The sequence below is a fragment of the Rhizobium sp. F40D2 genome, from assembly GCF_051810745.2.
GTDB lineage: Bacteria > Pseudomonadota > Alphaproteobacteria > Rhizobiales > Rhizobiaceae > Rhizobium.
In genome coordinates, this window is sequence record NZ_CM131436.1 from 2,291,889 (window position 1) to 2,467,500 (window position 175,612).

The following is a 175,612-nucleotide window of genomic DNA, read 5'->3' on the forward strand; positions in this document are numbered from 1 at the left end:
AACGAAGTGCGCGAGATTCTCGCCTCGCTCGGGTTCACCCGGCTCGACGAGATCATCGGCGCCTCGGAGCTTCTGGAGAAGGACGAGATGCTGGCGCACTGGAAGGCCAATGGTCTCGACTTCAGCCGCATCTTCCACAAGGTCGACGCCGCTAAGGAAGAGACTTTCTGGACGAGCCGGCAGCAGCACCCGATCGACGATATTCTCGACCGCGTGCTGATTGCGCGGGCTGAGCCTGCGCTGGCCGACAAGTCGCCCGTCGCCTTTGAGGTCGGCATCAAGAACGTCGACCGTTCGGCCGGTGCGATGCTGTCCGGCGAAGTCGCCAAGCGTTACCGCCATCGCGGGCTGAAGGAAGACACGATCAATGTGACGCTTCGCGGCACGGCCGGCCAGAGCTTCGGCGCCTTCCTGGCGCGCGGCATCACCTTCAACCTGATCGGCGACGGCAACGACTATGTCGGCAAGGGGCTTTCGGGCGGCAAGATTATCATCCGGCCGCCAGAGAATTCGCGGATCGTCGCCGAAAACTCGATCATCGTCGGCAACACCGTGCTTTACGGTGCGACCGAGGGCGAATGCTACTTCCGCGGCGTGGCTGGCGAACGGTTCGCCGTGCGCAATTCGGGTGCGATCGCCATCGTCGAAGGTGTCGGCGACCATGGCTGCGAATATATGACCGGCGGCGTCGTCGTCGTGCTCGGCGCGACGGGCCGCAACTTCGCGGCCGGCATGTCCGGCGGTGTCGCTTACGTACTCGACGAAACAGGCGATTTCGCCAGCCGCTGCAACATGGCGATGGTCGAACTCGAGCCGGTGCCAGAGGAGGACGACATGCTGGAGAAGCTGCATCATCATGGCGGCGATCTCATGCACAAGGGACGTGTCGACGTCTCTGGCGACATGACCCGCCATGACGAAGAGCGCCTCTACCAGCTGATCTCCAACCATCTGCACTATACGGGTTCCACCCGCGCCAAGCAGATCCTCGACAGCTGGGCCGACTACCGCCCGAAATTCCGCAAGGTCATGCCGGTCGAATACCGTCGCGCGCTCGAGGAAATGGAGCGCAGCCGGATTGGCATTGCCGCGGAATGAAGTGCACCGGGACAGCCGTCATCCGCCGACCTGATGCGGCGGATGACGGCAACCTCCCGATGACCCCGTGACGATCAAGCCGACGGCGGAAAGCCGTCCAGATCGCGCGGATGTTTCAGAGGACATGTTCCAATGACGGTCAAGAGAAGCAACTTGCCCCGGTTACCGGGACTGACGATAGACAGATTGGCTGCGGTGAGGCGGTCATGAGGGTAAGGGACGAAGATATGGGTAAGGTAACAGGGTTTCTGGAAATCGACCGGCAGGTGGCGAAGTATCAGCCGGCGTCGGATCGTATCCGCCATTTCCGTGAGTTCACGATCCCGATGTCGGACCCGGAAGTACAGAAACAGGCTGCGCGCTGCATGGACTGTGGCATCCCCTATTGTCACGGCCCGACGGGCTGCCCTGTGCACAACCAGATCCCCGACTGGAACGACCTCGTCTATAACAACAACTGGGAAGCGGCGATCCAGAACCTGCATTCGACCAACAACTTCCCGGAGTTCACCGGCCGCGTATGCCCGGCGCCCTGCGAAGAAGCCTGCACTTTGAATCTCGAAGACGCGCCTGTTGCCATCAAGACGGTCGAACAGGCGATCGCCGACAAGGCCTATGAGCTCGGCTTCATCCGGCCGCAGCCGGCCACGGTTCATACCGGCAAGAAGGTTGCGGTGATCGGCTCGGGTCCCGCCGGCATGGCGGCTGCCCAGCAGCTCGGCCGCGCCGGCCACGAGGTGCATGTTTACGAGCGCGAGACCAAGCCGGGCGGCCTGCTGCGCTACGGTATTCCCGACTTCAAGATGGAGAAGAATTTCATCGACCGCCGCGTCGAGCAGATGAAGGGCGAGGGTGTCACCTTCCATTGCGGCGCCAATGTCGGCGTCGACGTCAAGGTCGAGCAGCTGCTCGCCGATCACGACGCCGTTCTCTATTGCGGCGGCTCCGAGACGCCGCGCGAGGCCGGCATTCCGGGCACTGACCTTGCCGGCGTGCATGATGCCATGCCCTATCTGGTGCAGCAGAACCGCCGCGTCGGGCGCGAGAACATCGACAGCGTCGGCTGGCCGTCGGATCCGATCCTTGCCGGCGCCAAACATATCGTCGTCGTTGGCGGCGGTGACACGGCTTCGGACTGCGTCGGCACGGCGTTCCGTCAGGGCGCCGTCAAGGTCACCCAGCTCGACATCCGGCCGCAGCCGCCGGAGAAGGAAGACAAGCTCGCCGTCTGGCCCTTCTGGGCAACGAAGATGCGCACCTCGTCCTCGCAGGCTGAGGGCGCCGTGCGCGAATTCCAGGTGGCGACACTCGAATTCGTCGGCGAAGACGGCGTGCTGACCGGGGTCAAATGCTGCGAGGTCGATGAGCGCCGTCGGCCGGTTCCAGGCACGGAATTCGTCATCCGCGCCGATCTCGCCTTCATCGCCATCGGTTTCCGCGGCCCGTTCACGACAAGCGTGCTGAAGGAACTCGAGGGAAAGCTGACGCTCAACACCGACAAGCGCGGCTCGACCAATGTCGTCGCCAACGACCGCGACTACAAGACGTCGGTCGACAAGTTCTGGACGGCAGGCGACGTGCGCCGCGGTCAGTCGCTGGTGGTCTGGGCAATCCGCGAAGGCCGCCAGGCGGCGCGCGCCATCGACGAGGCATTGATGGGCTCGACCGTTCTGCCGAACTGACCGCAGGCCGCATAGAGATCCCGAGACAAGAACTCCGCCCTTCCGGCGGAGTTTTTTGTTTGGGATATGCGCTGGGTGCGACCGCTTGACGCGTCGATATCCACTGTAAGCCTCAAGCAATGCGGGGAAGCTGGCCGCGGGCGGCGGCGACGTAAACGGAATGAAGCGGAAGCCTGCCGCGTCGACTTTTCATTTGACCGAGACTTCGGCCGGCGTCTTTGCCGCAGGCAAGCGGTAATCGTCGACGCGGCCGGGCGGCGCGGGCGTCATCTCGCCCTGCTCGACCAGGAGGTCGCGGGGCGACTTGGTCAAAGTCATTGGCGGGGGCCTTGCGCCGAGAAGCTCGGCGCCGCCATCGAGATTGGGATCGGAGAGGCTGATCGGCACGGTGTGTTCGACCGGATTGGTGGGAAGGCCGAGGCCCGGCAGATTGCTTTCGTCCAGGCGGACCAGATCCGGGCTTGCCTGGGTGCCGAGAATGCGGCGGGCGGGCTTTTCCACATAGAAGGCGAGCTTGCGCCGGCCGGCCTGCGTGAGGTTGATGCCGTCGGAGGTGCGCAGGCGCACCTGCTGACCGTTCACATCCGAGCCGGTGACGATGAAGTTGCTGTTTTCATCGACGAAACCATCCCAGATATCGACGAATTCGCCGCCGATGCTTTCGACCTGGTTGCGGTAAAGCTGGTTCATCTGGACGGCATCGGCCGTCATCTGGTCGGATTCGAAGGCGGGAAGGCCGACCCAGAGCAGCGGGATCTTGCGGTCGGTTACTTCTCTGCCGAAGGAGAGGACGCGACGGCGGTATTCGCTAAACCAGCCGTCGGTGCGGAACTTCTCCTTGTCGGTATCGGTCACCATCTGCTGGCGGTCGTTGGCGCCGATCATGACGACGACCATTGCCGGCTTCAGCTCGTCGATCATCTTCGGCAGCTGTTCCGGCCAGTCGTAATAATCGTCGCGGACAAGACCGGATGAGACGTTGCCGCGGGCTTCGACGACGACCCCCGGCGAAGTCTCGAAGGCCGCGGTCAGGCCGTCGCCGAGGCCGCTGGCCAGGAAATCGCCGACGATCAGGATCTTCTTGGCGTCGCCGAGCTTCTGCACGACCGGCTCCTCCTGCACGGGCGCGCGGATCGGTGGCGCAGTACGGGTGTTGACGACGGCTTTCTGCGGCGGCGGGCGCTTGCGCTGCTGGCGCCGCGGTTGCGGGACGTCAGGCGCCTGCGGCCCGTCGTCGAGGTAGCGCCGGCCGAGGAAGAAATCGAGGATCGAACGGCGCTGGTAGCGCTGCTCCTGGGCTTCCGCCATATGCACCGGCGCAAGCGCGCCAAGGCATAGCGAAACCGCCGCCAGGGCGAGCACGAGCCAACGGATTGGGGTCCGGTCAGTTTTCTTCGTCATGGGCAGTTCCGCATCTGCCGGCATTTTGCACGCAGGACAGGCCAGCGTCCACACCCGCTCTTATCTAGGTCACGATTCCGCCGCTTCTAGCGACGAAGGGCGTTCAGAAGCGGCAATGAGGGCTCGCCGTCCGGCTGCATGCCGATGCGCGACTGCACCGCCGATATCGCCGCCTTCGAACCCGAGCCGAAATTGCCGTCGACCTCGCCATTGTAATAACCGAGCGTCTTCAGACGGGTCTGCAGCTCGAACTTCTCGGTGATGTCGAGGGCGCCGTCCGGGCGCGGCCAGCGCTGCTGCATGCCGCCGTAGCCGGCGATCTGATCGGCAAGCAGGCCGACGGCAAGTGCATAGCTGTCCGACGCATTGTAGTTCTTGATGGTGAAGAAGTTGGCGGTCATCAGGAAGCCTGGGCCACTGGGCCCGGCCGGCATTTTCAGTACGGCCTTGGTACCGCTCTCGCGGAAGGCCTTGCCGTTCGGGCGGGTCAGGCCGAGGGCTGTCCATTGGGCGAGCGTATGGGTCTTGCCGATCTGCTTGGCGGCTGCAGCGGGAACGACAACCTCGTAGCCCCAGGTCTTGCCGGTGTCCCAGCCGTTCTTCATCAGCAGATTGGCCGAGGTCGCCAGCGCATCGGGCACCGAGTTCCAGATGTCACGATGGCCGTTGCCGTCGGCATCGACGGCATAAAGCAGGTAGCTTGTCGGAATGAACTGGGTGTGGCCCATGGCACCGGCCCAGGAGCCGGTCATCTCGCGTGCCGGCACGTCGCCGTTCTGCAGGATTTTCAACGCAGCGATCAGCTGCTTCTTGGCGAATTTGGCGCGGCTCGGATCGGCATAACCAAGCGTCGCCAGTGCGCGCGGCACGTAATGCAGCCGGTCGTCCTTGTCGAGGATGGCGCCGTAATTCGATTCCATCGACCAGATGGCGAGCAGAATGGTCTTGTCGACGCCGAATCGCTGTTGGATCGCAGCGAGCGTTCTGGCGTGCTTGGCTGCCATCTCGCGGCCGATCTTGACCGTATAGGGATTGACGCGGGAATCGACATAGTCCCAGATTTTCGAAGTGAATTCCGGCTGGTAAGCCGCCTTTTCGAGCACGGTCGGATCGGGCTCGCTCACCCCGGAAAAGGCCTTTTGATAGGTTGCCTTACTGATGCCACTCTGAGCGGCAGTTTGGTAAAAATCCGCGATCCATTTCTGGAACCGGGAATCGGCTTTCGCGTTGTCAGGAACCAGCCCAACCTGGGCGGCGACAATGAGGGCGAGAGCAAGACCACGAAGGGAGTATTTGTGATTCTGGGCCATCGACAATCGTATCCGTCATCTTCAGTTTGCGGTGCAGCGGGGCATCATGTCCGCCCAGACCCGAGACTACAGGAACGGAGTCAACAAATTCTTTACCATGGCGATCCGCTGCGGTCACCATTTGCAAAACAGTAGCAATTCTATACTAGTTAAAGCTAAAAAGCTCCATTTCCAAAGCGATATGATCGAAGCAGGAGGCCGGGTGTGGCTCAACACAAAAAAGTTCGTAAAGCAGTATTTCCGGTTGCCGGATTGGGAACGCGATTCCTGCCTGCAACCAAGGCTGTTCCGAAGGAAATGTTGACCGTCGTCGACAAGCCAATCATTCAATATGTCGTCGATGAGGCGATCGAGGCCGGGATCGAACATCTGGTCTTCGTCACCGGGCGCAACAAGCACGTCATCGAAGATTATTTCGACATCCATTTCGAGCTGGAACAGACGCTGCGCGAGCGCGCCAAGAAGGCCGAGATTACCCTTCTCGCCCAGCAATTGCCGAAGGCCGGCACGGTGAGCTTCACCCGCCAGCAGGAGCCGCTCGGCCTCGGCCACGCGGTGTGGTGCGCCCGCGAGATCGTCGGCGACGAGCCCTTCGCGCTGCTGCTGCCCGATATGATCATGAAGGGCGACAAGGGCTGCATGAAGGGCATGATCGACCTTTACGGCCAGAGCGGCGGCAATATCATCGCCGTCGAGGAATGTGCCCCCGACCAGGCGCATAAATACGGCATCGTCGGTGTCGGCGAAGCGATCGGCGACGGCTTCCGAATAACCGGCATGGTAGAAAAGCCCGCCAAGGGAACGGCACCTTCCAACTTCTTCATCAACGGCCGCTACATCCTGCAGCCGGAGATTTTCCAAATCCTCGAAACCCAGGAGCGCGGGGCCGGCAACGAGATCCAGCTGACCGACGGCATGCTGAAGCTGCTGAAGGAACAGGATTTCGCCGGCTATCACTTCCGCGGCGCGACCTATGACTGCGGCGCCAAGGACGGCTTCATCTTGGCAAACGTCGCCTTCGCCCTCGAACGCGACGATATCCGCCCGACCGTCGAAGGCGGCTTCAGGGAATTGCTTGCCGGTCTGAGGTAAGTTTTCCGCACAGCATATGAATGTTAGAGCGCCGCGTATCCTCCCGGATGCGCGGCGTTTTTTAGTTCGAGCATGATGTCGCCCGAAAACCGCACACACTTTTCGGCATCAGGCTTAGCGTTTCAGCTTAAGGCCGACGCCGGCGCGCCATTGCTGAGAATCGGTGCCTTCCTTGCGCGCGGTCAACTCGTAGCCGAGCGTGCTGGTCAGATCGAGATAGCGGTTGATGTTCCAGGTCAGGCCGGTCGCCGCGGTATAGACAAGCTCGTCGTTGATGGTGCTGTCGGTGGGATAATCGCGCCACGTCACCCCGCCGATCATCGTGCCAACCAGACTGTCGCGCAGTTGATGGGTGACGGTCGTCGTCAACGCGTGCGAGACGTAGCCGCTTTCGCCCGCCGTGGTCGAGGGCTGGATGCTCGTCTGCAGGTCGAGATTGACATCGGTGCCGCGGATCGGCGACCAGAGCAGGCTTGCATCGAGGGTAGCGGTATCGATCGACGACAGTCGGCTGTCTTCGAAATTCGCCATCTCGTAGCCGACACCGACTTCACCCTTCAGCTTTTCGCCGAGATCGACCTCGACGCCTGCCTTGGCGCCGTAGCTATGGCCGGAACGTTCGTAACCGGCGGAATCGCGCGTCTCGTCATAGAGCGTCCGGCCGATCGTCGCCTCGATGAAGGGGATGAGTGCCGGAGACAGTTCGTAACCGACGCGGCCGCGCAGCGTGCCCGTCGTCTGGTTGCGGTCGCTGAGAGCGACGGTCGTGCCGTTGGCCAGCGTGGCATCCGAATAGATCGAGCGGGTCAGCGCCAATGCCGTCGTGCCGCGTAGGATGCCGAAATCGCGTTGGACGGAGGCACCGGCCGAAAATTCCTGTACATCAGACTGCTGCGTGGCGTCGGCGATCGCATCGGGATCGTCCGTATCCTCGCGATAGAAATTATAACCGGCAGTGAGATGCGCGACCGTATCGTCGGGAAGATCCAGCCGGAGGTCGCCATTGACCTTGAAGGACGGCTGCTCCTCACCCTCCCCGCTGATATTCCGCTGCCAGGCGCCTGCCGAGGTGACGGTCAGCTGATGCCGGCCCCAGTCGGAGGTGAGTGTCGCGGCTGCATCGGTTTCGAGGAAGGCGCGCCGTTGCCTGGTGCTGCCGTCCTTCGTGGTCTCGGTGTTGACGCTCTGGGTGACGCTCGGGCGGAGCACGAAGGTGCCGATCGGAATGCCCGGCGTTTCGGCCGTCGAGGCACTTTCGGCAGCCCGCCGCCGCGGCAGCGTTTCGTCGATCGGTGCTTCGCGGGTGTTCAGCCGGCGGATATCCTCATCGAGGATGGAGCCGGTAATGTCGTCGCCGGCTTGGGCGTCCGGTATGGCCGGCCTCTGCGCGGCATCATCCGTGTTTGCGGTCGTGCCGTTTGCCGCAGGCGTGACGGTATCGTCGGTGCCGTCATCGAAAGTGGCGGCGGCGTTCGTTGTGCTGTCCTGAGAGGCGGCGGAGCGGCTATTTGCCGTCGTCGCCAGCTGTTGCGAGGCGGACTGCGCCAGGGCTGCTGTTTGGCTGAGAAGCAGGCTACCGAACGCAACAATAGAGACGGCACGGCTCATGGCGCGGAGCGGCGTCACACTGCTCGTCTGTTTTGGCTGGCCCATGCAATTCGCGCCTGACATGCTTTTGGTTCTTACCCAAAGGTAAAGCCTCGTGGTTAATCATTCGTTGCCGACGGCGGGCGCCGTTCACATTTCGGAAAGAGTGCGGGGTGGACTTGGAAAGTGAAAAGGTCTAACGCAGCTTCATGAACAGAAGAGCGATAAACCTCGTTGAAAACAGCGTGCTCGAATCGGCAAAACGTACGATAGAGACCGAAAGACGCGGTCTTGAAGCGCTCGAACAGGCCTTCGACAATGGATTGGCCGGTCCTTTCACCCGCGCCGTCGAAATCATCGGAGATATCTCCGGGCGTGTCATCGTCACCGGCGTCGGCAAAAGCGGGCATATCGGCGCCAAGCTTGCTGCGACGTTCGCTTCAACGGGAACTCCTGCCTTTTTCGTGCATGCGGCGGAGGCCAATCACGGCGATTTGGGGATGATCGCGACCGACGACGTCGTGTTGGCAATTTCCAAAGGCGGCGAGAGCGCCGAGCTCAAGAGCATCATTTCCTTCACGCGGCGCTTCTCCATTCCGTTGATCGCGATTACCTGCAGCGGCAGTTCCTCGCTTGCGACAGCCGCGGATATCGCCCTTCTCGTGCCGAACGAGCAGGAGGCCTGCCCGAATGGGCTGGCGCCGACGACCTCGACGCTGATGCAGCTTGCGATCGGCGACGCGCTGGCCGTGGCGCTGTTGGAGGCACGCGGCTTTACAGCCACGGATTTCCACGTCTTCCATCCCGGCGGCAAGCTGGGCGCGAGCCTGATGCATGTCGCCGATATCATGCATACCGGCGAACGGCTGCCGCTCGTGGCCAAGGGCACGGCAATGCCGGAGGCGATCACGGTGCTGTCGCGCAAGCATTTCGGCTGCGTCGGCGTGCTTGACGGGGATGGGCGGCTCTGCGGCATCGTCACCGAAGGCGATATGGCGCGCAACCTGACCCGCAATCTTTCAGAGCTTGCCGTCGACGACATCATGACGCGGACGCCGAAGACGGTGAAGCCGACGATGCTGGCGACCGCCGCGCTGGCGCTGCTCAACCAGCATCACATCGGCGCGCTGATTGTCATCGACGACGACCACCGGCCGGTCGGGCTGGTGCATTTCCACGACCTGCTGAGGATCGGCGTCGCCTGATCAGAGCTGTTTCATCACACGGGCTCGACTGTCAGGTCGCGGCCGTTGCTCGACACCACCTTCACGTGCGTTCCCGCCGGCAGGTCGGGTCCCATCACCTGCCATAGCGTATCGTCGAGTCGGATGCGGCCGCGGCCCTCGCGGATCGGTTCGTGCAGCGTCGCCGTGCGGCCGACGAGGCTCGCGCCGCGCTGATTGAGGAAGGGCTCGTCGGTCGTCGAATTGCGCAGCGTCAGCCGGCGGCCGGCGAAGGTCGTGGCGACGGCAAGAACAGCAAAGAGGATCGCCTGCAGTTCCCAGACCCAGAAGGCGCTGTCCCAGAAGATGAGCGACAGCGCGCCGACGATCAAGGCGGCAAGGCCGATCCAGACCAGGAAGAAGCCGGGCACGATCATTTCCGCGGCGAGCAGCACCAGGCCTGCGACCCACCAGCTCCATGGGCCAAGTTCGGCGACGATCTTCGCCAGCATGGCTTAGCGCTCCTGATCGGGATTGAAAGGATTGGGCGTCGACGGGTTGATCGGTGGCGTCGAGCGCGCCGGCGCCGGGCGGGGACGCGGCAGGGGTGGCGGTGAAGCCGGGTTGTTGCCGGCATCGCCGAACACTTCGCGGGCAATGGCGCCGATGCCGCCGAGCGAGCTCAGGATGGAAGAGGCCTCCATCGGCATCATCACGATCTTGGAATTGGATGCCGAACCGATCGAGGTGAGCGCTTCGGTGTATTTCTGCGCGACGAAATAGTTGATCGCCTGAATGTCGCCGGCGGCAATCGCTTCGGAAACCATCTTCGTCGCCTTGGCTTCGGCCTCGGCCAGGCGTTCCCGGGCTTCGGCATTGCGGAAGGCGGCCTCGCGCTGGCCTTCAGCCTGGAGAATGGCGGATTGCTTGGCGCCTTCAGCCCTCAGAATCTGCGCGTTGCGCGAGCCCTCGGCTTCCAGCACCTGGGCGCGTTTCTCGCGCTCGGCCTTCATCTGCCGGGCCATCGCATCGACAAGATCGCGCGGCGGCTGGATGTCCTTGATTTCGACGCGGGTGACCTTGATGCCCCAGGGCTGCACTGCCTCGTCGACGACGCGCAGCAGCCGGTCGTTGATCGCATCGCGGTTGGAAAGCAGCTCGTCGAGATCCATCGAGCCCATGACCGAGCGGATATTGGTCATGGTCAGATTGAGGATGGCGTTTTCGAGGTTGGCAACCTGATAGGCAGACTGCGCGGCGTTCAGCACTTGATAGAAGGCGACGGCATCGGCCGAAACCGAGGCATTGTCCTTGGTGATCACCTCCTGGGTCGGCACGTTCAGCACCTGCTCCATCACGTTCAACCGGGCGCCGACGCGCTCGATGAAGGGGGTGATGAGGTTGAGGCCGGGCTCCAGCGTGCGGGTGTAGCGGCCGAAGCGCTCGATCGTATAGCGATACCCCTGCGGCACGGTCTTGATCCCGGCAAAAAGCACCAGGATGACGAAGATAACCAGTACGATCACGACGATATCGAAGCCGCCGAACAGCATGAATTCCTCCTATCGGCGCATGCATGCGCGCCTCACAACTGATGTGGTGAGGTAGCATGTTCTTTGCGAGGAAGAAATGACCCACGAATGCCCCGCCTCCTAGAACAGGATGATTTTAGGCCGGATCGGCCTAAAATATGAATCCTGTTCTAAATTAAAGAGTTAGAGCATGATGTCGTCCGAAAACCGCTCACACTTTTCGGCATCATGCTCTAGGAAAAGAAGGATGGGTCAGGGCAGATTTTTCAGCGTGGGATCTCTCAGATCCAGCCCTGCAATTCGCGGCGGGCGACCTTTTCCAGCACCTTCATGCCGTCCTCGCCGTCGTTCAGGCAGGGGATATGTGCGAACTTCTCGCCGCCATTCTCGTGGAAGGAATGGGCGGCCTGTTCGGCGATCTCTTCCAGCGTTTCCAGACAGTCGGATACGAAGCCCGGATTGATGACAGCGATGCGCTTGACGCCGTCTTGGGCGAGCTTCTCCACTGTCTTGTCGGTATAGGGTTGCAGCCATTCCTCCGGCCCGAAGCGGGACTGGAAGGTGACCATGAAGTTTTCCTTAGTCAGCCCCAGCCGCTCGCGCAGCAGCCGGCCGGTCTTCTGGCATTGGCAGTAGTAGGGGTCACCCTGCTTGAAATAGGACATCGGAATGCCGTGGAAGGAGGCGAGCAGCATGTCCGGCTTCCAGTCGAGCGTCGCAAGATGCGTTTCGACGGATTTTGCGAGCGCTTCGATATAGGTCTCGTCGTCGTGATAGTCGGGCACGGTGCGCAATGCCGGCTGCCAGCGCATTGAAAGCAGCTTCTGGAACGCCTTGTCGTTGACGGTGGCGGTCGTTGCCGCCGCATATTGCGGATAAAGCGGGAAGAGTACGATACGGTCGCAGCCTTCTTGCTTCAGCGCCTCGATGCGCGAGGCGATCGACGGCGTGCCGTAGCGCATCGCCCAATCCACTTTGACCGTCGCCAGATCCTTCAGGCGCTCGGCCATCAGCTCGGACTGGTTGCGCGTATAGGTGCGGAGATAACTTTCGTTCTTCTCCTTGTTCCAGATCAGCTCATAGGCCTTGCCGACTTTCTGCGGGCGGGTGTTGAGCACGATGCCGAATAGGATCGGATACCACTTCCACGGCGACCATTCGATGACGCGGCGATCGGTCAGAAACTCTCGGAGATAGCGGCGCATCGACGTGTAATCGGTGCCATCGGGCGTGCCAAGATTGACCAGCAGGACACCGACCTTGCCTGACTTGACGGCCGGATGGTCTGCCGGGCGGAGTGATATATCTGCTGTCATTCTGGTCCCAACGCTCTTTTGTCTCGTTGGCTCATACGCAGCCCCGAGATCGTGGTTCACCCTATAGAAAGAAAAGCCGGCCCGGGAAAGCCCGAGCCGGCCAGTGACATCGGGACAAATCGTCTTACTTGGCGGGAACCTCGATCTCTTTGCCGACCGTCAGGTGACGCGGGTTCGGACTGCCGTTGGCCTCCGAAAGCTTCCGCCACAGCGTGCCGTCGCCATAGAAGGTTACGGCGAGATCCCAGAAGGTGTCGCCCGCGGCAATGACGTGGGTGGACGGCGTCGTTGCGGCAGGTGCGGAGGCTGCCGGCGCCGGTGTCGGTTCCGCAGCGGGGGCGGGCGTTGCTGGCGTTGCCGGGGCGGGTGCTGCCGGTGCTGCGGGGGCAGGCGCGGGCGTTGCCGGTGCAGCAGGCGCGGGAGCAGGTTCGGTCGTTGGTGCAGGGGCTGCCGGTGTTGCCGGTGCACGAGCGGCCGGTTCGGCAGTCGGTGCCTGGGCCACCGCCGCGCCGTTTTCGGTGACGCGGCCGTCGGTATAGGGCTTATAGGGCGAGTGGGCGGCCAGATATTCGGAGGTCACGTCGGCAAGATCCGGACCGAAATCATAGGCGTTCTTGCCTTCCTTGAAGATCGAATAGCCGTCGCCGCCGGCCCGCATGAAGTTGTTGGTGGCGACCTTGTAAGTCTTGGCTTGATCGATCGGTGCAAAGTTGTCGCCCTCCTTCACCTGGACATCGCTGACGCGGCTGCCGACAGGTTTGGACTGGTCGAAGGAGAATTTCAGGCCGGCGACCTGCGGGAAGCGACCGGCGCCCTGATCGATCTGGCTGACGCCGTTTTCGAGCGCCTTGACGACATCTGCGCCGGTGGCCTCGAAAGTGGCGAGCGTGTTCTGGAAGGGCAGGACGGTGATGACTTCGCCCTGAGTGACCTCACCGCCATCGATCGAAGCGCGCAGGCCGCCGCCGTTCTGGAAAGCGATGTCGACACCCTGGTTCTTCGTGCGGTCGAGCATGGCATCGGCCACCAGATTGCCCATCGAGCATTCCTTGACGCGGCAGACCTTGCGGTCGCCGTCGATCGGTGCTTCGGAGGAGCCGATGACCTTCTTGCGCAGTTCCTCGATCGGTTTGGCCAGTTCCGCGATGCGGGCAACGACAGCCGGATCGGGCGTAAAGCTGGAATCCATCAGGATCGGATCGCCCTTGGCATCCTTGACGACGCCGCTATCGTCGAAATTGACGACGAGATCGCCGAGATACTTGCTGTAGGAGGCAGCCTGGACGACCGGCACCTTGTAGCCGCCCGGATTGTCGACCATCGTCGGATAGGGGCCTTCAGCCTTGGGGTCGGTGTTGGAAAGCAGGCTATGGGAGTGACCACCGACGACGATGTCGACATCCGGGATCTTCGCGATCAAAGCGAGGTCGCGAGGATAGCCGACGTGGGTCAGCGCGATGATCTTGTTGACGCCCTGGCCCTTCAGATCCTGAACGGTTGACGTAATGGCCTGGACGTCATCGGCGATCGTGACATTCGGGCCGGGGGAGGATAGTTCGGCCGTGTCATTGGTGACGGCGCCGACGATGCCGATCTTCTGGCCGCCGACATCGAGCACCAGCGAGGGCTTGATGCGGTCGCCGAGCTTGGAGGCGGCTGTCGCCTTGACGTTTGCAGTAACGACAGGGAACTGCACCTTGTCGAGGAAGGTCGCAAGCCCGTCCTCGCTGTCGTCGAATTCATGGTTGCCGACGGTCATGGCGTCGAACTTCATCAGGTTCAGGAATTCGGCTTCGGCAGCGCCCTTGTAGGTCGTGTAGAAGAGTGAGCCCTGGAAATTGTCGCCGGCATTCAGCAGGAGGACATTCTTGCCGGAAAGCGCCTGACGGCGCTGGTCGATCGCTGTCTTCAGGCGGGCAGCGCCGCCGAAGCATTCCTTCTTGCCTTCTTCTTCGGCCGAGCAGGTGGAGTCGAACTTGTTGATCGATTCGATGCGCGAATGGAAATCGTTGATATGAAGAATATTGAGTTCGTAATCCGCAAAAGCGGCGCCCGTGCTCAGCGCCAGCATGGACGCGGTCAAAAGACCGAAGCTGAAAGACTTCGTCATCCCTGTTCTCCTGATTGAGGCGAGAGATCCCCCTGATCCTCGCCGATCCCTTCCTGATCCGCCGGGGCGGTTCCCGGCCTGCGGATGTTCCATCAGACGATGGGCGACCGCAAGAGAAAGCTGGGCCAGGCAGGGCGCTTTCCAAGGGGGCGGGGCAAAAAAGCGGCTGTCTATCCCAGGCATTCGCCGTCGGCGGCGTTTCGGTAGAGTTCGTGCACAGCCTCTGCAACATTCGGAACCGTGGCGAGGGCGATGATCAGACAAAGAAGAAAAACGAGGCGGTGAAAGCGCCAACCGGCCCGATAGGCAAAGAGCGCGCCGGCGCCATAAATCAGGATTGTCGGCACGGCTAAGATCATCACCTGCAGCGGTCCGTCGCAATCGGGAGCGGCGATGCCCTGGGCACGATAGACGTTGGCCGGAAAAAGGACGGCAAGTGCTGCAAGCGGCAGCGCGAGCAGCAGCACGAGGTAAACGGCGAGGGCGCGCATGGCGTGCTTAGCCTATCGCCCTATCTTCAGCCTCGGCGGGAAAGTGTGAATTGTGAACCCGTTGCTGTGGTGCAATTCAGCTGGGTCGATCCGATCAAAGCGCAATTAACAAGGGAACTTGTTCTTTTGATATTCGAGTACAGATTAATCTGAATAATTCCGTCTGGGCTGGTCGTATATGTTCCTGACGCCATCTGCGTATTTGTTCCATCGTTCGTACGGGTTACAAACTGTCCGTTTGTGAACGTAGACGTTAAACCGTTGGCGTCAGCCCATGCGCCTTCAACAGAATTTGTAACAGGCGGCGCGACTGCGGCCAGTCTTTGCCGCGGCTCTGGCGAAACGCAGGCGGCAAGCGCGGCCGCTGCACCGAAAAGAACGAGACCAGTTCTGATTTTCATAAGGCTTCTCCCGGGGAATCGGCGCGGCAGACAGCCGCCAAGTTCGGGCAAAACATGGCGTGCGACCGCCGCGAAGGCAAGCCTTGGCGGGGTGCCGGGCGGCATTTAGACAGCAGGCGTTACAAAAATGCCCGCCTTGCGGCGGGCACCTTCTAACTCGCGCAAGCGATCTCAGCGAACGAGAACGTTTCTGAACTGCCACGGATCCTTGGTGTCGATATCTTCCGGGAAGAGGCCCGGGCGGCCATCGAGCAGGGTCCAGTCGGTGTAATGTCCCTCGACCGGGCCGAGATAAGGCCTCTGCACTTCGAGGCAGCGCTTGTAATCGATCTCGTCGGCTTCGACGATGCCGGCCTTAGGGTTTTCCAGAGCCCAGACCATGCCGGCGAGAACGGCTGAAGTGACCTGCAGGCCGGTGGCGTTCTGATAGGGCGCGATGCGGCGCGTTTCTTCCAGCGACAGACGCGAGCCAAACCAGTAGGCGTTCTTCTCGTGGCCGTAGAGCAGAACGCCGAGTTCGTCGATGCCGTCCTCCAGCTCGTCTTCGTCGAGAACGTGATGAACCGGCTGCGGCGTGCCGCCATTGCCGAACATCTCGTGCAGCGAGAGCACGGCGTCGTTGGCCGGATGGTAGGCATAGTGGCAGGTCGGGCGGAAAGTCACTTCGCCATCCTTGTCGCGAACGGTGAAGTAGTCGGCGATCGAGATCGACTCATTGTGGGTGACGAGGAAGCCATATTGCGGGCCGGGCGTCGGGCACCAGGTGCGCACGCGGGTATTGGCGCCCGGCTGTTCCAGGTAGATCGCCGCCTTGTTGCCCTTCTTGTGCTTCTTGGCGTTCTTCGGCATCCATTCTTCATGGGTGCCCCAGCCGAGTTCGGCCGGCTGCAGGCCTTCGGATATGAAGCCTTCGACGGACCATGTGTTCCAGAAGACGTTGAGCGGCTTCGGGTGCTTGGTGCGCTGGGTGTCGCGCTCGGCGATGTGGACGCCCTTGACGCCGAGCTTCTTCATGAGCTTGGCCCAGCCTTCGCGATCGTGCTGGTCCGGTTCGTCGAACTTCAGGCCGGTGTCGTTGGCGAGGTTGACGAGCGCCTGCTTGACGAACCAGGAGACCATGCCCGGATTGGCGCCGCAGGTGGAAACGGCGGTGGCGCCGCCCGGGTTCTTCGCCTTTTCCTTGCGTACGGTTTCGCGCAGCGCATAGTTGGTGCGGTCGGCATTGCTCATGCCCTTGTCGAAATAGAAGCCGAGCCAAGGCTCGACGACGGTGTCGATGTAGAGAACGTCGAGCTTGCGGCAGAGCTTGATGATGTCGAGCGAGGAGGTGTCGACCGAGAGGTTGACGCAGAAGCCCTGACCTTCACCCTTCGTCAGGAGCGGCTTCAGCAGGTCCTTGTAATTGTCCTTGGTGACATATTCCTTGATGTGAAGGGCGCCGTACTTCTTCAGAATCTCCATGTCCGAGGGCTCGTCGCGCGGGTCGATGACGACCATCCGGCTCTTGTCGAATTTGAAGTGGCGCTCGATCAGCGGCAGGGTGCCGCGGCCGATGGAGCCAAAGCCGATCATCACGATCGGACCGGTAATTTCGGCATATACCGGGTGGTTCTTTTCCGTCATTCTTTTCTCCTGTGGAAGGGGACGAAGGCGATCAGCCTGAAGAATTCTTTTGAAATTGCCGCAGAAATTGCGAGGTGACCGGCTCTAACCACAAAACGGCGTCACAATAAAGAGCGTTGACCGGGAAAGGTCAAATATCGGGCGGGTGAGGCCAGCAAGCGAAGGCGGACCATCCGGCCCGCCTCTGCAAAAATCAGCGTTTCAGAATTTCCAGGCCTTCGACCGTCGTGGTCACAGCAAGCTCGGTGATGGCATATTCGGCGATGCCGTGGATGGTGAAGGGGTCGGCGGCGACATAGGCCTCGATGGCGGTGCGATCGCCGATTGCGAGGATCGCGCCGCCGGTGCGCGGCACTTTGCGGCCGGAGGCGAGGAACCAGCCCCTGGCATAACCGTCCTTCACCCAGGCCATATGCGGTTCCATGTATCTGTCGGCTTCGTCATTGGATTTGAGATAGGTAAGGGAGAGAATGAACATGGTCAGTTCCTCAGAAGGTTGGCGCGGATCAGGCCGCGCAGCGAGTTCCCGATATAAAGCGTGCCGGCGTCGAGATCGGCAAGTGTAAGGCGGCCGAGACGCGCCTTGCGCGCGCAAATGAGCTCGGTGCGCAGCACGCCGGCAAGCAGGCCGCAGGAGATCGGCGGAGTGCGTAGCATACCGGTCCCGTCATCAAGAAAGACGGAGGTGATGGTGCCCTCGCAGACCTCGCCGCGCTCGTTCAACAGAATGACTTCATCGGCTTCGGCCGATGTATATTCGGCGCGTCCCGTCTCGTAGACCGCGCGGCGGGTCGTCTTGTGGCGCATCAACCTGTCGGTGGAATCAAGACGCCTTTCGGCGATGCGCACCGTCCAGACTGTCTTCGGCGCCAGCGGCACGAACGCCGCGGTCGTCACCTCGATGCGGCCCTGCACGTCGAAGGTCAGTCGGAGGCGCAGCGGACTGGCAGAGCCTGCAACGGCCGCCTCGAGCTTGTCGGCCGCCTCGATCGGTTGCGGGAAGCCAAGGCGACGGGCGGAGCGGGAAAGCCGGGCGAGATGCAGCCGCAGGCGGATGAAGCCGTCGCCGGGCTGCCAGCGCAGCGTCTCGATCAGCGAAAAACCGGTCATCGCGCGATCCACTGGTCGCCGACGGCGAAGCGGGCCTTGAGCAGACATTCCTCATATTCGGCCTCGGCTGTGGAATCAAAGACGATGCCGCCGCCGACATTGAAGACGGCCCTGCCGCCGTCAAAAAGCGTGATGGTGCGGATGGCGACGGAGAACCGCATGGCGCCGCTGGGCGAGATCATGCCGATCGCTCCGCAATAGGCGTCCCGGGGAGCATCCTCGAGCGCGTGGAGGATTTCCATTGCCCGCATCTTCGGTGCGCCGGTGATCGAGCCGCAGGGAAAGAGGGCGGCAAAGATGTCGCGGATCGAAAGGCCGGGGCGCAGTCTGGCCTGCACATGGCTGACCATCTGGTGGACGGTCGGATAGGTCTCGATGTCGAAGAGCTTCGGGACATCGAGCGTGCCGACTTCGGTGATCCGGGAGATATCGTTGCGCAGGAGATCGACGATCATGCGGTTTTCCGCCTGCGTCTTGATATCGCGGCGCATCGCCTGGACGATGTCGGCATCCTCGGCGGCCGTGGCGCCGCGTTTCGCCGTGCCCTTCATCGGATGGGTCTCGATCCAGCCCTCTTCATCGGTGCGGAAGAACAGTTCCGGCGATCGCGACAGGATGATCGGGCCGCCGAGATCGACCAGCGCGCCATATTTGACCGGCTGGCGTTCGATCAGCGACCAGAAGGCGGCACGGGGATCGCCGTTCCAGCGAGCTTCGACCGGCATGGTGAGGTTCGCCTGATAGGCATCGCCGAGCCGCAGGTGCTCATGCAGGCGGTCGAAGCGCTCTTTATATATAGGGAAATCCCAGGCGGCTTTCGGGGCGGTGAGGAATTCCTCGTTCTCAAGGCGCTGTTTCGGTTGGGCAAGCGGGTGCGTGTCCGGCTGAGGCGCATCGAAGACGCCGAAGTAGAGCAGCGGCGTTTCGCGCTCTTCCCGAGCGAAGGAGGCGAGCTTCTCCTCGAACAGATATCCGGCCTCGTAGGCCATGTAGCCGGCAAGCCATTTGTCCTCGGCCTTGGCCTTTTCCATCCTGACAAGGCCGGCAAAGAATTCGGCGCGTGTTCGCGCGACGATGATCTCTACCGGTTCGGCGAAAAGCATCACCTGGCCCGATGTGTCGTCGCGGAAGAGAATATAGGGGTCAGACATGATTGCGCCGCATCTTGCTTAGTTATCCGACGCTGGCTACGGTTTTGGCCTTTGGGATGCTGCGGCAGGTCGAGACCGTAACAACACCCACCGCCCTCATTCCTGTGCTTGTCACAGGAATCCAGCCACGGCGCGTCCGCGCCGTGAATGACTTGTTTTCGGCAGACAAAGGTCCCCGGCGCCCAAGGACTTGGGCGCGCTGGATTCCTGTGACAAGCACAGGAATGAGGGAGAGTGGGTTGCCGTCATGGTTCCTAATGCACGTTACAGAGCGCGGTTGGTCGACCAAAGGTTACAATTGCCCATCGGGCACTCGTTGGTTTCAAGTCTGGTCGAGCCTCAGCCCTTATCCAAAGCTTCCAACTCGTCGATCAGCCCTTCGATCATCGACAGGCCCTGGCTCCAGAACGACGGATCGGTGGCGTCGAGGCCAAAGGGCTTCAACAGTTCCGAGTGATGCTTGGTGCCGCCGGCCTTCAGCAGTTCGAAATACTTCTCCTGGAAGCCCGTCTCGGCCTTCTGGTAGACGGCATAGAGCGAATTCACCAGGCAATCGCCGAAGGCATAGGCATAGACATAGAAGGGCGAGTGGATGAAATGGGGGATATAGGCCCAATAGGTCTCATAACCTTCCGAAATGCTGATCGCCGGCCCGAGGCTTTCCGACTGGACCGAGAGCCAGAGTTCGCCGATGTCGTCGGCTGTGAGTTCACCTGCCTTGCGGGCGGTGTGCAGCTTGCGCTCGAATTCATAGAAGGCGATCTGGCGGACGACCGTGTTGATCATGTCCTCGACCTTCTGGGCGAGCATCGCCTTGCGCTCGCGCTTGTCGCTGGTCTTTTCCAGAAGCGCGCGGAAGGTCAGCATCTCGCCGAAGACGGAGGCGGTTTCGGCAAGCGTCAGCGGCGTCTGGCACATCAGCGCCCCTTGCGCGCCAGCGAGAACCTGGTGCACGCCGTGGCCGAGCTCGTGAGCAAGCGTCATCACATCGCGCGGCTTGCCCATGTAATTGACGAGCACATAGGGATGGGCCGAGGGAACCGTCGGATGGGCGAAGGCGCCGGGCGCCTTGCCGGGGCGGACCGGGGCGTCGATCCATTGTTCGTCGAAGAAGCGCCTGGCGATATCAGCCATCTCGGGGGCGAAATTGCCATAGGCCGAAAGCACCGTGTCCTTCGCCTCGGGCCAGGAAATGACGGCGCTGGAGGTTTCCGGCAGGGGCGCGTTGCGGTCCCAGAAATTCATCTGCTCCATGCCGAGCCATTTCGCCTTCATCTTGTAATAGCGGTGCGAAAGGCGAGGATAGGCTTCACGGACGGCCGCGGCCAGCGCATCGACGACCTCGCGTTCGACGCGGTTTGCGAGATGCCGTGAGTCGGCGATATCCTCGAAGCCGCGCCAGCGGTCGGAAATATCCTTGTCCTTGGCGAGCGTATTGGTGATCAGGGTGAAGATGCGGATATTGGCCTTGAAGGTTGCCGCAAGCGCCATGGCCGCCTTGCGGCGCACTTCGGGATCCTTCTCCTGCAGCATGTTCAGCGCCACTTCGAGCGGCACTTTCTCCCCGTCTATCTCATAGCGCAGTTCCGCCATGGTTTCGTCGAAGAGGCGATTGAAGGCGGCAGCCGATGTCATCGACTTCTCGAGGAAGAGCTGTTCCAGCCGGTCGTCGAGCTGGTAGGGCTTGTCTTTCCTGAGGTCGACCAGCCAGGGGCGGTAATGGCCAGCGGCGGGGTCTTTGGCCATGCTGGCGTCGATCACCGCGTCATCGATGCGGTTGAGTTCGAGTGCAAAAAACAGCAGGTGCCCGGAAAATTCGGTGATCTTGGTCTGCACATCGCCGTAGAGCTTGCCGTTTGCCGGATCGGTGGTGTCGGAGAAATAGGTAAGGCCGGCGAAGGAACCGAGGCGGCCCATGATATCGTCCAGCGCCTCATATTCCTTCAGCGCCGCGCCGATGCCCTCAGCGCCGGTCTTCGTCGCGGCCGCGGCGAGTTTGCCCTTCCACTTCTCCTCAAAGGCGATTGCAGCCTTGCCGGCCTTTTCCATGTCGGCGACGAAGGCGGTCGAGGTAGCAGAGGGATAAAGATCCTGCAGCTTCCAGACCGGCAGATCGCCGAGCGCCGGATTGGTCGCCCCGGCCGGCGCTGCTGCCGACAAAAGAAGGCGGGCGTGCGGGAGCTCGATTTTCATGGGGCAATTCCTCTCCACTTTCATAACAGGTCTGTTTGAATAAGCGTGAGAAGGCCCCGCATCAAGGGCCTTTCGGCGCATGAAAGGCCTCGCTTCGGTACGAAAACGACCCGTTCCAATCGTTAAAATGCAATTATTTCTCAAAACAGGATGTTCAAGCCTTTCTGTCAGAGTGCGCTTCATGGTTTCGCATGAAGTGAGGCGACAATGACCGGTTACAATGAGCTCAAGGGAGCAGGGCAAATTCTCGTGGTCGAGGACGACCCCGTGCAGCGCCGCCTGCTCAAAAACGCAATCGAGCGTCACGGCCATGTCGTGCACCAGGCGGAAAATGGCCGCATCGGCTTGGAAATGGTCAAACGCGACAGCGGCCTTTTCAACGTCATCGTGCTCGACCTGATGATGCCGGAGATGACCGGCCTCGAATTCCTCGACGCGCTTCATGAATTCGGCACGCAGATCCCCGTCATCGTGCAGACGGGCCAGGGCGGCATCGAGACCGTGGTGCAGGCAATGCGCGCCGGCGCCTTCGATTTCGTCGTCAAGCCGGTTTCGCCCGAACGCATCGCCACGTCGATCTCGAATGCGATGAAGCTCGATCAGCGCGAGGTGAAGGCGCGGGCTGGACGCCGGTCGCGCTCCGGCTCGGTCGGCTTCGACGACATCGTCTCGGCAAGCCCGGCGATGATCCGCGTCATCGACCTCGCCCAGCGCGCGGCTCAGTCCAACATTCCGGTTGTGCTCGAAGGCGAATCCGGCGTCGGCAAGGAACTGGTGGCGCGTGCCATCCAGTCCGGCGGCGACCGTTCGAACAAGCCCTTCGTTACGGTCAATTGCGGGGCGATCCCGCACAATCTCGTTGAGAGCATTCTCTTCGGCCACGAGAAGGGCGCCTTTACCGGCGCGACCGAGCGCCATATCGGCAAATTCATGGAAGCCGACGGCGGCACCATCTTCCTCGACGAGATCGGCGACCTGCCGCTCGAGGTGCAGGTGAAGCTGTTGCGCGCCGTGCAGCAGGGCGAGATCGAGACCGTCGGTGCGCGGACCGCACATAAGGTCAATGTCCGGCTGATCTCGGCGACCAACAAGGATCTGATCGAGGAGGTCAAGAACGGCCATTTCCGCGAGGATCTCTACTATCGCCTCAACGTCTTCCCGATCACCATCCCGGCGCTGCGCAAGCGCAAGGAAGATATTCCGCATCTGGTGCGCGTCTTCGCCGAACGCTTCTCCAGCGAGCAGAAGAACGGCCGCCGCATGACGGTCAACTCAGGCGCGCTGGCGCTGCTGACCGCCTATGACTGGCCGGGCAATATCCGCCAGCTCGAAAATGCGATCTTCCGCGCGGTCGTTCTGGCCGAAGGGCCGGAACTGACGGAAGGGGACTTCCCGCAGATCGCCGCCCAGCTTCCGGAATACGAAGTCGTGGATCACCTGGCGCTGGTTGCCGACAATACCGGCCTCGATCCGGACGACAGCTATGGGGAGGAGTTCAGGGCGTCGATCTCGGGAGAGGTGCACCACCGTCTGTCCGAAGCTTCCGAAAACGCGATCGCCAGCGTCAATCCGGCCGGCGACGTGCGCAGGCTTGCCGATGTCGAGGAGGAACTCATCCGATCCGCGCTCAAATTCTATCGTGGGCAGATGAGTCAAGTGGCGCGCAAACTTGGCATCGGCCGGTCCACACTTTATCGCAAGCTCAAAGATTACGGCATAGACCCTGATAATCCCCAGAAAGATGCGGCTTAAGCGCCTTTTATTAAGACTAAGGCAACCACGATTTGTTACTGATCATAAACCACTTGTTAGTGGCTCGTTCACTATGTAAAGAAAAGGTTGATCATGTGTGGCATTTTTGCCATCGTGTGACCGCATTTGACAGTCATCTGAGACAGTACGGGACATTGTCTGTCTGACGGGGATCGAGTTGCCGAATCTGAATGGGAATTCCAAGCCTTCGCGCTTGAGCTGGCGTAGGTTGTGCGCCGACATCTGCGGAAAGGCAGCAAGGACGGCAGCGGCCGCCCTTCTTGCGCTCGCGGTTTCCTCACCGGTATTCGTTAGTACACCTTCCGAGGCAGCGGGCGACACCCGCAGCCTCAAGCTCTATTTCATCCATACCGGCGAAAAGGCCGTCATCACCTACAAGCGCAACGGCAAGTTCGACCCAAAGGGCCTGGAACAGCTGAACCGCTTCCTGCGCGACTGGCGCAAGAACCAACCGACGAAGATGGACCCGCGCCTGTTCGACCTGATCTGGGAAGTTTATCGCCAGAGCGGTTCGCGGGATTATATCAACGTCGTCTGCGGTTTCCGTTCGCCGGGCACCAACGAGATGCTGCGCGGCCGCTCGCGCAACTCGGGCGTCGCCGAAAAGAGCCAGCATATGCTCGGCAAGGCGATGGACTTCTTCATTCCGGACGTCAAGCTTGCGACATTGCGAGGGATCGGCATGAAGATGCAGGTCGGCGGTGTCGGCTTCTACCCGAAATCGGGCTCGCCCTTCGTGCATATGGATGTCGGCGGCGTCCGTGCCTGGCCGCGCATGAGCCGCGACGAACTGGTCCGGCTTTTCCCAAACGGCAACACCATTCATATCCCGGCTGACGGCAAGCCGCTGCCCGGCTATCAGCAGGCGATGGCCGACTATAAGCGCCGCGTCAGCGGTACGCAGATCGAAATCGCCAGCGCTTCCGAATCGGCGCCGAAGCATAAGACGCTGTTTGCTGCGCTGTTTGGCGGCGGAGCGGACGAGCAGGAAGACGATTCGGACGATTCGACGCCTGTTGCCGTCGCCAAGGCGACGCCGCCGAAGGCCGCGCCGGTACCGGCGCCTGCCGAGCCGGAGCAGACCGAAGTCGCCGATCTGAACGCGCCGGTGCCGCAGGTTCGCCCGGCATTCAGCAATCAGCCGGCCGGCAGCGACGTGGCGAGTGCGCTCGTCGCACCGCCTTCGGGTAATGCCGCGCAACAGGCTCTTACCGCAGCGCTTCCGGCCGATCAGGCCCCGCCGCAGCAATTCGCCGATCTCAGTGCCTATAGCATCCCGGTTCCCTCGCTTCTCGGCCAGCGCCGCGCGCCGGGCGATGCTGAGCTCGCATCGACCGATCCTGCCATGCTGACCGGAATGCCGGTTCCGACGCCGGTCGAACGCCCTGCCGTTGCCGAGAACCTTCTGGCTGCGGCCAATGCCGATCCGGAAGCAGAGGCCGACGAGGCGGATCAGGACGGCGGACTGTCTCCTGCCGTCGCCGACGCGCTCGACCAGCAGAACAAGGGTGGGGAAAACCAGGTCGCCGCCCATGCGCCTGAGATGACGGTGGAGCAGGCAATCAACGCCGCGATGACGCAAAAGGCGCCTGCCGCAAAGCCGCCGCTCGAGCTCGCAGCCCTAGCGCCGATGACCAAATCGGCAAGCTTCGGCGACGGCTTTGATGAACCGGCCGCCGAAAACGCCGTCGCGCAGGGCCTGCCCACCAAGGGCGGCCGCCCGACGCACAAGGAAGCCGCCGCAGCGGACGCCAGCCGCGCGACTGTTCGCACCGAGCCGAAGCTGACGCAGAAGATGATTTCGCAGTGGGCGCTGACCAATGCCCGTCTGGAAATGGCCTCCAAGCAGGTGAAGGCGCCACGTTTTGTCAGCCAGACGATGCGTGCGCAGCCGACCACCGTTTATACAGAAGGTTTCAACGTCAAGACCGCTTCGGTCGACCCGGCCCGCTTCAGCGGCACGGCTGTGAACTTCATGGAAGTGCGCAAGTTCAACACGAACTGAGCCGGCCGATATCCCGAACATCAAAACCGTCGGAGCGATCCGGCGGTTTTTCTTTTTGGCTGCTTCGGCCAGCGGCGGACAGTCGTTATGGCTTGTGCAGCCTAAAGCGCGTCGCATCAAACTTGAATCATGCAACGCGCTTTAGCTCTTTGTTTTGATGCATGTCGTTATCCCGGAACCGCTTAACCCTTCCGGGAGACATGCATTGGGCAAAAGAAAAGCCGCCGGGCGGTCCGGCGGCTTGTCGAGATGTCAGCAAGGAGGGTCGGATCAGCCTTCCGGCGGCGACTCGATCATGCCGAGTGCGTGCAGGTAGGTGTCGAGGATCGCTTCCTCTTCCATGCGCTCCTGCTCGTCCTTCTTGCGCAGTGCCACGACCTTCTTCAGGATCTTGGTATCGAAGCCCATTCCCTTGGCTTCGCCATAGACGTCCTTGATGTCGTCGGCGATGGTCTTCTTTTCTTCTTCCAGCCGTTCAATGCGCTCGATGAAAGCGCGAAGCTGGTCGCGGGCGACGCCATGAGCATCAGACATCGTGTTCTCCTGATTGGGGATGATCAATTCGAAGGCACGTGACTGCCGCGAAGCGGCGTCACGGTCAAGCCTGTTCGGGGTCGGCCAGGCTATTTGTGTGGGTTGTTCAGTTCAAAAGCAGCCTTTTGCACAGGCGAGGCCTCGTTCTGGTGGAGTTTTTTCCAGTCCTCGTAGGGCATGCCATAGACCATCTCGCGCGATTCGTCCCTGGTGATCGGCACGCCGTCGGCCTCGGCTGCCTCGCGATACCAGTTCGACAGGCAGTTGCGGCAGAAGCCGGCGAGGTTCATCAGGTCGATATTCTGGACGTCGCTGCGTTCCCGAAGATGCGCGACAAGGCGGCGGAAGGCGGCGGCCTCGAATTCAGTCTGCTGTTGTTTGCTGAGCGCGGTCATCTCGCTCTCCTTTCAATAGGGGCCCATCCTTCAATAAGGACCTGTGCGCGAGACGTGGACGTCGTATTCGTGCAAGGCGGGATCGGCATCCATTGCCGCAAAGATCGGCGCGAGGCGCTCGGCCCATGCCGATATGCCGGCCTCGTCTGCAATCAGGTCCTGACGGACTTCGAGCAGCGCATGCGGAATGCCGGTGATCATGCAGTGGCGGTACATGGTATCGCCCTTCAGCGCGCCGTCATAGGGTTCGTTGTCGCCGACGATAAGATCGGGATCGGCGCGCAGCATGTCGAGCAGCGGGCCGACGGCGCGATGATCGCTGTCCCAAAGCACGGCGGCGTGCCAGGGGCGGGGAATACCTTTCCAGGCGGGCGTGAAGGAGTGCAGCGACAGCACCAGCGGCGCCTTGCCGGTGGCGTTCGCCACCCTATCGATCGTTGCGGCGACGGCGTGGTGATAGGGGCGATGGAAGGTTTCGATGCGGTTCTCCCACTCCTGCGGCGTGATCGGATGATTGCCAGATATGACGGCGCCGTCGGAGATCTTCATGATCAGCGTCGGATCGTCTTCGCCGCGGTTCGGGTCGATCAGCAGGCGCGAGAAGCCGCCGAGCACCGCGGGTACGCCGAGGCTTTCCGAAAGCTGCCGCGTCAGCCCCTCGATGCCGATGTCATAGGCGATGTGGCGGGTGAAGGCCGCGTCCGGCAGGCCGAGCCGGCCATAGCGCGCTGGGAGGCGGTTCATCGCGTGATCTGCGAGGATCACCATGCCTTTGTCATGTTTGCCGGATAGGATTTCGAAGGATTGGAAGTCGTCCATCAGGAATTGCCGTTCATCATTGCGCAGTCGGGCAGTGATCGCATGCGTCCGCGCCAGGTTCAAGCGCTGCAGGCGGACAGAGGTTGAGCCGGACCCTCGACGGGCGGTTTATGAAAGGAAATATAATCGATTAGCATTGCGTTGACTTTCGCTTGACGGCGGCGCAAGAAGACAAGCATACGAATAACCGTGGAGCTATTTGGGAGCCGTGTTGATCCAAGCCGCGCCAAGTTTCCTCACGCGGTCCGGACCGCTGGTCCGTCTCGCTCTGTTTGCTCTTGCATCCTTTATGCCGTTCTTCATCGCAGATGCCGCGCGCGCCGATTTTCGCGTCTGCAACGGAACGCAAAATCTCGTCGGCGTGGCGATCGGCTATCGGGCCAAAGACGGGTGGATGACGGAAGGCTGGTGGCAGGTACCGGCAACGACCTGCGCCGTGTTGATCGAGGGAGAATTGCAATCGCGTTATTATTACCTCTACGCAGAGGACGCCGCCCGGGGAGGACGATGGACGGGGGACGTGCAGATGTGCGTGGCGGAAAACGAGTTCAAGATCACGGGTGTGCAGGATTGTTATGCCCGCGGTTACCAGAAGATGGGTTTCAAGGAATATGACACGGGCCGCCAGGGCAGCTGGATGGTCCAACTCTCCGACACCCCAGGGACGCAAGAAAGCCAGAATTGATGAAGCGTAATCGCAAAATTAAAATCCTCGCCACCCTCGGGCCCGCCTCCGCTGAGGAATCGATGATCGAGAAGCTGCACCAGGCCGGTGCCGATGTCTTCCGCATCAATATGAGCCATGCGAGCCACGACGTGATGCGTACGCTCATCCAGCGCATCCGCTCGGTCGAGGCGCGCTCCGGCCGGCCGATCGGCATTCTCGCCGACCTGCAGGGGCCGAAACTGCGTGTCGGCAAATTCGTCGACAGCAAGGTCGACCTGAAACCCGGCCAGACCTTCACGCTCGACAACAACGAAGCGCTCGGCGATCAGAACCGCGTCTATCTGCCGCATCCCGAGATCCTGGAGTCGGTGCAGCCAGGCCACCGCCTGCTGATCGACGACGGCAAGCTCGCGCTCCGCGCCGAAAAATGCGACGGCAAGAGCATCGTCACCACCGTAATTTCGGGCACGCGCATCTCCGACCGCAAGGGCGTCAGCCTTCCCGACACGCTGCTCGGCGTCGGCGCGCTGACGGACAAGGACCGCGCCGATCTCGACGCCGTGCTTGCCACCGACGATGTCGACTGGGTGGCGCTTTCGTTCGTCCAGCGTCCTGACGACCTTGCCGAAGTGCGCAAGATCGCCCGTGGCCGTGTGGGCCTGATGTCGAAGATCGAAAAGCCGCAGGCTCTCGAGCGTATCGAGGAAATCATCGAGCTTTCCGATGCATTGATGGTCGCTCGCGGCGATCTCGGCGTCGAAATGCCGCTGGAATCTGTTCCCGGCATCCAGAAGCAGTTGATCCGCGCCTGCCGCCGTTCGGGCAAGCCGGTGGTTGTCGCCACGCAGATGCTGGAATCGATGATCTCGGCGCCGGTGCCGACGCGCGCGGAAGTTTCCGACGTCGCAACCGCCGTCTTCGAAGGCGCCGATGCCGTCATGCTCTCGGCCGAGTCGGCCTCGGGCGACTATCCGGTCGAAGCCGTTTCGACCATGGCGTCCATTGCCACCGCCATCGAGCGCGAGCCGCATTATCCGGGCATTATCTATGCCCAGCGCGCCCAGCCGGAAGCCACCGGTGCGGATGCGATCTCGCTCGCTGCGCGCCAGATCGCCGAGACGCTGAAGCTGTCGGCGATCGTCTGTTACACCTCGTCGGGGACGACAGGCCTTCGCGCCTCGCGTGAGCGTCCGCAGGTGCCGATCTTGGCGCTGTCGCCGATCATCAAGACGGCACGCCGCCTTGCCGTCGTCTGGGGTCTGCATTGCGTCGTCACGCATGACGCGACCGATCTCGACGACATGGTCAACCGCGCCTGCCGCATCGTCGCGGACGAAGGCTTCGGCAAGCCCGGCGACCGCATCATCATCTCGGCCGGCGTGCCGCTTGGCACGCCCGGCGCCACCAATATGATCCGCATCGCCTATATCGGCTCCGACGGCCAGAGCGGCATCTGATCCGATCGCATCCCTTCGAAAGCCCGCCGCCTCAAACAGGCGGCGGGCTTTTTCGTTGATGGCCGGGGCATTGCCAAGGGCGGCGGTGCATGCAAGTTTCCTCCCCTATAGCGCTGGGTTCGGAGGGATCTTCATGGATATCGTTACGCTTATGGCTTTTGCAGCCGTTTCCTTTGTCGGGATCGCAACGCCGGGGCCGACAGTGCTGCTGGCGCTGACCAACGGTTCGCGGCATGGCCTGCGCCGGGCAATGGCCGGCATGATCGGTGCCGTCCTCTCCGATTTCGTGCTGATTGGCGCCGTGGCGGTCGGGCTCGGCGCTTTGCTGGCGGCATCGGAATTCTGGTTCTCGATGCTGAAATGGGCAGGTGCTGCCTATCTCGCCTTTCTCGGCATCATGCTGCTGCGCTCGAAGGGCGGGATCGATGCGGCGTTGAAAGCAGGCGCGCCGGCGGGGGCGACGTCGATCTTCTCGATCGGACTGAAGAGCTTCATGGTCGCAGCGACCAATCCGAAGGGCTATTTGTTCTTCTCGGCCTTCCTGCCGCAGTTCATCGATCCGACGCTGCCGCAGGCAACGCAATATGCGCTGCTCGCGCTCACCTTTGCCGTGCTCGATTTCCTCATCATGTTCGGCTACGCGTTCTTCGGCTCGCAGGCGGTGCGTTTCCTGAAAACCTCGGGCGCCCTGTGGCTGGAGCGCACCTGCGGCGGCGCGTTGCTGGCGCTTGCCGGCTCGCTCGCCTTCTATCGCCGGGCCACCGTTTAAGGTCAGGCTTAAGGCAGGGATAGGTGACCGACGCGATAGGCCTGCATGTGCTCAGCGCTCTCGGGGATTTCTCGCCATAGCCTGAAGCGCACCCGTGTCCATGTCGTCGGCTCGAAACCGCGGATGGAGGCGAGGGCGCCGCCGGCCCGAACCTCGGCTTCAGCCTCAGCGCTTTCGGCGTGGCGGATATCGGCAAGCGGCGCGTAAGGCTCCATTTGCAGGATCTCGCGGGTGGCAAACCTGGCTGCGGCAATATCGGGCGAGATTTCTGCCTGCCAGACGATCCAGGTTTTTACCTGCGGCCAGCCGAAGGCGCCGGCGAGCGTTTGGAAAGCGGGGCCGCAGAGGAAGTCGCTTGCCCCTTCCGGCTTTTGCCAGAGGTAGAAGGGTGCATAGAGATTGTCGCGGCTGGCGAATTCGCCTTGGCGGGCGCTGAGATAAGCCTTGAAGCCGAGATTGGGGAAACCGTCGAGCAGCGGTCCCTTGTCGCGGATGCGCCGGTCGATGATCGACATGTCGTAATCGGCGGGCAGGGTGAAGCTGTATTGCATGGCGATCATGACCCTGCCTCCACCGGCTGCAGCCATTCGACGATGCTGCCGTTTTCCGCTGCCTGGATGCTGAGATAGCCGAAGGGACTGTCATCAGCCGCGCCATGCCAGTGGCGCTCGCCGGGCGCAAACCAGACGGCGTCGCCGGCGCGCAGTTCCGTGACGGAACCGCCCTCGCTCTGCGCCAGCCCATGTCCCGAAAGCACATAAAGCAACTGGCCTCGAGGGTGCGTATGCCAAAGGGTGATGGTGCCGGGATCGAGCGTGGCGCGCATGGCCGTGTTTTCGCCATCGGCGCTGCCTTCGAGCAGCATCTCGACCCAGAAGGGTGCCGTGGCGACACCCTCCGGCGCGCGCACCGCCCTGCCGGGGCGGCTGACCGTCATGGCCTTCGGGTTCGAAGCGCTCATCGTTGGCCTCCTGCCACCCGCAGCCGCCAGTCGGGGTCGGTCATCTGGGCGATGCCGTTGCCGAAGGACCAGTCTTCCGGGGCGCTGGTGCTGATGACGATCATCACATCCTCCGGCCGCAGGCCCGGCGATTGCGCCAGCAGATCGGCGAGCCGCCGATAGAGCGCTGCCTTCATCTCGGCCTTGCGGGGCCGACCGATGGTGATCGAGATATAGACGAAATCGTCGGAGCGCGGCCCGGCAAGATAGCTGCTGTCGAAAATCAGCTCGTTTTCATCATGCTGATGGATGGCCTGAAAGCGGTCGCTTTCCGGCACGTCGAAGGTTTCGACCAAGGCGCGCTGGATGGTGTCGGTGAGTGCCGTAAGATACTCCGGCGACTTGCCTTTGCGAAGGGAAATGCGAACGAAGGGCATCGGGATCTCCATGGTTCGGGCCGTCGTCGGCCTTGACAACAGCACCATCGCACGACACGATGATGCCGAAAATCAGAATTTTATGAACTGATGGTCCTGAAAAATGGGATTATGTGATGCGACGGACGATCTTCGATCTCGATGTGCTTCGAAGCTTTTCGACCGGCATGGAGCTCGGCAATTTCGCCAAGGCGGCCGAAAAACTCGGACGTTCCACCTCGGCAGTGAGCGCGCAGCTGAAGAAGCTGGAGGAGCAGGCGGGCACGCCGATCTTCCGCAAGGCCGGGCGCGGGCTGGCGCTCACCGATGCCGGCGAGACGATGCTCGGTTATGCCAGGCGGTTGCTGGAATTGAATGACGAGGCGGCGGCGGCCGTGCACAGCATCGAGCTTGAAGGCTGGGTGCGGCTCGGCCTGCAGGAGGATTTTGGCGAGACCCTGCTGCCGGAAGTGCTCGGCCGCTTTGCGCGCGCGCATCCGAAGGTCCGCATCGAGGCGCGGGTGGTGCGCAATGTCGAACTGCTCGAGCGCGTCACCTCAGGCAAGCTTGATCTGGCGCTCGCCTGGAGCGACGGCACGGCGACGGCGCATTGCGAGCGCATCGGCGAGGTGTCGATGCGCTGGATCGGGCCTGCCGAGAGATCGCCCGGCTGGCATGCAACAAGTGGCGAGCCGATACCGCTCGCCTCGCTGGAGGCGCCGTGCCTGATGCGCAGTGCGGCGACCCGGGCACTTGACGAGGCCGGCATTTCCTGGCGTCTCGCCTTCGTCAGTTCCAGCCTCGGCGGCCTCTGGGCAGCGGCGGCCGCAGGCCTCGGCATCACTATCCGCACACCGATCGGATTGCCGGCAAAGGTCCGGCCGCTGGCGCCAGAGACGCTCGGCTTGCCTGATTTGCCGAAGCTCGGGCTGGTCCTGCATCGGGCCGAAGCCGAACCGCAGCCGGCGGCGGCCCGGCTTGCCGAGCTCGTGCTGCAGTCGGTGCATGGCGCGCTGCGCGGGACGGCGGCCTGACATTGCCGCATTGACCCTTCGATCGCGTGGCTATAGCTTCGGACTGCTATGAAGATGATCGCTCTCAATATCGCTACGGCCTTCTTCTTGAGCCTTTAAAGCTCTGCCTTCGGGCATCGGAAGATGCGGCCGCTTGCCAGCCTTCGCGGCTGGCGCGTTGCCGTGGACTGCAACCACCCTGCATCTGGCCAAGGAAAGAGCCGGCAGGATTGGCGATAGAGAGATCTTTCATGACATCAAATGTTTACCCGCCGGTGCTGAGCGCCGCGCACATCGAGCAATTCATCGAGGACGGCTTTATCCGGATCGACGTGGCTTTTCCCCGCGAATTGGCCGAGGAAGCTCGTGCCATTATGTGGCGCGATATTCCCTTCAATGCGGATGATCCAAGGACATGGACGCAGCCGGTCGTGCGGCTTGCCGGTTATGGTGGAGGCCCGTTCGAGAAAGCCGTCAACACGCCGGTATTGCATTCGGCGTTCGACCAGCTTGTCGGCAGAGGGCGCTGGGAGCCACGCACGGGGCTTGGCAGTTTCCCTGTGCGCTTTCCCCATCCGGACGATCCCGGCGATGCCGGCTGGCATGTCGATCTGAGCTTTCCCGGTGTGGATTCCGATCCGAACGAACAACGGGACTTTTCCGCCTGGCGGGTGAATATCACCTCGCGCGGGCGGGCGCTGCTGATGCTTTTCCTGTTCTCGGATGTCGGGGAGGAGGATGCGCCGACCCGTATCCGTATCGGCTCGCACAAGGATATCGCGCGCCTTTTGGCACCGGCGGGCGAAGCGGGGATGGCGCATCTCAGGCTGGAGCATGTCGGCGAAGACCGGCCGCTGGCCTTGGCGACGGGGCAGGCGGGCACGGTCTATCTGTGCCATCCTTTCCTGATCCATGCAGCGCAAAAGCATCGCGGCAAAGAACCCCGCTTCGTGGGGCAGCCCGGCCTTGCACCGTCCGAACCGCTTCGGCTTGAGCGGGAGGACGGCGTCTATTCGCCGGTCGAGATGGCAATCCGCCGGGCGCTTCAAGCTATCTGACGCCAGAATACGGCATTCGGCTCGAGGGATCCGGATGCCTCATCAACTTGCATTTGCTGTCGGGACTATCGGGCGGCTGGCTGTCTCACGATGCCCTCAGCCGAAGCGTTCCAGCGCCATGGCGAAGATGTCTGAATCGACATTGCCGCCGGAGGTCACGGCTACCACCGTGTCGCTTTCCAGCGCTTCGCCATGGAAGAGGGCGGCGGCGAGCGCCACCGCGCCGCCGGGCTCGACGACGATCTTCAGCCTGACGAAAGCGAGCGCCATGGCGCGCAGCGCCTCCTCGTCGGTCACGACGATGCCGGCGCCGGCCAGGCGCTTGAGGATCGGGAAGGTGATATTTCCAGGCTGCGGCGTGACGATCGCATCGCAGATCGAGCCCGATATCGCCACATTGCGTTCGATCCTGCCTGAGGCAAGCGAGCGGGCGGTGTCGTCGAAATCCTTGGGCTCGCAGGGGCGGACGCGAAAGCCGGGGGCGCTGGCTTCAAGCGCGAGCGCGATGCCGGAGGTCAATCCGCCGCCGCCACAGGGTACGAGGACTTCGGCTGATGTCACGCCTTCCTCTTCCGCCTGCTCTGAGATTTCAAGGCCGGTCGTGCCCTGGCCGGCGATCACCAGCGGTTCGTCGAAAGGCTTGATCAACGTCAGGCCGCGCTCGGCCGACAGCCTGGCGCCGATCTCGTCACGGTCCTCGTTGACGCGGTCGTAGAGTACCACTTCGGCGCCGAAGGCGCGGGTATTGGCGATCTTCAGCTTCGGAGCATCGCTCGGCATGATGATGACGGAGGGCACGTTGTGCAGCTTGGCGGCAAGGGCGACACCCTGCGCATGGTTGCCGGAGGAGAAGGCGATAACGCCCTTCGAGCGGATCGCCGGATCGAGGCCGGAGACGGCCGACCAGCCGCCGCGAAACTTGAACGAGCCGGAATGCTGCAGGCATTCGGCCTTCACGAACAGGCGCCGACCGGCGATCTCGTTCAGGAAGGGAGAGGAGAGAAGCGGCGTGCGCCTCGCGTGACCGCGCAGACGGGCGCGGGCGGCGACAATCATTTCAATGCTGGCCATTCGGGAATCGTCCTGCTTGCGGGTTCGCTCATGCTTAGGGCGCGGCAAGCCATTTGTGAACGGCGACTTTGTCACCGTGACATGAATGGCTCGTCGCGTTTGTCGCCCGCTGCTGACGATCGTCAGTAGCCGCTCGCCGAACCCTCCGCGGCGCGGCTGTCCATGGCGCCGTTATACCGCGCACCGCCGCCCTTTTCGATGGCGGCGAGGCTTTTGCCGCCGACGAGGATGCCGGCGGCCTGGCCCCAGAGCGGCGCGTCATTGCCGCCATCGAAGCTGTAGCCCATGGCGGCGAGGGTCTTTTCCGTATCGGGCGAAATTGCATAGGGTTCGAGATAGACCTTGTCGGGCTGCCATTGATGGTGGATACGCGGCGCATTCACCGCCTGGCTGATATCCATGCCGAAATCGACGACGTTGAGGATCGCTTCCAGCGTGATGGTTATGATACGCGAGCCGCCGGGGCTGCCGATCACCATGAAAGGCTTGCCGTCCTTGGTGACGATCGTCGGGCTCATCGACGAGAGCGGTGTCTTCTTCGGTGCGATGGCGTTCGCCTCGCCCTGGACGAGGCCATAAAGGTTCGGCACGCCGGGCTTGGAGGTGAAATCGTCCATCTCGTTGTTGAGCAGGACGCCGGTGCCGGGTGCCACGACGGCGGCGCCGAAGGAGCCGTTCAGCGTATAGGTGACGGCGACCGCATTGCCCTCGTCGTCGATGATCGAATAATGGGTCGTCTCGGTGCTTTCCTTGCCGCCGAGCGGTTTAAGGTTGGCCGAGGTGCCGGCCTTGTAGGGATCGATCTTGGCGGCGATCTCCTTGGCATAGGTCTTGTCGATGAGCTTTGCGACCGGGTTATCGACGAAATCGGGATCGCCGAGCGCAGCGTTGCGGTCGACATAGGCGTAGCGCATGGCCTCGACCATCACATGCACGGTGTCGGCCGACCCGTAGCCCAGGTAGGAAAGCGGATAACCTTCGAGAACATTGAGGATCTCGCAGATGATGGCGCCGCCGGAGGAAGGCGGCGGCGAGGAGATGATGTCGTAGCCACGATAATTGCATTCGACCGGCTTCAACTCGCGCACGGCATATTGCTCGAAATCCTCCTTGGCGAGGATGCCGCCCTTGGCCTGGCTTGCCTTGACGATCGCCTCGGCGGGCGCGGCCTTGTAGAAGGCATCAGGTCCTTTTTCGGAAATGGCTGCCAGGACCGCGGCAAGGTCGGGCTGCTGGAGCTTTTCGCCCGATGCATAGGCTTTGCCATCCGGTTTCAGGAAGATCTTCGCTGCCGCCTCGTCTCTGGCGAGGCGCTTGGCGCTGCCTGCGAAGCTTGCGGCATCGCCCTGTTCCAGTGTGTAGCCTTCCCTGGCGAAGCGAAGTGCCGGTGCGATCAGATCCTGGCGCGGCTTTGTGCCATATTTCTCGCGTGCGGTTTCGAAGCCCATCACGGAGCCGGGAACGCCGACGGCAAGATAGCCATCGAGGCTGGCGCGCGGCACGATATCGCCCTTGGCATCGAGATACATGGTCTTCGTGGCGGCAAGCGGCGCGCGTTCGCGGAAATCGAGGAAGGTCTTGGTGCCGTCCTTCAGGCGAATGGTCATGAAGCCGCCGCCGCCGAGATTGCCGGCCGAGGGATAGACGACCGCCAGCGCATAACCGACGGCGACGGCTGCATCGACGGCATTGCCGCCGCCTTTCAGCACCTCGACGCCGACATCGGTCGCTAGATGCTGGGCGGTGACGACCATGCCGTGCTCGGCCTCGACAGGCGCGGGCGAGGCGGCGAAGACCGACGTCAGGCTCAGCGACAGTGCCGATATGACGGATCGTGCCAATATGCAGGCGGCCCATGATTTCCCCTCCTATGGACAATGTTGAAAAGCATATGGGGCTGCGACGGCCCGAGGCAATGCGAGGGTTTGGCTTTAGGCAAGAAGCTCGGCGAGTTTCCGGTTGGTGTCCTCATCATCCAGCGGCGTATAGACGACAAGCTTCATCTCCGGCCGGCTCGTCAATGTCAGCCCTGTATGCTCGAAGCACATGCGGCCCTTAACCGGATGGTCGATGCGCTTGATACCCGACAGCGGGGTGACGACCTCGTGGCGCTGCCACCAGTCACGAAATTCGGAGCTTGCCTGTTTCAACAGGGCGATCAGTCGCTCGAAATCCGGATCACCGGCATAACGCGCGCTGTCGGCGCGAAACATCGCCAGCGAGACGCGGGCAACCGTCTCCCAATCGACGAGCAGCCGGCGATGCGCCGGATCGGCGAAGAGGCGATGCATGGTGTTGCGCTCGTCACGGTCGAGCGTGTCGTAACCGCCGAAGAGTACTTCGGCGGCGCGGTTCCAGGCGAGCACATCCCACCGACGGCCAAGCACATAGGCCGGTTGGTGGGTGAGGTTGGCGAGCATGCGCCGCAGCGGTTCGTCGACGCATTCGGGCGCGCTGGATACTGTCTGCGGCATCTGGCGGTCGTTGAGGGTGAAGAGATGTTGGCGCTCGGCCTCGTCGAGACGCAGCGCATCGGCAAGGGCATTCAGCACCTGTGCCGAGGGTCTGATGTCGCGGCCCTGTTCCAGCCATGTGTACCAGGTGGTGCCGACGCCGGCCAGCATGGCGAGTTCCTCGCGCCTCAGACCTGGCGTGCGTCGCCGAAAACCCTCCGGCAAGCCAACTTCGGACGGCGCCAGCCGCTCGCGACGCGAACGCAGGAAGGCTGCGAATTCACGGCGGCGGGCTTCGAATGTGTCGGCTCTCTGGTCCATGCCGGGGATCATATCAGTATCGATACCAGGATAAAAATGGAACTGTTTGACGTTTCCAGGCGGCGCATGATGCAGGCGTCGCGGGTGATTGAAGCGTCTGCGGCTCGAATAATCAAGGAGCAGCATCATGTCTTTACAGCATGTCGTCGTCATCGGCGGGTCTTCCGGCATCGGCTTTGCTACGGCGAAATTACTTTTGAAACAGGGATATACGGTCACCATCGCAGGCCGTGACGGCGAGAAGCTTGCCGCGGCAAAAACATCGATCGACGGTGATCTGCGCAGCCTCGTGCTCGATGCGGCGAAGCTATCGGCACTCGGTGAGGCTTTTGCCGGGATCGGCGCGTTCGGTCATCTGGTGCTGGCCATGGGCAGCGGCCATGGCGCCGGGCCTTTTGCTACACTCGACATGGCGGATCTGCTTGCCGGGTTCCAGACCAAGCTCATTCCGCATGCCGCGGCAGCTCAGGCAGCATTGCCGCTGCTGCAGCCGGGCGGCAGCATCACTTTCGTTTCGGCGGTCAGTGCGCAGGCCGCGATGCCCGGTACGGCTGGGCTTGCTGCCGTCAATGCCGGCATCGAGGCGATGGTGCCGGTGCTGGCCGCCGAATTGAAGCCGTTGCGCGTCAACGGCGTTTCACCCGGGGTCGTCGATACGCCGTGGTGGAGTTTCCTGCCGTCGGAGCAGCGGGGCAGCGTCTTTGCGGACTTCGCCAGCCGCACGCCGGTCGGTCGCGTCGGCAGGCCGGAGGATATAGCGGAGGCGATCGCCTTCCTAATCGGAAACGGATTTATGAGTGGCCACGTGATCACCTGTGACGGCGGTGTGCGTCTCAGCGCCTGATGCAGGTTTCGGTATTGCTGCCGATGGTCTCTTCGTCGAACTCGAGCCGCAGAGGTCATGCGCCGTGAAGGGCGCTTGGCCTCAACGAGGGCGCGGCTGCAAGCGTCCTGTCGCTTGATGCGGCGGCGAGCCTCTCTTCGGCCCGACGGGCGATCGCCTGAAGGTCGCGCGGCATGCCGGCGATCTTCTCGATGGCGGCGATGGCGACATCGGTTGCGAGATAATCCGGCTTGTGGCCGACGCCGCGAACGGTGATAAGTTCGGAGCCCGCTATATCTCGGGCCAGGCCGCGTGAATGCAGGTGCTCCCAGACAATCTCGTCGCTGTCGCCTGTGATGATGACGGTCGGCGCGGTGATCTGCGCATAAAGTGGTGACTGTTCCTTCACATAGGCAAGCAGTCTCTTTAAATCGGCGGCATTGTTGTGGAAAGCGTCGGGTCGCAGCACCAGCGACGGACCGGTCTGTTCGATGTAATCGGCCGGGCGCGGATTGGGGTGGAAGACGTTCCGCGTGCCGCGATCCAGCCGGCTCAGCCCGAGCGGCACGACGATCGCGTGGTTGAAAAGCCAGCCGAGGACCGGCACGGTTGCGATGTGATAGAACCAGTCGATGCCGCCCGGCCACGGGTGGGTGGCGGGGGCGAGGAAAAGCAGGCCCGAGGTCTTATCGGGATGGCGCAGGCCGAAAGCGGCGGTGATCGCGCCGCCGAAGGAATGGCCGACTATGACAGCTTTTTCGATGCCGCGCTTTTCCATCAGCCTGGCGATCGCATCGGCCTGACCGGAGGGAACCGCGTTATCAGGACCGCCGCGTTCGGAATAACCGTGGCCGGGACGATCGACGAACAGCATCTCGGCCCGGCCTTCGAGTGCTGCGCGGAAGGCGACGACCTGGTCGAGCAGATTACCGCTGGCGCCGTGAATGAAGACCAGGGCCGGCAGGTCGGCGCCTTCGGGACGCTCGATATGGACGGCATTCATTCGGTAGCCGCCGACATCCGTCAGTTCGCCGATATTCGGATAGGTCTGTTCGAATTGCCGCGCCTTATAGGAGGAGTAACCTATGGCGGCGGCGAGCGGGGCGAGAAGAGCGGAAACTTCTGCAAGCATGATCTTAACGGGCGATAGTTGCGGCGGCTTTGGCGAGAGCCGACGTGTTGCATCGTTTCCCGTCTAAAGTTCTAAATTGCGCGGTTCGGCCGGAGGTCAAGCTCGACGCCCGAGGATCAGGTGCGGTTGCCGGCGAGTTTTTCTGCAAGCGTGTTGGCCTGTTCCTGCGCGGTCCGTTCGGCGGGGTAGATGTCAAGAAAACGCTCCCAGGCCTTCAAGGTCAGCTGGTCGTTGCCGGAATTGCTGAGGATCGCCGCCATGCCGGAGAGCGCGCCAAAATGGCGCGGCTCGAGATCGAGCACACGTTCGATGTCGGACATCGACTTGCGATAATTGCCCATGACGAAGTTCAGCGTCGCGCGGCGGTTCCAGCTTTCGGCATAATCGGGTTTTAGCGCGATCGCCTCGTCAAGGAAATCGAGGGCGGCGGCATTGCGCTTTTCCTCGATCGCCTTATCGGCCCACTGCATCAGCAGATTGATGGTTGCGCTGCCGGAATCGTTCCATTCCATGCGGATCTCATTGGCGATGCCGCTGGCTTTGTCGGGGTCGCGCTCGCGTTTCAGCTGGCTGAAGAGCTGGTCGATGTGTTGTTTCGGCGAATTGGAGACATCCGCCTGCTCGACGATAACGTCCTTTTCCGCGGCAGTGGCCGGAAAGGTGGCGGCGGAGAAGATGAGGGCGAGCGGCAGCGCCGCTGACGTCAAAGCAAAAAAGCGCATGGCGGACATATTAGCCCGCCAACGCCGAAGATCAAACAAATTTGACGTGATCACCGCAGCGACCAACCGGATATCTGCCGGCGCAAACTCGCGCGGGCGAAGCGATCCGGGCGCGCTAAATCAGCCCTGACGAGCCTTGTAGCGCGGGTTCAGCTTGTTGATAATGTAGATGCGGCCCTTGCGGCGAACCAGACGGTTGTCACGGTGGCGTGCCTTGAGCGACTTGAGCGAATTCTTGATCTTCATTTTTCTGATCCGCGATCTCTATGGGGGAATTCACATTCGCCCGTATCTTTAACAATCAAAAGCGCGCCATCGGGCGCGCTGTTTAGGTGGGGGAGCAGATACCTCGTCACCTTTTCCGTGTCAACCGCATGACGGTGTTTTTCCCAAGGCGCAGCAGTGTTTTCTCAGGCCAAAACCGGCGATTTCGGCGTCAAGGTGGTGACATGGCCCATCTTGCGGCCGGGGCGCCATTCCGTCTTGCCGTAGAGATGAACCAGCGTAGCGGGGCGCTGCAGCCAGTCGGCAACGGCCAGGATATCGTCGCCGATCAGGTTCTGCATGAAGCAGTCGGAATGCCGCTCTGCATTGCCGAGCGGCAGGCCCGCGACGGCACGGATATGCTGTTCGAACTGGCTGACGACGCAGGCGGCCTCCGTCCAGTGACCGGAGTTGTGGACACGTGGCGCCATCTCGTTGGCAATCAGGCCGCCATCGGCAAGCACGAAGAATTCGATGCCGATAACGCCGACATAGTTCAATGCCGCGAGGATCTTTTCGGCCGATCGGCGCGCGGCGTCCGCCGTCGTCGGCGAGATCGCAGCCGGAACCGTCGAGGTGTGGAGGATGCCGCTGCGATGGACATTCTCTGCGGGATCGAAGCAGACGACCGTGCCGTCCGTGGCGCGGGCGGCGATGATCGAGACCTCGCGCTCGAAGGCGACGAAACTTTCGAGGATCAGCGGCACGGCGCCGAGCGCGGCATAGGCGCCATCAGCGCTGTCGGCGGCTGAATGGAAAACCCTCTGGCCCTTGCCGTCATAACCGAGGCGGCGCGTCTTCAGTACGCCCTGGCCGCCGAAATCGGCGAGCGCCATTTCCAGGTCGGCCTGGCTGTCGATCGCATGGAAGCGGGCCGTTGATATGCCGCAATCATTGAGGAAGCGCTTTTCGACAAGGCGGTCCTGGGCGGCTTCCAACGCCTTCGGCGGCGGATAGATGGGTATGCTTGCCGAAAGCGCTTCGGCGGCTGCGACGGGCACGTTCTCGAATTCGTAAGTGACGACATCGCAGACTTCGGCGAGTTCGGTCAGGGCGGCTGGATCGTCATAGGCGGCGACGATCTGCCGGTTGGCGAGCTGGGCGGCCGGGCAGTCGGCCTGCGGCTCGAGAATGACCGTGCGAAAATTCAACCTGGCGGCGGCAATGGCCAGCATGCGGCCGAGTTGGCCGCCACCGATGATGCCAATCGTTCTTGCCGTCATAGGTCGTCCATCGGGAATTCGGCGACGGCAGCACTCTGGCGCTCGCGCCACTCGTCGAGCCGGTCGGCGACTTCTTCGTCGGAAAGGGCAAGGACGGCGGCGGCGAGAAGGGCGGCGTTGACCGCGCCGGCCTTGCCGATGGCGAGCGTGCCGACAGGAATGCCGGCCGGCATCTGCACGATGGAAAGAAGGCTGTCCTGGCCGAACATGGTTTTAGACTGGACCGGCACGCCGAAAACCGGCAGCGGCGTCATCGATGCAGCCATGCCCGGCAAGTGGGCGGCGCCGCCGGCGCCGGCGATGATGACCTTGAAGCCCTCGGCCCGCGCACCCTTGGCAAAATTGACCAGCCGGTCGGGTGTGCGGTGCGCCGAAATGATGCGCGCATCATAAGGGATTTCCAGCGCCTCCAGCGTGTCGGCGGCGTTCTTCATGGTCTCCCAGTCGGACTGGCTCCCCATGATGATGGCGACGGACGGTCTGTCTGTCATCATTTGTTGCTATCCCCTCAGGCGATGATGTCAGGGATGATCTGATCTTCCAGCTTTGAAAGCCTGTCCTTGATGACGAGCTTCTTCTTCTTCATGCGCTGGATCCGCAGAGCATCGCACCCGATCTGGATCATGGCGTTGATCGCGGCGTCGAAATCCTCGTGCTCCTGGCGCAGCCGCGCCACGGTGAGCCTGATTTCCGCCTGTTCCTGATCGGCCATATGCATTCCCCGTTATCGTCCCCGGACCTTGTCCGATCTGCCGATGATTTCCGCAAGCTCCTATCACCAAATACGGGTAACGGCTAGTTAGTCTTGATCATGAAATTGCCATCCAGTCTTCATCTTTTGGCCTTCGACAAGCCTTCAAAAATATGTCACAGTCCGCCGCGTTGACACCTTGATCCCCGACGATGTTGGCCGGGGAGGGTAAGAGGAAGGAAGGGTCAAATGACAGTTCAAGCTCATCTTGAATCACTCCAGAAAAAGCATGTCGCTCTTGAAGAGGAGCTGCACGCGCTCAGAACAGCTCCCTCTATCTCCGATACAGAAATTGCCGAATGCAAGCGCCGCAAGCTGCGCATCAAGGACGAGATCATGCGTCTCAAGTCATCCGTCCACTGATCTTCCCAAGGGTCGCCGGTCGATCATCTTGCGAAAGAAAAGGTAAATCCATCCATTCCGCCTGAAATCAGCAAGACCCGGTGATTTTACACCAGAATTGCGCCAGCCCGATGCCAGCGGCATCGCGGCTGGCGCCTTTGCGAGTGCCGTGTTCAAGTCGCATCCAAATGATGGGCAGGGCTGTCATATGAGCCTGCATCAGGCCCAGAACTGATCCAGCCATAAATTGAGCTTGTCGAAACCGCGGTTGTTGACCGTGTAGATGCGTTTCGTGCCTTCCGAGGTCACCGAGACGAGGTTGCTGTCGAGCAGCGCTTTCAGGTGCTGCGACACAGCGGGGCGACTGATCGGCAGGCCCTCGGCGAGTTCGTTGACGGTCCGAGGCGCGCGACGCAATTCCTCCAGCAGAAACCGCCGGTTCGGATCGGCAATCGCAGAGAAGGGGTCCGTGTTCGACATAGCGGGAAAGCTACGTTAAACCGGCCGTTCCAGCAAGGAAATTGTGCATTGCAGCGTGCAACGGCGTCGCAGTCTTTCAGACGCGCCAAGGATGGTTACACTTAGAATTGCTGCCTAATTCTTTAGGTCGGTTCCGGTTGAAGGAATTACACAGCAAGGCTCCTTACCAGCCAAGACCCTCGCGCACGATGAGGAAGGCGGCAATCAAGGCCATCGCATACATGAAGGGATAGAAGATTGCCGGCTTCATGCGGCGCACACACCAGGCGCCGGCAAGGGTGGCGAGTGGGGCGAAGGGCAGCAGCGTGGCGGAGGTCGCGAGATTCTGGGTGTCGAGCTGACCGAGTGCGAAATAGGGAATGAGCTTGATGGCGTTGAGGATCGCGAAGAAGCGCACGCTGGTGCCGGTATATTCGCGTGGCTGCAGCTTGAGCGGCAGGGCATAGATCTGAAAAGGGGCGCCTCCCGCATGGGCGACGAAGCTGCCGTAGCCGGAAAATGTACCCCAAAGGCCGGCGGCCACCGGCCGCTGGCCGCGCGGCGGGACGATCTTGCCGGCGCCCGGGCCATAATTGTTCCAGAAATAGCGCAGGCAGAAGAGGATGGTCACAGCGCCGATGACGATGCGCAGCATGTTGCCCGGAACGAGCGCCGAGGTCGCCCAGCCCAGCGCGATGCCGAAGACTGCGCCCGGCAGCATGATCTTCAGCGTTGCCCAGTCGCCGTGCTGGCGCCAGATGATGAGCGAGATCATGTCCATGAAGACCAGGATCGGCAGCAGGATGGCCGCCGCCTCGACCGGCGAGACGACGAGGGCGAGGAAGGGCAGGCCGATCAGCGACAAAGCGTCGCCCATGCCGCCTTTTGCGAGGCCCACCAGGAGCACGGCGGGCACGGCGGCGTAGTAGAATGACAAATCCTGCGGCATGCTTTCGGCGTCCTCCTCTTGCAAGCCTCGTCTAACGGAACTACTCACACAAAACGAGTGCGGATCCTTCATCTCAACGAGGAATTCGCGAGGAAACGGAAAGACCTGATGACCGAACCGGAAAACCGCTGCCGCCTTGTGCTCATCGTACCCGATATTACCGATGCTGATGAACAGGCAAGGATCGTTGCCGACGCGCTGAAGGGCGGCGATGTCGCCTCGGTGATCGTGCCGCAATACGGGCTTGACGACGGCACCTTCCAGAAGCATGCCGAGAAGCTGGTGCCGCTGATCCAGGATGCCGGCGCCGCCGCCCTGATTGCAGGCGACAGCCGCGTGGCGGGACGGGCAAAGGCCGACGGCCTGCACCTTTCCGGCAATGCCGAGGCACTTTCGGAAGCGATCGAAAAACATGCGCCGAAGCTGATCGTCGGCGGCGGCAACGCAGCCGACCGGCACAATGCGCTTGAGATCGGCGAAGCCAGGCCGGACTATATTTTCTTCGGCAAGCTCGACGGCGATATCAAGCCGGAGGCACATCCGAAGAACCTTGCGCTCGGCGAATGGTGGGCCTCGATGATCGAGATTCCCTGTATCGTCATGGGCGGCACCGATCCGGCCTCGGCGCTTGCCGTCGCCGAGACCGGAGCGGAATTCGTGGCGCTGCGGCTGGCTGTTTTCGGCGAGCCCAACCGGGCGCCGTCTATCGTCGCCGAAGTCAACGCCTTGCTTGACGAAAAAGCGCCACGGTTTGAGGATTGAAATCGCGCTCATGCCGATCCCCACCGCCCGCCTGTTGAAATTTATGCTTGCCAGCATGGTCACCTTCGTTGCGGCCGGGCCGGGTGTCGTCTTGGCGCAGGCCACCGACAACGTCATCAGCCAGCCCGGCTCGGCCCCGGCCTCGACCTTCCGCACCGACCGGCCCTCCGTCCCGGGTGTGCGGCCCTCCGATGGTGTCGGCGTGTTCGACCGCATGGGTGCGAAGCTGCCGGACCTGCCGCCGGAGAAGGATTACAAGGGACCTGTCGACGAGGCTTACGGCGCCTTCCAGCGCGGTTATTACCTGACGGCAATGGACAAGGCGCTGCCGCGCGCCCAGCTCGGCGATGCAGCGGCACAGACGCTGATCGGCGAAATCCTCTCGCAGGGGCTTGGTGTCAAGAAGGACGTCAAGAACGCCGCCTTCTGGTACGGCAAGGCGGCCGAAGGCGGCGACGCGGCGGCAATGTTCAAATATGCGCTGATCCTGATGGAAGGCCAGGGTGTGCCGCGCGACAAGGTCAAGGCCGACGACTACATGCGCAAGGCGGCCGAGGCCGGTAATCCTTCGGCGGAATTCAACTGGGCGCAGCTTGTCATCGCCGATCATCCCGGCGAGACGGGACTGAAGCTCGCGCTGCCATTCTACGAGAAATCGGCCGAGCAGGGCATTGCCGATTCGCAATATGCCGTGGCGCAGATCTATGCGACGCTGAAGGACTTGCCTGAGGAAAAGAAGCAACTCGCCCGCGAGTGGATGGCACGTGCGGCGCGCGCTGGTTTCGACACGGCCCAGCTCGATCTCGGCATCTGGCTCGTCAACGGCGTCGGCGGGCCGAAGGATTACGTCAAGGGCTTCGAATGGCTGAAGCTTGCCGCCAATGGCGGCAATGTCGTCGCACAGAACAAGCTCGCCCACCTCTATATCAACGCCATCGGCACGGCGCCCGATCCGATCGAGGCGGCGAAGTGGTATGTCCTGTCGCGCCGGGCGGGGCTCGCCGATCCGTCGCTCGAGGATTTCTATCTCGGCATCGAGGACGATCAGCAGAAAGCGGCGATCGAAGCCGCCAACAAGTTCCGGCGGCGATAAATTACAGCGTCCTTTGCGCGTCCCAGCCGGGAACGATTTTAAAACAGCGCGTCGGCGAAAAGATCCTCGTCGTTTTCGGCTTTGGCGGTCTCGGCGGGCGCCGGGGTGCTGTCTTCGCAGGCTGGGATGATGTCGCGGTGAATGCTGCGCTCCTGGACCATCGTATAGTGTTTGAAGATCTTGCGGTCGAGCGGAGCGATCACTTCCGTAAGATCGGAGATATCGGCGACCTCGGTGCCGGCGGCGCTTTCGAGCAGATCGGCGCAGCGGGCAAAGACTTCGCCGAGATCGCGCTGAAAATCGAGCTTGCCGATCAGCAGGCTGATCTTGGTGGCGACCTCGCGGCCGTTCTCGGCGAGCACCTTCAGCTCATTTTCCATCATATTGGCTGCGGAGCGGATGTTGCCGACGGCCGATGTCAGGCTTTCTCCCAGACCGCCGGTCCCGACGTCGGCGGCGGGGGCGACGCGCCCGGCCGCGGCTTCGAGTGCCGGCAGGCCGGTGACGATGGCGTCGGCAGATTCGTCGAGCTTGCCGGCAAAGATGCGCAGCTCGGCGGTGACGACGTTGATCGACCTGCCTTCCTCACCGAGGCGGCTGCAGCGCAGGTTGGTGTTCAAAGCCATATAGTGAATGTCGGTCTTGACGGCGCGGATGTTGGCGATCGCTTCGGAGAGCTTGGCAGCCGTGCCGATCGTCGACTGGCTCACCTGGTCGGCCTGGCGGCTTGCCGTGTCGACCTTCTGGACAATTTCGTGGGCGGCTGAAACGCTGGATTCCAGCGCACGCATGAAATTGCTGCCGGTTTCGCCGCTCTCACCGCTCATCTGGTCGCGCAGCTTGAGGATCTCCCGCATGTCGTGGTCGAAACTGGCGATCGTCGTGACGACGTTCTCTGAATCCCGCTGGAAATTGGTGCACATGTCGTTCATCTGCGCTGCGGTCAGATGGTGGATGACATTCTGCAGGCGCTTGCGCGCGCCGGCATCGAGCTTCGCGCCCTCCTCGCCGGCAAAGAATTCCTCAAGCAGCGATAGGGTGGCCTGCACATGCTCGATGCGCTGGCGGGTGATGTCGCCGATCTGCAGGGCAGAGAGCGTCGAGGCGACCTTGCTCTGGACGCCGCGGGCAATCGCGCCGACCTCGCGGGCGACGACGCCGAGATGCTTGCGGTGTTCGGCGATCTTGACCGCGTCGTCGCGCAGGGCGGCGGCGACGGCCGGAACGGTATCGGCATAACCCTTGGAGACACTGGCGCCGAAGGAGGCGGCGAGCTTGACCTCCTTGTCGAGGCTGTCGAGATGCGTGGCGAAACGGTTGACTTCATCGGTGCCGGAATAGATTCGCTCCAGGATTTCCTGTGCGAAGCCGGCGAATTCGGCAAGGCCGGCGCCGGTGATCTTCACGGTGACGGCGAAGGTTCTGAGATAACGCATCGTCTCCTGCATGTCGGAGACATGCTTGCGCAGATCCATACCGGTCTGCGCAAGCGAGACGAGCGCCTGCTGACGATTTTCCTCGGTGACCGGCAGTGCCGTCAGGCTCTCCACCGTGGCACGGAGATCGGCGCCGGTATCGCTCGACTCCCCATTGTCGAGTGCAGCGGTGACACTCTCAAGAGAATTCAACAAGCGGTTGAGAACATCCATCACCGAAAGCAGGACCGTGCCGCCTTCGAGAAAACGCTCCTCGACCCGGCTGCGGGCGGATTCCAGCGTCCGGCCGATATCCCGTCCGGATGTGTAGGCTGCAGCGGTCGGCGATACCAGAGCGTGTGCCAACATTTATACCTTTTCTTAAACACAGGCTTATCTGACTCTATTTCTACGGGCAGGATGGAAACGTCCGGTAAACGCGCCGGACTCGTCAGCGTTGTGATTAACGAAAGATGTGGATGGCACGCCAACCCAGCCTCTTGGCTGGGTGATTTTGCTTAACCCACTGCTTTTATTTTATTTGTTTCTAAATTTTGAGAAAAAAATACAACTTATTCCGGATGAGAATTCGGAGTCTTAAGACTCGTTATACGGCAGTTTCCTACAACCGCTGTTTACCCTGCATTAACGCTGCCGTGAGAGTCCTTTTAGGGCCGTCAAGTATTTCTCTGGCCGGGGGGACTGCGTTGGACACTCCTAAACAATATTACGATCCTATAAATCTGCCCAATGTGCTGAGTATTCGCTCCGCGTCCGAACTATATTCAAAATTCATCGATGAATTTCACGACAACGATACAATCGTCGTTAGCATTTCTGAAAGTGCGGAAGCCGATCTGAGCTTCCTTCAACTCATAGAGTCAGCGCGCCGCCAAGCAAAAGTTGACGGGAAGACGTTCAAACTTTCTATGCCTGCTCGCGGCTCGGTCCTGAAGGTACTTGAACGCGCAGGTTTCATTGAATCCTTCGATCAAGAAGACGCAAATTTTTGGTTGCATAAAGAGGTGAAGTTATGAGTGCGAATATCCTGACTGTTGACGATTCTGCCAGCATCCGCCTGACCACCAAGGTCACGCTGAGCAATGCCGGTTACAGCGTCACCGAAGCCGCCGACGGGGCCGAGGGCCTGGCGACTGCCAAGGGTGGCCGCTTCGATCTGATCGTGACCGATCTCAACATGCCGGTCATGGACGGCCTGACGATGATCGAGGAACTGCGGAAACTGCCCGGGCAGGCCGGCGTTCCGATCATCTTCCTGACGACGGAATCGGATGCGGATCTCAAGGCGCGCGCCAAGGCCGCCGGTGCGACGGGTTGGCTGACCAAGCCGTTCGACCCCGAACATCTCGTGAAGATCGTGAAGAAGGTTCTCGGACGATGAACACGCTCGATCCCGTTGCCGTGTTCCGCATGGAGGCTGCCGAATGCCTTGAAGCGATCGAGGCCGGTCTTCTCGACCTCACTCACCAGCTCGACAACAAGGATCTCGTCGACGCCGTGTTCCGCGGGCTCCACACGCTCAAGGGCTCCGGCGCGATGTTCGGTTTCGAGGCGCTCGCCGCCTTCACTCATCATTGCGAAACCGCCTTCGACCGCGTCCGCAAGGGCGAGGTCGCGGCGACCAGCGAACTCGTTGCCGCTGTTCTTGCCGCCCAGGATCATATGCGCGCCCTCGTCGACCAGCCGGACGCCGATCACGGTGATACCGGCAGCAAGCTTCTGGCGCAGTTGCAGGCGGCCGTCGGCGGCAAGCCGGCGGCGCCCGCTGCCGTACCGGCCGCTGCTGCCGCACCCGCGGTCGTGCGTGAGGTATCGACGAAGAAGAAGAATAACTGGCGCATCCGCTTCAGCCTGCCCGCCAATTCGATGGCCAACGGCACCAACCCGCTCGGCCTGCTGGACGAGCTGCGCGATCTCGGCGAATGCACGGTGCGTGCCAACACCTCGGCCATTCCGCCTCTTAGCGAGCTCATGCCGACGGAACTCCATATCTCCTGGGACGTGATGCTGACCAGCGAGCAGGACCGCTCGGCGATCGACGACGTCTTCATCTTCGTGCTCGACGATATGGAACTCAGTGTCGAGGAGATCGACGGGCCGGCAACGGCAAACGTTGCCCCGATTGAGCAAACGGCAGCACCTCTCCCCGTCGCCGCGGTCTCGGCGGCTGTTCCGGAGTTTCGTCCTGTCGAGGCGGTGCCGGCGAGGCGCGAGCCGCCCGTCGCCGTCAGCCAGGCGAAGGCGGCGGAGAATGTCCGCGTTCCAGCCGAGCGTCTCGACGAGCTGATGGACCGCGTCGGCGAGCTCGTCATCGCCCAATCGCGTCTCAGCCAGCTTGCCAGCGCCAGCGCCGATATCGCGCTGCGCTCCGTCTCGGAAGAAATCGAACGCCTGTCCGGTGAATTGCGCGACACGATGATGGTGCTGCGCATGGTGCCGGTCGCCACCCTGTTCTCCCGTTTCCGCCGCCTCGTCCACGATCTCGCCCGCGAAACCGGCAAGGTGATCGAGCTGGTGACGGAGGGCGAGAGCACCGAAGTCGACAAGACGGTCATCGAGCGGCTGGCCGATCCGCTGGTGCACCTGGTGCGTAACTCGATCGATCATGGCCTCGAAACGCCTGCCGACCGCCTTGCCGCCGGCAAGACCGAGGCCGGCACGGTGACGCTTTCGGCCCGCCAGGCGGGCGGCGAGGTGATCATCTCGATCAAGGACGACGGCCGCGGCATCAATCGCGAACGGGTTCGCGCCAAGGCCGAATCCTCGGGCCTTATCCAGCCCGGCCAGCCGCTGTCCGATCCCGAGCTGCTGCAGCTGATCTTCGCTCCCGGCTTCTCGACGGCCGCGGCGATCACCAATCTGTCCGGCCGCGGCGTCGGCATGGACGTGGTCAAGAAGACAGTCGAAGCGCTTCGCGGTGCGATCGACATCGTCAGCGTGCCGGGACAGGGCTCGGAAGTGTCGCTGCGCATCCCGCTGACGCTCGCCATCATCGACGGCCTGCTGGTGCGTGTCGGTTCCGGCCGATACGTCATCCCGCTCTCGGCGGTCGAGGAATGCCTCGAACTGTCGCTCGAGGAAGATCTCCGCTCGCGCGGCCGCAGCTTCATCTCGCTGCGCGACAGCCTAGTGCCGTTCCTGCGCCTGCGCGACCTCTTCCGCACCGGCACCAAGCCCGACGTACACCAGAAGGTCGTCGTCATCTCGACCGGCACGGAACGCGTCGGCCTCGTCGTCGACCAGATCATCGGCGACCACCAGACGGTCATCAAGTCGATGTCGAAACTGCATAACGACGTCGCGACATTCTCGGGCGCGACCATTCTCGGCGACGGCAGCGTCGCCCTCATTCTCGACGTCGGGCACCTGGTTGCCGCGGGTCAGCAACAGGAGGCGCAATTGCGGGTAGCAGGATGAGCGCAACAGCAGCAACAGCCGAACGATTCGACAATCACTGGAGTTATGCCGAGGAAGTCGAAGTGCTGACCTTCGATCTCAACGGCGAGACCTTCGCGCTGGAAGCGGTTATCGTCCAGGAAATCCTGGACCTGCTTCCGGAGACCGCGGTGCCGGGCAGCCAGCCCTTCGTTGCCAGCGTCATCAACTTCCGCGGCAAGGTCATTCCACTTGCCGATCTGCGTCTCGCCTTCGGGATGGAGGCAGCGCAGGCGACTATCGATAGCCGCATCATCGTCATCGAGATCGATCTGCAGGGCGAGCAGACGCTCGTCGGCCTCAGAACCGACAAGGTGAACGAGGTGACGTCACTTGCAAAGAGCGCGAGTGAAGCGCCGCCGAGCATCGGCATGCGCTGGCGCGCCGACTATATCAACTGCCTGGTGAAGAGGGGCAGGGAGTTTATCATTCTCCCCAACCTGCAGGCGATTTTTTCATCGAAGCACGACGCGGCAGGAGCCGCCAGCTGACGTCGGCTGAGTTCAGGTTGGGGTTAAACCGATGCGATTGACAATCAAGACAAAATTGGTGACTGCGTTCACCTTCATCATCCTTATGCTGATTGGCACCGCTGCCTACGGCATCGTCAGCCTTGGATCGCTGAACGACACGATCGGCAATCTGCTTTCCGGTCCGGCGGCCCGTCTCGACCTCGCACAGCAAATCAGCATTGCCCAGCTCGAGGCCATCCGTCAGCAAAAGAACCTGCTCACCGCCCGCACTGCCGAGGAGACAGCCGGCGCGATCGCCAAGGGCGATCAGGCCCGCAAAGAGTTCGCTGATGCCTTTAGCCAGGTCCTGACGCTGGCAACTGAAGAGGGCAAGATTCGCTGGGCGCGCATCGCGGAACTTTCCAAGACATTCAATGCAGCCGACGATCAGCTCCGCGACTATGTGAAGGCCGGGAACGCCGAAGGCGCAAATACCGTCTCCGTCACGTCAGCCCGGGCTGCTGCCAACGATATCGACTCGACGCTTGGCGAAATCCTCACTCTCGAGAAGCAGCGCATGAAGGCTGCCGACGATGGCGCCGACGCGCAGTATACGACCACACGCACGATGATGATGGCGGTAGCCGGCTTTGCCCTGGTGGTTGCGGCCATTACCGCCTTCTGGATCGCCAGCACGATCAGCAAGGGCCTCAGCCGGGCCAATACCGTGGTTCGCGAAGTGTCGGAAGGCGATTTGACGAAGATGGCGGATATCACCAGCCGCGACGAAATCGGCGAGCTTCTCGGCAACGTCAACATCATGATCGAGCGCCTGCGTGGCGTCGTCGCCGATGCATTGTCGGCCGCCGACAATGTCTCTTCCGGCAGTCAGGAGCTTTCCGCAAGCTCCGAGCAGGTCTCGCAGGGCGCCACCGAACAGGCTGCTTCGGCCGAAGAGGCTTCCGCCTCGATGGAGCAAATGGCCGCCAACATCAAGCAGAATGCCGACAATGCCGCCCAGACGGAAAAGATCGCCCGCCAGTCGGCCAAGGACGCGGAGATGAGCGGTGAGGCGGTGACACGCGCTGTGGACGCCATGCGCACGATCGCCCAGAAGATCGGCATCGTCCAGGAGATCGCCCGCCAGACCGATCTGCTGGCGCTCAACGCCGCCGTGGAAGCGGCGCGTGCCGGCGAACACGGCAAAGGGTTTGCGGTCGTCGCTTCGGAGGTTCGCAAGCTTGCCGAACGCAGCCAGTCGGCTGCGGCCGAGATCAGCTCGATGTCGAGCGATACGGTCAAGGCTGCCGCCGATGCCGGCGATATGCTCGGCCGCTTGGTGCCGGACATCCGAAAGACGGCCGAGCTGGTTTCCGAGATCAGTGCCGCCTGCCGCGAACAGGATATCGGCGCGGCCCAGATCAACGAAGCGATCCAACAGCTCGACAAGGTCACCCAGCAGAATGCCGGCGCTTCCGAGCAGATGTCTGCGACATCTGAGGAGCTCGCCTCACAGGCCGAAGAGCTGCAGACGTCGATCGCCTTCTTCAAGGTCGATACGGCTGGCAGCCGCCGTGATCGCGCACCGGCTGCCAGAATGACGGTCCGGAGCCCGGCTCCAGGCGCCACCCGCAAGCCCGCCTCCAAGAAACCGGCCGCCAACAGCGTCGCCGGCCAGCAGGCGCGGGTGAAGGGCTTCGCTCTCGATATGTCGATGGGCGGTCCCGACACTGTCGATGATGAATTCAAGGAGAGCGCTTAGCGCTCCCCAATTGAGAAAAGGGCGGCTGGCTACAGCCGCGTTTCAAACGAGACCGGCGTATGGACGTGCCGGAGGTACCGGCAGCGCCGGGAACGCATGAGGCGTCTTCACCACTGCGCACATGAAGCTCGCAGGATATTCGCAGCAATTCTATAGGGGTGTTAGGATGCGCTTCACAATCAAACTCAAACTGAGCATGGTGTTCGGTTTCATCGTTCTTCTCACCTGCGCCATGGCCGGCCTTTCGATCTACAATCTGTCGTCACTGAACGGCGAGATCTCGATCATGGTTGCCGGCCCTGTCGCCAACCTGCGCGATTCCGGCGGTCTTTCCGACGCCGTGATGCGTTCCATTCGCGCCGAAAAGGACGCGATCATCAATACCGATGCCAGCAAGATCGGCGGCTATGTCGACGAGATCTCGCAACAGCGGGATCTCATCAAAACGCTCCGGAGCCGCCTTGCCGCGTCCGCTGACCCGGAGATCAAGACCGCGATGGCCGAGTTCGGCGATCTCTACGGCAAATGGACCGCGCTGCAGGACCGGATCGCCGGTCTCGCCACTGAGAATACGACGGAATCCAATGCACAGGCCGGTGTCATCTCGATGGGCGAAGGCCAGCAGGTGACGATCCATCTGCTTGGTGTCCTCGCCAAGCTGAACGACACGGTGGCCGGTAATTTCGCTGAAACGGATGCGGCCACCAACGACCAGTACGCGCAGTCGCGCAACCTGCTTGTCATGATGACGATCGTCCTGATCGTCATCTCCTCGGCGGCCGCGATCTGGATCCTGCTCAACATCTCACGCGGCTTGAAACGGGCCGTCAGCCTAGCCGACGCTGTCAGCATCGGCGATCTCGAGCAGAATATCGAGCACAAGAGCAATGACGAGATCCGCGATCTCGTGCAGTCGATGAGCCGGATGACGGCGAACCTGCGCAACACCGCGACGATCGCCAACCAGATTTCGAACGGCGACCTGATGGTATCGCCGAAGCCGCTCTCGGAGAAGGATACGCTTGGTATCGCGCTGGAGCAGATGGTCGAGCGGCTGCGCGGCGTCGTCGCCGATGCGATCTCGGCCGCCGAAAATGTTTCGGCCGGCAGCCAGGAGCTTTCGGCAAGTTCCGAGCAGGTGTCGCAGGGCGCCTCGGAACAGGCCGCTTCCGCCGAAGAGGCTTCCGCCTCAATGGAAGAGATGGCTGCCAATATCAAGCAGAACGCCGACAATGCCGCGCAGACAGAGAAGATTGCCCGCCAGTCGGCCAAGGATGCCGAAGCCAGCGGTGACGCGGTGACGCGCGCCGTGCAGGCGATGCGGACCATCGCCGAGAAGATCGGCATCGTTCAGGAAATCGCCCGCCAAACCGATCTTCTCGCTCTCAACGCCGCGGTCGAGGCCGCTCGTGCGGGTGAACATGGTAAGGGCTTTGCGGTCGTGGCCTCGGAGGTGCGCAAACTTGCCGAACGCAGCCAATCGGCCGCCGCCGAGATCAGCTCGATGTCGGGCGATACCGTCAAGGCTGCCCAAGAGGCCGGCGACATGCTCGGCCGGCTGGTGCCTGATATCCGCAAGACGGCGGAACTCGTTGCCGAGATCAGCGCCGCCTGCCGAGAACAGGATGTCGGTGCAGCGCAGATTAACGAGGCGATCCAGCAGCTCGACAAGGTCACACAGCAGAATGCCGGCGCCTCCGAGCAGATGTCCGCCACTTCCGAAGAGCTTGCGAGCCAGGCCGAAGAACTGCAGGCCTCGATCGCTTTCTTCAAGGTCGATACGGCAGGCAACCGCCAGTCCCGCACGCCGGTCGCCAGATTGACCGTGCGCAGCCCGGCTCCGGGCGCCGCCCGCAAGGCTGCGTCCAAGAATCCGGCCGCCAACAGGGTCGCCAGCCAGCAGGCGCGGGTGAAAGGTTTCGCTCTCGATCTCTCCATGGGCGGTCCAGATGATGGGGACGTCGAATTCAAGGAAAGCGCCTGATCATGGCTCCAACATCTCTGGAAGCGCAATTCGTGACCTTCAGCCTCGGTGAGGAGATTTTCGCCGTGCCGGTCGAGGTCGTCCGGGAAATCCTCGACTATGCGGAAGCTTTCAAGATTCCGAATGGTCCCGACTATCTGCTCGGCCTGCGCGATGTGCGCGGGCAGGGCGTGCCGACGATCGATCTTCGATTGAAGCTCGGCATGACGAAGACCGAGCCGACACCGCATACGCGGGTGCTCGTCCTCGACGTGCCGATGGAAAGCCGGCTTCTCACTCTCGGCCTCGTTGCCGACCGCGTCTTCGAGGTCACGCCGTTTCGGCGTGACCAGATCGAGGCGGCGCCCGATATCGGCGTGCGCTGGCGCTCGGATTATATTGCCGGCGTCGTTCGCCGTGAGAACGGCTTTGTCGTCATCATCGATCTCGCGCGGCTGCTGTCGCGCGAGGACGCCTCTGCACTGCAATCGGCGGCCTGACCGCCGCGTCACTCGGAGTACCGCGTTTTATGAGTATGGCAGCAGCGGTGGAAACCCAATTGCCGGGGGACCGGATCAGCAAGCGCAATTTCGATAAGCTTGCCCGGTTCATCTACGACTATAGCGGCATCAAGATGCCGCCGACCAAGCTGACGATGCTCGAGGGGCGGCTGAGGCGCCGCCTTCGCGCAACCAATCATGCGACCTTCGACGATTATTGCGACTTCCTGTTCAATCAAGACGGCCTTGCCCAGGAAACCGTCTACCTGATCGACGTGGTGACGACCAACAAGACCGACTTCTTCCGCGAAGCCAAACATTTTGACTATATGCAGAGCGTGGCCTTGCCGGCGATCGCCGGCAGCGGCGTCCGCACCATTCGTACCTGGAGTTCAGCCTGCTCAACGGGCGCCGAACCCTATACGATGGCGATGGTTCTGGCGGAGTTCACCGAAGGCCGCAACGACGTCTCCTACAGCGTGCTGGCGACCGATCTTTCCACCGACGTGCTGCAGACGGCCCGTCGGGGCATCTACCCGGAAGATCTCATCGCGCCGGTGCCGCGCGACCTGCAGCGCAAATACGTGCTGATGGCCAAGCAGCCGGATCGGCGGGAGGTGCGCATCACGCCGAAACTGCGCAGCAGGATCGGTTTTGCCCGCATGAACCTGATGGACGAGAAATACCCGATCGGCGAGCCGATGCACGTCATCTTCTGCCGCAATGTGCTGATCTACTTCGACAAGCAGACTCAGGCCGGCGTGCTCAACCGCCTCTGCGATTGCCTGGCGAAGGGAGGGTACATGTTCATCGGCCATTCCGAATCGATCACCGGTTTCGATCTGCCGTTGAAGCAGGTCTCGAACACGGTGTTTCAGCGCATTTAGAGGCTTCATGGCGAAGAAAATCCGCGTTCTCATCATCGACGATTCCGCCAGCATCCGTCAGACGCTGACGCATGTGCTGGAGCAGGATCCCGATATCGAGATCATGGCGGTGGCGTCCGACCCGTTCGTGGCGGCGCGCAAGCTGCTGGAGGAAATCCCCGACGTCATCACGCTCGATGTCGAGATGCCGCGCATGGACGGCATCACCTTCCTGCGCAAGCTGATGGCGCAGCGGCCGATCCCTGTCGTGATGTGCTCGTCGCTGACGGAAGCCGGTTCGGAAACGCTGATCCAGGCGCTGGAGGCCGGCGCCGTCGACGTCATTCTGAAATCGAAGATCGGGGCCGCCGACAGTCTTTCCGATGATGCGATACGCATTCGCGAAATCGTCAAGAGCGCCTCGCATGCGCGGCTTACCACCGTCCGCCGCGCTGCCGGAACCATCCGGTCGGCCTCGGCCGACGGACCGACCAAGAAGCTGACGGCGGATGCGATGCTGCCGCCGCCGACGGGGCGGGCGATGGCGAAGACGACGGAAATGGTGGTCTGCGTTGGCGCCTCCACCGGCGGCACGGAGGCGCTGCGCGAGTTCCTGGAGGAACTGCCGGCCAATGCGCCTGGCATGGTGATTGTCCAGCATATGCCGGAGAAATTCACCGCCGCCTTCGCCAAGCGGCTGAACGGTCTCTGCGAGGTCGAGGTCAAGGAAGCCGTCGACGGCGATCCCGTGCTGCGCGGCCATGTGCTGATCGCGCCCGGCGACAAGCACATGCTGCTCGAACGCCAGGGTGCGCGCTATTATGTGAGCGTGAAGACCGGGCCGCTGGTGTCGCGGCACCGGCCTTCCGTCGACGTGCTCTTTCGTTCGGCGGCGCGCTCGGCCGGCTCGAACGCCATGGGGATCATCATGACCGGCATGGGTGACGATGGTGCGCGCGGCATGCTGGAAATGCATGAGGCCGGCGCCTACACGGTGGCGCAGGACGAGGCGAGTTCGGTCGTTTTCGGCATGCCGAAAGAGGCGATCGCCAAGGGCGGCGTCGACCGTATCCTGCCGCTCGATCAGATCGCCCGCGAAGTGCTGATGACGCAGCAGAAATTCTGAGACTGTTTGTCCGACAGTCCAGTATCAATCCCGGTTTCCGGCACAGGATGGCAGCCATGCGCGCCGGCCCTTGAAATTTCCCTGATTTTGTGGTCTTGAGGCCGCCAATCTTTGCAGCGCTGCCTGTCATGCAAGTTCAGGGACACTTCCCGCCCCTGGCAGCGCGCACCCCGTATCAGTCCCAAGGAAATGCGCCGATGGCCCGTTCAGCTCTTCTCAATGTCATGGTTCAGGCTGCCCTCAAGGCAGGAAAATCGCTGGGGCGTGATTTCGGCGAAGTGCAGAACCTGCAGGTTTCCGTGAAGGGACCGGGCGACTTCGTTTCCACCGCCGACCGCAAGGCCGAGAAGATCGTCAGGGAGGAGCTGCTGAAGGCGCGTCCGACCTATGGCTTCCTCGGCGAGGAAAGCGAGGAGATCAAGGGCACGGACGGCGCGCATCGCTGGATCGTCGATCCGCTCGACGGCACGACGAACTTCCTGCACGGCATCCCGGCCTTCGCCGTCTCGATCGCGCTCGAACGCAATGGCGAAATTGTCGCCGCGGTCATCTTCAATCCGGCGACCGACGAACTCTATACCGCCGAGCGCGGCGGTGGCGCCTTCCTCAACGACCGGCGCCTGCGCGTCGCCGCACGTCGCGCGCTGTCGGATTGCGTCATCGGCTGCGGCGTGCCGGCGCTCGGCAAGCGCAATCACGGCAAGTTCCTGGTCGAGCTTCGCCACGTGATGGGCGAAGTGGCGGGTATCCGCCGCTTGGGATCGCCGACGCTCGATCTCGCCTATGTCGCCGCCGGGCGTTTCGATGGCTTCTGGGAAGCCGAGCTTGCGCCGTGGGATATGGCGGCCGGCATCCTGCTCATCCGCGAAGCCGGCGGGTTCGCCACCGATTGGGACGGCGGGGCGGCGATTCTGGAGAGCGGCGCGATCGTCGCCGGCAACGAAGCCATCCACAAGGCGCTGATCGAAGTCGTCAAGCGGCCAATTCCCGCCAAGTAAGCGGGCGGAAATCCGGCTGTTGTAAAGTCACGGTTTTCGCCTCGGCATACTTCAATTCGGCACAATGTTGCTCTAGTCTCCGCCAGCAATGACTCCGGAGGCAGCGGACCCTATGGAAAATGTGAATGTGGCGGAGATCGGCTCCACCGAAAAGACGGCCAGCGGTTATGCCTACAGGCTTTCGAGCCCCATGCCCTTCCTCTGGACGATGCTGCTTTTCCTCGTCATCGTCGGTTTTATCGCCGCCATCCTCTTCCGGCAGACGCAGACCGCCTTCATGCACAATCCTGGCCTCAACGGCCTGATCGTCGGCGTTCTCGCAGTCGGAATCATTCTTGTTTTCAACCATGTGCTGGCGCTTCGCCCCGAAGTGCGCTGGTTCAATTCGTTCCGCGCCGCCGGCAGCGCCGACAAGGTCAACCGCAATCCGCGGCTGCTCGCGCCGATGCGGGCGCTGATCGGCAGCCGCAAGTCCTCGGTGGCGCTGTCGACGACGGCATTACGCTCGATCCTCGATTCCATCGCCACCCGCCTCGACGAATCGCGCGATGTCTCGCGCTACCTCATCGGCCTTCTGGTTTTCCTCGGCCTGCTCGGCACCTTCTGGGGCCTGATCGGCACGATCGGTTCGATCAGCATGGTCATTCAGTCGCTCGATGCCGGCTCGAACGGCACGGGGGATGTGCTCGCGGCTCTGAAGGAAGGGCTTTCCACGCCGCTTTCGGGCATGGGCCAGGCCTTCTCCTCCTCGCTGCTCGGCCTTTCCGGCTCGCTCATTCTCGGCTTCCTCGACCTTCAGGCCGGCCGCGCACAGAACCGTTTTTACATGGAGCTGGAAAACTGGCTCTCCTCGGTCACCGATGTCGGTTCCGACCTGGCGCCGGCCCTCGATGCTGTTGCCGGCGCTTCGTCGGACGATATGCGTGCGCTCTCCGATTATCTGCGCAAGGTCTCCGAGGAAGGGGGTGCCGGCAGCCAGCGCTCCGTCGCCGCCATGGCGAGCCTTGCCGAAGGCATTCAGGGTCTGGTCAAGAACATGCGCAACGAGCAGCAGATGCTGCGCGACTGGATCGAGGCGCAGCAGGACGAGGCCAAGGCGATGCGCCGCACGCTCGACCGGCTGGCCGAACGCATTGGCGTTCAGGAGCGCGCCGGCGACCGGAGCGAGCGCGTGCGCGACCGCGCCAGCCAGGCAGAAAAGAGCGAGGGCAAGTAAGCCATGGCTCTAGCCCGCAACCGGCGCCGTGAACGCACGGTGGATTATTGGCCGGGTTTCGTTGACGCGCTGTCGACGCTGCTCATCGCAATCATGTTCCTGCTGACGGTCTTCGTCGTCGGGCAGTTCATCCTCAGCCGCGAGATCACCGGACGCGATGAGGTGCTCAGTCGCCTCAACAGTCAGATCAACGAGCTGACGCAGCTTCTTGCGCTGGAAAAGGGCAGCAATCAGGACCTGCAGGATTCGGTCGCCAATCTGCAGGCCTCGCTTGCCAGTGCCGAGGGCGATCGGTCGCGGCTGCAGGCGCTGCTGAACGCCGGATCGGGCGGCCAGGACGCTGCGCAGAAGCGGATCGGCACGATGACGCAGGAGCTTGACGAGCAGAAGCAGGTCAGCGAGCGGGCGCTGAGCCAGGTCGAGCTGCTGAACCAGCAGATCGCGGCACTTCGAAGCCAGATCGCCGCCGTCGAAGCGGCCCTTCAGGCTTCGGAGGAGAAAGACCGGGTCTCGCAGACTAAGATCGCCGATCTCGGCAGCCGCCTCAACGTTGCGCTCGCTGCGCGCGTGCAGGAATTGAACCGCTACCGTTCCGACTTTTTCGGCCGCCTGCGCGAGATCCTTTCGGACCGCGAGAATATCCGCATCGTAGGCGACCGGTTCGTCTTCCAATCGGAAGTGCTGTTTCCCTCGGGCGGCGCCGATCTCAACCCGGAGGGACAGACCGAGATGGGCAAACTCGCCGCCGCCCTTCTCGATCTCGCCAAGGAAATTCCGCCGGAGATCAATTGGGTGCTGCGTGTCGACGGCCATACCGACAATGTGCCGCTTGCCGGAACCGGCCGCTACCGCGACAATTGGGAGCTCTCCTCGGCGCGCGCGATTTCGGTCGTCAAGTTCCTGATTGCACAGGGCGTGCCGGCCGACCGGCTGGTTGCTGCCGGCTTCGGCGAGTTCCAGCCGATTGCGCCCGGCGAAACGCCGGATGCGCGCGCCACCAACCGCCGCATCGAGCTGAAGCTGACCGAGAAATAATCAACCTGCCGTCCCTTGCCGCGCCTCCTTCAGCCGGTCGGCGAGAAAATCGCGCACGGCGGGACTATCGCTGAGGCCGATCGCCGTCATGTAGGCGTCGATTGCTGCGGCATCGTCGCCGGCGCGTGCCAGAAGAAAGGCACGCACGGCCCAATAGGGCTGATAGGCAGCGGTATCGCGCGGATCGAGCCTGTCGAGCCGCTCCAGGCCGGCGGTGGCGCTCAAGGCCCTGCCGATCACCGCTGCTTCGGCGACGCGTGCGCCGAGCGTGGGTTTCATCGTGACCAGCGCCGCGTAGAGCGTTGTCAGCGCCTGCCAGTCGGTCGTTCCCGAAAGCCGGCGCGCCGCATGCACGGACTGGATCGCAGCCTGGCACTGAAAGGGACCGAAACGGTCGAAAGCTCCGGCCTTGCGCAGCAGCGCATCCGCCTCGGCGATCATGATGGCGCTCCAGGCCGCCGTATCCTGCTCGTCCAGCGGCACATAGCGGCCATTACGGTCACGCCGGGCACTGCGGCGGGCCTCGCAGTGAAGCATCAGCGACAACAGGCCGATCGCTTCCGGTTCATCGGGCAGCACCGCGAGAAGCGCACGGCCGAGCCAGATCGCTTCGCCGGCAAGCGAATGGCGCTCCTCCTCGCCGTCGAGACCGTCCCATCCGAGGCCGTAGGCGGCGTAGATCGCCGAAAGCACGGCAGCGAGCCGCTCCGGCAGAGCGGGGCGAGGGGGAACGGCGAAGGGAATGCCGGCATCGCGGATCTTGACCTTGGCCCGCACCAGCCGCTGGCTCATCGCCTCCGGTGAAACGACGAAGGCCCGTGCGATGGTTTTCGCCTCGATGCCGAGAACGGTCTGCAACATTAGCGCCGTATGCACGGAGCTGTCGATGGCGGGATGGGTGCAGGCGAAAAGCAGCTTCAGCCGCTCATCGGGAAAGACGGCTTTGCCGGCCTCGTTCATGCATTCCTCCGCCTCCTCGAAAGCGACGGTTATCGTCGTCTGCGCATTGGCCGCGACGGTGCGGCGGCGGGCGGCCTGCATCAGGTTGCGGCGTGCGGCCACCAGCAGCCAGGCTTCCGGCTTGTCGGGAACGCCGCGCTCCGGCCAGACGCGAAGGGCCGAAGCCAGCGCTTCCGACAATGCGTCTTCCGCCGCCGGCACGTCACGCGAGCGGGCGGCGAGAAAGGCGATCAGTTTGCCGTAGGACTGACGCGCCACCTGTTCGGCGGCGCGCCCGGCATCGGGCGGCATCGCCGCCTCACATCTGCAGGCGCGGACGCACCTCGACCGAACCCCTGTCGGAGATCGGAACGCGTGTTGCCCATTCGAGCGCTGTGTCCATGTCGGGGACTTCGATCAGATAGAAACCGCCGAGCTGTTCCTTGCCTTCCGGATAGGGGCCGTCCTGAACGTCGTGATCCTCGCCTTTGCGGCGCACGATCGTACCGGTCTCCGGCGCCGTCAGCCCGGCGCCGCCGGTCATGATCCCCGCCTGGGCAAGCGCCTTGCTGTAGGCGACCCAGCCGTCGCGATAGGCCGGATCGCTGCGGTTGGCGAAATCCTCGGCGGTTTCGCGAATGATGAGAGCATATTGCATGGGAAACTCCTAATCTCGTTGTGGCGTTGATCCGGGCATCGCCATATCGGGAATATCCCGAAAGCCGTGACGCCCGGTGGAGCGGTTCAGCCGTTCCGAGACAATGAGGCGCGACCAGCGGTCATTTCGACATGGTTTTCAAGAAATCTGCAAAAAAGAAAAATGGCGCGGAGATCACAAGCAACCAGGCCGGACGCGAGGTGCGGCATTGCTTATCGGCGCGCGGAGAGGCAGGGCGGCGTTTTACGCCGCCGCCGCCATTCTGCTCAGGCTTCGGCCTTCGTCTGGTCGACGACGTCGGCGCTTGGCGTGTTCTTCTTGATCGATTCGATGGCACTCATGGCGGACGCCTTCGCCTTGTAGCCTTCGGAAAGGAACATGGTTTCCCCGTTCGATGCCTTGAAGCGGAAGCGGAACTCGCCGGCCTTATCCTTATAAACTTCGAATTTATACATGGATGTCTCCCGAAACGCTGAATTGCAACCATCAGCGTCAGGGAAGCTAGATCAAAATGGCGAGCTTTTCCACTGCCTTAATTAGAATTGGCTGCTCGGCGTCCAATTGTCGCCGCTCCCAGGGACGCAACCGGAGGGGTCTGCGCCGCAGACGTCATTCCATCTGGATGTTCGCGCCCTTGACCACCGGACCCCATTTGGCGAGCTCGGCCTTGACATCGGCGGCGAGTTCATCCGGCGTCGAGCCGACGATGGTGGCGCTGAATTCCTTCATCCGTTCGGCAACGGCCGGGTCTTTAAGCGCTTTGTTGGCCGAGGCATTGAGTCGCATCACGACCTCGCTCGGCGTCTTGGCCGGGGCGAAAAGCGCATTCCAGGTATAGGTCTCGCATCCCGGTATGCCTGACTCGGCGACCGTCGGCGCATCGGGAAAGGAGGGCGCGCGGCCGTTGTCACCGCCAGCGCCCGCAAACGTCGCGTCATATCAAAAGGCGCCATTCCCGCCTCCTCCCAAGAATTTCAACAGCGATATCCCCACCCCGGGGGCATGAATAGGGTAGGGTAGGATACGCGAACGACCACCGTGGTGGGCGTGTGAGAGGTCAGACTTTGGTCGCACAGAAGCGGATGACCGCCTATTTCGTTGCGGCGAGCACATCCTCGTTGGCGGCGTCGAATTGCAGCCGTGCGAGCCGTGCATAGATGCCGCCGTGGCGGATCAGGCTCTGATGGGTGCCTTCTTCGACGACGCGGCCCTGATCCATGACGAGGATGCGGTCGGCCTTCAACACGGTTGCCAGGCGATGGGCGATGACGAGCGTCGTGCGGCCGTCGACAAGGCCGTCAAGCGCCTTTTGCACCAACGTCTCGCTTTCGGCGTCGAGCGCCGACGTCGCTTCGTCGAGCAGCAGCACAGGCGCGTTCTTCAGGATGGCACGAGCGATGGCGACGCGTTGGCGCTGGCCGCCGGAGAGCGTAATGCCGCGTTCGCCGACCTCGGTCTCATAACCCTGATCCAGCCGGGTGATGAATTCGTCGGCCTGGGCGGCAAGGGCTGCGGCGCGGATTTCGTCACGCGAGGCTCCGGGACGGCCGAAGGCGATGTTGTCATGGATCGAGGCGGCAAAGATGGTGACATCCTGCGGCACGATGGCAATGCGCCGGCGCAGCTCGTCGGGGGTGGTCAGCGGCGCGTCGACACCATCGATCGTCACGCTGCCCTGCTGCGGATCGTAGAAACGCAGCAGCAGCGAAAAGACGGTGCTCTTGCCGGCGCCGGAAGGGCCGACAATGGCAACGGTTTCGCCCGGCGCAATCGTGAAGCTCAAGCCATGCAGCGCCGATTTGCCGGGGCGCGAGGGATAGGCAAAATGGACGTCGGAAAATTCGACGCGGCCAAGGCTGGGCGAAGGAAGAGACTGCGGGTGGGCGGGGGCTGCGATCGGCGAAACTTCGTCAAGAAGCTCGGTCAGCCGGTCGGCAGCACCGGCCGCCTGCGAGAGTTCGCCCCAGACCTCCGACAAGGCGCCCAGCGAACCGGCGGAGATGACGGCATAGAGCAGGAACTGGCCGAGCGTGCCGGCCGAAAGCGTGCCGGCAAGCACGCTGTGTGCGCCGACCCAGAGCACGGCGACGACGCTGCCGAAGATCAGCGTGATGGCGATCCCGGTCAGCAGCGCGCGCGAGCGGATGGCGGCGCGGGCCGCTTCATAGGCGGATTCGACGGCGATGCCGTAGCGTGTCGCTGCGGCATCTTCGCCGTTGAAGGCCTGGACGGTGCGGGTCGCGGCGATCGTCTCGTTGGCGAAGGCGGAGGCATCGGCGAGCGTATCCTGGGCGGCGCGGGAGCGTTTGCGGACCGAGCGGCCGAAGGCGACGAGCGGGAAGACGATCAGCGGGATTGCCCCAATGACGAGGCTCGAAAGCTTCGGCGAGGTGACGATCATCATACCCATCGCGCCGATACAGAGGATGAGGTTTCTGAGCGCCACCGAGGCCGTGGCGCCGACGGCGGATTTGATCTGCGTCGTATCGGCGGTCAGGCGCGAGACGATCTCGCCGGACTGGTTGACGTCGAAGAAGGAGGGCGACAGCCGTGTCACGTGAGAAAAGACATCGCGGCGAAGATCGGCGACAATGCGCTCACCGATGGTGATGACGAAATAATAGCGCAGTGCGCTTGCTACCGCGAGCACGACGGCCATGATCATCAGCATGGCGAAGTAGCTGTTGATGAAGCGGCCGTCGGACTGGGTGAAGCCGTGGTCGATCATGCGACGCACGGCGAGCGGCAGCGCCAGCGAGGTGACGGCGGCAAGCGCCAGCGACGTCAGTGCACCGGCCACCAGGCCGCGATAACGCATGACGTAGGGCGTCAGCCTGCCGAGCGGCCGTAACGACCGCCTTTTGTTTTCCTCAGCCCGTGCCTGCTCTGCCAAATCGTCTCCGATCACCCTCAGGACCCGCGCAATGCGGCCTGTTGGCTCTTGTTATCTAGGCGCCCTTCATGTATAGGCACGCCATCCTAATGGGAAGCCGTAGCCATCACGACTGCGGCTTCATTTATTCAATCGGTTCGGTGGCCGCAACTGCATGCGGCAAATTGAACTCCGGTATCGCAGGAAGATTGTTATGAAGGCAGGCATCCATCCCGACTATCACATGATCAAGGTGGTCATGACCGATGGCACCGAATACGAAACCCGCTCGACCTGGGGTTCGGAAGGCGCTGTCATGAACCTCGAAATCGATTCCAAGTCGCACCCGGCCTGGACCGGCGGCAACCAGCAGCTCATGGACCGCGGTGGCCGCGTTTCCAAGTTCAACAAGCGTTTCGGCGGCCTCGGCCTCTAATCCCTTCTGCTCGACGGAATTCGAAAAGAGCCCGGTTTTGCCGGGCTTTTTTGTGTGGTCGGGAAGGGGCGTTCTCAGGCAAAGAAAAACCGGCCGCGTCGGACGCGGCCGGTTTGTATGGAATTCCTGCGGATCTGGTCAGTTGTTGCCGAAGGCGGTCTGCAGTAGGGAAAGCTGGGCCTGGACGCTGTTTTGATTGTCGTGAACGATCACGGCTTCGGACGGGCGGTAGATCTCGCGGTCGAGCAAAGCGATACGGTTCTGCAGACGCAGCGAGCGCTCGACCAGGTCGCGGAAGGATTCCGGCAGGTCGCCCCAGCCGGGCGCGGCGCGGTCGACGTTGAAGCCGTCGAGGCGAACCTTGTTCTTCTCGGCCAGCACCTGGTCCCGGGACATTTCGCCATTGTTGACGGCGCGCTGCAGCAGCAGCCAGGAGGCCATCTGCATGAGACGGGTGGTAAGACGCATCGATTCCGCTGCGTAGAGAACTGAGGCCATCCGCGGCAGAACCTTGGAAGCGGCGCGGCCCTGGCCGTCGAGATAGGCGGCGGTCTCTTCGACCAGCGACATGCCTTCCGCATAAAGTGCCTTGAACTGCGAGGATGCAGCGGCGCGACCTGCAAAACTGATCGTGTTCAATCCAACTTCCGACATCGCAATAGTCCCTGTTGCACGCAGCTACATATATTCAGGTAACGCGGGCACCGACGGAAAAGTTTCCGAGCCCGGTCTTTATGACTTTAAGATGGTATCATTAGCCCAAATGCGCAAGCCGTTTCTTAAGAAAGGGTTAATCTCCACAGTTTCGTGGAGAAGCGCCGGGCAGAAGGAAAAAGAAGAGCCGCAAAAGCGGCTCTCAAGGTAAAACAGGGAGAAAAATCAGACCAATTCACCGCTTGGAAAACTGTCTGAGATCCAGAGAAGATCCGGATGAGTACAGTAATATCTTATAAAGCTTAATATTTTATTAACATTGTGCCGAACTAAGACTTGAGGCGGGCTCATTTATCCACCTATAGCCTTGTTTTTTTGGATTTTTCGGATCACGAACGGAAGAAACTTTCCGCTGCCTGCCGCCCGGTGGCCTTGCGGGTGGCCTCGGCTTCGAGACGGGCGATCTCCGCCTTCAGCAAATCCACCCGCGCCTTCAACTCATCCACCGAAAGGATGGAGAGATCGGCGCCGATCTCGTGGGCGGTCTTCTTCGGCGGCCCGTCGTCATCGATGAAGCTCATGGGTTCTCCTCCATTGCTGCCTGGAGCAGCATGCCAAAAAGATATATGCAATCGGAATTTAGGCCGATCCAGCTAAAATTCATCCTCAACCAAAGCGCGCTTCATCAAATTTGATTGATGCGAGGTGCTTTATCCCGGGAACCGCTGCACGCTTCCGGGCGGCTTGCATTAGCCGAACTTTACAGCAGGATCGCCGCTTTCGGGAGACTTGCCGGATTCTGTCGGTTTGCCGGCGCCGCGATCGGCAAGCGACATGCTTTGCGGCGTCAGCATCGGCGAGGTGCCGGTCGGGATCGTCGTATAGGCGTCGCGGTCGCTGGCCGGGACGGCGGCGCGGATGCGGCTCCGGATGATGGCGTAAACGGTGATCAGCACGTGGGCGATGGCGGTGACGAGGAAAAGCGCGTGCGGGGTAATCACCGACATGACGGGGCCGCCGATCGTCGGGCCGATCACCGTGCCGATGCCGTAGAGCAGCAGCAGGCCACCGGAGACCTTGACGAAATCCTCCGATGCCGCGAAGTCGTTCGCGTGGGCGACGGCGATCGGATAAAGCGTATTGGCGACCGCGCCGTAAAGGACAACGAGCCCGATCAGCAAGGCTGGTGACGTCGGGTGGAGCATGAAGATCAGCAAGCCGGCAAGGGCGGCGATCCCGGACATGGCGGCGAGCACATAGCGCCGGTCGATGCGATCGGAAAGCCGGCCGGCCGGCAGCTGCATCATGGCGCCGGCGAAGATGGTGGAACTCATCATGACGGCGATGCTGGTGTCGGAGAGGCCGGCGCCGGCGCCGAAGACGGCGCCGAGCGTGCCATAGGCGCCGTTGGCGATGCCGACGAGCAGGATGCCGAGGCAGGAGACCGGCGAATTGCGATAGAGCGCCGGCAGGTCGAGGCGCACAGCCTTCAGCGGCTGCGGCGAAGCGGCGGTCGAAAGCGTCGTCGGCAGCATGGCGATGCAATAGAAAATGCCGCAGATCATAAACAGCACCGGCGTGCGCACATCCTCGAGCGGGATCATCATCTGGCCGCCGACGACGCCGAGCAGCGTGATGCCGATATAAAGCGAGAAGATCGCGCCGCGGCTCTCGTTGCTGGCGCGCTCGTTCAGCCAGCTTTCGATAATCATCGAGGTGCCGGCGGTGGAGAAGCCGGTAGCCGCGCGCAGGACCACCCACCAGACCGGATGGATAATGATGCCGCTCACCAGAGCGATGATGGCGATGATCGAGATGAAGCCCGAGAAGGAGCGCACATGACCGACGCGGCGCACCAGTTTCGGCGCCACCAGGCAGCCGATAACGAAGCCCCCGGCCCATGAGGTGCCGAGCAGGCCGAGCGTCGTCGTGGCATAGCCTTCGAGATTGCCGCGCACGGGAAGCAGGATGCCCTGCAGGCCGTTGCCCATGAAAAGAAAGAGCGTGCCAAACAGCAGCGCGGCGACGGACAGAAGGTTTCTCTTCATTTCCCCAGACTCGGTCTTAGTGATTTTGGAATGGACATAAGGCATGAGCTGCGTGAGCCCAGCCTCAAGATGATTGATTGTGCCCCGGAATGTCTTTACGGCGTGCGAAGCACCTGTGTTGGCGCGGAAAAATGTCCGTCCTGTGACATTCCGAAAAATGGAAAAAATAAAGCATGACAAAGCTGATAGCCTTGCTGCTCATCCTTGCCATGGCGATACAGCTGATCAAGCCGCTCGGGCTCCCCGGCCTCAGGCGGCGGACGGATTTCTGGAAGATCGCGCTGATCGCTTTCGGGATCTGGGCATTGGACCTGCTCTTGCGCGATTTCCTGATGTAGGCCTGTCGTCGACCTGCGATCGTCAGTCCTGCAGGATGATTTCCCCGCGCATGACGGGAACACAGCTGCCCGAGATGACGACATCGGTGACGGTGCCGCTGAGTTTCGAGACATCGAGGACGATGATGCTGCGCCGGCCCATTTCGACGCCTTGTTCGACGGTAATGTGGACGTTCATATGCGCATCAGGCGCAAGCGAGACGAGATAGGCGCCAAGCGCAGCTGAAGCACTGCCGGTTGCCGGGTCCTCGGGCACGTTGTCAAGCGGTGCGAACATGCGGGCGCGAATATGCCACGGATTTTCGGATGTTCTGGCATAGACGAAGAGCGAGAAGTCATGACCGCTCGTCGTCTGGCGGCCGGCAGCCGCCTGGAAACCGGCAAGATTCGGGCGGGCGGCGGCGAGCGCCTCAAGCCCGCTCACTTCGGCAACGGCGAAATTCAGGCCGACCGAGGCAAAGACCGGGGCGTGGGTGGTTGTGACGACGGCGTCAGGTTCGAGCGAGACGCAGCCGGCGATGGTTTCCTCGGCGATGGTATCGCCGACCGTCAGCGGCTGCGGCGCGCGGATGGCTGTAGCCGCGATCCTTCCGCCGCTGCGTTTCAGGCTGATTTCGACGATGCCGGCCTTTTCTTCGAAGCGTAATTTCTCGCCGACCGGCTTGCCGAAGATCTCTGCCTGCTGGCCGAGGACATAGGCGGTGCCGACATTCGGATGGCCGGCGAAGGGCACTTCCATCGTCGGGGTGAAGATGCGGACGCGGGCGGAATTTTCAGGATTTTCCGGCGGCAGGACGAAGGTCACTTCGGAATAGTTGAACTCGGTGGCGATCCTCTGCATCGCAGCATCGCTCAGGCCCCGCGCGTCGGCGATGACGGCAAGCGGATTGCCCTCAAAGCGGGTGGAGGTGAAGACATCGACGGTGACGTAGGAGAGGGTATCCATGGCGGCTCCTGTTGCGGCTGCGGCTATGGATAATCACGATTTTCCGGTGAAGCGAGCCGGTTTCTTGTCGCCGTGACAATGCAAGAAGGGGCGGCAACGATGGGTTGCCGCCCCTTCTTCATCTAGAGCGCGTCCGCTTTAATCCGGGTCATACCCCGCAGCGGCGAAGTAGTTTGCACATTCCTGCGGTTTGATGAGGGGAACGATTTTACCGACGGTATCCCACAAGGCATCGACGGAGCGCTCGGCCTTGGCCCGCAGAAGCGCTTTCAGTTTGGAAAAGGCCATCTCGATTGGGTTAAAATCGGGGCTGTAGGGCGGGAGGTAGAGCAGCCTGCAACCAGCAACTTCTATGGCGTGCCGAACACCTTCGGCTTTGTGTGCAGGCAAATTGTCCATGATAACGGTGTCGCCGGGCCTGAGTGTCGGCACCAGAACCTGCTCGATATAGGCCAAAAATGCCACGCCGTTCATCGGTCCGTCGAGTACCATCGGTGCGGTCATTCCGGAAAGCCTAAGCGCCCCTGTAAAGGTCGTGGTTTTCCAGTGGCCATGAGGAACCGCTGACCGGCAGCGTTCGCCGCATTGGGATCGCCCGCGTAATCGAGACATCTTCGTGGAGAGACCAGTCTCATCGATAAAAATAAGCTTGGCGGGATCGAGATCGAGCTGACCATCAAACCAGGCCTGCCGCCGTTTCAAAAGGTCGTCTCGCTCCTGCTCCAATGCATGTGCGGTCTTTTTTTAAAGGTCCAGCCCCGCTTGCGAAGCCACACGTCAAGAGCACTGCGGCCGATCACGACAGACCGCTCCTCACTCAAGCGCAGGACCATTTCGTTGAGCGTGATGTCTTTCTCGTCATCGATAAGGCCGATGATAAAGGCCTCATGCTCATCCAGTCTGGACCCTGAGCGTCGACCCTGTTTGCCCGCGGTCAGTTGACCCTGTCGCGCGTTGGCGATCCAGGCAATGGCCGTCGAAATCCCGATCCCAAACCGCGCAGCCGCCGAACGCGCAGACATCCCGTCCGAAGACGCAGCCAGAACTCGAATGCGAAGATCATCGCTGAACGCTCGTGACATTCATACCTCCTGATTCGAAGGCAGGGAATCACGCCAAACAAAGCATGTCACCAAAATTCCGATTCCGCGTTCAATGGACGTGCTCTAAGTGAAGGCTGCCTGAAAAATCAGGCGGCCTTTTCCAGGTCCTTCTTCCAGTTGCCCTTGGCGGCGAGGCTGTTCATCTCGGCGCGGTGGGTGAATTCGCGCTGGCCGGCGGCGACATTCTCAGGCTTGCCGTTCCAGGCCTTGAGCGCGCTGTCCTGCAGGGCGCGGCCGTAGGAGAAGGTGACGAGCCAGGGCAGGTCGGCGGTGGAATTGATGGCGGACAGGTGCGCGGTTGCTTCTTCGGTGGTCTGGCCGCCGGAGAGGAAGGCGATGCCGGGAACGGCTGATGGAACGGTCGCCTTCAGCACCTTGACGGTGCGTTCGGCGACTTCCGCGACCGAGGCCTTGCGGGCGTTCTTGCCGTCAATGACCATGTTCGGCTTCAGGATCATGCCTTCGAGGCTGACGCGGGCATCGGCCAGTTCTTCAAAAACGATGCGCAGCGTGGCTTCGGTGACTTCGGCGCAGCGGTCGATGTTGTGGTCGCCCGGCTTGCCGTCCATCAGGCATTCCGGCTCGACGATCGGCACAATGTTGGCCTCCTGGCAGAGGGCGGCATAGCGGGCAAGCGCCTGAGCGTTGGCGCGGACCGAACCGCGGGTCGGTAGTGACGAGGAGATGGCGATGACGCCGCGCCATTTGGCAAAACGGGCGCCGGCTTCATAATACTTGGCAAGGCGCTCGCCGAGACCATCGAGGCCCTCGGTGATGGTTTCGCCCGGATATTTGGCCATCGGCTTGGCGCCGGTGTCAACCTTGATGCCGGGAATGGAACCGGCAGCGCGGATGATATCGACGAAAGGCGTGCCGTCCGCGGCCTTCTGGAACAGCGTCTCTTCGAACAGGATGACGCCAGAGATATATTTCTTCATCGCCTCGTCGGAGCGGAAGAGCATCTCGCGGTAATCGCGGCGGCTGGTTTCGGTCGATTCCAGGTTGATCGTGTCGAAACGCTTCTTAATGGTGGAGGTCGATTCATCTGCCGCAAGCAGTCCCCGGCCGCCTGCAACCATCTGCACTGCAATGTCTTTCAGTCGTTCGCTCATTCTCGTTCTCTCCACAGCATTAAACATCGGCGGTTTAAGAATATAGGACGGCGATAACAGAAGTTTATAGAGAGGAAAATGGAAGGCTAAGTCACTGAAACGATTGAAATCAATTCAATCGTTTGAAAAAATGGGATTTTTTCCAACGCGTGAGCAAAAGACCGCGGAAGGCTCTTCGCCGCCGCGGTCTATCCACATGTAAAACCTGTCAAATCGGGCTTGCAGCGCCGCTGCGCCTTCCGAGGCGCGAAGGCTGCTGCAACATTTTGAACGGATGCATCGGCCCGATTGTCAGGCCGATGCATGAGGCAGTTACCGAGCGGCGTTCAGGACGGCGACGCCGGGTAGCTCCTTGCCTTCCATCCATTCCAGGAAAGCGCCGCCGGCTGTGGAGACATAGGTGAAATCGTCGGCAACGCCGGCGTGGTTCAGCGCAGAAACCGTGTCGCCGCCGCCGGCAACAGAGGTGAGCTTGCCGGCTGTGGTACGCTCGGCTGCGAATTTCGCGGCGGCGACGGTTGCGGCATCGAAGGGTTGGATCTCGAAGGCGCCGAGCGGGCCGTTCCAGACGAGGGTCGAAGCGCGCTCGATCCAGGCGTTGATGGCTTGAACGGACTTCGGGCCGACATCGAGCACCATGGCATCGGCGGGAATAGCGTCGATATCGACCGTCTCGTTGGCGGCACCCGCCTTGAACTCGCGGGCAATCACGCCGTCTTCCGGCAGGATGATGGCGCAGCCGGCGGTCGCGGCCTCGATCATGATCTGCCTGGCGGTTTCGGCAAGATCATGCTCGCAGAGCGACTTGCCGACATTGGTGCCGCGGGCGGCGATGAAAGTATTGGCCATGCCGCCGCCGATGACCAGTGCATCGACCTTCTTCACCAGGTTCATCAGCAGGTCGATCTTGGTCGAGACCTTGGCGCCGCCGACGATTGCGACGACCGGGCGGGCGGGATCACCGAGGCCCTTTTCCAGTGCTTCCAGCTCGGCCTGCATGGTGCGGCCGGCATAGGCCGGCAGATGGTGAGCGAGACCCTCGGTCGAGGCATGGGCGCGATGGGCGGCGGAGAAGGCGTCATTGACATAGATATCGCCGTTGGCGGCAAGCGCCTTGGTGAAGTCGGGATCGTTCTTTTCCTCGCCCTTGTGGAAGCGGGTGTTTTCCAGAATTAGGATATCGCCGTCATTCATCGCTGCGACGGCGGAGGCGGCGGCCTCGCCGATGCAATCGGAGGCCGTCGACACGGCATGATCCAGTACTTCCTCGACCGAAGGGGCGATCAGCGACAGCGACAGATCCGGCGAAGGGCCGTCCTTCGGACGGCCGAAATGGGCCAGCAGGATCACCTTGGCGCCCTTTTCGGACAGTTCGAGGATCGTCGGCGCCACACGCTCGATGCGCGTCGTATCGGTGACCTTGCCGTCCTTGACCGGGACGTTGAGATCGACGCGGACGAGAACGCGCCTGCCGCGGATGTCGGAAAGATCGTCGAGGGTCTTGAAGGAAGGCATGGGGAGATCCAGTCTTGGTTGGCGGAAATTGCGCCGACCATAGCAAGGATCATTCGAGACGCAAGGCGTTCAGCGACCGTTTTCGTGTGTGCCTTCGTCGCGTCCGGCCGCTGCTTTCGGAGCGGCTTCGGAGGCTGCTGCTTCTCGCCTCCGGCGCCCCTTCAGCCGGTCACGGATCCTCTCGATAATGTCCTTGAGATTGATGAAGATCGGTAGCGTGATCGCCGGTTCGACTGCTTCGAGCGACATGCCGACGGAGGTCACGTGGTCGTGCTCATCGAGATCGCGGACGATCAGGATGATCGAACCGAGACGGACGCGGTCGGCATAATCGGCCTTGCCGCCGAGGCGCTGCCGCATCAATTCGGCAATTGTCAGGCCTTTTTCGGATTCGTTGAGCAGGCCGGGACCGTAGGCGGCGTCGAGATCGGCGGCGGGGCGGGCGGGCGAGAGCGCGAAGGCGCCGAAGAATTCGGCATCGTCTTCATCGACAGGCGCACGGCTGGCGAATAGGCGGTCGAGCAGGCGCGAGTAGCTCGGCACGATGAAGAGATAGACGAGATCGTTCTCGCGCAGCCGTCCGGCATATTGATAGCGCATCGATTTGCCGTCGCGGATGACGAGCGAAGGTGTGGCCCAGCGCGGAATGCGCTCACCGCGCAGCACCGGGCTATCCTTGATCACGCGGTAGGAGAGCAGTTCGTGGTTGGCAGCACCCGGCAGGTCGACCTCGACCTTGTCGACCGCGCCGATGCGGGGCGGAATGATCAGGCCGAGCTTCTTGGCGACGGGTTTGATCGTCCAGCCCTGGACGAGCAGGGAGACCAGCACGATGATGAAGGCCGTGTTGAAATAGATCTGGCCGTTTTCCAGGCCGCCGAGGATCGGCATGATGGCCAACAGAATGGAGACGGCGCCGCGCAGGCCGACCCAGGCAACGAAGCCGATCTCCTGCTGCGTGTAATCGAAGGGGAGCAGCGACAGCCAGATCGCCAGCGGCCGGGCGACGAAGATCAGGAAGAGGGCAAGCATAATGGCCGGCACGATGATCACAGGGAATTGCGACGGCGTGGCGAGCAGGCCGAGCACCAGGAACATGATTATCTGCGCCAGCCAGGTCATGCCGTCCTGGAAGCGCTTGATGGTGCCGATCGCCTGCATCTTGCGGTTTCCCGCGTAAATGCCGGCGACATAGACGGCGAGGAAGCCGCTGCCGCCGACTGCGCCGGTGAAGGAGAAGACGAGAAGGGCGAGCGCCAGCACGAAAATCGGCGTCAGACCGCGATCGGTGTCGAGCTTGCTTACGATCAGCACAATCATCATGCCACCGAGCAGGCCGAGAATGACGCCGAGCCCCATCTGCTGGACGAACATGGCGAGCATGCCGATGTTGATACCGGCGTAGTGTTCGCCGCTCGCCAGCACCTCGACAAGGGCGATGGTCAGGAAGATCGCCATCGGGTCGTTGGTGCCGGATTCGACCTCCAGCGTCGAGCGCACCTTGTCGCGGATGTTGATGCCGCCGATGCGCAGCAGGAAGAAGACAGCGGCGGCGTCTGTCGAGGCGACGATCGAGCCGAGCAGTAGACCTTCCAGCCAGGTGAAGTTCAAGAGCCACATGGCGGCGAAGGCAAAGAGCGAGGCTGTAATCAGCACGCCGACCGAGGCGAGCGCCAAAGAGGGCACGGCTGCGAGGCGGAAAGCATGCATCGGCGTGCCGAAGCCGGAATCGAACAGGATGACGGCCAGCGCGATGGAGCCGAGAATATAGGCGAGATAATTGTTGCTGAACTCGATGCCGAGGCCGTCGACGCCGGCGGCAAGGCCGATCATCAGGAAAAGCAGCAGCAGCGGGGCGCCGAACCGGAAGGCGAGCAGGCTTGAAAAAGCGGCAAGAAGCACGAGCGCCGTCGAAACCAGCACCACGATATAGAACGCTTCCATGCCCACCCCTTTCCATCGACTGCTTCACGAAAACGACCACCCCGGCCGATCCGCCTTCATCCAACTCCTCCTCATGCGCGGCGGTCCATCAGTAAACGGCAAAACGTCAGAGAAGGGTAGGCCGTGCGGCTTAACCTCGTCGCGATGCTGCATCATGCTGCTGAACGGCTGCCGGACGGCCAACCGCCACGGAATGCTACGGGAGAAATTCTCTATAAAGAATGTATAAGAAAATCAGGCGAGAGCAGGGCAAAACGGACAGGCATAGATTTTTCCTGCCGGTCCGCCGCTGCTCTGCTGTCACAACACAGCCTGAAGGATGATGATGGTGAGAAACGTGAGGCCGATGAACGCGGCAACCCAGATGACCAGACGGTTAGCCTTTGCCAGCACGGCAGGTCTGACGTCCCGCTTGGGATGAAACCGCTGTCGCCGCTTGAGGGTGGTGTGGGACGAGCGTTTTTGTGCCTCTGCCATGTATCGCCTCCACTTGGATCACCTCAGCCATTGTGCAGCGCTGCGCATATCCTCAACCTATCACGCCTGGGCAGCGGATTGCCAACCTGTTATCCAGCAGCCTTGCGAGCGGCAACGCCACACCGAACCCATGGCTTCGGTGTGGCTTTCGAAGCCGGAGTCAGTCTTCGGTGTCCTCGCCCTCATCGGTCAGATCCGCGACCGGCACGAGGAAAACGACGAATTCGTCCTCGATGGTTCTTTCGGGGTCGTCGTCGAATTCATAGGCATGCTCGACTTCGCTTGCCTCTTCGGCGGTCGCCTTGCGCAGGCTGAGCGCGGCCTTGCGGTCCCATAGGGGCTTGCCCTCGGACTCCAGGATGGTCAGGTCGTCGCGAAAGTCTTCCGCCTCGAAGAAATGCGTCGCATCCTCGCTATTTTCGGAGCGAAAGCTGGCAACGGCGCGGCCGGCGATTTCTACGGTAAAATAATCCATCCATCTCTCTCATATTGGCGACAGCGCTGCCGCACGGTATTGGCGTTCCGCGCCTGGCCGGTGGCCGACGCGGCGCGAGGAACTGGGCATTGTGGAATGTCCAGGTGCTTTATTCTAACAGATCTCATCCCGGCCATGGGCGAAAAGATACCAGTGCAGAGAAGACCGGTTTCGTTTGCGGCATGGCAACAAAAAGCGGCCCGGTTTCCCGGGCCGCTTGTCTGTCGATGCTTTAACAGCGCTCAGATGAGCTTGGCGAAAGCGACGGCCGTGTCGGACATGCGGCTGGAGAAGCCCCACTCGTTGTCGTACCAGGACAGGACGCGCACGAAGTTGCCTTCCATGACCTTGGTCTGATCGCTTGCGAAGATCGAGGAGTGGCTGTCGTGGTTGAAGTCACGCGAGACGAGCGGCTCGTCGGTGTAGCCGAGGATGCCCTTCAGCTTGCCGTTCGCAGCAGCCTGGATGGCTTCGTTGATTTCGCCGACGCTGGTCGCCTTCTTGGCGACGAACTTGAAGTCGACGACCGAAACGTTCGGGGTCGGAACGCGGATCGAGGTACCGTCGAGCTTGCCCTTCAGATGCGGCAGAACGAGGCCGACAGCCTTGGCAGCGCCGGTCGAGGTTGGGATCATCGAGAGGGCGGCGGCGCGGGCGCGATACAGGTCCTTGTGCATCGTGTCGAGCGTCGGCTGGTCGCCGGTGTAGGAGTGGATGGTCGTCATGAAGCCGTGGTCGATGCCGACAGCGTCGTCGAGAACCTTTACGACCGGCACCAGGCAGTTGGTGGTGCAGGAGGCGTTGGAGATGACCATGTGCTCCTTGGTGAGCTGGTCATGGTTGACGCCGAAGACGACGGTCAGGTCGGCACCGTCTGCAGGCGCCGAAACGATGACGCGCTTGGCGCCGGCCGTCAGGTGAGCGGCGGCCTTGTCGCGCGCCGTGAAGATGCCGGTGCATTCCATCGCGATGTCGACGCCGAGTTCGCGGTGCGGAAGCGTTGCCGGATCCTTGATCGCGGTGACCTTGATCGGCTTGCCGTTGCCGACGATGATCGTGTCACCCTCGACCTTCACGGTTGCAGGGAAACGGCCGTGGATCGAGTCGTAGCGCAGCAGATGGGCGTTGGTCTCGACCGGACCGAGATCGTTGATGGCGACGACTTCGATGTCGGTGCGGCCGGATTCGACGATAGCGCGGAGAACGTTGCGGCCGATGCGGCCGAAACCGTTGATGGCAACCTTGACTGTCATGTTCATTCACTCCCGATAGAATAGAGCCCGATAGGAAAGGGCCTGGAATTGAGGAGATGGAGAGCGCCTCAAGGCGCCCTCATTAAAGCTTTGCTTCCGCGGCCGCAACGACGGCGTCGGCAGTGATGCCGAAATGCTTGTAAACGTCCTTCACCGGGCCGGAAGCGCCGAAGCCCTTCATGCCGATGAAAGTGCCTTCCGGTCCGATGAAAGCATCCCAGCCTTCGCGGACGGCAGCTTCGACGGCGATCTTGACCGGCGAGTTGCCAAGGATTTCCTTGCGGTAGGCGTCGGGCTGCTCGAAGAACAGTTCCGTGCAGGGAACCGATACGACGCGCACCGTGACACCCTTGGCTTCAAGGGCTGCGCGGGCGGCAACGGCGATTTCGACTTCCGAGCCGGAGGCGAAGATCGTCACCTTGGCGTCGGCATTGCCGGCCAGCGTATAAGCGCCCTGTTCGCAGAGGTTCTTTTCGCTGTATTCGGTGCGGGACGCGGTGAGGTTCTGGCGCGTCAGCGCAAGGCCGGAAGGACGGTTGTGCGTCTTGACGGCGATCTGCCAGCATTCCGCTGTTTCCGTGGCGTCCGCCGGACGGAAGACCATCAGGTTCGGGATGGCGCGCAGGCCGGCGAGCTGTTCGACGGGCTGATGCGTCGGGCCGTCTTCGCCGACGCCGATCGAGTCATGCGTCAGGACGTGAATGACGCGGATGCCCATTAGCGCAGCGAGGCGGATCGGCGGGCGGCAATAATCCGAGAAGATCAGGAAGCCGCCGCTATAGGGAATGAGACCGCCATGCAGCGCAATGCCGTTAATGGCAGAGGCCATGCCGTGCTCGCGGATGCCCCAATGCATGTAACGGCCGGCGAAATCCGTCGGCGTGATCGAATGCATCTGGCTGGTCTTGGTGTTGTTCGACGGCGTCAGGTCGGCCGAGCCGCCGAGCGTTTCCGGCAGGAAGCCGTTGATGACCTCGAGCGCGTCTTCCGAAGCCTTGCGGGTGGCAACCGTGGGCTTGGTCTCGGCGAGCTTCTTCTTGTAGGCGCTGATCGCGGCATCGAAGCCTTCCGGCAGCTCGCCTGCCATACGGCGGGTGAATTCGGCCTTGGCCGGAGCCTTGGCCAGACCCTGTTCCCAGGCGTTGACGAGATCGACGGAGCGGGCGCCGGCTGCACGCCAGCTGTCCAGGACGTCCGACGGGATGACGAAGGGTTCGGATTCCCAGTTCAACGCCTTGCGGGTGGCGGCGATTTCCTCGGCGCCGAGCGGGTTGCCGTGGACCTTATGGGTGCCCTGCTTGTTGGGGGCGCCGAAGCCGATGATCGTCTTGCAGGCAATGAAAGTCGGCCGGTCGGAATTGTGGGCAGCCTCGATCGCGGCAGCGATGGCAGCCTGGTCGTGACCGTCGATCTCGATCGTGTTCCAGTGAACGGCCTTGAACCGGGCGATCTGATCGGTGGAATCCGAGAGAGATACGGCGCCGTCGATGGTGATCGAGTTGTTATCCCAGAACAGAACGAGCTTGTTTAGCTTCAGGTGGCCGGCGAGCGCGATGGCTTCGTGGCTGATACCCTCCATCAGGCAGCCGTCGCCGCAGATCGCATAGGTATAGTGATCCTGAAGATCGGCGCCGAACTCCTCGCGCAGCTTGCGCTCGGCAATCGCCATGCCGACGGAATTGGCAATGCCCTGGCCGAGCGGGCCGGTGGTCGTTTCGATGCCGGTAGCGTGACCATATTCCGGATGGCCGGCAGTCTTCGAGCCGAGTTGGCGGAACTGCTTCAGATCTTCGACCGTCATGTCGGGATAGCCGGTCAGATACAGCAGCGAATAAAGCAGCATCGAGCCGTGGCCGGCCGAGAGCACGAAGCGATCGCGGTTCGGCCAATGCGGCTTCTTCGGATCGAACTTCAGATATTTGGTGAACAGGACCGTTGCCACATCGGCCATGCCCATCGGCATGCCCGGGTGGCCGGAGTTCGCTTTTTCGACGGCGTCCATGGCGAGGAAACGGATCGCATTCGCCATCCGGTCATGTTGTTCGGGAGAGGTCATGGCTTTTCCGCAAGTTCCGGGTGTCGGGGGATGGCCTCGAGCCTCCAAGACCATCGAGTGAAAGCGGCAGACACATAGCAGTTGGCGCTGGCAAGTCAATAAATGGGACGCCAAATCCGGGCGGGTCGCGGCGATTTTTGACATTTGATCGCGCGATTGTACAAAAGACAAATCTTGTGTGGTGAGGATATCTAAAACGCTCATCCACAAGATAGGCCGGTGGGCAGGTGACAGGATTTATTGACGGGCCGTCGGCGAGCTGCATATCCTTTTTGAAATCGCAGGACCGGCGCGGCGTGCCGATTCGCGGATCCTGCGCGGGAATCGGGAAGGCATGATGCCCACAGGCAAAACCATGGAAGCAGCGCTCAACGAATTGAGACAGGCGATTTCGAGCCTCGAAAACGCCGTCGATATGCGCGTCGAGCGGGAGCGCGAGCAGGGCGAGATCGAGGGCGAGGTGCGGCGCGTGCACGCCGATCGCTCCCGGTTGGCGCAGGAGCTCGATCAGGCCGAATTCCGCGCCAACCGGCTTGAGGAAGTCAACCGCGAGGTATCGCGGCGGCTGGTGACTGCCATGGAAACGATCCGCGCGGTTCTGGATCGCTAGAACAGGATGATTTCCGGCCAAGTTGGCCCAAAATCTGAATCCTGTTCTCATTGAAAGAGTTAGAGCATGATGTTGTCGGAAAACCGCTCACACTTTTCGGCATCATGCTCTTATGGAAAGAGTTTGGCATGGCGCAGGTGACGGTAACGATCGACGGCAAAGCCTATCGCATGGCCTGCGAGGAAGGGCAGGAGGATCACCTGACCGATCTCGCCACCCGTTTCGACCGCTATGTCGGCCATCTCAAGGGGCAGTTCGGGGAAATCGGCGATCTCAGGATCACGGTCATGGCCGGTATCATGATCATGGACGAGATTGCCGAGCTGACGCGCCGCGTCGCCGGGCTGGAATCCGAACTCGAATCCTTGCGCGGCAACCGCGACACGGTGCTTGCCGCCACCGCCCGCACCGAGGAGAATTTGGCGGCGGCGCTCAGCGAGGTTTCAACCCGCATTCGCGGTATCACCGACAAGCTGAACGGACGTCCCGCCCCCGAACTCAATTGATCTTCAATTAAATGAGGACGAGTTGCGGCCACTGGCGCGTCAGCGCAAACGACCTTATATATCGCGATGCGGTCTGCGCCTCTCGACAGGAACCACAATCCCTGGGGCCATACTCGATCCAAAGGGAGCTGTCCCTGGCCAGGCCCGTGGGCCTGGACACACGGCGCCCACCTACGTTTGTAGGCACCCAGGATCGTAAACATCCATCGGTGGTCGTGGATCGCACCTTCCCTTCTATCTTAAGCGAAGACGCCGGACCGACCGGGCGAAGGCGGCTACAGTGCCGCGCGTCTTTTTAGAGGCGCAAAGGACGCTGTAGCACTTTGAATGGCTGCATATTTTATCCTTAGATCGATGCCGATTTAAGGAATTATGCAGAGGGGCGTCCGCCCTTCGTCGAGTGCGGCTATTTCCTCAAACCGGGAAGGGTGACCTGGAAGACCTGGAACATGGTGTCGACGTCGGCGCCGCCGTCCGCCTTGTAAGCTGCGCCCACCTGGAAACCATCCTGCGTCAGGAAGTCGTTGTCATTGGCGACGAACAGGAAATAGTCGTCCGGCAGGTTCGGATCGAGAACGCTCGCAAGACCTATGGCTTCCCATTTTTCCGACAGGTTGTTCTTGTCGTTCGGTGCGCCGTTGTGCAGCCCGAAGCGGGCTAACTCGGCCTTGTCGTTAATATCGATGAAAGGCGTCAGCGTCGCCGGCGTCAACGAAGGATCGACGACGCCCTTCGGCGCGATCGGTTTGTCGGCATCGAAATCGCTGCCGGCGATATCGGTTGCACCGGAGAGATCGACGATGTTGATCTTGCGGTAGAGCGAAGTGTCGCCCTTCAGGCCCTGACCGTTGCCGCTGTCGCGGGCAAGCATCAGGAAGCTCTTGTCGGAAAGGGCGACGATTTCGCTCTCTGCCGCGACCACCGTCTTGTCCTTGGCATCCTTGAAGACCGGCAGCGGCACGACATATTCGTGCACCAGTTTCAGGTGATCGGAATCGGCGGCGTCATAGATCATGGCGCGGGTGTTCTGGCGGGTCGAGCCGGAATCGCCGCCGTCCTTGCCGGCCTCAGGTGTCGCACCCGGAGCGGTCGGCGTCAGGCCGATCGCAATGGTGTTCAGGCGCGGCCGATAGTCGACGGTGCCGACGGCGTTATAACCACGGTCGGGCAACAGGTAGAGCGTGCCCTTGTAGCCGGCGCCATCGCGGCTCCAGTCGGCGGAATCGATTGCCATGCCGGAGCCGGAGCCGAAAGTTTCACCGAATTTGTCGCGCTGATTGGCCGGGATGCGGCCGATGCCGACCAAGCCCTTGTTGGCGAAGGTATGGCCGCCGACGGCGGCGGAATTCTCCGCACTTGCTGCGGCCGGAATGGCGGCGGATGCCGCGAGAACCGCAGCAAACAGCCGCGATGCGTATGGTCTGACGTTCTTCATGAAATTCCCTCTCGGTCAAAGCGCTCCTGCAACGGTTTCCGCCCGGAGGCTGGACACCGCTTCAAATGACACCCTCGGCCTTGGGATCGATCCGCAGACAGAACTCGTCCTGGATCTCGTTCCCCATATCCCCGGCTAACGGTCTAGGATGGGATCGTGATATCTGGATGACGCTCCTACCGCGCCGCGCGTCTGAAAAGACGCGCAAAGAACGCTGTAGCACTTTTGAATAGCTGCATAATTTTATCCTTAAATCGGTTCCGATTTAGGGAATTATGCGGGAGAGCCTGCAATTCAGGCCGTTGCCTGATCGACCGGATAAGGTCCTTCGGTGAAGACCTCGTCGTGGTAGCCCTTGGAGCCGACATCGAGCGCCAGCGGGCTGCGCCATTCCTTGTTGTCGCTGAGGCAATCGAGCACGAAGCGGTAATCGTAGTGCGGCTCCCAGCCGAGTTCCCGCCTTGCGAGGGCGTTGACATAGACGCGGTCGAGGGTCGGGAACATACTCCAGCCGCGCTCGGCATAGAGGGCACCGGCACCTGGAAACAACCGTTCGACGGCGGCAGGCGCGTCGCGCCTGATCTCAGCGAGATCGTCCGACGTAAATGGCGTCGTGGCCGAGATGATGTAGCGGCCGAAGCCGATTGCCGGCGCCTTATCGAGCGCCAGCAGATGAGCGCCGACCACATCGGCGATGTCAACGCGGCGGTGAAGAAACTCGTTTGCTTGTACATTCTCTGCCGAATAGCCGCCGCGAATATCAGGAGCGTCGTCACTTTCGGGAAAGAAACGCGAGGTCCTGAGAATGACGATCGGCAGGAGGGATTTGCGGGCGAAAAGTTCACACAGGCCTTCGGCGGCGAATTTCGTCACGCCGTAGATGTTTTTGGCAACCGGCAGCACCTCCTCGGTGATCCATGCGGCCGGCTGGCCGGCGGCCGGCGTCAATGCCGCACCGAAGGTGCTGGTGGTGCTGGTGAAGACGAAACTTGCAACGTCCGCGGCGACCGCCTCTTCGAGCAGGTTCAGCGTGCCGCCGACATTGGTGTCGAGGAAATCGCGATTGCCATGAGTCGCCACATGCGGCTTGTGCAGCGTCGCGGCATGGACGACGTGGCGGATGTCCGACATCGCCTGTCTGACGAAGGTGCGATCGCCGATCGAGCCGACCATGTCGGTAAAAGCCGACGGCTTGACATCGATGCCGCGCGCCGGCCGGCCTTGTCCTCTCAGGGTGCGCATCAGCGCCTCGCCGAGATGGCCGGCGCTTCCCGTCACCAGTATCGTCATCGCACCGCCTCTTCAGTGTTTCGGCGCCGGAGGCTATAAAGGCCGGGATTTCCAGGCAACGCATAAATTATGCACGGGGGTGCAGGAAAGCTGCAGGCCGGATTGTTATTCCGCCTGGCCTTCGAGATCGCTTTTCAACCGGTCGAGGATCGATAGAGCATGCCCGGCATAGGCACTGATCCAGCGGTCATGGATGTGCTTGATCGGCAGGCTGTTCAGGTGGTTCCAGCGTTCGCGGCCCTCCTTCCTGGCGATGACCAGATCGGCGTCCTCCAGCACCTTCAGATGCTGCATCACCGTGCAGCGGTCCATCTGCGGAAACATCTCGCAAAGCGCCCCTGTGGTGCGCGGGCCATCCTTGAGCAGGTCGAGGATTTCGCGGCGGCGATGATGCGCCAGCGCCTTGAAAACGGGGTCGTCGGTCGATTCGCTTGACATGTTATATTTTTATAACATAATAGCGCCGAGCATAATGGAAACAGACATAATGGAGAAGAGGAGGAGGACCATGTCTCTCGGAATCCGCGTTTCCGGCCGTATCGGCCGTCCCGTCGCAGAGGTATTCGACGCCGTCGTCAACCCGAAGAAGCTCAGCAGCTATTTCACCACGATCGGCGGGGCGAGCGCGCCGCTCGTCAAGGGCACCACGGTGACCTGGTGGAAGGACGCCCAGGTGGAGGTCGTCGAACTCGTGCCGGAAAGTCGCATCGTGCTCAGCTGGGATGGCGGCACCGGCGACGACAAGAAGACCTATAAAACTTCGGTGGAGATGAACTTCAAGCCGCTGGAGGATGGCGGCACGCTGGTGACCATCGCCGAGACCGGCTGGCGTGAGGACGATGCCGGCCGGCGCGGCACCTATCTCAACTGTGAAGGCTGGACGCAGATGCTCTGCTGCATGAAGGCTTTCGTCGAATACGGCATCAATCTGCGCGAGGGCATGTTTCTCAGCGAAATGAAGGGAGAGCCGGCCAGCGCGCCGGATGCCTGACCGGTAAGTCGGCCTCAAGCAGATCGGCGGCGTAATCGTCGCATTCGCCAAGAGGAGCGAGACTTCGCTTGCCTGTCACACTGCGGGTGCTAGTTTCCGGATTCGACACTTCATTTCGATTTCCAGGAGATTTCATTATGCAGCTTGGCATGGTTGGTTTGGGCCGCATGGGCAATTACATGGTCCAGCGCCTGATGCGGGGCGGCCACGAATGCGTCGTCTACGACGCCAGGCCGGAAAGCGTTGCCGAACTCGCAGGCCTCGGTGCGACCGGCAGCGCTTCGCTCGAAGAGTTTGTCTCGAAGCTCTCGCATCCGCGGGCGATCTGGCTGATGCTGCCGGCGGCGATCGTCGACAAGGTGCTGGGGAGCCTGGTGCCGCTGCTTGAGAATGGCGACATCGTCATCGACGGGGGCAACTCCTATTACCACGACGATATTCGCCGCGGCGCCGACCTTATCACCAAGGGCATCCACTATGTCGATGTCGGCACCAGCGGCGGCGTGTTCGGCCTGGAGCGCGGATACTGCCTGATGATCGGCGGTGAGAAGGGCACCGTTCAGCACCTTTCGCCGATTTTCGCAACACTCGCACCCGGCGCCGGTGCAACGGAAGCCTCGCCGAACCGCACCGCGGAAGCGGCTGCGGCGAGCACCGCCGAACAGGGCTACCTGCATTGCGGCCCGCATGGCGCCGGCCATTTCGTCAAGATGGTGCATAACGGCATCGAATACGGTCTCATGGCCGCCTATGCCGAGGGCATCAACATTCTGAAACACGCTAATATCGGCGCTGCCTCGCATGAGGCCGACGCGGAAACCGCGCCGCTCGCCCATCCTGAACATTTTCAATACGACTTCAATCTGCAGGACGTCGCCGAAGTCTGGCGCCGCGGTAGCGTCATCACCTCTTGGCTGCTCGATCTCACGGCCGATGCACTGCATGCCGATCCGGCGCTGGCGAAATATGCCGGCCGAGTCTCTGACAGCGGCGAAGGCCGCTGGACGATCATGGCGGCAATCGACGAAAGCGTGCCGACGCCGGTGCTGAGTGCTGCGCTCTACGGCCGCTTCTCCTCGCGCGACAACGACGAATTCGCCAACAAGGTTCTGTCGGCGATGCGCGCGGGCTTTGGCGGTCACGTGGAAAAGCCGGCCCCGAAATCCTGAAGGCCAGAGGCTTTCGGCGCCATCCGGACAAGGAGGCGCCTTCCCTCCCTAGAGCCTTTGCTGGTCAGATTGAAGCATTCTGCCGGAGCAGGTTTTCGTCAGGGCAGAGGCGATTGGCGACGGGCATACCCCCAGGTACGTCCGAGCCGATCGCCTCTGATCCTGGCTAGAGATGCCCGGCCCACCGGCCGCACCGCTTCGTCACGGCGAAGCGATAAGTGCGTTCGGCGGTTCCTAAGTCTTGCAGATTTGCCAGGCAAATCTGCGGGAGGGTTGGCTGAAACGGGCCGGCTGATCGACCGGCCGGCTTGGCCGTAGAGCCGGGCTACGACGCGCGCCGGCCGGTCGACCATCCGACTCCGTTTGAGCCAACAAAATGCTTCAATCTGACCAGCAAAGGCTCTAGCCATCAGTATGGGTTTCCTACCGCTTGCTGGCGGCTGCTGTCGCGAGTATCCATTGCCGAAAGGGAAATGTCGGGGCTGCTTCGTCCAAGTGGCCGACACTCCATTGGAGGGCGGGCGGTGATGGAGCGTGACGCGGCAGGGGGCTTGAAGGCCGCCATATCAGGAATACTGGCACTCATCGTGCTACTTGGGGTGATTTCGCCAAGCTTTGCCCAGACGTCGCCGGCGCAAGCGCCGGCCGCGGCAAGTCCGCCGGCCGAAGTGCGCGAGATGATGGAACTCATGCAGAAACCCGAAGTCAAGCAGTGGATGTCGGCTCAGATGGCGGCAGCACCTGCGGGCGGCTCCGCGGCTGCGGATCAGATGTCGGTGCTGTCAGGCCTGCTGCAGCATGCCCGCCGGCACGTCGCGATGGTCTCAGATGCGGCAATGACGCTGCCCTTTCAGATCGGCAATGCGTCTTCGCTGTTCTTCGGTGAAATCGCCGCGAACGGCTGGCCGCGCATGGTGGCGCAGTTCCTGGCCGTCTTTCTGCTCGGCGCGATTGTAGAGAGCATTGCCCGTTATGCTTTCCGCCGCCGCCGTCGTCGACTGGCCGAGATGGCCGGCATGCATCTGGCGCCGCGGGTGATACCGGCGCTGATCTTCGCGGCGGCAACGGTGCTTGCGCTTCTGAGCCTCGCTTGGCCGCCGCTCAGCCAGAGTATCGCGATCGTCTGCGTCGTCGCGCTCATCGTCCAACGCTTCACCATCTGCCTCGGCGGTGTGCTGGTCGATCTCATCGGGCTGGCGCGGACCGAGGAAGAACGGCGGGGCATTACCGCTCCCACCATGCCGGGGCGTGTCGTTGCACTCTTCTGGTACCGCCGCTGCGCAACCTTCGTCATCTATTTCATGCTTGGCTGGGCGGCGATCCAGTCGATGGAGCCGCTTGGCTATTCCCCAAGCGCGCGGCTCCTCATCGGCTACATCCTCGGTATCGGCCTGTTGCTGATTGCGATCGAGGCGGTCTGGTCGCGACCGCACAAGGACGAGAAGCGCGGTCACGGGACGTCCTGGGCGCTCACCGTTTATTTCCTGTTGCTCTGGAGCCTTTGGGTCGCAGGCTTCAACTGGCTGCTCTGGCTCGGCATCTATGTGCTGCTGCTGCCGCGCGTGCTTGCGGTTTCGACGATTTCGGTGAAATCGCTGCAGCAGACCGAAGCGAGCTTCCTGGCGACGCGCCGCATTGCCACCGTGCTTCTCGACCGGGGTGTGCGGGCACTGATCATTGCCGTCGCCGCCATCTGGCTTGGGCATATGCTCGGCGTCGGCGCCGATACGATGGCCGCCGGCGAGACGATGGTGGACAAGATCGCGCGCGGCGTCATCGGCGGCATCGTCATCCTGCTTGCCGCCGATCTGCTCTGGCACGTCATCAAAGCCTATATCGACGGCAAGCTGCTCGATTCTTCCGTGGATGGCGGAGCAACGGATGAGGAGAGGGCCAGACGCGCACGGATACAGACACTGCTTCCGATCTTCCGCAATATCCTGGCCGTCGTCATTGCCGTCATCGCCGCATTGATGGTGCTCTCCGGCCTCGGCATCGAGATTGGGCCGCTGATCGCCGGCGCCGGCGTCGTCGGCGTCGCTGTCGGCTTCGGCGCGCAGACGATCGTCAAGGATGTCATCAGCGGCATGTTCTATCTTTGGGACGATGCTTTCCGTATCGGCGAATATATCGAAAGCGGTAGCCACAAGGGCGTGGTCGAGGCTTTCAGCCTGCGTTCAGTAAAGCTCCGGCATCATCGCGGGCCGCTGACGACCGTGCCGTTCGGCGAACTCGGCGCGGTGAAGAATCTCAACCGCGACTGGACTATCGACAAGATCAGCCTCAACGTTAAATACGACACCGATCTCGTCAAGGCGAAGAAGGTGATCAAGCAGATCGGCCAGACGCTGCTCGACAATCCGGAATTCGGGCCTCATATCATCGAGACGCTAAAGATGAAGGGTGTCGAGCAGTTCGGGGAATTCGCGATCGAAATCCGGCTGTCGATGATGACGAAGCCCGGCGAACAATTCGTCATCCGCCGCAATGCGCTGGCGATGATCCGCAACGCCTTCAAGGAAAACGGCATCGAATTCGCCGTGCCGACAGTGCAGGTGGCGGGTGATCGCGATGCGGAGGTGGATGCTGCCGTGGCGCGCTACGCCGCCCATGCGCGGGCGAATGGCGAACCGGCGGCATAAGCCGCTTCACATCGGGCCGGCGGCGGCGATCAGCAGGCCGCCGATGATCGCCATGTTGGTTTTCCAGGTATTGATCGCGCTTTCGCGGGCCGTTCCCTGCATATCCCAGAAATTCAGCAGCATGACGGTGGCGGCAAGGGTGAAGAGGATGAGACCGAATGCCGCTGCCGTCACGCAGAGCCCCAGTATCAGCAGCGTTTCGGCCAGGATCTGGAACATGCTGCCGGAGAGCAGCGCCCATTTCGCAAAGGGGATGCCGCGGGCTTCGATCGCATCGGTCAGCGGCACGATGACGAAAAAATGATGAATGCCGCCAGCGACATAGAGGCCGCCCAGCAGGAGACGGCCGAGGGCGATCATCATCAGGGCCGGACCATTCTGCATATCGAACCGTTCTCCTGTGTCTCAAATCGCCGCCGCGGATAAAGCTCCTCCGAAGCTTACGAAAATGCAATGCGCCGTTACGCTCGCCTGCGCAAATTCGCCCCAATTGAGAGTGATGGAGGCGCAAGCGGCGGGCTGGGGTTGCGGCGGCATGTCTTCATAGAGCTTGTATGCCTCTCATGTTACGTCTCTCAAAAATGATTCCCGCCGAGCTGGCAATTGCAGCAGGATAAGAGATGTCGGGTCACGACAATTTGAAAGAGATGGAAGACGCGGAGCGATTTTCTTTTCGCGGGCTGTTCAGACGTTACAGGACACCGCTGACGGCAGCGGCGACACTCGTGGTCTTCTGCCTCGTCGGCTATGCGATCATGCAGCTCACCAACGAAGTGCGCTATGACGATGTCGTCGATGCGCTGGCGGCGACCAGGCCGAGCGCCATCCTGCTTGCCCTGTTCTTCACGGCACTCAGCTTTCTCTCCCTGGTTTTCTACGATCTCAACGCCATCGAATATATCGGCAAGAAGCTGCCCTTTCCACATGTGGCGCTGACCGCCTTCAGCGCCTATGCGGTTGGCAATACCGCTGGCTTCGGCGCGCTTTCGGGTGGCGCGATCCGCTACCGCGCCTATACGCGCCTCGGACTTTCGCCCGAAGATATCGGCCGCATCATCGCCTTCGTCACGCTTTCCTTCGGTCTCGGGCTTGCGGGAGTCGGGGCGATCGCTCTCATCATCATCGCCGACGAGATCGGCCCGCTGATCGGCGTCAGCGCCTTCCTGCTGCGGTTGATCGCCGGCTCGATCGTCGCCATTCTGGGCGCGGTGATGATCATCGGCCGCGACGGGCGCGTACTCGATCTCGGCCCTGTGGCAATCCGCCTGCCGGATTCGCGCACCTGGTCGCGGCAGTTCCTCGTCACCGCCTTCGATATCGCCGCCTCGGCGTCCGTGCTTTACGTGCTGCTGCCGCAAACGGCCATCGGCTGGCCGGTCTTCCTGGCCGTCTATGCGATCGCCGTCGGTCTCGGCGTACTCAGCCACGTTCCGGCCGGGCTCGGCGTGTTCGAGACCGTGATTATTGCCTCGCTCGGCAGCGCGGTGAACATCGATGCAGTGCTCGGATCGCTGGTGCTCTACCGGCTGATCTATCATGTGCTGCCGCTGCTGATCGCCGTGCTTGCGGTCTCGGCGACAGAGCTGCGCCGTTTCGTCGACCATCCGGCCGCCTCCAGCGTCCGGCGCATCGGCGGACGGCTGATGCCGCAGCTGTTGTCGGCGCTTGCGCTGCTGCTCGGCGTCATGCTGATATTTTCGAGCGTCACGCCGACGCCGGACCAGAACCTCGAATTCCTCTCCAACTATCTGCCGCTGCCGATGGTGGAAGGGGCGCATTTCCTTTCCAGCCTGCTCGGGCTCGCGCTCGTCGTCGCTGCGCGCGGCCTTGGCCAGCGGCTCGACGGCGCCTGGTGGGTGGCGGTATTTTCGGCCCTCGCCGCACTGACTTTGTCGCTCATGAAAGCGATCGCGCTCGTCGAAGCCGCCTTTCTTGCCTTCCTCATCTTCGGGCTGTTCGTCAGCCGGCGGCTCTTTACCCGCCATGCCTCGCTGCTCAATCAAGCGCTGACGGCGTCCTGGCTGATGGCGATCGCGGTCATCGTCGTCGGCGCCGTCGTCATCCTGCTCTTCGTCTATCGCGATGTCGAATACAGCAACCAGCTCTGGTGGCAGTTCGAGTTTACCGCCGAAGCGCCGCGGGGCTTACGCGCCGTGCTCGGCATCACCATCATCTCGTCGGCGATCGCTATCTTCAGCCTGCTGCGGCCGGCGACCTTCCGGCCGGAACCGGCGACGGAGGAGGCGCTGGCACGTGCCGTGGAGATCGTCGGCAAGCAGGGCAATGCCGACGCCAATCTGGTGCGCATGGGCGACAAGAGCATCATGTTCTCGGAAAAGGGTGATGCCTTCATCATGTACGGCCGGCAGGGCCGCTCGTGGATCGCGCTGTTCGACCCGGTCGGCGAACATCGCGCCGGGCAGGAACTCGTCTGGCGTTTCGTCGAAGCAGCGCGCGCCGCCGGCTGCCGCGCGGTGTTCTATCAGATCTCGCCGTCGCTGCTTTCCCATTGCGCCGATGCCGGCCTTCGCGCCTTCAAGCTCGGCGAACTGGCAGTGACCGACCTTAGAACCTTCGAGATGAAGGGCGGCAAATGGGCGAACCTTCGCCAGACCGCGAGCCGCGCCCAGCGCGACGGGCTGGAATTTGCCGTCGTCGAACCTGAGGACGTGCCCTCGGTTATCGATGATCTCTCCGCCGTTTCGACGGCCTGGCTCGAGCATCACAATGCCAAGGAAAAGGGATTTTCACTCGGCGCCTTCGATCCCGATTACGTCTCTTCCCAGCCGGTCGGCATCCTGAAAAAGGACGGCAGGATCGTCGCCTTCGCCAATATCCTCGTCACCGAATCCAGGCAGGAGGGCACGATCGATCTCATGCGCTTCTCGCCGGACGCGCCGAAGGGCTCGATGGACTTTCTCTTCGTGCAGATCATGGAATATCTGCGCGGCCAGGGTTTCACCCACTTCAATCTCGGCATGGCGCCTCTCTCCGGCATGTCGAAACGCGAGGCGGCGCCCGTCTGGGACCGCATCGGCAGCACCGTTTTCGAACACGGCGAGCGCTTCTACAACTTCAAAGGCCTTCGGGCATTCAAATCAAAATTTCATCCGCACTGGCAACCGCGCTATCTTGCGGTCTCCGGAGGGGGCAATCCGATGATCGCGTTGATGGACGCGACATTTCTGATCGGGGGCGGAGTGAAAGGGGTAGTGAGAAAATGATCAGGACAATCCTACTTGCCACGGCATGCGCCTGCATGCTCGCGGCCGCATCGGCTGATGCCGCCGAGGAGACCACGCAGAGCTTCGAAACGGGGCTCATCCCGTCGCCGCACATCTTCCTGCCGGAAGGAGAGGTGAAGGGCACGGTAATGCTGATCTCGGATGCCGCCGGCTGGGGCGACTATGAGAAGGCGGAGGCCGACAGGCTGGTCGCCGAAGGCGCCGTCGTCATCGGCGTCGACTTTCCCTCCTATATCCAGGCGCTCGACCGCTACGACGTCAGCCTCAATGACGGCTGTCTCTACATGGTTTCGGATATCGAATCGCTGAGCCAGCAGGTGCAGCGTGCGACCGGCAACAATGCCTATCACCTGCCGATCGTCGCCGGTATCGGCGAGGGCGGAGCCTTGGCGCTGGCGATCGCCGCGCAGACGCCGGATGCTACGATCGGCCAGACGCTTGCCGTCGATCCGCTCGCCGGAATTCCCCTTGCCAAGGAGCTTTGCACACCGGCGTCCAAGAAAGTCGTCGGGCAACGCACGGTGTATGGCCTCAGCGAGGGGCCCTACCGGATCCTGTTGTATCAGTCTTCACGCCCAAGGCTGACAAGGACGGCCGGGCGCATGTCGAGGCACTGAAGAAGACCCATGCCGCGATCGAAATTCGCGATTCCACCGACGACGCGCAGACGGTGTTTGCCGATACGCTTGACGATCTCGTCACCGCCTCCGGCGCCTTCGGCAATCCGCTCGGACTGCCGCTGGCGATCCTGGAGGCGACGCCCGCCCTCGATACGATGGCGGTAATCTATTCCGGCGACGGCGGCTGGCGCGACATCGACAAGGAGGTCGGCGGCACGCTGCAGAAGGAAGGCATTCCGGTCGTCGGCGTCGATTCGCTTCACTATTTCTGGTCGGAGCGCAAGCCGGAGGAGACGGCCGCCGATCTTTCGAAGATCATCGATTTCTACCGGAAGCAGTGGAAGGTAAGGCATGTGCTGCTCGTCGGTTATTCCTTCGGCGCCGACGTCGTGCCCGCCACCTATCAGCTCCTCAAACCGGCCGAAAAGTCGGCGGTGGCGCAATTGTCGCTGCTGTCGCTCTCGCACCAGGTCGACTACGTCATCTCCGTTCTCGGATGGCTCGGCCAGAAGACGGAAGGGGCTGGAGGCGATCCCGTCGCCGATCTGAAGAATATCGATCCAAAACTCGTGCAATGCATCTACGGCAAGGACGACGATGACGATGTCGCCTGTCCGGCGGTGAAGGATAGCGGCGCCGAGGTCATCGAACTGCCCGGCGACCATCACTTCGACGAGAATTACGATCTTCTCACCAAGACGATCATCGACGGGCTGAAAAAGCGGCTGCAGAATTAGAGCCTTTCCTGGTCAGCTTGAAGCATTCTGCCGGAGCAGATTTTCGTCAGGGCAGAGGCGATTGGCGAAGGGCATACCCCTTGGTACGTCCGAGCCGATCGCCTCTGATCCTGGCGCAAAGATGCCCGGCCCACCGGCCGCACCGCTTCGCCACGGCGAAGCGATAAGTGCGTCCGGCGATTCCTAAGTCTCGCAGATTTGCCAGGCAAATCTGCGGGAGGGTTGGCTGAAACGGGCCGGCTGATCGACCGGCCGGCTTGGCCGTAGAGCCGGGCTACGACGCGCGCCGGCCGGTCGACCATCCGACTCCGTTTGAGCCAACAGAATGCTTCAATCTGACCAGGAAAGGCTCTAGAGCGGGATGATTTTACGTCCGTTCATATCCGGCTTCCTTGAAGTAGTTTAGGCACTCTTTTGGCGAGACGGGCTGGAGGATAGCTGCAAGCGCGTCGTCGATGGCGTTGCGGGTTCTGGCTTGTGCCTGTCGCAGCCCGTGTTTGATCTTGGCGAAGAGCTTCTCGATCGGATTGAGATCTGGGGAGTATTGCGGCAGAAAGAATAGTCGGGCGCCGGCCCTGCGGATGGCGACCCGGATCGCCTTGGCTTTATGCGAGCCGAGATTGTCCATCACGACGATGTCGCCAGGTTTGAGTTCTGGCACCAGCACCTTTTCAACGTAGATGAGAAAGCGTTCGGCGTTGATGGGGCCATCAATGATCCATGGTGCGCTGACGCGGTCGGTTCGAAGCGCGGCGATGAAGGTCATCGTATTCCAATGGCCGAAAGGAGCTTTGCCCAAGAGCCGCTCGCCACGCGGCGCCCAGCCTCTGAGCGGCGCCATGTTCGTCTTCGTCCAGGTTTCGTCGATGAAGAGAAGGCGGGCCGGATCGATGCGATGGCGATGCTTCAGCCAGCGCGCCCGCCTGGCGGCGACGTCGGGTCGCTCCCGATCGCTGGCGACCAGCGTCTTTTTTATAACTCAGCCCTTCATCCTGGACGAAGGCCCAGACGGACCGGTAATCCACGTCCAGACCCCGCTCCGCCAATTCCGCGACCAGCCCACGCAGCGTGAACGCACTCGCGCGGCAGCGTTCGACAAGCCATTCCCGGTGGCCACCGCAGATTGCCCGCGGCTTGTGGCCGCCCATCTGGCCGGGTGCTGCGCTGCCCGTTGCGTGGAACCGCCGCACCCAATCGATCGCGGTGCTGATGCCAATGCCGAACCGTTTGGCCGCAGCCCGGCACGACAGCCCCTCCTGCGTCACCGCCCCGACAACACGCTCTCGCAGATCATTCGAAAAAGGTCTCGCCATCCAGACCGGCCTCCTTACCGGCCAGAAGGGTGAATCTGATTTGTGTCCAAAAGGGAAATCTGGAGGGTTCTGTGAGGTCCGGGCGCTGTGCGTGCGGCATTCACTGATCGGACCTCATTGAAGCCGGATTGAGCGAAGGCGCGGGTTGTTTGGCGCTATGGGGATTTAGCCGAAGCGGTGGATGGCGTTTTGCAGGGTTGAGCCTTGCCGGAGCCCGTGGACAGGTATGGAAGGAGATTCTTGCCGGTATTTGCGGTGTCTTTGACGCGCCTGTCGGCTGGTTTGCATCGACCGAAACGTCGCTCGGGCACGATTGGCCAAAGCACTCGCACCGCGGCTCTTCGGCATGCCGACGCTGATCGTTGCAATGATGGCGCGCGTGGTATGATCATGAACTGTCGTTCCATGCTGGCCGACGTACCGGCTGGAGCGGGGTCCACGCGCCGATGATCGTCATGGTTCCGCCGCAACAGGAGCAGCGGTGCAGCAAAGGTGGTGGCTTTGTGTCCGGTTCTTCGACCGGGTGTTCCGGCGGCGGGACGTCGAGCAGGCTTCGGCACAGGTCCAGCTTCAGTTGCCGATGGCCATTGGCAAGCAGGCCATAATGACGAATGCGGTGAAAGCCGTCCGGAACGGTGTGAAGCAGGAAACGGCGGATGAACTCGTGGGCATCGAGCGTCATTACCTTTTGCCTGCCGCCCGTTCGATAGTCCTTCCATCGGAATGTGACTCGATCGCCATCGATGCTGACGAGGCGGGAATTGGAGATGGCAATGCGATGGGTATAGCGCCCGAGATAGGCCAGCACCTGTTCGGGTCCGGCAAATGGCGGCTTGGCATAGACCACCCAGGCGACACGCCGCGTTTCTTTGACAATGTGATTGAACGCCGCCGGATTGGCCAGGCCGGCGATATCGCCAAAGAACCGAAGCTGGTCCAGGTCGTAGGCCTGCTTCAGCTCTTCAAGAAACAACCGCCTGAACAGGGATGACAGAACGCGCACGGGCAGGAAGAAGTTTGCCCGGCAGGGAACCCAACGGGACTGGTCCGCCGACAATCCGCCGCCCGGCACGATGCAGTGGATATGAGGGTGAAAATGGAGGTTCTGTCCCCAGGAGTGCAGCACCGCGATGAAGCCGATCTCTGCACCCAGATGCCTGGGATCGGCAGCAAGTTTGCGCAACGTCTCGGCGACGGCGCGAAACAGGATCGTGTAAACGGCATGTTTGTTCTGGAAGGCAATTGCGGCGATCTGCTGCGGTAGGGTGAAGACCACGTGGAAATAGCCGACAGGCAGAAGGTCGGCCTGTCGGGCAGCAAGCCAGTCACGGCTCGCCTGTCCCTGGCACTTTGGGCAATGCCGGTTGCGACAGGAATTATAGGCGATGCGGAACGCCGCGCAGTCCTGACATTGCTGGACATGCCCGCCCAGGCGAGCGGTCCGGCACATCTCGACCGCACTCATGACCCGGCGTTCGACACGCCCGAGATGGGTGTCGTGGGCTTGACGATATCTTTCCCCGTGGCGGCGAAAAATATCCGCCACCTCCAGTCCCGCCGCCATGGCGAAACTTGCTCAGCTTGGCGGCACCACCTCCAGCGTCAGTCGGTCGAGCGGGCTGGTCGTGCTGCGGATCAGGGTATTGGAAACCTTCGTGTAGCGTGCCGTGGTGGACAGATTGTTGTGGCCGAGCAAAACTTGGATGATGCGGATGTCGGTTCCGCTTTCCAAAAGATGGGTGGCAAAGCTGTGGCGCAGCGTATGCACCGTTACCCTTTTGTCGATGCCGGCCGCGGCGCACGCCGAACGGCAGGCAGAATACAGAACCTGGACGTCGATGGGCTTGGTCTCGTCCCGACCCGGAAACAGCCAGACCTCGGGTCTCGCCAGCCGCCAATAGACCCGCAGGATCGCGAGCAACTGCGCTGACAGCATGACGTTGCGATCCTTTCCGCCCTTGCCATGCTCGACGCGGATGATGCCGCGTTCGCCATCAATGTTGCGGACCTTGAGATGGACAGCTTCCGAGGCGCGCAGCCCCGCCGCATACGCTGTCGTCAGTGCGGTACGGGTCCTCAGGCTTGGAACGGCTTCCAGAAACCGCACGATCTCGTCGCCGTTGAGGATCGTCGGCAGCTTGGCCGGTGTCCGGGCATAGGCAATGCGCTCCGGTATCTCGCCATGACCAAGCGTGACGCCAAAGAAGAACCGCAGGGCACAAACTGTCTGGTTCAAGGCTGGCCATGATAGGCCCGATGAAACCAGATGCACCTGAAACGCGCGCACGTCTTCCAGTCCAAGACGGTCTGGCGATCGCCCGAAATAGCGCGAGAACTTCGTTACCGCATGTAAATACGATCGTTGCGTTGCTGGCGAAAGATTGCGGATCGTCATGTCATCGATCATGCGCCGGCGTAGAGGGCTCATCTCCGTCATCGTCATCTCCTGATTGAAGGTTGGGCAAAACAGCCCATTCCTTCAATCAGGAGCGCTTCATGCAATCAGATCCTCCAAATGCCGCGAAAGCGGCTTCGTTCAATCCCAATTGCGATTCTACCTAAAATCATCCCGCTCTAACGCATCAGCGTTTCTTCGTTCCAGCCGAGCCCGGCCAGCTCCTCGCCGCGAAACCGGGCGTCGTCGGCGACGATGAATTCGTCGAGCTGCGGCGGAGCGACGCTGGTGCTGGAGAGCATCGCATGCACTTGGCCGCGATGATGGGTCTGGTGCTGGAAGAGGTGGGCGAAGACGTCGTCCATCCGCTCCTCTTGGATGCGGTCGCCGCGGTGGAGGCGGACGGTCGACACCAGCTTTTCCGGCGTTAGAGCCTCGCAAAGTGCGACCAAGCGCTGATCGACCTTCGCCTGCGCTTGCGCCAGCGATGAAATATCATCGAACGGTTCGTCGATCTCGAAGGCCTGGTAGCCGAGCGTGCCGCCTTCCAGGCCGTCGACATAGAACCAGTCGACCGTAATGATGTGGTTCAGGGTTTCCTTGATCGAGGGGAAGAAGCTGGTGCGCGGCGCTTCGAATTCGCCCGGCTTCAATGCCGCGCAGGCCTGAAGCAGACGGTGGCTGGCAAGAGCGTTGTTATAGGCGAGCTTACGAAATGACCTGATGGGATCGAAGGTCGGCATCGGCGCATCTCCTCTTCGCGTGCTTTCGGACTGGCTTGCGTCGGCCCTTCTCATCGAGATTGCCGTCCCGCCAGACGAGATGACGGGGTGCGATGGGCAGGTTCTCAATCTCATCGGCGATGAAATAGGGCGGGATGTCGAGGTCGGTCAGGGCCTCGCGCGTCGCAAGCACCCATTTGAATTCGAGATGATTGTCGCCGTCTTCGACGTGGTGGATGATCTCACCCGGCTGAAAGGGGAATTCCGGGGGGATGTCCATCAGGTAATAGAGGCCGAGTTCATGCCAGTCGTGCTGTTCATAGCGGAAAAAGTTCTCGACGATCCACAGCAGCCGAAAGACGGTAACGTCGACGCCCAGTTCCTCCACCATCTCCCGTTTCAGCGTTACTTCCGACGTCTCGCCGATTTCCGCCCTGCCGCCCGGAAAGGTCCAGAAGGGTTCATGCACGGCGCGATGAGCGAGCACATGGCCATCGCGAAAGCCGAGGCCGGCGATGCGATAATTGAAACGCTCAGCGCCCGCGGTCAGGCGAATGAGAGCGCGCTTGCTCATGTCATTCTATCCGAGATCGATCACGACAATTTCCGGCGGCACGCCGAAGCGTACCGGTGCGATGGAGCAGCCGAGGCCGCCTGAGACGATGATATTGCGCCCCTCCTCGACAATATGGCCATAGGCGTAACGATTACCGTAACGCGAGGGGACGATCGGCGAACGGCCGAGGAAACGGATCTGTCCGCCATGGGTGTGGCCGGACAGCGTCAGCGACACCCGTTCGGGCACGCACGGAAAGATGTCGGGCTCATGGGCAAGCAGGATGACGGGCGCATTGTCGGTCACCTGAGCCAGTGTTCCCTCGAGATCGTCGAGGCCGAGCATGCGGGTGCGGCCCCATTTCCTTCCGGGCAGCAAAGCCAGCTGATCTTCGAGGCCTGCGAGCCAGAAACCGCGGCCATCCTTTTCGAGCCGGACGGCGCGGTTGCCGTAGACAGGGATACCGACATCGGCAAGCGCCCGGTGCCCGAATGTTTCCATCCCGCCGTTCTTCTGGGCGGTCCTGTCCTCCCACCAATCGTGATTGCCCATGATCGCATGGACGCCGAGAGGGGCCTGCAGGGTGGCGAGCGCCTTCGACCACTGGCTCGAATGCACATATTGCGTCACCATGTTCATGCCGGCGGCGTAATCGCCGAGCAGGACGGTGACATCGCCCTCGAGCTCGTTGGCTCTGTGGCAGATCGCGGCAATGCGGCTTGTCGACATCCAGGGTTCGCAGGCATGGATATCGGCAAGCGCGACGACGCGGAGCTTCAGCCCTGGTGTCCATCCCGGCGGCGTCAGCCGGTAGCCGACAATGCCGAGCCGCGCCAGCGGTTCATAAGCGAAGGCGTACCCACCAAGCGACATGACGCCTGCAATGCCGCCGCCAAGAACCTTGAAAAACCCGCGGCGGGTGATCACTCAGTTGTCCTCCTGAAACAGCCGGAACTGCGCAGCCTCCATTTCCTTGGGCGGTTGCATTCCGAGATGTTTCCACGCGATTGCAGTCAGAACACGGCCGCGCGGCGTGCGCTGAATGAAACCCTGCTGGATCATATAGGGCTCGATGATGTCCTCGATCGCGTCGCGCGGCTCGGAAAGGCCGGCGGCGATGGTTTCGATGCCGACCGGGCCGCCGCCGAAATTGACGGCGATCATGTTGAGGTAACGTTTGTCGAGCTGGTCGAAGCCGACATTGTCGACGAGCAAGCGGGTCAGCGCCTCGTCGGCGATCTCACGCGTCACCGCCTCGGCCCTTGCCACCTCGGCAAAGTCGCGCACGCGCCGCAGCAGACGACCGGCGATGCGCGGCGTGCCCCAGGCGCGCCGTGCGATCTCGCGGGCACCCTCTTCGGTCATCGGCAGGTTCATCAGCCGCGCGCCGCGGCGCACGATCAGTTCCAGCTCCTCGACGGTATAGAAGCTCAGGCGCACCGGGATGCCGAAGCGGTCACGCAGCGGCGTCGTCAGCAGGCCGAGGCGGGTGGTGGCCGCCACCAGCGTGAATTTTGACAGATCGATTTTCACCGAGCGCGCGGCAGGGCCTTCGCCGATGATCAGGTCGAGCTGGAAATCCTCCATGGCCGGATAGAGGATTTCCTCGACGGCCGGGTTGAGGCGATGGATCTCGTCGATGAAGAGCACGTCGCGCTCCTCGAGATTGGTCAGTAGCGCGGCGAGATCGCCGGCCTTGGCGATCACAGGACCTGACGTCGAGCGGAAATTGACGCCGAGCTCCTTCGCCATGATCTGCGCAAGCGTCGTCTTGCCGAGGCCGGGCGGGCCGACGAAGAGCACATGGTCCAGTGCCTCGCCGCGGTTCTTCGCCGCCTCGATGAAGACCTTGAGATTGGCCCGGGCTTCCGCCTGGCCGGTGAATTCGTCCAGCGATTGCGGGCGTAGGGTGATGTCGAGATCTTCGCCCCGCTTTTCCGGCGATATCAGGCGGGCGGGTTCGCTCATGCTCTCATTCCGTTTTGAAACCTGTCACAGCAATACACCAAAAATCGGCTGCCTCGACATCCAATCATCGGTTTTCCTGGCTTCACCGCGCCAGTTCTTTCAAGCCCAACCTGATCAGCTTGGCGCTATCGGCGTCGTCGCCGGCCGTCTTCATCGCCGCGGCAACGGCGTTGGCGGCCTGGTCTCTGCTGTAGCCGAGGTTGGTCAGCGCGGAAACCGCGTCGGCCACCGGTGCGGCCGCAACACCTTCGCCGAGTTCCTGCTTGAGGGCGATATTGATCGCTTCCCCGGCAAAGGCCGGCGCCCGGTTCTTGAGTTCGGTGACGAGACGCATGGCCACTTTCGGGCCGACGCCCGGCGCGCGGGAGACTGCGGCGCGGTCCTGCAGGGCGATTGCATTGGCGAGTTCGCCCGGCGTCAAGGTCGAGAGCACGGCGAGCGCCACCTTGGCGCCAACGCCCTGGACGCTCTGCAGCAGATTGAACCATTCCCGCTCCAGCGCGGTCATGAAGCCAAACAGCTTCAACTGGTCCTCGCGCACATAGGTCTCGATGAACAATATGCAGGCCTCGCCGGCCGAGCCTAGCTTGGACAGGGTGCGGGCCGAGCAATGGGCGACGTAGCAAACGCCATGCACATCGACGAGCACATAGTCTTCGCCGATCTCGTCTATGGTGCCTTTCAGCTTGCCGATCATGGGGCGCGGTCTCTCAAGGGTGGGTTTCGGGCGTGATAAGTTCAACGGAGGGAAAATAAGATCGGTATCCGCTAGGGTCGCGGGTCAAAATCTTATAGCCCCTTATCGCCGCATGGGCGCCGATGAAGAAGTCGGGCAATATCCGTTCGCGTCGTCCGCCGGCGCGACGGTAAAGCCGGAAGGCTTGAGCCGCGGCGAAGGCAGCCGGCCAAGGCAGGTTCTCGCGGCGAAATTCATCCTGCGGAAGCAGTTGGTCAACTTCATCCATATCGCCGTAGCGAACGGAAAATTCGGAATAGATGATCGGATTTATGAGGACCGGCCCATCTCTGAAGACGTCGAGCATTTTCCGACGCGACCAACCGCGCCAGTCCGACCCAGCCACAGCCAGATCGACGAGTATGTCTGTATCGACAAGCGTTGCCATCAGCGATCACGGGTCATCGACATGAGGTCTTCGGCATCGATCGCCTGATCGCCGGTTCCTTCGAGACGACGGATCGTCTGTAGGAAACGGTCCAGGCGGCCCCGATCCTCGATCTCCTGCTTGCCGTTCTTCGGCGAGAGAACGAGTTTTCCGTTCTCGATCGAGAAGATGACCTCGCTGTTGGCCTCGATGCCCGCAAGCTCTCTGAGATCGCGAGGAATGGTGACCTGGCCTTTGGACGTGACGCGCATCTTGCTGCTCCTTCGAAGTAAGAATTATCCTTACTGTTAGAACAAGTCAAGAACGAACTAGCCGGCCAGCGCTTCCCGCATCCGGTTGCTGCCGCGATTGTGGGCATGGCAGATGGCGATCGCCAGGGCGTCGGCGGCGTCATCACCCTTGAATTCGACTTTCGGCATCAGGATCTTCAACATCATGTGAATCTGACGTTTTTCGCCGTGGCCGACGCCGATGACGGCCTTCTTTACGGCGTTCGGGGCATATTCGGAGACCCGCAGTCCGGCGCGCGCCGGCACCAGCATGGCGATGCCGCGGGCCTGGCCAAGCTTCAGGGTCGCCACCGCATCTTTGTTGACGAAGGTCTGTTCGACGGCGGCTTCATCTGGCTTGTAGGTGTGGACGACCTCCGCCAGGCCGTCATGCAGCTGGCAGAGGCGGGAGGCAAGGTCCATGTCTCCGTCGGAGGTCACGGTTCCGGAGGCGACAAAACGCAGGGAATTGCCAAGTGTGTCGATGATTCCCCAGCCGGTGCGGCGAAGGCCGGGATCAATGCCGACGATGCGAATCGTATTTTGCATGGTTCAACCTATAGCGACTGCGAAATAACTGCCACCGATATGTGAACAAAACAAAAACATTCTCGGATTTAAGCCGCTCCATTTACCGCGAATTAAAACAGATGCTTGAATTCTAGTGTCAAATACAAAGGGGGTCTCGTGTCGCAAGGAGATAAGCCCCCCGATGTTCTGTTTAAAAGATCGGTCGATCAGGCATGCGCTGCGTGCCCACGCCGGCGGGCGTGTCAGAAGGGGTTCGTCGTACATGGCTAAGAGATTTCAGTCCCTGTCCTTCAAGGTCATTGCCACATTCATTCTGCTGACTGTGCTGTCGATCGCAGTGATCGACGTGCTTGCCTATTTTGCCAGCAGCCGGATCTCCGACGAACAGGCGCTGAAAGCCAAGGAGAGCGTGTTGATCTTTCGCGGCGACATGCTGCAGGACCAACTGACGCAGCTTGAAAACCAGGCGACCTCGATTGCACGCATCGAAGCGCTGCAGATGTCGATCACCAGCCTGAAAAGCGGTTGGAAGACGATCGAGAAAACCTCCGGCGATGCCCGCGCCGAGTTGAAGAAGGTTTTCATCACCAGCAATCCCAACCCCGCAGACCAGCGTGAGAAACTGATGAAGCCGGAAGGACCGAGCGGCTTTTATTATTCGAACCATGAAAAGACGCAGGGGGAAGTCGCCCGCGATCTCGCAGATACCGCCTTCAGCGATCTGCTGATCGCCGATCTCGACGGCACCGTCATCTATTCCTACAAGAAGCAGGACGACTTCGCCGAGAATCTGAAGACGGATGCGTGGAAGGCAACCGGTGCCGGTATCGCTTTCGCCAAGGCAATCGAGAATACCGCCAAGGCGACGGATGATGCCGCACCGACAGGTTTTTCCGGCCTTCGCGTCGATGCCGCCAGCGGCAATTCGGCGATCTTCTATGCCGTGCCGATCGTCAAGCTCGGGGCGGCCAAGGGCATCATCCTGTTCAAGGTGCGCGACGACATCGTCACCAGCATCCTGGCCAAAGGCATTGTCCAGGACAGCACGGCGCGGGCGGCGATCGTTTCCGGCGATGGGTCGGCTGTCGGGCTCGACGCGAACGGCAGGCTTGCGACGCTCGATGCGACACCCTTCACCTTCATCAAGGACGCGCTTGCCAGTTCGGCGATGACGGTTGCCGATTTCAGCCGAGCGGATGGGGCGGCCCGCGCCTATGTCCGCGGTATCGATTATCGTGGCGACCGTTTCCTCGTGGTCGAAAGCGTGCTGCTCAGTGAGCTCAATGCCGGTTCGATCGAGATCGCCACTTTGCTGACGATGATCGGCATCGGCGTGCTCGTCGTCATGGCAATCGCCACCGGGCTCGTCACCAACTTCCTGTTCTCGCCGCTTGCGCGGCTTGCCGGTGTGACCCGCGACGTCGCCGACGGCAAGCTCGACAGCGAGATCGGCAGCCTGAACCGCAAGGACGAGATCGGCACGATGGCCAATGCGCTCGCCCGCTTCCGGCAGTCGCTGCTCGAAAGCCGCGAACTCGAAGCCGCCAGCGAAGAGACGCGCCTGCAGGCCGAGCAGGATCGCCAGCAGAACCTGGCCGAGCGCGAGGCCGAGGCGAAGACGCTGCAAGAGGTGGTCGAGGCGATCGACGAAGGTCTGCATCACCTGGCGAGCGGCGATCTTGCCTACCAGATCGATACGCGCTTCCCGAACGAGCTCGAAAGCCTGCGCATCAATTTCAACGAGGCGCTCGCGACACTCAGCGAAACCATGACGGCCATCGGCGGCAACTCGATGGCGGTGCGTGCCGGCTCCGAGGAAATGCGCACCAGCGCCGACGAGCTCGCCGGCCGCACCGAGCGCCAGGCCGGCTCGATCACCGAGACGGCGAATGCGATCAGCGCCATCACCCAGTCCGTCCGCCGGCAGATCGAGCGGGCCGAACAGGCCGAGCGCATCGCCCGCGACGCCAAGAAGGAGACGACCGGCTCCGGCCAGATCATGCGCGAGACGATCGCAGCGATGGAGGCGATCCAGACATCCTCGCGCCAGATCAACACGATCATCTCGGTCATCGACGACATCGCCTTCCAGACCAACCTCCTGGCGCTCAATGCCGGCGTCGAGGCAGCGCGCGCCGGTGAATCGGGCAAGGGCTTCGCTGTCGTCGCCATGGAAGTGCGCGAACTCGCCCAGCGCTCGTCGAGCGCGGCCAAGGAGATCTCCAGCCTACTGCAGAAATCGACGCATGAGGTCGAAAGCGGCGTGGCGCTTGTGGAAAGGGCTGGAGTAGCGCTGACCGGCATCGGCGCCCATGTCGAGGCGATCAACGGGGAGATCCACGACATCATGGGTGCGACCCGCGAAGAGGCCGACACACTGCGTGAGATCAACAGCGCCGTCGCCGAGCTTGACGCGATGACACAACAGAATGCCTCGATGGTCGAGGAAACGACGGCGGCGATCCACAGGCTGGCGACGGAAGCCTTGGAGATGGACCGCCAGCTCGGCAATTTCACGCTGCCCCCTGGCCACCACCAGCCCAGCGCCGAGGTGCACGTGCTGCGCCGTCACCGGTAGCGACTGTCTCCGAGTATTGCAAAAGGGTCGCGTTGGCGCGGCCCTTTTTCTTTGTACGCTCGGTTTGGAATGGTGCGGGTGCGAACCTACATAGGCTGCATCCTTCAACTGGCCGGCAGGTTTCCCATGGTTCCCTTCTCCATACTCGACCTTTCCCCCGTTGCCGAAGGCAGCAGCGTGCGCCAGTCGCTCGAGAGTTCGGCGCGGATGGCTGAGAAGGCCGAGGAACTCGGTTACAAGCGCTTCTGGCTCGCCGAACATCACGGCATGCCGGGGATCGCCAGTGCGGCAACCGCCGTCGTCATCGGCCATGTCGGCGCCGCCACCAAGCGCATCCGCATCGGCTCCGGCGGAATCATGCTGCCCAATCATTCGCCGCTCGTCATCGCCGAGCAGTTCGGCACGCTCGAGGCGCTCTTCCCCGGCCGCGTCGATCTCGGCCTCGGGCGCGCTCCGGGAACGGATATGCGCACGGCGCAGGCGCTGCGGCGCAACCTCGAGGCCGGCGCCAACAGCTTTCCGAACGACGTTGTGGAACTGCAGCAACTGCTCGGCACGCCGGTCGAAAATCAGGCGATCCTCGCGGTTCCCGGCAATTCATCTTACATCCCGATCTGGCTGCTCGGCTCAAGCCTCTACAGCGCCCAACTCGCCGCCATGCTTGGGCTCCCCTATGCCTTCGCCTCGCATTTCGCGCCTGACATGCTGCTCGACGCGATCGCGATCTACCGCGACCGCTTTCAGCCCTCGGCGACGCTCGACAAGCTCTATGTGATGGTCGGCGTCATGGGCGCGGTGGCGGCGACTGATGAGGAGGCGCGCTATCATTTCACCTCCGCCGAGCAGCAATTCGTCAACTTGCGCCGCAATGTCCGCGGCCCGTTCCCGCGTCCGTCGGCCGATATGGAGGCGTTCTGGTCGCCGATGGAGAAGATGAATGTCGAACACACCCTGCGTTACGCCGTGGTCGGGTCGCCGACGACGGCGGAGGCGAAACTGACGGCGTTTCTCAAGGAAACACAGGCCGACGAGGTGATCATCTCCATGCCGATCCATGATATCGAGGTACGGCTGAGATCGGTGGAACTGTTCGCGGGCCTGGGAAACTTCATGCGGGTGGCCGCATAGGTTCGCAACGCGCGGCTTGGCACAAAAAACCCGGCGCCACGGCCGGGTTTTCCATGGAAGATCGTTTTAAGAGAATCAGGCCGAGAGCTTGGCCAGCACTTCTTCCGAGACCTCGAAGTTGGAATAGACGTTCTGCACGTCGTCATCATCTTCCAGGCTGTCGATGAGCTTCATCAGCGACTGGGCTTTTTCTTCGTCGACCGGCACATTGTTCTGGGCACGCCAGACGGCCTTGACGGTTTCGGCTTCGCCGAGGCCGGATTCCAGCGCTTTCGAGACTTCGCCGAGGGCTTCGAAGGCGCAGGTGATGTAGTGACCGTCTTCATCGGTCTCGACATCATCGGCGCCGGCTTCGATCGCGGCTTCCATCACCTTGTCGGCGTCGCCGACGGAAAGCTTGTAGGTGATTTCGCCGACATGGTCGAAGGAGAAGGAAACGGAACCGGTTTCGCCGAGAGCGCCGCCGGCCTTGGTGAAGATCGAGCGGACATTGGAAGCGGTGCGGTTGCGGTTGTCTGTCAGGGCCTCGACAATGATCGCCGTGCCACCGGGGCCGTAACCCTCGTAACGGACTTCATCGTAGTTCTCGCCATCGGCGCCGGCTGCCTTCTTGATGGCGCGGTCGATATTGTCCTTCGGCATCGACTGGGCCTTGGCGTTCTGGATCGCCAGGCGAAGACGGGCGTTCATCATCGGGTCGGGCAGGCCGGCCTTGGCGGCTACGGTGATTTCGCGCGCAAGCTTGGAGAACATTTTCGACCGCACGGCATCCTGACGGCCCTTGCGGTGCATGATGTTTTTAAACTGTGAATGGCCAGCCATGGCACCCCTGTTCACGTCTCATTGTTCGGAATGGGCCGCCTTATAAGAGCGAAACCGCACCCTTTCAAGGAAAAAGCAGTTTGGAACAAAGGTGAGGGGATGACGTTTCAAGAACTCCATCCAGCGGAAAGGAACGGTCATGGCAAGTCTCAGCGATGCGCAGGAACAGCCAGCACGTCAGCTCTGGGATCAGGTCAACGATGTTCATGCCGGCATGCTCGGAATTTCCGGGCTCGATATGCACATGCGGCCAATGGCGCCGCATGCCGATCCCACCACCAACACGATCTGGTTCTACACCAAGGCCGATGCCGACATCGTGCGCGCCATCAAGCCCGGCAGCCGCGCGCATTTCTGCGTTATCGGCAAAGATCACGACTATCACGCCTGCCTTGCCGGTGTGATCGACGTGCGTCCCGACCCTGCCAAAATCGAGGAATATTGGAGTTCGATCGTCGCTGCTTGGTATGACGGCGGCAAGAAGGATCCGAAGCTCACCATGCTTGCTTTGCATGTCGACGATGCCGAGATCTGGGTCTCGACCGGCAACAAGCTGAAATTCGGCTGGGAGATCGCCAAGGCCAATCTCGATGACGACACGGTCCCTGATGTCGGCATCAAGCGTCACCTGCAATTCGCCTGACGCGGCAAAGCCCGGACGCAAAACCGCCGGGCTTTTTACTGCACGCCCTTCAGCACATAGATCAGCGGCTTTTTCGGCAGAGTGCGCATGGAGACGGTGATACTGTCATCGGGCGCATTGGTGACGTCGAAATCCTTGCCGAACATCGAGACGAATGCTTCGACTGGCGGGCCGCGCCGGTGCATCGGCAGGATCAGCGACGAACGTAGCCGCTTGATGACGCGGCTCATGCTGTCGGCGCCCATGGTGAGGCCGCCGTCTACAGGAACCATGACGACGTCGAGGCGGCCGATCTCGGTATAGTGGGCATCCGTCAGTTCGTAGTGCAGGTGTCCGAGATGGCCGATGCAGAGGCCGGCAATCTCGAAAATGAAGATCGAATTGCCGTTCTCCTGCGAGCCGCCAAGGCCGTAGCTGAAGCGGATATCCGTCGGAACGTTGCGGATATAGGCATCGCCGATGACGAGATCGACATTGGCTTTTTCACCTGGAACGTCGCTCCATCCATGCAGCACATGCTTGATCGCAGGATCGGGCGTCAACGTATAGTGGGTCGGGTGCGCTTTGTTCATGGTCACGACATCCGGCATCGTCGCCGGCCTGTACCAGCCGTTGTAGTCTGTGGCGATGACGATGCCGCCAGGGGTGTCGATCTCGAAGGTGGAATGGCCGAGGAAAGTGAATTTGACCTCTTCTCCCTCGGAGACGGCAGGCGTCAACGGCGCGGCGCCGGAAAAGCTGGCGAAGGTGACCTTCGGGATATTCTCAGCGATCGCCTGGCACTGGCTGACGGGCGTTCGCTGTTCCTGCGCTCCGGCAGAACCCGCCGCGGCGAAGGCCGTAAGGCATGCGATAGCGAGGACGAGATATTGCGGCTTCATGCCAGCCCTCCGGCGCTCTACCACTTGGAATTGGCGGCGGGAGGATGCGGCATGAGGTCGCAGCGGTCCAGACTGAGGACGCTCACGATTGCGTGTTGGGCGCGCCTTGCGGGATGGATTAGCGCCAGAACTCCGGCACGGTCTCGGCCAGGCGCGGTCCGAGGCGGAGCGGTGCGATCTTCTCGGCCAGTCCCGTCGCATCGGAAATCTCCACGCCGACACCGCAGATCGTCGCCGGGCCGCTGGCTGCTTCCATGCGGCCCTTCGGCATCTTGGAGATAAAACGGTTGAGCGGCTCTTCCTTGTCCATGCCGAGGGAGGAGTCGTAATCGCCGCACATGCCGGCATCGGACATATAGGCGGTGCCGCCGTTCAGGATCTGCGCGTCGGCCGTCGGCACATGCGTGTGGGTGCCGACGACGAAACTGGCGCGGCCGTCGACGAAATGTCCGAAGCACTGCTTCTCGCTAGTCGCTTCCGCATGAAAATCGAAGATGATCGCATCGGCCTGCTCCTTCAGCGGGCAGGCGTCGAGGATCACTTCTGCCGATTTGAACGGATCGTCGAGTTCCGGATGCATGAAGACCCGGCCCATGACATTGGCGACGAGCACGCGTGCGCCGTTCCTGGCATAGAAAAGGCCGGAACCGCGGCCGGGCGTGCCTTGCGGATAGTTGGCCGGCCGCAGGAATTGATCGTGGCGCCCGGCAAAAGCCACGGCTTCCTTCTGGTCCCAGACGTGATTGCCTGTCGTCACCACGTCGGCGCCGGCATTGATCGTTTCCATAAAGATGTCCTCGGTGATGCCGAAGCCGCCGGCGGCATTCTCGCCGTTGACGATGACGAAATCGAGCTTGAGGTCGGAGATCAGGCCGGGAAGGCGGTCCCAGACCGCCGTGCGTCCCGTCTTGCCGACCATGTCACCCAGAAAAAGCAGCCGCATTCCCTATCCAATCCAAGAGGCAAAAAAGCGAAGGCCGCTTTCTGTCAGGATGGCATCCAGGCTTATGTCATGCGGCTCGTCGGGCACATGTGCCACTTCCTGGCAGTCGAATGCAATGCCGATCAGCTTCGGATGCAGGCCTTTTTGCCTCAGCCGGCTGATGGCGCGGTCGTAATGGCCGGCGCCGTAGCCGATGCGGTGGCCGCGGGCATCGAAAGCTGAAAGCGGCACCAGCATGATTTCCGGATCGAGAATAGCGGCATCCGCCGCAGGGCCGACCGTGCCGAAACCGGTATCGACAAGCGGCGCACCCTCCGCCAACTCACGAAAGACGATGGTCTGCCGGTCGAGGATAGCCGGCACGCAGAGCCGGGCACCGCGCACGGCAAAGCGCGCCATCAGCGGCCTGAGATCGGCTTCCGAACGGATCGGCAGGAAGCCCGAGACAATTGTGCCCAGCGCAAAGCCAACCGCTTCGCCGGCATGATCGGCCATCGCAAGGCTTTTGGAGGCGCGGTTCTCAGGAGAAATGGCGTCGCGTGCCGACAGTCGTTCGTTGCGCAGCTGCGCTTTCAGGTCTTTCACAGTCATTCGATCCGCCGGATAAGGACAAGTTCGAGCGAGCATAGACGGCTGGGTGTCCGATGCAAATATAGGATGCGACAACGCTACGGCCGTTTCACGCCCTGTCGCGGGATGCGGCCGAAGGTCAGATGACGATGCTTGTGGGTATTGTCGTGGTGGCGATGGAGAAGGCTGCCATGTCGGGAATGGCGTTCGCCCCGGCCTGCCGGTTCTGCTGCCGCAGATCGCGCATCGCGTTTTCGAGCAGCTGCTTGAGTGCGCGTACGACCGCTTTGAATTCTTCCATGGTTTCTCGATCATCGGCCGAGATGCCCGAGAATCGTGGGGCGTCCTCGGCAACGCTTTGATAGGCCTTGCGGGCGTTGGCGGCGGCGTCCGGCTCTTGCGAGCCGGTGTCTTCGTCCGCGGTTTTTCCTGAGATATCTGTCGGCGCAGCCTCGATCCCGTTCGTCGCGGCGGCCATTGTATCCGTTATTGGATCCACCGAAGTGACTGCTGCCGGGCTGCCGGTCGCGACGGCCGATGCGAATTCGGAGGCGGCGGTGCCGAGCTTGCGCGCCAGTTCGGCGGCCAGACGGGCGACAACCTCGGGCGGCATGTTGGAGCTGCGAAGCATCTCCATCTGCTGCTTTGCCTCTTCGAGCTTGCGTTCTGCCTTCGTCTTGGCTTCGTCCCCGGAATTCGCCAGAGTCTGCCGCATCTGCTGCAGCGCCTTGGTGCTGCGATGCAGCTCCAGCACACCCTGATCGGTCTCAATTCCGGCAGCAGAGATGACCGTTGCTGAAGACGTGCCGCGCAAGATGTTGGAGGCAGAGGTGGTTGCGACCTGCATGGACAATCCCCGACAGTCCGGGTCCCCGATTGCAATTCGGCGCATCCTGCAACGTCAGACTTGCGTGGACCTGTATACTGGGGCCGCCGGCAGCGCGGCGGCGAGCCGTTGCATCGTTTCCTCGAACAGCGGGGCTCCGCCCGGCATCCAGCCGAGCGCGCGGATTTTCTCCGTCTTCATGGGATTGAGCGCCAACCTGTCGGCGGGTGGCGGCAGCACGTGCCGAGAGCCGGTCGCGCGCCGGATGGGTGAAAGGATATCGCGCGTGTCGACTGAGATGTCTGAGACGTTGAAGATCTCGCCGGAGATGCGGGTGCTTTCCGTCTCCAGCATCAGCCGGACCGCATGCCCGAGATCGCGGCCGTGAACTTCCGTCCCCACACGAGAAACAACAGGCCGTCCGGCGAGGTAATCGGCGATGAGACCGTCCCATTTGTTCGGCGAGAAATCGCCATAGATGCCGGTCGACCTCAGGCTTACGCCGGCAAACCCCGGGGTGGAGAGGTGGACAAGCGCGCGTTCGGCATCTAGCTTGACCTGGCCGTAGAGCGTTTCCGGCTTGGCCAGCATCGTTTCCGTGAGTTCGGTTCCCTCGGGATGTTCGCCATAGGCGGCGCGGCTGGACAGGAAGATGCAGCGGCGCGTGCCGGCGCGTTTGGCGGCTTCGAAAAGCCGGACGGTACCGTCGAGGTTCAGCCTCTGGAAGGTCTTAGGATCGTCGCCTTCGCCGCCGCGATATTTGCCCGGAACATGGTTGAAGGCGGCGTGCACGAAGAAATAGGCGTCGTCGAAGATGTCGATCTGATCCTTATCGGAATCGAGCGAAAGTGCTGCGAACTCGACAGATCGGGAAAAAAGGCGGGGTGGCGGCGCACGACGTCCGCCGACGATCACCTGATAATCGGCGCTCAGAAGTTCCTCGACGACATAGCGGCCGACGAGACCCGTTCCGCCAGATACCAATACCTTCATGCTGCCCCTTCCGGATTTGCCAGTGCCGCAATCTCGGGCACATCGCCGCCATCGTGGAAACGGTGCCACAAATCGATCAAAGGTTGTAGCCGCGCCGCTTTCGGATGATCTTTTTCCCACGGTTTTTCATACTGGTAGTGCAGGATCGAAACGCTCTTCCAGTCCCAAAGCTCCGGCATGGTGAACCATACATACTGCAGCATGTTGAAATAGACCGGTAGGCCGTGCCAATCCGGGAAGAAAGCCTCAAGAAAGGTCTGGTCGGTGCGCCGCCAGAAGCTCTCCGGCCTGTCGAGCCTTTCGAGCATGTGCCGGAACGTGTCTTGCGAGGGCGTGGCGACGAAGACGCCGGAATTCATGCGGCGGAAGTCGGCAAGGCCTTCATAGACATTGGGGGCGGCGGAAAATTCCGGATAGAGGAAAAGCCGGTCGACGTTTTTGAGCACGAGAGCATCGGCGTCGATGAAGACGCAGCGCTCGTATTCGAGGAGCTGCCAGAGCCGGAGTTTGCAGAAATTGTCGAGCGGCGAATGAAAATCCGGCTTGCGGCCCTTGGTGAAGGGGGCAGCCGAATGGAGTTGGCCGCGGGCGTGGCGCTCGTTGAAGGCGGTAGACAGCGGCAGGTGCTCGACCTCGATCAGGCGGCAGCCGAGGGTCATGAGCGGGGCAAGGGCGGCTGCATCGACGCCGCCTGTATGGAGGATGACGATGTCGGCGCTGGTGCCCGTCCGCCTCAGTGAGTGGACGAGGGCGGTGGCGCCCATGGCGTAGTCGGCATTGGTGACGAGGGTGACGTAGGCGAGGCCTGAGGTAGAGGTCACTGGTGCCAGCCGCCTCCACGCACGCCCTCATTCCTGTGCTCGTCACAGGAATCCAGCCACGGCGCGTCCGCGCCGTGCATGATTCTCCAGCGCCCAAAGACTTGGGCGCGCTGGATTCCTGTGACGAGCACAGGAATGAGGGAGAGATCGTTGGACTGGCGGCGCTTCAATAGCAAACCATCACTCATGACACCGACTTCAGCCGCTTGCCTTCCGGATCGTGGTTGATCGTCGCGGCGATGTCTTTGGTCCAGGCGGAGACGGCCGGTACACGCGAACGGTCGACGCGATAGGCGAATTTCTTCGCCACGTCGACGATTTCGCCGAGAAGGCCTGCTTCCAGCGTGATCGGTTCGAGGCCGAGAATGCGGAATTTCTCGCTCTGAACGATCAGCTCGTTCTCGGCTGCTTCCTTGCGCGGGTTGGGCAGCCAGGCGATATCACCGCCGCTTATCCCCGCGATCATCAGGGCGAGGTCGCGCACCCGGTGGGTTTCCGTCATCTGGTTGAAGATTTCGACGCGGGCGCCACGAGCGGGCGGGTTGTTGAGCGCCAGTTCGATGCAGCGCACCGAATCCTGGATATGGATGAAGGCGCGGGTCTGGCCGCCGGTGCCGTGCACCGTCAGCGGATAGCCGATCGCCGCCTGGATGAGGAAGCGGTTCAGCACGGTGCCGTAATCGCCGTCGTAGTCGAAACGGTTGATCAGCTGCGCATGGCGGCGCGTCTGCTCGGTATGCGTGCCCCAGACGATGCCCTGGTGCAGGTCGGTGATCCTCAATCCGTCGTTCTTGGCGTAGAACTGGAAGAGGAGTTGATCCAGGCACTTGGTCATGTGGTAGATCGAGCCGGGATTGGAGGGATAGAGGATCTCCTGGCTGACCGTCTCGCCGGACGCGGTTTCGATGCCGACCGGCAGGTAGCCTTCGGGGATCGCTGCGCCCACAGTCGAATAGCCGTAGACGCCCATGGTGCCGAGGTGGATGAGATGGGCGTCGAGATTAAGCTCGGTCAGCGCGTTCAGGAGGTTGTGCGTTGCGCTGACATTGTTGTTAACCGTGTAATTCTTGTGGCGGTCGCTTTTCATCGAATAGGGCGCGGCCCGCTGCTCGGCGAAATGAATGACGGCATCCGGGCGGTGTTCGGAAAGCCAGTTCTTCAGCAGTTCGTAATCCTTGGCGAGATCGATTAGATTGAAGTGGATGCGGCGTCCGGTTTCGGCATGCCAGATGCGGGTGCGCTCCTGGATCGAATCCATCGGTGTCAGCGACTGAACGCCAAGCTCCGTGTCGATCCAGCGGCGCGAGAGATTGTCGAGGATATGAACGTCATGCCCGGCATCGGAGAGGTGCAGCGACGTTGGCCAGCCAATGAAACCGTCTCCGCCCATAACCGCAATCTTCATCACATCGTCTCCTGATCTGTCGCTCAATATCGGGAATAGTTAGGAATTATGACAATCATTCAATGCCTACCGGCTGGGCATTCAATGCCTGCCTACCGGTCATTCAATGCTTGCCTGTCGGGAAGCGTTGCGCCAAAGAGGGCACCGCAGTTTGGAGAAAATTATGACGGAGCGCCCTTTTTCCATTTCGGGAGAGCTGACGGAGGCCGGACATCGCCTCGTGCAGCGGGTCTATTATGAAGATACGGACTTCTCCGGTCTGGTCTACCACGCTCGCTACCTGCATTTCCTCGAGCGCGGCCGCACCGATTATCTGCGTTGCCTCGGCGTCGAGCAGCGCGAACTCGTCAGCGCCGACGAGGAGGGGCTCGTCTTCGTCGTCCACCGTATGGAGATCGACTTCAAGAGCCCGGCGCGCATGGACGATGTGCTGACGATCCTGACCCACACGGAAAAAGCCGGCGGCGCCAAGATGGTGCTCAATCAGCAGATCCGCTCGGGCGAGACGCTGCTGATATCAGCCAAGGTGATCATCGCCGTCATCAACGCTAAAGGGCGGCCGCGGCGGCTGCCGGAAACGCTGGCGGCGAAATTCCTGGAAGGTAGCACGCCGCTATAGGCGCGAAGTGCCCGGAATTCAGCCTTGTCAAAACTTGAGGTTTATGTGAAGGAATTCCCGCGCTGCAGGATGAGCGCTCTTTCGGCAGCCGGATCTTGCTCCGGTCAAGTAAACCATGGAACGAAATCGTCCAAACACAGGCTTACTGTCACAGTCAGGCACTAACGATCTATTAACCATAATAGTGTCTTACTGGGAAAGTCGGAGTTTGTGCGGTGCACGCCTTCCTTTGACCAAATTTGACGGCAAGAAGGCGGAAGATGAGCTTGGAAGTTTGACCAGGGCTTTGGGCGGCGGCCGCCGGACACTTCTTGCGAGATCACTTTGTGCCGCCCGGTCCAGCACCGGGCGTTTGGATTCGGGGATTTTGGATCAATGGAACAAGTAGGATTGGCAGCAGCAACGACGGACGTCAGCCTCTGGTCGCTTTTCATGCAGGCCGGTATCGTCGTCAAGCTCGTCATGCTCGGGCTTATCGCCGCTTCGGTGTGGACCTGGGCGATCGTCATCGACAAATACCTTGCCTATGGCCGTGCACGGCGCCAGTTCGACAAGTTCGAGCAGGTGTTCTGGTCGGGCCAGTCGCTGGAAGAACTTTACCGATCGCTGTCGGAACGCAACAATACGGGGCTGGCGGCGATCTTCGTGGCCGCCATGCGCGAGTGGAAGAAATCCTTCGAACGCGGCGCCCGTTCGCCGATCGGCCTGCAGATGCGTATCGATCGGGCGATGGATGTGACGCTGTCACGCGAATCGGAATTTCTCGGCGCCCGTCTCGGATCGCTGGCAACGATCGGTTCGGCCGGTCCGTTCATCGGCCTCTTCGGCACGGTCGTCGGCATCATGACCTCGTTCCAGGCGATCGCTGGTTCGAAGTCGACCAATCTTGCGGTCGTTGCGCCCGGTATCGCCGAAGCGCTGCTTGCAACCGCCATCGGCCTCGTTGCCGCTATTCCGGCGGTTATCGCCTACAACAAGTTCTCTGCCGATGCCGGCAAGCTCTCGGGCCGCATGGAAGGTTTCGCGGATGAATTCTCCGCCATACTTTCGCGCCAGATCGACGAGAAGCTGCAGCCGCGCGCTGCAGCTCAGTAACCAGCGGAGTATACTGACATGGGTATGGCTGTTGGAGGCAATGGCGGCGGGGGCGGCGGACGCCGCCGTCGCGGCGGTCGGAACAGGGCCGTGATTTCCGAAATCAACGTGACGCCGCTCGTCGACGTCATGCTCGTGCTTTTGATCATCTTCATGGTCGCGGCACCGATGATGACCGTCGGCGTGCCGATCGACCTGCCGGAAACGCAGGCCAAGGCGCTGAATTCCGAGACGCAGCCGATCACCATCTCCGTCAAGAACGACGGCGAAGTGTTCCTGCAAGAAACGCCGATCCCGGCCGCAGAGATCGCCGCCAAACTCGAGGCGATCGCCACCACAGGCTATAACGAACGGATCTTCGTGCGCGGTGACGCGACAGCGCCTTATGGCGTCATCGCCGACGTCATGGCCCGTATTCAGGGCGCAGGCTTCAAGAATATCGGCCTCGTGACGCAGCAGAAGAAGGACCAATAGCGTTCAAGATGAAGACCAGCGTCGTCACATCTGCTGTTCTGCATTGCCTGGTGCTTACCTGGGCGATGGTGTCGCTTAGCGCCCCGGAATCCTTCAAGGTGGAGGATTTCGAGGCGATGCCGGTCGATCTCGTGCCGGTGGAATCCATCACCCAGATGCAGCAGGGCGACAAGAAGGCTCCGAAGAAGGAGACGTCCGCGCCGGTGCCGACGACACGGCCGCCGATCGCACAGCCGGCCGAGAATGCCGGCGACAACAATGTCGACCTGAAGACACCGCCGGTTCCGAACGCCAAGCCGAGCAACAGCGAAGCTGCCGCGGCGAATTCCAGCGAAAAGCCCCTGCCGAAGACCGATCCCAAGCCGAACGACGTCAAGGACATCGTCAAGGAGGAGACGGAAGTCGAGCAGCCGAAGGAGGTCGCTTCGATTCCGCCGCCGAAGCCCGTCGAAGTGACGCCGCCGAAGCCGGAGGAAAAACCGCCGGAAGAACAGGCCAAGCCCGAGGAACCGCCGAAGCCGGATGCCGAGGCGCTGCCGGACAATGTGCCGACCCCGGTCGCCAAGCCGCAGGTAAAGCCGCCGGAACCGCAGAAGCCCGCCGAAAAGCCGCCGGAAAAGACCCCGGACCAACCGAAGACCGCCGACACGCCGACCGACAAGAAGAAGGCCGACAAGAAGCAGGAAGTGGCGAAGGCTGCGTCTTCGATGAAGAGCGACTTCAACGCGGACGAGGTCGCGGCTCTGCTAAACAAGACCGATCCTTCCGCCGGCGGCTCCAAGCGCTCGACGCAGGAGGCATCGCTGGGTGCGAAGAAGAGCAATGGTGGTTCCAAGCTCAGCCAGAGCGAAGAAGATGCGGTGCGCGGCTTGATCGAGGGCAATTGGCTTGTCACCCCCGGCATGGAAGGCCTTTCCGGTATGGTCATCAAGGTGCATATGAAGCTCGACAAGGATGGCAATATTATTGGTCAGCCAGAAGTCGAGTCATCGGGCGGCAGTAGTAGCGATGCCACACGCCGTGCGTTGGAAGGCGGGGCCTATAGAGCTGTCATGAAGTCTGCCCCCTTCTCGATGCTTCCGAAGGACAAGTATGAGGCTTGGAATGAGTTCGACCTGAATTTCGATCCGAGTTCTATGGGAATCTAGATGCTGACGGACCTGTCCCATGGCAACAAGTCTTTTGCAGCCGCCATCATGCTTGGAGCGATTCTGGCTTGTGCGCCTCAGGCGTTGGCACAGTCGGTCGACGCGGCGACCTCAAAGAAGTCAGCCATGGATTTACAGCACGCAATTGCTTCCTCCTTCAATGTTCCTACCGGGCAGGCGAGCGGCGGCAGAGTTTTGATCACCGTCCATCTGCGGCTCGACAAGAATGGGGCGATCGTTGGGTCACCCGCGGTAACAGCCTCGGGCGGCAACGAAGCTGCTCGAAAAAGCCTGTCGGCTGCGGCTCTCCGGGCGGTGAAGCGCTCGTCGCCATTCCCGATGCTCCCGAAAGATAAATACAGATCCTGGAACGAAGTCGTCCTGCACTTTGAATCCGGCGATCCGACTCCATAGATGCTGAAAGGCTGTTTGGTATGACAAAGTGTTCCTTTTTCCGCGCCATTTTGGTTGCAGTTGGCCTGATGACCACTGCCGTCTTTGCAACGCCGGCCAACGCGCTGGTCACCCTCGACATCCGAAAAGGCAATGTCCAGCCGATGCCGATCGCGGTGACCGACTTCCAGGGCGACATGGGTGCGCAGGTCTCGCAAGTCATCGCCGCCGACCTGCAGCGCTCGGGGCTTTTCGCGCCGATCAACAAAACCGCCTTCATCGAGAAGATTTCTAATCCCGACGCTTCGCCGCGTTTCGAGGACTGGAAGGTCATCAATGCACAGGCACTGGTTACTGGCCGGGTTACCAAGGAAGCGGATGGGCGTCTTCGCGCCGAATTCCGGCTCTGGGACCCGTTCGCCGGACAGCAGATGACCGGTCAGCAATTCTATACGCAGCCGGAGAACTGGCGCCGTGTAGCTCACATCATCGCCGATGCGATCTACAAGCAGATCACGGGTGAGGAAGGCTATTTCGACACCCGTGTCGTCTTCGTCTCCGAATCCGGCACCAAGCAGCAGCGCAAGCGCCAGCTGGCGATCATGGATCAGGACGGCTTCAACGTGCGGATGCTGACGGATGGCAGCGATCTCGTGCTGACGCCGCGCTTCTCGCCGAGCCGGCAGGAAGTCACCTATATGTCCTTTGCCAACCAGCAGCCGCGGGTCTATCTGCTGCAGCTGGAAACCGGGCAGCGTGAGGTCGTCGGCAATTTTCCGGGCATGACGTTCTCGCCGCGCTTTTCGCCGGATGGCCAAAAGGTGATCATGAGCCTGCAGCAGGACGCCAATTCCAACATCTATACGATGGACCTGCGCTCGCGCACGACGACGCGCCTGACCTCGACGGCTGCGATCGACACTTCGCCTTCCTATTCGCCCGACGGCGCGCGCATCAGCTTTGAAAGCGACCGCGGTGGAAAACCGCAGATCTATGTGATGAACGCCGATGGTTCCGGCCAGACCCGTATTTCCTTCGGTGACGGCTCCTATTCGACACCGGTCTGGTCGCCGCGCGGCGATCTCATCGCCTTCACCAAGCAGGCCGGCGGCAAGTTCTCGATCGGCGTGATGAAGCCGGATGGTTCGGGCGAGCGCATTCTGACGACGGGCTTCCACAATGAGGGCCCGACATGGGCGCCGAACGGCCGCGTGCTGATGTTCTTCCGTCAGGCGGCAGGTGCCGGCGGGCCGCAGCTCTATTCGATCGATCTCACCGGCTACAACGAGCAGCTTGTGAAGACGCCGAGCTACGGTTCCGACCCCGCCTGGTCGCCGCTTATGGAGTAGGCAATGCGCTGCTGCCCTCATCTCGCCCCAGAATCATGGAACCGGGCGACCAAGGGACAAATCAGTAATTCGTTAACCATAGTCTTTGAGGGGCGGTTAACCGAGTGCGGTTACTGTCCGGAAACCCTAATGAACCCGCAAGGAGACCGGCCATGAGCCGAATTCATACCCCGGCAATGAGCCGCATGCAGAATTTCGCCCGCAACCCCGTCATGATCGCGCTTGTCGCCGGTCTCGCCCTTGCGAGCTGCGCCAAGAAGAACGGCGGCATGCCGAATAACGCCGGCGATATCGGCCTCGGTGCCGGTGCCGCAACGCCGGGCTCTGCCCAGGACTTCACGGTCAATGTCGGCGACCGCATCTTCTTCGACACCGACTCCTCGTCGATTCGCGCCGATGCCTCGCAGACGCTCGACCGTCAGGCCCAGTGGCTCGCCCGCTACCCGAACTATCAGATCACCGTCGAAGGCCATGCCGACGAACGCGGTACGCGCGAATACAACCTCGCGCTCGGCGCCCGCCGTGCGGCTGCCGCCAAGGATTATCTCGCTTCGCGCGGCGTCCCGGCGCAGCGCCTGAAGACGATTTCCTACGGCAAGGAACGTCCGGTTGCCGTCTGTGACGATATTTCCTGCTGGTCGCAGAACCGTCGCGCGGTCACGGTTCTCGGCGGCGCCGGCATGTAATCTGCCGATTAATTCGCTTTCGGAAGGCGGTCCTCTCGGGGGCCGCCTTTCTTTTTGACCACACTTTGGCCAGACTCCGTTGCTTTTTGACAGCAATTGGAAAAATCTCCTGTTCGTGCCATCGAGGTGCGAAGAATCACTGGGACAGGACGATACATATGAAAAAACTTGTCGTGGCAGGCATGCTGTGCCTCGCGGCTGTGACCGGGAGCGAAAGGGCAGCCTACTCCGCCTCGTTCTTTGGGCTGCATCTCGGCGGCCGGTCCGCGGAAAACCAAGCGGTGCCGCCTGTTGTCAAGGTGCAGAGCGGCGACGCCGAGGTTCGCGTGCAGCAGCTCGAAGAGCAGCTTCGGCAGCTGAACGGCCGGATCGAGGAGATGAGCTTCCAACTGCTGCAGATGCAGGAGACAATCCGCAAGCAGCAGGAAGACAATGAATTCCGCTTCCAGCAGTTGGAAAAGACGGGTGCCAGCGGCGGCGGTGCCAAAGCCCCTGTCAAAAAGAGCGAGACCGACCCCGCTCCAGCAGCTTCCGGCGGCGATGACGTTGCCAGGGTGATCCAAGCACCGCAGGGAGCCGAAACGGCTCCCTCCACCAATGTGCCCAGCAATAGCGGCCTCGGCCAGCCGCCGAAGGAGCTCGGCTCGATCGAGTTCGATCAGAACGGCAATCCGGTCGGCGGAAGCGTCGACGAGAATGCCGGAGTGGGCTCCGGTCCGATCCCCGATGCCAATCCCGGCGCGCCGCAGCAGACTGCCTCGCTCGGCGGTGAGGCGGACCAGTACAAGGCGGCCTATGGTCACGTCTTGTCCGGCGATTACAGCACGGCCGAACAGGAATTCACCCAATACATCACCCGCTACCCGAGCAGTGCGCGGGCGGCGGACGCCAATTTCTGGCTCGGCGAAGCGCTCTATTCGCAGGGCAAGTACAATCAGGCGGCCAAAACCTTCCTCAATGCGCACCAGAAATACGGTACGTCGGAAAAGGCGCCCGAGATGCTGTTGAAGCTCGGCATGTCGCTGGCTGCGCTCGACAATACCGAGACGGCCTGTGCGACGTTGCGCGAAGTCTCGAAGCGGTATCCGAAGGCATCGCGTGCCGTCATAAGCAAGGTTGCGAGCGAACAGAAACGCCTCGCCTGCTAAGGTCTTCCGGCATGTCTCCGGAAGCCCGATCGCCACGAGAGGCGATCCTCCAGTTTCTCACGTCGCTCCAAAGCCCCGCACTCATTCTCGTCGCCATATCAGGCGGCAGCGATTCCACCGGCCTGCTTCTCCTTCTCGATGAAGCCGTGAAGGCCGCGCCCCATCTTGAAATTTCCCTATGCGCTGCGACCGTCGACCATGCGTTGCGCGCCGGCTCCGCAGACGAGGCGCGAGAAGTCGCAGCCTTCTGCGCGTCGCTCGGCATTGCCCACGCCATCATGAACTGGCAGGGCGACAAGCCGAAAACCGGCATCATGGCGGCGGCCCGCGAGGCGCGCTATGGCTTGCTAGCCGAAGCGGCAGAAGCGCTTGGCGCCGATGTCATCGTCACCGCCCATACACTCGACGATCAGCGTGAAACGCTTGCTATGCGCGGCATGCGAACGGAGGAGGTTTCGACGGGTATTGCCGATGCGGTGCTCTTCGACCGGCGTTTCTGGATCTTGCGGCCACTTCTCTTTTCCAGCCGGGCCGATATACGCTCTTTCCTGAGAGAGCGGCGCGCGGGGTGGATCGACGATCCCAGCAATGAAGATGTGAAATACGAACGCGTGCGCATCCGGCGGCAGCTTACGGCCGAGGCAGATGCCGAGAGTAATATCCGCACCGTCTGGGAAGAACGATTGGCTCTTTCGGCCAAGGGAGCGGAATGGCTGGATCGTCATTTCAAGCTTCACGGCGGCCTGCTCGGGCAGGTGATGTCTGCAGGGTTGTGGCAGGATCGCGCCGTTCTCGACTATGTGCTCGGCCGTTTGACGGCCGTTTTCGGCGGACAGCCGTTTGCGCCGGGGAGGGTGCAAATGGAGCGCCTTCTCTCATTTGCCGCGGGCGGGGAGCCGGGGCGGATGACTGTCGGCCGGGTGGTGTTCGATCTCAGGCGTGACGGGCTTTATCTCACGCGCGAAAGCCGGGGTATCTTGCCGCTGGTCTTGCAGCCCGGGGAGGCGGGGGTGTGGGATGGGAGGTTCAATGCAGTCAATAGATCTGGGGCGGATGCGAGCATAGAAGCGCAAGCCGGCCGTTCCTCCCTCATTCCTGTGCTCGTCACAGGAATCCAGCCACCGCGCGTCGGCGCGGGGAATGACTGGACAATGCCCAAGGTGTCTTCCGCGCCCAAGGAGTTGGGCGCGCTGGATCCTGTGACGAGCACAGGAATGAGGGCGGGTTAGGGAGCGCCCTGCCCAAGGCCGCATGGAAGCGCGCCATCGCCTCAGCGCCGGCCATATCCGTGCAAGAGGTCCCTTTATCTGCGGAAACCGCCGGAGCGATCAGCCTGACGCCTTATTTCGCACCCTTCGACCGCTTTTTGACACGATTTGATTTCATCTTTGCCAACAGGCTTTCGGCGGTTTTCGCGACGGCGCCCTATGCGAGGCCGCCTTTAAGAAGTATTGACGGAAAAACCATCTGACCTGGGGGCTCGCCTTGGCAATCGCTCGGCGCAACCCTATGTTAGAAACGAATAAGACGGTCGCCATGAGGCGGCTGTTCCAGTGCTGGGGAGTTCAATGAACCCTAACTTACGAAATTTCGCCTTGTGGGCGATCATAGCGCTTCTGCTGATCGCCCTTTTCAGTATGTTCCAGACGGCGCCGGCGCAGACGGGCTCCCGCGAAATCCCTTATTCGCAGTTCCTGCGTGAGGTCGATGCGGGCCGCGTGAAGGATGTCGTGGTCACCGGCAATCGGCTGAGCGGAACGTATCTGGAGAATAACAATAATTTCCAGACCTATTCGCCTGTCATCGACGACAGCTTGCTCGATCGCCTGCAGGCCAAAAACGTTGCTGTCACTGCGCGTCCGGAGACCGATGGTTCCTCTGGCTTTCTGAGCTATCTCGGAACGCTGCTGCCGATGCTGCTCATCCTCGGCGTCTGGCTGTTCTTCATGCGGCAGATGCAGGGCGGCTCGCGTGGCGCGATGGGCTTCGGCAAGTCGAAGGCCAAGCTGCTGACCGAAGCGCATGGCCGTGTCACCTTCGACGACGTCGCCGGTGTCGACGAGGCCAAGCAGGATCTCGAAGAAATCGTCGAATTCCTGCGGGATCCGCAGAAGTTCCAGCGTCTCGGCGGCAAGATCCCGCGCGGCGTGCTGCTCGTCGGCCCTCCGGGCACCGGCAAGACGCTGCTCGCCCGCTCGGTTGCCGGCGAAGCCAACGTACCCTTCTTCACCATTTCCGGTTCCGACTTCGTCGAAATGTTCGTCGGCGTCGGCGCTAGCCGCGTGCGCGATATGTTCGAGCAGGCGAAGAAGAATGCGCCCTGCATCATCTTCATCGACGAAATCGATGCTGTCGGCCGTCATCGCGGCGCCGGTCTCGGCGGCGGCAACGACGAACGCGAGCAGACGCTGAACCAGCTGCTGGTCGAGATGGATGGCTTCGAGGCGAATGAAGGCGTGATCCTGATTGCCGCCACCAACCGCCCCGACGTGCTCGACCCGGCGCTGCTGCGTCCGGGCCGTTTCGACCGTCAGGTCGTGGTTCCGAACCCGGATATCGTCGGTCGCGAGCGCATCCTCAAGGTGCATGCCCGCAACGTTCCGCTGGCGCCGAATGTCGATCTCAAGGTTCTTGCCCGCGGTACGCCCGGTTTCTCCGGCGCCGACCTGATGAACCTCGTCAACGAAGCTGCCCTGATGGCCGCCAGACGCAACAAGCGCGTCGTCACCATGCAGGAATTCGAAGACGCCAAGGACAAGATCATGATGGGCGCCGAGCGCCGATCCTCGGCCATGACCGAGGCGGAAAAGAAGCTCACCGCTTACCATGAGGCCGGTCACGCCATCACCGCGCTCAATGTCGCTGTCGCCGATCCGCTGCACAAGGCGACGATCATTCCGCGCGGCCGTGCGCTCGGCATGGTCATGCAGCTTCCCGAGGGCGACCGCTACTCGATGAGCTACAAGTGGATGGTGTCGCGCCTCTGCATCATGATGGGCGGCCGTGTTGCCGAAGAACTCACCTTCGGTAAGGAGAACATCACTTCGGGTGCCTCCTCCGACATCGAGCAGGCCACCAAGCTTGCCCGCGCCATGGTCACGCAATGGGGCTTCTCCGACCAGCTCGGTCAGGTTGCCTATGGCGAGAACCAGCAGGAGGTCTTCCTCGGGCATTCGGTTTCGCAATCGAAGAATGTTTCGGAAGCAACCGCGCAGAAGATCGACAATGAAGTGCGCCGCCTGATCGACGAAGCCTATACGCAGGCCCGCACGATCCTGACGGACAAGCACGACGAATTCGTCGCTCTTGCCGAAGGTCTGCTCGAATACGAGACGCTGACCGGTGAAGAGATCAAGGCGCTGATCCGCGGCGAGAAGCCGTCGCGCGATCTCGGCGATGATTCGCCGCCAAGCCGCGGCTCGGCGGTTCCGAAAGCCGGCGCACGGCCTGCCGCCAAGGGTGATGAGCCCGAAGCCGGCCTTGAACCGCAGCCGCATTGAGCGGCTGCCACGATTTTGTACAAGGCCGGATTTCCCCAGCGGGGAGATCCGGCCTTTTCTATTGGTAACGGGATATAATCATTTTTCTTGCTAATTTACGTGCCGATCGCCGCATTTTGTGGCATTCCGCTGAATTGAGGCAAGCGTGAATCACGCTCCTGGATTGACGACATTCCATGGAAGCCGGATTCGCTTGGAACGGTGCGCTGCCTTGAATGGCGCGCGAAAAGCGCAGGAGTGCAGATGAAGAGACGCTATTTCGGTACGGACGGCATTCGCGGCCAATCCAACGTGTTCCCGATGACACCGGATCTTGCCATGCGGGTCGGCATCGCCGCCGGCACGATTTTCCGCCGCGGCAACCACCGCCACCGCGTCGTCATCGGCAAGGATACGCGCCTTTCCGGTTATATGCTTGAGAACGCCATGGTCGCAGGCTTCACGGCTGCTGGTCTGGATGCCTTTATTCTCGGCCCGATTCCGACGCCTGCCGTCGCGATGTTGACGCGCTCGCTGCGCTGCGATATCGGCGTGATGATCTCAGCGTCGCACAATCCTTACGAGGATAACGGCATCAAGCTCTTCGGCCCTGACGGTTACAAGCTTTCTGACGACCTCGAAGCCGAGATCGAGGATCTGCTCGAGAAGGACCTGAACGCCCAGCTTGCCAAATCCGACGATATCGGCCGCGCCAAGCGCGTCGATGGCGTGCATGACCGCTATATCGAACATGCCAAGCGTACGCTGCCGCGCGACGTGACGCTGCAGGGGCTGAGGATCGCGATCGACTGCGCCAACGGTGCCGCCTACAAAGTGGCGCCTGCCGTGCTCTGGGAGCTCGGGGCCGAAGTCGTCACCATCGGCAATGAGCCGAACGGCACCAACATCAATCTCAATTGCGGCTCCACCAGCCCGGTTGCGCTGCAGAAGAAGGTCGATGAGGTGCGCGCCGATATCGGCATCGCGCTCGACGGCGATGCCGACCGCGTCATCATCGTCGACGAAAACGGCTCGATCGTCGACGGCGACCAGCTCATGGCCGTCATAGCCGAGAGCTGGGCCGAGAGCCAGCAACTGCGCGGCAACGGCATCGTCGCCACCGTGATGTCCAATCTCGGCCTCGAGCGCTTCCTCGACGAGCGACGCATGGCGCTTGCCCGCACGCGGGTCGGCGATCGTTACGTCGTCGAGCATATGCGCCAGCACAATTACAATGTCGGCGGCGAGCAGTCGGGCCACATCGTGCTTTCGGACTACGGCACGACTGGCGACGGTCTGGTCGCAGCGCTTCAGATCCTGGCAGCGGTAAAACGGACCGGCCGGACCGTCAGCGAGGTCTGCCGCCGTTTCGAGCCGGTGCCGCAGCTCCTGCGCAATGTCCGCATCAGCGGCGGCAAGCCGCTGGAAGATATCCATGTGCAGAAGGCGATCGCCGATGCAGAAGCCGAACTGGCAAAGAACGGCCGCCTCGTCATCCGCCCCTCGGGCACCGAGCCGCTGATCCGCGTCATGGCCGAGGGCGATGATCGCGCCCAGATCGAGCGCATCGTCAACGAGCTGATCGGCACGATCTCGAACGTGCGGACTGCCGCCTGATCCTGTGAAAATAGATTACTGAAGGAGCCGGTGCGCAAGCGCCGGCTTTTTCGTTATGCGCAATGGTTCAGCCAGAATCTATGCTTGCTGCAGGCCGAATTCTTATCGTTGCGACCCGTGTTTTTCTCTCAGGAGTATCTGCAGAATACGGTAAATAATCGTGGTTAAGCAGCTTTTAACGTTTCCCGTTCATTATCCATCCGAAGCGTATCAGTTTGGCAGCGACTTGAGCCTGCCGCCTCAACGAATTTTGGAGTGGGATCCATGAAAAGAAGCTTGTCCGGCATCTTCGCCGCATTGTTGATCGCGACAAACGCCTATTCCGCGGACCTCGCCCCTGCCGAGCCGATCCCGGAGCAGCCGCCTGAAGTGACGGTCAGCGAAGCGACCGGCTGGTACCTGCGCGGCGACGTCGGCTATGCCTTCACCGATCTGCGCGGCGCCCGCTATTTCCAAGGCAGCAACTCCAACGAGGTCGATTTCGACAGTGCCGATCTGGACGACGCGTGGACGGTCGGCGGCGGTGTCGGTTATCAGATCAATAGCTATCTGCGCACCGATCTGACTTTCGACTATCTGACGCAGGCTGATTTCAAAGGCTCGACGGTCGGGCAGTGCGGCTTCCCTCTGGTGGATTGCACGTCGAGCGATCGCTCTTCGCTGACCGCCTACACGCTGCTTGCCAACGCTTACGTCGATCTCGGCACCTACGGCTACGTCACGCCTTACGTCGGCGCCGGTATCGGTGGTTCCTACGTCAAGTGGAAGAACCTGCGTAACGTCGCCTGCGCCGATGACGGCAGCTTCTGCGATGATCAGGTCACCCATGGCGGCAAAGGCAACTGGCGCTTTACTTACGCCCTCATGGCCGGCGCCTCGATCGACGTCACCTGCAACGTCAAGGCCGATGTCGGCTACCGCTACCTGCATATCGACGGCGGCAACATGTTTGGCTATGCCGAAAACGGCGGCCCCGGCCGAGACAAGGGTCTCAGCGTCCACGAAGCCCGCGTCGGCGCCCGCTATCTCTTCGGCGGTTGCGCTCAGGCGAGCTACGAACCGCCGCCGGAAATCCCGCTGCAGCCGGCGGTCTACAAGTAGGCCTAATTCTCCTCCATCAGAAAGCCGCCCACCCGGGCGGCTTTTTGCTGCGTCAAGCGTTCCTGCGTCAAAATATCCTCTTTCTGCGACACTTCGATCTTGACTAAGACGCCTGCTATCCATACACACGGCGGCGGGACACCCTTCCCCAACGAAGGGCTTTCTATCTGAGAGGATAGCATCATGGTGAAGACCGCAAAGCCGGACATCCGTCCGAATAATACCCACTTTTCTTCTGGCCCCTGCTCGAAGCGCCCCGGTTGGTCGCTCGAGGCTCTTTCCGACGCGGCCCTTGGCCGTTCGCACCGCGCGAAGGTCGGCAAGACCAAGCTGAAACAGGCCATTGACCTTACCCGTGAAATTCTCGACGTGCCGGCGGATTACCGCATAGGCATCGTTCCGGCGTCCGATACTGGCGCCGTCGAAATGGCGCTCTGGTCGCTGCTCGGCGAACGCGGCGTCGACATGCTCGCCTGGGAAAGCTTCGGTGCCGGCTGGGTCACCGATGTCGTCAAGCAGCTGAAGCTCAAGGACGTGCGCAAGCTCGAAGCCGGTTACGGCGAACTCCCCGATCTCTCCGCCGTCGATTTCGACCGTGACGTCGTCTTCACCTGGAACGGCACCACATCAGGCGTGCGCGTGCCGAACGCCGATTTCATCCCTGCCGACCGCAAGGGCCTGACGATCTGCGATGCCACCTCGGCCGCTTTCGCGCAGGAACTCGATTTCGCCAAGCTCGATGTCGTCACCTTCTCCTGGCAGAAGGTTCTGGGCGGCGAGGGCGCGCACGGCGTCATCATTCTTTCGCCGCGCGCCGTGGAGCGCCTGGTCACCTATACGCCTGCCTGGCCGCTGCCGAAGATCTTCCGCATGACCTCGGGCGGCAAGCTGACGGAAGGCATCTTCCAGGGCGAGACGATCAACACGCCGTCGATGCTCTGCGTCGAGGACTATATCGATGCGCTTGTCTGGGCAAAGGGCCTCGGTGGCCTCAAGGCGCTAATTGCGCGCGCCGATGCCAACGCCAAAGTCATCCATGATTTCGTCGCGGCCAACGGGTGGATCGCCAATCTCGCCGTCAAGGCGGAAACGGCCTCCAACACCTCGGTCTGCCTGAAGATCGTCGACAAGGACATCACGGCGCTCGACGACGACGGCCAGGCGGCTTTCGCCAAGGGCCTGGTCGGCCTGCTGGAAAAGGAAGGCGTCGCTTATGACGTCGGACACTATCGCGACGCGCCGTCCGGCCTGCGCATCTGGGCCGGCGCCACGATCGAGGCATCCGACATGCAGAAGCTGATGCCCTGGCTTTCCTGGGCCTTCGAAACGCAGAAGGCGCAACTCGCTCAGGCGGCCGCCTGACGTGATCGCATCCGGCTCCGCCACAGGGCGGAGTGGATCATAGAATAAGAGCATGATGTCGTCCGAAAACCGCATACACTTTTCGGCATCATGCTCTGGCATCCCTGATTTCATCCATCGCTGAACACTTTTGAAGGAGGCCACAATGGCACCTCGCGTTCTCGTATCCGACGAATTGTCGGAAACCGCCGTCCAGATCTTTCGCGACCGCGGCGTCGAAGTCGATTTCGAACCGCAGCTCGGCAAGGACAAGGACCGTCTGCTCGACGTCATCGGCAAGTATGACGGTCTCGCCATCCGCTCCGCCACCAAGGTGACGGAAAAGATCATCCAGGGGGCGACGAACCTCAAGGTCGTCGGCCGTGCCGGCATCGGCGTCGACAATGTCGATATTCCGGCTGCCTCGCGCCGCGGCATCATCGTCATGAACACGCCCTTCGGCAATTCGATCACCACGGCCGAACACGCGATCGCGCTGATGTTTGCCGTCGCCCGCCAGCTTCCGGCAGCCGATACCTCGACGCAGGCCGGCAAATGGGAGAAGTCGAAATTCATGGGCGTCGAGATCACCGGCAAGACGCTCGGCGTCATCGGCGCCGGCAATATCGGCTCGATCGTCTGCGCCCGCGCCATCGGCTTGAAGATGCATGTCGTTGCCTACGATCCGTTTCTCTCCAAGGAGCGCGCCGAGGAAATGGGCGTCACCAAGGTCGAGCTGGACGAGCTTTTCGCCCGTGCCGACTTCATCACGCTGCACGTGCCGATGACCGACAAGACGCGCGGCATCCTCAACAAGGAAGCGCTGGCAAAGACCAAGCCGGGCGTTCGCATCATCAACTGCGCCCGTGGCGGCCTGGTCGATGAGGCAGCGCTTGCCGAAGCCATCAAGTCCGGCCATGTCGCCGGTGCCGCCTTCGACGTCTTCGAGGTCGAACCTGCCAAGGAAAGCCCGCTCTTCGGCCTGCCGAATGTCGTCTGCACGCCGCATCTCGGCGCCTCGACCACCGAGGCGCAGGAAAACGTCGCTCTGCAGGTGGCAGAACAGATGGCGGATTACCTCGTCAAGGGTGCGGTCTCCAACGCCATCAACATGCCGTCGATCACTGCTGAGGAAGCGCCGATCCTGAAGCCCTTCATCCGGCTTGCCGATGTGCTCGGCGCCTTCGTCGGTCAGGTCACCGAGGAGCCGATCAAGGAAATCGATATCCTCTATGACGGCATCACCGCCAACATGAACACCCGGGCGCTGACGAGCGCGGTGCTTGCCGGACTCATCCGCCCGCAGGTCGCCGACGTCAACATGGTTTCGGCGCCGATCATGGTCAAGGAAAAGGGCGTCGTGCTTTCCGAAGTCAAGCGCGACAAGACAGGTGTCTTCGATGGCTATATCAAGCTGACGGTGACGACCGAGAGCATGACGCGTTCGGTCGCCGGCACGGTGTTTTCGGATGGCAAGCCGCGCTTCATCCAGATTAAGGGCATCAACCTCGATGCCGATGTCGGCTCGCACATGATCTATATCACCAATACCGACGTTCCCGGCATGATCGGCTTCATCGGCACGACACTTGGTACTGCCGGCGTCAACATAGCCAACTTCCAGCTCGGCCGCGACAAGCAGGGCGGTGACGCCATCGCGCTGCTCTATGTCGACGGCGACGTGGACGACGCTGTACTGGGGCAGCTGACGGCCCACCCGGCGATCCGCCAGGCAAAGCTGCTCACCTTCAATATTGACTGAGTTTCTTCCTCCCAAGGGAAACAGCAAAAACCCGGCCTTGGAAACGGCGCCGGGTTTTTGCTGCATCAGGAATGGAAGAATTCAGTGGTGCTTGCGTCGGTGGACGATCCGGCCGAGGCGGGCGGCATCGTCCTGCGCCTTGCTGCGATGGAGAAAAGCGAGCCGGTTGCCGTCAAAACCCTGGAAGAATTCGTCCCAGGAAATTTCGTCCATCGGTGCCGAGGAGAAGTCGACGCAGACGGTTTCGCTATCTCGGGCGTCCTTGATACGGGCGGGATGGCCGCCGCGTTCCTCGATCCAGTGTCTGATCCTGCTGTAATCCGCTGTCGTTCCGAACCTGGCCATGAAACCCTCCGCAGACACTCGATTGCGACATTCATCACCCGCAACGCATGATAGAGGGAAGTGTTCCATGGCGCATAAATTATTTTGTCGAATGATTTTCGGTTCAACTGTCCTTCTCAAGCATTCGTTATTTTGAGAATTGTGGTCCAACCGGCATAATTCCCATGGGCTGGAAAGGAGGATGTCTATGAAACGCTATTCATTCTCGATAATCGGACTGGCGCTCTTGACCGCCATCATCGCCAATCCGGGCATCGCATTCGCCTGCAACAAGCTGATCGGCACCTGAGCCGCACCCCCGCTTTCAAGGCGTGGCCTAGGCTGCGCCTTGCTTTGCCGGGGAATTCCAAAATTCCGCTATCCGAGGCCGCCTCTTGCGTCCCGGTACAATCCTTTCTATATCGGTTGTTCAGCGAGAAATGGCGGCCGATCCCGCCTGATATAGGCAAATCCGCCGCAATTGCAGCGCAAGGGCGGATCGGGACCCACGCAGAATTTGGCACCACCGTTGAACACACTGGATTTTGACAAGCAGCCGGAAGAGACCCGTGTCGTCGTCGCCATGTCGGGCGGCGTCGATTCATCCGTCGTCGCCGGCCTTCTCAAACAGCAGGGTTACGACGTGCTCGGCATCACGCTGCAGCTTTACGACCACGGCGCCGCGGTTCACCGCGCCGGTTCCTGCTGCGCCGGCCAGGATATCGACGATGCGCGCCGCGTCTGCGAAACGCTCGGCATCCCGCATTACGTGCTCGATTACGAAAAGCGCTTTCGCGAGACGGTGATCAATCCCTTCGCCGAAAGTTACGTCGCGGGCGAAACGCCGATCCCTTGCGTTTCCTGCAACCAGACCGTCAAATTCGCTGATCTTCTGGCGACCGCCAAGGAGCTCGGCGCCGATGCGCTGGCGACCGGCCACTATATCCGCTCGCGGCCGAACCCGTCACCGGAGCATCCCGGCCGCCGTGCACTTTACCGCCCGGCCGATGCCGACCGCGACCAGAGCTATTTCCTGTTCGCCACGACGCAGGAACAGATCGACTACCTCCGCTTTCCCCTCGGCGGCCTGCCGAAGGCCGAGACCCGAAGGCTCGCCGAAGAAATGGGCCTCGTCGTTGCCAAGAAGGCCGACAGCCAGGACATCTGCTTCGTGCCGCAGGGCAAATATTCCGACATCATCACCAAGCTGAAGCCGAACGCGGCGCTCGCCGGTGAGATCGTTCATCTCGACGGCCGGGTGCTTGGAACCCATGAGGGCATCCTGCACTTCACCATCGGCCAGCGCCGCGGCATCGGCATCGCCACCGGCGAGCCGCTCTATGTCGTCTTTCTCGACGCACGCTCGCGCCGCGTTATCGTCGGCCCGAAGGAGGCGCTGGAAACCCATCGCGTCTATCTGCGCGACGTCAATTGGCTGGGCGACGAGACGCTTGCGCAAGCTGCCACGGGCGACGGTTTTGCCTGCTACGCCAAGGTCCGCTCGACGCGGGCGCCGGCGCCCGCCGTACTGCATGTCGATGCCACAGGCACCTATGTCGACCTGACGGTCGGTGAGGCGGGCATCGCCCCCGGCCAGGCCTGCGCGCTCTATTCCGCGCCCGGCGACAATGCCCGCGTCTTCGGCGGCGGCTTCATCGAGCGCTCGGAGCGCGAACCTTCGGCCGAGGCTTCGCTTAAGGCGCTTTTGGCCAGCCCCGTCGCCGCCTGAAACCGATAGAAGAGGGCGGGCGGCAAAGCCCACCGTTTTTCTCCATCATGCGCTTGACACAAAGCCGAAGCGCACCTTATAAGCCGCTCATCCCACGAGCCCGCAGCGCTTCGCGAGCAGGTATCGTTTGACCAGTGGCGGAGTAGCTCAGTAGGTCAGAGCAGAGGAATCATAATCCTTGTGTCGGGGGTTCAAATCCCTCCTCCGCTACCAACTCTCATTGCAGATTTGGCGATTTTTTCGGCTTGATTCGAGCCGGTGCCGGCGGTCGTGATAGCTCGCCGGTGGCAGCGCAAACAGCGGCGGCCGGCAAAGCCGGTCAGCTTCTGATTGGCAGGATTTCCGCTGGCGCCGAAGACTGGACTATTTATAGAGCGTCAGAAGCACTATTGGCAGCTTCATCGTCCAAAGGTGGGATACGGCAGCGATAATAATAGCCCATACGGCAAGCGAGAACGTCACCGCCGCTAACTTGATTCCGACTGGCTGCATCATTTCCTCCCCCAGCATCCGTGTCCTCCTCGGACATTCTCATGCTAGCAAACACGCAGGTCTGTCCGCTATCGCAAGAAATTGGTACTAGGCGGGCGGCTGCAGTGTGAGGATGTTGCCCGCGCGGGAATGTTCCTGATTGTTCTTCACCGTGGCGAACGGCTTCGGCCTCCCTGGCATCTCGAACATCACCTCGTTCCCGATGCGGCCGGAAGGCCGACTGCCTGTTCATCCGAGACGCCATTCAAACGATGAAATGAAAATTGTCGTATCGCGCACCATAATAATCCGGACCGCTCGTTTCCGTAATGACGGGCTCGGTGTCGAGTAGGAGATAGTCGATGTCGCCCCAGGCGCTGAGATCGATCACTTGGGGTGCGTCCATGCTGTCGGCGGTTACGTTAACCGTGGTCGAGAACACGATATTGCCATTGAGATGACCTTCGATCGTCAAGACATTGTCGTAGTCCGACGTGCCGTTTGCGACACTGAATTGCTCGATCTGGAAGGGGCCGCCATCGGCCGATAGAATGGGTGTCCAGAATACGCCGCCCGACAGAACATGGTTGCCGTCGGCTTCTTTCTGAACTGTGGCGTCGTCGCCATCTCGCCAGGCGCCCCAATCGAAGCCTTTATAGCCGGTAGGGAAGTCGTATTTGCCGACGTCCTCGAAATTGACGAAGACGTCGCCACGTTCCGGCAGGTCGACGGCGATATTGAGCAAGCCGAAGTCGGTGGCGCCTTTGCCGTCGGAAATCTTGAAATTGAACTGGTCGACAAGTTGATCTCCAGGGCCGAGCATGGCCACCACCGGGTTGGAATGATCGAGCGCATAAGTGTAACCACCATTGGAATAGACGGTCAGCGTGCCGTATTTTCCCTCGATCGTCGTGCTCGTGGCAGGCCCGTTCGGATCGGCCGGTTGGGGAATTCGTTGTCCATTCACGAAGTTCAGGCGCACCTGATCTCCGTCGACATCGGTAGCGCTGGTATTTTCGAGAATGTCGCCACTGATCGGGTCGTTGATATCGAAAACAGGCAAGTATACGTCACCTGCGACCGGCTTGTGATTTGCCATTTCTACCTCCCGTCTGATCTTATCTTTGACTATGCAACCCTATCGGGTGTCTGGCAACCGAAATTGCTGGGAGGGTCGGAGCAAATCCGCCTATCAATCCACAGATCTTCAATTGGCTTCAGATCAAGCATCGAAGTAAATAGATCGGCGTGGATGCCGATCTTGTATATATGCCGTGGTAGGGTTTTCTCTTACGCTGTCGCCGTCTGGTCGATCCTGGGGTTTCTCGCCTTTTCAGGCGATCCATCAATTCGTTTGGAAGAAGACTTTCGGGCAGGATAATAATGGCAGGCCAATGATGACGTCGTCATGACGATATACTGCGTGAATTGCTCGACGTGCCAAGTGCGATCTTGAAGGCGATACGGGGCGACCGACAGCTTGAGCTTTTGCCGAGCATCCATCAGTGTAGCCCGCCGACCCCAAGCAGGCTCTCGACAGCCTCATGATCCCTGGTGAGGCTCTCCGGCGTTCCCGTCCAAGCCAGTCGTCCTCGTTCGAGAATGACGACCTGATCGGCGAAATCGAGCGCGCTCTGGATGCGCTGTTCCACCAGCACGATGGTCATGTCGCCTGTCTTGGCGAGCTCGGCGAAGGCAGCCATCAGTTCCTCGCAGATAACCGGTGCAAGACCCTCCAGCGGTTCGTCGAGCAGCAGCACGGACGGGCGGCCGAGAATGGTGCGGGCGGTGGAGAGCATCTGCTGCTCGCCGCCGGAGAGCTGGCTGCCGAGGTTGCGGCGGCGCTCCTTCAGGCGCGGGAACATGGCATAGGCTTCGTCAAGCGCCGTTTTCGGCCGCGCCTTCAGGCCGACGAAGAGGTTTTCCTCGACCGTCAGCGTCGGGAAGACGCAGCGTGTCTGCGGAACATATCCGAGACCCCTATGCGCCCGTGCAGCACTTGGCGCCGCGGTGACATCCGAGCCGCCGAGGCGGATATGGCCGTCATATCGCCTGGTCTGCCCGGCGAGTGTGGCGAGAAGCGTGGTCTTGCCCATGCCGTTGCGGCCGAGCACGGCTAGCCGGGCGCCGGCCGGTATCGAGAAGGAAATGTCTTCGAGTACGCGCGTCGGCCCATATCCGGCCGACAGATTTTCGACCTCAAGCGACAGGGCTGGCATTGGCATAGCTCCCGAGATAGGCCTCGCGCACGCGGGCATCCTTGGTGACGTCTTCAGGCCGGCCGTCGAAGATGATCGCGCCGGCGGCCAGCACGATGACGCGCCTGGCGAACCGGAAGACAAGATCCATGTCGTGTTCGATCATCAGGACGGCGAGATCGGCAGGCAGATCGGCAAGCGCCTGCTCGATGCGGCCGGTATCGCTTTGCGGCACGCCGGCTGCCGGCTCGTCGAGCAGCAGCACCTTCGGCTTCAGCGCCAGCGCCACGGCGATCTCAACAAGCCGCTGCTGGCCATAGGCGATCTCGCTGACCTTGCGATGCATCAGCGGCGCCAGCCCGAGCTTTCCGAGGAGATCGTCGACCTCCGCCATGACATCGGGCATATGCAGAAAATTGCCGAACATGCGTCCGCTGCGCCCGCCCCGCTGAAGAACGGCAAGCCCGACATGTTCGGCCGGTGTCATATCCTGGAAAAGTCGTGTCACCTGGAAAGATCGCACGAGACCGCGTTTGACCCTGCCGATCGCGCCGACTTTCGTAACCACCTCGCCGCTAAGCCGCACCTCGCCGGAATCGGGGGGAAGGTTGCCGGTCACCAGGTTGACGAAAGTGGTCTTGCCGGCGCCGTTCGGTCCGATCAGCGCCACGCGATCGCCCGGCGACATCGCCAGCGAGACATCGTTGGTGACGGCAAGGCCGCCGAAGGCCTTTTTGAGATTGGCAACTTCGAAGACGGAGCTCATGAGTGCTGCTCCCTGCGGCGGCGGAAAAAGCTCGCAGCGGTCCCGTAGAGACCTTTCGGCGCGAAGAGTACGACGGCGATCAGCAGCGCCCCGACCATGGTCAGCCAGTGGAAGGGATTGGCGGCCGAGACATAATCCTCGAAGAGCATGAAGATGACCGTACCGGAGAGCGCGCCGAAGAGAGAGCCGGTACCGCCGAGCACGAGCATGACAAGCGCTTCGGCCGATTGGGTGAAAGACAGGCTGTCGAGGCCGACGACCTGCGTCGAGATCGCATTCAGGGCGCCGCCGACCCCCGCCACGGCGCCTGAAATGAGGTACATCCTGATGAGCGCCGCCTTCGGCGAAGCACCCATGGCGCGGATGCGCAGCGGGTCCTGCTTGATGCCGCGGCAGAGCATGCCGAAGGGCGAGCGGACCAGAAAGCGCAGCAGCACGAAGACAACAAGCAGCAGCGCCATTCCGAAGAAGAAGGCGGTTTGACCGTAGAGATCGAATTCGAAAATGCCGAAGATCGGATCCGGCGCGATGCCGGAAAGTCCATCGCTGCCTCCTGTCCATGACGACGCTTTGTTGGCGAATTCGTGGAAGAGGTTGATGAGCGCAATCGACAGCACCAGTTGCGGCAGTCCATGCGCCCGCAGAACGATTACGCCGCTAAGCAGCCCGGCAATGGCGCCGCCTGCCACGCCGGCAAGCATCATCAGCAGCGGATCATTGATGCCGTAATGCGCCGACAGGATCCCGGCGGCATAGGCGCCGGAGCCGAAAAGCGCGGCATGGCCGAGTGTGGCGACGCCGCAATAACCGGTGACGAGATCGAGCGACAAAACCAGCAGCGCGATCGTAATCATCCGGGTCAGAAGGGCGAGATTATCGGGGAAGGCGACATAGCCGATTGCAGCGATGGCCGTCATCACCGCTACTCCGGCAAGATCGCGGCCGAGAGCCCTGCGCGGATGCTGAGGACGTCCGTTTTTGTTGTACACAACAAGCGCCATCTCACTTCGCCCTTCCTGCAAGGCCGCGCGGAAAAACGCAGATGATCGCGATGACCGCGAGATAGAAGAAGAATTCGCCGAATTCAGGCATCAGATAACGTCCTGTCGTATCGATCGCCCCGAGCAGCAGGCAGGCGATCAGCGCGCCCGGAATGGAGCCCGCGCCACCGACGGAGACGACGACCAGGAAGGTGACCATGTAGCGTAGTGCGTAATAGGGCTCGACCGGTAGAAGTTCGGCGCCAACCACGCCGCCGAAGGCAGCAAGCCCGACGGCGACGGCGAAGCTCACGGCATAGATGATTTCGGTGCGCACGCCGAGCGCCGCGGCCATCGCCGCATCGTCGACGGAGGCGCGCAGCTTGACGCCGAAGCTGGTTCTTTCGATCGCGAACCAGAGTGCGAGAGCAACCGCGAGGCCGCAGAAGATAACGAAAAGCCGGTGAACGGGAATGGTGCGGAAGCCGAGATCGGCTGATCCCTGCAGCGCGGCCGGAAGCGGTATGGTCTTCAGCGTCGGCCCCATCGCGTAATTGGCGATGCCGATCACGCAGAAGGTGATGCCGATCGTCATCAGCACCTGGGTCAGCTCCGGCGCGCCGTAGATCCGGCGGTAGAGCAAACGCTCGAGCGGGATCGCGACGAGGATCGTGACGACGATGGCGGCGATGACCGCTATCGCATAACCGAGGCCGAGATCGCGTGCGGCATAGGAGGCGATATAGCCTCCGATCATCGCAAAGGCGCCGTGCGCCAAATTGACGACACGCATCAGCCCCATGGTCACCGATAGGCCGATCGATATGACGAAGAGCACCATGCCATAGGCAAAGGCGTCGACGGCTATGCTGAAGACGGTCTGCATGGAAATACCTTGCTTCGAGGCGACGGGCGCGGGTGGTCCGCGTCCGCCGCCTATCACGATGCCGGATGTTACTTGGCGGCGGCCAGGCCCGGATCGCCTTGCTTCTCGAAGATCTGGACCTCCTTGTTGATGTAGGTCCCGTCATCGGCCTTGGCGACTTCGCGCAGATAGATGTTCTGCGTGATGTGACGGCTTTCCGGATCGATCGAAACCGGGCCGCGGGGGCTTACCCAAGCAAGGCCCTTCACCGCATCGACCGCCGTTTGGGCATCCTGCTTGCCGCCTGTCGCCTCGATCATCTTGTAGATGACATACATGCCGTCATAGGCGCTGACTGCGGGGAAGGAGAGTTCGGCCTTGTTGCCGATCGCCTTGGCGGCGGCCTCGACGAAAGCCTTGTTTTCGGGTGAATCGTGCGAAACGGCATAATGGAAAGTCGTCTGGATGCCGAGTGCGGCATCACCAAGGGCCGGCAGGTCGGATTCCTGCGTCAGATCTCCAGGCGCAAAGAACTTGATGCCGGCGGCCTTCAGGCCGTTTTCATTGTAGGCCTTGACGAAGCCGAGCGTCGTCGGGCCGGAGGGCAGGAAGGCGAAGACGCCTTCCGCGCCGGAATCCTTGATGCGCTGCATGATCGGGCTGAAGTCATTGGTTGCGAGCGGCATGCGGATTGCCTCGACAACCTGGCCGCCGGCCTTTTCAAAGCCGGTCTTGAAGGCATTCTCCGCGTCGATGCCCGGGCCGTAGTCGCTGACGACCGAGATCACTTTCTTGACGCCCGCGTCGAAGGCGACCTTGGCGATCGGCGTCGAGGTCTGCCAGGTGGTAAACGAGGTGCGCACGACCAGCGGGCTCTTGGTCACGATCGCCGAGGTGGCGGCGTTCATGATGACCATCGGCACATTGGCCTGCTTGAGGATCGGCGTCACCGCCATGGCATCCGGGGTGAAATAGAAGCCGGCGAGATACTGGACCTTTTCCTTGACGATCAGCTCCTGCGCCAGCGCCTTGGATTGGGCGGGGTCGGCCTGCGGCACGTCGCGATAGACGATCTCGACCGTGTCGTTGCCGACCTTGCTGCCGTTGACCGCCATATAGGCGTCGATGCCGGCCTTGAAATTCTTGCCCTGAAGGGCGAACGGACCGGAGAACGGGCCGATGACGCCGACCTTGATGGTGTCGGCATGGGCAACGCTGCTGAGCACGATTGCCGCAAACGCGGCGAGAACGAGCTTCTTCATGGTTTTGATTCCTCCCTTTTCAAAATGCGGACCTCGATGGTTCGCACCAGTCTCAAATCTTCATGTCAGAATGGCAATCCCACATAGTTTTCCGCAAGCGCCGTCGAGGCCGCACGGGAATGGGTGAGATAATCGAGCTCCGCCTCCTGGATCTTCTGGTCGAAATCGCCGGTATCGGGAAAACGGTGCATCATCGTCGTCATCCACCAGGAAAACCGCACGGCCTTCCACACGCGGGCAAGCGCGGTCTGCGAATAGGCTTCAATGCCGCGGTCCGAGCCTTCGCGGTAATGCTCGATCAGTCCGGAGAAAAGATAATGAACGTCGCTGGCCGCAAGGTTCAGCCCCTTGGCGCCGGTCGGCGGCACGATATGGGCGGCGTCGCCGACCAGGAAAAGCCGGCCGAAACGCAGGGGCTCGGCGACGAAGGAGCGCAATGGAGCGATCGATTTCTCGAAGGAGGGCGCGGTCATCAGCGCTTCGGCATGATGCGTCGGCAGACGTCTTCTGAGTTCGTCCCAGAAGCGATCGTCGCTCCAGTCCTCGATCTTCTCGTCGAGTGCGCATTGGATGTAATAGCGGCTGCGCGTGGCCGAGCGCATCGAACAGAGCGCAAAGCCCCTCGGATGGTTGGCGTAGATCAGCTCATGGCTGACCGGGGCCACGTCGGCAAGCAGGCCCAGCCAGCCGAAGGGGTAGACCTTCTCGAAACGCCTCATGGCCCGTTCGGGAACGGCCTTGCGGCTCGCTCCATGAAAGCCGTCGCAGCCGGCGATGAAGTCGCAATCGATGCGCTGCGCGACGCCGTCCTTGGTGTAGGTGACGAAGGCGGAGCCGCCGTCGAAATCGTGCGGCGCGACATCGGCGGCATCGTAGATCGACAGGGCGCCGCTTGCTTCGCGGCGCTCCATCAGATCGCGCGTCACCTCGGTCTGCCCGTAGACGGTGACCCGCCTGCCGCCGGTCAAATCGTGCAGGTCGATGCGATGGTCGCGGCCGTCGAAAGCCAGCGAGAAACCGTCATGCGGCAGGCCCTCGGCATGCAGTCTCGCTCCGGCCTTCGCCTGATCCAGCAACCCGACAGTGCCTTCCTCCAGAACGCCGGCGCGCACCCGGCTGAGGATGTAATCCTTGTTGACGCGATCGAGAACGACATTGTCGATGCCGGCCTCGGTCAGAAGCTGACCGAGTAGCAGGCCGGATGGTCCCGAACCGATGATAGCGACCTGGGTTCGCAAATGCGTCCTCCCTGACATTTTTGCGTTTTGCCAGATTCTGCCGCGCTGTCCCTGCCGCAGCAATGGACATCCCGGCCTAAAAATTGCACTAATCGAACATTGCGCGGGAGAAGCCCGATGAGCAGGCATATACCGACATACGATCTCTATGGCGAAAATACCGGTCGAGGGCCGGATTTTTGGTTGCATTGCGAAACAATTCGCTCCCGCAGCAGCTTGCATCAATGGGAAATCCGCCTGCACCGCCACGAGAGTTTCTTTCAGATATTGTACATCGAAAGCGGTTCGGGCGATGCGATCTTCGGCGAAAAGAGCCATACCATCCGCCCGCCGGCAGTCATCACCGTGCCGCCCGGGCTCAACCACGGCTTTCGCTTTTCGCGCGATATCGACGGTCTCGTCATAACCTTATTGAGATCCCATCTCAGCCACCCGCTTGGTGACCGGAGCCAGCTCGGCGAATGGCTGGCGACGCCGCATCTGACGCTGCTCGATCCTGATAATGCCGAGGCTGCCTATGTCATGCAGACATTGCGGCGCCTGGGTGACGAGTTCGAAAATCGCCGCAGCGGCCGCAACGAGACGCTGGGGGCCTATGTTGCTCTGGCGCTGCGGCTGACGGCGAGGATTTCGCATGAGGGAGATAGTTACGAGCTTGCGTCGAATGAGAACGCGCGGCGCATGGAGATGCTGAACGAGCTTCTTCAACAGCATTTCCGATCGCACAAGCCCGCTTCCTTCTACGCCAGCGAGCTTGGAATTTCGCCGACGCATCTCACCCGCATTGTCCGATCGACGACCGGCAGCACGCCGCACGAGCTGATCGCCGGCAAACTCATCGAGGAGGCGAAACGCCAGCTCGTTTTTACGCTCGGCAGCGTTCAGGAGATCTCCTTCCGGCTCGGCTTTGCCGACCCCGCCTATTTCTCGCGCTTCTTTTTCAAATATACGGGAGAAACGCCGCGGGTATGGCGCGTGAAGGAAAAGGCTCGGCTCGAGCGCGCATAGGTTTCGGGCATTCACCTACGACGCATTCCCGGGCTCGCCGGCCACGTCCAGTTCTGCACCTCCGGCATGTCCTCGCCATACTCCCTTACATAGTCGTGATGCTTGGCAAGCTGGCCGCGGAAGGCGGTGAGTGCATCCGACGCCTTCTCCTTCAGACCTGGGACCCGTTCGATCGCTTCAATGGCGAGGTGGAAGCGGTCGAGTTCGTTGAGGACGGTCATGTCGAAGGGTGTCGTCGTTGTGCCTTCCTCGATGAAGCCGCGAACGTGGATGTTGCGGTGGTTGGTGCGTTTATAGGTCAGGCGGTGAATGAGGTAGGGATAGCCGTGATAAGCGAAAATCACTGGCTTGTCTGATGTGAAGATCGCATCGAAGGCCTCGTCGGTCAGGCCGTGCGGATGCTGGTCTCTGGATTGCAGTGCAAGGAGATCGACGACGTTGACGGTGCGGATCTTCAGGTCGGGGATGGCCTTGCGCAGGAGGTCGACGGCAGCGAGCGTTTCCATTGTCGGCACGTCGCCGGCGCAGGCCATGACGAGGTCGGGAGAAGTCGTATCCTCCTCGTTGCTCGCCCAGTGCCAGATGCCGATGCCGGCCTCGCAGTGTTTCACCGCCTCCTCCATCGACAGCCATTGCGGCTCCGGCTGCTTGCCGGCGACGATGACGTTGATGCGGTCGTAAGTCCGCAGGCAATGGTCGCCGACCCAGAGCAGGGTGTTGGCATCCGGCGGCAGATAGATGCGGACAATGTCGGCCTTCTTGTTGGCGACGAGATCGATGAAGCCCGGATCCTGATGGCTGAAGCCATTATGGTCCTGGCGCCAGACATGCGAAGTCAGCAGATAATTCAGCGATGAGATCGGCTTTCGCCATTCGAGCTCGCGCGTCACCTTCAGCCATTTGGCGTGCTGGTTGAACATGGAATCGATGATGTGGATGAAGGCCTCGTAGCAGGAGAAGAGGCCGTGCCGGCCCGTCAGCAGGTAGCCTTCCAGCCAGCCCTGGCAGAGATGTTCGGAGAGCACCTCCATGACGCGTCCATCCCGGGAGAGATGGATGTCATAAGGTTCGATACCTTCCATCCAGATGCGGTCGGTGACTTCGAAGACGCTGCCGAGTCGGTTGGATTCCGTCTCATCGGGGCCGAAGATACGGAAGTTGGCGGCCGCCGCGTTGCGCTTCATCGTGTCGCGCAGGTAATGGCCGAGGATCTCCGTCGACTGTACCATGGCGCTGCCTCGCGTGCCGATATCGACCGCATAGTCGCTTATATCGGGAACATCGAGCTCTCTGCGTAGCAAGCCGCCATTGGCGTGGGGATTAGCGCCCATCCGGCGCTTGCCGACGGGCGCCAGCGCCTGCAGTTCAGGCTTCAGCCGGCCGTCGGCGCCGAAAAGATCTTCCGGATCGTAGCTGCGCATCCAGTCCTCGAGGATCTTACGGTGGCCATCGTTCTCGCGGCAGTTGGAGACCGGCACCTGATGAGCGCGCCAGAAGCCTTCCACCTTCTTGCCGTCGACCTCCTTCGGCCCGGTCCAGCCCTTGGGGCTGCGCAGCACGATCATCGGCAAGCGCGGGCAGCCCTCCGCGGCCTTACCGTTGCGGGCCTGCTTCTGAATCTCGCGGATGCGGTCGAAGATCTGGTCCATCGTCGCAGCCATCTGCTGATGCATGTCACGCGGCTCATGACCTTCGACGAAGAAGGGTTCGTAGCCGTAGCCTTCGAAGAGGCGCCGGAGGTCATCGTCACCCGCACGGCCGAGAATGGTCGGATTGGCGATTTTGTAGCCGTTCAGATGCAGGATCGGCAGCACGGCGCCGTCGCGGGCAGGATTGAGGAATTTGTTGGAATGCCAGCTGGCGGCCAGCGGCCCGGTTTCGGCTTCGCCGTCGCCGACGACGCAGGCGACGATCAGATCGGGATTGTCGAAGGCGGCGCCATAGGCATGGACGAGGGCGTAACCGAGTTCGCCGCCCTCATGAATGGAACCGGGGGTTTCCGGCGCTGCATGGCTCGGAATGCCGCCCGGAAAGGAGAATTGCCGGAAGAGCTTGCGCATGCCTTCGGCATCCTCTGATATGTCAGGGTAGAGCTCGCTGTAGCTGCCTTCGAGATAGGTATTGGCGACCATGCCCGGCCCGCCGTGGCCGGGGCCGCATATGTAGATGACGTCGAGGTCGCGGGCGCGGATCAGACGGTTCAGATGCGCATAGATGAAGTTGAGGCCGGGTGTCGTGCCCCAGTGGCCGAGCAGGCGGGGCTTGATGTGCTCCGGTTTCAGCGGCTCGCGCAGCAGCGGATTGGCGAGCAGATAGATTTGCCCGACCGAGAGATAGTTGGCGGCTCGCCAATAGCGGTCGGTCAGGGTGAGTTCGGCGTCGGTCAGGGCGGCGGTCGAGACATGCTTTTCCATGAGTTTCTCCCGTTCGAAAACGTCTTCAACGTCTGTTCTACCGGCTGGCGCCGGCATGTTATTTGATCTCGATCAGCCAGTGCCAAGAATGGACAGCGCCTCGTCGGCGATGACCTGCTCCTCATCGGTGGCGACGACATGGGCGGCGATACGACTTTCCCAAGTGCTGATCGCGAACGCATTGGCGATATTGGCCTTTTCCTCGATCGCAAGGCCGAGCCAGGAGAGTCTCCTCGCCACGCCGGCGCGGATCTCCGGCTGATGCTCGCCGACACCGGCGGTGAAGACGACGGCGTCAAGGCCGCCGAGCGTCACAGCCATACGGCCGATTTCGCCGGCGATGCGCAGCGTGAAGAGGTCGATTGCCTGGCGCGCCGCGGGCCGCGTGTCGTTCAAAAGGTCGCGGATATCGGCGCTGATGCCGGAGACACCGAGCAGGCCGGAGCGATGATAGAGCAGGTCTGCGATTTCTTCGAAGGATTGTTTCCGTTGACTGGCCAGATGCAGAATAACGCCAGCATCGAGTGAACCGGGGCGCGTCGCCATCGGGATGCCGTCGAGCGTCGAAAAGCCCATGCTGCAGTCGCGGCTGACACCTTGGTCGAGCGCACAGAGGCTGGCGCCGCTGCCGAGATGGGCGACCACCGCCTTTGCCGCGTGCGGCGCGTTGCGGGTTAGCTGGCCGGCGATGAATTTATAGGAAAGGCCATGAAAGCCGTAACGCTTGATGCCTTCCGCATGTAGCGCGCGGGGAATGGCGAAGCGGCGAACGAGATCGTCCTGCGTGGCATGGAAGGCCGTGTCGAAGGAGGCCGTCTGGGCAAGATGCGGTTTCAGATGCGCCAGCGCGCGGATGAAACGCAGCGCCTGCGGCTGATGCAGGGGTGCCAGCGGCGTCAGCGCATCGACGGCATCGATTGTGGCGGCGTCGAGGGCGGTGGCGCTGGTGAAGCGGTCGCCGCCATGGACGACGCGGTGGCCGGCGGCGCGGGCGGCGGCAATGTCGAAATGATCGGCGAGAAGCGCGAAGGCCTCATCGATGACGCCGTGCAGGCCTTCCGTCACCTCGGCCTGCAACGGCATTTCGAATGTCTGCGATCCCTTAACCAGGCCGAGCGAGAGCGGTTCGGCGCGGAAATCGATAACGCCTTTGCCGAGGCGCCGCGCCTTATCGCCATCCATCGCGAAGATACCGATCTTGACGGTCGAAGAGCCGGCGTTGAAGGTCAGGAGCAGGTCGGTCGATGCCATGATCTTCGGAGGCTCCGCACAGTCGTCACGATGGCCGAACTTAGTGCGGGGACTGCGGACGGGAAGGCGTCTAGCGGCCCTTAACGCGTTTTGTCGATGCGCAGCCTATCGTCATGTTCGGCTTGGATCGAGTACAGCTCTCATCGATATGCCGGGCCTGGAAGCATGCGGTCGGCGCTGGCGGCCTCGATTGCATCCGTGTTCTCCCTCATCGACGCTCGATTTTTTTAAAGGTGTATCTTCAGGCCGTAGACGCCAGACTGGCATTGCGATCGCTGATGAAGATGCCCGCCTCGGCGGCGGGCATCGCCTTGCCGAAAAGATAGCCCTGGCCGATGTCGCAGCCGAGCTGCAGCAGGAAGGCGAGCTGGCCGTGCTCCTCGACGCCTTCCGCAGTCGTCTTGATGTTAAGGCTCCGGCCGAGTCCAAGCATGGCGCGGACGATCTTTTCCTGACGTTCGTCGCCGCGATAGGTGGCGATGAAGCTTTTGTCGATCTTGATCTTGTCGAAACGGTAGCGGGCGAGCTGAGCGAGGCTCGAATAACCCGTGCCGAAATCGTCGAGCGCGATCTGGATGCCGGCCGCGTGCAGTTCATCAAGGATGACGGCGGCGACGGCGGGATCTTGAATCAACGCGTTTTCGGTGATCTCAACTTCCAGGCGCTGCGGCGGCAGCCGGCTTGCCGAAAGGACCTTGAGAATGCGCGATGTCAGCAGCCTGTCTTCCATCTGTACCGGCGAGACGTTGAAGGACAGCATCACATGGTCCGGCCAGGTGAGTGCGTCGCTGCAGGCCTGGGCGAGAAGATCCTCGAACAAGGCGGTGATCATCCCGTTTTCCTCGGCGATGTCGATGAAGACCGGCGGCGGGATGTTGACGCCGTCCTCGCCGATCCAGCGCGCCAGAGCCTCGAAACCGCAGAGCTGACCGGTCTTCAGGTCAATCAGCGGCTGATAGAAGAGTTTGATCTGCTTGTTGGAGATTGCGGCACGCAGCCTGGTTTCCAGCGCAGCCCGCTCCGCGACCTTGTCCTGCATGGCCGGTTCGAAAACGAAATAATGATTGGGGCCGCGTGATTTCGCCTCGTACATGGCGAGGTCGGCCCGATGAGCGGCATCCTCCAGCGGTTCGGCTCCCTCGACCCAGCGGTCGTAGCCGACGCTGGCGCCGACTTCGACGGCAAAACCATCGATATGGATCGGCCGGGTGACCGCCTGGATCAGCAGCTTGGCAAAACGCTCCTCGCGCTGCGCCGTCAGGGCAAAGGCAATAATGATGAATTCGTCGCCGCCGAAGCGATAGACGCAATCGGCGCTGCCGAGCGCGCAGATCCGTCTGGCAACCTCGATCAGCAGAATGTCGCCGCCTTTGTGGCCGACGAGATCGTTGACTTTCTTGAAGCCGTCGAGATCGACGGAGAAGAGTGTGACGTTCTGGTCCCACTCCTCGATCTGGTCCTCGTCGTCCTTGATCGGCCGTGAAAGGATCTTGCGCTCGAAGGCGTAGCGGCTCGGCAGCTTGGTCAGATGGTCGTGGGTTGCGGTCCAATCGGCCTTCGCCTGGGCGGCGGCGCGCAGTTCCGTTTCCTTGCGCAGATCGGCGATGCGCAGCACCGAATAGATGAAGCTCATGGCGCCGGCGATGCCAAGCGCCAGAACGAGTTTGTCGGCGCCGTATTCGCCGAAACCGGTCATGAAGAAGACCAGGCTATCGTCAAGCTGCAAAAGCGCGCCGAGGAGCCAGAGAGTTATCCCAAGCACGACGATCGATACGCATTGCCTTCCGGCCCTGCTCTGGAAAAACACCGGCATATGGCCTTCTCCATCTCCACCTGTGCCGAACTATCATGAAAGTCTGAAATGTTCGTTGAAACCAGAAGGCGAATTATTGGAGACGGCAGCCTGTTGATGCACCGTCGAGAGACGGACGTGCTTCTCGTGACGCGGGGGCGGGAAAGAACGAAGGCGAGCGTGCTGGTGCATCGCTCGCCCTTTCTCGTGTTTCAGGCGGTGACAATTAACAGCGGAACGCTGACGATGAGACCGACCAGAACCGTGATTGTGGCGAGACGCGTCAAACGCAGGCGACGCGTGCGCTCTCCACTCCAATCATATGCCATGTCTTCCATCTCCTTGGGACAAGGAAGTAGTCCCGGCGAAACCGGGTTCAATAGAGATGACGCGATTTGCTTGTGTAAGGCTGGATAAGATGAGGGATCGCTAATGCGCGTCGCATTAAACGGATTCATGCGACGCGCTTTAGCTCTTTGTTTTGATGCATGTCGTTATCCCGGAACCGCCGCACACTTCCAGGCGACATACATTAGTGCTGAAAACGCAGAGACCAGCGCCGTCCATCGCTGGTCATGTGAATGACGGCGAGCGGCTCGATGTCGACGAGCCAGAAGGAGGAGGGCGGTGCCCGAAGCGCATGGGCGACCGCCGCCCGGATGATGGCGGCGTGGCTAATGGCGATCACATGGCCGCCGAGGGCGCATTCATTGTCCATCCAGCTGGCGACGCGTGTTCGAAGATCAAGAAGGCTCTCGCCTCCGTGCGGGGCGGCTTCCGGGTTCGTCATCCAGGCCATGAGGTTCTCCGGCTCCTCGGCCTCGATCGCCGCGATCGACTTGCCGGCCCAGCGGCCATGATCGCAGTCGCCAAGCGCCGGGTCTATCCGGGCTTGGAGACGGAGCGCGTCGGCAGTCTGGCAGGCGCGCAACGCCGGGCTAACGGCAATACGATCGGCGCGGGGCAGGGCGGCCATCCTGCCGGCTTCCTCCGTTGCCTTGGCTTCCAACGGTTCGTCGATCGGAAACATGGCCTTGCGGCTTGCCGCCGTCGCACCGTGGCAGATCCAGGTAAGGCGCGTGTTCACGGTCTTCTGATCTCCCGGGAATACAGTAGGACAACCCTTTGCCGGCACGTGAAGTTTCGTTGACAGTCTCTTCGGCGTGCAGATATAACCGGGCTGTTGCGGGTTTGGAAGCCGGTGGAAATCCGGCGCGGTCGCGCCACTGTGACCAGCGTGTCGAAGGTTCTTCGCGCTGGAAGTCAGACCTTACCGCACAAGCAATCTTTCGACTGAACGCGTCATTCCGGAGGAATACATGTCTGACACCACTTTCACGCCCGTCGTGGCACCGGCACCGATCCCCGTAGGAGAGATCCTACCCTGGGCGATCTTCGGCGGCCTGCTGATGCTCATCGCCATCTATTTCGTCGGCACCGAGGAAGGCGCGACCGCGCTGTTCAACGGCATGTATGTGCACGAATTCGTGCATGACGCCCGCCACCTCCTCGGCTTCCCCTGCCACTAGAGCGGTTCGGCAGAACCGCTCTAAGCTTTGTTTTAACGCAATTCCGAACGGGAAACCGCTTCGCGCTTTTCCTGGAATTGCTCTAGGGGAGTTCCTGGCATGGTTGGAAACCTTCTGCTTCGCGGCATGCTCGCGGGCCTGATTGCTGGCTTCCTCGTCTTCGCCTTCGCCCATGTCTTCGGCGAGCCGCTGGTCGATGCGGCGATCGCTTTCGAGGAGGCGAGCGCGCAGGCGGCCGGCGAAGCCGCCGAACCTGAAATCGTCAGCCGCGCCACGCAGGCCGGTCTTGGCCTTTTCACCGGTGTCATGGCCTACAGCATTGCCGTCGGCGGGCTATTCGCGCTTGCCTTCGCTTTCGTGCACGGCCGCGTCAGCAATCTTTCGGCGCGCGGCACCTCGGCGGTCATCGCCATCGGCGCCTTCGTGGCGATCGTGCTCGTTCCCGCTTTCAAATATCCGGCCAACCCGCCGGCGGTCGGCAATGCCGATACGATCGGCGTCAGGACCGAACTATTCTTCCTGATGATCGTCGTTTCGGTTGCTGCCCTGATCGCCGCTGTCGCGCTGTCGCGCCGTCTTTCGGAGCGTTTCGGCCTCTGGAACAGCGCGATCATCGCCGGCATCGCCTATCTCGTCTTCATCGGCCTCGTGCTCTATCTGCTGCCGCCGATCAACGAGGTGCCGGAGAACTTCTCGGCCATGGTGCTCTGGCGTTTCCGGACGACAACGCTCGCCATGCATGCGATCCTCTGGGCAACGCTTGGCCTTGGCTTCGGGGCGCTTGTGGAAAAGCGGCTTGCCGTAAAGGACGGGCAGCGGAGCCGGCCGGCGAGGGCCTTCCACTGAGCACATCGAGGGGCGCCATTTTGTCGGCGCCCTTAGGTTTTCGGGCCGCTATGAAAAGCTGCAGAACCTTATCGCTCCTGTCGACCGCGTTTGCCGCCGCCGCTTTCTTTAGCGTGTTTGCCGGAAACGCCCTTGCGCATGGCCGCAGCGCCGGCAGCAGCCATGCCGGCCTCGATATCCCTGAAATCTCGCATGGAGAGATGGCGGTGATTTCGGACTATCGCGGCCGAATTATCGACCTGGCGTCCCGTGCAGTCGATACGAATGAGCCGTTCCGGCGCGTCCTGAACTATGCCGAGATCCAATACTCCTACTGTCTATGGGGCCGGATGCCGGGCAGCGTGAGCGACGAGGAGAGCCCGTTCAACGAATGCGCTCATGCCTATCTGGCGGCGGCCAAGGCGGTATTGCTTGAGATGCGCGGGATGCCGGGGGAGGCCGTTGCGGCTGATGAAATCATTTCCGCGGTCGACGCCGATATGGTGCGGCGTAGCCTGGCGCTCATCACCTGCCGGTTCAGCGGCGAGGCCTTCAACACCGCCGATGTCGTCAAACCACGCTGGAGTAAAGTGCCGTTTCATACCGCCAGTATGGCATCGCTGACGGGGCTTGCCGCTCTGTTCGCCCTTTTGGTGATTGCACTTCGCCGCTTTCTGCGGCCGAAGGCTCAATCGTCGGAATAGCGCTGCTCGCGCCACGGATCGCCATACATGTGGTAGCCGTTCTTTTCCCAGAAGCCGGCTTCGTCGTCCGGCATCAGCTCAATGCGGCGCAGCCATTTGGCGCTTTTCCAGAAATAAAGATGCGGCACGACGAGGCGCATCGGGCCGCCGTGATCCGGCGTCAGCGGCAGGCCTTCCCAGGATGTCGCAAGGATCGCGTCGTCGTCGGCGAAATCGGCAAGCGGCAGGTTGGTGGTATAGCCGTCATAACTCGTCAGTATGACGTAACCGGCTTGCGGCTTCGGCATGGCGAGATCGAGCAGATCGCGGGTCGAAACACCCTTCCACTTATTGTCGTAGCGCGACCAGGTGGTGACGCAGTGGATATCGCTGACCTTAGTGCTCTGCTCGATCGCCTGGAAGTCGGCCCAGGTGAGGCTGAGCGGTGTTTCGACGAGGCCGCGCACATCGAGCCGCCAGCTATCCGTGGAGACGGTGGGCTGTTGGCCAAGATCGAGCACCGGCCAGTTCATGACGAGGTGCTGCCCGGGCGGCAGGCGCTCGGTTTCAGGGCGGCTGATGCGGCCGGTCAGGAACTTGCCCTCAGCCGCCCAGCGCCGCTTGGAGTTGGTAAGCTTGCTGTCGGCGGGCGTATTGTCGTCGCTCATAATGGGGTTCCCTTGCGATGCAGCAATAGGATATCGGCCCTTGACGGGTGTCAAGTTTCGACGGCCCTTGGAAATCACTGCCGGTGTTATTAGAGCGCCGTGCGTCCTTTCGGACGCACAAAGAACGCTCTAACATCTTGAATCTACGCATCGTGCTTTCCGAAAATCGATTCCGATTTTCGGGCCGATGCGCTAGACTTGACCGTCGGGTATGCCTCGCTGGGGAGTGGAGGCGGAAAGGGGAGGAGCCGGACCTGTCTTCGAGATATCGCGCGATAGCGGCGTTGCTGGTGGTGCCACTGATCATCTTCGCCTTCTTCACCTATGGAAGCGCGATCGCGACGCGCGCCTATATGGGGGAGGCATCGGCGCAGGCGGGAACGGCGCTGCGCCTTGCCGTCTCGGCGCTCAGCGGTCACCTCAACCGCTATGAGGCGCTGCCGGCACTGATCGCCGATCACGACGACATCAAGGAACTGGTGAGCGCGCCCGATGACACAGCCTTGCGTGACGCGGCCAATCTCTATCTCAAGGAGATAAACGGGCTGCTGAAATCCTCCGATATTTATGTGGTCAAGCCGGACGGCGAGACGATTGCGGCCAGCAATTACGACGGACCGGGAAGCTTCGTCGGGCAGAATTTCAGCTATCGGCCCTATTTCCAGGACGCGATCGAAGGCCGCCAGGCGCGGTTCTATGCGCTCGGCACAACCTCGCTGAAGCGCGGCTATTATTTCGCTGCGCCGATCCGGACCGGCGCGGATATTCGCGGCGTCATCGTCTTCAAGGTCGATATCGACATGATCGAATCCTCCTGGGGCGGCGGCGAATACAAGATCTTCGTTTCCGATCCTGAAGGCATCATCTTCATGTCTGGCAGCCCGGAATGGCTTTACGGCGCAATCCTGCCGCTGACCGCCGACCGCATCGCACGCACGGAAGCATCGCGGCGTTATGCCAATGCCAGGCTGACGGAGTTGCCGGTGACGCGCCAGCGTTTTGAGCCACATGAACTGATGACGCTTGCCGGCGAGCGCGGCTCGAGCGAATATCTGGTGCTTTCGCACTACATGCCGGCCGAGGACTGGACGGTGAACGTGCTGATGGAAACGAGTTCCATCCGCACCCAGGCGCGCATGGCGCTTGCGGCGGTCTTTCTCATCCTCTGTATTGCCGGGCTCGCGGTCGCGGTTCTGCGCCAGCGGCGGGCGCGGCTTGCCGAGCGCATGCAGCTGCAAACGGAGGCCCGCAACGAGCTGGAGCGGCGCGTCGATGAGCGCACCGCCGATCTTGCCCGCGTCAACAGCCGCATCGAGGAGGAAATCTCCGAACGGCGGTTGACCGAGCAGCAGCTCCGTCAGACACAGGCCGATCTCATCCAGGCGGGCAAGCTTGCCGGCCTCGGGCAGATGTCGGCTGCTCTTTCGCATGAGTTCAATCAGCCGCTCGCCGCCGCCAAGACCTATACGGACAGCGCCACCGTTCTCTTCGATCGCGGCCGGATGGAGGAGGCGCGGGACAATATCCGGCGTATTGGCGGGCTGATCGACCGCATGGCCGCGATCAGCCGGCACCTGCGCAACTTCGCTCGCAAACCGAATGAGAAACTCGGCCCTGTTTCTCTCGACGAGGCGATGCATGACACGCTCGAGATCATCGCCTGGCGGCTGAAGGCGGCCGATGCCGAGCTCCGGCTTGATCTCGGGACCCGGCCGCCGGTGGTGCGTGCCGGTTCGGTGCGTCTGCAGCAGGTGCTGGTGAATGTGATTTCCAATGCCGCTGATGCGGTGGAAGGGCTTGATGACAGATGCATCGAGATTTCCGCCTTCGAGGAGGCAGGCAAGGTGGTGCTGACAGTGCGCGACCATGGGCCGGGCGTGCCTGCGGCGATCGCCGAGCGTATCTTCGATCCCTTCTTCACGACCAAGGGCGTGGGCAAGGGGCTCGGTCTCGGGCTGTCGATCTCCTACAATATCATCAAGGATTTCGGCGGCAGCCTTTCCGCGGCCAATCATCCGGAAGGGGGCGCGGTGTTCCGTATCGAGCTGCAATCGGCGGCGGGGTTGATGCCGGAGGCGGCGGAATGAACGATGCGAAGATCTTGCTGGTCGACGACGAGGAGGAATTGCGCCGCTCGACGGCGCAGGCGCTGGATCTGTCCGGCTTCAGCGTCGAGACCTTTTCGAATGGCGATCATGTGCTGGAATTGATCGGCTACAGTTTTCCCGGCGTCGTCGTCAGCGATATCCGCATGCCCGGCATGGACGGCATGACGCTGATGCAGAAGATCCGCGAGCTCGACCCGGAGGTGCCGGTCATTCTCGTTACCGGCCACGGCGACGTGCAGCTTGCGGTGAAGGCGATGCGTGAAGGCGCCTATGATTTCATCGAGAAGCCGTTCACGCCGGAGATGCTTGCCGGCGTCATCCGCCGGGCGATGGAGCGGCGCGGCCTCGTGCTTGAAAACCGTCTGCTGAAGGCAGTCGCCGGCAAGCGCGACGATCTTGAGGCGCGGCTGCCGGGGCGCACGCAGGTGATGGTGGATCTGCGCTACCGTATCCGGGCGATCGGGGCGAGCGATGCCGATACGCTCGTTGTCGGCGAGACCGGGGCCGGCAAGGAAGTGGTGGCGCGGGCGCTTCACGATATCAGCGCCCGGGCGAGCCGGCCGTTTATCGCCATCAATTGCGCCGCGCTGCCGGCAAACCTGATCGAAAGCGAGCTCTTCGGCCATGAGGTGGGCGCCTTTCCCGGCGCGGTGAGGCCGCGTTACGGAAAGTTCGAGCATGGGCGTGGCGGCACCATTCTGCTCGACGAAATAGGTTCCATGCCCTTCGACCTGCAGGCGAAGTTCCTGCGGGTGCTGCAGGAGCGGGTGATCTCCCGGTTGGGATCGAATGAGACGGTGGCGCTCGACGTACGCTTTATCGCCACGAGCAAGGTAGACCTGGAGGCGGAGGTGGCGGCTGGGCGCTTCCGCGCCGATCTCTTCTATCGGCTGAACGTTGCGACGCTGCATGTGCCGTCGCTGTCGCAGCGCCGGACGGATGTTCCGTTGCTCTTTCTGCAGCTGGTGCGGGAGGCGGCCGCCCGCTACGGCCGCGATGAGGTGGCCGTACCGCCCGAGGTGATCTCCGACATCGCCCAGCGCGACTGGCCGGGCAACGTGCGCGAACTCAGGAATGCCGCCGACCGTCTGGTCCTCGGTCTCGACGATAGCGGACCGCAGGTCGAGGAGGCGACCGGGCTTGCGGAACGCGTCGCCGAATTCGAACGGGGCGTCATTGCCAGTGCGCTGGTGGCGCATGGCGGCAGTCTCAAGCCGGTTTATGAGGCACTCGGCATTTCCCGTAAGACCCTCTATGAAAAGATGCAGAAATACGGCCTCGACAAGCGGATGCTGACGGAAGGCTAATTCTTGGCGGGCGTCGCGATGGGTGGAAATCCACCCATCGCACAAGGCGTTTGTTTCCAAATCGACCCATGCTGCATTGCACTGTCGCAAAATCGTCTCTCGATAGCGGCTGCAATGATTGCAGCTCGGTTTTTCCCGGCGGCAAATAGGTCATGCCCGGCGCGGAGGATGTGTCGGCGGGCTTGCTTGTTTGATCAGGGAGGAAACGATGAAAATTCTGAAGACCATGCTCGGCCTGACCGCGGCTGCCGCAGTCTCTCTTCTCGCCGGCGCCGTTTCGGCGCAGACCTATCCCGAACGCACCATCACCATGGTCGTGCCCTTTGCGGCCGGCGGCCCGACCGACACAGTCGCGCGTCTCGTCGCCGAATCCATGTCGAAGGATCTCGGCCAGCAGATCGTCGTCGAAAATGTCGGCGGTGCCGGCGGTACGCTCGGCGCCGGCCGTGTGGCGAGCGCCGACCCGGATGGCTACACGATCCTGCTGCACCATATCGGCATGGCGACCAGCGCCACGCTCTACCGCAAACTCGCCTATGACACGCTCGGTGCCTTCGACTATGTCGGCCTCGTCACCGAGGTGCCGATGACGATCGTCGCCCGCAAGGATTTCGAGCCGACCGACCTCAAAGGCCTGATCGAATACGTCAAGGCCAACAAGGACAAGGTGACGGTCGCCAATGCCGGCATCGGTGCGGCCTCGCATCTCTGCGGCATGATGTTCATGAGCGCCATCCAGACGCCGCTCACCACCGTTCCCTACAAGGGCACCGGCCCTGCCATGACCGACCTGCTCGGCGGCCAGGTCGACGTGATGTGCGACCAGACGACCAACACGACGAAGCAGATCCAGGGCGGCACGATCAAGGCCTATGCCGTGACCTCGCCCAAGCGCCTCGACGTGATGAAGGACATTCCGACGGCAGTCGAAGCCGGCCTGCCAGGCTTCGAAGTGGGCATCTGGCACGGCATCTACACGCCGAAGGGCACGCCGGCTGCGATCAACGAACGTCTGTCGAAGTCGCTGCAGTTTGCGTTGAAGGACCCGAATGTCGGGGCCCGCTTCGCCGAGCTCGGCACGACACCTTCCTCCGACGCCGATGCGACGCCGGCTGCACTGAAGGCCAAGCTAGAAAGCGAGATCGCCCGCTGGAAGCCGGTGATCGAGGCTGCCGGCGAATATGCGGACTAGTGAGGGATGCGCCAGGAATAGCCCCTCACCCTAACCCTCTCCCCGCGCGCGGGGAGAGGGGACCTGCCCTAGGTATTGCGGCAGAGACAGAGGCCGGCGGCCTATCCCTTCTCCACGCAGGGGGAGAAGGTGGCGCAGCCGAATGAGGGACAATTGCTGCAGCGACGGCATTACGAGAACCATCTCCAACCCCAGGAGACACCATGAAATCCATAAGTTTCGATACCACCAATGCGATCTGCGGCGGGCTTTTCGTCGCGACCGGCGCTTTCTTCGCCATCCAGTCGCTGGGGCTCGACCTCGGCACGGCAGTGCGCATGGGGCCTGGCTATTTTCCGCTGGTGCTTGCCTGCGTGCTCGTGCTTCTCGGCGCGATCATCTTTATTCAGGCACTGCGCGTCGAGGGTGAGCCGATCGATCCTTTCGCGTGGCGCGGCATGCTTTTCATACTGCCGGCTCCTGTCCTCTTCGGGCTGACGGTGCGTGGGCTGGGCTTTGCGCCGGCGCTGTTCTTCACCGCCTTCGTCGCCTGTTTTGCATCGACCAAGATGAACGTGGTGTTTGCGGTCATCCTTTCGCTGCTGCTGACGATCTTCTCGGTCGCCGTTTTCAGCTATGGGCTGGGGCTGCCGTTCGAGCGCTTCGGCCCCTGGGTCCGGTTCTAGGAGGCGATGGTGGATCTTTTCAGCAATCTCGCCCTCGGCTTCGCCACAGCAGCGACACCCGACAACCTTCTCTTCTGCCTAATCGGCGTGCTGCTCGGTACGCTGATCGGCGTTTTGCCCGGCATCGGCGCCACGGCGACGATCGCCATGCTCCTGCCAATCACCTTCCAGCTCGAGCCGGTCTCCTCGCTGATCATGCTGGCCGGGATCTATTATGGGGCGCAGTACGGCGGTTCAACGACGGCGATCCTCATCAACATGCCGGGCGATCCTCTTCCGCCGTCACCGCGATCGACGGTTACCAGATGGCGCGCAAGGGCAGGGCGGGGGCAGCCCTTGCAATCGCGGCACTCGGCTCGTTCTTCGCCGGCACGGTCTCGACTTTTCTCGTTGCGGTCTTTGCGCCGCCGCTGACCGAAATCGCGCTGAAATTCGGCGCGGCCGAATATTTCTCGCTGATGATCGTCGGTCTCGTCTCCTCGATCGCACTGGCGCACGGCTCGGTCGTCAAGGCGTTGGCGATGGTGGCGCTCGGGCTGCTGCTCGGCCTCGTCGGCACCGACATTTATACGGGCGCGCCGCGCTTCATCCTCGGCATCCGCGAATATTCGGACGGATTGAACTTCGTGGCGCTCGCCGTTGGCGTCTTCGGGGTTGCCGAAATCCTGCGCAACCTCGAGGGCGAATCGACGCGCACGGTGCTGATGGCCAAGGTTACCGGCCTCTTGCCCTCTCGCCAGGAATTCAAAGAGATGATCGCGCCTGTCATTCGCGGCACGGTGATCGGTTCGGCGCTCGGCATCTTGCCGGGCGGCGGCGCGATCCTTGCCTCCTTCGCTTCCTACACCGTGGAGAAGCGCATATCGAAGACCCCGGCGGAATTCGGCAAGGGTGCGGTCGCCGGTGTCGCAGGGCCGGAATCAGCCAACAATGCCGGGGCGCAGACCTCGTTCATTCCGCTCTTGACGCTCGGCATTCCGGCCAATCCCGTCATGGCGCTGATGATCGGCGCGATGATCATTCAGGGGATCGTGCCGGGACCCAATGTCGCCACCGAGCAGCCGGCGCTGTTCTGGGGCATCATCGCCTCGATGTGGATCGGCAACTTGATGCTGGTCATCCTCAACCTGCCGCTGATCGGGCTCTGGGTGAAACTGCTGACCGTGCCCTATTATGTGCTCTTCCCCATCATCATGGCCTTCTGCTCGATTGGGGTCTACAGCGTCAACGCCAATGTTTACGACCTCTACGCTGTCGCCTTCTTCGGGCTGATCGGCTACGTGCTGGCAAAGCTTCGCTGCGAGCCGGCGCCGCTCCTGCTCGGCTTCGTGCTCGGGCCGCTGCTGGAAGAGAACCTGCGGCGTGCGATGATCCTGTCGCGCGGCGATCCCACTACCTTCGTTACACGGCCGATCAGCGCCACGCTTCTGGCGATTGCGCTTGCCGTGCTCATCGTCGTCTTCCTGCCGAGCGTCAAGAAGAAGCGCGAAGAGGTGTTCGTCGAAGAGACTTGATGGTTGAACTTGCGACCTGTTTGATGAACAAGGGATGATCTGACGCGGGCGCCGGTGGGCGCCCCTTACGCTTGACAGGATATCCAGGCTCATGAGCATCCACGCCCGGATCAAGGACGATCTGCCGTTCCTGACCTCTTTGCGCCGTGATCTGCATGCCCATCCCGAACTCGGCTTCGAGGAGGAGCGCACCGCCGGCATCGTCGCGAGGCTTCTCGAGGAGGCCGATATCACGGTGCATCGCGGGCTGGCCGGCACCGGCGTGGTCGGCACGCTCACAGTCGGCAACGGCACGGGCAGGATCGGGCTCAGGGCCGATATGGATGCACTCGCCATGCCTGAAATGGCGGAGCGAGCTTATAAATCGACCGTATTCGGAAAGATGCATGCCTGCGGCCATGATGGCCATACGGTGATGCTGCTGGGTGCCGCGCGGCATCTGGCAGCGACGCGGAGTTTTTCCGGCACGGTGCATTTCATCTTCCAGCCGGCCGAAGAGGGCCGTGGCGGGGCGAAGCGCATGGTGGAGGAGGGGTTGTTCAAGCTTTTCCCCTGCGATGCCGTCTATGGACTGCACAATATGCCGGGACTATCGGTCGACGAGATCGCCGTGGTCGAGGGGCCGCAGCTTGCTTCTTCCGACAACTGGCGCATCACCTTTCGCGGCATCGGCACGCACGGCGCCAAGCCGCATCTCGGCCGCGATCCAATCACTGCCGCCGCCACCTTCCTGTCATCGCTGCAGACGATCGTCGGACGGGTGGTCGATCCGCTGCAGCCGGCCGTCGTCAGCGCCTGTTTCCTGCAGGCGGGCGACCCAAAGGCTTTGAATGTCATTCCTGATATCGTGGATATCGGCGGAACGGCACGGGCCTATTCGCCCGATGTGCGCGATCAGTTGGAGAGCGAGATCGGCCGGCTGGCCCGCGGAACGGCTGCGATGTACGGCATATCGGCCGATTATCGTTTCGAGCGGCGCATTCCGCCCGTCGTCAATGATGGGGATGCGACCGCCCGGGCGCTTGCCGCCGCCGGCACGGTGTTCGGCGGGAAGGTGCGTACGAGCTTTCCGCCGTCGACAGCAGGCGACGACTTTGCCTTCTTCGCGCAGAATGCGCCAGGCTGCTATGTCTGGCTCGGCAACGGGCCGGCGGTGGACGGGGCGCTGCATCACAACACGGCCTATGATTTCAATGATGAAGCGCTTGGTTATGGCGCGGCTTATTGGGTGGCGTTGGTGGAGAGGGAGTTGAAGGTTTAGAGACGCGCTTGTGACGGCCCCTCACCCTGACCCTTGCCGGGGTCGAGCCACGGGTCTCGACCCGTCCTTCGGACCCCCGTAAACAGGGCGAGGGGACGTGCCCTACGCCAGGTGAGAGCGAATTGAGAGGTTGCGGCACATCTCCTTCGCCCCGCAAGCGGGGAGAAGGTGGCGGCGGGGGATGACGGGCTCTACGGCAACCGCTCGTTTGCGGTCTGTGCGTCCCGACTTACAAAACCTTCAGCACCGGACTTTCCAGCACCTTGCCCGTCAGCACATCGGCAATCCCCCGGTCCGTCTGATGCGGGCCGGCATTGCAGGCGAGCGTTGCGCCGAAGCACGCCTTGAAGACGCGGTAGGGCGGTTTCCAGTCGGCGATTTTTTCCATGGCCTTCCGAATGCCGGTGAAGGCCGAAGCCGTGTCCTTCAGTGATGCGCGGGTCACCAAACCGGAGAGCGGCAGCGGCAGGATTGCCTCGATCGCGCCGTCGCTGGCGACCGCCATGCCGCCGCCGGCTGATATGACGGCGTTGGCGGCGAGCGCCATGTCACGGGCATTGCCGCCGAAGACGGTGAGGTTGTGGCTGTCATGCGAAACGGTGGTGCAAAAGGCGCCGCGCCATTCGCCCCAGCCGGTGAGGAAGCCGGTGCGCGGGGTGCCGTCGGCCTTGCCGTGGCGATGAGCGACGGCGATCATGGCGCTGCCGGCCGGCGGCACGACGAAGCCATCCCTGACCTCCGTCTCCGCCTCGCCCCATTGCGTGAAACGCGGGCGGTCGATGGTGGCGACGCGGACCCGCTCGCCTCTCGACGGGATGCGGAAATCATCCTCGGCGAATTGCGGGAGCTTCACCGAATTTTCAAGCGGCGCTGTGTCGAGCTGCTTGATGTCAATCTGCATGCCGCCGTTGCGGGCGACGATGCGGCCGCCCGAGATGACCAGCCGCGCCCGGAAGTCCTCGAGGTCATCAAAGAGCACGATGTCGGCGCGGCGACCGGTGGCGACGAGGCCGAGATCGGAGCGCTTCAGGCGCTCAGCGGCGTTGAAGGTCGCAGCGCGGAGCGCCCATTCCGGCTTCATGCCATACCGCACCAGACGGCGGATGACGTCGTCGAGGCCGCCGCTTTGATAGAGTTCATCGGGAAAGACGTCATCGGTGCAGAGCGTCACGGTCGCAGGCAGATGGCCGAGACCGTTCAGCACCTCGACGAATTCCTGCAGCAGATGGTCGTGGGAGCCGCGCAGCTCGATCGTCAGGCCGGCTGAAAGTTTGGCGGCGAGGTCGGCGCCGGAGGTCAGTTCGTGGTCGGAGGTGACGCCTGCTGCCATGAAGGCGTTGAGATCGGCCCCCTCAAGGCCGCGGGCATGGCCGCAAACGAGCTTGCCGGAGGCAAGACCGGCATTGACGATGGCGCTCATGCGCGGATCGCCGTCGATGACGCCGCGCATGTTCATGACTTCGGCAACGCCGGCGACGGCGGAGGCGCGCAGCATCTCGGCGATGACGGCGGCATCGAAGTCGGCGCCGGCCAGCTCCAGCCCTGGTGCCGATGGCACGCAGGAGGGGGCGAGCAGGATCATGCGCAGCGGCAGTGACCGCGCCGCCTCGATCGCCCAGCGCACACCGTCGAGACCATGGACGTTGCCGAATTCATGCGGGTCCCAGACGATGGTGGTGACGCCGCGCGGCAGCACGGCGCTCGCATATTCGGCCGGAGTCACCATCGAACTTTCGACATGCATGTGCGTGTCGATCAGGCCGGGTGTTGCGATGCTGCCCGCCGCATCGATGATCTCGGCCGCATCGGTGCGGCTTGCCGGGGCATGGACGCTTGCGATCAGGGCGCCGACGAGGCCGATATCGGCCTCCCGGATCAGGCCGGTCACCACGTCGAGCAGCCGGCCGCCGGTAATCAGTACATCGAAGGGGGCGTCGCCGCGTGCAGCCGCGACGGCGCGGGCGCGCAAGGCGGGATCGTTGAGATCGGCGGGTTCCTGGCGAAGGGTGGCGTTCATTTGCGGGCCTCGCTGACCAAGGCGGCGAGTATGATCCGGCGCGCCCTATCGGCATCGATTTCGGCGGCGAATTGCGCATTGAAGGCCGCGTGCGTGTCGCGGGTCTCGACGACGGTGCGGCCCCGGGTCAAGCTGCCCTGTAGCTCAACGTCGATGCGCGCGGGGCGGAAGCCGACGATATCGGGAGCGACGAAGGCGACCGCGGCGGAAGGATCGTAGATCGCCATACCGGGACGGCCGCGGCTGGTGCCGATGCGAATGTAACCTGCAAACAGATCGGCGATCAGCTCGGCATTGGCGCCGCCGGCATTGCGCACCGGCTCGGCATCCTCCGGCCTTGCCAGCACCTTGCGGCAGAGGTCGAGATCGACCATGCGCAGCGGCAGGCCATGAGCGATGACGATCGACAGAGCCTCGGGGTCGGCGAGCGCATTGAACTCGGCGGACGCCGTGTGGTTGCCGGACGTGACGCCGCCGCCCATCCAGACAAGGTCTCTGATACGGGCGGCAAGATCGGGGCGGGCGAGTGCCACGGCGGCGATATTGGTGAGCGGCCCGAGCGCCAGGATGCGGCGCTGGCCCTGGCCTTCCAGCCAGCGGCACAGTGCTGCGAAGGCATCGCTATCGGCAAGGGCAGATCCGTCCGGCAGGCTCTTGCCGATGGTCGGGATGCCGGTTGCGCCGAGGATCGCCTCGGCGGTTTCGAGCGTGCCCAGAACCGGCATGGCGCGCCCGGTGTGGATGGGGAAATTCCAGTCGAAGGCAGCGGCGGCGCCGGCGGCATTCCTTCTCACCTGCGGCAGCGGCGCATTGCCGAAGACGAGCGACACGCCGTCGATCTCGTATTCCGACTGTGCCACTACCAGAATGGCGGCGATATCGTCGAAGCCCATGTCGGTATCGATCCAGACGCCCATGATTTCACCCGAACCGTTTGAGGTTGGCCGCGCCGGCAACCGGCAGGTCGAAGGCGAGCACGCTGCCGATCTCGTGCGGCGGCAGGCTTGCGTCGATCTCGGCCTTGATGGGCCCAAGCGGTGTATCGAGAAGATATTCGCGGGTGTTGCCGGCGAAAGACGTGCCGCGCACCGTGCCCTGAAACGGGCCGGAACCAAGGTTCACCATGCGCGGACGCCAGGCGAGGCCGGCCGCGGCTTCAGGGGCCGGAGCGGAAAGCGCGACAGGGCCGTTCGGCGTCGCAAGCTTATCGTCTTTCAGCGCGAAGACATTCTCGAAGCCGACGAAATCGGCGACGAAGGCGGAGCTGGGTTTGTTGTAGATCTCTTCAGGCGTGCCGATCTGCTCGATGCCGCCGTTCAGCATCACGACGATGCGGTCGGCGAGCGCCAGGGCCTCCGTCTGGTCGTGGGTAACGAAGATCATGGTGACGCCGGTCTCTTTCTGGACGCGCTGCAATTCTGCGCGCATTTCGAGACGAAGCCGTGCGTCGAGATTGGAGAGCGGCTCGTCGAGCAGCAGCACTTTCGGCTCCATCACCATCGAGCGGGCGAGGGCCACGCGCTGCTGCTGGCCGCCGGAGAGCTCGGCGGGTTTGCGGCCGGCGAAGGCTGAGAGGCCGACCGATTTCAGGCCGCCAGCGACGCGGGTGTCGAGATCGGCGCCCGAGATGCCCTTGAGACGCAGGCCGAAGGCGACGTTCTCATAGACCGTCAAATGCGGGAAAAGCGCATAGGATTGGAAGACGAGGCCGACGGCGCGTTTGTTGGCGGAAACGCGGGTGATATCGGCGCCGTCGAGGCGGATGCGGCCGGAGGCAGGCGTCAGCAGGCCGGCGATGGCGCGCATCGTCGTCGTCTTGCCGCAGCCGGAGGGGCCGAGAAGGGCGACGAGCTCACCTTTGCCGATCGTAAGGTCGAGATCCCCGACCGCAACCGTGTCGCCATAGGCAAGCGTGAGCTTGTCGAGTTGAAGATAGGCATCAGACATAACGCGAGAATCCCAGGAAGCGTTCGGCGAGGAAGACGATGCCGATCGAGAGAAAGGCGAGAAGGGCGGAGAGCGCCGCAATGGACGGATCGTAGGTAGTTTCCATATAACCCAGCATGTCGATCGGCAGTGTCCGGACGCCGGGACCGGAGAGGAAGAGCGAAACCGGCACCTGATTGAAGCTGGTGACGAAGCCAAGGATGAAGGCGGCCAGAATGCCGCCGCGGATATTCGGCATCACCACGCGGAAGAAGGCGCCGAGCCTGGAGGAGCCGAGCAGCACGGCGGCCTCCTCGATATCCGAACGCAGATTGTCGAGGCTTGCCGAGACGACGCGCACTGCATAGGGCAGCACCAGGGCGGTATGGGCAAAAAAGAGCGCGAGCGTGATGTTGAAGCCGAAGGGCACGACGAGATAACGCAGCAGCGCCAGGCCGACGATGATGCCGGGGACGATGATCGGCAGCGAGACGACGGTGCGGACGGTTTCGGCCGCCGGCAGCCGGTAGCGCGAGAGGGCATATGCGGCCGGGATGCCGAGGAGGAGGGCTGCGAGCGTTCCGAACACGGCAAGGAACATCGACATGGCGAAGCTGTCGCGGAAACTCTCGACGGTGAACACCTTCATGACCCAGCGCAGCGACAGTCCCTGCGGCGGGAAGGCCAGCGTATCGCCTGATGACAAGGAGGCGGCGATGATGATCAGGAACGGGCCGATCAGAAAGACCAGCAGCAGGAAAAGCACGACGGGCGAAAAGAGGCGCAGGCTCATCGGCGGTTCCTCGCCGTCGCAAGGCGTTTCAGCAGGATGTTGGCGGCAAAGCTCATGACGATCAGGATGAAGGCGATGACGCTTGCCGAGACGAAATCATTGGCGACGGAAACCTGCTGATACAGCAGCGTTTCCAGCATCAGCACCTTGGAGCCGCCAAGCACGGCGGGCGTGATATAGGCGGTCAGCGATCCGGTGAAGACAAGCGTGCCGCCGACGACGAGGCCTTCCCTGGTCAGCGGCAGGATGACCTTCCAGAAGACCTGAAACCAGTTGGCGCCGAGAACGCGGGCAGCGGGAATCGCATCCTTCGGCATGTTTTCGAGTGCGCTGATCAGCGACAGGATCATCAGCGGCAGAAAGAGCTGCAGGAGGCCGATGAAGACGGCGGTCTCGGTAAACAGCAGCCGCAGCGGCTCGGCGCTGAAACCGAGGCCCGTTATCGCCTGGTTGACGATGCCGGTGCGGCCGAGGATGACGATCCAGGCATAGGTGCGCGCCACAGGGGAAATCATCAGCGGCAGGGTGACGAGGCCGATCATGCGGCCCTTGCCATTCGGCGGCAGGTTGACGATGGCAAAGGCTGCGGCATAACCGATGATAGCCGAGACGGCGGTGACTTCGAGGCCGAGCCGGAAGCTGCGCAGGAAAACGGTACGGTTCAGCGTCTCGGAGAAGAAACCGGCATAGGCCGACAGTGTCCAGCCGCCGCCGGCACCAAAGCCCTCCGACAGCAGGATCGCGACGGGCAGCAGGAAGACCACGGTCGCAAAGACCGCTGCCGGCAAGGCAAGCGCCAGGGCTTCAGCGCGGTTCTGGAACATGAGGCGCCTTTCGTGCGGACAGAGGATGGTCTCGGCAGAGGCGCCGGGACCGGTTTTCACGCAGGCCCTACTGGCCGACCTTTTCGTTCCAGCTCTTCAGCCAGCCGGCGCGGTTGTCGAGGGCGACTGCCGAAGGGATCAGCTTGAGGCTCTTGGCGGTTTCCTCGCCATAGGTGAGGTTGTTGGCGGCGGCTTCGGAAAGTTTGACCTCGCTGTTTGCCGGGCTGTCGACCAGCTTTTCGGCAAGCTTGGTCTGGATGTCGGTTGAAAGCCAGAAATCCATGAACTGCATGGCGAGATCCTGGTTCTTCGAACCTTTCGTCAGCACCAGCACATTCATGCCGCCGGTCTGACCCTCTTTCGGGGTCGCCCAGGCGACTGGAACATCGAGCTTGGTGAAGCCCGCCCAGGAGAAACGGCCGATCGGCGCTGCCCAGATCTCCTCCTGCTGCATCAACTGTACGAGTTGCGAGGATTTTTCGTAGAAGGTGACGATGTCGTCCTTCTTCTCGCCCAGCGCCTCGATCGGACCCTTCAGATCGGGTGTGTCCTTGCCGAGCGCCTGGCCCAGCATATAGAGCGCCGGCGGCCCCTGATTGGTCGTCACATTCGGGAAGGCGACGTGGCCGACATATTCCGGCTTCAGGAGATCGGCCCAGGAGTCGATCTTCATCTTGTCGGAGCGATAGGCGATCGAGGTGGCGTAGAAGGTGTAACCGACGCTCATGCCGTCGCCGTTCGGATCCTTGGCGACGTCGTAGAGCTTGACGAAATTGGCGAGCTTAGCGGTGTCGACCTTGTCGATCAGACCAGCACGGGAGGCGGCCAGCGCATCGGCCATGGAAACGGCGGCGAGGTCGATGACGGGATTGGCCTTGTTTGCTTCCATCTTGGCCAGGCGTTCGACGCTGTTGCCGGTCTCGACCACCAGCTTGCAGCCGCATTTGGCTTCGAAGGGATCGTAGACCAGCGTCTTGAAATCGTCCTGGGCAAAAGCATAGACCGAAATGGTCAATGTGCGGTCCGCTGCGGCTGCTCCGAGCGGAGACAGGGCGGCGAGTGCTGCCGAGGCAATGAGCGCTTTTTTCATCTTACATGTTCTCCATCTCTGAGGTTTTTGGTGCCTGGTCCGCAAGGCCCGGATGATTGGCGGACGATCAGCTGCATGGGGACACGGTCCATCGCGGCGGTCACGAGCATGCTCTGCCGGATGCTGCTCGCTCTTATGGTATCCACCAGTGCCGACACGGCAATTCCGGCAATAGCGTCCATGTCCATACGTACCGTCGTCAGCGACGGCGTGACGACGGGCGACCAGATAAGATCGTCGAAGCCGGTGACGCTGACATCGGCGGGAATGTTGATGCCGGCCTGCTGCAACTCCGTCAGCGCCCGCAGCGCCTGCAGGTCGGAGAGGGCTGCGAAGGCGGTGAAACCCTGCCCGACCTTTTCGGGGAGACCGAGCGAGCAGCCGCTGCCGCTATCCTGCTCGAGCCTATCGATCCACAGTGTTTCCGCATGCATGTCCGGACGCATGCCGGAGCGGATGCCGTCGGCGCGGTCGTTCTGGACGCTGGATTCCTGATTGTTGCCGATGATGAGGATGCGGCGATGGCCAAGGCCCGCCAGATGGCCGGCGATTTCGCAGCCGCCCTGCCAATGGTCGGCGGCAACGGTGTTGCCTGACGTCGATGGGGTATCGATGATGGCGACGGGACAGGCGGCCGAAGAGATGCGGGTGGCGCGGCGGGGAATGACGACCATGCCGTCGACGCCGCGCTCGACCAGCCGATTGATCGCTTCGGTCTGGGCGGCGACATTGCCGCGGGAATCGGCGATCAGTACGCCGTAACCGGCGGCAGAGGCGGCGAATTCAATCGCCTGGGCGATCTTCGGGAACAGCGGATTGGCGATATCGGGCAGCACCAGGCCGAGAACGCCGCTGCGGCCGGTCCTGAGCGCCCGCCCGGCCTGGCTCGGGACATAACCGAGCTCGGCGGCATGCTCGCGAATCCTTTCGACCAGTTGGCCGGAGACGCGGCCCTTGCCTGATAGCGCATTGGAGACGGTGGCGACGGAGACGCCGAGCGACGTCGCTATCCTGCTGAGGTTCGGTCCCGAACGCGATGAAGCCATGATCGACGGCGCTCTGATTAATCGTTTAATCAGAGCTTTACCTCAGCTCATTTCGCTTGTCGAATCCCAATTCACCTTATCGCGCATTATCCGCGCTACAAACTCGGCTGACATGAAAAAGCCCCGCGAGACGATCGCGGGGCTCTATATGTCCAGACGGCGCAAGGTGGCCGATCAGGTCTTGGCCGGCTTCACCACGACAGTGGTGTTGGCCACGGTCGTCTTGCCGCCGGGGGCATAGCCGCCGCCGACCGCGATGTTGAGGGAGACATAGTCCTTGGCCATCTGCTGAACGGCCTGGGCAAGGCTTGCCTGGGCGAGCGACACCTGGCGCTGCGCGTCGAGAACGTCGAGCAACGAAGAGGCGCCGTCCTTGTAAGATGCAGTCGACAGTTCGAGGGTTTCCTGCGTGGTCTTCACCTGGGCCTGGAGTGCCGAGACCGTCTGGGCGTCGCGCCGGACCGCGGCGAGCGCATTCTCGACCTGCTCGACGGCGGTCAGCACCGTCGATTTCCAGTTGAGGTAGGCGGTCGCGGCATCGGACTGCGCCGACTTGACGTTGGCGCGCAGGCGGCCGCCATCGAAGATCGGCAGGTTGAGGGTCGGACCGAAGGACCAAGGCGTCAGGCCGCCGTGGATGCCGCGCTGGTTGATGTAGGACGGCGAGATCGAACCGCTGAGCGAGATGCTCGGATAAAGCTGCGCCTGGGCAACACCGATATTGGCCGTTGCGGCGGCGAGATCGCGCTCTGCGACGCGAACGTCGGGGCGGTTGCGGATCAGGTCTGCCGGGATGCCGGAGTTGATGCCGCCGCGGAATACCGGCTGTCCATGACCCTTCAGCAATTCGTCAACGAGAGCCGAGGCCGGCAGGCCGAGCAACGTGGCAATGTGATGGGCTGATATGCGGATGTTGGTTTCGAGGCCGGGAATTTCGGCGAGCGTCGACTGTACGAGGCCTTCGGCCTGAACGACGTCGAGACGCGAGGCGGCGCCAGCTTCGAGCTGGAACTTGGTGAGCTCGTAGGTCTCCTGGCGAGACTTCAGGTTGGCCTTCGAAAGCGCCAGGCGCTGCTGGTAGTAGCGAACGTCGATATAGCTCGAGACGAGATCCTGGATCAGCGTCAGCTTGGCGACATCGGCCGATGAGTAAGCGGAATCGAGCGAGGCGAGAGCGCTCTCGGTGCTACGCTTGTAGAGGCCGAAGAGATCGAGCAGCCAGCTCAGCTGGACGTCGCCGGCACTGGTGTTGCGCGTGTCGAACTGCGTGCGCAACTCGCCCCTCTGGCCGCTCACCGTGTGCGAGCCGCCGACGGTCAGGTTCGGCAGGGCGCCGGCTCCGGCGGTAGTGACGGCGGCGGAGGCGGCATTGATGCGTTCGATCGCCTGCTGGACTGTCAGGTTCTGCTCAAGGCCAGCGTTAACGTAGCCGTTCAGCCTCGAATCGTTGAAGGCGGTCCACCAGGCTGCGGTAGCAACATCACCATCGCTCTTAGTTCCGCCTTCTCCGAATTTGGCAGGCAGCGGCATTTCAGGAGGAACATGATCCGGGCCAACAACGCAGCCCGACAACAACAATAATAATGCCGGGGTGGCAAAACGAAGAGATACCATTCATTTCTTCCTGTACTCGAGCAAGTCAATTCTTGTCCGAAGCTTCATGCTTCACTAACGCAACCGCGCCTCGTCCTACCAAAAATACACACACCGAAGCAGTCGGGCGCAATGTAGCAATCGGAACAGCATTATCACAGTGCATTTTTATCACACTCCTGCCGCATTTTTGCCCCGTGTGGCAAAGATGCGTCGAATGACGACGAAAAAGGACGGCACGAAGAAAATTCCGAGCATCGTCGCCGCCAGCATGCCGCCGAGAACGCCGATGCCGATGGCGTTTTGTGCCGCCGAACCCGCGCCTGTCGCGATCGCCAGCGGCACGACGCCGAGAATGAAAGCCAGCGAAGTCATGATGATCGGCCGCAGGCGCAATCTCGCTGCCTCCAGGGTCGCTTCGTAGAGGCCCATGCCGCTTTCCATGCGGTCCTTGGCGAACTCGACGATGAGGATCGCGTTCTTCGCCGCCAGCCCGATGGTCGTGAGAAGTCCGACCTTGAAATAGACGTCGTTCGCCTGACCGAACAAGGTCGCTGCCGTCAGCGCCCCGAGAATGCCGACGGGCACCGCCATGATCACAGAGAAGGGGATCGACCAGCTTTCGTAAAGCGCCGCCAGGCAAAGGAAGACGACCAGAACGGAGATCGCATAAAGCATCGGCGCCTGCGACCCGGAAAGGCGTTCCTGATAGGAAATGCCCTGCCAGGCGACCGTATACCCGCCGCCGAGCTGTTCGGTCAGCGCTTCCATCTCGTTCATCGCATCGCCGGACGACACTCCGGGAGCCGAAGCCCCGTCGAGCGGGATGGCGCTGACGGCGTTGAAGCGGGCAAGCGAGGGCGCACCCTTCACCCATTCCGTCTTGGTAAAGGCGGAGAAGGGCACCATTTCGCCGTCATTGTTGCGCGCGTACCAGTGGTTGAGATCATCCGGCTGCATGCGGAAGGGCGCATCGCCCTCGACGTAGACCGGCTTGATCTCACCGTTCAGCGTGAAGTCGTTGACGTCGCGGCCGGTGAAGATGATCGACAGCATCGAATTGACCGCGGCGATGTCGACGCCCATGGCGCCGATCTTCTCCTGATCGAGCACGATGCGCATCTGCGGCTCGACTTCCTTGTTGCTGCTGCGCAGCGCCACGATCTTGCCCGAGGTATTGCCCATCTGGATCAGCCGCTTGGAGGCGGCCGTCAGCGCGTCATTGCCGTGGCCGCCGGTATCAACGAGATACATGGAGAAGCCGCTCGATACGCCGAGACCCTGAATCGCCGGCGGCAGAAGTGCAAAGACCTGCGCCTCGCGGATCGCAAAGAAATTGCCGAGTGCACGATTGACGACCGACTGGGCGCTCAGCTTGGGATCGGTGCGCTTTGCGAAATCCTTCAACTTGGTGAAGACGATGGCGCTGTTCTGGCCAGAACCGTTGAAGCCGAAGCCGAGCGCGCCGAACACGGATTCGACCGCGTCCTTCTCGTTTTCACGATAATATTTCTCGACCTTCTCGACCACTGCCTGGGTCTGCTGGGTGGTCGAGCCCGGCGGCGTGGTGACGATGGTTAGCAGCACGCCCTGGTCTTCCTGCGGCAGGAAGGAGCTCGGCAGGCGGGTGAAGAGATAGGCGCAGCCGGCGCCGACGAGCAGGAAAACCAGCATGACGCGGATCGGCCGTTTCAACAGAAAGCCGATGGCGCCGATATAACCGTTGGTCGAGCGCGTGAAGTTGCGGTTGAACCAGTCGCCGACACGGTGCTTCTTGTGTTCGCCAACCGGTTTCAGCATCGTAGCGCAAAGGGCCGGGGTCAGCACGAGGGCGACAAGCGCCGACAGCAGCATGGCCGAGACGATGGTGATCGAGAACTGGCGATAGATAATGCCGGTCGAACCGCCGAAGAAGGCCATCGGAATGAAGACGGCGGTCAACACGAGCGCGATGCCGACAATGGCGCCGGTGATCTCGCCCATCGACTTTTCCGTCGCCTCGAGCGGCGAGAGCTTCTCTTCGGACATGATGCGTTCGACGTTTTCGACGACGACGATGGCGTCGTCGACGAGAAGGCCGATTGCCAGCACCATGGCGAACATCGTCAAGGTATTGATCGAGTACCCGGTGACCGCCAGCACCCCGAAGGTGCCGAGCAGCACCACGGGAACGGCAATCGTCGGGATCAGCGTCGCCCGCAGGTTCTGCAGGAAGATGAGGAGGACGACGAAAACGAGCACGATCGCTTCGATCAGCGTGTGCACGACCTTTTCGATCGACAGCTCGACGAAGGGCGTCGTGTCGTAGGGATAGGTGATCTCGACGCCCGCCGGCAGGCCACGGCCGATAACATCGAGCGCCGAGCGCACGCGGGCGGCAGTATCGATGGCGTTGGCGCCGATCGCCAGGTTAACGGCAAAACCGGTCGACGGCTGGCCATTGTAACGCGAATTGCCGCCATAGCTTTCCTGGCCGATTTCGATGCGCGAGACGTCGCTCAAGCGGACCGTCGCGCCATCTTTCTCGACCTTCAGGATGATGTGCTCGAAATCGGCGACGGTGGTCAGCTGGCTTTGCGCGGTGATGGTGACGTTGATCTGCTGGCCGGGGATGGCCGGCTGGGCGCCGAGCGAGCCGACCGAGACCTGGGTGTTCTGCGCCTGGATGGCCGCGGTGACGTCGCTCGGTGTCAACTGATATTTCAGCAGCTTGAAGGGATCGAGCCAGACGCGCATGGCATAGCCCGAACCGAAGACGTTGATGCTGCCAACGCCTTCCAGGCGCTGGATTTGATCCTCGATCGAGGTCGACAGGATGTTGCCGAGGTCGACCGAGTTGCGCTTGCCGTCGGTGGAAACAAGCGAGCCGACCAGAAGGATGCTCGAGGTCGAGCGGGTGACGCTGATGCCGGCATCGATGACGTCGCTCGGAAGCTGCGACTGAACCAGCTGCAGCTTGTTCTGCACCTGCACCTGGGCGATATCGGGGTCGGCGCTCGTCCCGAAGGTCAACTGGATGCTGGCCGAACCGGTCGATGAGGTCGAGGTCATGTAGGTCAGGTCGTCGAGGCCGGTCATGCCATCCTCGATGATCGTCGTCACCGATTTCTCGACGGTCTCGGCACTCGCACCCCGATAGGTGGCGTTGATGCGGACCGTCGTCGGGGCGATATCGGGATATTGCGAAATCGACAGGGTGAAGATCGCCAGCAGGCCGGCGAGCATGATGGTGATCGCAATGACCCAGGCGAAAATCGGACGTCGGATGAAAAACTTGGCCATCGGTTGTTCCTGTGCGGCAGAGACGGTGACGTCGGGGGCTCGAAGCGATTACTTCGCTGCGGGCTTCTGTGCGTCACCGGCCGCGGGCTGCTCGGCAGCCACGACCACGCCGTTGTCGGTGATCTTCATCGGGACCGGCTTCACCGGCATGCCTGATGTGATCGATTGCAGACCGCTGACGATCAACTGATCGCCATCCTTGATGCCTTCGGTCACGAGCCAGGAGTTGTTGGAGGGCGAGCTGTTTTCGAAAGCACGGGTCTCGACCTTGCCCTCGGCCGAAACGAACTGCGCCGTCAACCGGCCGTTGGCGTCACGGCTCGTCGCCAGCTGTGGCAGCGCATAACCGTCCTCGTCGCCGAGTTCGACGGTCGCCCGGACATACATGCCGGGCAGCACGACCCGGTCGGGATTGGGAAAGAGCACGCGGATGATGAAGGTGCCTGTGGTCTCACTGACCACCTGCTTCGACATGTCGAGCTTGCCCGGCTGGTTGTATTCCTTGCCATCTTCGAGGATCAGGTGGAAGACGACATTGGCTGCACCCTTGATGTCGCCGGCGGCCATCGCATCGCGCAGCTTCAAGAGGTTAGTGCTCGATTCCGTCAGCGAAATGTAGATCGGATCGAGCTGGCGGATCGTCGTCAGCGCCGTCGTCTGATTGGCGGAGACGACGTTGCCGACATTATAGGCGGTCTGGTCGATGATGCCGTCGAAGGGTGCGATGATCCTGGTATGGTCGAGGTCGATCTGCGCGGCGGACAGTGCGGCCTTCGCTGACTCGACTTCGGCCTTGGCCTGGAGCAGCGTCGTCTTGGCGGTTTCGAATTCGATCTGGGTGGCGCCGCTGCCGACCAAGCGCTGGTAGCGGTCGAGATTGCTTTCAGCGCTCGGCACACTCGCCTCGGCTTTGGAGATTGCCGCCTTGGCCTGCTCGACGGCGGCAATATAGGGCGCATCCTCGATCTGGTAGAGAAGGTCGCCCTTCTTGATCTCGCCGCCTTCCTTGAAGGCGATCTCGCGGATCAGGCCGCTCACCTGCGGCCGGATATCGGCCGTCTGGAAGGTCTCGGCACGGCCGGGAAGGATCGTGGTGACCGGAAAACTACCCTTATTCAGCGTGATCACGCCGACCGGCGAGGCCTGCTGGGCCGCGCCTGCGTTGCCGGCGGGCTTGCTGGCGTTGTCGCTGCAGGCTGCGAGCAATGCGCCGAACGTCAGCGCCGAGGAGATGAGAAGGGCACGCCGTATCATTCTGAATTCCCTGTGCGGTGGCAATGGCCGTTCGATCCACGGGCTCGGCCGAGTCGAGTGCAGGCCTATAGAATCGTCAGGATTGATCTGGCTGCAAATGCCATTATCCGAATTTAACAAAAGCTTTACGAAGTGACGTAAGTCAGCAATCATCACTTAGCAAGCGTTATTTTGCAGTGCGGCATCGACAAAGCCGACGATGTTCTCGGCGCGATGCACCAGGGTTTCCTTGTCGTCGCGGGCAATCAGGATCGGGTGCAACACGCAGGCCAGGAGGTCTGCGACAGTGTGTGCCGCGCGCTCGGGATCGCGGCACTGATAGCGTCCCTCCGCGATGCCTTCTCGGATGATTTCGTCCAGCTTTAACTCGATTCGGGCGCGATAGCGGTTGCCGGCCTCGAGTTTGGCTTCGATCGTCGAAAGCACCATTTCGAAGATGTAGGGATTTTTCTGGATGTCCTGCAGATGGCCTTCCAGCAGGCGCAAGACGAAGCGGAGCAATTGGTCCTTTGGGGGCAGGTTCTGGTCGAAGGCTGCGAAACGCTCGGTGGCATTGTCGAGATGGCGTCCGGCGATCGCATCGACCAGCGCGACTTTGGAATGGAAATGCTTGAAGACATTGGCGGGCGACATGTGCAGCGCGCCGGCGATATCGGCGATCGACACCGCGAGGTAGCCGCGCTGACGAAACAGCATCTCCGCCATGGAGAGAATGTCCTCCCGCGTTTCTTCGGCCTTGCGTCTCGGCCTTCTTACCATCCGTCCCCCGCCGGGCCAGGCCCGATCCTTTTGGCTGATGTTAGCGCGATTGCACGAAATGCCGCAAGCCGATGATCGGCTGGCGGCTTTCGTGCGCCGCCATCTCAAGGGAAGTAGGGGGCGAGGTTCTGCCGGATGCGGGCAAACGGCGTTTCGCCGCTATCGTCGGGAACAAAGCGCTCGCCGGTGATCGCCTCATAGGCCCTGATATAGACGGCCGAGGTCTGTTCGATCAGTTCGGTGGGGATCTCGGGGATCTCGTCCTTATACGGGTCGCAGCGTTCCGCCACCCAGGCGCGGACGAAATCCTTGTCGAAACTTTCGGGACGTTTTCCGGCGGCAAAACTGGCCAGATAGCTTTCGGCAAGCCAGTAGCGGCTGCTGTCGGGCGTGTGGATCTCGTCGGCGAGGATGATGTTGCCATCGCCGTCGGTGCCGAATTCATATTTGGTGTCGACGAGGATCAGGCCGCGTTTGGCCGCCATCTCCTGGCCGCGGGCAAAAAGGGCGAGCGCAAATCGCGACAGTGTCTCCCACTGCTCCTTGGTCAGAAGGCCGCGGCTGACGATTTCGGCAGGCGTCAGCGGCTCGTCATGGCCGCCGTCGAATTCCTTGCTGGTCGGGGTGATGACCGGTTCGGGCAGGATCTGGTTGTCGCGCATGCCATCCGGCAGGCGCATGCCGTACATTTCGCGCTCACCCTTCTTATAGAGCGTCAGGATCGACGTGCCGGTGGTGCCGGCGAGATAACCGCGCACAACGATTTCGACCGGCAGAATGTCTAGCCGCTTGCCGATGACGACATTGGCGTCGGGATAGTCGAGGATATGGTTCGGGCAGATGTCCTTCGTCGCCTCGAACCAGTAGCGGGCCGTCTGAGTCAGCACCTGGCCCTTATAAGGAATACAGGTGAGGATGCGGTCGAAAGCGCTCAGCCGGTCGGTGCTGATGATGATGCGGCGTCCGTCCGGAAGATCGTAATTCTCGCGCACCTTGCCGCGATAATAGTTCGGCAGTTCCGGGAAATGGGCTTCGGAGAGAATTCGCACGGCGCTCGACGGTCCTTGTGATTGGGGTGAAGGCTTCCTGCTCTACTGCATAATTCCTTAAATCGGAATCGATTTAAGGAATTATGCAGCACTCAAAGTGCTACAGCGTCCTTTGCGCGTCTGAAAGACGCGCGGCGCTGTAGTCATTGCCGGGAAGTCAAGGTGGTCCCAACTATCGCATCAGAGCCAGAACAGAGCCAGGAGAAACAAAGCGAGGCCGTAGCTTGTGACGGCAAGCGGCCAGCCGACGCGCAGGAAGTCACTGAAGCGGTAACCGCCGATGCCCATTGCCAACGTGTTGTTGTGATGGCCGAAGGGCGTCAGGAAATCCAGGGAGGCGCCGACGGCGACGGCAATCAGATAGGCGTCCGGCGCGTGGCTGCCGGCCTTGGCGAATTCCAGTGCGATCGGGATCAGGACGATCGCGACCGTCGCGTTGTTGACGAAGGGCGTCAGCGCCATGGCGAGAAAGAGGATGAGGGCGATGCCGAAGAGCGGCCGGCTGACCGGCACGACGAGGCTCAGCCCGCCGGCGATGGTTTCGGCCGCCCCGGTCGTCGCCACCGCCTGACCGATCGGGATCATCGCTGCCAGCATGATGATGATCGGCCAGTTGAGATCGGCCATCGCCTGGCGGATGTTCAGATGATTGAGCAAGGCGAGCACGAGCACGACGCAGGCAAAGGCGATGTCGGGACGCAGGCCGGCCGCAGAGGCGGCGATGCCGCAGGCAAAGAGCGCGAAGGGCCGCCAGGAGAAGAGGGCGGGTTCGACCGGGGCCGTCGGGGCGAGTGGCAGGCACTCGCTTTCTTCAAGCGCTTCGACGATTGCCGTTCGCGGCCCTTCCAGGGTCAATATATCACCGATCGACAGTTGCAGGTCGATGAAACGACCCTCGATGCGCGGCGCGCGCATGGAAAGAGCGGTGACCGCAACGCCGCGGCTTTGGAAGACTTCGAGCGAGCGGACGCGCGAACCGACCAGCGTGCTTTCCGGCATGACGACAGCTTCGACACGGGAAAAATCCAGCTGAAGGCCATGCGGATGTGCATCGGCGATCAGCGCCTGGGTGGCGGCAAGCCCGGCAAAAACCGCATCGGCCCCTTCGGCAAGCAGCACGTCGCCGGCTGAAATCACCGACTGATCGAGCGGACCGAAGACGAAACTGTCGCCGCGGATCAGCGCGTGCGGTTTGATGCCGAAACCCGCTGGACAATCGGAAAGGCGGATGCCGATCAGCGGCGAAATGTCGGGAATGCGGCGCTCGACGACGATGCGGCGCGTGCCTGCGGAGATCGCTGCCGGCGTTTCGTCGGGTTCGGGAAAGAGGCGCTGGATGCGAAAGGCGATGAGCAGAATGCCGGCGATTGCGACCGGCAGGCCGACATAGGCGAAATCGAAGAAGCGAAAGCTCGCTCCGGTCGCCTTGGCGAGCGCGTCGCTGACGAGCAGGTTGGCCGGCGTGCCGATCAGCGAGACGAGGCCTCCGAGCAGCGCCGCAAACGAGAGGGGCATGACGAGCTGGCGGCGGGGGATCGTCAGCGCCATGCCGAGCCGCAGCGCCACCGGCAGGCTGATAGCAAAGGCGCCGATATTGTTCATGAAGATGGAAATGAAGCCGGCAAGCGAGGAAGCGCCAGCGATGACCTTGAAGCCCGAAGGCTTGGCGGCGGCGAAACGGGCGGCGAGATCGTCGAAGAGTCTGGCGCGCGCCAGCACCTGGACGATCAGCAGGATCTCGACAACGGTGATGACGACGGGACTGGCAAAGCCAGTGAAGATGTGGTCGGCGGGATAAAGTCCGAGCGCATAGCCGGCAAGCAGGCCGGCGATCGAAATCACCTCGATGCGGATGCGATCGAACGAGAAGAGAACGAGCATCGCCAGCAGAAGGATCAGCAGGGATGCTTGCTCGAACGTCATGCGTGGATCCGGTGTTTCATCGATTGGGCAGACTGTAATCGTTCCTTCTGCGCTGTACAGAGGCGCCCTCAGGCAAAGATTGAACAATCCTCATCTCGCGCCTCAGGCGGGTGCCTGCCACCGGCCTGCCGCGTTCCGCTGCAAAATGGGCGTTGTAAAGACGCCGATGGTGCGTGCGATCCATTGCGGCCCGGCGGTAGCAAGGCTTTCGCGCCAACGCTCCGACTGCAGCATGGCCGCGCCGATGACGACCGGTTCGATGCCGCAGGCCTCGAGCAGATCAAGAGCCGCGCCGATCGAGGCGCCGCTTGATATGACGTCGTCGATCAGAGCGACGCGCCCTTCCGCCAGCAGCGGCAGCATGCGCGGATCGATATAAAGGCGCTTCTGCTGGGTCGGCGTGGTGATCGAGGACAGGGGGACGGAGAGCTCGTCGCGGTACCAGAATTTGCGCGAGGTGCCGAGCGGAACATAGCGGCTGTGGCCGAGCTTCTGCGCAACCGCGGCGGCAAGCGTCAGGCCGAGCGTCGGCAGGCCGGCGACGACGTCGATGCGCATGGGCCTGATCTTTTCGGCGAGGCTTTCGGCGAACGCATCGAGGACGGAAAAGCTTGCCTGGTTGACGATCAGCGAGGCGAGGGCGTGCTCGCCATCCGCCAGCACGCGGATCGGCAAGCGAATCTGACGGCCATCTTCCAGCACGGCGACGTAGAAGGAGGCGAATTCGCCGTCGACGGCAAAGGTGCCGGGCGGATGAACCTCCTGCCAGAAATCATGCGGCGCCATCTCCCTTTCATAGGTCAAATGCGTCTCGCCTTTTCGATGCCGGTTTTCCGCCGCAGCGATTGCAATTCCGCTTCGGTCAGCGCACGCACGGCGCCTTTCGGCAGTTCGCCGAGCTCGAGCCCGCCGATCGCAACGCGCACGAGGCGCAGGCATTCGGTCCCGAGCGCCTCCAGCATGCGGCGGATCTGG

The 175,612-nt window shown here is 61.9% G+C and carries 158 protein-coding genes, 1 tRNA gene, 1 other RNA gene and 7 pseudogenes (2 of these 167 only partly in view); 66 read left to right on the forward strand and 101 right to left on the reverse strand.

The window, feature by feature from the left end; all coding sequences use genetic code 11:
• Window positions 1–1,098: the 3' end of a glutamate synthase large subunit gene (gene gltB / locus ACS4RS_RS10995; protein ID WP_439010935.1), read on the forward strand. The gene continues 3,627 nt to the left of window position 1, outside the view; the window shows 1,098 of its 4,725 coding nt (coding positions 3,628–4,725); its start codon lies off the left edge, out of view; it ends in the stop codon at window positions 1,096–1,098.
• A gap of 227 nt (window positions 1,099–1,325) precedes the next feature.
• Window positions 1,326–2,780, forward strand: coding sequence for a glutamate synthase subunit beta (locus ACS4RS_RS11000; protein ID WP_037072987.1), 1,455 nt, complete (start codon window positions 1,326–1,328; stop codon window positions 2,778–2,780).
• A 189-nt stretch (window positions 2,781–2,969) separates the two neighbouring features.
• Here ACS4RS_RS11000 and ACS4RS_RS11005 read toward each other — a convergent pair whose 3' ends face one another.
• On the reverse strand, window positions 2,970–4,205 hold the full coding sequence (locus tag ACS4RS_RS11005) for a DUF459 domain-containing protein (RefSeq protein ID WP_439010934.1): 1,236 nt from the start codon (window positions 4,203–4,205) through the stop codon (window positions 2,970–2,972).
• A 62-nt stretch (window positions 4,206–4,267) separates the two neighbouring features.
• Window positions 4,268–5,491, reverse strand: coding sequence for a lytic murein transglycosylase (locus tag ACS4RS_RS11010; RefSeq protein WP_439010933.1), 1,224 nt, complete (start codon window positions 5,489–5,491; stop codon window positions 4,268–4,270).
• A 204-nt stretch (window positions 5,492–5,695) separates the two neighbouring features.
• Here ACS4RS_RS11010 and galU point away from each other — a divergent pair, with 204 nt between their 5' ends.
• The gene (galU, locus tag ACS4RS_RS11015) at window positions 5,696–6,583 is read left to right on the forward strand and encodes a UTP--glucose-1-phosphate uridylyltransferase GalU (RefSeq protein WP_439010932.1); all 888 of its coding nucleotides are present in this window, start codon (window positions 5,696–5,698) and stop codon (window positions 6,581–6,583) included.
• Between the two features lie 114 nt (window positions 6,584–6,697).
• On the opposite strand, the gene ACS4RS_RS11020 is transcribed toward galU, so the two are convergent.
• Window positions 6,698–8,236, reverse strand: coding sequence for an outer membrane beta-barrel protein (locus tag ACS4RS_RS11020; protein WP_439010931.1), 1,539 nt, complete (start codon window positions 8,234–8,236; stop codon window positions 6,698–6,700).
• 143 nt (window positions 8,237–8,379) lie between these two features.
• On the opposite strand from ACS4RS_RS11020, the gene ACS4RS_RS11025 reads away from it, so the two are divergent.
• A complete protein-coding gene (locus ACS4RS_RS11025) occupies window positions 8,380–9,375 on the forward strand; it encodes a KpsF/GutQ family sugar-phosphate isomerase (protein ID WP_439010930.1) in 996 nt (331 codons plus the stop codon).
• Between the two features lie 14 nt (window positions 9,376–9,389).
• On the opposite strand, the gene ACS4RS_RS11030 is transcribed toward ACS4RS_RS11025, so the two are convergent.
• The 11 genes from ACS4RS_RS11030 to ACS4RS_RS11080 all read right to left on the reverse strand — a co-directional run bounded on the left by ACS4RS_RS11030 (window position 9,390) and on the right by ACS4RS_RS11080 (window position 21,260).
• Window positions 9,390–9,845 carry an NfeD family protein gene (locus ACS4RS_RS11030; RefSeq protein WP_439010929.1) on the reverse strand — a complete coding sequence of 152 codons (456 nt, stop codon included), beginning with the start codon at window positions 9,843–9,845 and terminating at the stop codon, window positions 9,390–9,392.
• A 3-nt stretch (window positions 9,846–9,848) separates the two neighbouring features.
• The gene (locus ACS4RS_RS11035) at window positions 9,849–10,886 is read right to left on the reverse strand and encodes an SPFH domain-containing protein (protein ID WP_439010928.1); all 1,038 of its coding nucleotides are present in this window, start codon (window positions 10,884–10,886) and stop codon (window positions 9,849–9,851) included.
• Window positions 10,887–11,146: 260 nt separating this feature from the next.
• Window positions 11,147–12,181: a ferrochelatase gene (gene hemH / locus ACS4RS_RS11040; RefSeq protein WP_439010927.1), complete on the reverse strand. Its 1,035-nt coding sequence runs from the start codon at window positions 12,179–12,181 to the stop codon at window positions 11,147–11,149.
• 124 nt (window positions 12,182–12,305) lie between these two features.
• Entirely contained in the window at window positions 12,306–14,291 is a 1,986-nt protein-coding gene (locus ACS4RS_RS11045; protein ID WP_449313654.1) for a 5'-nucleotidase C-terminal domain-containing protein, read from the reverse strand.
• 170 nt (window positions 14,292–14,461) lie between these two features.
• Window positions 14,462–14,782, reverse strand: a complete 321-nt coding sequence (locus ACS4RS_RS11050) for a hypothetical protein (RefSeq protein ID WP_439010926.1) — start codon at window positions 14,780–14,782, stop codon at window positions 14,462–14,464.
• 26 nt (window positions 14,783–14,808) lie between these two features.
• The gene (locus ACS4RS_RS11055; protein WP_439010925.1) at window positions 14,809–15,183 is read right to left on the reverse strand and encodes a hypothetical protein; all 375 of its coding nucleotides are present in this window, start codon (window positions 15,181–15,183) and stop codon (window positions 14,809–14,811) included.
• A gap of 171 nt (window positions 15,184–15,354) precedes the next feature.
• Window positions 15,355–16,806 carry a homospermidine synthase gene (locus tag ACS4RS_RS11060; protein WP_449313655.1) on the reverse strand — a complete coding sequence of 484 codons (1,452 nt, stop codon included), beginning with the start codon at window positions 16,804–16,806 and terminating at the stop codon, window positions 15,355–15,357.
• A gap of 193 nt (window positions 16,807–16,999) precedes the next feature.
• Window positions 17,000–17,284: a YciI family protein gene (locus ACS4RS_RS11065; RefSeq protein WP_439010923.1), complete on the reverse strand. Its 285-nt coding sequence runs from the start codon at window positions 17,282–17,284 to the stop codon at window positions 17,000–17,002.
• 2 nt (window positions 17,285–17,286) lie between these two features.
• Window positions 17,287–17,916, reverse strand: coding sequence for an aminotransferase class IV family protein (locus ACS4RS_RS11070; protein WP_439010922.1), 630 nt, complete (start codon window positions 17,914–17,916; stop codon window positions 17,287–17,289).
• Window positions 17,913–19,067 (reverse strand): aminodeoxychorismate synthase component I, encoded by a 1,155-nt coding sequence (locus ACS4RS_RS11075; RefSeq protein WP_439010921.1) that lies wholly within the window; start codon window positions 19,065–19,067, stop codon window positions 17,913–17,915. Before ACS4RS_RS11075 ends, ACS4RS_RS11070 begins: the two co-directional genes overlap by 4 nt.
• Before the next feature lie 339 nt (window positions 19,068–19,406).
• Window positions 19,407–21,260 carry a M3 family oligoendopeptidase gene (locus tag ACS4RS_RS11080; protein WP_439010920.1) on the reverse strand — a complete coding sequence of 618 codons (1,854 nt, stop codon included), beginning with the start codon at window positions 21,258–21,260 and terminating at the stop codon, window positions 19,407–19,409.
• 207 nt (window positions 21,261–21,467) lie between these two features.
• Here ACS4RS_RS11080 and ACS4RS_RS11085 point away from each other — a divergent pair, with 207 nt between their 5' ends.
• Together ACS4RS_RS11085 and ACS4RS_RS11090 are read left to right on the forward strand one after the other, a co-directional pair.
• Window positions 21,468–23,012 (forward strand): sigma 54-interacting transcriptional regulator, encoded by a 1,545-nt coding sequence (locus tag ACS4RS_RS11085; protein WP_439010919.1) that lies wholly within the window; start codon window positions 21,468–21,470, stop codon window positions 23,010–23,012.
• A gap of 178 nt (window positions 23,013–23,190) precedes the next feature.
• Entirely contained in the window at window positions 23,191–25,038 is a 1,848-nt protein-coding gene (locus ACS4RS_RS11090) for a DUF882 domain-containing protein (RefSeq protein WP_439010918.1), read from the forward strand.
• 270 nt (window positions 25,039–25,308) lie between these two features.
• Here ACS4RS_RS11090 and ACS4RS_RS11095 read toward each other — a convergent pair whose 3' ends face one another.
• The 3 genes from ACS4RS_RS11095 to ACS4RS_RS11105 form a co-directional block, all read right to left on the reverse strand.
• Window positions 25,309–25,572: a DUF2312 domain-containing protein gene (locus tag ACS4RS_RS11095; RefSeq protein ID WP_003585771.1), complete on the reverse strand. Its 264-nt coding sequence runs from the start codon at window positions 25,570–25,572 to the stop codon at window positions 25,309–25,311.
• A gap of 89 nt (window positions 25,573–25,661) precedes the next feature.
• Window positions 25,662–25,967 (reverse strand): DUF1244 domain-containing protein, encoded by a 306-nt coding sequence (locus ACS4RS_RS11100; RefSeq protein WP_012558905.1) that lies wholly within the window; start codon window positions 25,965–25,967, stop codon window positions 25,662–25,664.
• 30 nt (window positions 25,968–25,997) lie between these two features.
• A complete protein-coding gene (locus ACS4RS_RS11105; RefSeq protein ID WP_439010917.1) occupies window positions 25,998–26,786 on the reverse strand; it encodes an N-formylglutamate amidohydrolase in 789 nt (262 codons plus the stop codon).
• A 199-nt stretch (window positions 26,787–26,985) separates the two neighbouring features.
• Between ACS4RS_RS11105 and ACS4RS_RS11110 the strand changes: the two genes are divergently transcribed.
• The 3 genes from ACS4RS_RS11110 to ACS4RS_RS11120 all read left to right on the forward strand — a co-directional run bounded on the left by ACS4RS_RS11110 (window position 26,986) and on the right by ACS4RS_RS11120 (window position 29,679).
• Entirely contained in the window at window positions 26,986–27,471 is a 486-nt protein-coding gene (locus ACS4RS_RS11110) for a DUF1036 domain-containing protein (protein WP_439010916.1), read from the forward strand.
• Window positions 27,471–28,910, forward strand: a complete 1,440-nt coding sequence (gene pyk / locus ACS4RS_RS11115) for a pyruvate kinase (RefSeq protein ID WP_003585763.1) — start codon at window positions 27,471–27,473, stop codon at window positions 28,908–28,910. Before ACS4RS_RS11110 ends, pyk begins: the two co-directional genes overlap by 1 nt.
• A gap of 133 nt (window positions 28,911–29,043) precedes the next feature.
• On the forward strand, window positions 29,044–29,679 hold the full coding sequence (locus tag ACS4RS_RS11120; protein WP_439010915.1) for a LysE family transporter: 636 nt from the start codon (window positions 29,044–29,046) through the stop codon (window positions 29,677–29,679).
• A gap of 8 nt (window positions 29,680–29,687) precedes the next feature.
• Here the strand turns inward: ACS4RS_RS11120 and ACS4RS_RS11125 are convergent, their stop codons facing one another.
• Genes ACS4RS_RS11125 through ACS4RS_RS11135 form a run of 3 tightly spaced genes read right to left on the reverse strand, consistent with a single transcriptional unit; the run spans window position 29,688 to window position 31,056 of the window.
• Window positions 29,688–30,239: a DUF4865 family protein gene (locus ACS4RS_RS11125; protein WP_439010914.1), complete on the reverse strand. Its 552-nt coding sequence runs from the start codon at window positions 30,237–30,239 to the stop codon at window positions 29,688–29,690.
• Window positions 30,236–30,640 carry a cupin domain-containing protein gene (locus tag ACS4RS_RS11130; RefSeq protein WP_439010913.1) on the reverse strand — a complete coding sequence of 135 codons (405 nt, stop codon included), beginning with the start codon at window positions 30,638–30,640 and terminating at the stop codon, window positions 30,236–30,238. The genes ACS4RS_RS11125 and ACS4RS_RS11130 overlap by 4 nt, the downstream gene beginning before the upstream one ends.
• Window positions 30,637–31,056 carry a tautomerase family protein gene (locus ACS4RS_RS11135; protein ID WP_439010912.1) on the reverse strand — a complete coding sequence of 140 codons (420 nt, stop codon included), beginning with the start codon at window positions 31,054–31,056 and terminating at the stop codon, window positions 30,637–30,639. Before ACS4RS_RS11135 ends, ACS4RS_RS11130 begins: the two co-directional genes overlap by 4 nt.
• A 116-nt stretch (window positions 31,057–31,172) precedes the next feature.
• Between ACS4RS_RS11135 and ACS4RS_RS11140 the strand changes: the two genes are divergently transcribed.
• Window positions 31,173–32,069 (forward strand): LysR substrate-binding domain-containing protein, encoded by an 897-nt coding sequence (locus ACS4RS_RS11140; RefSeq protein ID WP_439010911.1) that lies wholly within the window; start codon window positions 31,173–31,175, stop codon window positions 32,067–32,069.
• 230 nt (window positions 32,070–32,299) lie between these two features.
• Window positions 32,300–33,106, forward strand: coding sequence for a phytanoyl-CoA dioxygenase family protein (locus ACS4RS_RS11145; RefSeq protein ID WP_439010910.1), 807 nt, complete (start codon window positions 32,300–32,302; stop codon window positions 33,104–33,106).
• A gap of 96 nt (window positions 33,107–33,202) precedes the next feature.
• Here the strand turns inward: ACS4RS_RS11145 and ACS4RS_RS11150 are convergent, their stop codons facing one another.
• The 3 genes and pseudogenes from ACS4RS_RS11150 to ACS4RS_RS11160 form a co-directional block, all read right to left on the reverse strand.
• Window positions 33,203–34,177 carry a pyridoxal-phosphate dependent enzyme gene (locus ACS4RS_RS11150; RefSeq protein WP_439010909.1) on the reverse strand — a complete coding sequence of 325 codons (975 nt, stop codon included), beginning with the start codon at window positions 34,175–34,177 and terminating at the stop codon, window positions 33,203–33,205.
• Between the two features lie 122 nt (window positions 34,178–34,299).
• Window positions 34,300–36,034 (reverse strand): annotated as a pseudogene (gene ggt, locus ACS4RS_RS11155) (gamma-glutamyltransferase).
• Between the two features lie 74 nt (window positions 36,035–36,108).
• Window positions 36,109–36,963: an MmyB family transcriptional regulator gene (locus ACS4RS_RS11160; RefSeq protein WP_439011851.1), complete on the reverse strand. Its 855-nt coding sequence runs from the start codon at window positions 36,961–36,963 to the stop codon at window positions 36,109–36,111.
• A gap of 115 nt (window positions 36,964–37,078) precedes the next feature.
• On the opposite strand from ACS4RS_RS11160, the gene ACS4RS_RS11165 reads away from it, so the two are divergent.
• Complete coding sequence (locus ACS4RS_RS11165; RefSeq protein WP_439010907.1) at window positions 37,079–37,795, forward strand: SDR family oxidoreductase; 717 nt, start codon at window positions 37,079–37,081, stop codon at window positions 37,793–37,795.
• Window positions 37,796–37,850: 55 nt separating this feature from the next.
• On the opposite strand, the gene ACS4RS_RS11170 is transcribed toward ACS4RS_RS11165, so the two are convergent.
• From ACS4RS_RS11170 to ACS4RS_RS11195, 6 genes are all read right to left on the reverse strand, one after another.
• Window positions 37,851–38,906 (reverse strand): alpha/beta fold hydrolase, encoded by a 1,056-nt coding sequence (locus tag ACS4RS_RS11170; RefSeq protein WP_439010906.1) that lies wholly within the window; start codon window positions 38,904–38,906, stop codon window positions 37,851–37,853.
• Between the two features lie 116 nt (window positions 38,907–39,022).
• Window positions 39,023–39,637: a hypothetical protein gene (locus ACS4RS_RS11175; RefSeq protein WP_439010905.1), complete on the reverse strand. Its 615-nt coding sequence runs from the start codon at window positions 39,635–39,637 to the stop codon at window positions 39,023–39,025.
• Between the two features lie 111 nt (window positions 39,638–39,748).
• On the reverse strand, window positions 39,749–39,874 hold the full coding sequence (gene ykgO / locus ACS4RS_RS11180; protein WP_003582204.1) for a type B 50S ribosomal protein L36: 126 nt from the start codon (window positions 39,872–39,874) through the stop codon (window positions 39,749–39,751).
• A 164-nt stretch (window positions 39,875–40,038) separates the two neighbouring features.
• Window positions 40,039–41,115 (reverse strand): 5-(carboxyamino)imidazole ribonucleotide synthase, encoded by a 1,077-nt coding sequence (locus tag ACS4RS_RS11185; RefSeq protein ID WP_439010904.1) that lies wholly within the window; start codon window positions 41,113–41,115, stop codon window positions 40,039–40,041.
• A complete protein-coding gene (purE, locus tag ACS4RS_RS11190) occupies window positions 41,112–41,606 on the reverse strand; it encodes a 5-(carboxyamino)imidazole ribonucleotide mutase (protein WP_439010903.1) in 495 nt (164 codons plus the stop codon). The genes ACS4RS_RS11185 and purE overlap by 4 nt, the downstream gene beginning before the upstream one ends.
• A 17-nt stretch (window positions 41,607–41,623) precedes the next feature.
• Complete coding sequence (locus tag ACS4RS_RS11195; protein WP_003566445.1) at window positions 41,624–41,827, reverse strand: YdcH family protein; 204 nt, start codon at window positions 41,825–41,827, stop codon at window positions 41,624–41,626.
• Window positions 41,828–42,055: 228 nt separating this feature from the next.
• Between ACS4RS_RS11195 and ACS4RS_RS11200 the strand changes: the two genes are divergently transcribed.
• Window positions 42,056–42,229 (forward strand): YdcH family protein, encoded by a 174-nt coding sequence (locus tag ACS4RS_RS11200; protein WP_003566443.1) that lies wholly within the window; start codon window positions 42,056–42,058, stop codon window positions 42,227–42,229.
• A gap of 198 nt (window positions 42,230–42,427) precedes the next feature.
• Here the strand turns inward: ACS4RS_RS11200 and ACS4RS_RS11205 are convergent, their stop codons facing one another.
• Together ACS4RS_RS11205 and ACS4RS_RS11210 are read right to left on the reverse strand one after the other, a co-directional pair.
• Window positions 42,428–42,688: an ArsR/SmtB family transcription factor gene (locus ACS4RS_RS11205; RefSeq protein ID WP_003542830.1), complete on the reverse strand. Its 261-nt coding sequence runs from the start codon at window positions 42,686–42,688 to the stop codon at window positions 42,428–42,430.
• A 163-nt stretch (window positions 42,689–42,851) separates the two neighbouring features.
• Window positions 42,852–43,616 carry a TSUP family transporter gene (locus ACS4RS_RS11210; protein WP_439010902.1) on the reverse strand — a complete coding sequence of 255 codons (765 nt, stop codon included), beginning with the start codon at window positions 43,614–43,616 and terminating at the stop codon, window positions 42,852–42,854.
• 108 nt (window positions 43,617–43,724) lie between these two features.
• Here ACS4RS_RS11210 and ACS4RS_RS11215 point away from each other — a divergent pair, with 108 nt between their 5' ends.
• Together ACS4RS_RS11215 and ACS4RS_RS11220 are read left to right on the forward strand one after the other, a co-directional pair.
• Complete coding sequence (locus ACS4RS_RS11215) at window positions 43,725–44,378, forward strand: thiamine phosphate synthase (RefSeq protein WP_439010901.1); 654 nt, start codon at window positions 43,725–43,727, stop codon at window positions 44,376–44,378.
• Window positions 44,379–44,388: 10 nt separating this feature from the next.
• Window positions 44,389–45,471, forward strand: coding sequence for a tetratricopeptide repeat protein (locus tag ACS4RS_RS11220; protein WP_439010900.1), 1,083 nt, complete (start codon window positions 44,389–44,391; stop codon window positions 45,469–45,471).
• A 38-nt stretch (window positions 45,472–45,509) separates the two neighbouring features.
• On the opposite strand, the gene ACS4RS_RS11225 is transcribed toward ACS4RS_RS11220, so the two are convergent.
• Window positions 45,510–47,252 (reverse strand): chemotaxis protein, encoded by a 1,743-nt coding sequence (locus ACS4RS_RS11225; protein ID WP_449313971.1) that lies wholly within the window; start codon window positions 47,250–47,252, stop codon window positions 45,510–45,512.
• Window positions 47,253–47,593: 341 nt separating this feature from the next.
• Between ACS4RS_RS11225 and ACS4RS_RS11230 the strand changes: the two genes are divergently transcribed.
• The 12 genes from ACS4RS_RS11230 to ACS4RS_RS11285 all read left to right on the forward strand — a co-directional run bounded on the left by ACS4RS_RS11230 (window position 47,594) and on the right by ACS4RS_RS11285 (window position 60,260).
• Complete coding sequence (locus tag ACS4RS_RS11230) at window positions 47,594–47,923, forward strand: STAS domain-containing protein (RefSeq protein WP_439010899.1); 330 nt, start codon at window positions 47,594–47,596, stop codon at window positions 47,921–47,923.
• Entirely contained in the window at window positions 47,920–48,288 is a 369-nt protein-coding gene (locus tag ACS4RS_RS11235) for a response regulator (protein WP_003585726.1), read from the forward strand. Before ACS4RS_RS11230 ends, ACS4RS_RS11235 begins: the two co-directional genes overlap by 4 nt.
• Window positions 48,285–50,324 carry a chemotaxis protein CheW gene (locus tag ACS4RS_RS11240; RefSeq protein WP_439010898.1) on the forward strand — a complete coding sequence of 680 codons (2,040 nt, stop codon included), beginning with the start codon at window positions 48,285–48,287 and terminating at the stop codon, window positions 50,322–50,324. The genes ACS4RS_RS11235 and ACS4RS_RS11240 overlap by 4 nt, the downstream gene beginning before the upstream one ends.
• The gene (locus tag ACS4RS_RS11245; RefSeq protein ID WP_439010897.1) at window positions 50,321–50,833 is read left to right on the forward strand and encodes a chemotaxis protein CheW; all 513 of its coding nucleotides are present in this window, start codon (window positions 50,321–50,323) and stop codon (window positions 50,831–50,833) included. Before ACS4RS_RS11240 ends, ACS4RS_RS11245 begins: the two co-directional genes overlap by 4 nt.
• 31 nt (window positions 50,834–50,864) lie before the next feature.
• The gene (locus ACS4RS_RS11250; protein ID WP_439010896.1) at window positions 50,865–52,556 is read left to right on the forward strand and encodes a methyl-accepting chemotaxis protein; all 1,692 of its coding nucleotides are present in this window, start codon (window positions 50,865–50,867) and stop codon (window positions 52,554–52,556) included.
• A gap of 166 nt (window positions 52,557–52,722) precedes the next feature.
• On the forward strand, window positions 52,723–54,540 hold the full coding sequence (locus ACS4RS_RS11255; RefSeq protein ID WP_439010895.1) for a methyl-accepting chemotaxis protein: 1,818 nt from the start codon (window positions 52,723–52,725) through the stop codon (window positions 54,538–54,540).
• 2 nt (window positions 54,541–54,542) lie between these two features.
• Window positions 54,543–55,019, forward strand: coding sequence for a chemotaxis protein CheW (locus ACS4RS_RS11260; RefSeq protein ID WP_003590275.1), 477 nt, complete (start codon window positions 54,543–54,545; stop codon window positions 55,017–55,019).
• A 29-nt stretch (window positions 55,020–55,048) separates the two neighbouring features.
• Complete coding sequence (locus tag ACS4RS_RS11265) at window positions 55,049–55,906, forward strand: CheR family methyltransferase (RefSeq protein WP_439010894.1); 858 nt, start codon at window positions 55,049–55,051, stop codon at window positions 55,904–55,906.
• Window positions 55,907–55,913: 7 nt separating this feature from the next.
• Window positions 55,914–57,011: a chemotaxis-specific protein-glutamate methyltransferase CheB gene (locus ACS4RS_RS11270; protein WP_439010893.1), complete on the forward strand. Its 1,098-nt coding sequence runs from the start codon at window positions 55,914–55,916 to the stop codon at window positions 57,009–57,011.
• A 197-nt stretch (window positions 57,012–57,208) separates the two neighbouring features.
• Window positions 57,209–58,009 carry an inositol monophosphatase family protein gene (locus ACS4RS_RS11275; RefSeq protein WP_088937632.1) on the forward strand — a complete coding sequence of 267 codons (801 nt, stop codon included), beginning with the start codon at window positions 57,209–57,211 and terminating at the stop codon, window positions 58,007–58,009.
• A gap of 112 nt (window positions 58,010–58,121) precedes the next feature.
• The gene (locus tag ACS4RS_RS11280) at window positions 58,122–59,225 is read left to right on the forward strand and encodes a MotA/TolQ/ExbB proton channel family protein (protein ID WP_054185080.1); all 1,104 of its coding nucleotides are present in this window, start codon (window positions 58,122–58,124) and stop codon (window positions 59,223–59,225) included.
• Between the two features lie 3 nt (window positions 59,226–59,228).
• Window positions 59,229–60,260, forward strand: coding sequence for a peptidoglycan -binding protein (locus ACS4RS_RS11285; protein WP_439010892.1), 1,032 nt, complete (start codon window positions 59,229–59,231; stop codon window positions 60,258–60,260).
• Here ACS4RS_RS11285 and ACS4RS_RS11290 read toward each other — a convergent pair whose 3' ends face one another.
• The 5 genes and pseudogenes from ACS4RS_RS11290 to ACS4RS_RS11310 form a co-directional block, all read right to left on the reverse strand.
• Complete coding sequence (locus ACS4RS_RS11290; RefSeq protein ID WP_439010891.1) at window positions 60,261–61,511, reverse strand: DUF6596 domain-containing protein; 1,251 nt, start codon at window positions 61,509–61,511, stop codon at window positions 60,261–60,263.
• Between the two features lie 7 nt (window positions 61,512–61,518).
• Complete coding sequence (locus ACS4RS_RS11295; RefSeq protein ID WP_439010890.1) at window positions 61,519–61,857, reverse strand: YciI family protein; 339 nt, start codon at window positions 61,855–61,857, stop codon at window positions 61,519–61,521.
• Between the two features lie 266 nt (window positions 61,858–62,123).
• On the reverse strand, window positions 62,124–62,312 hold the full coding sequence (locus ACS4RS_RS11300; RefSeq protein ID WP_003566419.1) for a YegP family protein: 189 nt from the start codon (window positions 62,310–62,312) through the stop codon (window positions 62,124–62,126).
• Between the two features lie 154 nt (window positions 62,313–62,466).
• A pseudogene (locus tag ACS4RS_RS11305) lies at window positions 62,467–62,783 on the reverse strand (Bug family tripartite tricarboxylate transporter substrate binding protein); the annotation flags it as partial.
• Window positions 62,784–62,947: 164 nt separating this feature from the next.
• The gene (locus ACS4RS_RS11310) at window positions 62,948–64,750 is read right to left on the reverse strand and encodes an ABC transporter transmembrane domain-containing protein (RefSeq protein ID WP_439010889.1); all 1,803 of its coding nucleotides are present in this window, start codon (window positions 64,748–64,750) and stop codon (window positions 62,948–62,950) included.
• 193 nt (window positions 64,751–64,943) lie between these two features.
• Here ACS4RS_RS11310 and rpmE point away from each other — a divergent pair, with 193 nt between their 5' ends.
• Entirely contained in the window at window positions 64,944–65,165 is a 222-nt protein-coding gene (gene rpmE / locus ACS4RS_RS11315; RefSeq protein WP_003566413.1) for a 50S ribosomal protein L31, read from the forward strand.
• A gap of 138 nt (window positions 65,166–65,303) precedes the next feature.
• Here the strand turns inward: rpmE and rcdA are convergent, their stop codons facing one another.
• The 3 genes from rcdA to ACS4RS_RS11330 form a co-directional block, all read right to left on the reverse strand.
• Entirely contained in the window at window positions 65,304–65,819 is a 516-nt protein-coding gene (rcdA, locus tag ACS4RS_RS11320) for a protease adaptor protein RcdA (RefSeq protein WP_003542804.1), read from the reverse strand.
• Between the two features lie 389 nt (window positions 65,820–66,208).
• On the reverse strand, window positions 66,209–66,400 hold the full coding sequence (locus ACS4RS_RS11325; RefSeq protein WP_439010888.1) for a DUF1192 domain-containing protein: 192 nt from the start codon (window positions 66,398–66,400) through the stop codon (window positions 66,209–66,211).
• A 168-nt stretch (window positions 66,401–66,568) separates the two neighbouring features.
• The gene (locus ACS4RS_RS11330; protein WP_439010887.1) at window positions 66,569–67,867 is read right to left on the reverse strand and encodes an MFS transporter; all 1,299 of its coding nucleotides are present in this window, start codon (window positions 67,865–67,867) and stop codon (window positions 66,569–66,571) included.
• A 173-nt stretch (window positions 67,868–68,040) separates the two neighbouring features.
• On the opposite strand from ACS4RS_RS11330, the gene ACS4RS_RS11335 reads away from it, so the two are divergent.
• On the forward strand, window positions 68,041–68,205 hold the full coding sequence (locus tag ACS4RS_RS11335; RefSeq protein ID WP_012558870.1) for a hypothetical protein: 165 nt from the start codon (window positions 68,041–68,043) through the stop codon (window positions 68,203–68,205).
• A gap of 22 nt (window positions 68,206–68,227) precedes the next feature.
• On the opposite strand, the gene ACS4RS_RS11340 is transcribed toward ACS4RS_RS11335, so the two are convergent.
• The 9 genes from ACS4RS_RS11340 to tkt form a co-directional block, all read right to left on the reverse strand.
• Window positions 68,228–69,151, reverse strand: a complete 924-nt coding sequence (locus ACS4RS_RS11340) for a PhzF family phenazine biosynthesis isomerase (protein WP_439010886.1) — start codon at window positions 69,149–69,151, stop codon at window positions 68,228–68,230.
• 138 nt (window positions 69,152–69,289) lie between these two features.
• A protein-coding gene (locus tag ACS4RS_RS11345) for an IS630 family transposase (RefSeq protein ID WP_197727565.1) occupies window positions 69,290–70,233 on the reverse strand; the annotation gives its coding sequence in 2 pieces (ribosomal slippage) (window positions 69,290–69,897 and window positions 69,897–70,233; 945 coding nt in all).
• A 107-nt stretch (window positions 70,234–70,340) separates the two neighbouring features.
• Window positions 70,341–71,366, reverse strand: a complete 1,026-nt coding sequence (locus ACS4RS_RS11350) for a class I fructose-bisphosphate aldolase (RefSeq protein ID WP_439010885.1) — start codon at window positions 71,364–71,366, stop codon at window positions 70,341–70,343.
• A gap of 312 nt (window positions 71,367–71,678) precedes the next feature.
• Window positions 71,679–72,881: a phosphoglycerate kinase gene (locus tag ACS4RS_RS11355; RefSeq protein ID WP_439010884.1), complete on the reverse strand. Its 1,203-nt coding sequence runs from the start codon at window positions 72,879–72,881 to the stop codon at window positions 71,679–71,681.
• 69 nt (window positions 72,882–72,950) lie between these two features.
• Window positions 72,951–74,825 (reverse strand): potassium/proton antiporter, encoded by a 1,875-nt coding sequence (locus ACS4RS_RS11360; RefSeq protein WP_439010883.1) that lies wholly within the window; start codon window positions 74,823–74,825, stop codon window positions 72,951–72,953.
• Window positions 74,826–75,125: 300 nt separating this feature from the next.
• On the reverse strand, window positions 75,126–75,302 hold the full coding sequence (locus ACS4RS_RS11365; RefSeq protein ID WP_439010882.1) for a hypothetical protein: 177 nt from the start codon (window positions 75,300–75,302) through the stop codon (window positions 75,126–75,128).
• Window positions 75,303–75,462: 160 nt separating this feature from the next.
• On the reverse strand, window positions 75,463–75,777 hold the full coding sequence (locus ACS4RS_RS11370; RefSeq protein ID WP_097629218.1) for a hypothetical protein: 315 nt from the start codon (window positions 75,775–75,777) through the stop codon (window positions 75,463–75,465).
• A gap of 242 nt (window positions 75,778–76,019) precedes the next feature.
• A complete protein-coding gene (gap, locus tag ACS4RS_RS11375; RefSeq protein WP_003590295.1) occupies window positions 76,020–77,030 on the reverse strand; it encodes a type I glyceraldehyde-3-phosphate dehydrogenase in 1,011 nt (336 codons plus the stop codon).
• Window positions 77,031–77,112: 82 nt separating this feature from the next.
• Window positions 77,113–79,086 carry a transketolase gene (gene tkt, locus ACS4RS_RS11380; protein ID WP_439010881.1) on the reverse strand — a complete coding sequence of 658 codons (1,974 nt, stop codon included), beginning with the start codon at window positions 79,084–79,086 and terminating at the stop codon, window positions 77,113–77,115.
• A 334-nt stretch (window positions 79,087–79,420) separates the two neighbouring features.
• Here tkt and ACS4RS_RS11385 point away from each other — a divergent pair, with 334 nt between their 5' ends.
• The 3 genes from ACS4RS_RS11385 to ssrS all read left to right on the forward strand — a co-directional run bounded on the left by ACS4RS_RS11385 (window position 79,421) and on the right by ssrS (window position 80,428).
• Window positions 79,421–79,696, forward strand: a complete 276-nt coding sequence (locus ACS4RS_RS11385) for a DUF4164 domain-containing protein (RefSeq protein ID WP_037094330.1) — start codon at window positions 79,421–79,423, stop codon at window positions 79,694–79,696.
• Between the two features lie 128 nt (window positions 79,697–79,824).
• Complete coding sequence (locus tag ACS4RS_RS11390) at window positions 79,825–80,202, forward strand: cell division protein ZapA (RefSeq protein WP_439010880.1); 378 nt, start codon at window positions 79,825–79,827, stop codon at window positions 80,200–80,202.
• 67 nt (window positions 80,203–80,269) lie between these two features.
• Window positions 80,270–80,428, forward strand: a non-coding RNA gene (ssrS, locus tag ACS4RS_RS11395) — 6S RNA.
• 180 nt (window positions 80,429–80,608) lie between these two features.
• On the opposite strand, the gene ACS4RS_RS11400 is transcribed toward ssrS, so the two are convergent.
• The 3 genes from ACS4RS_RS11400 to ACS4RS_RS11410 form a co-directional block, all read right to left on the reverse strand.
• Complete coding sequence (locus ACS4RS_RS11400) at window positions 80,609–81,637, reverse strand: hypothetical protein (RefSeq protein WP_439010879.1); 1,029 nt, start codon at window positions 81,635–81,637, stop codon at window positions 80,609–80,611.
• A gap of 294 nt (window positions 81,638–81,931) precedes the next feature.
• Window positions 81,932–82,927, reverse strand: coding sequence for an NAD-dependent epimerase/dehydratase family protein (locus ACS4RS_RS11405; protein WP_439010878.1), 996 nt, complete (start codon window positions 82,925–82,927; stop codon window positions 81,932–81,934).
• 105 nt (window positions 82,928–83,032) lie between these two features.
• Window positions 83,033–83,365 carry a metalloregulator ArsR/SmtB family transcription factor gene (locus ACS4RS_RS11410; protein ID WP_439010877.1) on the reverse strand — a complete coding sequence of 111 codons (333 nt, stop codon included), beginning with the start codon at window positions 83,363–83,365 and terminating at the stop codon, window positions 83,033–83,035.
• A 70-nt stretch (window positions 83,366–83,435) separates the two neighbouring features.
• Between ACS4RS_RS11410 and ACS4RS_RS11415 the strand changes: the two genes are divergently transcribed.
• The 3 genes from ACS4RS_RS11415 (at window position 83,436) to ACS4RS_RS11425 (ending at window position 87,729) form a co-directional block, all read left to right on the forward strand.
• Complete coding sequence (locus ACS4RS_RS11415) at window positions 83,436–83,918, forward strand: SRPBCC domain-containing protein (protein ID WP_179612265.1); 483 nt, start codon at window positions 83,436–83,438, stop codon at window positions 83,916–83,918.
• Window positions 83,919–84,055: 137 nt separating this feature from the next.
• Window positions 84,056–85,087 (forward strand): phosphogluconate dehydrogenase (NAD(+)-dependent, decarboxylating), encoded by a 1,032-nt coding sequence (gene gnd, locus ACS4RS_RS11420; protein ID WP_439010876.1) that lies wholly within the window; start codon window positions 84,056–84,058, stop codon window positions 85,085–85,087.
• A gap of 527 nt (window positions 85,088–85,614) precedes the next feature.
• On the forward strand, window positions 85,615–87,729 hold the full coding sequence (locus tag ACS4RS_RS11425; RefSeq protein ID WP_439011849.1) for a mechanosensitive ion channel domain-containing protein: 2,115 nt from the start codon (window positions 85,615–85,617) through the stop codon (window positions 87,727–87,729).
• Window positions 87,730–87,735: 6 nt separating this feature from the next.
• On the opposite strand, the gene ACS4RS_RS11430 is transcribed toward ACS4RS_RS11425, so the two are convergent.
• Window positions 87,736–88,113 (reverse strand): DoxX family membrane protein, encoded by a 378-nt coding sequence (locus ACS4RS_RS11430; RefSeq protein ID WP_439010875.1) that lies wholly within the window; start codon window positions 88,111–88,113, stop codon window positions 87,736–87,738.
• Between the two features lie 236 nt (window positions 88,114–88,349).
• Between ACS4RS_RS11430 and mprF the strand changes: the two genes are divergently transcribed.
• On the forward strand, window positions 88,350–90,953 hold the full coding sequence (mprF, locus tag ACS4RS_RS11435; protein ID WP_439010874.1) for a bifunctional lysylphosphatidylglycerol flippase/synthetase MprF: 2,604 nt from the start codon (window positions 88,350–88,352) through the stop codon (window positions 90,951–90,953).
• Window positions 90,950–92,331, forward strand: a pseudogene (locus ACS4RS_RS11440) (virulence factor family protein). Before mprF ends, ACS4RS_RS11440 begins: the two are co-directional and overlap by 4 nt.
• A gap of 367 nt (window positions 92,332–92,698) precedes the next feature.
• Here ACS4RS_RS11440 and ACS4RS_RS11445 read toward each other — a convergent pair.
• The 11 genes and pseudogenes from ACS4RS_RS11445 to ruvC all read right to left on the reverse strand — a co-directional run bounded on the left by ACS4RS_RS11445 (window position 92,699) and on the right by ruvC (window position 101,227).
• Window positions 92,699–93,644, reverse strand: a protein-coding gene (locus ACS4RS_RS11445) for an IS630 family transposase (RefSeq protein ID WP_439010873.1) whose coding sequence is annotated in 2 segments (ribosomal slippage) — window positions 92,699–93,304 and window positions 93,306–93,644 — 945 coding nt in all. Because the reading frame shifts where the segments join, the coding sequence is not laid out codon by codon here.
• Window positions 93,645–94,032: 388 nt separating this feature from the next.
• Window positions 94,033–95,208: an IS91 family transposase gene (locus tag ACS4RS_RS11450; RefSeq protein ID WP_439008559.1), complete on the reverse strand. Its 1,176-nt coding sequence runs from the start codon at window positions 95,206–95,208 to the stop codon at window positions 94,033–94,035.
• A 12-nt stretch (window positions 95,209–95,220) separates the two neighbouring features.
• Complete coding sequence (locus ACS4RS_RS11455; protein WP_439008560.1) at window positions 95,221–96,081, reverse strand: tyrosine-type recombinase/integrase; 861 nt, start codon at window positions 96,079–96,081, stop codon at window positions 95,221–95,223.
• A gap of 137 nt (window positions 96,082–96,218) precedes the next feature.
• Window positions 96,219–96,782: a DinB family protein gene (locus ACS4RS_RS11460; RefSeq protein ID WP_439010872.1), complete on the reverse strand. Its 564-nt coding sequence runs from the start codon at window positions 96,780–96,782 to the stop codon at window positions 96,219–96,221.
• A 46-nt stretch (window positions 96,783–96,828) separates the two neighbouring features.
• Window positions 96,829–97,335: pseudogene (locus ACS4RS_RS11465) on the reverse strand (NUDIX hydrolase); the annotation flags it as partial.
• Between the two features lie 6 nt (window positions 97,336–97,341).
• Window positions 97,342–98,244: a metallophosphoesterase gene (locus ACS4RS_RS11470; RefSeq protein WP_439010871.1), complete on the reverse strand. Its 903-nt coding sequence runs from the start codon at window positions 98,242–98,244 to the stop codon at window positions 97,342–97,344.
• Window positions 98,245–99,285, reverse strand: a complete 1,041-nt coding sequence (gene ruvB / locus ACS4RS_RS11475; RefSeq protein WP_449313656.1) for a Holliday junction branch migration DNA helicase RuvB — start codon at window positions 99,283–99,285, stop codon at window positions 98,245–98,247.
• A gap of 82 nt (window positions 99,286–99,367) precedes the next feature.
• Entirely contained in the window at window positions 99,368–99,982 is a 615-nt protein-coding gene (gene ruvA, locus ACS4RS_RS11480) for a Holliday junction branch migration protein RuvA (RefSeq protein WP_439010870.1), read from the reverse strand.
• A 13-nt stretch (window positions 99,983–99,995) separates the two neighbouring features.
• Entirely contained in the window at window positions 99,996–100,409 is a 414-nt protein-coding gene (locus ACS4RS_RS11485) for a type II toxin-antitoxin system VapC family toxin (protein ID WP_439010869.1), read from the reverse strand.
• Window positions 100,409–100,660, reverse strand: a complete 252-nt coding sequence (locus tag ACS4RS_RS11490) for an AbrB/MazE/SpoVT family DNA-binding domain-containing protein (RefSeq protein WP_003566365.1) — start codon at window positions 100,658–100,660, stop codon at window positions 100,409–100,411. Before ACS4RS_RS11490 ends, ACS4RS_RS11485 begins: the two co-directional genes overlap by 1 nt.
• 57 nt (window positions 100,661–100,717) lie before the next feature.
• The gene (gene ruvC, locus ACS4RS_RS11495) at window positions 100,718–101,227 is read right to left on the reverse strand and encodes a crossover junction endodeoxyribonuclease RuvC (protein ID WP_449313657.1); all 510 of its coding nucleotides are present in this window, start codon (window positions 101,225–101,227) and stop codon (window positions 100,718–100,720) included.
• A 244-nt stretch (window positions 101,228–101,471) separates the two neighbouring features.
• Here ruvC and ACS4RS_RS11500 point away from each other — a divergent pair, with 244 nt between their 5' ends.
• Window positions 101,472–103,787, forward strand: coding sequence for a methyl-accepting chemotaxis protein (locus tag ACS4RS_RS11500; protein ID WP_439010868.1), 2,316 nt, complete (start codon window positions 101,472–101,474; stop codon window positions 103,785–103,787).
• Between the two features lie 126 nt (window positions 103,788–103,913).
• Window positions 103,914–104,915, forward strand: coding sequence for an MsnO8 family LLM class oxidoreductase (locus ACS4RS_RS11505; protein WP_439011847.1), 1,002 nt, complete (start codon window positions 103,914–103,916; stop codon window positions 104,913–104,915).
• A gap of 75 nt (window positions 104,916–104,990) precedes the next feature.
• Here ACS4RS_RS11505 and ACS4RS_RS11510 read toward each other — a convergent pair whose 3' ends face one another.
• Window positions 104,991–105,737 (reverse strand): YebC/PmpR family DNA-binding transcriptional regulator, encoded by a 747-nt coding sequence (locus ACS4RS_RS11510; RefSeq protein WP_439010867.1) that lies wholly within the window; start codon window positions 105,735–105,737, stop codon window positions 104,991–104,993.
• Window positions 105,738–105,876: 139 nt separating this feature from the next.
• Between ACS4RS_RS11510 and ACS4RS_RS11515 the strand changes: the two genes are divergently transcribed.
• Window positions 105,877–106,380, forward strand: a complete 504-nt coding sequence (locus ACS4RS_RS11515; RefSeq protein ID WP_439010866.1) for a pyridoxamine 5'-phosphate oxidase family protein — start codon at window positions 105,877–105,879, stop codon at window positions 106,378–106,380.
• A 35-nt stretch (window positions 106,381–106,415) separates the two neighbouring features.
• Here ACS4RS_RS11515 and ACS4RS_RS11520 read toward each other — a convergent pair whose 3' ends face one another.
• The 8 genes from ACS4RS_RS11520 to ACS4RS_RS11555 all read right to left on the reverse strand — a co-directional run bounded on the left by ACS4RS_RS11520 (window position 106,416) and on the right by ACS4RS_RS11555 (window position 112,819).
• Window positions 106,416–107,261: an MBL fold metallo-hydrolase gene (locus ACS4RS_RS11520; protein WP_439010865.1), complete on the reverse strand. Its 846-nt coding sequence runs from the start codon at window positions 107,259–107,261 to the stop codon at window positions 106,416–106,418.
• Window positions 107,262–107,379: 118 nt separating this feature from the next.
• A complete protein-coding gene (locus tag ACS4RS_RS11525; RefSeq protein WP_439010864.1) occupies window positions 107,380–108,204 on the reverse strand; it encodes a TIGR00282 family metallophosphoesterase in 825 nt (274 codons plus the stop codon).
• 3 nt (window positions 108,205–108,207) lie between these two features.
• Window positions 108,208–108,795, reverse strand: a complete 588-nt coding sequence (locus ACS4RS_RS11530) for a 5-formyltetrahydrofolate cyclo-ligase (RefSeq protein ID WP_116407160.1) — start codon at window positions 108,793–108,795, stop codon at window positions 108,208–108,210.
• 118 nt (window positions 108,796–108,913) lie between these two features.
• Window positions 108,914–109,621, reverse strand: coding sequence for a hypothetical protein (locus ACS4RS_RS11535; RefSeq protein ID WP_439010863.1), 708 nt, complete (start codon window positions 109,619–109,621; stop codon window positions 108,914–108,916).
• Window positions 109,622–109,675: 54 nt separating this feature from the next.
• The gene (locus tag ACS4RS_RS11540; RefSeq protein ID WP_439010862.1) at window positions 109,676–110,593 is read right to left on the reverse strand and encodes an NAD-dependent epimerase/dehydratase family protein; all 918 of its coding nucleotides are present in this window, start codon (window positions 110,591–110,593) and stop codon (window positions 109,676–109,678) included.
• A complete protein-coding gene (locus ACS4RS_RS11545) occupies window positions 110,590–111,414 on the reverse strand; it encodes a glycosyltransferase (protein WP_439010861.1) in 825 nt (274 codons plus the stop codon). The genes ACS4RS_RS11540 and ACS4RS_RS11545 overlap by 4 nt, the downstream gene beginning before the upstream one ends.
• Window positions 111,411–111,602, reverse strand: coding sequence for a hypothetical protein (locus ACS4RS_RS11550; RefSeq protein WP_449313658.1), 192 nt, complete (start codon window positions 111,600–111,602; stop codon window positions 111,411–111,413). Before ACS4RS_RS11550 ends, ACS4RS_RS11545 begins: the two co-directional genes overlap by 4 nt.
• Window positions 111,599–112,819, reverse strand: coding sequence for an NAD-dependent epimerase/dehydratase family protein (locus ACS4RS_RS11555; RefSeq protein WP_439010860.1), 1,221 nt, complete (start codon window positions 112,817–112,819; stop codon window positions 111,599–111,601). The genes ACS4RS_RS11550 and ACS4RS_RS11555 overlap by 4 nt, the downstream gene beginning before the upstream one ends.
• Before the next feature lie 163 nt (window positions 112,820–112,982).
• On the opposite strand from ACS4RS_RS11555, the gene ybgC reads away from it, so the two are divergent.
• From ybgC to serA, 14 genes and pseudogenes are all read left to right on the forward strand, one after another.
• Complete coding sequence (ybgC, locus tag ACS4RS_RS11560; protein ID WP_097629244.1) at window positions 112,983–113,438, forward strand: tol-pal system-associated acyl-CoA thioesterase; 456 nt, start codon at window positions 112,983–112,985, stop codon at window positions 113,436–113,438.
• Window positions 113,439–113,813: 375 nt separating this feature from the next.
• The gene (gene tolQ / locus ACS4RS_RS11565; protein WP_003582115.1) at window positions 113,814–114,533 is read left to right on the forward strand and encodes a protein TolQ; all 720 of its coding nucleotides are present in this window, start codon (window positions 113,814–113,816) and stop codon (window positions 114,531–114,533) included.
• An 18-nt stretch (window positions 114,534–114,551) separates the two neighbouring features.
• Complete coding sequence (gene tolR, locus ACS4RS_RS11570) at window positions 114,552–115,007, forward strand: protein TolR (protein ID WP_003542730.1); 456 nt, start codon at window positions 114,552–114,554, stop codon at window positions 115,005–115,007.
• 8 nt (window positions 115,008–115,015) lie between these two features.
• Window positions 115,016–116,155 carry a hypothetical protein gene (locus tag ACS4RS_RS11575; RefSeq protein ID WP_439010859.1) on the forward strand — a complete coding sequence of 380 codons (1,140 nt, stop codon included), beginning with the start codon at window positions 115,016–115,018 and terminating at the stop codon, window positions 116,153–116,155.
• Window positions 116,156–116,569: a hypothetical protein gene (locus tag ACS4RS_RS11580; protein WP_449313659.1), complete on the forward strand. Its 414-nt coding sequence runs from the start codon at window positions 116,156–116,158 to the stop codon at window positions 116,567–116,569.
• Between the two features lie 20 nt (window positions 116,570–116,589).
• Window positions 116,590–117,897, forward strand: a complete 1,308-nt coding sequence (gene tolB, locus ACS4RS_RS11585) for a Tol-Pal system beta propeller repeat protein TolB (RefSeq protein WP_439010857.1) — start codon at window positions 116,590–116,592, stop codon at window positions 117,895–117,897.
• Window positions 117,898–118,049: 152 nt separating this feature from the next.
• Window positions 118,050–118,583, forward strand: a complete 534-nt coding sequence (gene pal / locus ACS4RS_RS11590; RefSeq protein WP_097629248.1) for a peptidoglycan-associated lipoprotein Pal — start codon at window positions 118,050–118,052, stop codon at window positions 118,581–118,583.
• 158 nt (window positions 118,584–118,741) lie between these two features.
• On the forward strand, window positions 118,742–119,731 hold the full coding sequence (gene ybgF / locus ACS4RS_RS11595; protein ID WP_439010856.1) for a tol-pal system protein YbgF: 990 nt from the start codon (window positions 118,742–118,744) through the stop codon (window positions 119,729–119,731).
• Window positions 119,732–119,742: 11 nt separating this feature from the next.
• Window positions 119,743–121,202 (forward strand): annotated as a pseudogene (tilS, locus tag ACS4RS_RS11600) (tRNA lysidine(34) synthetase TilS).
• A gap of 97 nt (window positions 121,203–121,299) precedes the next feature.
• The gene (ftsH, locus tag ACS4RS_RS11605; RefSeq protein ID WP_439010855.1) at window positions 121,300–123,231 is read left to right on the forward strand and encodes an ATP-dependent zinc metalloprotease FtsH; all 1,932 of its coding nucleotides are present in this window, start codon (window positions 121,300–121,302) and stop codon (window positions 123,229–123,231) included.
• A 243-nt stretch (window positions 123,232–123,474) separates the two neighbouring features.
• A complete protein-coding gene (gene glmM / locus ACS4RS_RS11610) occupies window positions 123,475–124,827 on the forward strand; it encodes a phosphoglucosamine mutase (RefSeq protein WP_439010854.1) in 1,353 nt (450 codons plus the stop codon).
• A gap of 264 nt (window positions 124,828–125,091) precedes the next feature.
• Window positions 125,092–125,928 carry an outer membrane protein gene (locus ACS4RS_RS11615; RefSeq protein WP_003590357.1) on the forward strand — a complete coding sequence of 279 codons (837 nt, stop codon included), beginning with the start codon at window positions 125,092–125,094 and terminating at the stop codon, window positions 125,926–125,928.
• Window positions 125,929–126,111: 183 nt separating this feature from the next.
• Window positions 126,112–127,290: a phosphoserine transaminase gene (locus ACS4RS_RS11620; protein ID WP_439010853.1), complete on the forward strand. Its 1,179-nt coding sequence runs from the start codon at window positions 126,112–126,114 to the stop codon at window positions 127,288–127,290.
• Window positions 127,291–127,435: 145 nt separating this feature from the next.
• Window positions 127,436–129,031: a phosphoglycerate dehydrogenase gene (gene serA, locus ACS4RS_RS11625; RefSeq protein WP_439010852.1), complete on the forward strand. Its 1,596-nt coding sequence runs from the start codon at window positions 127,436–127,438 to the stop codon at window positions 129,029–129,031.
• 81 nt (window positions 129,032–129,112) lie between these two features.
• Here serA and ACS4RS_RS11630 read toward each other — a convergent pair whose 3' ends face one another.
• Window positions 129,113–129,376, reverse strand: a complete 264-nt coding sequence (locus tag ACS4RS_RS11630) for a hypothetical protein (protein WP_439010851.1) — start codon at window positions 129,374–129,376, stop codon at window positions 129,113–129,115.
• A 508-nt stretch (window positions 129,377–129,884) separates the two neighbouring features.
• Here ACS4RS_RS11630 and mnmA point away from each other — a divergent pair.
• Window positions 129,885–131,084, forward strand: a complete 1,200-nt coding sequence (gene mnmA, locus ACS4RS_RS11635) for a tRNA 2-thiouridine(34) synthase MnmA (protein WP_439010850.1) — start codon at window positions 129,885–129,887, stop codon at window positions 131,082–131,084.
• Window positions 131,085–131,220: 136 nt separating this feature from the next.
• Window positions 131,221–131,297, forward strand: a tRNA-Met gene (locus ACS4RS_RS11640).
• Window positions 131,298–131,820: 523 nt separating this feature from the next.
• Here the strand turns inward: ACS4RS_RS11640 and ACS4RS_RS11645 are convergent.
• The 7 genes from ACS4RS_RS11645 to pobA all read right to left on the reverse strand — a co-directional run bounded on the left by ACS4RS_RS11645 (window position 131,821) and on the right by pobA (window position 138,864).
• Window positions 131,821–132,654, reverse strand: a complete 834-nt coding sequence (locus ACS4RS_RS11645; protein WP_439010849.1) for a VCBS domain-containing protein — start codon at window positions 132,652–132,654, stop codon at window positions 131,821–131,823.
• A gap of 403 nt (window positions 132,655–133,057) precedes the next feature.
• Window positions 133,058–133,774 (reverse strand): ATP-binding cassette domain-containing protein, encoded by a 717-nt coding sequence (locus ACS4RS_RS11650; RefSeq protein ID WP_439010848.1) that lies wholly within the window; start codon window positions 133,772–133,774, stop codon window positions 133,058–133,060.
• A complete protein-coding gene (locus tag ACS4RS_RS11655) occupies window positions 133,755–134,519 on the reverse strand; it encodes an ABC transporter ATP-binding protein (protein ID WP_449313660.1) in 765 nt (254 codons plus the stop codon). The genes ACS4RS_RS11650 and ACS4RS_RS11655 overlap by 20 nt, the downstream gene beginning before the upstream one ends.
• The gene (locus ACS4RS_RS11660; RefSeq protein ID WP_439010847.1) at window positions 134,516–135,520 is read right to left on the reverse strand and encodes an ABC transporter permease subunit; all 1,005 of its coding nucleotides are present in this window, start codon (window positions 135,518–135,520) and stop codon (window positions 134,516–134,518) included. The genes ACS4RS_RS11655 and ACS4RS_RS11660 overlap by 4 nt, the downstream gene beginning before the upstream one ends.
• 1 nt (window position 135,521) lies before the next feature.
• Window positions 135,522–136,385: an ABC transporter permease subunit gene (locus ACS4RS_RS11665; RefSeq protein WP_439010846.1), complete on the reverse strand. Its 864-nt coding sequence runs from the start codon at window positions 136,383–136,385 to the stop codon at window positions 135,522–135,524.
• Window positions 136,386–136,453: 68 nt separating this feature from the next.
• Complete coding sequence (locus ACS4RS_RS11670) at window positions 136,454–137,626, reverse strand: ABC transporter substrate-binding protein (RefSeq protein WP_439010845.1); 1,173 nt, start codon at window positions 137,624–137,626, stop codon at window positions 136,454–136,456.
• A gap of 65 nt (window positions 137,627–137,691) precedes the next feature.
• The gene (gene pobA / locus ACS4RS_RS11675) at window positions 137,692–138,864 is read right to left on the reverse strand and encodes a 4-hydroxybenzoate 3-monooxygenase (protein WP_439010844.1); all 1,173 of its coding nucleotides are present in this window, start codon (window positions 138,862–138,864) and stop codon (window positions 137,692–137,694) included.
• 117 nt (window positions 138,865–138,981) lie between these two features.
• On the opposite strand from pobA, the gene ACS4RS_RS11680 reads away from it, so the two are divergent.
• Entirely contained in the window at window positions 138,982–139,872 is an 891-nt protein-coding gene (locus ACS4RS_RS11680; RefSeq protein WP_439010843.1) for a helix-turn-helix domain-containing protein, read from the forward strand.
• A gap of 11 nt (window positions 139,873–139,883) precedes the next feature.
• On the opposite strand, the gene ACS4RS_RS11685 is transcribed toward ACS4RS_RS11680, so the two are convergent.
• The 4 genes from ACS4RS_RS11685 to ACS4RS_RS11700 all read right to left on the reverse strand — a co-directional run bounded on the left by ACS4RS_RS11685 (window position 139,884) and on the right by ACS4RS_RS11700 (window position 146,416).
• The gene (locus ACS4RS_RS11685; protein WP_439010842.1) at window positions 139,884–142,286 is read right to left on the reverse strand and encodes a phosphoketolase; all 2,403 of its coding nucleotides are present in this window, start codon (window positions 142,284–142,286) and stop codon (window positions 139,884–139,886) included.
• Between the two features lie 72 nt (window positions 142,287–142,358).
• On the reverse strand, window positions 142,359–143,537 hold the full coding sequence (locus ACS4RS_RS11690) for an acetate/propionate family kinase (protein ID WP_439010841.1): 1,179 nt from the start codon (window positions 143,535–143,537) through the stop codon (window positions 142,359–142,361).
• Between the two features lie 241 nt (window positions 143,538–143,778).
• A complete protein-coding gene (locus tag ACS4RS_RS11695) occupies window positions 143,779–145,350 on the reverse strand; it encodes an EAL domain-containing protein (protein ID WP_439010840.1) in 1,572 nt (523 codons plus the stop codon).
• 511 nt (window positions 145,351–145,861) lie between these two features.
• Window positions 145,862–146,416 carry a histidine phosphatase family protein gene (locus ACS4RS_RS11700; RefSeq protein ID WP_449313661.1) on the reverse strand — a complete coding sequence of 185 codons (555 nt, stop codon included), beginning with the start codon at window positions 146,414–146,416 and terminating at the stop codon, window positions 145,862–145,864.
• Window positions 146,417–146,648: 232 nt separating this feature from the next.
• On the opposite strand from ACS4RS_RS11700, the gene ACS4RS_RS11705 reads away from it, so the two are divergent.
• From ACS4RS_RS11705 to ACS4RS_RS11715, 3 genes are all read left to right on the forward strand, one after another.
• Entirely contained in the window at window positions 146,649–146,858 is a 210-nt protein-coding gene (locus tag ACS4RS_RS11705; protein ID WP_439010838.1) for a CbtB domain-containing protein, read from the forward strand.
• A 99-nt stretch (window positions 146,859–146,957) separates the two neighbouring features.
• Window positions 146,958–147,704, forward strand: a complete 747-nt coding sequence (locus ACS4RS_RS11710; RefSeq protein ID WP_439010837.1) for a CbtA family protein — start codon at window positions 146,958–146,960, stop codon at window positions 147,702–147,704.
• Between the two features lie 50 nt (window positions 147,705–147,754).
• Entirely contained in the window at window positions 147,755–148,387 is a 633-nt protein-coding gene (locus ACS4RS_RS11715) for a hypothetical protein (protein WP_439010836.1), read from the forward strand.
• Here the strand turns inward: ACS4RS_RS11715 and ACS4RS_RS11720 are convergent.
• Entirely contained in the window at window positions 148,372–149,034 is a 663-nt protein-coding gene (locus ACS4RS_RS11720; RefSeq protein WP_439010835.1) for a sulfite oxidase-like oxidoreductase, read from the reverse strand. The two genes, ACS4RS_RS11715 and ACS4RS_RS11720, sit on opposite strands and share 16 nt — an antisense overlap.
• Before the next feature lie 290 nt (window positions 149,035–149,324).
• On the opposite strand from ACS4RS_RS11720, the gene ACS4RS_RS11725 reads away from it, so the two are divergent.
• The 6 genes and pseudogenes from ACS4RS_RS11725 to ACS4RS_RS11750 all read left to right on the forward strand — a co-directional run bounded on the left by ACS4RS_RS11725 (window position 149,325) and on the right by ACS4RS_RS11750 (window position 157,081).
• Window positions 149,325–151,121, forward strand: coding sequence for a sensor histidine kinase (locus ACS4RS_RS11725; RefSeq protein ID WP_449313662.1), 1,797 nt, complete (start codon window positions 149,325–149,327; stop codon window positions 151,119–151,121).
• The gene (locus ACS4RS_RS11730; protein ID WP_439010834.1) at window positions 151,118–152,449 is read left to right on the forward strand and encodes a sigma 54-interacting transcriptional regulator; all 1,332 of its coding nucleotides are present in this window, start codon (window positions 151,118–151,120) and stop codon (window positions 152,447–152,449) included. Before ACS4RS_RS11725 ends, ACS4RS_RS11730 begins: the two co-directional genes overlap by 4 nt.
• A gap of 208 nt (window positions 152,450–152,657) precedes the next feature.
• On the forward strand, window positions 152,658–153,641 hold the full coding sequence (locus tag ACS4RS_RS11735; RefSeq protein ID WP_439010833.1) for a tripartite tricarboxylate transporter substrate-binding protein: 984 nt from the start codon (window positions 152,658–152,660) through the stop codon (window positions 153,639–153,641).
• 203 nt (window positions 153,642–153,844) lie between these two features.
• Window positions 153,845–154,306 (forward strand): tripartite tricarboxylate transporter TctB family protein, encoded by a 462-nt coding sequence (locus ACS4RS_RS11740; protein WP_439010832.1) that lies wholly within the window; start codon window positions 153,845–153,847, stop codon window positions 154,304–154,306.
• A gap of 9 nt (window positions 154,307–154,315) precedes the next feature.
• A pseudogene (locus tag ACS4RS_RS11745) lies at window positions 154,316–155,820 on the forward strand (tripartite tricarboxylate transporter permease).
• A 91-nt stretch (window positions 155,821–155,911) separates the two neighbouring features.
• Entirely contained in the window at window positions 155,912–157,081 is a 1,170-nt protein-coding gene (locus ACS4RS_RS11750; protein ID WP_439010831.1) for an amidohydrolase, read from the forward strand.
• A 229-nt stretch (window positions 157,082–157,310) separates the two neighbouring features.
• On the opposite strand, the gene ACS4RS_RS11755 is transcribed toward ACS4RS_RS11750, so the two are convergent.
• From ACS4RS_RS11755 to ACS4RS_RS11825, 15 genes and pseudogenes are all read right to left on the reverse strand, one after another.
• Window positions 157,311–159,098, reverse strand: coding sequence for an adenine deaminase C-terminal domain-containing protein (locus ACS4RS_RS11755; RefSeq protein WP_439010830.1), 1,788 nt, complete (start codon window positions 159,096–159,098; stop codon window positions 157,311–157,313).
• A complete protein-coding gene (locus tag ACS4RS_RS11760) occupies window positions 159,095–160,015 on the reverse strand; it encodes a nucleoside hydrolase (protein ID WP_439010829.1) in 921 nt (306 codons plus the stop codon). Before ACS4RS_RS11760 ends, ACS4RS_RS11755 begins: the two co-directional genes overlap by 4 nt.
• A gap of 4 nt (window positions 160,016–160,019) precedes the next feature.
• The gene (locus tag ACS4RS_RS11765; RefSeq protein ID WP_439010828.1) at window positions 160,020–161,045 is read right to left on the reverse strand and encodes an ATP-binding cassette domain-containing protein; all 1,026 of its coding nucleotides are present in this window, start codon (window positions 161,043–161,045) and stop codon (window positions 160,020–160,022) included.
• Window positions 161,038–161,817 (reverse strand): ABC transporter permease subunit, encoded by a 780-nt coding sequence (locus tag ACS4RS_RS11770; RefSeq protein WP_439010827.1) that lies wholly within the window; start codon window positions 161,815–161,817, stop codon window positions 161,038–161,040. The genes ACS4RS_RS11765 and ACS4RS_RS11770 overlap by 8 nt, the downstream gene beginning before the upstream one ends.
• Window positions 161,814–162,641 (reverse strand): ABC transporter permease subunit, encoded by an 828-nt coding sequence (locus ACS4RS_RS11775; RefSeq protein ID WP_439010826.1) that lies wholly within the window; start codon window positions 162,639–162,641, stop codon window positions 161,814–161,816. The genes ACS4RS_RS11770 and ACS4RS_RS11775 overlap by 4 nt, the downstream gene beginning before the upstream one ends.
• Before the next feature lie 67 nt (window positions 162,642–162,708).
• Complete coding sequence (locus tag ACS4RS_RS11780) at window positions 162,709–163,731, reverse strand: extracellular solute-binding protein (protein WP_439010825.1); 1,023 nt, start codon at window positions 163,729–163,731, stop codon at window positions 162,709–162,711.
• Between the two features lies 1 nt (window position 163,732).
• A pseudogene (locus ACS4RS_RS11785) lies at window positions 163,733–164,777 on the reverse strand (LacI family DNA-binding transcriptional regulator).
• A 174-nt stretch (window positions 164,778–164,951) separates the two neighbouring features.
• Window positions 164,952–166,391, reverse strand: a complete 1,440-nt coding sequence (locus ACS4RS_RS11790) for an efflux transporter outer membrane subunit (protein ID WP_439010824.1) — start codon at window positions 166,389–166,391, stop codon at window positions 164,952–164,954.
• Between the two features lie 150 nt (window positions 166,392–166,541).
• A complete protein-coding gene (locus tag ACS4RS_RS11795; protein WP_439010823.1) occupies window positions 166,542–169,652 on the reverse strand; it encodes an efflux RND transporter permease subunit in 3,111 nt (1,036 codons plus the stop codon).
• A gap of 48 nt (window positions 169,653–169,700) precedes the next feature.
• Complete coding sequence (locus ACS4RS_RS11800) at window positions 169,701–170,906, reverse strand: efflux RND transporter periplasmic adaptor subunit (protein WP_439010822.1); 1,206 nt, start codon at window positions 170,904–170,906, stop codon at window positions 169,701–169,703.
• A gap of 156 nt (window positions 170,907–171,062) precedes the next feature.
• Window positions 171,063–171,665 (reverse strand): TetR family transcriptional regulator, encoded by a 603-nt coding sequence (locus ACS4RS_RS11805; protein ID WP_439010821.1) that lies wholly within the window; start codon window positions 171,663–171,665, stop codon window positions 171,063–171,065.
• A gap of 104 nt (window positions 171,666–171,769) precedes the next feature.
• On the reverse strand, window positions 171,770–172,714 hold the full coding sequence (locus tag ACS4RS_RS11810) for a phosphoribosylaminoimidazolesuccinocarboxamide synthase (RefSeq protein ID WP_439010820.1): 945 nt from the start codon (window positions 172,712–172,714) through the stop codon (window positions 171,770–171,772).
• A 180-nt stretch (window positions 172,715–172,894) separates the two neighbouring features.
• The gene (locus tag ACS4RS_RS11815; RefSeq protein ID WP_439010819.1) at window positions 172,895–174,637 is read right to left on the reverse strand and encodes an SLC13 family permease; all 1,743 of its coding nucleotides are present in this window, start codon (window positions 174,635–174,637) and stop codon (window positions 172,895–172,897) included.
• Window positions 174,638–174,739: 102 nt separating this feature from the next.
• Entirely contained in the window at window positions 174,740–175,423 is a 684-nt protein-coding gene (locus ACS4RS_RS11820; protein ID WP_439011846.1) for a phosphoribosyltransferase, read from the reverse strand.
• A gap of 14 nt (window positions 175,424–175,437) precedes the next feature.
• Window positions 175,438–175,612, reverse strand: the final stretch of a protein-coding gene (locus ACS4RS_RS11825) for a pseudouridine synthase (RefSeq protein ID WP_449313663.1). It continues 632 nt past the right edge of the window; only the last 175 of its 807 coding nucleotides appear in the window; the start codon falls outside the window, past its right edge; its stop codon occupies window positions 175,438–175,440.

What these genes read in the sequence shown, in the direction of transcription:
- ACS4RS_RS11000 (WP_037072987.1), top strand. Translation starts at nt 1,326, where the DNA reads ATGGGTAAGGTAACAGGGTTTCTGGAAATCGACCGGCAGGTGGCGAAG.
- ACS4RS_RS11005 (WP_439010934.1), bottom strand. Translation starts at nt 4,205, where the DNA reads ATGCCGGCAGATGCGGAACTGCCCATGACGAAGAAAACTGACCGGACC.
- ACS4RS_RS11010 (WP_439010933.1), bottom strand. Translation starts at nt 5,491, where the DNA reads ATGGCCCAGAATCACAAATACTCCCTTCGTGGTCTTGCTCTCGCCCTC.
- ACS4RS_RS11020 (WP_439010931.1), bottom strand. Translation starts at nt 8,236, where the DNA reads ATGGGCCAGCCAAAACAGACGAGCAGTGTGACGCCGCTCCGCGCCATG.
- ACS4RS_RS11025 (WP_439010930.1), top strand. Translation starts at nt 8,380, where the DNA reads ATGAACAGAAGAGCGATAAACCTCGTTGAAAACAGCGTGCTCGAATCG.
- ACS4RS_RS11030 (WP_439010929.1), bottom strand. Translation starts at nt 9,845, where the DNA reads ATGCTGGCGAAGATCGTCGCCGAACTTGGCCCATGGAGCTGGTGGGTC.
- ACS4RS_RS11035 (WP_439010928.1), bottom strand. Translation starts at nt 10,886, where the DNA reads ATGCTGTTCGGCGGCTTCGATATCGTCGTGATCGTACTGGTTATCTTC.
- hemH (WP_439010927.1), bottom strand. Translation starts at nt 12,181, where the DNA reads ATGACAGCAGATATATCACTCCGCCCGGCAGACCATCCGGCCGTCAAG.
- ACS4RS_RS11045 (WP_449313654.1), bottom strand. Translation starts at nt 14,291, where the DNA reads ATGACGAAGTCTTTCAGCTTCGGTCTTTTGACCGCGTCCATGCTGGCG.
- ACS4RS_RS11050 (WP_439010926.1), bottom strand. Translation starts at nt 14,782, where the DNA reads ATGCGCGCCCTCGCCGTTTACCTCGTGCTGCTGCTCGCGCTGCCGCTT.
- ACS4RS_RS11055 (WP_439010925.1), bottom strand. Translation starts at nt 15,183, where the DNA reads ATGAAAATCAGAACTGGTCTCGTTCTTTTCGGTGCAGCGGCCGCGCTT.
- ACS4RS_RS11060 (WP_449313655.1), bottom strand. Translation starts at nt 16,806, where the DNA reads ATGACGGAAAAGAACCACCCGGTATATGCCGAAATTACCGGTCCGATC.
- ACS4RS_RS11065 (WP_439010923.1), bottom strand. Translation starts at nt 17,284, where the DNA reads ATGTTCATTCTCTCCCTTACCTATCTCAAATCCAATGACGAAGCCGAC.
- ACS4RS_RS11070 (WP_439010922.1), bottom strand. Translation starts at nt 17,916, where the DNA reads ATGACCGGTTTTTCGCTGATCGAGACGCTGCGCTGGCAGCCCGGCGAC.
- ACS4RS_RS11075 (WP_439010921.1), bottom strand. Translation starts at nt 19,067, where the DNA reads ATGTCTGACCCCTATATTCTCTTCCGCGACGACACATCGGGCCAGGTG.
- ACS4RS_RS11080 (WP_439010920.1), bottom strand. Translation starts at nt 21,260, where the DNA reads ATGAAAATCGAGCTCCCGCACGCCCGCCTTCTTTTGTCGGCAGCAGCG.
- ACS4RS_RS11085 (WP_439010919.1), top strand. Translation starts at nt 21,468, where the DNA reads ATGACCGGTTACAATGAGCTCAAGGGAGCAGGGCAAATTCTCGTGGTC.
- ACS4RS_RS11095 (WP_003585771.1), bottom strand. Translation starts at nt 25,572, where the DNA reads ATGTCTGATGCTCATGGCGTCGCCCGCGACCAGCTTCGCGCTTTCATC.
- ACS4RS_RS11100 (WP_012558905.1), bottom strand. Translation starts at nt 25,967, where the DNA reads ATGACCGCGCTCAGCAAACAACAGCAGACTGAATTCGAGGCCGCCGCC.
- ACS4RS_RS11105 (WP_439010917.1), bottom strand. Translation starts at nt 26,786, where the DNA reads ATGGACGACTTCCAATCCTTCGAAATCCTATCCGGCAAACATGACAAA.
- pyk (WP_003585763.1), top strand. Translation starts at nt 27,471, where the DNA reads ATGAAGCGTAATCGCAAAATTAAAATCCTCGCCACCCTCGGGCCCGCC.
- ACS4RS_RS11120 (WP_439010915.1), top strand. Translation starts at nt 29,044, where the DNA reads ATGGATATCGTTACGCTTATGGCTTTTGCAGCCGTTTCCTTTGTCGGG.
- ACS4RS_RS11125 (WP_439010914.1), bottom strand. Translation starts at nt 30,239, where the DNA reads ATGATCGCCATGCAATACAGCTTCACCCTGCCCGCCGATTACGACATG.
- ACS4RS_RS11130 (WP_439010913.1), bottom strand. Translation starts at nt 30,640, where the DNA reads ATGAGCGCTTCGAACCCGAAGGCCATGACGGTCAGCCGCCCCGGCAGG.
- ACS4RS_RS11135 (WP_439010912.1), bottom strand. Translation starts at nt 31,056, where the DNA reads ATGCCCTTCGTTCGCATTTCCCTTCGCAAAGGCAAGTCGCCGGAGTAT.
- ACS4RS_RS11140 (WP_439010911.1), top strand. Translation starts at nt 31,173, where the DNA reads ATGCGACGGACGATCTTCGATCTCGATGTGCTTCGAAGCTTTTCGACC.
- ACS4RS_RS11145 (WP_439010910.1), top strand. Translation starts at nt 32,300, where the DNA reads ATGACATCAAATGTTTACCCGCCGGTGCTGAGCGCCGCGCACATCGAG.
- ACS4RS_RS11150 (WP_439010909.1), bottom strand. Translation starts at nt 34,177, where the DNA reads ATGGCCAGCATTGAAATGATTGTCGCCGCCCGCGCCCGTCTGCGCGGT.
- ACS4RS_RS11160 (WP_439011851.1), bottom strand. Translation starts at nt 36,963, where the DNA reads ATGATCCCCGGCATGGACCAGAGAGCCGACACATTCGAAGCCCGCCGC.
- ACS4RS_RS11165 (WP_439010907.1), top strand. Translation starts at nt 37,079, where the DNA reads ATGTCTTTACAGCATGTCGTCGTCATCGGCGGGTCTTCCGGCATCGGC.
- ACS4RS_RS11170 (WP_439010906.1), bottom strand. Translation starts at nt 38,906, where the DNA reads ATGCTTGCAGAAGTTTCCGCTCTTCTCGCCCCGCTCGCCGCCGCCATA.
- ACS4RS_RS11175 (WP_439010905.1), bottom strand. Translation starts at nt 39,637, where the DNA reads ATGTCCGCCATGCGCTTTTTTGCTTTGACGTCAGCGGCGCTGCCGCTC.
- ykgO (WP_003582204.1), bottom strand. Translation starts at nt 39,874, where the DNA reads ATGAAGATCAAGAATTCGCTCAAGTCGCTCAAGGCACGCCACCGTGAC.
- ACS4RS_RS11185 (WP_439010904.1), bottom strand. Translation starts at nt 41,115, where the DNA reads ATGACGGCAAGAACGATTGGCATCATCGGTGGCGGCCAACTCGGCCGC.
- purE (WP_439010903.1), bottom strand. Translation starts at nt 41,606, where the DNA reads ATGACAGACAGACCGTCCGTCGCCATCATCATGGGGAGCCAGTCCGAC.
- ACS4RS_RS11195 (WP_003566445.1), bottom strand. Translation starts at nt 41,827, where the DNA reads ATGGCCGATCAGGAACAGGCGGAAATCAGGCTCACCGTGGCGCGGCTG.
- ACS4RS_RS11200 (WP_003566443.1), top strand. Translation starts at nt 42,056, where the DNA reads ATGACAGTTCAAGCTCATCTTGAATCACTCCAGAAAAAGCATGTCGCT.
- ACS4RS_RS11205 (WP_003542830.1), bottom strand. Translation starts at nt 42,688, where the DNA reads ATGTCGAACACGGACCCCTTCTCTGCGATTGCCGATCCGAACCGGCGG.
- ACS4RS_RS11210 (WP_439010902.1), bottom strand. Translation starts at nt 43,616, where the DNA reads ATGCCGCAGGATTTGTCATTCTACTACGCCGCCGTGCCCGCCGTGCTC.
- ACS4RS_RS11215 (WP_439010901.1), top strand. Translation starts at nt 43,725, where the DNA reads ATGACCGAACCGGAAAACCGCTGCCGCCTTGTGCTCATCGTACCCGAT.
- ACS4RS_RS11220 (WP_439010900.1), top strand. Translation starts at nt 44,389, where the DNA reads ATGCCGATCCCCACCGCCCGCCTGTTGAAATTTATGCTTGCCAGCATG.
- ACS4RS_RS11235 (WP_003585726.1), top strand. Translation starts at nt 47,920, where the DNA reads ATGAGTGCGAATATCCTGACTGTTGACGATTCTGCCAGCATCCGCCTG.
- ACS4RS_RS11240 (WP_439010898.1), top strand. Translation starts at nt 48,285, where the DNA reads ATGAACACGCTCGATCCCGTTGCCGTGTTCCGCATGGAGGCTGCCGAA.
- ACS4RS_RS11245 (WP_439010897.1), top strand. Translation starts at nt 50,321, where the DNA reads ATGAGCGCAACAGCAGCAACAGCCGAACGATTCGACAATCACTGGAGT.
- ACS4RS_RS11250 (WP_439010896.1), top strand. Translation starts at nt 50,865, where the DNA reads ATGCGATTGACAATCAAGACAAAATTGGTGACTGCGTTCACCTTCATC.
- ACS4RS_RS11255 (WP_439010895.1), top strand. Translation starts at nt 52,723, where the DNA reads ATGCGCTTCACAATCAAACTCAAACTGAGCATGGTGTTCGGTTTCATC.
- ACS4RS_RS11260 (WP_003590275.1), top strand. Translation starts at nt 54,543, where the DNA reads ATGGCTCCAACATCTCTGGAAGCGCAATTCGTGACCTTCAGCCTCGGT.
- ACS4RS_RS11265 (WP_439010894.1), top strand. Translation starts at nt 55,049, where the DNA reads ATGAGTATGGCAGCAGCGGTGGAAACCCAATTGCCGGGGGACCGGATC.
- ACS4RS_RS11270 (WP_439010893.1), top strand. Translation starts at nt 55,914, where the DNA reads ATGGCGAAGAAAATCCGCGTTCTCATCATCGACGATTCCGCCAGCATC.
- ACS4RS_RS11275 (WP_088937632.1), top strand. Translation starts at nt 57,209, where the DNA reads ATGGCCCGTTCAGCTCTTCTCAATGTCATGGTTCAGGCTGCCCTCAAG.
- ACS4RS_RS11280 (WP_054185080.1), top strand. Translation starts at nt 58,122, where the DNA reads ATGGAAAATGTGAATGTGGCGGAGATCGGCTCCACCGAAAAGACGGCC.
- ACS4RS_RS11285 (WP_439010892.1), top strand. Translation starts at nt 59,229, where the DNA reads ATGGCTCTAGCCCGCAACCGGCGCCGTGAACGCACGGTGGATTATTGG.
- ACS4RS_RS11290 (WP_439010891.1), bottom strand. Translation starts at nt 61,511, where the DNA reads ATGCCGCCCGATGCCGGGCGCGCCGCCGAACAGGTGGCGCGTCAGTCC.
- ACS4RS_RS11295 (WP_439010890.1), bottom strand. Translation starts at nt 61,857, where the DNA reads ATGCAATATGCTCTCATCATTCGCGAAACCGCCGAGGATTTCGCCAAC.
- ACS4RS_RS11300 (WP_003566419.1), bottom strand. Translation starts at nt 62,312, where the DNA reads ATGTATAAATTCGAAGTTTATAAGGATAAGGCCGGCGAGTTCCGCTTC.
- rpmE (WP_003566413.1), top strand. Translation starts at nt 64,944, where the DNA reads ATGAAGGCAGGCATCCATCCCGACTATCACATGATCAAGGTGGTCATG.
- rcdA (WP_003542804.1), bottom strand. Translation starts at nt 65,819, where the DNA reads ATGTCGGAAGTTGGATTGAACACGATCAGTTTTGCAGGTCGCGCCGCT.
- ACS4RS_RS11325 (WP_439010888.1), bottom strand. Translation starts at nt 66,400, where the DNA reads ATGAGCTTCATCGATGACGACGGGCCGCCGAAGAAGACCGCCCACGAG.
- ACS4RS_RS11330 (WP_439010887.1), bottom strand. Translation starts at nt 67,867, where the DNA reads ATGAAGAGAAACCTTCTGTCCGTCGCCGCGCTGCTGTTTGGCACGCTC.
- ACS4RS_RS11335 (WP_012558870.1), top strand. Translation starts at nt 68,041, where the DNA reads ATGACAAAGCTGATAGCCTTGCTGCTCATCCTTGCCATGGCGATACAG.
- ACS4RS_RS11340 (WP_439010886.1), bottom strand. Translation starts at nt 69,151, where the DNA reads ATGGATACCCTCTCCTACGTCACCGTCGATGTCTTCACCTCCACCCGC.
- ACS4RS_RS11350 (WP_439010885.1), bottom strand. Translation starts at nt 71,366, where the DNA reads ATGAGCGAACGACTGAAAGACATTGCAGTGCAGATGGTTGCAGGCGGC.
- ACS4RS_RS11355 (WP_439010884.1), bottom strand. Translation starts at nt 72,881, where the DNA reads ATGCCTTCCTTCAAGACCCTCGACGATCTTTCCGACATCCGCGGCAGG.
- ACS4RS_RS11360 (WP_439010883.1), bottom strand. Translation starts at nt 74,825, where the DNA reads ATGGAAGCGTTCTATATCGTGGTGCTGGTTTCGACGGCGCTCGTGCTT.
- ACS4RS_RS11365 (WP_439010882.1), bottom strand. Translation starts at nt 75,302, where the DNA reads ATGGCAGAGGCACAAAAACGCTCGTCCCACACCACCCTCAAGCGGCGA.
- ACS4RS_RS11370 (WP_097629218.1), bottom strand. Translation starts at nt 75,777, where the DNA reads ATGGATTATTTTACCGTAGAAATCGCCGGCCGCGCCGTTGCCAGCTTT.
- gap (WP_003590295.1), bottom strand. Translation starts at nt 77,030, where the DNA reads ATGACAGTCAAGGTTGCCATCAACGGTTTCGGCCGCATCGGCCGCAAC.
- tkt (WP_439010881.1), bottom strand. Translation starts at nt 79,086, where the DNA reads ATGACCTCTCCCGAACAACATGACCGGATGGCGAATGCGATCCGTTTC.
- ACS4RS_RS11385 (WP_037094330.1), top strand. Translation starts at nt 79,421, where the DNA reads ATGATGCCCACAGGCAAAACCATGGAAGCAGCGCTCAACGAATTGAGA.
- ACS4RS_RS11390 (WP_439010880.1), top strand. Translation starts at nt 79,825, where the DNA reads ATGGCGCAGGTGACGGTAACGATCGACGGCAAAGCCTATCGCATGGCC.
- ACS4RS_RS11400 (WP_439010879.1), bottom strand. Translation starts at nt 81,637, where the DNA reads ATGAAGAACGTCAGACCATACGCATCGCGGCTGTTTGCTGCGGTTCTC.
- ACS4RS_RS11405 (WP_439010878.1), bottom strand. Translation starts at nt 82,927, where the DNA reads ATGACGATACTGGTGACGGGAAGCGCCGGCCATCTCGGCGAGGCGCTG.
- ACS4RS_RS11410 (WP_439010877.1), bottom strand. Translation starts at nt 83,365, where the DNA reads ATGTCAAGCGAATCGACCGACGACCCCGTTTTCAAGGCGCTGGCGCAT.
- ACS4RS_RS11415 (WP_179612265.1), top strand. Translation starts at nt 83,436, where the DNA reads ATGTCTCTCGGAATCCGCGTTTCCGGCCGTATCGGCCGTCCCGTCGCA.
- gnd (WP_439010876.1), top strand. Translation starts at nt 84,056, where the DNA reads ATGCAGCTTGGCATGGTTGGTTTGGGCCGCATGGGCAATTACATGGTC.
- ACS4RS_RS11425 (WP_439011849.1), top strand. Translation starts at nt 85,615, where the DNA reads ATGGAGCGTGACGCGGCAGGGGGCTTGAAGGCCGCCATATCAGGAATA.
- ACS4RS_RS11430 (WP_439010875.1), bottom strand. Translation starts at nt 88,113, where the DNA reads ATGCAGAATGGTCCGGCCCTGATGATGATCGCCCTCGGCCGTCTCCTG.
- mprF (WP_439010874.1), top strand. Translation starts at nt 88,350, where the DNA reads ATGTCGGGTCACGACAATTTGAAAGAGATGGAAGACGCGGAGCGATTT.
- ACS4RS_RS11450 (WP_439008559.1), bottom strand. Translation starts at nt 95,208, where the DNA reads ATGGCGGCGGGACTGGAGGTGGCGGATATTTTTCGCCGCCACGGGGAA.
- ACS4RS_RS11455 (WP_439008560.1), bottom strand. Translation starts at nt 96,081, where the DNA reads ATGACGGAGATGAGCCCTCTACGCCGGCGCATGATCGATGACATGACG.
- ACS4RS_RS11460 (WP_439010872.1), bottom strand. Translation starts at nt 96,782, where the DNA reads ATGCCGACCTTCGATCCCATCAGGTCATTTCGTAAGCTCGCCTATAAC.
- ruvB (WP_449313656.1), bottom strand. Translation starts at nt 99,285, where the DNA reads ATGAGCGAACCCGCCCGCCTGATATCGCCGGAAAAGCGGGGCGAAGAT.
- ruvA (WP_439010870.1), bottom strand. Translation starts at nt 99,982, where the DNA reads ATGATCGGCAAGCTGAAAGGCACCATAGACGAGATCGGCGAAGACTAT.
- ACS4RS_RS11485 (WP_439010869.1), bottom strand. Translation starts at nt 100,409, where the DNA reads ATGGCAACGCTTGTCGATACAGACATACTCGTCGATCTGGCTGTGGCT.
- ACS4RS_RS11490 (WP_003566365.1), bottom strand. Translation starts at nt 100,660, where the DNA reads ATGCGCGTCACGTCCAAAGGCCAGGTCACCATTCCTCGCGATCTCAGA.
- ruvC (WP_449313657.1), bottom strand. Translation starts at nt 101,227, where the DNA reads ATGCAAAATACGATTCGCATCGTCGGCATTGATCCCGGCCTTCGCCGC.
- ACS4RS_RS11500 (WP_439010868.1), top strand. Translation starts at nt 101,472, where the DNA reads ATGGCTAAGAGATTTCAGTCCCTGTCCTTCAAGGTCATTGCCACATTC.
- ACS4RS_RS11505 (WP_439011847.1), top strand. Translation starts at nt 103,914, where the DNA reads ATGGTTCCCTTCTCCATACTCGACCTTTCCCCCGTTGCCGAAGGCAGC.
- ACS4RS_RS11510 (WP_439010867.1), bottom strand. Translation starts at nt 105,737, where the DNA reads ATGGCTGGCCATTCACAGTTTAAAAACATCATGCACCGCAAGGGCCGT.
- ACS4RS_RS11515 (WP_439010866.1), top strand. Translation starts at nt 105,877, where the DNA reads ATGGCAAGTCTCAGCGATGCGCAGGAACAGCCAGCACGTCAGCTCTGG.
- ACS4RS_RS11520 (WP_439010865.1), bottom strand. Translation starts at nt 107,261, where the DNA reads ATGAAGCCGCAATATCTCGTCCTCGCTATCGCATGCCTTACGGCCTTC.
- ACS4RS_RS11525 (WP_439010864.1), bottom strand. Translation starts at nt 108,204, where the DNA reads ATGCGGCTGCTTTTTCTGGGTGACATGGTCGGCAAGACGGGACGCACG.
- ACS4RS_RS11530 (WP_116407160.1), bottom strand. Translation starts at nt 108,795, where the DNA reads ATGACTGTGAAAGACCTGAAAGCGCAGCTGCGCAACGAACGACTGTCG.
- ACS4RS_RS11535 (WP_439010863.1), bottom strand. Translation starts at nt 109,621, where the DNA reads ATGCAGGTCGCAACCACCTCTGCCTCCAACATCTTGCGCGGCACGTCT.
- ACS4RS_RS11540 (WP_439010862.1), bottom strand. Translation starts at nt 110,593, where the DNA reads ATGAAGGTATTGGTATCTGGCGGAACGGGTCTCGTCGGCCGCTATGTC.
- ACS4RS_RS11550 (WP_449313658.1), bottom strand. Translation starts at nt 111,602, where the DNA reads ATGAGTGATGGTTTGCTATTGAAGCGCCGCCAGTCCAACGATCTCTCC.
- ACS4RS_RS11555 (WP_439010860.1), bottom strand. Translation starts at nt 112,819, where the DNA reads ATGAAGATTGCGGTTATGGGCGGAGACGGTTTCATTGGCTGGCCAACG.
- ybgC (WP_097629244.1), top strand. Translation starts at nt 112,983, where the DNA reads ATGACGGAGCGCCCTTTTTCCATTTCGGGAGAGCTGACGGAGGCCGGA.
- tolQ (WP_003582115.1), top strand. Translation starts at nt 113,814, where the DNA reads ATGGAACAAGTAGGATTGGCAGCAGCAACGACGGACGTCAGCCTCTGG.
- tolR (WP_003542730.1), top strand. Translation starts at nt 114,552, where the DNA reads ATGGGTATGGCTGTTGGAGGCAATGGCGGCGGGGGCGGCGGACGCCGC.
- ACS4RS_RS11575 (WP_439010859.1), top strand. Translation starts at nt 115,016, where the DNA reads ATGAAGACCAGCGTCGTCACATCTGCTGTTCTGCATTGCCTGGTGCTT.
- ACS4RS_RS11580 (WP_449313659.1), top strand. Translation starts at nt 116,156, where the DNA reads ATGCTGACGGACCTGTCCCATGGCAACAAGTCTTTTGCAGCCGCCATC.
- tolB (WP_439010857.1), top strand. Translation starts at nt 116,590, where the DNA reads ATGACAAAGTGTTCCTTTTTCCGCGCCATTTTGGTTGCAGTTGGCCTG.
- pal (WP_097629248.1), top strand. Translation starts at nt 118,050, where the DNA reads ATGAGCCGAATTCATACCCCGGCAATGAGCCGCATGCAGAATTTCGCC.
- ybgF (WP_439010856.1), top strand. Translation starts at nt 118,742, where the DNA reads ATGAAAAAACTTGTCGTGGCAGGCATGCTGTGCCTCGCGGCTGTGACC.
- ftsH (WP_439010855.1), top strand. Translation starts at nt 121,300, where the DNA reads ATGAACCCTAACTTACGAAATTTCGCCTTGTGGGCGATCATAGCGCTT.
- glmM (WP_439010854.1), top strand. Translation starts at nt 123,475, where the DNA reads ATGAAGAGACGCTATTTCGGTACGGACGGCATTCGCGGCCAATCCAAC.
- ACS4RS_RS11615 (WP_003590357.1), top strand. Translation starts at nt 125,092, where the DNA reads ATGAAAAGAAGCTTGTCCGGCATCTTCGCCGCATTGTTGATCGCGACA.
- ACS4RS_RS11620 (WP_439010853.1), top strand. Translation starts at nt 126,112, where the DNA reads ATGGTGAAGACCGCAAAGCCGGACATCCGTCCGAATAATACCCACTTT.
- serA (WP_439010852.1), top strand. Translation starts at nt 127,436, where the DNA reads ATGGCACCTCGCGTTCTCGTATCCGACGAATTGTCGGAAACCGCCGTC.
- ACS4RS_RS11630 (WP_439010851.1), bottom strand. Translation starts at nt 129,376, where the DNA reads ATGGCCAGGTTCGGAACGACAGCGGATTACAGCAGGATCAGACACTGG.
- ACS4RS_RS11645 (WP_439010849.1), bottom strand. Translation starts at nt 132,654, where the DNA reads ATGGCAAATCACAAGCCGGTCGCAGGTGACGTATACTTGCCTGTTTTC.
- ACS4RS_RS11650 (WP_439010848.1), bottom strand. Translation starts at nt 133,774, where the DNA reads ATGCCAGCCCTGTCGCTTGAGGTCGAAAATCTGTCGGCCGGATATGGG.
- ACS4RS_RS11655 (WP_449313660.1), bottom strand. Translation starts at nt 134,519, where the DNA reads ATGAGCTCCGTCTTCGAAGTTGCCAATCTCAAAAAGGCCTTCGGCGGC.
- ACS4RS_RS11660 (WP_439010847.1), bottom strand. Translation starts at nt 135,520, where the DNA reads ATGGCGCTTGTTGTGTACAACAAAAACGGACGTCCTCAGCATCCGCGC.
- ACS4RS_RS11665 (WP_439010846.1), bottom strand. Translation starts at nt 136,385, where the DNA reads ATGCAGACCGTCTTCAGCATAGCCGTCGACGCCTTTGCCTATGGCATG.
- ACS4RS_RS11670 (WP_439010845.1), bottom strand. Translation starts at nt 137,626, where the DNA reads ATGAAGAAGCTCGTTCTCGCCGCGTTTGCGGCAATCGTGCTCAGCAGC.
- ACS4RS_RS11680 (WP_439010843.1), top strand. Translation starts at nt 138,982, where the DNA reads ATGAGCAGGCATATACCGACATACGATCTCTATGGCGAAAATACCGGT.
- ACS4RS_RS11685 (WP_439010842.1), bottom strand. Translation starts at nt 142,286, where the DNA reads ATGGAAAAGCATGTCTCGACCGCCGCCCTGACCGACGCCGAACTCACC.
- ACS4RS_RS11690 (WP_439010841.1), bottom strand. Translation starts at nt 143,537, where the DNA reads ATGGCATCGACCGACCTGCTCCTGACCTTCAACGCCGGCTCTTCGACC.
- ACS4RS_RS11695 (WP_439010840.1), bottom strand. Translation starts at nt 145,350, where the DNA reads ATGCCGGTGTTTTTCCAGAGCAGGGCCGGAAGGCAATGCGTATCGATC.
- ACS4RS_RS11705 (WP_439010838.1), top strand. Translation starts at nt 146,649, where the DNA reads ATGTCTGACACCACTTTCACGCCCGTCGTGGCACCGGCACCGATCCCC.
- ACS4RS_RS11710 (WP_439010837.1), top strand. Translation starts at nt 146,958, where the DNA reads ATGGTTGGAAACCTTCTGCTTCGCGGCATGCTCGCGGGCCTGATTGCT.
- ACS4RS_RS11715 (WP_439010836.1), top strand. Translation starts at nt 147,755, where the DNA reads ATGAAAAGCTGCAGAACCTTATCGCTCCTGTCGACCGCGTTTGCCGCC.
- ACS4RS_RS11720 (WP_439010835.1), bottom strand. Translation starts at nt 149,034, where the DNA reads ATGAGCGACGACAATACGCCCGCCGACAGCAAGCTTACCAACTCCAAG.
- ACS4RS_RS11730 (WP_439010834.1), top strand. Translation starts at nt 151,118, where the DNA reads ATGAACGATGCGAAGATCTTGCTGGTCGACGACGAGGAGGAATTGCGC.
- ACS4RS_RS11735 (WP_439010833.1), top strand. Translation starts at nt 152,658, where the DNA reads ATGAAAATTCTGAAGACCATGCTCGGCCTGACCGCGGCTGCCGCAGTC.
- ACS4RS_RS11740 (WP_439010832.1), top strand. Translation starts at nt 153,845, where the DNA reads ATGAAATCCATAAGTTTCGATACCACCAATGCGATCTGCGGCGGGCTT.
- ACS4RS_RS11750 (WP_439010831.1), top strand. Translation starts at nt 155,912, where the DNA reads ATGAGCATCCACGCCCGGATCAAGGACGATCTGCCGTTCCTGACCTCT.
- ACS4RS_RS11755 (WP_439010830.1), bottom strand. Translation starts at nt 159,098, where the DNA reads ATGAACGCCACCCTTCGCCAGGAACCCGCCGATCTCAACGATCCCGCC.
- ACS4RS_RS11760 (WP_439010829.1), bottom strand. Translation starts at nt 160,015, where the DNA reads ATGGGCGTCTGGATCGATACCGACATGGGCTTCGACGATATCGCCGCC.
- ACS4RS_RS11765 (WP_439010828.1), bottom strand. Translation starts at nt 161,045, where the DNA reads ATGTCTGATGCCTATCTTCAACTCGACAAGCTCACGCTTGCCTATGGC.
- ACS4RS_RS11770 (WP_439010827.1), bottom strand. Translation starts at nt 161,817, where the DNA reads ATGAGCCTGCGCCTCTTTTCGCCCGTCGTGCTTTTCCTGCTGCTGGTC.
- ACS4RS_RS11775 (WP_439010826.1), bottom strand. Translation starts at nt 162,641, where the DNA reads ATGTTCCAGAACCGCGCTGAAGCCCTGGCGCTTGCCTTGCCGGCAGCG.
- ACS4RS_RS11780 (WP_439010825.1), bottom strand. Translation starts at nt 163,731, where the DNA reads ATGAAAAAAGCGCTCATTGCCTCGGCAGCACTCGCCGCCCTGTCTCCG.
- ACS4RS_RS11790 (WP_439010824.1), bottom strand. Translation starts at nt 166,391, where the DNA reads ATGGTATCTCTTCGTTTTGCCACCCCGGCATTATTATTGTTGTTGTCG.
- ACS4RS_RS11795 (WP_439010823.1), bottom strand. Translation starts at nt 169,652, where the DNA reads ATGGCCAAGTTTTTCATCCGACGTCCGATTTTCGCCTGGGTCATTGCG.
- ACS4RS_RS11800 (WP_439010822.1), bottom strand. Translation starts at nt 170,906, where the DNA reads ATGATACGGCGTGCCCTTCTCATCTCCTCGGCGCTGACGTTCGGCGCA.
- ACS4RS_RS11805 (WP_439010821.1), bottom strand. Translation starts at nt 171,665, where the DNA reads ATGGTAAGAAGGCCGAGACGCAAGGCCGAAGAAACGCGGGAGGACATT.
- ACS4RS_RS11815 (WP_439010819.1), bottom strand. Translation starts at nt 174,637, where the DNA reads ATGACGTTCGAGCAAGCATCCCTGCTGATCCTTCTGCTGGCGATGCTC.
- ACS4RS_RS11820 (WP_439011846.1), bottom strand. Translation starts at nt 175,423, where the DNA reads ATGGCGCCGCATGATTTCTGGCAGGAGGTTCATCCGCCCGGCACCTTT.